This is a genomic window from Duganella sp. AC917 (assembly GCF_979258245.1).
In genome coordinates this window covers 4,403,508-4,630,532 of sequence record NZ_OZ409848.1, presented here as the reverse complement: position 1 = coordinate 4,630,532, position 227,025 = coordinate 4,403,508, and the positions used below count along the sequence as shown (strand labels likewise).

At 64.2% G+C, this 227,025-nt stretch carries 199 protein-coding genes, 1 tRNA gene and 3 pseudogenes (1 of these 203 cut by a window edge); 114 read left to right on the top strand and 89 right to left on the bottom strand.

Features of this window, described 5'->3' with window-relative positions; genetic code table 11:
• Positions 1–24: 24 nt before the first annotated feature.
• Both ACZ0BA_RS20180 and ACZ0BA_RS20175 read right to left on the bottom strand, forming a co-directional pair.
• Positions 25–1,296 carry a cytochrome P450 gene (locus tag ACZ0BA_RS20180; RefSeq protein ID WP_463452973.1) on the bottom strand — a complete coding sequence of 424 codons (1,272 nt, stop codon included), beginning with the start codon at positions 1,294–1,296 and terminating at the stop codon, positions 25–27.
• Between the two features lie 240 nt (positions 1,297–1,536).
• The gene (locus tag ACZ0BA_RS20175) at positions 1,537–2,424 is read right to left on the bottom strand and encodes a hypothetical protein (RefSeq protein WP_463452972.1); all 888 of its coding nucleotides are present in this window, start codon (positions 2,422–2,424) and stop codon (positions 1,537–1,539) included.
• 181 nt (positions 2,425–2,605) lie between these two features.
• Here ACZ0BA_RS20175 and ACZ0BA_RS20170 point away from each other — a divergent pair, with 181 nt between their 5' ends.
• Positions 2,606–3,745 (top strand): MFS transporter, encoded by a 1,140-nt coding sequence (locus tag ACZ0BA_RS20170; RefSeq protein ID WP_463452971.1) that lies wholly within the window; start codon positions 2,606–2,608, stop codon positions 3,743–3,745.
• A gap of 232 nt (positions 3,746–3,977) precedes the next feature.
• Here the strand turns inward: ACZ0BA_RS20170 and ACZ0BA_RS20165 are convergent, their stop codons facing one another.
• Complete coding sequence (locus ACZ0BA_RS20165; protein WP_463452970.1) at positions 3,978–4,394, bottom strand: DUF2141 domain-containing protein; 417 nt, start codon at positions 4,392–4,394, stop codon at positions 3,978–3,980.
• A gap of 118 nt (positions 4,395–4,512) precedes the next feature.
• Here ACZ0BA_RS20165 and ACZ0BA_RS20160 point away from each other — a divergent pair, with 118 nt between their 5' ends.
• The gene (locus ACZ0BA_RS20160) at positions 4,513–5,049 is read left to right on the top strand and encodes a sterol desaturase family protein (protein WP_463452969.1); all 537 of its coding nucleotides are present in this window, start codon (positions 4,513–4,515) and stop codon (positions 5,047–5,049) included.
• On the opposite strand, the gene crtB is transcribed toward ACZ0BA_RS20160, so the two are convergent.
• The 7 genes from crtB to ACZ0BA_RS20125 form a co-directional block, all read right to left on the bottom strand.
• Positions 4,943–5,914 carry a 15-cis-phytoene synthase CrtB gene (crtB, locus tag ACZ0BA_RS20155; RefSeq protein WP_463452968.1) on the bottom strand — a complete coding sequence of 324 codons (972 nt, stop codon included), beginning with the start codon at positions 5,912–5,914 and terminating at the stop codon, positions 4,943–4,945. The two genes, ACZ0BA_RS20160 and crtB, sit on opposite strands and share 107 nt — an antisense overlap.
• Positions 5,911–7,401: a phytoene desaturase gene (locus ACZ0BA_RS20150; protein WP_463452967.1), complete on the bottom strand. Its 1,491-nt coding sequence runs from the start codon at positions 7,399–7,401 to the stop codon at positions 5,911–5,913. Before ACZ0BA_RS20150 ends, crtB begins: the two co-directional genes overlap by 4 nt.
• A complete protein-coding gene (crtY, locus tag ACZ0BA_RS20145) occupies positions 7,398–8,576 on the bottom strand; it encodes a lycopene beta-cyclase CrtY (protein WP_463452966.1) in 1,179 nt (392 codons plus the stop codon). The genes ACZ0BA_RS20150 and crtY overlap by 4 nt, the downstream gene beginning before the upstream one ends.
• A complete protein-coding gene (locus ACZ0BA_RS20140) occupies positions 8,573–9,907 on the bottom strand; it encodes a glycosyltransferase (protein WP_463452965.1) in 1,335 nt (444 codons plus the stop codon). Before ACZ0BA_RS20140 ends, crtY begins: the two co-directional genes overlap by 4 nt.
• Before the next feature lie 23 nt (positions 9,908–9,930).
• Positions 9,931–10,851 (bottom strand): polyprenyl synthetase family protein, encoded by a 921-nt coding sequence (locus tag ACZ0BA_RS20135; RefSeq protein WP_463452964.1) that lies wholly within the window; start codon positions 10,849–10,851, stop codon positions 9,931–9,933.
• 165 nt (positions 10,852–11,016) lie between these two features.
• Complete coding sequence (locus tag ACZ0BA_RS20130) at positions 11,017–12,390, bottom strand: MFS transporter (RefSeq protein WP_463454798.1); 1,374 nt, start codon at positions 12,388–12,390, stop codon at positions 11,017–11,019.
• Positions 12,391–12,495: 105 nt separating this feature from the next.
• Entirely contained in the window at positions 12,496–13,836 is a 1,341-nt protein-coding gene (locus ACZ0BA_RS20125; RefSeq protein WP_463452963.1) for a GH1 family beta-glucosidase, read from the bottom strand.
• A 248-nt stretch (positions 13,837–14,084) separates the two neighbouring features.
• On the opposite strand from ACZ0BA_RS20125, the gene trmB reads away from it, so the two are divergent.
• A complete protein-coding gene (gene trmB / locus ACZ0BA_RS20120) occupies positions 14,085–14,765 on the top strand; it encodes a tRNA (guanosine(46)-N7)-methyltransferase TrmB (RefSeq protein WP_209725888.1) in 681 nt (226 codons plus the stop codon).
• Here the strand turns inward: trmB and ACZ0BA_RS20115 are convergent, their stop codons facing one another.
• The 4 genes from ACZ0BA_RS20115 to ACZ0BA_RS20100 are packed head-to-tail and all read right to left on the bottom strand — an operon-like array spanning position 14,766 to position 18,439.
• Entirely contained in the window at positions 14,766–15,176 is a 411-nt protein-coding gene (locus tag ACZ0BA_RS20115) for a hypothetical protein (RefSeq protein WP_463452962.1), read from the bottom strand. It abuts the gene before it with no gap.
• On the bottom strand, positions 15,173–15,682 hold the full coding sequence (locus tag ACZ0BA_RS20110) for a hypothetical protein (RefSeq protein WP_463452961.1): 510 nt from the start codon (positions 15,680–15,682) through the stop codon (positions 15,173–15,175). The genes ACZ0BA_RS20115 and ACZ0BA_RS20110 overlap by 4 nt, the downstream gene beginning before the upstream one ends.
• A gap of 39 nt (positions 15,683–15,721) precedes the next feature.
• The gene (locus ACZ0BA_RS20105; protein WP_463452960.1) at positions 15,722–17,530 is read right to left on the bottom strand and encodes an amidohydrolase; all 1,809 of its coding nucleotides are present in this window, start codon (positions 17,528–17,530) and stop codon (positions 15,722–15,724) included.
• Between the two features lie 12 nt (positions 17,531–17,542).
• The gene (locus ACZ0BA_RS20100; protein ID WP_463452959.1) at positions 17,543–18,439 is read right to left on the bottom strand and encodes a DMT family transporter; all 897 of its coding nucleotides are present in this window, start codon (positions 18,437–18,439) and stop codon (positions 17,543–17,545) included.
• A gap of 104 nt (positions 18,440–18,543) precedes the next feature.
• Between ACZ0BA_RS20100 and ACZ0BA_RS20095 the strand changes: the two genes are divergently transcribed.
• Positions 18,544–19,470 (top strand): AraC family transcriptional regulator, encoded by a 927-nt coding sequence (locus tag ACZ0BA_RS20095; protein WP_463452958.1) that lies wholly within the window; start codon positions 18,544–18,546, stop codon positions 19,468–19,470.
• A gap of 32 nt (positions 19,471–19,502) precedes the next feature.
• On the opposite strand, the gene ACZ0BA_RS20090 is transcribed toward ACZ0BA_RS20095, so the two are convergent.
• The 5 genes and pseudogenes from ACZ0BA_RS20090 to ACZ0BA_RS20070 form a co-directional block, all read right to left on the bottom strand.
• On the bottom strand, positions 19,503–20,024 hold the full coding sequence (locus tag ACZ0BA_RS20090) for a DUF1993 domain-containing protein (RefSeq protein WP_463452957.1): 522 nt from the start codon (positions 20,022–20,024) through the stop codon (positions 19,503–19,505).
• A gap of 3 nt (positions 20,025–20,027) precedes the next feature.
• The gene (recQ, locus tag ACZ0BA_RS20085) at positions 20,028–21,851 is read right to left on the bottom strand and encodes a DNA helicase RecQ (RefSeq protein WP_463452956.1); all 1,824 of its coding nucleotides are present in this window, start codon (positions 21,849–21,851) and stop codon (positions 20,028–20,030) included.
• A 25-nt stretch (positions 21,852–21,876) separates the two neighbouring features.
• Complete coding sequence (locus ACZ0BA_RS20080; protein WP_463452955.1) at positions 21,877–22,716, bottom strand: undecaprenyl-diphosphate phosphatase; 840 nt, start codon at positions 22,714–22,716, stop codon at positions 21,877–21,879.
• 220 nt (positions 22,717–22,936) lie between these two features.
• Positions 22,937–23,680: a substrate-binding periplasmic protein gene (locus ACZ0BA_RS20075; protein WP_463452954.1), complete on the bottom strand. Its 744-nt coding sequence runs from the start codon at positions 23,678–23,680 to the stop codon at positions 22,937–22,939.
• 53 nt (positions 23,681–23,733) lie between these two features.
• A pseudogene (locus ACZ0BA_RS20070) lies at positions 23,734–24,641 on the bottom strand (LysR substrate-binding domain-containing protein).
• A 119-nt stretch (positions 24,642–24,760) separates the two neighbouring features.
• Here ACZ0BA_RS20070 and ACZ0BA_RS20065 point away from each other — a divergent pair.
• The gene (locus ACZ0BA_RS20065) at positions 24,761–24,925 is read left to right on the top strand and encodes a hypothetical protein (RefSeq protein ID WP_463452953.1); all 165 of its coding nucleotides are present in this window, start codon (positions 24,761–24,763) and stop codon (positions 24,923–24,925) included.
• Here ACZ0BA_RS20065 and ACZ0BA_RS20060 read toward each other — a convergent pair.
• From ACZ0BA_RS20060 to ACZ0BA_RS20045, 4 genes are all read right to left on the bottom strand, one after another.
• The gene (locus ACZ0BA_RS20060; protein WP_463452952.1) at positions 24,922–25,227 is read right to left on the bottom strand and encodes a YkgJ family cysteine cluster protein; all 306 of its coding nucleotides are present in this window, start codon (positions 25,225–25,227) and stop codon (positions 24,922–24,924) included. The two genes, ACZ0BA_RS20065 and ACZ0BA_RS20060, sit on opposite strands and share 4 nt — an antisense overlap.
• 12 nt (positions 25,228–25,239) lie before the next feature.
• A complete protein-coding gene (locus ACZ0BA_RS20055; protein WP_463452951.1) occupies positions 25,240–26,016 on the bottom strand; it encodes an alpha/beta fold hydrolase in 777 nt (258 codons plus the stop codon).
• On the bottom strand, positions 26,013–27,029 hold the full coding sequence (locus ACZ0BA_RS20050) for a M14 family zinc carboxypeptidase (protein ID WP_463452950.1): 1,017 nt from the start codon (positions 27,027–27,029) through the stop codon (positions 26,013–26,015). Before ACZ0BA_RS20050 ends, ACZ0BA_RS20055 begins: the two co-directional genes overlap by 4 nt.
• A 77-nt stretch (positions 27,030–27,106) precedes the next feature.
• The gene (locus ACZ0BA_RS20045; RefSeq protein ID WP_463452949.1) at positions 27,107–27,568 is read right to left on the bottom strand and encodes a LysR substrate-binding domain-containing protein; all 462 of its coding nucleotides are present in this window, start codon (positions 27,566–27,568) and stop codon (positions 27,107–27,109) included.
• A 50-nt stretch (positions 27,569–27,618) separates the two neighbouring features.
• Between ACZ0BA_RS20045 and ACZ0BA_RS20040 the strand changes: the two genes are divergently transcribed.
• Together ACZ0BA_RS20040 and ACZ0BA_RS20035 are read left to right on the top strand one after the other, a co-directional pair.
• Positions 27,619–28,059, top strand: coding sequence for an ester cyclase (locus tag ACZ0BA_RS20040; protein ID WP_463452948.1), 441 nt, complete (start codon positions 27,619–27,621; stop codon positions 28,057–28,059).
• Between the two features lie 113 nt (positions 28,060–28,172).
• Positions 28,173–29,573 carry a glycoside hydrolase family 88/105 protein gene (locus ACZ0BA_RS20035; protein ID WP_463452947.1) on the top strand — a complete coding sequence of 467 codons (1,401 nt, stop codon included), beginning with the start codon at positions 28,173–28,175 and terminating at the stop codon, positions 29,571–29,573.
• 51 nt (positions 29,574–29,624) lie between these two features.
• On the opposite strand, the gene ACZ0BA_RS20030 is transcribed toward ACZ0BA_RS20035, so the two are convergent.
• Both ACZ0BA_RS20030 and ACZ0BA_RS20025 read right to left on the bottom strand, forming a co-directional pair.
• On the bottom strand, positions 29,625–29,957 hold the full coding sequence (locus ACZ0BA_RS20030; RefSeq protein ID WP_463452946.1) for a CzcE family metal-binding protein: 333 nt from the start codon (positions 29,955–29,957) through the stop codon (positions 29,625–29,627).
• 166 nt (positions 29,958–30,123) lie between these two features.
• Positions 30,124–31,662 carry a hypothetical protein gene (locus tag ACZ0BA_RS20025; RefSeq protein ID WP_463452945.1) on the bottom strand — a complete coding sequence of 513 codons (1,539 nt, stop codon included), beginning with the start codon at positions 31,660–31,662 and terminating at the stop codon, positions 30,124–30,126.
• A 245-nt stretch (positions 31,663–31,907) separates the two neighbouring features.
• Between ACZ0BA_RS20025 and ACZ0BA_RS20020 the strand changes: the two are divergent.
• Together ACZ0BA_RS20020 and ACZ0BA_RS20015 are read left to right on the top strand one after the other, a co-directional pair.
• Positions 31,908–32,404: pseudogene (locus tag ACZ0BA_RS20020) on the top strand (MCP four helix bundle domain-containing protein); the annotation flags it as partial.
• A gap of 54 nt (positions 32,405–32,458) precedes the next feature.
• The gene (locus ACZ0BA_RS20015) at positions 32,459–33,634 is read left to right on the top strand and encodes a methyl-accepting chemotaxis protein (protein WP_463454797.1); all 1,176 of its coding nucleotides are present in this window, start codon (positions 32,459–32,461) and stop codon (positions 33,632–33,634) included.
• A gap of 17 nt (positions 33,635–33,651) precedes the next feature.
• On the opposite strand, the pseudogene ACZ0BA_RS20010 reads toward ACZ0BA_RS20015, so the two are convergent.
• Positions 33,652–34,221 (bottom strand): annotated as a pseudogene (locus ACZ0BA_RS20010) (HipA N-terminal domain-containing protein); the annotation flags it as partial.
• Between the two features lie 3 nt (positions 34,222–34,224).
• A complete protein-coding gene (locus tag ACZ0BA_RS20005; protein ID WP_463452944.1) occupies positions 34,225–34,593 on the bottom strand; it encodes a helix-turn-helix domain-containing protein in 369 nt (122 codons plus the stop codon).
• A gap of 277 nt (positions 34,594–34,870) precedes the next feature.
• On the opposite strand from ACZ0BA_RS20005, the gene ACZ0BA_RS20000 reads away from it, so the two are divergent.
• The 6 genes from ACZ0BA_RS20000 (at position 34,871) to ACZ0BA_RS19975 (ending at position 42,708) form a co-directional block, all read left to right on the top strand.
• The gene (locus ACZ0BA_RS20000) at positions 34,871–36,838 is read left to right on the top strand and encodes a sialate O-acetylesterase (protein WP_463452943.1); all 1,968 of its coding nucleotides are present in this window, start codon (positions 34,871–34,873) and stop codon (positions 36,836–36,838) included.
• Between the two features lie 27 nt (positions 36,839–36,865).
• On the top strand, positions 36,866–39,373 hold the full coding sequence (locus ACZ0BA_RS19995; protein ID WP_463452942.1) for a glycoside hydrolase family 95 protein: 2,508 nt from the start codon (positions 36,866–36,868) through the stop codon (positions 39,371–39,373).
• Positions 39,374–39,459: 86 nt separating this feature from the next.
• Positions 39,460–40,104: a TetR/AcrR family transcriptional regulator gene (locus ACZ0BA_RS19990; protein ID WP_463452941.1), complete on the top strand. Its 645-nt coding sequence runs from the start codon at positions 39,460–39,462 to the stop codon at positions 40,102–40,104.
• Between the two features lie 177 nt (positions 40,105–40,281).
• Entirely contained in the window at positions 40,282–40,935 is a 654-nt protein-coding gene (locus tag ACZ0BA_RS19985; protein ID WP_463452940.1) for a protein-L-isoaspartate O-methyltransferase family protein, read from the top strand.
• A 14-nt stretch (positions 40,936–40,949) separates the two neighbouring features.
• Positions 40,950–41,273: a rhodanese-like domain-containing protein gene (locus ACZ0BA_RS19980; protein ID WP_463452939.1), complete on the top strand. Its 324-nt coding sequence runs from the start codon at positions 40,950–40,952 to the stop codon at positions 41,271–41,273.
• A 91-nt stretch (positions 41,274–41,364) separates the two neighbouring features.
• Positions 41,365–42,708: a TolC family outer membrane protein gene (locus tag ACZ0BA_RS19975; protein ID WP_463452938.1), complete on the top strand. Its 1,344-nt coding sequence runs from the start codon at positions 41,365–41,367 to the stop codon at positions 42,706–42,708.
• A 494-nt stretch (positions 42,709–43,202) separates the two neighbouring features.
• On the opposite strand, the gene gloA is transcribed toward ACZ0BA_RS19975, so the two are convergent.
• The 4 genes from gloA to ACZ0BA_RS19955 all read right to left on the bottom strand — a co-directional run bounded on the left by gloA (position 43,203) and on the right by ACZ0BA_RS19955 (position 45,901).
• Positions 43,203–43,610: a lactoylglutathione lyase gene (gene gloA, locus ACZ0BA_RS19970; protein WP_463452937.1), complete on the bottom strand. Its 408-nt coding sequence runs from the start codon at positions 43,608–43,610 to the stop codon at positions 43,203–43,205.
• A gap of 72 nt (positions 43,611–43,682) precedes the next feature.
• A complete protein-coding gene (locus ACZ0BA_RS19965; RefSeq protein WP_463452936.1) occupies positions 43,683–44,114 on the bottom strand; it encodes an OsmC family protein in 432 nt (143 codons plus the stop codon).
• Positions 44,115–44,229: 115 nt separating this feature from the next.
• Positions 44,230–45,573: a PQQ-dependent sugar dehydrogenase gene (locus tag ACZ0BA_RS19960; RefSeq protein WP_463452935.1), complete on the bottom strand. Its 1,344-nt coding sequence runs from the start codon at positions 45,571–45,573 to the stop codon at positions 44,230–44,232.
• 76 nt (positions 45,574–45,649) lie between these two features.
• Complete coding sequence (locus tag ACZ0BA_RS19955; protein WP_463452934.1) at positions 45,650–45,901, bottom strand: hypothetical protein; 252 nt, start codon at positions 45,899–45,901, stop codon at positions 45,650–45,652.
• A 135-nt stretch (positions 45,902–46,036) separates the two neighbouring features.
• On the opposite strand from ACZ0BA_RS19955, the gene ACZ0BA_RS19950 reads away from it, so the two are divergent.
• From ACZ0BA_RS19950 to can, 10 genes are all read left to right on the top strand, one after another.
• Positions 46,037–47,038, top strand: a complete 1,002-nt coding sequence (locus ACZ0BA_RS19950; RefSeq protein ID WP_463452933.1) for a DUF3667 domain-containing protein — start codon at positions 46,037–46,039, stop codon at positions 47,036–47,038.
• Positions 47,039–47,214: 176 nt separating this feature from the next.
• The gene (locus ACZ0BA_RS19945; protein ID WP_463452932.1) at positions 47,215–48,123 is read left to right on the top strand and encodes an NAD kinase; all 909 of its coding nucleotides are present in this window, start codon (positions 47,215–47,217) and stop codon (positions 48,121–48,123) included.
• Positions 48,124–48,193: 70 nt separating this feature from the next.
• On the top strand, positions 48,194–49,846 hold the full coding sequence (recN, locus tag ACZ0BA_RS19940; RefSeq protein ID WP_463452931.1) for a DNA repair protein RecN: 1,653 nt from the start codon (positions 48,194–48,196) through the stop codon (positions 49,844–49,846).
• Positions 49,847–50,032: 186 nt separating this feature from the next.
• The gene (locus tag ACZ0BA_RS19935) at positions 50,033–51,988 is read left to right on the top strand and encodes a hypothetical protein (RefSeq protein WP_463452930.1); all 1,956 of its coding nucleotides are present in this window, start codon (positions 50,033–50,035) and stop codon (positions 51,986–51,988) included.
• Between the two features lie 102 nt (positions 51,989–52,090).
• A complete protein-coding gene (locus ACZ0BA_RS19930; protein WP_463452929.1) occupies positions 52,091–53,644 on the top strand; it encodes a hypothetical protein in 1,554 nt (517 codons plus the stop codon).
• 200 nt (positions 53,645–53,844) lie between these two features.
• Positions 53,845–54,954 carry a ferrochelatase gene (gene hemH / locus ACZ0BA_RS19925; RefSeq protein WP_463452928.1) on the top strand — a complete coding sequence of 370 codons (1,110 nt, stop codon included), beginning with the start codon at positions 53,845–53,847 and terminating at the stop codon, positions 54,952–54,954.
• 268 nt (positions 54,955–55,222) lie between these two features.
• Positions 55,223–55,762 (top strand): nucleotide exchange factor GrpE, encoded by a 540-nt coding sequence (gene grpE / locus ACZ0BA_RS19920; RefSeq protein WP_463452927.1) that lies wholly within the window; start codon positions 55,223–55,225, stop codon positions 55,760–55,762.
• A 132-nt stretch (positions 55,763–55,894) separates the two neighbouring features.
• Positions 55,895–57,850: a molecular chaperone DnaK gene (gene dnaK, locus ACZ0BA_RS19915; protein WP_463452926.1), complete on the top strand. Its 1,956-nt coding sequence runs from the start codon at positions 55,895–55,897 to the stop codon at positions 57,848–57,850.
• A gap of 127 nt (positions 57,851–57,977) precedes the next feature.
• Positions 57,978–59,111 carry a molecular chaperone DnaJ gene (gene dnaJ / locus ACZ0BA_RS19910; protein ID WP_463452925.1) on the top strand — a complete coding sequence of 378 codons (1,134 nt, stop codon included), beginning with the start codon at positions 57,978–57,980 and terminating at the stop codon, positions 59,109–59,111.
• Positions 59,112–59,215: 104 nt separating this feature from the next.
• Positions 59,216–59,893 (top strand): carbonate dehydratase, encoded by a 678-nt coding sequence (can, locus tag ACZ0BA_RS19905; protein WP_463452924.1) that lies wholly within the window; start codon positions 59,216–59,218, stop codon positions 59,891–59,893.
• Positions 59,894–59,946: 53 nt separating this feature from the next.
• On the opposite strand, the gene ACZ0BA_RS19900 is transcribed toward can, so the two are convergent.
• Positions 59,947–61,650 (bottom strand): tetratricopeptide repeat protein, encoded by a 1,704-nt coding sequence (locus ACZ0BA_RS19900; RefSeq protein ID WP_463452923.1) that lies wholly within the window; start codon positions 61,648–61,650, stop codon positions 59,947–59,949.
• Between the two features lie 224 nt (positions 61,651–61,874).
• On the opposite strand from ACZ0BA_RS19900, the gene ACZ0BA_RS19895 reads away from it, so the two are divergent.
• The 27 genes from ACZ0BA_RS19895 to tal all read left to right on the top strand — a co-directional run bounded on the left by ACZ0BA_RS19895 (position 61,875) and on the right by tal (position 94,211).
• On the top strand, positions 61,875–62,744 hold the full coding sequence (locus ACZ0BA_RS19895; RefSeq protein WP_463452922.1) for a TauD/TfdA dioxygenase family protein: 870 nt from the start codon (positions 61,875–61,877) through the stop codon (positions 62,742–62,744).
• 25 nt (positions 62,745–62,769) lie between these two features.
• Positions 62,770–63,789: an ABC transporter substrate-binding protein gene (locus ACZ0BA_RS19890; RefSeq protein ID WP_463452921.1), complete on the top strand. Its 1,020-nt coding sequence runs from the start codon at positions 62,770–62,772 to the stop codon at positions 63,787–63,789.
• Positions 63,790–63,793: 4 nt separating this feature from the next.
• Positions 63,794–64,651: an ABC transporter ATP-binding protein gene (locus tag ACZ0BA_RS19885; protein WP_463452920.1), complete on the top strand. Its 858-nt coding sequence runs from the start codon at positions 63,794–63,796 to the stop codon at positions 64,649–64,651.
• Positions 64,648–65,520, top strand: coding sequence for an ABC transporter permease (locus tag ACZ0BA_RS19880; RefSeq protein WP_463452919.1), 873 nt, complete (start codon positions 64,648–64,650; stop codon positions 65,518–65,520). Before ACZ0BA_RS19885 ends, ACZ0BA_RS19880 begins: the two co-directional genes overlap by 4 nt.
• 77 nt (positions 65,521–65,597) lie before the next feature.
• Positions 65,598–66,221: an ANTAR domain-containing response regulator gene (locus tag ACZ0BA_RS19875; protein WP_463452918.1), complete on the top strand. Its 624-nt coding sequence runs from the start codon at positions 65,598–65,600 to the stop codon at positions 66,219–66,221.
• Positions 66,222–66,640: 419 nt separating this feature from the next.
• On the top strand, positions 66,641–67,813 hold the full coding sequence (locus tag ACZ0BA_RS19870) for a CmpA/NrtA family ABC transporter substrate-binding protein (RefSeq protein WP_463452917.1): 1,173 nt from the start codon (positions 66,641–66,643) through the stop codon (positions 67,811–67,813).
• Positions 67,814–67,842: 29 nt separating this feature from the next.
• Positions 67,843–68,739 carry a nitrate ABC transporter permease gene (gene ntrB, locus ACZ0BA_RS19865; RefSeq protein ID WP_463452916.1) on the top strand — a complete coding sequence of 299 codons (897 nt, stop codon included), beginning with the start codon at positions 67,843–67,845 and terminating at the stop codon, positions 68,737–68,739.
• A gap of 11 nt (positions 68,740–68,750) precedes the next feature.
• Complete coding sequence (locus ACZ0BA_RS19860; RefSeq protein WP_463452915.1) at positions 68,751–69,557, top strand: ABC transporter ATP-binding protein; 807 nt, start codon at positions 68,751–68,753, stop codon at positions 69,555–69,557.
• Positions 69,557–70,228, top strand: coding sequence for a methyl-accepting chemotaxis protein (locus ACZ0BA_RS19855; protein WP_463452914.1), 672 nt, complete (start codon positions 69,557–69,559; stop codon positions 70,226–70,228). Before ACZ0BA_RS19860 ends, ACZ0BA_RS19855 begins: the two co-directional genes overlap by 1 nt.
• Before the next feature lie 396 nt (positions 70,229–70,624).
• Positions 70,625–71,929 (top strand): MFS transporter, encoded by a 1,305-nt coding sequence (locus tag ACZ0BA_RS19850; RefSeq protein ID WP_463452913.1) that lies wholly within the window; start codon positions 70,625–70,627, stop codon positions 71,927–71,929.
• Positions 71,930–71,946: 17 nt separating this feature from the next.
• Positions 71,947–74,478, top strand: coding sequence for a nitrite reductase large subunit NirB (gene nirB, locus ACZ0BA_RS19845; RefSeq protein ID WP_463452912.1), 2,532 nt, complete (start codon positions 71,947–71,949; stop codon positions 74,476–74,478).
• Between the two features lie 11 nt (positions 74,479–74,489).
• The gene (gene nirD, locus ACZ0BA_RS19840; protein ID WP_463452911.1) at positions 74,490–74,837 is read left to right on the top strand and encodes a nitrite reductase small subunit NirD; all 348 of its coding nucleotides are present in this window, start codon (positions 74,490–74,492) and stop codon (positions 74,835–74,837) included.
• The gene (locus tag ACZ0BA_RS19835) at positions 74,834–76,072 is read left to right on the top strand and encodes an NAD(P)/FAD-dependent oxidoreductase (protein WP_463452910.1); all 1,239 of its coding nucleotides are present in this window, start codon (positions 74,834–74,836) and stop codon (positions 76,070–76,072) included. Before nirD ends, ACZ0BA_RS19835 begins: the two co-directional genes overlap by 4 nt.
• A 24-nt stretch (positions 76,073–76,096) precedes the next feature.
• A complete protein-coding gene (locus ACZ0BA_RS19830) occupies positions 76,097–78,820 on the top strand; it encodes a molybdopterin-dependent oxidoreductase (protein ID WP_463452909.1) in 2,724 nt (907 codons plus the stop codon).
• A 51-nt stretch (positions 78,821–78,871) separates the two neighbouring features.
• A complete protein-coding gene (locus tag ACZ0BA_RS19825; RefSeq protein WP_463452908.1) occupies positions 78,872–80,242 on the top strand; it encodes a glutamine synthetase family protein in 1,371 nt (456 codons plus the stop codon).
• A 93-nt stretch (positions 80,243–80,335) separates the two neighbouring features.
• Positions 80,336–81,463, top strand: coding sequence for an ABC transporter ATP-binding protein (locus tag ACZ0BA_RS19820; protein WP_463452907.1), 1,128 nt, complete (start codon positions 80,336–80,338; stop codon positions 81,461–81,463).
• A gap of 12 nt (positions 81,464–81,475) precedes the next feature.
• A complete protein-coding gene (locus ACZ0BA_RS19815) occupies positions 81,476–82,384 on the top strand; it encodes an ABC transporter permease subunit (RefSeq protein ID WP_463452906.1) in 909 nt (302 codons plus the stop codon).
• Positions 82,381–83,226, top strand: coding sequence for an ABC transporter permease (locus ACZ0BA_RS19810; protein WP_463452905.1), 846 nt, complete (start codon positions 82,381–82,383; stop codon positions 83,224–83,226). The genes ACZ0BA_RS19815 and ACZ0BA_RS19810 overlap by 4 nt, the downstream gene beginning before the upstream one ends.
• Positions 83,227–83,309: 83 nt before the next feature.
• On the top strand, positions 83,310–84,068 hold the full coding sequence (locus tag ACZ0BA_RS19805) for a gamma-glutamyl-gamma-aminobutyrate hydrolase family protein (protein WP_463452904.1): 759 nt from the start codon (positions 83,310–83,312) through the stop codon (positions 84,066–84,068).
• A 122-nt stretch (positions 84,069–84,190) separates the two neighbouring features.
• Positions 84,191–85,561, top strand: a complete 1,371-nt coding sequence (locus tag ACZ0BA_RS19800; RefSeq protein ID WP_463452903.1) for a glutamine synthetase family protein — start codon at positions 84,191–84,193, stop codon at positions 85,559–85,561.
• A 28-nt stretch (positions 85,562–85,589) separates the two neighbouring features.
• Positions 85,590–87,053: an aspartate aminotransferase family protein gene (locus tag ACZ0BA_RS19795; protein ID WP_463452902.1), complete on the top strand. Its 1,464-nt coding sequence runs from the start codon at positions 85,590–85,592 to the stop codon at positions 87,051–87,053.
• Positions 87,054–87,078: 25 nt separating this feature from the next.
• Positions 87,079–88,578 carry an aldehyde dehydrogenase gene (locus ACZ0BA_RS19790; RefSeq protein WP_463452901.1) on the top strand — a complete coding sequence of 500 codons (1,500 nt, stop codon included), beginning with the start codon at positions 87,079–87,081 and terminating at the stop codon, positions 88,576–88,578.
• Positions 88,579–88,595: 17 nt separating this feature from the next.
• On the top strand, positions 88,596–89,933 hold the full coding sequence (locus tag ACZ0BA_RS19785) for a glutamine synthetase family protein (RefSeq protein ID WP_463452900.1): 1,338 nt from the start codon (positions 88,596–88,598) through the stop codon (positions 89,931–89,933).
• 10 nt (positions 89,934–89,943) lie between these two features.
• The gene (locus ACZ0BA_RS19780; protein WP_463452899.1) at positions 89,944–91,305 is read left to right on the top strand and encodes an aspartate aminotransferase family protein; all 1,362 of its coding nucleotides are present in this window, start codon (positions 89,944–89,946) and stop codon (positions 91,303–91,305) included.
• A gap of 139 nt (positions 91,306–91,444) precedes the next feature.
• The gene (gene gnd / locus ACZ0BA_RS19775; protein ID WP_463452898.1) at positions 91,445–92,464 is read left to right on the top strand and encodes a phosphogluconate dehydrogenase (NAD(+)-dependent, decarboxylating); all 1,020 of its coding nucleotides are present in this window, start codon (positions 91,445–91,447) and stop codon (positions 92,462–92,464) included.
• Positions 92,461–93,144 carry an HAD family hydrolase gene (locus tag ACZ0BA_RS19770; RefSeq protein ID WP_463452897.1) on the top strand — a complete coding sequence of 228 codons (684 nt, stop codon included), beginning with the start codon at positions 92,461–92,463 and terminating at the stop codon, positions 93,142–93,144. The genes gnd and ACZ0BA_RS19770 overlap by 4 nt, the downstream gene beginning before the upstream one ends.
• Positions 93,141–94,211, top strand: coding sequence for a transaldolase (gene tal, locus ACZ0BA_RS19765; protein ID WP_463452896.1), 1,071 nt, complete (start codon positions 93,141–93,143; stop codon positions 94,209–94,211). The genes ACZ0BA_RS19770 and tal overlap by 4 nt, the downstream gene beginning before the upstream one ends.
• Positions 94,212–94,336: 125 nt before the next feature.
• Here the strand turns inward: tal and tkt are convergent, their stop codons facing one another.
• Positions 94,337–96,403 (bottom strand): transketolase, encoded by a 2,067-nt coding sequence (gene tkt / locus ACZ0BA_RS19760; RefSeq protein ID WP_463452895.1) that lies wholly within the window; start codon positions 96,401–96,403, stop codon positions 94,337–94,339.
• A gap of 275 nt (positions 96,404–96,678) precedes the next feature.
• On the opposite strand from tkt, the gene ACZ0BA_RS19755 reads away from it, so the two are divergent.
• Entirely contained in the window at positions 96,679–97,350 is a 672-nt protein-coding gene (locus ACZ0BA_RS19755; RefSeq protein ID WP_463452894.1) for a PEP-CTERM sorting domain-containing protein, read from the top strand.
• A 45-nt stretch (positions 97,351–97,395) separates the two neighbouring features.
• Here ACZ0BA_RS19755 and panB read toward each other — a convergent pair whose 3' ends face one another.
• The 5 genes from panB to hda all read right to left on the bottom strand — a co-directional run bounded on the left by panB (position 97,396) and on the right by hda (position 101,643).
• Positions 97,396–98,274, bottom strand: coding sequence for a 3-methyl-2-oxobutanoate hydroxymethyltransferase (gene panB / locus ACZ0BA_RS19750; RefSeq protein ID WP_463452893.1), 879 nt, complete (start codon positions 98,272–98,274; stop codon positions 97,396–97,398).
• 67 nt (positions 98,275–98,341) lie between these two features.
• Positions 98,342–98,857 carry a 2-amino-4-hydroxy-6-hydroxymethyldihydropteridine diphosphokinase gene (gene folK / locus ACZ0BA_RS19745; protein WP_463452892.1) on the bottom strand — a complete coding sequence of 172 codons (516 nt, stop codon included), beginning with the start codon at positions 98,855–98,857 and terminating at the stop codon, positions 98,342–98,344.
• Between the two features lie 15 nt (positions 98,858–98,872).
• Positions 98,873–100,282 carry a polynucleotide adenylyltransferase PcnB gene (pcnB, locus tag ACZ0BA_RS19740; protein ID WP_463452891.1) on the bottom strand — a complete coding sequence of 470 codons (1,410 nt, stop codon included), beginning with the start codon at positions 100,280–100,282 and terminating at the stop codon, positions 98,873–98,875.
• Positions 100,275–100,946, bottom strand: a complete 672-nt coding sequence (locus ACZ0BA_RS19735; RefSeq protein ID WP_463452890.1) for a histidinol-phosphatase — start codon at positions 100,944–100,946, stop codon at positions 100,275–100,277. The genes pcnB and ACZ0BA_RS19735 overlap by 8 nt, the downstream gene beginning before the upstream one ends.
• 10 nt (positions 100,947–100,956) lie before the next feature.
• Positions 100,957–101,643, bottom strand: coding sequence for a DnaA regulatory inactivator Hda (gene hda / locus ACZ0BA_RS19730; RefSeq protein WP_463452889.1), 687 nt, complete (start codon positions 101,641–101,643; stop codon positions 100,957–100,959).
• 358 nt (positions 101,644–102,001) lie between these two features.
• Here hda and purM point away from each other — a divergent pair, with 358 nt between their 5' ends.
• Positions 102,002–103,045: a phosphoribosylformylglycinamidine cyclo-ligase gene (gene purM / locus ACZ0BA_RS19725; protein WP_463452888.1), complete on the top strand. Its 1,044-nt coding sequence runs from the start codon at positions 102,002–102,004 to the stop codon at positions 103,043–103,045.
• A gap of 313 nt (positions 103,046–103,358) precedes the next feature.
• Positions 103,359–103,646, top strand: coding sequence for a HigA family addiction module antitoxin (locus tag ACZ0BA_RS19720; protein WP_463454796.1), 288 nt, complete (start codon positions 103,359–103,361; stop codon positions 103,644–103,646).
• Between the two features lie 65 nt (positions 103,647–103,711).
• Here the strand turns inward: ACZ0BA_RS19720 and ACZ0BA_RS19715 are convergent, their stop codons facing one another.
• From ACZ0BA_RS19715 to ACZ0BA_RS19670, 10 genes are all read right to left on the bottom strand, one after another.
• Positions 103,712–104,449 carry a hypothetical protein gene (locus ACZ0BA_RS19715; protein ID WP_463452887.1) on the bottom strand — a complete coding sequence of 246 codons (738 nt, stop codon included), beginning with the start codon at positions 104,447–104,449 and terminating at the stop codon, positions 103,712–103,714.
• Positions 104,450–104,463: 14 nt separating this feature from the next.
• The gene (locus tag ACZ0BA_RS19710; protein WP_463452886.1) at positions 104,464–105,144 is read right to left on the bottom strand and encodes a purine nucleoside phosphorylase YfiH/LACC1 family protein; all 681 of its coding nucleotides are present in this window, start codon (positions 105,142–105,144) and stop codon (positions 104,464–104,466) included.
• Positions 105,145–105,166: 22 nt separating this feature from the next.
• The gene (locus ACZ0BA_RS19705; protein ID WP_463452885.1) at positions 105,167–106,381 is read right to left on the bottom strand and encodes a 6-phosphofructokinase; all 1,215 of its coding nucleotides are present in this window, start codon (positions 106,379–106,381) and stop codon (positions 105,167–105,169) included.
• Between the two features lie 52 nt (positions 106,382–106,433).
• Positions 106,434–107,969 carry an alpha/beta hydrolase family protein gene (locus tag ACZ0BA_RS19700; RefSeq protein WP_463452884.1) on the bottom strand — a complete coding sequence of 512 codons (1,536 nt, stop codon included), beginning with the start codon at positions 107,967–107,969 and terminating at the stop codon, positions 106,434–106,436.
• A complete protein-coding gene (locus tag ACZ0BA_RS19695) occupies positions 107,970–108,458 on the bottom strand; it encodes a hypothetical protein (protein WP_463452883.1) in 489 nt (162 codons plus the stop codon).
• An 89-nt stretch (positions 108,459–108,547) separates the two neighbouring features.
• Positions 108,548–110,581: an alpha/beta hydrolase family protein gene (locus ACZ0BA_RS19690; RefSeq protein ID WP_463452882.1), complete on the bottom strand. Its 2,034-nt coding sequence runs from the start codon at positions 110,579–110,581 to the stop codon at positions 108,548–108,550.
• Between the two features lie 86 nt (positions 110,582–110,667).
• Entirely contained in the window at positions 110,668–112,731 is a 2,064-nt protein-coding gene (locus ACZ0BA_RS19685; protein WP_463452881.1) for a sodium:solute symporter family protein, read from the bottom strand.
• Positions 112,728–113,048 (bottom strand): DUF4212 domain-containing protein, encoded by a 321-nt coding sequence (locus tag ACZ0BA_RS19680; RefSeq protein ID WP_463452880.1) that lies wholly within the window; start codon positions 113,046–113,048, stop codon positions 112,728–112,730. The genes ACZ0BA_RS19685 and ACZ0BA_RS19680 overlap by 4 nt, the downstream gene beginning before the upstream one ends.
• Position 113,049: 1 nt before the next feature.
• Positions 113,050–114,588, bottom strand: coding sequence for a sensor histidine kinase N-terminal domain-containing protein (locus ACZ0BA_RS19675; RefSeq protein ID WP_463452879.1), 1,539 nt, complete (start codon positions 114,586–114,588; stop codon positions 113,050–113,052).
• Positions 114,585–115,295, bottom strand: coding sequence for a response regulator (locus ACZ0BA_RS19670; protein WP_463452878.1), 711 nt, complete (start codon positions 115,293–115,295; stop codon positions 114,585–114,587). The genes ACZ0BA_RS19675 and ACZ0BA_RS19670 overlap by 4 nt, the downstream gene beginning before the upstream one ends.
• Before the next feature lie 184 nt (positions 115,296–115,479).
• On the opposite strand from ACZ0BA_RS19670, the gene recA reads away from it, so the two are divergent.
• The 7 genes from recA (at position 115,480) to ACZ0BA_RS19635 (ending at position 122,709) form a co-directional block, all read left to right on the top strand.
• Positions 115,480–116,589, top strand: coding sequence for a recombinase RecA (gene recA / locus ACZ0BA_RS19665; RefSeq protein WP_090325337.1), 1,110 nt, complete (start codon positions 115,480–115,482; stop codon positions 116,587–116,589).
• A gap of 75 nt (positions 116,590–116,664) precedes the next feature.
• A complete protein-coding gene (recX, locus tag ACZ0BA_RS19660; protein ID WP_463452877.1) occupies positions 116,665–117,123 on the top strand; it encodes a recombination regulator RecX in 459 nt (152 codons plus the stop codon).
• A gap of 72 nt (positions 117,124–117,195) precedes the next feature.
• The gene (locus ACZ0BA_RS19655; RefSeq protein WP_463452876.1) at positions 117,196–118,812 is read left to right on the top strand and encodes a phosphoethanolamine transferase; all 1,617 of its coding nucleotides are present in this window, start codon (positions 117,196–117,198) and stop codon (positions 118,810–118,812) included.
• A 529-nt stretch (positions 118,813–119,341) separates the two neighbouring features.
• Positions 119,342–120,511, top strand: a complete 1,170-nt coding sequence (gene sucC / locus ACZ0BA_RS19650) for an ADP-forming succinate--CoA ligase subunit beta (protein ID WP_463452875.1) — start codon at positions 119,342–119,344, stop codon at positions 120,509–120,511.
• A gap of 13 nt (positions 120,512–120,524) precedes the next feature.
• A complete protein-coding gene (sucD, locus tag ACZ0BA_RS19645) occupies positions 120,525–121,406 on the top strand; it encodes a succinate--CoA ligase subunit alpha (protein ID WP_116992124.1) in 882 nt (293 codons plus the stop codon).
• A gap of 70 nt (positions 121,407–121,476) precedes the next feature.
• Entirely contained in the window at positions 121,477–122,052 is a 576-nt protein-coding gene (locus ACZ0BA_RS19640; protein WP_463452874.1) for an FHA domain-containing protein, read from the top strand.
• Between the two features lie 189 nt (positions 122,053–122,241).
• Positions 122,242–122,709, top strand: coding sequence for a pilin (locus ACZ0BA_RS19635; RefSeq protein ID WP_463452873.1), 468 nt, complete (start codon positions 122,242–122,244; stop codon positions 122,707–122,709).
• Between the two features lie 170 nt (positions 122,710–122,879).
• Here the strand turns inward: ACZ0BA_RS19635 and ACZ0BA_RS19630 are convergent, their stop codons facing one another.
• Complete coding sequence (locus ACZ0BA_RS19630) at positions 122,880–123,590, bottom strand: flagellar brake protein (protein ID WP_463452872.1); 711 nt, start codon at positions 123,588–123,590, stop codon at positions 122,880–122,882.
• 215 nt (positions 123,591–123,805) lie between these two features.
• Positions 123,806–124,312: a cyclic pyranopterin monophosphate synthase MoaC gene (gene moaC / locus ACZ0BA_RS19625; RefSeq protein WP_463452871.1), complete on the bottom strand. Its 507-nt coding sequence runs from the start codon at positions 124,310–124,312 to the stop codon at positions 123,806–123,808.
• A 124-nt stretch (positions 124,313–124,436) separates the two neighbouring features.
• Between moaC and ACZ0BA_RS19620 the strand changes: the two genes are divergently transcribed.
• Complete coding sequence (locus ACZ0BA_RS19620; protein ID WP_463454795.1) at positions 124,437–126,143, top strand: beta-barrel assembly-enhancing protease; 1,707 nt, start codon at positions 124,437–124,439, stop codon at positions 126,141–126,143.
• On the opposite strand, the gene ACZ0BA_RS19615 is transcribed toward ACZ0BA_RS19620, so the two are convergent.
• The 4 genes from ACZ0BA_RS19615 to ACZ0BA_RS19600 are packed head-to-tail and all read right to left on the bottom strand — an operon-like array spanning position 126,118 to position 128,420.
• Positions 126,118–126,723 (bottom strand): DUF2946 family protein, encoded by a 606-nt coding sequence (locus ACZ0BA_RS19615; RefSeq protein ID WP_463452870.1) that lies wholly within the window; start codon positions 126,721–126,723, stop codon positions 126,118–126,120. The genes ACZ0BA_RS19620 and ACZ0BA_RS19615 overlap by 26 nt on opposite strands.
• Entirely contained in the window at positions 126,716–127,720 is a 1,005-nt protein-coding gene (locus tag ACZ0BA_RS19610; protein WP_463452869.1) for a YheT family hydrolase, read from the bottom strand. The genes ACZ0BA_RS19615 and ACZ0BA_RS19610 overlap by 8 nt, the downstream gene beginning before the upstream one ends.
• Before the next feature lie 21 nt (positions 127,721–127,741).
• Entirely contained in the window at positions 127,742–128,170 is a 429-nt protein-coding gene (locus ACZ0BA_RS19605) for a YybH family protein (RefSeq protein ID WP_463452868.1), read from the bottom strand.
• 37 nt (positions 128,171–128,207) lie between these two features.
• Positions 128,208–128,420 (bottom strand): zinc-finger domain-containing protein, encoded by a 213-nt coding sequence (locus ACZ0BA_RS19600; RefSeq protein WP_463452867.1) that lies wholly within the window; start codon positions 128,418–128,420, stop codon positions 128,208–128,210.
• Positions 128,421–128,567: 147 nt separating this feature from the next.
• On the opposite strand from ACZ0BA_RS19600, the gene ACZ0BA_RS19595 reads away from it, so the two are divergent.
• The 12 genes from ACZ0BA_RS19595 to ACZ0BA_RS19540 all read left to right on the top strand — a co-directional run bounded on the left by ACZ0BA_RS19595 (position 128,568) and on the right by ACZ0BA_RS19540 (position 141,706).
• Positions 128,568–129,353 (top strand): AzlC family ABC transporter permease, encoded by a 786-nt coding sequence (locus ACZ0BA_RS19595; protein WP_463452866.1) that lies wholly within the window; start codon positions 128,568–128,570, stop codon positions 129,351–129,353.
• Positions 129,346–129,690 (top strand): AzlD domain-containing protein, encoded by a 345-nt coding sequence (locus ACZ0BA_RS19590; RefSeq protein ID WP_463452865.1) that lies wholly within the window; start codon positions 129,346–129,348, stop codon positions 129,688–129,690. Before ACZ0BA_RS19595 ends, ACZ0BA_RS19590 begins: the two co-directional genes overlap by 8 nt.
• A 67-nt stretch (positions 129,691–129,757) precedes the next feature.
• Complete coding sequence (locus tag ACZ0BA_RS19585) at positions 129,758–130,975, top strand: phosphoglycerate kinase (RefSeq protein WP_463452864.1); 1,218 nt, start codon at positions 129,758–129,760, stop codon at positions 130,973–130,975.
• Positions 130,976–131,240: 265 nt separating this feature from the next.
• Positions 131,241–132,686, top strand: a complete 1,446-nt coding sequence (pyk, locus tag ACZ0BA_RS19580) for a pyruvate kinase (RefSeq protein WP_463452863.1) — start codon at positions 131,241–131,243, stop codon at positions 132,684–132,686.
• 77 nt (positions 132,687–132,763) lie between these two features.
• Positions 132,764–133,828 carry a class II fructose-bisphosphate aldolase gene (gene fba, locus ACZ0BA_RS19575; protein ID WP_090325362.1) on the top strand — a complete coding sequence of 355 codons (1,065 nt, stop codon included), beginning with the start codon at positions 132,764–132,766 and terminating at the stop codon, positions 133,826–133,828.
• A gap of 107 nt (positions 133,829–133,935) precedes the next feature.
• Positions 133,936–134,829, top strand: a complete 894-nt coding sequence (locus tag ACZ0BA_RS19570) for a phosphoribosylaminoimidazolesuccinocarboxamide synthase (protein WP_463452862.1) — start codon at positions 133,936–133,938, stop codon at positions 134,827–134,829.
• A 1-nt stretch (position 134,830) separates the two neighbouring features.
• Positions 134,831–135,343 carry a 5-(carboxyamino)imidazole ribonucleotide mutase gene (gene purE, locus ACZ0BA_RS19565; protein WP_463452861.1) on the top strand — a complete coding sequence of 171 codons (513 nt, stop codon included), beginning with the start codon at positions 134,831–134,833 and terminating at the stop codon, positions 135,341–135,343.
• A gap of 24 nt (positions 135,344–135,367) precedes the next feature.
• Complete coding sequence (locus ACZ0BA_RS19560) at positions 135,368–136,576, top strand: 5-(carboxyamino)imidazole ribonucleotide synthase (protein ID WP_463452860.1); 1,209 nt, start codon at positions 135,368–135,370, stop codon at positions 136,574–136,576.
• The gene (locus ACZ0BA_RS19555; RefSeq protein ID WP_463452859.1) at positions 136,573–137,643 is read left to right on the top strand and encodes an L-threonylcarbamoyladenylate synthase; all 1,071 of its coding nucleotides are present in this window, start codon (positions 136,573–136,575) and stop codon (positions 137,641–137,643) included. Before ACZ0BA_RS19560 ends, ACZ0BA_RS19555 begins: the two co-directional genes overlap by 4 nt.
• 241 nt (positions 137,644–137,884) lie before the next feature.
• The gene (locus ACZ0BA_RS19550; RefSeq protein ID WP_463452858.1) at positions 137,885–139,372 is read left to right on the top strand and encodes an alpha/beta hydrolase family protein; all 1,488 of its coding nucleotides are present in this window, start codon (positions 137,885–137,887) and stop codon (positions 139,370–139,372) included.
• A gap of 183 nt (positions 139,373–139,555) precedes the next feature.
• Positions 139,556–140,935 carry an SGNH/GDSL hydrolase family protein gene (locus tag ACZ0BA_RS19545; protein WP_463452857.1) on the top strand — a complete coding sequence of 460 codons (1,380 nt, stop codon included), beginning with the start codon at positions 139,556–139,558 and terminating at the stop codon, positions 140,933–140,935.
• A 72-nt stretch (positions 140,936–141,007) separates the two neighbouring features.
• Positions 141,008–141,706, top strand: coding sequence for an OmpW/AlkL family protein (locus tag ACZ0BA_RS19540; protein ID WP_463452856.1), 699 nt, complete (start codon positions 141,008–141,010; stop codon positions 141,704–141,706).
• Positions 141,707–141,778: 72 nt separating this feature from the next.
• On the opposite strand, the gene ACZ0BA_RS19535 is transcribed toward ACZ0BA_RS19540, so the two are convergent.
• The 4 genes from ACZ0BA_RS19535 to pdxH form a co-directional block, all read right to left on the bottom strand.
• Positions 141,779–142,963 (bottom strand): acyl-CoA dehydrogenase, encoded by a 1,185-nt coding sequence (locus tag ACZ0BA_RS19535; protein WP_090325377.1) that lies wholly within the window; start codon positions 142,961–142,963, stop codon positions 141,779–141,781.
• 109 nt (positions 142,964–143,072) lie between these two features.
• Positions 143,073–143,576 carry a flavin reductase family protein gene (locus ACZ0BA_RS19530; RefSeq protein WP_463452855.1) on the bottom strand — a complete coding sequence of 168 codons (504 nt, stop codon included), beginning with the start codon at positions 143,574–143,576 and terminating at the stop codon, positions 143,073–143,075.
• Positions 143,577–143,673: 97 nt separating this feature from the next.
• Positions 143,674–144,888, bottom strand: coding sequence for a class I SAM-dependent methyltransferase (locus tag ACZ0BA_RS19525; protein ID WP_463454794.1), 1,215 nt, complete (start codon positions 144,886–144,888; stop codon positions 143,674–143,676).
• A gap of 95 nt (positions 144,889–144,983) precedes the next feature.
• Positions 144,984–146,231, bottom strand: coding sequence for a pyridoxamine 5'-phosphate oxidase (gene pdxH, locus ACZ0BA_RS19520; RefSeq protein WP_463452854.1), 1,248 nt, complete (start codon positions 146,229–146,231; stop codon positions 144,984–144,986).
• A 73-nt stretch (positions 146,232–146,304) separates the two neighbouring features.
• Here pdxH and tcdA point away from each other — a divergent pair, with 73 nt between their 5' ends.
• The 3 genes from tcdA (at position 146,305) to cysK (ending at position 148,806) form a co-directional block, all read left to right on the top strand.
• Positions 146,305–147,159 carry a tRNA cyclic N6-threonylcarbamoyladenosine(37) synthase TcdA gene (gene tcdA, locus ACZ0BA_RS19515; RefSeq protein WP_463452853.1) on the top strand — a complete coding sequence of 285 codons (855 nt, stop codon included), beginning with the start codon at positions 146,305–146,307 and terminating at the stop codon, positions 147,157–147,159.
• Positions 147,160–147,277: 118 nt separating this feature from the next.
• Positions 147,278–147,802, top strand: coding sequence for an FKBP-type peptidyl-prolyl cis-trans isomerase (locus tag ACZ0BA_RS19510; RefSeq protein WP_463454793.1), 525 nt, complete (start codon positions 147,278–147,280; stop codon positions 147,800–147,802).
• A gap of 71 nt (positions 147,803–147,873) precedes the next feature.
• The gene (gene cysK, locus ACZ0BA_RS19505) at positions 147,874–148,806 is read left to right on the top strand and encodes a cysteine synthase A (protein ID WP_463452852.1); all 933 of its coding nucleotides are present in this window, start codon (positions 147,874–147,876) and stop codon (positions 148,804–148,806) included.
• Here cysK and ACZ0BA_RS19500 read toward each other — a convergent pair.
• The 5 genes from ACZ0BA_RS19500 to ACZ0BA_RS19480 form a co-directional block, all read right to left on the bottom strand.
• A complete protein-coding gene (locus ACZ0BA_RS19500; protein WP_463452851.1) occupies positions 148,803–149,852 on the bottom strand; it encodes a cation diffusion facilitator family transporter in 1,050 nt (349 codons plus the stop codon). The two genes, cysK and ACZ0BA_RS19500, sit on opposite strands and share 4 nt — an antisense overlap.
• Positions 149,849–150,175, bottom strand: coding sequence for an ArsR/SmtB family transcription factor (locus tag ACZ0BA_RS19495; RefSeq protein ID WP_463452850.1), 327 nt, complete (start codon positions 150,173–150,175; stop codon positions 149,849–149,851). Before ACZ0BA_RS19495 ends, ACZ0BA_RS19500 begins: the two co-directional genes overlap by 4 nt.
• Before the next feature lie 111 nt (positions 150,176–150,286).
• Complete coding sequence (locus ACZ0BA_RS19490; RefSeq protein ID WP_463452849.1) at positions 150,287–150,862, bottom strand: hypothetical protein; 576 nt, start codon at positions 150,860–150,862, stop codon at positions 150,287–150,289.
• Between the two features lie 6 nt (positions 150,863–150,868).
• Positions 150,869–151,621: a P-loop NTPase family protein gene (locus ACZ0BA_RS19485; RefSeq protein WP_463452848.1), complete on the bottom strand. Its 753-nt coding sequence runs from the start codon at positions 151,619–151,621 to the stop codon at positions 150,869–150,871.
• A gap of 152 nt (positions 151,622–151,773) precedes the next feature.
• Positions 151,774–152,304, bottom strand: a complete 531-nt coding sequence (locus tag ACZ0BA_RS19480; protein ID WP_463452847.1) for a CinA family protein — start codon at positions 152,302–152,304, stop codon at positions 151,774–151,776.
• A 304-nt stretch (positions 152,305–152,608) separates the two neighbouring features.
• Between ACZ0BA_RS19480 and ACZ0BA_RS19475 the strand changes: the two genes are divergently transcribed.
• The gene (locus tag ACZ0BA_RS19475; protein ID WP_463452846.1) at positions 152,609–155,215 is read left to right on the top strand and encodes an EAL domain-containing protein; all 2,607 of its coding nucleotides are present in this window, start codon (positions 152,609–152,611) and stop codon (positions 155,213–155,215) included.
• Here the strand turns inward: ACZ0BA_RS19475 and thiL are convergent.
• From thiL to ACZ0BA_RS19455, 4 genes are all read right to left on the bottom strand, one after another.
• The gene (gene thiL / locus ACZ0BA_RS19470) at positions 155,200–156,168 is read right to left on the bottom strand and encodes a thiamine-phosphate kinase (RefSeq protein WP_463452845.1); all 969 of its coding nucleotides are present in this window, start codon (positions 156,166–156,168) and stop codon (positions 155,200–155,202) included. The two genes, ACZ0BA_RS19475 and thiL, sit on opposite strands and share 16 nt — an antisense overlap.
• A gap of 53 nt (positions 156,169–156,221) precedes the next feature.
• Complete coding sequence (locus ACZ0BA_RS19465) at positions 156,222–157,337, bottom strand: porin (protein WP_463452844.1); 1,116 nt, start codon at positions 157,335–157,337, stop codon at positions 156,222–156,224.
• A gap of 36 nt (positions 157,338–157,373) precedes the next feature.
• Positions 157,374–158,282, bottom strand: a complete 909-nt coding sequence (locus ACZ0BA_RS19460; protein ID WP_463452843.1) for a LysR family transcriptional regulator — start codon at positions 158,280–158,282, stop codon at positions 157,374–157,376.
• Positions 158,283–158,365: 83 nt separating this feature from the next.
• Positions 158,366–159,319, bottom strand: coding sequence for a 2-hydroxyacid dehydrogenase (locus tag ACZ0BA_RS19455; RefSeq protein WP_463454792.1), 954 nt, complete (start codon positions 159,317–159,319; stop codon positions 158,366–158,368).
• 259 nt (positions 159,320–159,578) lie between these two features.
• Here ACZ0BA_RS19455 and ACZ0BA_RS19450 point away from each other — a divergent pair, with 259 nt between their 5' ends.
• The 9 genes from ACZ0BA_RS19450 (at position 159,579) to ACZ0BA_RS19410 (ending at position 171,749) form a co-directional block, all read left to right on the top strand.
• A complete protein-coding gene (locus ACZ0BA_RS19450; protein ID WP_463452842.1) occupies positions 159,579–160,964 on the top strand; it encodes an MFS transporter in 1,386 nt (461 codons plus the stop codon).
• 264 nt (positions 160,965–161,228) lie between these two features.
• Positions 161,229–163,547 (top strand): NADP-dependent malic enzyme, encoded by a 2,319-nt coding sequence (locus ACZ0BA_RS19445; protein ID WP_463452841.1) that lies wholly within the window; start codon positions 161,229–161,231, stop codon positions 163,545–163,547.
• A 175-nt stretch (positions 163,548–163,722) separates the two neighbouring features.
• Entirely contained in the window at positions 163,723–164,766 is a 1,044-nt protein-coding gene (gene gmd / locus ACZ0BA_RS19440; RefSeq protein WP_463452840.1) for a GDP-mannose 4,6-dehydratase, read from the top strand.
• A gap of 9 nt (positions 164,767–164,775) precedes the next feature.
• Complete coding sequence (locus ACZ0BA_RS19435) at positions 164,776–165,705, top strand: GDP-mannose 4,6-dehydratase (RefSeq protein ID WP_463452839.1); 930 nt, start codon at positions 164,776–164,778, stop codon at positions 165,703–165,705.
• A 23-nt stretch (positions 165,706–165,728) separates the two neighbouring features.
• Complete coding sequence (locus ACZ0BA_RS19430) at positions 165,729–166,886, top strand: glycosyltransferase family 4 protein (protein WP_463452838.1); 1,158 nt, start codon at positions 165,729–165,731, stop codon at positions 166,884–166,886.
• A gap of 44 nt (positions 166,887–166,930) precedes the next feature.
• Complete coding sequence (locus ACZ0BA_RS19425; RefSeq protein ID WP_463452837.1) at positions 166,931–168,082, top strand: glycosyltransferase family 4 protein; 1,152 nt, start codon at positions 166,931–166,933, stop codon at positions 168,080–168,082.
• Between the two features lie 192 nt (positions 168,083–168,274).
• Positions 168,275–168,994, top strand: coding sequence for a winged helix-turn-helix domain-containing protein (locus ACZ0BA_RS19420; protein ID WP_463454791.1), 720 nt, complete (start codon positions 168,275–168,277; stop codon positions 168,992–168,994).
• Complete coding sequence (locus tag ACZ0BA_RS19415) at positions 168,987–170,423, top strand: sensor histidine kinase (protein WP_463452836.1); 1,437 nt, start codon at positions 168,987–168,989, stop codon at positions 170,421–170,423. The genes ACZ0BA_RS19420 and ACZ0BA_RS19415 overlap by 8 nt, the downstream gene beginning before the upstream one ends.
• Before the next feature lie 105 nt (positions 170,424–170,528).
• The gene (locus ACZ0BA_RS19410) at positions 170,529–171,749 is read left to right on the top strand and encodes an aminotransferase class I/II-fold pyridoxal phosphate-dependent enzyme (protein ID WP_463452835.1); all 1,221 of its coding nucleotides are present in this window, start codon (positions 170,529–170,531) and stop codon (positions 171,747–171,749) included.
• An 81-nt stretch (positions 171,750–171,830) separates the two neighbouring features.
• Here ACZ0BA_RS19410 and ACZ0BA_RS19405 read toward each other — a convergent pair whose 3' ends face one another.
• Entirely contained in the window at positions 171,831–172,817 is a 987-nt protein-coding gene (locus ACZ0BA_RS19405) for an alpha/beta fold hydrolase (protein WP_463452834.1), read from the bottom strand.
• Positions 172,818–172,860: 43 nt separating this feature from the next.
• Entirely contained in the window at positions 172,861–173,574 is a 714-nt protein-coding gene (locus tag ACZ0BA_RS19400) for a dienelactone hydrolase family protein (protein ID WP_463452833.1), read from the bottom strand.
• A gap of 291 nt (positions 173,575–173,865) precedes the next feature.
• Here ACZ0BA_RS19400 and ACZ0BA_RS19395 point away from each other — a divergent pair, with 291 nt between their 5' ends.
• Genes ACZ0BA_RS19395 through ACZ0BA_RS19385 form a run of 3 tightly spaced genes read left to right on the top strand, consistent with a single transcriptional unit; the run spans position 173,866 to position 177,052 of the window.
• Positions 173,866–175,083, top strand: coding sequence for an efflux RND transporter periplasmic adaptor subunit (locus tag ACZ0BA_RS19395; protein WP_463452832.1), 1,218 nt, complete (start codon positions 173,866–173,868; stop codon positions 175,081–175,083).
• The gene (locus tag ACZ0BA_RS19390) at positions 175,083–175,832 is read left to right on the top strand and encodes an ABC transporter ATP-binding protein (protein ID WP_463452831.1); all 750 of its coding nucleotides are present in this window, start codon (positions 175,083–175,085) and stop codon (positions 175,830–175,832) included. The genes ACZ0BA_RS19395 and ACZ0BA_RS19390 overlap by 1 nt, the downstream gene beginning before the upstream one ends.
• Positions 175,829–177,052, top strand: a complete 1,224-nt coding sequence (locus ACZ0BA_RS19385; protein WP_463452830.1) for an ABC transporter permease — start codon at positions 175,829–175,831, stop codon at positions 177,050–177,052. Before ACZ0BA_RS19390 ends, ACZ0BA_RS19385 begins: the two co-directional genes overlap by 4 nt.
• A gap of 1 nt (position 177,053) precedes the next feature.
• On the opposite strand, the gene ACZ0BA_RS19380 is transcribed toward ACZ0BA_RS19385, so the two are convergent.
• Positions 177,054–177,509 (bottom strand): hypothetical protein, encoded by a 456-nt coding sequence (locus tag ACZ0BA_RS19380; RefSeq protein ID WP_463452829.1) that lies wholly within the window; start codon positions 177,507–177,509, stop codon positions 177,054–177,056.
• A gap of 101 nt (positions 177,510–177,610) precedes the next feature.
• On the opposite strand from ACZ0BA_RS19380, the gene ACZ0BA_RS19375 reads away from it, so the two are divergent.
• Both ACZ0BA_RS19375 and ACZ0BA_RS19370 read left to right on the top strand, forming a co-directional pair.
• The gene (locus tag ACZ0BA_RS19375) at positions 177,611–178,927 is read left to right on the top strand and encodes a BNR repeat-containing protein (protein ID WP_463452828.1); all 1,317 of its coding nucleotides are present in this window, start codon (positions 177,611–177,613) and stop codon (positions 178,925–178,927) included.
• Between the two features lie 110 nt (positions 178,928–179,037).
• On the top strand, positions 179,038–180,591 hold the full coding sequence (locus tag ACZ0BA_RS19370) for a S10 family peptidase (protein ID WP_463452827.1): 1,554 nt from the start codon (positions 179,038–179,040) through the stop codon (positions 180,589–180,591).
• Between the two features lie 47 nt (positions 180,592–180,638).
• Here the strand turns inward: ACZ0BA_RS19370 and ACZ0BA_RS19365 are convergent, their stop codons facing one another.
• The 4 genes from ACZ0BA_RS19365 to ACZ0BA_RS19350 form a co-directional block, all read right to left on the bottom strand.
• Complete coding sequence (locus ACZ0BA_RS19365) at positions 180,639–181,157, bottom strand: glycine zipper 2TM domain-containing protein (protein WP_463452826.1); 519 nt, start codon at positions 181,155–181,157, stop codon at positions 180,639–180,641.
• A gap of 99 nt (positions 181,158–181,256) precedes the next feature.
• Positions 181,257–181,580: a hypothetical protein gene (locus ACZ0BA_RS19360; RefSeq protein WP_463452825.1), complete on the bottom strand. Its 324-nt coding sequence runs from the start codon at positions 181,578–181,580 to the stop codon at positions 181,257–181,259.
• Between the two features lie 101 nt (positions 181,581–181,681).
• Positions 181,682–182,392, bottom strand: coding sequence for a choice-of-anchor J domain-containing protein (locus tag ACZ0BA_RS19355; protein WP_463452824.1), 711 nt, complete (start codon positions 182,390–182,392; stop codon positions 181,682–181,684).
• A gap of 138 nt (positions 182,393–182,530) precedes the next feature.
• A complete protein-coding gene (locus ACZ0BA_RS19350; protein ID WP_463452823.1) occupies positions 182,531–183,037 on the bottom strand; it encodes a hypothetical protein in 507 nt (168 codons plus the stop codon).
• A 186-nt stretch (positions 183,038–183,223) separates the two neighbouring features.
• Between ACZ0BA_RS19350 and ACZ0BA_RS19345 the strand changes: the two genes are divergently transcribed.
• Positions 183,224–183,418, top strand: coding sequence for a hypothetical protein (locus ACZ0BA_RS19345; RefSeq protein ID WP_463452822.1), 195 nt, complete (start codon positions 183,224–183,226; stop codon positions 183,416–183,418).
• A 106-nt stretch (positions 183,419–183,524) separates the two neighbouring features.
• Here the strand turns inward: ACZ0BA_RS19345 and ACZ0BA_RS19340 are convergent.
• Positions 183,525–183,609: transfer RNA gene (locus ACZ0BA_RS19340), tRNA-Leu, on the bottom strand.
• Between the two features lie 241 nt (positions 183,610–183,850).
• Between ACZ0BA_RS19340 and ACZ0BA_RS19335 the strand changes: the two genes are divergently transcribed.
• Positions 183,851–184,549, top strand: a complete 699-nt coding sequence (locus tag ACZ0BA_RS19335) for a hypothetical protein (RefSeq protein WP_463452821.1) — start codon at positions 183,851–183,853, stop codon at positions 184,547–184,549.
• Here ACZ0BA_RS19335 and ACZ0BA_RS19330 read toward each other — a convergent pair.
• On the bottom strand, positions 184,546–186,450 hold the full coding sequence (locus ACZ0BA_RS19330) for an AAA family ATPase (RefSeq protein ID WP_463452820.1): 1,905 nt from the start codon (positions 186,448–186,450) through the stop codon (positions 184,546–184,548). The genes ACZ0BA_RS19335 and ACZ0BA_RS19330 overlap by 4 nt on opposite strands.
• Positions 186,451–186,927: 477 nt before the next feature.
• Between ACZ0BA_RS19330 and ACZ0BA_RS19325 the strand changes: the two genes are divergently transcribed.
• Positions 186,928–187,329 carry a gel scht gene (locus tag ACZ0BA_RS19325; protein WP_463452819.1) on the top strand — a complete coding sequence of 134 codons (402 nt, stop codon included), beginning with the start codon at positions 186,928–186,930 and terminating at the stop codon, positions 187,327–187,329.
• Positions 187,330–187,361: 32 nt separating this feature from the next.
• Here ACZ0BA_RS19325 and ACZ0BA_RS19320 read toward each other — a convergent pair whose 3' ends face one another.
• The 6 genes from ACZ0BA_RS19320 to hutC form a co-directional block, all read right to left on the bottom strand.
• A complete protein-coding gene (locus ACZ0BA_RS19320) occupies positions 187,362–189,086 on the bottom strand; it encodes an ArnT family glycosyltransferase (RefSeq protein WP_463452818.1) in 1,725 nt (574 codons plus the stop codon).
• Between the two features lie 111 nt (positions 189,087–189,197).
• Positions 189,198–189,467: a type B 50S ribosomal protein L31 gene (locus ACZ0BA_RS19315; RefSeq protein WP_463452817.1), complete on the bottom strand. Its 270-nt coding sequence runs from the start codon at positions 189,465–189,467 to the stop codon at positions 189,198–189,200.
• A 275-nt stretch (positions 189,468–189,742) separates the two neighbouring features.
• The gene (gene rho, locus ACZ0BA_RS19310; protein ID WP_315395426.1) at positions 189,743–191,005 is read right to left on the bottom strand and encodes a transcription termination factor Rho; all 1,263 of its coding nucleotides are present in this window, start codon (positions 191,003–191,005) and stop codon (positions 189,743–189,745) included.
• Positions 191,006–191,173: 168 nt separating this feature from the next.
• A complete protein-coding gene (gene trxA, locus ACZ0BA_RS19305) occupies positions 191,174–191,500 on the bottom strand; it encodes a thioredoxin TrxA (RefSeq protein WP_090317452.1) in 327 nt (108 codons plus the stop codon).
• Positions 191,501–191,712: 212 nt separating this feature from the next.
• The gene (locus ACZ0BA_RS19300; RefSeq protein ID WP_463452816.1) at positions 191,713–195,996 is read right to left on the bottom strand and encodes a PAS domain S-box protein; all 4,284 of its coding nucleotides are present in this window, start codon (positions 195,994–195,996) and stop codon (positions 191,713–191,715) included.
• Between the two features lie 332 nt (positions 195,997–196,328).
• Positions 196,329–197,036, bottom strand: a complete 708-nt coding sequence (gene hutC, locus ACZ0BA_RS19295; RefSeq protein WP_463454790.1) for a histidine utilization repressor — start codon at positions 197,034–197,036, stop codon at positions 196,329–196,331.
• Positions 197,037–197,262: 226 nt separating this feature from the next.
• Here hutC and ada point away from each other — a divergent pair, with 226 nt between their 5' ends.
• The 8 genes from ada to ACZ0BA_RS19255 all read left to right on the top strand — a co-directional run bounded on the left by ada (position 197,263) and on the right by ACZ0BA_RS19255 (position 205,467).
• Complete coding sequence (gene ada, locus ACZ0BA_RS19290; RefSeq protein WP_463452815.1) at positions 197,263–198,354, top strand: bifunctional DNA-binding transcriptional regulator/O6-methylguanine-DNA methyltransferase Ada; 1,092 nt, start codon at positions 197,263–197,265, stop codon at positions 198,352–198,354.
• Positions 198,355–198,508: 154 nt separating this feature from the next.
• Entirely contained in the window at positions 198,509–199,273 is a 765-nt protein-coding gene (locus ACZ0BA_RS19285; RefSeq protein ID WP_463454789.1) for a 2OG-Fe(II) oxygenase, read from the top strand.
• A 161-nt stretch (positions 199,274–199,434) separates the two neighbouring features.
• Complete coding sequence (locus tag ACZ0BA_RS19280) at positions 199,435–200,295, top strand: STAS domain-containing protein (RefSeq protein WP_463452814.1); 861 nt, start codon at positions 199,435–199,437, stop codon at positions 200,293–200,295.
• A 7-nt stretch (positions 200,296–200,302) separates the two neighbouring features.
• Positions 200,303–200,659, top strand: coding sequence for an STAS domain-containing protein (locus tag ACZ0BA_RS19275; protein ID WP_090317440.1), 357 nt, complete (start codon positions 200,303–200,305; stop codon positions 200,657–200,659).
• Entirely contained in the window at positions 200,656–201,123 is a 468-nt protein-coding gene (locus ACZ0BA_RS19270) for an ATP-binding protein (protein WP_463452813.1), read from the top strand. The genes ACZ0BA_RS19275 and ACZ0BA_RS19270 overlap by 4 nt, the downstream gene beginning before the upstream one ends.
• Positions 201,111–202,157, top strand: coding sequence for an ATP-binding protein (locus ACZ0BA_RS19265; protein ID WP_463452812.1), 1,047 nt, complete (start codon positions 201,111–201,113; stop codon positions 202,155–202,157). The genes ACZ0BA_RS19270 and ACZ0BA_RS19265 overlap by 13 nt, the downstream gene beginning before the upstream one ends.
• The gene (locus ACZ0BA_RS19260) at positions 202,157–203,548 is read left to right on the top strand and encodes an ATP-binding protein (RefSeq protein ID WP_463452811.1); all 1,392 of its coding nucleotides are present in this window, start codon (positions 202,157–202,159) and stop codon (positions 203,546–203,548) included. Before ACZ0BA_RS19265 ends, ACZ0BA_RS19260 begins: the two co-directional genes overlap by 1 nt.
• Positions 203,545–205,467, top strand: a complete 1,923-nt coding sequence (locus ACZ0BA_RS19255) for a hybrid sensor histidine kinase/response regulator (protein WP_463452810.1) — start codon at positions 203,545–203,547, stop codon at positions 205,465–205,467. The genes ACZ0BA_RS19260 and ACZ0BA_RS19255 overlap by 4 nt, the downstream gene beginning before the upstream one ends.
• Here ACZ0BA_RS19255 and msbA read toward each other — a convergent pair.
• Complete coding sequence (msbA, locus tag ACZ0BA_RS19250; RefSeq protein WP_463452809.1) at positions 205,464–207,308, bottom strand: lipid A export permease/ATP-binding protein MsbA; 1,845 nt, start codon at positions 207,306–207,308, stop codon at positions 205,464–205,466. The genes ACZ0BA_RS19255 and msbA overlap by 4 nt on opposite strands.
• A 147-nt stretch (positions 207,309–207,455) precedes the next feature.
• Between msbA and ACZ0BA_RS19245 the strand changes: the two genes are divergently transcribed.
• The 9 genes from ACZ0BA_RS19245 to ACZ0BA_RS19205 all read left to right on the top strand — a co-directional run bounded on the left by ACZ0BA_RS19245 (position 207,456) and on the right by ACZ0BA_RS19205 (position 220,804).
• Positions 207,456–209,135, top strand: coding sequence for an amidohydrolase (locus ACZ0BA_RS19245; protein WP_463452808.1), 1,680 nt, complete (start codon positions 207,456–207,458; stop codon positions 209,133–209,135).
• 92 nt (positions 209,136–209,227) lie between these two features.
• Entirely contained in the window at positions 209,228–210,931 is a 1,704-nt protein-coding gene (hutU, locus tag ACZ0BA_RS19240) for a urocanate hydratase (RefSeq protein ID WP_463452807.1), read from the top strand.
• Between the two features lie 13 nt (positions 210,932–210,944).
• Positions 210,945–212,492: a histidine ammonia-lyase gene (hutH, locus tag ACZ0BA_RS19235; protein WP_463452806.1), complete on the top strand. Its 1,548-nt coding sequence runs from the start codon at positions 210,945–210,947 to the stop codon at positions 212,490–212,492.
• 11 nt (positions 212,493–212,503) lie between these two features.
• Entirely contained in the window at positions 212,504–213,292 is a 789-nt protein-coding gene (hutG, locus tag ACZ0BA_RS19230) for an N-formylglutamate deformylase (RefSeq protein WP_463452805.1), read from the top strand.
• Positions 213,289–214,674, top strand: a complete 1,386-nt coding sequence (locus ACZ0BA_RS19225) for a formimidoylglutamate deiminase (protein WP_463452804.1) — start codon at positions 213,289–213,291, stop codon at positions 214,672–214,674. The genes hutG and ACZ0BA_RS19225 overlap by 4 nt, the downstream gene beginning before the upstream one ends.
• Positions 214,671–215,246 (top strand): HutD/Ves family protein, encoded by a 576-nt coding sequence (locus tag ACZ0BA_RS19220; RefSeq protein WP_463452803.1) that lies wholly within the window; start codon positions 214,671–214,673, stop codon positions 215,244–215,246. Before ACZ0BA_RS19225 ends, ACZ0BA_RS19220 begins: the two co-directional genes overlap by 4 nt.
• A 26-nt stretch (positions 215,247–215,272) precedes the next feature.
• Positions 215,273–216,502: an imidazolonepropionase gene (hutI, locus tag ACZ0BA_RS19215; protein ID WP_463452802.1), complete on the top strand. Its 1,230-nt coding sequence runs from the start codon at positions 215,273–215,275 to the stop codon at positions 216,500–216,502.
• Between the two features lie 88 nt (positions 216,503–216,590).
• Positions 216,591–219,281 (top strand): zinc-dependent metalloprotease, encoded by a 2,691-nt coding sequence (locus tag ACZ0BA_RS19210; RefSeq protein WP_463452801.1) that lies wholly within the window; start codon positions 216,591–216,593, stop codon positions 219,279–219,281.
• On the top strand, positions 219,281–220,804 hold the full coding sequence (locus ACZ0BA_RS19205) for a glycine betaine ABC transporter substrate-binding protein (RefSeq protein WP_463452800.1): 1,524 nt from the start codon (positions 219,281–219,283) through the stop codon (positions 220,802–220,804). Before ACZ0BA_RS19210 ends, ACZ0BA_RS19205 begins: the two co-directional genes overlap by 1 nt.
• A 216-nt stretch (positions 220,805–221,020) precedes the next feature.
• On the opposite strand, the gene ACZ0BA_RS19200 is transcribed toward ACZ0BA_RS19205, so the two are convergent.
• The 3 genes from ACZ0BA_RS19200 to ACZ0BA_RS19190 all read right to left on the bottom strand — a co-directional run bounded on the left by ACZ0BA_RS19200 (position 221,021) and on the right by ACZ0BA_RS19190 (position 222,962).
• A complete protein-coding gene (locus ACZ0BA_RS19200; protein WP_463452799.1) occupies positions 221,021–221,512 on the bottom strand; it encodes a GNAT family N-acetyltransferase in 492 nt (163 codons plus the stop codon).
• Positions 221,512–222,432, bottom strand: coding sequence for a DMT family transporter (locus ACZ0BA_RS19195; protein WP_463452798.1), 921 nt, complete (start codon positions 222,430–222,432; stop codon positions 221,512–221,514). The genes ACZ0BA_RS19200 and ACZ0BA_RS19195 overlap by 1 nt, the downstream gene beginning before the upstream one ends.
• Positions 222,433–222,524: 92 nt before the next feature.
• Entirely contained in the window at positions 222,525–222,962 is a 438-nt protein-coding gene (locus ACZ0BA_RS19190; RefSeq protein ID WP_463452797.1) for an Mpo1 family 2-hydroxy fatty acid dioxygenase, read from the bottom strand.
• Positions 222,963–223,090: 128 nt separating this feature from the next.
• On the opposite strand from ACZ0BA_RS19190, the gene ACZ0BA_RS19185 reads away from it, so the two are divergent.
• Positions 223,091–223,591: a DNA-deoxyinosine glycosylase gene (locus ACZ0BA_RS19185; protein ID WP_463452796.1), complete on the top strand. Its 501-nt coding sequence runs from the start codon at positions 223,091–223,093 to the stop codon at positions 223,589–223,591.
• A 366-nt stretch (positions 223,592–223,957) separates the two neighbouring features.
• On the opposite strand, the gene ACZ0BA_RS19180 is transcribed toward ACZ0BA_RS19185, so the two are convergent.
• From ACZ0BA_RS19180 to ACZ0BA_RS19170, 3 genes are all read right to left on the bottom strand, one after another.
• Positions 223,958–224,656, bottom strand: coding sequence for a GNAT family N-acetyltransferase (locus tag ACZ0BA_RS19180; protein WP_463454788.1), 699 nt, complete (start codon positions 224,654–224,656; stop codon positions 223,958–223,960).
• Positions 224,656–225,834 (bottom strand): tetratricopeptide repeat protein, encoded by a 1,179-nt coding sequence (locus ACZ0BA_RS19175; protein WP_463452795.1) that lies wholly within the window; start codon positions 225,832–225,834, stop codon positions 224,656–224,658. The genes ACZ0BA_RS19180 and ACZ0BA_RS19175 overlap by 1 nt, the downstream gene beginning before the upstream one ends.
• 136 nt (positions 225,835–225,970) lie before the next feature.
• Positions 225,971–227,025, bottom strand: the 3' portion of a protein-coding gene (locus ACZ0BA_RS19170; RefSeq protein ID WP_463452794.1) for a hypothetical protein. 166 nt of this gene lie beyond the right edge of the window; 1,055 of the gene's 1,221 nt are visible here — the last part of the coding sequence; the start codon falls outside the window, past its right edge — the gene reads right to left on this strand; its stop codon occupies positions 225,971–225,973.

Sequence of the window (227,025 nt, the reverse complement as noted above, 5' to 3'; positions counted from 1 at the left end):
CTCTGGCTGAACGAACCTACACCGTCAGATCATCGGAGCCAGCACCGCTGCGGGCGCCAGCGACACGTCGCTCATGACAAAGCGGCTGCGGGGCAGCGCCGGCAAGCGCGTTTCGTCGATCGACAGGTCCTGGGCCGGCACCGCATAATTGATCCGATTGGCCAGAAAGTCCGCCGCCACGCCCATGATGGTGGTCGTGATGACTTCACCGGCACAGCGATGCCCGTGCGCGGCGTCGCCTCCTCCCTGCGGAATCAAATTGAACGGGTTAATCCTGGACTCCAAAAACCGCTCAGGCATGAATACGTCCGGATCGCGCCATGTGTCCGCGTGGTGGTTGGTGCCGTGCAGGTCGAGGATCGTCCGCGTGCCCTTGTCGAAGTGGTAGCCGCTCCATTCGAAGTCCCTGTTCACACGCGCGACGACTGATGGGAAGAATGGATACCAGCGGCGCACCTCGTTGATGAACAGCGGCAGATACGCGGCGTCGCCGTCGCGCAGGCGGGCTAGCGATTCGGGATGCTGTTGCAGGGCGTGCGCGACGAAGGTGATGTAGACGGAGATCGCGACGGTCGGCCGCAGTATGTTCAGTAGTTCGGCTGCCGCCACACGGGCCGTCATCCGCTGACCTGTTGCTGCGCTTTGCAGGGCCACTGTGCGCAGCGCGCCCTCGGGCGCGGCCAACCGGTTCTGACGGACCTCCTCGATAATGCCGCTCAGCCAGGCTTCGGCGAGCTTGCGCGACAGCCGCGACCACCAGTGCCTGGGGCCGACCGCGCCGGCGCCATCGAACAGCGCGACCACCTGGCGCGTGCGCTTGCCTACCTCGTTTTCGGCGAGCGGTACGCCCGCCCACGCGCACACGGCGCGCATCAAGACCTCCTGGATCGCCGGGTAGAGCCGCACGTTTCTCTGCTTTTGCCAGGTCGGCACCGCCTTTTCCCATTCCTGTCTCACTTGGTTGGCCAGGCGGTCGACGCCAGGTCCGTTCAGTAGCGAGATGAACATCTGCTTGCGGTGGCGGTGCGGGTCGCTGTCGAGATTTTGCACCGTGCCAGTTCCAAACAGGGTTTGTTTGAGCCGGTGCGGCGGCGCTTTGCGGCGGATGAATCGGTCGGGCGTGTAGAACAGCTCCGCCGCTGCCGGACCGCTCATGAAGATGGTCTTGCGCAGCATCAGGCGCGAGGAAAACACGTCCGCGTTGAGCGAGCGACAGCGCTTGGCGACGAAGTGGTAGGGGTCGCGCAGCATCGCGAGTGTGACGTCAAAGCGGCCGTCTTTGGGAATGGTACGCATACGTTTCCTTTCAATCCGGGATTGAAAAAAAGTATAGGCGCGGCGCGATGACGGGGGCGCTACCTTGACGATTGGAATGCCAAAAAAATGCCGCCGGGCTGCGTGAGCCGGGCGGCATTGTCGGGTGACCGGGGGCGCATGCGCGCCACGCCGTTACGTCAGGATTGCGATCAGGATGATGATGGGCAGTGGGATGCCGAGCAGCAGTAAGAGTATCGAGCGCATAGTATTCTCCTTGAATTAGATAACGGTGCGCGTGACGACACGCGCGTGATCGCGGTTACGGCCGCCGATGGTGGCGCACAGGCTGGCAACGAAGGCGCCCAGCAGCAGCGCAAAGGTCATCCACAGTGCCGAACGGGCGGCTGCCTTGCGGGCCGCTTCAGCCGCCGCCATGGCCTTGGCTTTGACTTCAGCCGCTGCCTGCTTGGCTTGCGCATAAATTGAATCGACACGTTGTTCCGCTTCCGCTTGCGACAGGCCGCTGCGCTTGGCGACCAGTTGCGCCATGTAGCTGCGGTCGTCGGCGCTGACTTTGCCGGCCGCCAGATCCGCGACCAGGATGCGGGTGATCTCTTCACGTTCCGATGCCGTGGCGCCCTGGCCGTTAGGCGAGCGCAGCAGCATGTCGGCGAAGTAGTCGTTCGAACGCGGGTTGTCGGCGACTGCCGATGCTCCCGTGGCCAGTGCCGGTACTGCGCCTGCGCCGGCGTCGATGGTGCCGCTGAGGACAGCGCGCGCGCCGCCGGCCAGTACCGCCACCGTGATCAGGGTCGCCACTGCCCACGCCAGCAGGCCGTGCGCGGTGTCGCGGAAGTGCACTTCGTCGCCATGGATGCTGGCCCATTTGACGCGCAGACGGCCGGCCACGTAGCCGCCGATGCCCGATGCCGCCAATTGCGTAAAGGCGATCCATACGATCGCGGCGGCGCCCAGCGGCGTGGCGTTATATTGGTACGGCGATACCGACGACAGGCCGAGGCCCACGCCGAGGATCAGCAGCAGGAATGAAAGCGCTGCGGCGGCGGCCGCGCCGGCGAAGATGGCGCCCCAGGAGACGCCGGATGCGTAGCCGTCGTCGCCATCGCGGCTGACCACCGCGCTGGGTGTGAATGGTTGAGTCTGCATGATTTTTCCTTATGATTGTTAAACGACACGGGACCGATCATGCGCCAACACGCTCAAGAGCAATGTGAGCGCTCGCACTGATGCACTGTTTTCGTGCGGGTTTTGTTGCGGTGAGTGCCATTTTGTGACTTGTCGTATACTTCTCGGTTGCGATCGTCTTACCCATCCCGGAAAATCCCCCATGAATTCAGTCGGCCCCAAACAGCGCCTGTCCACTCGTCTTGCCTTTCTTGCCGCCGGCCTGGCCATGTCGGCCTGGGCGCCGCTGGTGCCGTTCGCCAAGCAGCGCCTGGGGCTCGGCGAGGCCGACCTGGGCCTGTTGCTGCTGTGCCTTGGCGCCGGTTCGCTGATGGCGATGCCGGTCACCGGCATGCTGGCGTCGCGCTTTGGATGCCGGCCGGTGGTGCTGGCGTCGGGCGCTTTCGTGTGTCTGGTGCTGCCCGGATTGGCGTTTGCGCCCACGCCGCTGCTGCTGGGCGCAACGCTGTTCGCGTTCGGCGCGGCGCTCGGCACGCTGGACGTGGCGATGAACGTGCAGGCGGTGATCGTCGAACGCGAGAGCGGCGGGGCGCTGATGTCCGGCTTTCATGGGCTGTTCAGTGTCGGCGGTTTTATCGGCGCCGGCCTGATGGCGTTGATGCTGTGGGCCGGACTGACTCCGGTCGCCGCCAGCGTGGCGATATCGTTGCTGGTGGCGCTGTCGCTGCTGGCTGGCGCGCCGCATCTGCTGCGCGAGCCGGATGCGGGTGAGGGGCATGGGTCGATGTTCGTGGTGCCGCACGGCGCGGTGATCTTCATCGGCGTGCTGTGCTTCCTGTGCTTTTTGGCCGAGGGTGCGATTCTCGATTGGAGCGCTTTGCTGCTGACGTATGAGCAGGGCATGGACGCCACCCGCGCGGGCCTTGGCTACGCGGCCTTCGCTGCGGCGATGACGGTGGGACGCCTGACCGGCGACCGCGTCGTGAGCCGGCTCGGTGGCAAACGCGTGCTGCTGTTGGGTGGTCTGTGTGGCGCCGCCGGCTTCTTCGTTGCGGTATTGGCGCCTTCCGCGCCGCTGGCGCTGGTGGGCTTTTTGCTGGTGGGGTTGGGCGCGTCGAACGTGGTGCCGATCCTGTTCACCGCCGCCGGCAATCAAAGCGCGATGCCGGCCGGGCTGGCGATTGGGGCCATCACCACCATCGGTTATGCGGGCATTCTGGCCGGACCGGCAATTATCGGCTTTGTCGCGCACGCTGTCAGCCTGAATCTTGCCTTCGCCGGGTTGGGCGCCGCGATGCTGGTCATCGCCGCCAGCTCCAGGCTGGGTGCAGCGCGCGCCTGATCGCGAACTTCAAACAAAAACAACGATTGCGTGATTTTTAATTTGACATCCTGATTCATAACTCTGTATTATGAAATCGATTTCAAGACAGGAGAAAACGCTTTCATACGATTTGAAATCGTTTTCATCTTATCTTTTAGCAGTATGCAAGGTTTTCATGTAGTCCAGTGTTGTCTGTGGTCTTATGGCTCCTCGGCCTCAAAGTCGAGGAGCTTTTTTTTTGCAGGCGTTGCTAGCGCAGCTTGATGGTGACGGCCATCGTCTCCTCGCGCACGTCGATGGCGGCGTCGGTGAAATCCGGTGGCCCGAATTTGCCGCGCGCGTCGCGGCTGAAGCCGTAGTTTTCGCTCGGAATGCCGATCAGGTTGCGATCCAGCTTGTCGTTCTGGTTCTCATCCTGATAGGCCAGCACCGCCCACGTGCCTTTGGGAACGTTCTGGATCGTCACCACGGTGTCGTTGGCCTGCGCCGGCGCCGAGCCGCTGTACAGGCAATCCTTCAGAAAGCGTTCTTTGTCGCATACGGCAACATTGACCTTGCCTCTGCCGCCGACCACCGAGGTGACCTTGACCTCAATTGTGGCGGCCGATGCCGCAGCTGCCAGCAGCGCGCTGGAAATGAGCAACGATGGTTTGATCAGTGAGTGCATGGGCTTCCTTTTCTGGTCTGCATTGTATGGTAAAGGCGAGTTGCTGGCGCTGCGGAAATAGCGTCTATGGTAGGCTGTGTCCATTGCAGTCATACCCGCCGCCGGATCGTTGCCACCCATGATACTGAACACGCTCATCTTCCTGATCACCGTTGCGTTGATGGAGTTGTTTTCTATTTTCGCGCACAAATACGTGATGCATGGTTTCGGTTGGGGATGGCACCGCTCGCATCACGAACCGCGCACTGGCTGGTTTGAAAAAAACGACTTGTACGCCGTCGTTTTTGCCGGCCTGGCGATCGCGCTCATTTACTACGGCACCGAAGGCTATCATCCCCTGGAATGGATAGGCGCCGGCATGACGGGCTACGGTTTCCTGTACTTCGTCGCGCACGACGGTCTGGTTCACCGCCGTTGGCCGTTCCAGTACACGCCCCGCAGCGGTTACCTGAAGCGGCTCTACCAGGCGCACCGCATGCATCACGCGGTCGAAGGCAAGGAGGGTGCGGTTTCGTTTGGATTCCTGTACGCGCCGCCGGTCGATGAGCTCAAGCGTCAACTGCGCGTGCTGCACGATGGTCCGCTGCGCCAACGTGGCCGGGACGCTGCCACAAGCCCTGCGGACGCGGCGACATCCGCCGAAGACGCGAAGTAAGCGCGCTGGCGCCGCCTTTCGCCAGCAGCCACAGTTTGGTCGCGCGTGAAGTGCCGACCCGCTCATCCCAGGCGTGCGCGCCGCGCGCTTTCACATTGATACCGATCTGCCGATACACGTTGCGCGCCGTGGCGATGGCCCACGCGCAGCGCAGCGGCAGCGCGATAATGCCCTGCGTGGCGGAGGCGTAATACGGCTCGGCGTAGTCGACCAGCCGCCGCGCCACCCGGGCCAGCGCGTCGCGGTGCTTGGGCAGCGCCACCTCGTCCAGCGGAATGCCGGCTTCCCGCAGCCAGGCGGCGGGCACGTAGCAGCGCCCCATGCGCGCATCCTCGACGATGTCGCGCGCGATATTCGTCAGCTGAAAAGCCAGGCCCAGATCGCAGGCGCGGTCCAGCACCGCCGGCTTGCTCGCGCCCATGATCGACGACATCATCAGCCCCACCACGCCGGCCACGTGGTAGCAGTAGCGCAGCGTGTCGTCGATGGTCTCGTAGCGTGCCTGTTCCACGTCCATGGCGAAACCGGCCAGGTGGTCGAAGGGGTAGCGCGGTTCGATCGCGTGGCGCAGCGCCACCTCCTGGAAGGCGGCGAAGGCGGGGTCGGACATCTTCTCGCCCGCGTAGGCGCGCCTGGTCTGATCTTCGAGTTCCGCCAGTTTTTCGGCGGCGTCCTCGGGTGCCAGCGCCACCGCGTCGAAGCCAAGTTCCTGGCCGTCGACCACGTCGTCGCAGTGCCGGCACCACGCGTACAGCATCAACACGCTGCGCCGGACATCGGCCGGGAACAGCTTGGCGGCGGCGGCAAAGCTTTTCGAGCCGACCTTGATGGTCTGCGTCGCGTGGTCCAGCAAGGCCTCGCTCATCGTCCGAACTCCTCGATCATCAAGCCGGCCGTCGCCTTGGCCGAGCCGATGACGCCGGGCACGCCGGCGCCGGGATGGGTGCCGGCGCCGACCAGGTACAGGTTGGCCAGCTCGCTGTCGCGGTTGTGCGGTCGGAACCAGGCGCTTTGCGTCAGGATCGGCTCCAGCGAGAACGCCGAGCCGACGTGCGCGTTGAGCTGGTCGCGGAAATCGAGCGGCGTGAAGATGCGGCTGGTGACCAGCTGGTCGCGCAGGCCGGGCATGTAGCGCTGCTCCAGGTATTCGAAGATGCGGTCGCGGTAGCGCGGGCCTTCGACGGTCCAGTCGATATCCGCGTTGCCCAGGTGCGGCACCGGCGCCAGGACGTAATGGCTGCCGCAGCCCGGCGGCGCCAGCGAAGGATCGGTGATGCAGGGCGCGTGCAGGTACAGCGAGAAATCATCGGCCAGGGTTTTGCCGCCGAAGATCTCGGTGATCAGTTCCTTGTAGCGCGGACCGAAGCACACGGTGTGGTGCTGCAGTTGGCTGTGGTGGTGATTGAGTCCGAAGTACAGCACGAACAGCGAGTTGCTGAAGCGTTTTTTGCGCAGCGAACCCGCTTCCGACGGACCGCGCGGATGCTGCGACAGCAGGTCCGCGTAGGTGTGGACGACGTCGGCGTTGGACGCCACCGCCTGCGCGGGGAAGTGGCGTCCGTCGGCCAGGCGCACGCCGTTGACGCGCGCGCCGCTCGTCTCGATCGCCGCCACGTCGGCATTGAGCTCGATGCGGCCGCCGATATCCTGGAACATGCGCACCATGCCGTTCACCAGCGCGCCGGTACCGCCGCGCGGGAACCACACGCCCCAGCGCCGTTCCAGCGCGTGGATCAGGGTGTAGATCGACGAGGTGGCGAACGGGTTGCCGCCCACCAGCAGCGAGTGGAACGAGAACGCCTGGCGCAAATGCTCGTTCTGGATGAACTTCGAGACGATGCTGTAGACGCTGCGCCATGCCTGCAGCTTGGCCAACTGAGGACCGGCGGCGATCATGTCGCGGAACGACAGGAAAGGCACCGCCCCCAGTTTCAGGTAGCCCTCGTCGAACACCGCCTTGGAGTACGCCAGGAAGCGCTGGTAGCCCTGCACGTCGGCCGGATTGAGCGCATGGATTTGCCGGTCCAGCGATTCCTGGTCGTTGGCGTAGTCGAAGTGGCTGCCGTCCTCCCAGCACAGGCGATAAAACGGCGCGACCGGCAGCATCTCGACGTAGTCCGACAGTCTTTTGCCGGCGACCGTGAACAGCTCCTCGATCGCCGAAGGATCGGTGATGACGGTGGGCCCGGCGTCGAAGGTGTAGCCCTGGTCCTCGTAGACGTAGGCGCGTCCGCCCGGTTTGTCGCGCTTTTCGAGCAGGGTGGTTTGAATCCCGCTCGCTTGCAGACGGATGGCCAGTGCAAGGCCGCCAAAGCCGGCGCCGACAACCACTGCCTGTTTTGTTTCGTTCATTCGGGTTTCCTGATTTGGTGGGGATGGATTTTGCATGCGGCCGACATGGCCTGGCCGACCGGCACCGGCGGTTTTCCGGATAGCAGACGCGCCTTGTCGCCGAGGGTCGGACGGCCGGCGTAGAAGCGCGCGATCAACGGCGCCGGTAAATGGTAGAAGCGCTGCATCACGCGCCAGCGGTTGTCGGCGTCGCCGGCCAGGAACAGCATGCGGTTAAGCAGCCGGAAAAAGCGCTGTCCGCGCCATTCGTGCAGCGCGCTCTGGCGGATGGCGTCGAACAATGCGGGTGCGCTCAAGTCCTCTAGTGCGGCGATGCGTTCGGCCAGTCGCACCGCGTGCGGCAGCGAATAGCCGGTCGTCGGGTGGAACAGGCCTGCCCGCAGGCCGGACGTGGGTTGTCCCTGCAGATCCGACCAGAATTGTTCGATATCGCCGGCCAGCACGATGGGCAGCGAGCCGTGCTCCTCGCGGATGACTTCCTCTATGCGCCAGCTGCGGGAGGCGGCGTAGGCGGCGATGTTGGCGCGCAGCCGTTCCGGCTCCCACACGCCGGTGTCGACGTAGTGCGTATCCTCGATCAGCAGCCGATCGGGGGCGAAAGGCAGCACGTAGACGAAACGGTAGCCGCCTTGCTGCGCAACGCTGGCATCCATGATGATGGGCGATGTCAGTCCGTGCGGCATGGCGAGGCGCACTTCCTGGCCGAGGAAGGTCTGGTAACCCAGTGCCAGCCGGTCGGATGCACGCGGCCCACGGCCGTCGATGACGGCGCCGGCGTGCAACACCTCGCCGCCGGCAAGGCGCACCGTGGTCGCGGTCAGATTTTCGATGCGGGCGCCGAACCGCAGGGCGTCGCCCAGCGCGGCTTCGATGACGCGCGCGAAATCGTCGGAGGCGATGCTGGCGTAGCCGCCATCGACCTTTCTGGCGTGTTCGGGAAAGATCACGTCGTAGTCCGGCCAGCGCGCCGAGACCAGCGGCGCGAGCCACTGCCGCTGAGCGGCATCGAGGTCGCTGTCGTGAAAAGACCAGGTATGGTTGCCACCTAGCCGGTCATCCTGCTCGAGCAGCAGGATGCGCAGCAACGGACGGGCGGTCCGCAGCCGCCACGCGATCAGCGCGTTCGCCAGGCCACCCCCGGCCAGTATCACGTCGTACGGCGCGGCGCTCATCATGCGAGGCCACTCGCTGTCCGGCGCACGTCGCTGTCGCTTCTCAGGTTGAGATTTAACGCTGTCTCGACGATGTCTGCGGCGCGTGGCGTGCCGCCGGCTTGCGCCAGCTGTTCCGACAGTCCGGCGAGGCGCTGTGCGTATTCCGGTTCGTCCAGCAGCCGTCGTAAATGCTTGCCCAGTTGCGCGGCGCCGGTGAGACGCGCCGACGCGCGCAGGCCGATGCCCGCATGGCAGATCCGCGACGCCACGCCCGGCTGGTCGAAGGCAATCGGCAGCGCCAGTATCGGCGTGCGCGCGGCGATGGCGTCCATTGCCGTGTTGAGTCCCGCGTGGGAGACCACGGCGTCGGCACGGGCCAGCACCGCTTGCTGCGGGGCGAATGCGCATACTGTGGTCGCGCCGGCGGGACCGGCCAGTTCAAGGGCTTGCGCCTGTTGCGGGTTCAAGCCGCCGCAGTGGGCGACCAGCAGTTGGACGTTTAAGGCCCGGCAGGCGTGTGCGATGCGCTTGAACAGTGCAAAGCGCTGGCCTTGCAATGTGCCCAGCGACGCAAAGACGAAAGGGCGGTCATCGGCGATGGCCGGCATGGGGTCGATGCGCGGGCCGCCATGCGACGCGGCGCCTGAAGCGACATGCCGCAGCGGGCCGACGTGGTGGAAATTCGCTGGCAACTGATGGCGCGGAAAATCGAAGGCGGCCACCGTCTGGCTGATCTGCGCCAGCGGCGACAGGCATTCGTGCAGCATGCCGCGTGCGGGGATGCCCAGCGCGCGCGCCTGCCGCTCGATCACCTTGCGGTGCGGCGTCATGAGCCAATCATAGACGCGGGTACTACCTTCGTACATCTTCAACGCGCGTTCGTCGGTGCCGAATGTGAAAGGCATCACCGGCAGCGGCACGCCCGGTTCGCGATTGACCGGCAGCGCGCACGCCACCGACACGAACGGCAACCCAAGCGACTCGGCCACCAGCCCGGCTGCCGCCTCCATCTGGTCGCCAAGCAGGGCGTCGATGCGCAGCGTTTCGATCGCGGCGGGTAGTTCCCGGCACAGCATGTCGGTGGTGTCGGCCATGTCGACGATGACCTTGCGCAGTCCCAGCGGACTGCCCGGGTTGGCCGCGAGCCGCAGCGAGGCGTCCAGCGATCCAGGCGGATAGCGGTCGGCGCCGAGCGCGTGAAAGCCGATGCGGGCGTCGGTGATCCATCCGGCGGCGTCGGGCCGGTGCAGGAAGGTGATTTGATGTCCGCGCTCGATCAACGCCAGCGCGAGCGCCGCCATGGCGTTGAAATGGCTGTAGAAAGCCGGGGCGACCACGCCGAAATGGGCCATGCGATGTCCTCTCGACCCGCGCGCTATGGCGCGTGCAGATCGACGACCGGACCGGCCTTGCGGAACAGGTTCCCGACCAGAAGACGTGTGCTTTGCTTGCTGCCGATGGCGTCGGTCAGGTAGCCGTCGGCGTCGCGCAGATGCGCGGCCAGGCGGCGCTGGGTTTTTTCCAGGCCCAAGGTGGCGGTGATGGTCGCCTTGCCGGCGTCCTTGCCGACATCCTTGCCGGTCAGCGCGCTGTCGTTGCCCGGTACGTCCTGCAGGTCGTCCTTGATCTGGAACGCGTGGCCGGCGGCCATCGCGAAGGCGCGCAGCGACTGCAGCACCCGTTCGTCGGCCTGCGCAATGATGCCGGCCATCTCCACCGAGAGGCCCAGCAGCACGCCGGTCTTGAGTTCATTCGTGGTGGCGATGTCGTCGACCGAGCGCTTTTGGCCGCCGTGCAGATCCTCGAACTGGCCGCGCACCAGCCCTTGCGTGCCGACCGTCTCGGCCAGCGCGCTGACCAGCCGAGTGCGGATCAGCGGCGAGATGTCCTGTGTTTGGGCGAGGATGTGGAAGGCGCGGCTGAGCAGGGCGACCGACGCCAGAATGGCGACGTTTTCACCGAACTGGATATGCACGGTGGGCTTGCCGCGCCGCAGCTTGGCATCGTCCATGCAAGGGATATCGTCGAGAATCAGGGAGGCGGCGTGGACCAGTTCGACCGCGCAGGCGGCGTCGAGCAAGGCCGGCGATGAGCAGCCGAGGTCGCGTGCGACCAGCATCAGCAACAATGGTCGCATGCGCTTGCCGGTACTGAGCGCGGCCGCGCGCATGGCGCCCGTCAGCGGATCCGGGCGGCTGTCGTTGTCTGGCAGAAAGTAACGGATGCGTTCCTCAAGCTGGCTGCGAAGGTCGTCGATCTCGCTCTCCGATGGATCGCCGAGGATTTCCCTTTTCATGCCGTTGAATCGGAGCGTTTCCGTAACCATGCGCAAGTCCTTGTGCCGATTGACTAATGAGTTTCTTTGCGGGCCATCATACCGATGCAAACTTCAACAGACAGGACTTGGGTCAATCGTGCGCGTGCCAACGCACAGTTAAAAGCGGTTCAGTTTTTGGACAGCCTACTCCTTATTGTGGAACGGCGCAAACCACGTGACCAGGAAAGATGGAATTGTCGCGGCCATCACCAGCCAGAAATAGTGTACATAACCGAGCGCCTGCTGCAGGTGGCCGCTGATGACGCCGGTGACGAGCATGCACAGGCCCATCAGGCCGGTGCCAAAAGCGTAATGGGTGGTCGTGTATTTGCCAGGTGCAAGCTGCTGCATCAGGTAGATCATGAAACCGACCGAACCGAAGCCGAAGAAGAACTTTTCGACGGCGACGCCGGCGCTGATCAGCCACAGGCTTTCCGGCTGGTAGATGCCCATCAGCAAGAAAGTGACATTGGGGATATTGACCGCGCAGCACAGCACGAACAAGGTGGCGGGCAGGCCGCGCCGGGCGACGAAGATGCCACCGAGCAAGGAACCAAGCAGCACGGCGATCAGGCCGTAGGTGCCGTAGATCAGGCCGAGCATCTCGTTCGACAATCCTAGGCCGCCCTTGGCCACCGGATCGACCATGAAGAAGGGGCCGATTTTTTCCAGCAGTCCGATACTGAGGCGGAACACGAACGCGAAGCCGACCATCAGCCAGACGTCGCGCTTCTGGAAGAAGGTGACGAAGGAGTCGCGCAGGATGAAGGCCGCATCGGCAACCGTCTTGGGTGCGTTTTCCGCCTTGGCGCCCTCCGGCATCACGCGCAGGTGCCACAGCGCGGTGACGACGGTGATGGCGGCGGCGATGAAGAAGATGATGCGCCACGAGTCGATCCACGCCGGTCCGAAGACGCCGGCCTCGTGGTGGAAGTAGTGGGTGTGCAGCCAGCCGCTCAGGTACACCATGCCGCCCGAGGCGACGATGGGACCGACGTTCCAGCTCAGGCTCTGGATGCCGCAGAACAGCGATTGCGTCTTCGAGTCGAGCGAGGTGACATACACGCCGTCGGAGGCGATGTCCTGCGTGGCGCCGACCAGCGACAGTATCCCGAACAGGAACACCATGATGTGCAGGTAGTTCGGCAGCGACATCGACAGCGCGACGGCGCCGAATCCGATGCCGACGATCAGCTGCGCGCACAGCACGAAGAACTTCTTGGTGCGGTACATTTCAACGAAGGGGGCGAACAGCGGCTTGATGGTGTAGGCCAGGATCAGATAGCTGGCGTATTGCGCCGCCTCGCCATTGCTCATGCCGAGGTTCTTGAACATGATGGACGTGACGCTGGTGAGCATCATGTACGTCAGCGCCATCGAGAAGTACCCGGTCGGCACCCACAGCATCGGCGTGCCGCGCGCGAACATGGCCTTGAACAGTGATTTCTGCTCGCCGGTGTCTGGGGGCGCCGGCTGCTTCGAGTGCTCTTGCGGCGTGGCGGAAGGTGCGGTCTGCATGGTGTCGTCCTCGTTGTTCTCTGTGGAGTGTAGCACTTGGCTCTGCGGCCAATGAATACTGCCGCGCCGGCACATGGCCGGCGCGGTTGGGGCTTCGGTGTGACGTTACGCCGCTTGCACGGCTTGCGGTGCGCGCTGCTGCACCAGGTAATCGCGGTACCACAGGGCGCTGTGCTTCAAGGTGCGCTTCTGCGTCGCGTAGTCGACATGGACGATGCCGAAACGCTTGGCGTAGCCCGAGTTCCATTCGAAGTTATCGAGCAGACTCCAAAGGAAGTAGCCCTGCACGTCCACGCCTTGCAGGCGGGCGTCGTTGAGCGCCTTCAGGTGGCGCTGCACGAAGTCGATGCGCGCCTCGTCCGGCACTTCGCCGTTGATGACGGTGTCCGGGTTGGCCATGCCGTTCTCGGTGATGTAGATCGGCGGCAGCTCGTATTCGTCATGAAGCTTGAGCAGCAGTTCGGTCAGGCCGTCCGGGTAGATTTCCCAACCCATGTCGGTCTTGCCCAGTTTTGCTTCCGGCTGGCGCGGCGGCACTTCGGCGCTGCAGTAGGAGCGGAAGTAGTAGTTCACGCCCAGGAAGTCGATGCGGTGCTGGATGTCCTTGAAGTCGTTCTCGTGGATCTCCGGGCCGTTGGCGCCGTAGGTGTCGAGCGCCAGCTGCGGGTACTTGCCCTTGAAGATAGGGTCCATGAACCACTGCACCGAACGGGCGTATTCGAATTCCGCCATCGCGATGTCGGCCGCGCTGTCGGTGGCTGGGTCGGCGGTCCACTGATTGAGCACGATGCCCAGCTTGGCCGAGCTGCCGACCGCGCGCATCGACTGCATTGCCAGTCCGTGCGACAGCAGCAGGTGGTGCGAGACCTGCACCGATTTTTTCAGGTCGGTGACGCCCGGCGCGAACTGCGAGTTGCCGTAGCCAAGGTTGGCCGTGCACCACGGCTCGTTGTGCGTCGCAATCGTTTTCAGACGGTTGCCAAAACGGCGCGCTACTTCCGCCGCATAATCGGCGAAGCGGTGGGCGGTGTCGCGATTGAGCCAGCCGCCGTCGTCTTCCAGGCCTTGCGGCAGGTCCCAGTGGTACAGGGTCGCGTGGGCGGCGATGCCCTTGCTTTCCAGTTCGGTCAGCAGACGGTCGTAGAAGGCGAAGCCGGCCTCGTTCCAGGCGCCTTTGCCGGTCGGCTGCACGCGCGACCAGGCGATCGAGAAGCGGTAGGCGTCCACGCCCAGGCTGGCCATGATGGCCACGTCTTCCGGGTAGCGGTTGTAATGGTCGCAGGCGACATCGCCGTTGGTGCCGTCGATGATCTTGCCGGGGGTATGACTGAAAGTATCCCAGATCGACGGGCCTTTGCCGTCGGCGGTGGCGCCGCCTTCAATCTGGAAAGCGCTGGTGGCGATGCCCCAGGTAAACGAGGGAGGGAATTGCGTGAAATCGGTCATTTTTGTCGTTCTAGCAGGTTAAACACTTGGCGGGAAGGGCGTTTTGACGCTTGAAAACGATTTCACGCCTCTTGGTACGATTAGACCTCAAGTCCATGTGAGTGTCAATCATTTGCTGACCTGCGCCGGCCGCACCACGCGTTGCACGGGCGCATTGGGTTGTATAATGCTGCCTCATTATTTATCAGCTTAGCCACCAGCTTTCCATCATGTCTTCCGAAACCCCTAAAGACGGCCCGGCGCGGCCGATGCTCTACGACCCGACCGAACACCGCATCCGCAGCTTCGTCACCCGCGCCGGCCGCCTGTCGACCGCGCAGGCGCGCGCGCTGGAAGAGCAGGGCCCGAAGTTCATGATCGGTTACACCAAGGCGCCGCTCGACTACGAGCAGGCGTTCGGCCGCAAGGCGCCGGTGGTGCTGGAAATCGGCTTCGGCATGGGCGGCACGACGGCGCACATCGCCGCCGCCATGCCGGAGAAGGACTTCATCGGCGTTGAAGTGCACACGCCGGGTGTGGGCAGCCTGCTCAAGCTGATCGACGAACAGGGGCTGACCAATCTGAAGGCCATCCAGCACGACGCGGTCGAGGTGTTGAACCAGATGATCCCGGACGGCTCGCTGCACGGCGTGCATATCTTCTTCCCGGACCCGTGGCACAAGGCGCGCCACAACAAGCGCCGTCTGATCCAGGCGCCGTTCGTCAAGCTGCTGGTGCAAAAGCTGGCCGTGGGTGGCTACCTGCACTGCGCGACCGACTGGGAAGACTACGCGGTGCAGATGCTGGAAGTACTGGGCGCCGAAGAAGGCCTGCAGAACACCGCCGACGGCTACGCGCCGCAGCCGGCCTACCGTCCGCTGACCAAGTTTGAAAACCGCGGCCTGAAACTGGGCCACGGTGTGTGGGATCTGGTCTTCACCAAAAAGTAGTTATCTGGCGTTGGCCTGCCGGGCCAGCGCCGCGTTGAAGCGCGTGATCACGTCGTCCGGCACCATCTTGCTGCACCACAGGCGGCGCTCGTACTCGCCTTTGTAGATCACGTCCGAGAATTTGCCCTTGCTGTCGCGTCCCGGCATGTCGACCCAGCTCATCATGCAGGCCGGCGCCGTGTTCTCCTTGAGCAGAACGAGCTGGCGCTTGGCCGGCGTGCGGCGGATTTCGTAGGCGATGCCGGCGGCGGCCAGGGCCTCGGTCACCGGCTTGGCCGCGCCTCCGGCCAACTGGCCTTGCGGCGTGGTGTAGTGGACGCCGGCGCGCTCGCTGTAATGCACGATCAACGTCTGGCCGGCGGCCGCGCCTCCCACCATCGCCAGCATCAATGCGCACAGTCCCGTTATCACGGCTCCAGCGTCTCCATATCAAGCACCACGACATACGACAGGCGACCGTTCTTCCAAACGCCGCCGCCGCGCACCTGGGCGTCGCAGGTGGTGATGCGGTCGGCGACTTCCTCGCGTTTCAGGTTGGCGCGGAACGCCAGCGAGGCTTTCTGCGACAGGTAGCCGGCCATGCGGCCGTTAAGGAAGACGGCGACGGCGGCGCTTTCATATGGATTGGCGTCGTCGGGCACCAGAGTGGCCAGGTAAGGCGCCCTGGCCGCCTGGTCGCCATGGTCGCCGGCCAGTTCCTTGAGCGTGTTCTGGTAGCGCGACTCGTTGACCACTTCAACCAAAAAACGGCCATCGTCGGACCAGTGCAGCGCGGCCGGCGCGTCCGGCAGCTTCGGCTCGTACGGCGTGGCCGGGACCGGTGGCAGCACCATCGGCTTGGCGGGATTGGTCTTGATGATCGCGTAGACCACCAGACCGGTGGCGACGATGATCAACAGGGAGATGGCGAATTGCATGGCGGGTCTGTTCTAGTGCTGGCGTGTGAGGCCGACATCTTAACGCATGCCCTTGGCCTGATACACAATTTTGCCGCCCACGACAGTCTGCAGCACATTGATGTTGGCGATATCCTGTGCCGGAATGGTGAAGAAATTCCGGTCAAGGACGATCATGTCGGCCAGCTTGCCCACTTCCAGTGAGCCGGTCAGCGCTTCTTGGCGCAGAGTGTAGGCCGCGTTCATGGTGATGGCGCGCAGTGCGGCGGCGCGCGGCATGCCGGGTTGCTTGCCAAGCCGGCCGGCGTATTCCTTGCCGGCGTCCGGCGCGGCGGTGCGGGTCACGCCCACCTTGAGCGCGAACCATTCGTCGAGCGGATCCACCGGCCAATCGCTGCCATACGCGATGCGCGCGCCGGCGTCGAGCAGCAGCGCCTGCGGCTGCACGGTGGCGTAGCGCGCCGGCCCCATATAGTCCTTCAGCGCGCCGACGGTGTCCGGGGCCGGTTTGGCCCACTGGAACGACAGCACCGGCGTCACATCGAGCTTGGCGAAGCGCGGATAGTCGGCCGGGTCGACGATTTCGTCGTGCGCCAGCGCGGGACGCGCGTCCTTGCCGGCCGGTGTGGAGCGCAGGTATTCGATCGCATCGAGCGTTTCGCGCACCGCGCGGTCGCCGTCGACGTGGATGTGCGGATCGATGCGCGCGTTGGCCAGTTCGGTCAGCGTGGTCCGCAGCGCGTCCTGCGTAAAGTAGCTGGGCGGCCCGTTGCTGGCGCCGGGCTGCCACTCGGGCTTTTCGGCCGTGCCTTTGTTGACCAGATACGGCTCCAGCATGGCGCCGGTGAAGGCGGGCGCCGAGATTACGCCGTCCATGAACAGTTTGGCGTGGCGCACCTGCATCGACGGCGCCACCGTGGTCGGACCCTGGTCGAACTGTTTTTGCTGCTTGAGCAGGTCGGCGACGGCGCTTTGCGGCGTCGCGCCCTTGTCCAGATCGACCAGCACCGCGAAGTGGGCGCGCGCGGTCAGCTTGCCCTGCTTGTGCAGGTCGGTGAACGCGGTCATCGTCTCCGGATCGGTGTAGGCGTCAAGGAAGGAGGTGATGCCCTGTTGGCGCATGGCCGCCAGCGCGGCGGTGGACGCGGCCAGGTTCTCGGCCACCGTCAGCGGCGGCAGCAGGTTCATCGCCATGTCCTGGGCGGCGTCCTCCAGCAGGCCGGTGGCGTTGCCGCTGGCGTCGCGGCTGATTTTTCCGCCCGCCGGGTCCTTGGTCTCGCGCGTGATGCCGGCCAGTTTGATCGCCTTGGAATTGAGTTGCACCGAGTGGCCGAAGGACGAGCGCACGATGACGGGGCGGTCGGTTTTCAGCGCGTCGAGCGTGGCGGCGCTGGTTTCCACGCCATCGGGCAGCATCCCTTGCTGGAACCAGTTGACCACCACCAGCCAGCGGTCGGGCCCGGACGGTTTTCCACTGCGCTTGTCGTTGTCGATGCAGGCCTGGATGCGCGACTGGAACTGGGGAACGGTCAGCGCCTCGTAATTCAGACTGCAATTGAGCAGGCGGCTGCCGCCCGATTGCGGATGCATATGGCCGTCGATCAGGCCTGGCATCAGCATGCGGCCTTGCAGGTCGATCACTTTAGTGGCCTTGCCGGTCAGCGGCTGGACGCCGGCATTATCGCCGACATAGACGATGCGGCCGGCGCGTACGGCCAGCGCTTGCCGCACGCTGTCCTTGGCGTCGACTGTGTAGACATAGCCGTTGCGGTAGACCGTATCGGCTGGTGGCTCGGCGGCCTGCGCTGGGTTGTGCGCTGACACAGCGGCCAGTATTGTCAGTCCTGCGAAATATGCCCTGCTGGTCATGCGTCCCCCGGGTTATGCGGCCGCCATCGGTTTGGTGCGCGGCGCCAGCGGCAGAAACGCCAGCAGGTTCCCCGCCAACACCAGCGCCAGCCCGCTCAAGGCCAGCGGCGTCCAGTGGTAGCCCTCGTAAATGGTCGATATGGTCAGTGCAACGATGGGGAATAATACCGTGGAATAGGCCGCGCGGTCTGGTCCTATGCGGCCGACCAGCAGCAAATACGCGGTGAAGCCGATCACCGAGCCGGGAATCGCCAGATACAGCAGCGCGCCAAGGTAGCGCGGCGAGGGATCGAGCGCGAACGGCATGCCCATCGCCAGCGCGGCCACGCCCAGCGTGGTCGATCCGATCAGCATCGCCCAGGTGTTGGTCAGCCACGGCGTCAGCCCCAGCGACTGCATGCGGCTCGACAGCATATTCCCGCACGAGAAGCACAAGGTGCCGGCCAGGGTCAGCGCGAGGCCGAACAGCACCTTGCTGTCGTTCCAGTGGCCGGCCATTTGCGGCGCGAACAGCAGCACGATGCCGCACAGGCCAAGCAGGGCGCCCATCATCACCTGGCGGCGGATCGGGCGGCCGAGGAAGATGCGGCCGTTGATGGCGTTCCACAGCGGCGCGGTGGAAAAGACCACCGCTTCCAGTCCGCTGGTGACCCACTGGCTGGCGTAGTAGAAGCACAGGAAGTTCAGGCAAAACAGCGCAATCCCCTGCGCGAACAGATAGGGCCAGGCCTGGCGTGGCGGCCACCATGGCTTGCGGGTGATCAGCAGGAAAGCCATCAGCACGGCCGCGGCCAGCCAGAAACGGTAGGCGATCGATACCGGCGCAGGCACCACGCCGAGCTGGAAGGTGATGGCGATCCAGGTGGTGCCCCAGATCAGGACAGTTAGCAAATAGAGGAAGATATTCATGCCGTCAGCATGCCGCAGCGGCGGCGCCGGCGGCTTGTCTGAAATTGCGCATTTCGATGCGGCGCTGCGGCATGGGTGCCTGCCCATGTTAGACTTTATGCATCATGCCAGCACCTTCCTCTCCCGATTCGCTATCTCCCGCCCGCGCGCCAGACGGGTTGATTTCACACGCCGTGTTCAGGACCATGTCCGAAACCGACGCGCAGCTGGAGCGCTTCGCCTGGCTCGGAGATGATCTGGCCGCCGCCATCTGGCGGCGCGACACCGAGATCGCCGAGACCAGCTACGACAAGCCGGGACACCATACGCTGTCGTACTACATGGGCGGCGGCTATCGCACCGAGCGCGGCGAACTGCCGGGGCTTTACGGCGCGCCTAAGCGGCTTTGCACGCTGCCGGACTGGCACGAGTCGAGCTGGATGGTGCGCGGGCCTTTGCGGTTTTTGCACGTGTACTTTTTGCCGGAGCATTTCACGCGGCGCGCGGTGGTGGAGCTGGACCGCGAGCCGCGCGGTCTGACCCTGGCCGACCGCACCTACTTCGAGCATGAGCGCATCGGCGCGTTATGCGCCGGGCTGGCGCAGATGTCGTGGGAGGGGCCGGACGCGCAGCTGCGCGCCAACGAGGTGACGCACGCGACCTTGAGCCATCTGCTGCTGTCGCAATCGATGTCGACGCCCGCGCAGCGCGTGCGCGGCGGGTTGGCGCCGGCGGTGCGCCGCCGTCTGGCCGACTATATCGAAGCCAATCTGGCGCGGCAAATTTCGTTGGGGACGTTGGCGCAGCTGGCGTGCATGTCGGAGTATCACCTGGCGCGCATGTTCAGGATTTCGTTCGGCATGCCGCCGTCGGCGTGGGTGGCGGAGCGGCGCATTGAACACGCGCGGCGCTTGTTGAAGACCACCAGCCAACCATTGCAGCAGATCGCCGACGCGTGCGGGTATGCGGATCTAAGCCATTTCAGTCACCGCTTCCGCGACAGCGTCGGCGCGCCGCCCAGCCGTTACCGGAGTGTCGTGGCGCTGGGTTAATCGTGCGGTTTCCTGGAAAAGCGCCGGAGCTATCAGGCGGCGGCGGGCTTTTCCCACGAAAAGCCCGGCGCGTAGACGTGATATCCATCGAAATCGCCTTTGCCGATCGCCACGCCACGGCTGCGCGCGATCGCGTACACCATGCTCAGGTGGAAATAGAAATTCGGCAGGATATATAAGTTCAGGTATTCATCGGCCGGCAGCGCCAGGTCGGCGAAGCCAGCGCGGTCGCGGCAGATCCGGTCCGCCGGGCCGTTGAATTGCGACGGCGGGATGTCGGCGATAAAGCGCATCGTTTCGACGATCTGCCACTGCAATCCTGCGAACGAGATCTCGTCGCCATTGAAACTGACCACCGGCACCCCTGCCAGCGGACAGCAGCCGCGCAGCGCGAAATTGGCGGTGGCCCTCACATGCTGCGCGAACGGCAGCATGTCCTCATGCAGACGCGCCGCCAGCAAATCATCGCCAGCTTCACCCTCGGCCGCCTCGATCTTGCCCAACATCCCGCACAACTGCGCGAGCGAACGGTGAAAAATCGCGGACGGGTGCATGCCTTACTCCATTTCGCTGATCATGGCGACGATCTCGTCGCCGTAGGACGCCAGTTTTTTCTCGCCGACGCCGGAGATGCCGCGCAGGTCCGACAAGGTGGTCGGCCGGGCCTTGGCGATCTCGCGCAAGGTCGCATCGTTGAAGATGATGTACGCCGCCACGTCGTGGGCGCGCGCCGTCTCCACCCGCCACCAGCGCAGCTTGTCGAAGATCGCTTGCTCCCCCGTCGACAGGTCGCTCTCCACATACCCCTTGGAGGCGCGGCCCGCGCTTTTCTGCTTGACCGGTTTCTGGTACTGCCGCAGCTGCACCTTTTGCCCGCCCTTGAGCACCGGCCGCGCGGCGTCGGTCAGCTTGAGCGAGCTGTATGACTCGTGGTCGACCGTCACCAGTCCCAGTGCGATGGCCTGGCGCAGGATGGCGCGCCATTCCTGTTCGGTGCGATCGGCGCCGATGCCGAACACCGACAGCGAATCGTGATGCCAGGTCTTGATGCGTTCCGTCTCGACCCCGCGCAGCACCTCGATTACATGGCCGGCGGCGAAGCGCTGGTCGACGCGGTACACCGCCGACAGCAGCTTTTGCACCGGCACCGTGCCGTCGAAGGACACCGGCGGAATCAGGCAGGTGTCGCAGTTGCCGCAGGGGCCGGAGCGCTCGCCGAAGTAGTCGAGCAGGCGCACGCGCCGGCAGCTCAGCGTCTCGCACAGTCCCAGCATCGCATCGAGCTTGTTACCCAGCACGCGCTTGAAGGTTTCATCGGCTTCCGATTCATCGATCATGCGCCGCTGCAGCACCACGTCCTGCAAGCCGTAGGCCATCCAGGCGTTGGCGGGGGCGCCGTCGCGGCCGGCGCGGCCGGTCTCCTGATAGTAGCCCTCGATACTTTTCGGCAGGTCCAGGTGGCACACGAAACGCACGTCCGGCTTGTCGATGCCCATGCCGAAGGCGATGGTGGCGCACATGACGATGTTTTCTTCGCGCAGGAACTTGGCCTGGTTGGCCGCGCGCTTGGCGTGGTCCATGCCGGCGTGGTAAGCCATCGCGCGCACGCCGTTCTCGTTGAGGAATTCGGCGGTCTCCTCGACCTTCTTGCGCGACAGGCAGTAGACGATGCCGCAGTCGCCGCCATGTTCGGTGGTGATGAAGTCGAGCAGCTGCTTGCGGCCGTTGGCCTTCTCGACGATCTGGTAGCGGATGTTGGGACGGTCGAACGACGACACGAACTGCATCGCATCGCCCAGTTGCAGGCGGTGGACGATCTCGGCGCGGGTTTGCGGGTCGGCGGTGGCCGTGAGCGCGATGCGCGGCACGTTGGGGAATTGCTCGTGCAGCACCGACAGCTTGATGTACTCGGGTCGGAAGTCGTGACCCCATTGCGAGACGCAGTGCGCTTCGTCGATGGCGAACAGCGCGATGTTCGAGGCCTGGAACAGGTTGAGGCAGCGGTCCGTCATCAGCCGCTCGGGGGCGACGTAGACCAGATCGATCTCGCCGGTGCGCACCAGGCGCTCGATGCGCTGGGCTTCCTCGTAGGTTTGCGTGGAATTCAGGAAGGCCGCGCGTACGCCGACTTCGGCCAGCGCGTCGACCTGGTCCTGCATCAGCGCGATCAGCGGCGAGATGACCACGCCGACGCCGTCGCGCACCAGGGCGGGAATCTGGTAGCACAGCGACTTGCCGCCGCCGGTTGGCATCAGCACCAATGCGTCGCCGCCGCCGCTGACATGGCCGACAATTTCCGCCTGCTGGCCGCGGAAGGCCGGATAGCCGAACACGGTTTGCAGCAGGTGAAGGGCGCGTTCGTTATTTTCCTGGTGATTCATGATGCCACTGCAACTACTCAAAAAGTTAGTCCTTCCAGACGATCACGCCAGTGTAACCTGTGATGAGCACCAGCAGGCCAAAAGCGATGCGATACCAGGCAAATATCGTGAAAGTATGGGTGGCGATATAGCGCAGCAACCAGCGCACGCAGAAGAACGCGGAGATAAACGCCGACACGGTGCCGAGTGTAAACATCGGCAGGTCGGACACCGACAGCAGCGCGCGCGCCTTGTACAGCGAGTAGACGGAGGCGATCAGCAAGGTTGGAATGCCGAGCAGGAAGGAAAACTCGGTGGCCACCTTGCGCGACAGGCCGAACATCATGCCGCCGATGATGGTGGCGCCGGAGCGGCTGGTGCCGGGAATCAGCGCGAACGCTTGGGCGATGCCCATTTTTAAGGCATCGAGCGGGGTCATGTCGTCGACCGAATGCACCCGCACGCTGACCGGGTTGGCGGCCGCGTGGCGCTCGACGATCAGGATGATGACGCCGCCGACGATCAGCGCCAGCGCCACCGGCACCGGCTTGAACAAATAGGTCTTGAGCAGGTTGCCGAAGATCAGGCCCAACACGGCCAGCGGCAGGAAAGCGATGCCGATGTTGAGGGCGAAGCGCTGCTGGCGGCGCTCGGTGGTGATGCCGGTGAGGACGGCGGCGATGCGGGCGCGGTATTCCCAGCAGACGGCGAAGATGGCGCCGGCCTGGATCACGATCTCAAAGACATTCATTTGTTCTTCCATGCCCTGGAAGCCGAGCAGGTGCTCCGCGAGGATCAGGTGGCCGGTGGAGGAGATTGGGAGGAATTCCGTGAAACCTTCCACCAGGCCCATGATGATGGCTTTAAATGCGAGAACAATATCCATGTAATTAAGTAGTTACGCGAGGGAGTTTGAGGGAATGACGCGATGTTTGTGCCGCCGGGGTCGAAGCTTACCATGTTCGGCGTTGTCTTTTCGTAATCTAACTCAACCGTAATAAGGAATTGTGCGATGCCGCATGGAATGCCGGCAAACTGGCTGCCCGCTCGGCGTTCGGGACGTGTTGCGGCGCATCGAAAAGATGGCTTCGTGATAACTTTGTTGCTCAGCGCAGCCGTAGCAGCCGCGTCAGTTCGCCGCTTTTCTCCAGCCCGTCAAGCGCGGCGCTGACTTGCTCGACGGTGACGCGGCCCTTGCGCGAGACCGCGCAACCGCTCTTGACCTCGCTGACGACCAGCAGGTTGTAGCCGGACGCCAGCTCGCCGTTGGGAAACTGCTTCTCGATCGACTGGCCCGTGGTCAGGAAATAGTCGAAGCGTCCGGCCTGCCATTTGCGCACCGTCAGATTCATCGACGGCGCGTCGTCGCGAAGGAACTCGGCGCCGAGCTTTTTTTCGATATCCGGATACTGAAAGCCGAGCACGGTGCCGACGGTTTTGCCGCGCACCGCGTCGATCGATGTCGGCGCCGGTACCCGCTTCGAGGCGATCAGCACTTCGGAGGTGGGAATAAAGGTGCGGCTCCAGTTGAAGTCGCCCTTGAACCAGGCCGGCAGATAACCGCAGACGATGTCGCCGTCGCCGGATTCAAGCGCGCTGGTCATGCGTTTGCGCGGCAGTCCGACGAATTGCACCTTCATGCCCAGCTGTTTGCCCAGCGCGTTGCCCAGCGCCTCCTGGAAGCCGCCCTTGCGCGGCCCCGACTGCGCCGGCGCGTCCTCGATCTTTTGCACGAAACGCAGCGTACCGTTGGCCGGTTGCGCCGCCGTCGCCGTCGTTGCCGTCAATGGCTGCGCGGCCAGCAGTGCGCTGGCAATCACGAAGGGAAGTGCACGGAATGCTGCGGTCATGGGGCGCGCCGGAGATGTAAGTGGGCAGAAGGTAGCCCATCCGTCGCGCGCCGTCAATTGGATAACCGCGTGAATGCCCCCTCCACCTCGGCGATCTCGGCGCGCAGCCACGCGCTGAAGTGGGCAACCTTGCTCATGCCGCGCTTGCCGGGGTTGGCCAGCAGCCGGTAGCCGCGTCCATAGGTGGCGGTGAAGCCGGGTATCATCTTCAGCGCGCCGCTGCGCAGGTCCTCATAGGCGATGGTGTAGTGGGTCAGGCCGACGCCGTGACCGGCCAGCGCCGCCTGCACCAGCACCGCCGCATTGGTGTAGGAGCGCGAAAAGTCGTGCTTTCCCTTGAGCAGGCCGTGATCGCGCAGCAGCATGATCCAGTCGTCGGTGGAGTCCTCGTACAGCAGCGGAAAACGCCGCAGGTCGGCCGGCGTCAGCGCCGTTTCGCCCGGCGCCAGCAGCGACGGGCTGTAGACGGCCACCAGCCGTACGTGGAAAAAAAATCGGGATCGTCCTGGTCGACCGTCGTGATGCGCAGCGCGACGTCGGTGCTGTCGTCGTTGAGGTCGACCAGCCGGTCATTCGAGTCGATGCGGATATCGAGCTCGGGATGCAGCTTGGTAAAGCGGTCGATGCGCTGCACCAGCCATTTGATGGTCAGCGAGTGCGTGGTCGAGATGCGCAGGATTTTTTCATCGTCGCCGCCGCGCAGCGCCTCGACCTTGTTACGCAGTTCGCCCAGCAAGCGGCGCACCGTCACCGCCAGCTCCTGGCCTTTTTCGGTCAGCGTGATGTGGCGCGGATGGCGAATGAACAGCTCGAAGCCGAGCGCCGCCTCCAGCTGCTTGACCTGCAGGCTGATCGCCGCCGGCGTCTTGTGCAATTCCTGCGCGGCCAGTTTGAAGCTGCCCCAACGGGCCGCGCAGTCGAAATCGACCAGGCCGGAGAGCGAGCGCAGCGGTTTGTTCATGACATCCTAGGCTAAGTTTTTCTTATGCATCAGTCGAAAATAACTCGTTTGCTCGCGCATGCATGCTGGACGAAAATATACCTCATACGCCGGAACACTGCCATGAGTAAGATTTATTGATGGACGAGGCGTTCACGATCATTCAGGAGTCCGCCATGTCCAGTTCCACGCTACCCAAAGAAAGCGCCGTCAATCACGCATCGTTTGACGCGTTCACGCCCGAATTTCGGGCGCGGTTTTTAGCTCAGCTGATGACGATGTTGTCGCAGATGGCGGTGCGCTAGGCGATCGCGGCCGAGTGTTCCGGCGAGGCCGGCGCCGTGGCCCGCTCCAGCGCATCAAGCCACAGCATCGCCTGCTCGCGGGTGGCGCCGCACATTTCCACGGACGGCTGCAAGCCGCCGCAGCAAGCCGGGCGCTCGGGTTGGCCAAAAATGCCGCAGCGGTTGTCGTCCTGAAGCTGGACGCAGCGCACGCCTGCCGGCTTGCCGTTGGGCATACCGGGGATGGCGCTGGAGATGGAGGGGGCGGTACAGCAGGCGCCACAGTTCGGACGGCATGCCATCGCCGATGTGGTCGAGGTCATAGGGCCGGTATTTTACCCGGCTTTGCCGGCGGCCAGCCATTTTCCGACCTGGCCGGCGACCCAGGCGCCGTCGTCAAGGGGCAGGTCGTGGCCGGCGTCCGGATGCTCGCGGTGCTCGGCTTGCCAAGCCTCTGCCAGCCGGCGCGAGCAGCGCGGATCGACCAGCTGGTCGCCGGCGCTGCTCAGTACCAGCAGCGGCACGGCGGGCCGCGCGGCCGGGGCGCGGAAGCGCGCGGCCGACCACAACTGGCGCAGCGCGTTGGCGCGCGTGACGGGAAACTCGCGCTGGTAGCCCAGCCAGCGGTTCAGCAGGCCGGCGCGTTCGGCGGCGTCGCCGTGGCGGCTGGTCAGGCGCAGGATCAGCCGTTCCTGATCCTCGACGCCACCGTCGAGCAACTGGCGGACGATGGCGCCATAGTTTTGCCAGCGCAGCCGCTCGTGGAAGCGGCTGTAGGGACGCATGCTGGTGTTGATCAGTACGCCGCGCGTGAGCTCGCCCGGATGGCGGCTGGCCCATTCCACCGCCACCATCCCGCCCAGCGACAGCGCCAGCAGCGAGTAGGGCGGCGGCAGGCCGCGCGCCAGCAGATCCTGGCGGCAGAACGCCACCATCTCCGCCACCGTGGTCGGACTGCGCAGCGCGTGCCGTGTGCCGTTGCCCGGCAGGTCGGGCGTGACGACGTCCACGCCCACTACCGTCTCGGCCAACTGGTTGGGAAAGCGGCCCCAATGGCGCTGCTCGCGCATCAGCCCGCGCAACAGCACCCAGGTGCCCGCGTCCTCGGTCATGTGTGATACCACTGCGACAGCGCGCGTCGGTGCTGCACCTTGCGCGCCAGGCCCTCCGGCATCCAGCGCCCATGGCTGTTGGCGGCCCGCATCAGGAAGTCGAACCAGATCAGGTGACGCCGCAGCACCCGCTGCAAGCGGTGCGCCGCCGTCGGATTGAAGAAGGCGACGCGGTCGAAGATCTGGCGCGGATTTTTCTTCACCCACAGCCACGAACCCATCTCCAGCGTCAGCGGCAGGAACGCGCGGTCGCTGCCGGTGGTGCCGTTCAGGTACAGGTAATCCCACAGGTCGCCATGGGTGCGGTACTGGCGGCTTTGCGGCTCGAAAACGTAGTTATGATTGGGATAGCTCTGGGTGAACAACTGTTCCAGCGCGCCGATGTCGGCCAGGTGCGGAATCGGCGTGGCCGTGTGGGCGTGCGGAAACCAGATGCGGTCGCGCAGGCCGAAGCCCGAGTGGCAGTCGAGCGCCATGCTGAACTGGCGCGTCAGCAGCTCGCGCGCGACCAGGTCGCAGACGGCCTGGCTTTCCGGCTCCATCGGCGCGCCGTCGACGCCGCGATACCACGGCAGATGGTGGCTGTAACGCTGGCCACCGAGCATGAACGGGACTTTTTCCACTGCGCTCAACGGCGCGTTGCGCATCAGGTCGACGCCTTGCGGATTGCAGCGCGTGGCCTGCCACATGCCGCCGGGATTGACCAACGGCATGAACACCAGCCGCATCGATTCCAGTTGCTGGTGCAGGGTGCTGTCCCAGCGCAGCCGCGCCAGCAGGCTCTCCAGGAAAGACAGGATGACTTGCGTGCCGATGCGCTCGAGACCGTGGATGCCGCCGAAAAAGCCCAGCGCCGGCACGTCCGGGCTCGGGTTGCCCAGCGCGATCGTGTAGACGGGGAACTGGCGGCCGTCCATCGCCACCGTGCAAGGGGTGCTCACCTCCAGATGGCGTCCGCCTTCGTCGATCAGACGTTTCAGGGTGATCAGTTCGGGCAGGTTCTTCTCTGGCATGGGCGGCCGCAGGTGGGAATATGGCAGCTAGTGTAGCCGAAGTGTCCGGCTTCGCCGCACCCGCACGGAACGATATTTCAGTCGCCTGGTGGCTCGCACACCCGCACCAGTTGCTCGCGCAGCCAGCGCTGGGCCGGATGGGCGTCGTTGCGGCGGTGCCAGTGCAGCACGAACGGCACCGGCGCCAGGTCCAGCTCGTCCGGCAGTGGCATCACGGTCAGTGCTGCGCCCAGGCCGCTGGCGCGCACCACGCCCTCCATCATTGTCGCCAGCACATCGCTGGCGGCGACCACGGCGGGCGCGGCGTACATCTGCGGCAGGGCGATGGCGATGTCGCGCTTGCGGCCCAGCTGCGCCAGCTTCACGTCCACATGGCCGACGCCGTCGCCCTCCGGTGATACCAGCAGGTGCCGGTGCGCCAGGAACTTTGCCAGCGTCAGCTTTCCATTCGCCACCGGATGACCTTTGCGCGCGACACAGACAAAGCGTTCCTCGAACAGCGGCAGGGTAGGGATGCGCGGCGTGCTGCCGCCGGGCACGCCGAAACTACATGGCTAAAGTGGGCTGATCAACCACTCGAAAGCACATCATGACCATGCAAGAGAACGGCCTCACCCGGCCACAGCAGCAAGCCATCGAAAACCTGTACGGCGCCTTCAACGATCAAAACCCGGACCTGCTCGACAGCGCGCTGGCGCCGGATTGGGACGATATCCCGCTCGGACCGGACCAGCAGCCGGGACTGGCGGGCATGAAGCCGGTCATCGCGATGTTCACCGCCGCCTTCCCTGACGTAAAGATCACGATCCTCGACGTTTTCGGCCCCGACGGCCGCGCCGCCGTCCGCGCGCGCATCACCGGAACCCACCTGGGCGAATTCTTTGGCATTGCCCCGACCGGCAAGCCGATCGACATCGCGATCCACGAATTCCACCAGCTGTCCGCCGACCGGATTGTGCGCACCTGGCACCTGGAAGACTGGTTCGGCATGCTCAATCAGGTGGGCGCGTGGCCGCCCAAGGCGGTCTGACCACTTCAATTTGTGGTCTGATAGGTAAACGTTTAATTAGTGCTTGACGTAATCGTCGACCTTGCCTAGCCTTCATGTCGGAGAATACACCAACATAAATAGAAAGGTTGACAATGAAGCAATTTCCCCGCCGGATCACCTTGCTGATAGCCGCCGTCCTGGCCGCTGGCGCCGTTCACGCCGACGGCCCCTTCCGCAACACCGACAACAAGAGCGCCAACGACGCCGGCGAGGGCACTTATCCGGTGCCCTACAAAAAGCCGACCGAAGCCGAAATCGTCGGCGCGCTCGACCGCGTGCGCGGCTACATCGACAGCATCACGCCGACCCGCATCGTCGACAAGGCGACCGGCAAGCCGATCACCGACCTCAACAAGCCGGTCGCGGGCGCCGTGTTTGAAAAATCGCCCGGCGACTTCGGGCTGATGGTCTACGAGATGGGCGTGATTCATTCCGGCCTGATCAAGGCGGCCGAGGTCACCGGTGACAAGCGCTACAGCGACGTCACCCGCCGCCACCTGCAATTCTTCAAGGACACGCAGCCGTACTTCCGCGCGCAGGAAAACCAGTTCAAGCTGGGCCGCGACAACAGCTTCACCCGCTTCCTGGAGCCGCGCTCGCTCGACGACAGCGGCTCGATGTGCGCCGCGCTGGTGCGCGCCCGCTTCGCCAAGGTCGGTCCGGATTTGAAAGGCATGATCGACACCTGCAGCAACTACGTGCAGAAAAAGCAGTACCGTCTCGACGACGGCACCTTCGCGCGCCAGCGTCCGCAGGCGTCGTCGTTGTGGGCCGACGACATGTACATGGGCATTCCGGCGTTGGCCGAAATGGGCCACCTGACCGGCGACAAGGCCTGGTTCGACGACGCCGCCTCCAACGTGCTGACGATGTCGCAGCACCTGTTCAACGAACGCAACGGCCTGTTCACGCACGGCTGGAACGCCAACAACCCGGACGCGCCGCGCTTCTACTGGGCGCGCGCCAACGGCTGGGCGGTATTGTCGATGAGCGACCTGCTCGACGTGCTGCCGAAGGACCATCCGGCCTATCCGAAGGTGCTGGCCCAGCTGCGCGCCAGTTTGCGCGGCATCGCCGAGCTGCAGTCGGGCACCGGCTTGTGGCACCAGATGCTCGACCGTAACGACTCGTATCTGGAAACGTCGGCCACCGCGATCTTCGTGTACGTCTACGCGCACGCGATCAACCAGGGCTGGATCAGCCCGACCACGTACGGCTCGATCGCCCAGGCCGGCTGGATCGGTTTGAGCACGCGCATCAACGCCAAGGGGCAAGTGGAAGGCACCTGCGTCGGCACCACGTTCGCCAGCGACCAGGTGTACTACTACAACCGGCCGGTCAGCGTCGACGCGATGCACGGCTACGGTCCGGTGCTGCTGGCCGGCGCCGAGATGGTGAAACTGTTGAAGAATCCCGCCATCGATATCCAGCACAAGCTGCGCACCTACCACTACATGCCGCGCGCCAGCGGATCGAAGATCAGCGAGCACTGACCGGCTCGCTGTGTGGTGAGAAGAAATGTGGACCCTGCCGGGTCCACATTTTTAGCTGCGGTACAGCGGGTTCGAGGCCACATAGACCGTCACCTTTTTTGTGAAGGTGCCGGCCGGCGCGATCTTGGCCAGGTCGAACGACGTCTCGTGATGCAAGGTCAGGAAGTGCCACGTAAAACTGGTGCCGTTGACCTTGAACTCCACCGTCTCGCCATTTTCCACGCGCACGTGCTTGGTTTTTTCCGTGATCACGATCTGGCGGTGGGCGCTGGCCGTCGGCGCGGTCGTGCCGTATTTGGCGGTGGCGGCGGTGGCCGCGAAAGCGGTGGCGGTCGTGGCGAACAACGCGGTGACCAGGGCGGCGGTGCGGATCGATTTAAACATGATGTGGTTCCTTCAAAGTGTGACGGTGGCGTCCCTACGTGCGGACAGGTTTGCCGGCAGCATTCGTTTTGCTGCCGATGAACACAGTATGGGGACGTTGTCGAGGCACAAAATCTGCCGCCCGGGGGAGGCGGCATATGCCGAGTGGCATATGCAGGGCCACAATTCACTTGATGGTGAGATGCTTGGCGAAGGAACATCGCTGGAGTAACGCGTTCAGCGTGCCTAATTGCGGCGGCGTGAAGGTCCACTGGCGGAAAACGCCCAGGGGTTCGGTTTCATCGATCGCCGGGATTGGCGCATCGAGTTCCGTGAGGCACTGCCGGTGGTACTCCGCCTTGGGCGGATTCGACACGGCCCGGATCAGCGCGGCGGCAGGCTTGGTCTTCGCGTCGAAGAAATTGACCCGGATTTCGATCTCCTGGCCATCCGGTCCGATATCGCCAAACAGCGCGCCGCCGCACAACAGCGTATTGAAAAGCGTGTCGACATGTATGAAATAAGGCTCTGCGTCGTTCAATCCTTCGAGAAGATAGGAGTTGGACACCACAAGCGCGATCACCTGGTTGATTTTGCGGTGACGTGAGGCGAACGGGCTTCTTGCGATCAGCGATGAGAGCACGGCCGGGTGGTTGCGCAGGTAATCGCGCTTCCTGATGGCTTGTGTGGTTTTACTTCTCAGCGCATTGGTGGCATCCCAAAATTCGTGGTCTGTGGCGGGATGCATCACACTCCGGCATTCCAGCACAAAGGCGGTGTCGTCCAGTACCAGCAGCGCATCGATGTCGCCGATGCGCGGATCCGGAATCTTGATGCCCGGCCCTAAGATGAAGTGCTTTTCGGTGAGTGCGCCCTGCACCGCGGCCGCCAGCATGCCGTGTACGACTTCGGCTTCGAAAACGCGTCCCCGCTTCGCATGCTCAACCTCGAGATTTGTCGTTTCCCTCGACCAGCTCGACAGAAGCCGCATCGGATGTGAGGTCAGCAACGGGGTCCAAACGAGTAGCAGCCCATCGGCATGCCGCAGCAGCGGACGTTGCCACAGCGATTGCTCGACGTGTGTGCCGTCGAAGGTGAAAAAGTCGAGCAAGGCCGACACTTGCGCTTGGTCCACCTTCAGCAAGCGTTGCAGCGCTTGCGTCAAGTCGGCCGCCGGTATCGGATGCGCAAGAAGCCTGCCAGCGTCGGCCGATGCCGGCGGCACAGCACGCGCCTGCATCCTTCTCTGGCCGGCCAGGCAGCCGAGTTGCAGCCAGGCGTCCAGGACTTTGCGCAACGTCAACCCTCCCAACATGCCGAGTTTTTCGTTCAACACTCCAGCGGTGTTGTCCTCCAGGACGCTGAAGCGCTGATAGGCAAGTCCCAGGCAGAATTGTTGTAGCTCCTCGGGTAACTCTCCCAATGACTGAATGACGAGGCCGCCGTCCGGGGCGTGGCAAAGTATGGCCTCGTTCATGGTGGCCGGGGACAGTGCCATTGCGCGCGCGGCCTCGAAGTCACGGTGGTATTTGTTGCTGCGCCTGACCAGATCAAGCGTGGAATCGGCAGCGGCCGGAGGTTGGTGCGCTAAAAGACGGTCGTCGCGGGCCGCCCGCCAGATTAAAAATACACGCGCGAGAAGGTATCGAATTTGAAGCGACTCAATGAACGCAAGGGTTGGCTCAGAAAAGTGCCGCGCTCCGCGTTCTTGTTGTCCACCGTTCACACTGCGATTTCACTTCTGGACTACGAGTGAGGTTTCAAGCTAGAGTGGTTTGGATCAACTTCAATATGGTCCTTTCAACAGTGATGGCCGCACGATTGTGCTAAGCGCTGTTTTTTGTCCAGTGCAAACCAGGTGTTGATGGAAAATTGGCCTCGTTGAAGTCTGCTGGCCAATCCGCCTTGTCGTCAATATCGTCCAAAGTCAGTCTGTCAATTGCGAGCGTTAAAAAAAATAGGAGCGTTAACATGCATGCGTTTTCCAGCTTAAAAATGTCTACCAAGCTGATCTTATCGTTCGCGTCCGTGTTGACGCTGACGCTGGTGGTCGCCATCTTCTCCATTGTGCAGCTGGGGCGGGTCAATCAGACGTCGACCGACATGGAAATCAACTGGATGCCGAGCGTGCGCGCCACCTCGGACATGAACACCAACACGTCCGCTTCCGCATCGCCGCGCTCCAGCACATCCTTTCTGCCGACGCCCGCGATATGGACCGTTACGAGAAGGAGATGGCTAAGATAATGGCCCAGTTCGAGAAAAACCGCACCGAGTACGCCGCGCTGATTTCCTCGCCGGAGGAGAAGAAGATGTACGAGGGGTTCCTGAAAAACTGGGAGGAGTATCTTGCCGAACATAACAAGGTGCTGACGCTGTCACGCGCGAACGCCAATGAAGAGGCGACCAAACTCGCGCGCGGCAATTCACAAGTGCAGTTCGATGAGGCCAGCGAAGATCTGGGCAAACTGGTCGACCTCAACGTGGCCGGCGGCAGGCAAGCCAGCGCCGATGGCAACACGATGTATGACAACGCGCGCGCATGGATCATCGGCCTGAGCGCCGTCGCCATCCTGCTCAGCGTGGTGATCGTGGTGGCGGTGTTGCGCAGCGTGCGCTCGCAGCTCGGCGGCGATCCCGCCTACGCGGCGGGCATCGTGCGCCGCATCGCCGAGGGCGACCTGAACGTGCAGGTCGAGGTCGCGCCGAATGACAAGCAAAGCTTGCTGTTCTTCATGGGGGAGATGCGCTCCAGTCTCGAAGGTATTGTCAACGAGGTCCGCGCCGGCACGGTCAGCATCGGCGCGGCCACGCGTCAGATCGCCGTAGGTAATCTCGATCTGTCGTCTCGCACCGAGGAGCAGGCCAGCTCGCTGGAGGAAACCGCTTCCTCGATGGAGGAGATGACCTCGACCGTCAAGCAGAACGCCGACAACGCCCGCCAGGCCAACCAGCTGGCAATCTCGGCGTCCGATATCGCCACCAGGGGCGGCGCCGTGGTGGCGCAAGTGGTCGAGACGATGGGTACGATTAACGCCTCGTCGAGCAAGATTGTCGACATCATCGGCGTGATCGACGGCATTGCGTTCCAGACCAACATCCTGGCCTTGAACGCGGCGGTCGAGGCGGCGCGCGCCGGCGAGCAGGGCCGGGGATTCGCCGTGGTCGCCAGCGAGGTGCGCAACCTGGCGCAGCGCTCGGCTGCGGCGGCCAAGGAGATCAAAGCGCTGATCGGCACGTCGGTCGAGCAGGTGGCGGCGGGCGCCACGCTGGTCGATCAGGCCGGCTCGACAATGCACGGGATCGTCGACAGCATCCGCAGCGTGACCGATATCATGAGCGAGATCAGCGCGGCCAACCAGGAGCAGACGCAGGGCATCGAGCAGATCAATGAGGCGATCGTCCAGATGGACAACACCACGCAGCAAAACGCCGCGTTGGTGGAGGAGGCCGCCGCCGCGTCACAGGCGCTGCAGGACCAGGCGGCCAGGCTGGCGGAACTGGTTAGCGTATTCAAGACCCGCGACAGCCTCGACAAACTCGCGCTGACGTCGCCAGCGCTCAAACGGCCCGCGCTGTCCGCCAAGCCCGCCGCCAGCACGAACCGTCCGGCGCCACGCGCCCTTGCGGCCGCCAAGCCGGCGAAACTTGCCTCGACCGGCAGCGGCGCCAGCGGCAGCGACTGGGAAGAGTTCTAAGCGGTTGGCTGTGTACGCTTCAATATGTGTGTGGTGGGCGTGCTTCCCATCGGCAGCAGCCAGTGCCCGTCGCGCCAGAGCAGGGCGGTCTTTTCCTGTGCACCGGCGATCGATAGCCGCAGATCGGTATTGGGCTCCGCACGGGCCAAACCCCCGGCGGGCGTTGTGGTGGACCGCAACAGTTTGGCGATACGCTGTTCATCGAGTGGGTCGCCATGTATGCCGAACAGATCGTCCGGGACCTGATCGACCGGCAGCAATTGGGCCGCGCCAACGCAGTCGCGGCCGATTGCGGCAAGCAGCTCGAACGGTGAGGTTCCTCCAGTGCGATGCCGCTGCGCCAGGCGTCGCCGAATGGGTTCGCTATCGGGCAAAAGATTATCGAAGTAATTTGTCACCATGTCGCCGGAATAGGCGGCGTTGTCCGCCCTGAACGGCATGGACAGCGACAGCGGACGTCCCTGAGGATGCCCGATCCATTGGTCGAAGTACTGGAAAGTCGAGGTGTTGCCGGCATTGGTCCATTGTCCTGCTGGAATGCCGTTCAGCCAGACGTTCAGGCGGCCCTGGTTACGTGCGCGCGCCATCGTTTACCATGAGGTCTTGTCGGATTGGGGGATGGCCTGCGGCTCGACCTTGGGTGACCTCGCTGGCGTCGGATTGGCCTGGGGTTGCTTCGCGATGTAGGCTGCGGGCGCTTGCGCGACCCTTAACGCGCGATCCTCACGTTCTCCTGTTCGGGAATCGGGCGGCGAGAAATTGAGTTGGACATCGAGCAGACGCAGAATGGTGTACAGGCGTTCCACGCTCGTGGAGCCGAGGTTCGATTCGATTTGCGCGTAGCTTTGCTGGGTTATGCCCAGTTTCTCAGCCATTGCCGCCTGCGTCAGGCCTGCACGCTTCCTGAAGCCTTGGATAAGCGGTTTTAACTGATCGATCGTTTGGAGGGCGAATAGCATATGCAGGTCCTTGAAGACTGGTTCTTACAGTTTATAGCCTGTTATATCGAAAAACAAGACAAAACCTGTTTTATGGGTTGAAGTTTGACTTTTACAGGTCAAAGGCTGTTAATGTCAAATACAGGCTAAATGCTGTAATGACGCGCATTTTAGCGTCGTGCCATGGCAAAAAATATAACTGAACATGGTGGTTTTCGTACTGAAGCAGCCTCTTGCATGAATGAAAATACGGCCACACTTCATGCTACGATAACTTTTGCCCATTTCCTGTGCCAACATGAAAACCCAAACTCGTCGCCACGCTGTCGGACTGATCTTCTCTGTGCTTGCCTCGTCGATCGCCGCTCCAGCGATCGCGCAGTCGACGCCCCCCGCTTTCTCGGCCATTTTCGGTGACCACGCGGTCTTGCAGCGCGGTGAGCCGTTGACCTTGTGGGGCACGGCGCCCGCCGGCCAGCGTGTGACGGTGAGCCTGGCCGGCGTTTCCGCCGAGGCGAACACGGGGTCGAACGGGCAATGGCGCGCGAGCATGCCGGCAATGCCGGCCGGCGGACCGCACACGCTGTCCGTCAGCGGTGGCGGCGGCGCCTCCACGCTCAAGGACATCATGATCGGCGACGTCTACCTGTGCGGCGGCCAGTCGAACATGGCATTTCCGGCGCGGCTGTCGACCGGCGCATGGCCCGACTTCCCCGACAATCCGAACCTGCGCTTCGTCAATATCGAAAATGTCAGTGAAGCGGCCATCCAGGATGATCTGAAGCGGCCGCTGGCATGGCAGGTGGTGTCGCCAAAGACGGCCGGCGAGGCGTCGGCGGTGTGTTACTACATGGCGCGCACGCTGCAACAAAAACAGAAGGTGCCGGTCGGCTTTATCAATTCGAGTTGGGGCGGCACCTCCATCCAGGGCTGGATCGGCGCGCCGTCGCTGAAGACCCTGCCGGCCTACGTCAAGCGGCTCGATGCGCTGGCCGACATGGCGTCCAATCCGGCCAAGGCCATGGCCGGCGAAGCGCGCCGACATCAGCAATGGTGGGAAGCGCACGACCCGCAGGCCAAGTCCCAGCGCACGTGGAGTTCGCCAGAGTTCGACGATTCCAAATGGCCAAGCCTGACACCCAAGGGATCGTGGAAGGAGGCCGGCATTCCCGCGCTGGCCGACTTCGACGGCGCGGCGTGGTTCCGCACCACGGTAACCTTGGACGAGGCGCAGGCGCGGACGGCAAACTCGCTCCAGCTCGGCCCCATCGACACCTACGACAGTACCTGGGTCAACGGCGTGCGTGTGGGCGGCGGCAGTACGGACTGGGTGTGGCGGAACTACCCGGTGCCGGCCGGCGTATTCAAACCGGGCCGCAATGTGATCGCCGTTCACGTGCTCAGCCGCGGCAAGGGCGGCGGGCTGACCGGGCAGCCGGATCATCGCGGCATCAAAACCGGCGACGGCCAGTTCATCGCGCTGTCTACGGCGTGGAAGTATCAAGTCGGCACGCGCTTGAAAGGCCTGTCGATCGCGCCGTCGCCGTGGGATGTGCCGACCAGTTTGTCGACCTTGTACAACGCCATGATCGCGCCGCTGGCTGGCTACAAGTTCAAACTGGCGGCGTGGTATCAGGGCGAATCCAACGCCGGCGAACCCAAGGAATACGAGACCCTGCTGCCGTTGCTGATCGCCGACTGGCGCAAGACGTTCGGCCAGCCGCAATTGCCTTTCCTGGTCGCCCAGCTATCGTCGTTCGGCCCGGTCTCGACCCGGCCGGCGGAATCGAACTGGGCGCGGTTGCGCGAGGCGCAGGCCAAAACCGTACGCAACGACCCGCACGCGGGTCTGGCCGTCACCATCGACGTCGGCGACCGCACCGACATTCATCCGCCGCAGAAAGCGCTGGTCGGCGAGCGGCTGGCCTTGGCGGCGCGCGCGCTGGCCTACGGCGAGACGATCGCGCCCGGCGGCCCGGAGGCGACCGGCGTAACGCGCGTTGGTGAGGATCTGGTGGTCACATTCAAGAACACCGGCGCCGGCCTGCGCACATATAGCGCCGGCCACGCGATCGGATTCGAAGCGTGCGCCGGCGCCGAGTGCCGCTATGTGCTGGCGGTGGCGCAAGGCGATAAGGTGGCCTTGAAAGGGGTCAATGTCCCGGGCGTCACGCATGTGCGTTATGCCTGGGCTGACGCCCCCCTGGTTAATCTCTACAGCGCGGAGGACTTGCCGGCGGCGCCGTTCGAGTTGGAGGTTAAATAGGCGAGGTCTAATTAAGGTAGCAAATAAGTGGACAATTTGATCCATCTGGAGGATGACTTGAACAAGAAGAACGGTGGGGACGACGGCATCTCGCAAAGCCGGCGGCAGCTGCTGGTATCGACCGGCTTGGCAATGGCGTTTCCCGGACTGGCCGGCGCCTCGGTGGTCGCGACCACGGCGCCAGGCGGCCGGGAAAATCTCGAATTGTGGTACCAGCGTCCGGCCGGCGCCTGGGTCGAAGCGCTACCGGTCGGTAACGGTAGGCTCGGCGCCATGTGCTTCGGACGGGTTGCCCAAGAGCGTATCCAGCTGAACGAGGACACACTGTTCGCGGGCGGACCGTACGACTCGAACAATCCGCGTTCGCTGGAGGCGCTGCCGGCGATCAGGAAGCTGGTCGACCAAGGCAAGCTTGTGGAGGCGGCGGACATGATCGCCTCCTCGATGATGGCGACGCCGCTGAAACAGATGCCTTATGGCGCGGCCGGCGATCTGCTTCTTGATTTTTCCGGCATCGCCGGCGCCGACAACTACCAGCGTTCGCTCGAGCTGGACACCGCCATCGCCGCCACGCGCTTCAATGACGGCAAGGTGCGGCATCTGCGCGAGGTGTTCGCCAGTGTGCCCGACCAGGTGCTGGTGATACGCTTGACCGCGCAAGGCGGCACGCTCGATTTCGATCTGGGCTACCGTCATCCGGCCGCCGCCGATTATGGCGATACCGATTATGAGGGCCATAAAAAAGGGGCCGCGACGCCGATCGGCGTGGAGTGGGATTATCGCGAACCGCCGCGTGCTGGCGAGCGTCCTTCCAACTTGTCGGTGCGTGCCGATGGGGGCGACGCGTTATTGGTCGAAGGACGTAATATTGAGGCGTCCGGCATTCCGGCGGCGTTGCGTTACGCGGTGCGGGTGAAGGCCGTCGGCGATGGCGCGATCACGCCGCGCGGCGAGCGCATCGAAGTACGCGGAGCGCGCACGGTGACCTTGCTGGTGGCGGTGGCGACCAGCTACATCAACTACGCCGACGTCGGCGGCGATCCGCTCAAGACCGTCCGCGCGCAGACCGAGGCGGCCGCCGCCAAACCTTATGCGCGCTTGCGTACCGCGCACCTTGCGGCGCACCGGAGCATGTTCCGCCGGCTGTCGCTGCGGATCGGCAGCAGCGCGGAGACCAGTGCCGCCGCAGGCATCTCGACCGACGAACGCATCGCCGCTGTCGACGCGCGGCCGGACGCCGCGCTGGCCGCGCTATACGTGCAGTACGCCCGCTATTTGCTGATGTCGTCGTCGCGTCCGGGCAGCCAGCCGGCCAATCTGCAAGGTCTGTGGAACGAGGGGACCAATCCGCCGTGGGGTTCCAAGTACACCATCAACATCAACACGCAGATGAACTACTGGCCGGCGGAATCGGCCAATCTGGGCGAATGCGTCGAGCCGCTGGTGCGCATGGTGGAGGATTTGTCGGTCACGGGCGCCGTCACCGCGCGCAAGGGCTATGGCGCGCGCGGCTGGATGGCGCACCACAACACCGATCTGTGGCGCGCCGCAGCCCCGATCGACGGCCCGAAATGGGGCATGTGGCCATGCGGCGGCGCGTGGTTGTGCCAGGCGTTGTGGGAGCACTATGAATACAACCCGGACCCCGCATGGCTACGCCGGATCTACCCGTTGCTCAAAGGCGCGGCGTTGTTCTTCGTCGATACGCTGGTCGAAGATCCGCAGGGCAGGGGACTGGTCACGTCGCCATCCGTCTCGCCCGAGAATGAGCACCACAAAGGCGTGGCCACCTGCGCCGGGCCGGCCATGGACCGCCAGATCGTGCGCGACCTGTTCGGCTGGACGCTCAAGGCCCACGCGCTGCTCAAGGACCGCGACCGCGAGTTCGCCACCACGCTGGAAACCATGCGCGCACGCCTGCCGGCGGACCGCATCGGCGCGCAGGGGCAGTTGCAGGAATGGCTGGAGGATTGGGATGCCGGCGCGCCGGAGCAGCAGCATCGCCATGTGTCGCATCTGTACGCGGTGTACCCGAGCGAGCAAATCAACGTGCGCGATATGCCGGAGTTGATCGCGGCCGCGAAAGTCACGCTCAACACGCGCGGCGACAAATCGACCGGCTGGGCGACGGCGTGGCGGCTGGCGCTATGGACGCGCATGGGCGAGGGCGAACGCGCCTATTCGATCCTGCAAGGGTTGCTGGGCCCCGAGCGTACCTATCCGAACATGTTCGACTCCCATCCACCGTTCCAAATCGACGGCAACTTCGGTGGCGCGGCGGCGATCCTGGAGATGCTGGTGCAATCTTGGGGCGATGAGATCCACATTCTCGCGGCGTTGCCGAAGGCCTGGCCGGAAGGCTCCTTGCGCGGCGTTCGTGCCAAGGGCGGCGTCGAGCTGGACCTGGACTGGGCCGGCGGCAAGATGACGCGCCTGCGCCTGCGCGGCAGGCCGCATGACAAGGTGCAGGTACGTTATCGCGAGCAATTGGTACAGGTGGTGCTGGATAAAAAAGGGGCGGGGACAGTGATGTAGCGGACAAGACGGTTGCGGCCGCTTGACGCTGGGCACCCTTGCGCTTATATTAATGACTTATAAGTAAGTTAAAATGGAACCCACCCATGCAAGCCTCTCAAGACACCAAGCCACGCTGGGAGCGGCGCAAGGACGCGCGGCCGCAGGAATTGCTGGCCGCCGCACTGGAGCAGTTCGTCGAACGTGGCTATGCCGCCACGCGCCTGGAAGACGTGGCCAAGCGCGCCGGCGTCTCCAAGGGCACCCTGTATCTGTATTTCACCAATAAAGAAGAACTGTTCAAGGCAGTCGTGCGCGAAAACATCGTGCAAGCCATCGGCGAGGCCGAGCAGGACGCGGCCGTGTTCGAAGGCCACAGCGGCGAGCTGCTGCGCACCATCTTGATGGCCTGGTGGGACGAGATCTGCACCACGCATTTAGCCGGCATTACAAAGCTGATGCTCTCCGAAGGCCACAACTTCCCCGAACTTGCCAAGTTTTACAATGAAGAGGTGGTCAAGCGCGGCAGCGACCTGATCACCAGCGTGCTGGTGCGCGGCATCAGCCGGGGCGAGTTCCGCCCGGTCGATCCGGCCGTCATGACCCCTGTGCTGATCGCGCCGGTGATGATGCTGATGATGTGGACCAACTCCTTCATGCCCGCCTGCGAGATGCCGGCGATCGATTCGCACGCCTTTATGGACACCTTTATCGGCACCACGCTGGGCGGCCTGGAGGTGGCCGCGTCGTGAGCGGCGCCCCTGCCGGGATCGCGTTTTCCGTCCAAGTTGCCAATTTGGTAGGTTCATCCCCCTTAAACTGCAGACTGTCGCAATTTCCCGCGATATGGCCGTCAACTCGTTAATATGTGCCTCCATGCCAGTTCAACGATAAAATGACGGATTATTTAATCCCGACCGAGTCATAAGATGAATATCGAACAAGCCCGTTTCAACATGATCGAACAGCAAATCCGTCCGTGGGACGTCCTGGACCCGGAGGTTCTGGAGCTGTTGCACGTGGTTAAACGTGAGAATTTCGTCCCGGCCGCGCACAAGGCGCTGGCTTTCGTCGACGCCGAGATCCCGCTGCCGGGCGGCGAATCGATGCTGATGCCGAAGATCGAGGCGCGCCTGCTGCAGGACGTGAACCTGAAAAAGCACGAGAACGTGCTCGAGATCGGCACCGGTTCCGGCTACATGGCCGCGCTGCTGGCGTACAAGGGCCGTCACGTGACGACGGTGGAAATCTCGCCGGAACTGAAGGCGCTGGCGGAAAAGAGTTTGGCCGACAACGGCGTGACCAATGTGAAGGTCGAGCTGGGCAACGGCGCGCAGGGCTGGCCGAGCGGCGCCCCGTATGACGTGATCGTCGTGTCGGGCTCGCTGCCGGTGCTGCCGGAGGCGTTGTTGCAGCAGTTGAAGGTGGGCGGCCGCCTGGCGGTCATCATCGGCCAGGCGCCGGCGATGAAGGCGCAGTTGATTACCCGTACCGGCGAAGCCGGCTACGACACGCGCACCTTGTTTGAAACCAGCGTCAAGCCGCTGGCCTCGGCAACGACGCCGTCGGCGTTCCAGTTTTAAGCGGCGGGCGGCCTATGCAGCATCTTACCGCTCCGGAACTGGCCGCGAGGCTGGCCGACGAGGCGCGTCCCAAGCCGGTGTTGCTGGACGTGCGCGAGAATTGGGAATTCGAGACCTGCCGCATCGACGGCTCGGTGCAGATCCCGATGAATACGATACCGGCGCGCATCGACGATCTCGATGAGGACGCCGAGATCGTCTGTATCTGCCACCACGGCGCGCGCAGCCTGCAGGTGGCCGCCTTCCTGGAGCGTAACGGCTTCGGCAAGACGGTCAACCTGACCGGCGGCATCCACGCCTGGGCGCTGCAGGTCGACCCGACGATGCCGAAGTACTAGGGCCGCGATCGACGCGGCAGTCGGCGCGGCGCCGGGGCGGCAGTGTTTTTGATTTGATCAACTTTTTTTGATGACTCCAACGGAGAATGCAATGCAGAGACCCCTTATCGCCGTGCTGATCACCAGCGCCTTTTTGACGCTCAACGCACAGGCGGCCGATCTTCTTCAAGTCTATCAGCAAGCGCTCGCGAACGACGCCACGTACGCCAGCGCCCGCTCTTCGGTTGAAGCTGGTCGCGAGCGGATCACGCAAGGGCGCTCCGGGCTGCTGCCGGTCATCGCCGCCAGCGGGTCGAACACCCGCAACACGGGCGATTTCACGCCGTTCAACGTCGGCGCCGTCGATGTCATCGGCGGCGTGCCGGTCGTCTCAAACAAGCGCAATACGGATTACCACACCAACGTCTACACCGTTTCGCTGACGCAGCCGCTGTTCAACTGGGGCCTGTGGCAGAGCTATGAGCAGAGCAAGCTGGCGCAGGCGCAGGCCGAGGCCGCCTTCGCCCAGGCGCGGCTGGACTTGATCACCCGCGTGGCGCAAGCCTATTTCGACGTGCTCACGGCGCAGGACAACCTGACCTCGACCCAGGCGCAGAAGGTGGCGACCACCGAGCAGCTGGCCTCGGCCAAGCGCAATTTCGAAGTTGGCACCCAGACCATCACCGATACCCACGAGGCGCAGGCGGCCTACGATCTCGTGGTGGCGCAGGAATTTGCCGCGATTAACGATCTGGACAACAAGCGCACCGCGCTGCAGGTCATCATCGGCCAGGCGCCGGGCGAACTGGCGCCGCTGCGCGCGGGCGTGACCATCGCCGCGCCGGAGCCGGCTGCGGTCGATCCGTGGATCAGCTCGGCGGAAGGCCAGAACTTCGCCGTGATTTCGGCCCAATTGTCGCTGGAAATCGCTAAGCGCGAAATCTCGCGCAACCGCGCCAACCACCTGCCCACGGCCAATCTGACGGCGGCAACCCAGCACAGCAGCCAGACCGCGTACGGCACGCAGAAGAGCAACGCCATCGGCGTGACCTGGAATATTCCGATCTTCAACGGATTCGCCATCACCAGCAAGGTGCGCGAAACCATCGCCCTGGAAGACCGTGCACGTAACGACCTGGAAGCGACCAAGCGGCAGGCGTCGCAAGCCGCGCGCCAGGCCTTCCTCGGCATGAACAGCGGCCTGGCCCAGGTCAAGGCGCTGGAGGCGGCCGAAGTGTCGAGCAAGTCGTCGCTCGATTCGAACAAGCTGGGTTACCAGGTCGGCGTGCGGATCAACATCGACGTGCTCAACGCGCAGCGCCAGTTGTACTCGACCCAGCGCGACCTGTCGCGCGCGCGCTACGACACCATCATGAACGGTCTGCGCCTGCGCTCGGCCGCCGGCACCTTGAAGGAAGAGGACCTGGCGCCGGTCAACGCCTTGCTGGCGCGCTAGGACTTCACATTTGTTTGATTGTCGATCCGTCTGCCAAGCCGCTCCTTGAAAATTGAGCGGCTTTTCTTTTCTTTGCCCTATCAGCAACAGGGGCTCTTCGCGAAAACACCCGAGCAGCGATGAAGTTGCCGCCGTGAGCCAAATCATCGAGCATATTTCGGCGCGAGTGCTTGAGCGCCGTGAGGCTGCCGCAATGCTGAAGCGGCGCATCGACAACAAGGAACTACTGCCGCCAAAAGAGTTTCAGCAAGCATTGGGCATTAGCCGGCAAGCCGTCAATGACGCGGTAAAGACGCGCCGCATGTTTGGAATTCTTGGCCCTGCTGGCGAGTATTACTACCCCGCGTTCTATGCCGATCGCGATTTACATCGCCGTGATGTGGAAAAAGTCGCAAAAGCGTTGGGAGTCGCGCCAGCAGCTTCCAAATATCACTTCTTCACAAGCAAATCGACGTACTTGGGCGCGGTAACTCCACTCGAGGCACTTAAAAAAGTTACAGTCCCGCGCCCCGGCCGTCGAAGCTGCGTTCGATCAGCTCGATCTTGTAGCCGTCCGGGTCGGTGACGAAGGCGATCACGGTCGAGCCGCCCTTGACCGGGCCGGGCTCGCGCGTGACGGTGCCGCCGTTGGCGCGCACCCCCGCCGCCGCCGCGTAAATGTCGTCGGCGGAGATGGCGATGTGGCCGTAGGCGTTGCCCATGTCGTAGCTGGTGGTGCCGTAGTTGTACGTCAGCTCCAGCTCGGCATGGTCGGGATTGGCGCCGTAGCCCAGGAACGCCAGCGTGTACTTGTATTCAGGGTTGTCACTGGTGCGCAGCAACTTCATCCCCAGCACTTTGGTGTAAAAATCGATCGAGCGCTGAAGGTCGCCGACTCGCAGCATGGTGTGCAAAATACGCATCTTGGTCTTTCGTTGGAAAAGAGAGAAACCGGGATTTTATGCGTTTTGTAGCATCCTTGCTGGTCCCCGACGTCAGCCCTGCAACTGGGCGTCGAGCGTGATCTCGGCATTGAGCAACTTCGACACCGGGCAATTGAGCTTGGCCTTCAGCGCCGCCTCGTCGAATTTCTTCTGGTCGGCGCCGGGAATCGTCGCCACCAGGTTCAGGTGAACCTTGGTGATGGCGAAGCTGCCGTCGACCTTGTCCAGCGTGACCGTCGCGGTCGTCGCCAGATGCTTGGCCGTCATGCCGGCGTCGGCCAGTATGCCGGACAGCGCCATCGTGAAGCAGCCCGCATGGGCCGCGCCGATCAACTCTTCGGGATTGGTGCCCGGGCCGTCCTCGAAGCGCGTGTGGAAACCGTATTGCACGCCGTCCATGGCGCCGCTCTCGGTGGAGATCTTACCGGCGCCGTCCTTCAGTGCGCCGCTCCATACTGCCGATCCTGCGCGTTCGTTGCTCATGATGTTCTCCGTGTGATGGGTCTGTCTAAAGAAGACTCATCATGGCGGCAGCGTGCGGACACGTCGGTTCGCTTCCGCACACTGCGCCCGGCGCTTGGCGCTCAGCGCTTGCCGCTTAGCGCGCGGCCGTCTTGGTGGCTGCCGGCGCCACGCGCCAGATGATGTTGCCGACGTCGTCGGCCACCAGCAGCGCGCCGGCCTTGTCGACCGCCACGCCCACCGGCCGGCCCTGCGCCTTGCCGTCCTTGTCGAGGAAGCCGGACAGGAAGTCCTGCGGCGGCCCCGACGGTTTGCCGCCGCTGAACGGCACGAACACCACCTTGTAGCCGCTATGCGGCTTGCGGTTCCACGAGCCGTGCTGGCCGATGAACACGCCGCCCTGGTAGTTCTGCGGGAACAGCTTGGCATCGTAGAAGGCCAATCCCAGCGACGCCGTGTGCCCGCCCAGCGCATAGTCGGGAACGATCGCCTTGGCCACCAGCTCCGGCTTGGGCGACTTGACGCGCGCGTCCACCTTCTGGCCGAAGTAGCTGTACGGCCATCCGTAGAAGCCGCCGTCCTTGACCGACGTCATGTAGTCAGGCACGAGGTCGTTGCCCAGCTCGTCGCGCTCGTTGACGGCGGTCCACAAGGTTTTGGTCTGCGGCTCCCAGCCCATGCCGTTGGGATTGCGCAGGCCGGTGGCGAACAGGCGCGACTTGTTGGTCGCCAGGTCCAGTTGCCAGATCGCCGCGCGGCCTTCCTCGACATCCATACCGTTCTCGGCGACATTGCTGTTCGAGCCCACCGTCGCATAGAGGAATTTGCCGTCCGGGCTGGCGATGATGTTCTTGGTCCAGTGGTGGTTCAGTTTGCCAGCGGGCAGGTCCATGACCTTGACGCCGGCGGCGGTGATGCTGGTCTCGCCTTCCTTGTACGGGAAGCGCACGATGGCGTCGCTGTTGGCCACGTACAGGTTGTTGCCGACCAGCGCCATGCCGAACGGTGAGTTCAAGCCCTTGAGGAAGATGGTGCGGGTTTGCGCCACGCCCTTGGCGTCCAGCCCGCGCAGCAAGGTGATGCGGTTGGCCGATTCGGTGACCGCGCCGGCCTTTTTCATCTGGTGCTTCATGACCGCACCCTTGATGCCCTTGCTGTCGTCCGGCTTGGGCGGGGCGTTGGTTTCCGCCACCAGCACGTCGCCGTTGGGCAGGGTGTACACCCAGCGCGGATGGTCGAGCCCGCGCGCGTAGGCGGTCACGGCGAAGCCGGCCGCCGGCTGCGGGGTTTCCTGCGCGGTCCAGCGCTCCACGGGTGCAACGTTCACGGTGGGGATCAGCGATTTTTCCGGTTCCGGCAGCGCTGGATTTGGGCCGAAGCCGACCGGGTATCCGCCCGGCGCGCCTTGCGCCAGCGCCGCTTGGGGCGCCAGCACGGCGCCGAGGATCAGAAGGGCTGCGCTTGCGGTGGTTTTTTTCATGATGATATTGTTATCCGGTGAGGTGTTGCGTTGGCGAACCGGCCGGCGGCCGGCTCGCGCAGTCATGCTTGCATCTTTAATCACGCTTGGTGTTCGGTTGCGGCCGCGCCGTGGCGTCGCGCGGCACCGGCGTTTTGATGTGCTCGACGCCCGGTTTGTTGCGCGCGTCGGTGTCGACCATGCCGCTGTCGACGTCGGCGGCCGCTTGCTTGCCAACGGTACGCGGGGTGATCTCCTGGCCGTCGGGCGATTCGTCGCGTTCGTGCGGCAAGCGGTTCTGGTCGTCGTTTTTTATTTTGACGGTCGTGTCGATTTGTTTGTCTTTCATCATGTCCTCCTTCGTATCCTTGGTGTAACGATATTAACCAGTTGGATTTGTGTCAGTCGCCAGATTGAATTCTGACAACATCGGCGAGAACTCGTTTATCATTTAGTCTACTTTTTCTCCACCAGGGTTGATCGCATGAGCACTGCCGCACATTCCGTCCCGGACAGCCACGCTCCGGCCGGCCGTTGTCCCAATTGCGAGGCGGTGCTCACCGGCGCTTTTTGCGCCAACTGCGGCCAGGAGGCGCATCTGCACCACGCCAGCACGCGCGAATTCCTGCACGAGTTCATCGGCCATTACGTCGCCATCGAGGGCAAACTGTGGGGCACGATGTCGCGCCTGCTGTTCCGCCCGGGCCTGCTGACCAATGAATACATCCGTGGCCGCCGCGTGCGATTCGTGCAGCCGCTGCGCATCTACCTCACCTTGAGCCTGTTATTTTTCGCGGTGCTCAAGTTCACCGGCGGTTTCGAGCCGGTGCTGGACGAGAAGGCGAAGCCGGAAAGCGCCCAGGTGGCCTCCAGTGCCGAGCGCCCCACGCCCGCCGCGAAGGACCAACATGGCAAGGCGGCGGCCGAAGCGGCCATCGCCAACATGGAACAGGAGCTCAAAGCCGGCGCGCCCGACACCAGCGAGCAGAAGGCCGCCCAGGAGGAGGGCAACCAGTTCGGACCCAAAGAATTCGACAACCTGCTGAGCGGCTGGCCGCGCGTGCGCCATCAATGGCATATGTTCGACGCGCTGTCGCAGGAGCAGCAGAAAAAAGTGTTCGTCGATGCCTTCTACCGTTACGCGCCGTACGCGATATTCTGCCTGATGCCGGTGTTCGCGCTGTTCCTCAAGATCCTGTACCTGGGATCGGGGCGGCGTTTCGGCGAGCACGTGCTGTTCGCGCTGCACACCAACGCCTTCGCCTATTTCGTCTTCTGCGCCATGTTGCTGATTAACGTGGGCGTGATCGACTTCGTGCTGTGGTGCTGGCTGCTGCTGTATCTGCCGTGGGCCATGCGCCGGGTCTACCACCGCAGCCGCTTCGGCACCTTCTGGCGCTGGGCGGTGCTGATGGCGTCCTTCATGATCTGTATCTTCGTCGCCAGCGCGCTGAGCGCGGCCAGCGGCATCATGACCTTGCATTGAACAAGGCGGCGGTTCAAACGCGCGCCGGTGCTTGCAGTCTGGCGAGCCGCGCACTATACTGCGGAAAATACTGTTTAAACGTACAGTAACGGGTGGGCCGACGGGTGATGGCAGAAGCGGGCGTTATGGGTTACTCTGCTGCGTGTCGTCGATCCCACCTTTTTGCCGAGACTTTTATGACCGCCACGCACGCCGTTTTCCATACCATTGCACTGGTCGTGCGCCCCAACACCGACGGCATCGCCGAATCGGTGGGCAGCGTGGTCGACTTCCTGCGCCAGGGCGGCTACACGGTGGTGTTCGAGGAGCAGACCGCCGAACACCTGCAGCCGGGCTTCGACGGCGTGCGCGCGCTGACCGCCAGCGAGATCGGCGCCGAATGCGACGCCGCCATCGTCATGGGCGGCGACGGCACCATGCTTGGCATCGCGCGCCAGCTGGCGCCGTTCGACGTGCCGCTGATCGGCATCAACCAGGGACGGCTCGGCTTCATGACCGACATCCCGCTCGACGGCATGCTCGACGTGCTGGCCAAGATCCTCGGCGGCAGCTACAAGGCCGAACGCCGCACCCTGCTCGAGGGCCGGGTGCGCCGCGAGGGCAAGGACATCCACTTCGGCCTGGCCGTCAACGACGTGGTGGTCGCGCGCGGCGCCGGCGCCGGCATGGCCGAGCTGCGGGTCGACGTCGACGGCCACTTCATGTACAACCAGCGCTCCGATGGCCTGATCATCTCCACCCCCACCGGATCGACCGCGTACGCGCTGTCGGCCGGCGGCCCGCTGCTGCATCCGAGCCTGGGCGGCGTGGTGCTGGTGCCGATCGCGCCGCACGCGCTGTCGAACCGGCCGATCGTGCTGCCCGAGTCGAGCCAGATCGTCATCGAGATCGTGCGCGGGCGCGATTGCAGCGTCAACTTCGACATGCAAACCTTCGCCAGCCTGCAAACGCAGGACCAGATACTGATTCAGCGCTCGCCGCACGCGATCACTTTCCTGCATCCGGAGGACTGGAGCTACTACAACACGCTGCGCGAAAAACTGCACTGGAACGAGTACCCGTCGGGCGAAGGCAAACTCGTTTAACGCACGTCTTGAACTACGCTTAATCAACCCCACGCTTATTCAACCGCACTTACCATTTCACCAGGCATCCATGCTCCGCACCCTGTCCATCCGTGATTTCGTCATCGTCGACTCGATAGAACTGGAATTTTCCGCCGGCTTCACCGTCTTCACCGGCGAGACCGGGGCCGGCAAGTCGATCCTGATCGACGCGCTGACGCTGGCGCTGGGCGGTCGCGGCGACGCCAGCGTGGTGCGCGAAGGCGCGGCCAAGGCCGACATCACGGCCGATTTCGCCGTCAGCGACCAGGCGCGCGACTGGCTTGCCGCCAACGAGTTCGCGGTGGAGGAGGGCGGCGCGCTGCTGCGCCGCGTGATCGACAATGCCGGCCGCAGCAAGGCCTACATCAACGGCGTCGCCGCCACCGCGTCGCAGCTGCGCGAGCTGGGCGACATGCTGGTCGACATCCACGGCCAGCACGCGCACCAGTCGCTGATGAAAACCGAGGCGCAGCGCGTGCTGCTCGACGGTCAGGCCGGCGCCGGCGCCGACGTCAAGGCGGTGGCGGCCAGCCACAAGGCCTGGCGCGCGCTGTCGAAGCAGTTGCAGGAATTCGAAACCAACGCCGCCAACGTGCTGTATGAACGCGAGCGGCTCGAGTGGCAGGTCAACGAGCTGGAAAAGCTGGCCGTCAAGCCCGGCGAATGGGCAGAGGTCAGCAATGAGCAAAGCCGCCTGTCGCACGCGGCCAGCCTGCTCGAAGGCGCGCAGGAGGCGCTGGCGGCACTGTCGGAATCGGAAGACCATCCGATCCTGTCGCAGCTGTCGTCGCTCAATCAGAAACTGGGCAAGCTGGCCAACATCGACACCGGCCTGCAGGCCATCGTCGACCTGATCGAACCGGCGCGCATCCAGCTGCAGGAGGCGGTGTACGCGATCAACGATTATCTCGACCGCGTGGACCTGGACCCGGAGCGCCTGCGCCAGGTGGAATCGCGGATGGAGGCGATCCACTCGGCCGCGCGCAAGTTCCGCGTCACCGAGGAAGACCTGCCGGAGGAGCACGCGAAGCTGGCCGAGCGCCTGACGCAGATCGCCGACGCCAGCGACATCGAAGGCCTGCGCAAGCAGGAGGAAAAGCTCAAGGCCGCGTACATGGAGGTGGCCGGGCGCCTGAGTGCGACCCGCGCGCACGCCGCGCGCCAGCTGGGCGAGGCGGTCACCAAGGCGATGCAGGAACTGAACATGACGGGCGGACGTTTCGAGGTAGCGCTCAACGCCGGCGAACCGAGCGCCCATGGCCTGGAGCAGGTCGAGTTCCTGGTGGCGGGCCACGCCGGCGTCGCCGCGCGGCCGTTGGCCAAGGTGGCCTCGGGCGGCGAACTGGCGCGCATTTCGCTGGCCATTTCCGTCATCACGTCCAACGCCACCACCACCCCGACCCTGATCTTCGACGAGGTCGACAGCGGCATCGGCGGCGGCGTGGCCGAAGTGGTCGGCCGCCTGCTGCGCCGCCTGGGGCAGGAGCGGCAAGTGCTGTGCGTCACGCACCTGCCGCAAGTGGCCAGCCAGGCGGGCCAACACTTCCAGGTTGCCAAAGGAACTTTGGACAACGGCAAGACCGCCTCGCGCATCGACGTGCTCGACGCCAAGGCCCGGGTCGAGGAAGTGGCGCGCATGCTGGGCGGGCTGGAAATCACCGCCACCACGCGCAAGCACGCCCGCGAGCTGCTGGCGTCCTGATTCCGCTACACAAACTTACCCCCAAGACCAACCCAGCTGTCGTCGGCACCTTTGCGCCTCATCAGCGCCTCCCCGCCGCGTGCGCCTAGAGTTGGAGTCAGCACCGGACCGGCGTTCCCGCCGTGCTCCGTGTGGCTGCAGCGCAAGCGCTTGCTTGCGCTGATTTTCTTGCAAGGGGAAGCCATCATGCAACCGCAATCGATCCGCATCACCGGAGCGCGCCGCCGCTTCATCGCCGCCGCCATCGCCGCATTGTTCACGTCGCTACACTCGTGGGCCGCCGAACCGCAAGGCAAGCCGGCCGACCAGCAGCGCGCCAGTCAATACACGGTGATCAACCTGGGACCGGAGTTGGCCAACGCCGTGCTCAACGAGCGCGGCCAGGTGGCGTTCACCGTCTTCAACGCGACCGACACCATCAGCCGCTTCTTCGACGGCGAGCGCGTGGTGCCGATCGGCGCGCTATCGGGCGGCTTCACGCTGGTGTCCGGATTGAACGACCGGGGCGTGGCGGTGGGGGCGGCCAGAACCGATGCCGAGACCGATGCCCACGCGTTCTCGTGGACACAGGCCGGCGGCCTGCGCACGCTGTCCAGCGCCTCGTCGTTGGCGCGCGACATCAACGAGCGCAACGAGATCGTCGGCTGGGTGTCGACGTCCGGCCTGGTCGCGCGCGCTGTTCGTTGGAACCTGGACGGCGGCACGACATTGTTGGGGCCTACTCCCGCATCGTCATCGGAAGCAATCGCCGTCAACAACCGCAGCTACGCCACCGGCTACACGACATTGACCAACGACGACATCCACGCCCACGCCACCTTGTGGGACCGGACCGGCGCGCAGACCGACCTCGGTCCGGTCGACGGCGGTGACGGGTTCGGCCTGCGCATCAACGAACGCAACGAAGTGGCCGGCGTGTTCAATTACCCGGCTGCCGGCCGCGCCGACGGTTTTTTCTGGAGCCGCGAGACCGGCACGGTGCGCATCGAGGGCGGCAGCGGATTCGACATCGGCGACCTGAACAATCGAAGCGAGATCGTCGGCAGCGCCCAGGTCGCCGGCCAGCCCCGGGGATTTTATTGGACGCTGCGGCGCGGCGTGGTGCCGTTGCCGCCCGGCTCGGCCGCCGTCAGCCAGGCATACGACATCAACGACCGTGGCGAGATCGCGGGCGCGATCGCCGCAGCCACGAGCACGCCTTGGCGGGCGGCGCTGTGGCCGTCGTACACCGCCGTGCCGATCGACCTGAACACGCAACTGTACCGGGCGCCGGCCGGCCTGGAGTTGCGGGCGGCCTGGCGGATCAACGAACGCGGCGACATCCTGGCCGATTCAAACGCCGGGCTGGTGTTGCTGCGTCCGGGCCGGCGCGGCACGGACGCGCCGCTGCTCGGCCCCATCATCGGGCTGCCGGCCGTGGTGGAAGTGGGCCAGGCGCTGGCGATGACGCTCAACTTCTCCGACAACAACTCCTCGCAAACCCACACGACCGGCGCCGTCTGGAGCGACGGCTGCCCGTCGTCTTCGTCGTCGACCGCAGGCGAGGCCGGCGGAACCGGCCAGATACGGCTGCAACATAGTTTCTGCGCCGGCGGCTATTACACGGTCAAGGTGCTGGTTACCGATTCCGGCGGGCGCGCCACCGAAACGTGGCGCAATTACCTCGTCTTGCCGCCTGCGCTGGCCGGACTCGGCGGCGAGGGCACGCTGGTCGCCGGCGGGTCGGCGGCAGTACCGGGGAGCATGAACGCGCCGCTACGCTTTGCACTGTCGGTGCCGTTTGGAGCGGCGGCGGACGAGGCGCCGGCGCAGGCGTCCGCCGCCGGCAAGCCGGTGGTGCGCTTCTCCGGTCCGTTGCAGTTCCAAGGCGAGGCGGTGACCAATGCGGCCTCGACCGGAACGCAGGCGCGGGTCGAGGGCACCGGGCGTTTGAACGGTCGCGACGGTTATCGTTTCGTGCTGGAGGCCGTCGACGGCGGTGCGGGGCAGGGCGCCGGCGCCGACCGTTTGCGGCTGCGCGTGACGCACGGTAATGCCGCCAGCGGTGCCGAGGTGGTCGATTACGACAACGGCGCGCCAGGCGCTGCCGTCGGCACGGACCGCGCCACCGTGGTCGCGGGCGGACTGACGCTGCGTCGCTAGCGGCATCGGGGCTTCATGGGACCGGGTTCGCCGCTTCCACGCGATCCGGTCCCGTCAGCGCGGGCGCTTGTCCGCGCTCACTTCTTGCAAGGAAATTCCATCATGCATACTCCATTCAACCGTGCCATCGCCGCGTGGTGCGCGTCGCTGGCGCTCTGTGCCTGCGCACACGCCACCCCGGCCGAGCCGAAAAACGGCCAGGCCGACCAACTGTCGTTCGGCTTCTACACGGTGATCAACCTGGGGCCCGAGGCGAGCGCGGCGGTGCTCAACGAGCACGGCCAGGCGGCGTTCAGCGCCGAAAATTTTCCCGACACGATCAGCCGATTCTTCGACGGCGATGACATCCGCACCATCGGCTCGCTCGGCGGCGGCTACACATCGGTGATGGGCATGAGCAGCCGGGGCATGGTGGCGGGCGCCTCGACCGGCGCGGACGAAACCGGCCCGCAGGCCTACGCCTGGACCCTGGCCGGCGGCACGCGCGCGTTGCCGGGGCCTCTGCCTTCCGGCGCGCGGGGCATCAACAACAGCGAAGAGATCGTCGGCCATGTGTCCGGGCCGGACGTCGCCTCGCGCGCGCTGAGCTGGAATCGGGACGGCAGCGTCACGCAGCTCGGACCGGCGCTTGCGCCGTACTCCCAGGCCAACGCCATCAACCTGGGTGGCTACGCGACCGGCGTCACCACCGGCATCGGCGCGGACACCCTGCCGCATGCTGTTTTATGGGACCGCGCCGGCGCCCAGACCGACTTGACGCCATTCGCCGGCGGCCTGGCGTACGGCCTGGGCATCAACGACCGCAACGAAGTGGCCGGCATCATTGCCGACATGCCGTTTGCCAACTTCAACGGCTTGTTCTGGAGCCGCGCCAGCGGCGCGGTGCGCATCGACGCCGGCATCGACTACCGATTCGGCGACATCAACAACCGTGGCGAGGTGGTGGGCAGCGCCGAGACCGGTGCTCAGCGCAAAGCGTTCCAGTGGACGCTGGGGCGCGGCGTGGTGCGCTTGCCGGTCGCGCCGAACCTGTTCAGCCACGCGACCGACATCAACGAGCGCGGCGAAATCGTCGGATCGACCTTGCTCGTGAGCGGCGATGGCCGGCGCGCGGTGCGCTGGCCGTCGTTCATGGCGATGCCGGTCGACCTGACGACGCGGCTGTACCGCGCGCCGGCCGGCCTGGTGTTGCTGGAGGCGCTGGCGATCAACGATGGCGGGACGATACTGGCGAACTCCAACGCGGGGCTGGTGATGCTGCGACCCGGCCTGCGCGGCACCGACGCCCCGGTGCTGGGGCCGATCGCCGGCCTGTCGAACGTCGTCGAACTGGGCCAGGAGCTGGCGCTGACGGTCAACTTTGTCGATAACGCCTGGGCGCAAACCCACAAGGCCAGCGTGGCCTGGACCGATGGCTGCGCGTCGCCGGCGCCGACGGTCGTCGAGGCCGGTGGCTTTGGCCAGGTGCGGTTGCGGCACCGGTTCTGCGCGGCGGGCGTGTACGCCGTGACGGTGATGGTCACCGATTCGGGCGGGCGCGCCACCGAGCTTCGGCGCCAGGTCTATGTTCCCGAGTCGGGAGTAGCCACGCTCGGCGGACGTTCGCGCCAGGTACCGTTGGACCGTTCTCAACCTACTGATAGCCTCCCAGATTGATGCAACTCAATTCAAGCTGACGTCTGTCAGTCAGGCCACGGGTTGTCGGTCGCAACGCGCGATACCAAACCATCCGAAGCCGTGGGTGTACATGTCATCAATCCCTGGGTTGCCTAGAGGTGAGTGCGGTGGGCATCACAGCCTGTCGGGTTTCTTATCTATAATGGCGAACTGTCCTCTTCACACCGCCATCGGCTCCCATGACCTTTTCCAAAGAACCTCCCCACAAGCACGGCACCGTCGGCCGCAGCGCGATCGTGCTGGTCAACCTGGGCACGCCCGACGCGCCGACCCGCTCGGCCGTGCGCCGCTACCTGAAGGAGTTTCTGTCCGATCCGCGCGTGGTGGAGATCCCGCGCGCGGTCTGGTGGTTCATCCTGAACCTGATCATCCTGCCGTTCCGCTCCGGCCAGTCGGCCAAGAAGTACGCCACCATCTGGACCCGCGAGGGCTCTCCGCTGAAAACCCATACCGCCGCCCAGGCGATGTACCTGCTGGGCGCGCTCGGCGAACGCGGCCACGAGAACCTGACCGTGGCCATGGCCATGCGCTACGGCTCGCCGTCGATTCCCGAGGTGCTGGCCAAGCTCAAGGCCGACGGCTGCGAGCGCATCCTGGTGCTGCCGGCCTATCCGCAGTATTCCGGCACCACCACCGGCTCGATTTACGATGCCGTGTTCCAGCACTACGGCTCGGTGCGCAACATCCCCGAGCTGCGCTTCGTGCGCAACTACCACGACCATGACGCCTATATCCGCGCGCTGCAGAACTCGGTATTGACCCACTGGGAAGCCAACGGCCGTCCCGACAAGCTGGTGCTGAGCTTCCACGGCGTGCCGAAACGCACGCTGATGCTGGGCGACCCCTACCATTGCGAGTGCCTCAAGACCGCGCGCCTGCTGGCCACCGCGCTGAAATTGAAGCCGGAACAGTACATGGTCACCTTCCAGTCGCGCTTCGGCAAGGCCGAATGGTTGCAGCCGTACACCGCGCCCACCGTCGCCCAGCTGGCGCGCGACGGCGTCAAGCGCATCGACATCATGTGCCCGGGCTTCACCAGCGATTGCCTGGAGACGCTGGAAGAGATCTCGATGGAGGTGCGGCACGACTTCGAGCAGGCCGGCGGCAAGGAATTCCACTACATCCCTTGCCTGAACGAAGCGCCCGACTGGATCGCCGCGCTGGGCGAGATCGCCGAGCAGCACATGATCGGCTGGCCGACGCAGATGTCGCCATCCCAGCACGAAGAACGCCGCAAGGACGCCGAAACCGGCCGCGCCGCGGCGTTGCAACTGGGCGCCGCCGACTGATACAGCGTCGCCCGATCGCTGAAAAAGTGACAACTACACCACACTTGCCCCGTTCCGCGATAATCAGCACTTGCGGTCGATGAGTGCCAGCCTGTTAAAATACTCAGCTGTTGACCCGCCTGATGCCGCCCCCACGCGGCGCGGGCGCTCGTCAGTGCTGATTAAAGCGTGGGCAGAATACCCCTTGAAAACGTAGGATATCGCCCCACTTGGAGCCAGTGCAGTAACAAAAGTAATGTCAAACAAATACGATAGTAGGAGTCTTTAGATGCAAGATCAGGAAAATCAAGCAGTACCTAATCCGGAAGCGGCTGCCGAGCCGGCCGCGCCATCGACTCCTGACCAGCAAGCTTCCCTGGAAGAACAGCTGGCCAGCACCGAAGCGCGTCTGGCGGAAATGCATGACGCGTTCATGCGCGCCAAGGCCGACGGCGAGAACATCCGTCGCCGTGCCCAGGAAGATGTTGCCAAGGCGCATAAATTTGCGGTCGAAAGCTTCGCCGAAGCCATGGTGCCGGTCAAAGACAGCCTGGAAATGGCCCTGAAGGTCGAGACGCCATCGGTCGAATCGCTGAAGGAAGGCGTTGAAATGACGCTCAAACAGCTGACTGCGGCGTTCGAGAAAAACCGCTTGCTGGAGATCCAGCCGGCGCAGGGCGAGAAGCTCGATCCGAACAAGCACCAGGCCGTGGCCGTGGTGCCGGCGGACCAGGAAGCTAACACCGTAGTTTCCGTGCTGCAAAAAGGTTATATGATCGCGGACCGCCTGTTGCGTCCGGCCATCGTGACCGCCGCGCAAGCGAAGTAATGTCCCGGCCGGGTTGGCGAACGAAGTTAGCTAAATTAATTATTTTGCCCTCGGCCGAACTTAAGCACTTGAAAACATACAGCTTTTCCACATATTAGTACCATCTGAACTTAGCAAAGAGGAAGAAAAATCATGGGTAGAATTATCGGTATCGATCTGGGAACCACAAATTCCTGCGTTTCCATCATGGAAAATGGTCAGCCAAAGGTAATCGAAAACGCCGAAGGCGCGCGTACGACGCCATCGATCATTGCTTATCAAGAAGATGGTGAAATTCTCGTCGGTTCGCCGGCCAAGCGTCAGGCTGTGACCAACCCGAAGAACACCCTGTTCGCGGTGAAGCGTCTGATCGGCCGCAAGTTCGACGAAAAAGAAGTGCAGAAGGACATCGGCCTGATGCCTTACACGATTACCAAAGCCGACAACGGCGATGCCTGGATCGGCGTGCGCGACAAGAAATTGGCGCCACAGCAAATCTCGGCTGAAGTGCTGCGCAAGATGAAGAAAACCGCCGAAGACTACCTCGGCGAAGAAGTGACCGAAGCGGTCATCACCGTGCCTGCGTACTTCAACGACTCGCAGCGCCAGGCCACCAAGGACGCCGGCCGCATCGCTGGTCTGGACGTCAAGCGCATCATCAACGAGCCGACCGCGGCCGCGCTGGCATTCGGCCTGGACAAGAACGAAAAGGGCGACCGCAAGATCGCCGTGTATGACCTGGGCGGCGGCACGTTCGACGTCTCGATCATTGAAATCGCCGACGTCGATGGCGAGAAGCAGTTCGAAGTGCTGGCCACCAACGGCGACACCTTCCTCGGCGGCGAAGACTTCGACCAGCGCGTCATCGATTACATCATCGACGAGTTCAAGAAGATCAACGGCCTGGATCTGAAAAAAGATCCGATCGCCCTGCAGCGCATCAAGGCTTCGGCCGAGCGCGCGAAGATCGAACTGTCGTCGTCGCAGCAGACCGAGATCAACGAGCCGTACATCGCCATGGCGAACGGCGCGCCGGTCCACCTGACCTTGAAGATGACCCGCGCCAAGCTCGAATCGCTGGTCGAAGAACTGATCAACGCGACCATGGAACCATGCCGCATGGCGATCAAGGACGCCGGCGTCAAGGTGTCGGACATCGACGACATCATCCTGGTCGGCGGTATGACCCGTATGCCTAAGGTGCAGGAAAAGGTCAAAGAGTTCTTCGGCAAAGATCCGCGCAAAGACGTGAATCCTGATGAAGCGGTCGCCGTCGGCGCTGCGATTCAAGGTTCGGTGCTGTCGGGCGAGCGCAAGGACTTGCTGCTGCTGGACGTGACGCCTCTGTCGCTGGGTATCGAAACCCTGGGCGGCGTGATGACCAAGATGATCCACAAGAACACGACGATTCCGACCAAGTTCTCGCAAGTGTTCTCGACGGCCGACGACAACCAGCCTGCCGTGACCATCAAGGTCTATCAGGGCGAGCGCGAAATCGCGGCCGGTAACAAGGGCCTGGGCGAGTTCAATCTGGAAGGCATCCCGCCAGCGTCGCGCGGCACGCCACAGATCGAAGTGACCTTCGACATCGACGCCAACGGCATTCTGCACGTCGGCGCGAAAGACAAGGCCACCGGCAAAGAGAACAAGATCACGATCAAGGCCAACTCCGGCCTGACCGAAGCGGAAATCCAGAAGATGGTGAAGGACGCCGAAGTCAACGCCGAAGAAGACAAGAAAGTGAAAGAGCTGGCCGAATCGCGCAACCAGGCCGACGCGCTGGTGCACTCGACCCGCAAGTCGCTGACCGAATACGGCGACAAGCTGGAAGCGGGCGAGAAAGAGGCGATCGAAGCGGCGATCACCGAGCTGGAAGGTTCGATCAAGTCGGGCGACAAGGCCGACATCGACGCCAAAGTGGCCGCGCTGTCGACCGCTTCGCAGAAGCTGGGCGAGAAGATGTACGCCGACATGCAGGCGCAGCAGGCTGCGGCCGGCGGTGCTGAAGGCGGCCAGGGTGGTCCGGGCGCCGGCGCCGGTGCCGAACAGGCCAAGCCGCAGGACGACGTCGTCGACGCCGACTTCAAAGAAGTCAAAGACACCAAGTAATTGGTCTGTAAAAGCGCCGCTCCTTCGGGGAGCGGCGAGCGCCGAGCCGTGCGGCCGTGTAAGCGGTTCCGGCTCGGCTTTTTAGCATATTCAGCACACAGTATAAATACAGCAAGGTCCCGACAATATGGCAAAGCGTGATTTCTACGAGACACTTGGTGTCGCAAAAAACGCGTCGGAAGACGAGATCAAGAAGTCCTATCGCAAACTGGCGATGAAATACCATCCGGACCGCAATCCGGATAGCAAAGAGTCGGAAGAAAAATTCAAGGAAGTCAAAGAAGCCTACGAGATGCTGACCAATCCGGAGAAGCGCGAGGCGTATGACCGTTACGGTCACGCCGGCGTCGATCCGAACATGGGCGGCGGTGGCGGCTTTGGCGGTGGCGCCGGCGGTTTCGGCGATGCCTTCGGCGACATCTTCGGCGACATCTTCGGTGGTGGCGGCGGCCGTGGCCGCAGCGCCGGCCCGCAGGTCTATCGCGGCGCCGATTTGCGCTACAACCTGGAGATCACGCTGGAGCAGGCGGCCCACGGCTTCGACACGACCATCCGCGTGCCGTCGTGGGACAAGTGCGACACCTGCCATGGTTCCGGCGCCAAGCCGGGCACCTCGCCGGTCACCTGCACCACGTGCGCGGGCCACGGCCAGGTGCGCATGCAGCAGGGCTTCTTCAGCATCCAGCAGACCTGCCCGAAATGCCACGGCACCGGCAAGATCATCCCCGAGCCATGCGCCGCGTGCGCGGGCCAGGGCCGCATCAAGCGTAACAAGACGCTGGAAGTGAAGATCCCGGTCGGTATCGACAACGGCATGCGCATCCGCTCGTCCGGCAACGGCGAACCGGGCACCAACGGCGGACCGTCGGGCGATTTGTATGTTGAGATCCACATCAAGCCGCACACAGTGTTCCAGCGCGAGGGCGACGACCTGCATTGCGAGATGCCGATCTCGTTCGCCAAGGCGGCGCTGGGCGGCGAAATCGAGGTGCCGACGTTGTCTGGTAAAGTATCGTTCACGATCCCCGAGGGTACCCAGTCGGGCAAGACCTTCCGCCTCAAGGGCAAGGGCATCAAGGGCGTGCGTTCGGGCTTCGCGGGCGACTTGTTCTGCCACGTGGCGGTCGAAACCCCGGTCAAGCTGACCGAGAAGCAGAAAGACATGCTGCGCGATTTCGAGAAGCTGACCACCGAGGGTGGCGCCAAGCATAGCCCGCAAAGCAAAACCTGGCGCGACAAGGTGAAGGACTTTTTTGAGTAACCGTTTTGTGTAACCCAGTCGTCACACAGGACGCGTAATATCGGACCGCCGTGCAGCCCATTTTGGGCGGCTCGGCGGTCTTCTTATGTACAAGAGGAGCATTCATGAGCGATCAAGACATCAGCAATTCCCCGTTGCGCGGCCTGTTGGAAAACAACCGCAAATGGGCCGAATCGGAAGTGGAACGCGATCCGGATTTCTTCAACCGGCTTGCCACCCAGGCGGCGCCGGAATATCTGTGGATCGGTTGTTCGGACAGCCGCGTGCCGGCGAACGAGCTGCTGGGCCTTGCGCCGGGCGACGTTTTCGTCCACCGCAATATCGCCAACGTGGTGGTGCATTCGGACCTGAACGCGCTGTCGGTGCTGCAGTTCGCGATCGATGTGCTGAAGGTGAAGCATGTGATCATCGTCGGCCACTACGGCTGCAAGGGCGTGCACGCGGCGATGACGGGCCAGCGTTTCGGCCTGGTCGACAATTGGCTGCGCCACGTGCAGGACGTCAACCAGAAGCACGAGCGGTATATGGGCGATGTGATGCCGAGCCAGGAGCGGTCGAAACGGCTGGTGGAGTTGAATGTGGTGGAGCAGGTCTCCAACGTTTGCCAGACCACGATTCTGCAGGATGCATGGGATCGCGGCCAGGACGTCACCGTCCATGGTTGGGTCTACGGCATCGAGGACGGCAAGCTGCATGATCTGGGCATGACGGTCACCGCAGCGCATGAGCTGGCGCCGCGCGCCACTGTCAGGCTGGGTAAGTACGAGGCGCAGCTGGACTGATTTTCCCGGGCGGAAGTCGGCCACCAAGGCTGGCTTCCGTCTCACCACCGTTGCTATCGTCCGCCGATCGCCCACGATTTGAAGCTGTGAGGCGTCGGATTTTCCATGCGCATCGCCGTCAGCAGCACATCCTGCGGCACGCCCTTTTCCAGCCTGGCGAGCCAGGTGGTCGCCCAGGCGGCATTCTCCGGATCCCGTTCGTTTCTGACCAGCGTATTGAAGGCCTGGTACGCGTCGTCCGCATCGCCAAGCCATGCGTACGCCAGTGCGGCCATGCGCGTGAATGCGGGGACGTTGTAGCCCAGGCGCCAGACCTTGGCTGCCCTGGCCATGTCTTGTGCGGTTGGCGCCTCGTCCTTAAGGTCAAGACGGAACAGCGCATAGGAGATCTCGGGCGAGTCGGGCGCGAGGATGGCGGCCTGCGTCAGGCCCTCCCGTGCGGACGTCAGCAATTCCTGCTTGTTTTCCTCCGTGCCTTCTGTCAGTTTCGCATACGCCAGTCCCAACAGATAATGTGCCTCGGTATTGTAAGGATCGTTCTCGACGGCGCGCGTCAGGAAGGCGATGGCCGCGCGGGGATCGCCCCACTCGATTTCGGCGCGGCTCAAGGTCATCTGGGCAAAATCGACGGCGGGCGCGTTCGCGGCATGCGCCCGGAGACGCGTGAGCAGCTTTGCGCCGTCGATGGGCGCGGGGCAAGTCTTCAGCACGGCATTATCGAGCAAAAAATCGCCTTCAAGACGGCTCAGGCGGGTGAAGTCGATGGTGGCCTTGGGCAGGTTAGGCATGTCGACCCGAAGGATGTTCAGGGACATATGACGGTAGCGCCACATCGCCAGGTCCAGCTCGCGGCCCGACAGACCGAATATGTCGGCGAACGCCGTAGCGGAATCACTGCCGCCATTGACCGCCTCGAGGTACGTCACCATGCTCTTGCGCTTGTCCTCCGAAGAGAGCATATAGTGCATGAGATTGAACGAGCGGCCCATGAACTCCCACTGTTCGAAATATTCCGGGCTCTGGTTCTGGACAGGCTTCGGTCCGGGGCTAAAACGCAGCACGTCGTCGAACGAGAGTTTTTTGACGGCTCCGCCCTCGTCTATGCGTTGCAGCCAGTCATATGCGGTGCCCGCATCGCGCCCTATCGCCATTTGCGTATCGGTAAAGCGAACACCGCCGAAATACGCGGCAAAGCCCGTCATGAACCATTGTGGGCCCCGGATGCGCGTGTGGCGATAAAGGAAATTTTCGGCGTACAGCCACAGGCTGTGCATCAGCGTGTAATCGTCTTCCGCGCGCAGCAGCGAAGCATTGTCCAACTTCCAGCTCTTTCCCGCGCTGTAAAGGAAGGTTTGAGTCGCAGATACACAGCTGGTGACCATGCCAAGGGCGGAAGCGGGATTTTCGCCGATCCCCTGCGGCCAGCTGAGGCGACCTTGGAAATACAGCGTAGGCTTGGGCGTGGTCGCTTGCGTTGCCATGAAGGGCTTGAGGTACAAGCGCAGCAGATAATCGAGCCGTTCCAGATTGTTGACCAGCTCGATGACCTCGTCCGGATCGTCGTCGGAGTACATGATCAGGTGCTGGCTCTCGATGCGGAACCATGCGGAGGGATCGCGCACCCCTTTGACAACAACGGTGGAAGGATCGCGCTTTCCCTTGACCACTACTTTCTGTTGTTCGTGTCCGAATGCGCAGGCGGGCACCAGCGAGGCCGCCGCGAGCAGTGAAAAGACGTACCTGGCAATGGTGGTCATCCGCGTCTCTCTATTTTGTAGACAGCTTATGTCGCTTATCGCTTCGATCAGGTTGCCACGATATCACTCAAAGTGTTGGCGGAAATACACACATTCTCACGCGGAAAGTGCTTGTTCGCGCTCATTTATGATCATTTTCCGTATATGGATATCGGATAAGCTTCGTTTTGTTTATAAGGAGTGCGGCATAGACTAGGCGACTACTCATTCAATGGGCGTGTGCCATGTCTGCCGTTCTCCAATCCGCTTTTGACATCGAATTGTTCGATGCGCCGCTCGGCGCCGAGATCCTTGGCCTGGACCTGAACCGTCCGCTGTCGCCGCGTCAGTTCCAGCGCATTCATCAAGCGCATCTCGACCACCACCTGCTGGTGTTCCGCGACCAGCGCATCACGCCACAGCAGCAGGTCGATTTCAGCCGCCGTTTCGGGCCGCTGCAGATCCACGTGCTGCGCAATTTCCAGCTGCCGTCGCATCCGGAGGTGCTGATCATCTCGAACATCATCGAGGATGGTAAGCCGATCGGCTTGGGCGACGCCGGCCACTTCTGGCACTCGGACCTGTCGTACAAGGAGACGCCCAGCCTCGGTTCCATGCTGCACGCGCAGGAGCTGCCGGCGGAGGGCGGCGATACGCTGTTCGCCAATATGCATCTGGCGTGGGACACCTTGCCCGCCGCGCTGCGTAGCACCGTGCAGGACGCGCGCGCCGAACATAGCTACCTGACCCAGTACGAAGAACTGCGCCGCCGCAGTCCGTTCCGCCCGGCGCTGACGCAGGCGCAGATCGACGAAGTCAAACCGGTGACGCATCCGGTGGTGCGCACCCATCCCGAGACGGGCCGCAAGGCGCTGTTCGTCAGCGAGCATTTCACCACGCGCATCGTCGGCATTCCCGAGGACGAGAGCCGCGCGCTGCTGGCCGAATTGTTCGCGCACAGCGTGCTGCCGGCGCATGTCTACCGCCACAAGTGGGCGCCGCACGATCTGGTCTTCTGGGACAACCGCTCGCTGATGCACCTGGCCGGCGGCACGCCCGAGCATCTGCGCCGCAAGCTGTATCGCACCACCATCGAGGGCGACGCGCCTTTCTGATACCTCCAAATATAGAAGGAATACGATGTCCAGACTCACATCCCGCAAGCTCGCAGCCGTCGTCGCATCAACCCTGGTGCTGAGCCTTGGTGCCGTATCTGCCGCACAGGCGGAAGGCACGCTGCGCATCGCCCAGCAGTTCGGCGTGGTCTACCTGCTGCTCAACGTCGCGCAGGACCAGCAGCTGATCGAGAAGGAAGGCAAAAAGCACGGCGTCGACGTCAAGGTGGAATGGAAGCAGCTGTCGGGCGGCGCGGCCGTCAACGACGCGCTGCTGTCCGGCGCGGTCGATATCGCCGGCGCCGGCGTGGGCCCGCTGCTGACGATCTGGGACCGCACCGCCGGCCGGCAGAACGTCAAAGGCGTGGCCTCGCTGGGCAGCTTCCCGTATTACCTGGTCAGCACCAATCCCAAGGTGAAGACGATCGCCGACCTGACCGAGAAGGACCGTATCGGCCTGCCGGCGGTGACGGTGTCGGTGCAGGCGCGCATCCTGCAGTACGCTGCGGCCAAGCAGTGGGGCGACAAGGAGTTCGCGCGGCTCGATAAATTCACCCAGACCTTGCCGCATCCCGACGCTGCGGCAGCCGTCATCGCAGGTGGCACCGAGATCAACGGCCACTTCGGCAATCCGCCGTATCAGGATCAGGAACTGGCCGGTAATCCGAACGCACACATCATCCTCAACTCCTACGATGTGCTGGGCGGCCCGAGTTCGGCCACCGTCTTGTACGCGACCGAAAAATTCCGCACCGAGAATCCGAAGACTTACCGCGCCTTCACCGGCGCGTTGGCCGAGGCAGCGAGGTATGCGAGCGCCAATCCGGAAGGCGCGGCCGATGCGTATATCCGCGTTTCGAAGAGCAAGGTCGATCGCGATCTGCTGCTGAAGATTTTCAAGAACCCGGAGGTGCGCTTCAGCGTCGAGCCGCAGAATACTTTGGGCCTGGCGCAGTTCCTGCACCGCGTGGGCGCGATCAAGAAGAAGCCGGCCAGCTGGCGCGACTACTTCTTCGACGACCCGGTCATCACGAAAGGCGGGTAACAGCATGGCCTTCCAGGTTGTTCGTCCCCACAATGGCGTCGCGCCGCTGCTCGTCGCCGATGGCGTCAGCCTGGAATACGGCGTCACGCGCGCCACGCATGACGTCAGCTTCAATGTTTATCGCGGCGACCGGTTTGTGCTGCTGGGGCCTTCGGGCTGCGGCAAGTCCTCGCTACTGAAGGCGGCGGCGGGTTTCATCAAACCGGCCGCAGGCAGCATCAGCATCGATGGCAGGCGGATCGACGGGCCTGGGCCGGACCGCATCGTCGTGTTCCAGGAATTCGACCAGCTGCCGCCGTGGAAGACCGTTAAAGAAAATGTCATGTTCCCGCTGCTGATGACCAAGCGGCTGAAACGTCATCACGCCGAGGAGCGCGCGATGCACTGGATCGACAAGGTGGGACTGGGAGGCTTTGAGAGCGCCCACCCGCACACGCTGTCGGGCGGCATGAAGCAGCGCGTGGCGATCGCACGCGCGCTGGCGATGCAGCCGGAGATCCTGCTGATGGACGAACCCTTTGCCGCGCTGGACGCGCTTACGCGGCGCAATATGCAGGAGGAGCTGGGACGGTTGTGGGAGGAGCTGCGTTTCACGCTGCTGTTCGTCACCCACTCGATCGAGGAGGCGCTGGTCGTGGGCAATCGCATCCTGCTGCTGTCGCCGCACCCGGGGCAGGTCAGGGCGGAGTTGAACAGCCACCAGTTTGGACTGGACAGCGCCGGCGGTGCCGAGTTCCAGGCGGCGACGCAGCGCATCCACGGGCTGCTGTTCGGTGATCCAACGCAGGGACATGCCACCGCGGCGCCCGACACTGCGTCCGCCGTGGCAGGCGCCCACATTGAACGGAGCCGCGTGTCATGAGCCTCGTTCTCGATCCACCGGTGCGTCAGGAATACGTCTACGTCACCAACACGGCCGCCCCGCGCGCCGTCGACATCCCGCTGCCGCTAGCCCGCCGCGCGTGGGAACAGGCATGGCTGCGTAAGAGCTTTATTTTGGTTTTGCTGGCGGTGTTGTGGGAAGGCCTTGCGCGCTGGCAGAACAACGATCTGCTGCTGCCCGGCTTTGTGCAGACGGCGCAAGCTTTTGTCAGCGGCGTCGCCAGCGGCGAGTTGCTCGACCGCGTCCGCATTTCGCTGGCCGTTCTGCTGCAAGGCTACGCCGCCGGCATCGTGGCCGCTTTCGTGCTGACGGCGCTGGCCGCGTCCACCCGCGTCGGCCGCGACCTGCTGGAGACCTTGACGTCGATGTTCAATCCGCTGCCGGCGATCGCGCTGCTGCCATTGGCCTTGCTGTGGTTCGGCCTTGGCAAGGGAAGCCTGATCTTCGTCATCGTGCACGCGGTTCTGTGGCCGCTGGCTCTGGGTGCTTACGGCGGCTTCCAGAGCGTGCCCGAAACGCTGCGCATGGCCGGCCGCAATTACGGCTTGAGCGGCCTGCGGCTGGTGCTGCACATCCTGGTGCCGGCCGCGCTGCCGTCCATCCTGTCGGGACTCAAGATCGGCTGGGCGTTCGCGTGGCGAACCCTGATCGCCGCCGAGCTGGTATTCGGCACCACCGGTGGCCAGGGCGGGCTGGGATGGTACATTTTCCAGAACCGCAATGAGCTCTACACCGACAAGGTGTTCGCCGGCCTCGCCGCCGTGATCCTCATCGGACTGCTGGTGGAAAACGTGGTATTCCGACCACTCGAAAGCGTCACCGTCAAGCGCTGGGGCATGCAACGTTAATTTGAGGGCTGGCAGAATTCGGGCTTTGTGCCTTAGAATCTGCGCATGCACATCAAAATTATCGGTTTGTTATGACCATGCGGCATTTGCGTATCGTGGTTGTCAACGCCATCATCCACGCCGGCGACGAGGATGACGAGTCGTTGCGCGCCCAGGTCGAACGCGCCAGGGTGCTGCGTATCGGCCTGCTGGAAGCGGGCTACGACATCGTCGCCTCGCTGCCGCCGGATATGTACCTGCCCGAGCGGATCGCCCAGCTGCAGCCCGATATGATCATCGTCGACGCCGAATCGGACGCGCGCGACGTCCTCGAACATATCGTCATCGCCACGCGCGACGAGCGCCGCCCCATCGTCATGTTCACCGAAAGCGAAGACACCGAGAGCATGGAGGCGGCCATGGCGGCCGGCGTGTCGGCCTATATCGTGGCCGGCCTGCAGGGCGAGCGCATCAAACCGGTGCTGCAGGTAGCGCTGGCGCGCTTTAAGCGCGAGCAGAAGCTGCTCGACGAGCTGTCCGACACCAAGAGCAAACTGGCCGAGCGCAAAATCATCGAACGCGCCAAGGGCCTGCTGATGGAGCGCCAGCGCTTCACCGAAGAGCAGGCCTACCAAAAGCTGCGCGGTATGGCGATGAGCAAAAACCTCAAGCTGTCCGAGGTCGCCCAGCGCATCCTCGACGTCGAAGACCTGCTGGGTTAATACTTTATTTTAGTCCGCCGTCCAAAATGATGCGAGGCGCACCGCCGGTGCGCTTTTGGCGTCGCACGCCAGCCATTTGGCGGTGCGCCGCCCGACGGCGGCTTCCTTCGCTCCCTCTGTAAGCAATGCTGGCACGGACATTGCATTGTCTGTAGCCAAGCGCAATGATGCGCCGATGAGCCCTGCCAACGGCGGTGGGGCACACCAGACAATGACGTCTACCGAACATGAATGCGTTCATGCGGGGTAGGCGTTTTTTTTGTCCGAACGGTTTTACTGTCTACAGAGGGATAGTCATGAACGATAAGAAGCTACCAGCAGATTCCGCCTTGCCACCGGCCGCCAACGACGTTAATGTTTCGCGCAGAGCGGCAATTCAAAAAGTGATTCATGGTGCAGGTTTAGTAGCGGGAGGAAGTATGTTGGGTTTATCGACGGGTGGCGTGTGGGCGGCGGGTTCGGACAAACCGGAGAAGGAAGAAATCAAGATCGGCTTTATTCCACTGACCGATTGCGCGTCGGTGGTCATGGCCTCGGTGCTGGGCTTCGACAAGAAGTACGGCGTCAAATTCGTGCTCAGTAAGGAGGCCTCGTGGGCCGGCGTGCGCGACAAGCTGGCCAACGGCGATCTGGATGCGGCCCATGTGCTATATGGCCTGCTGTACGGCGTCCAGATGGGCATTGGCGGCCAGAAAAAGGACATGGCGGTGCTGATGGGCCTCAATAACAATGGCCAGGCGATCACGCTGTCGAAGAAGTTGGCCGACAAGGGCGCCGTCGATGGCGTCTCGCTGGCAAAGCTAATGAACACCGACAAGCGCGAATACACGTTCGCGCAGACCTTCCCGACCGGCACCCACGCCATGTGGTTGTACTACTGGCTGGCCGCCAACGGCATCAATCCGATGAAGGACGCCAAGGTCATCACGGTGCCGCCACCGCAGATGGTGGCCAATATGCGGGTCGGTAACATGGACGGCTTCTGCGTGGGCGAGCCGTGGGGCCACCGCGCCATCATGGACGGCATCGGCATCACCGCCACCACAACCCAGGACATCTGGAAGGACCACCCGGAAAAGGTGCTCGGCTCCACACTGGAATTCGCGAAGAAAAACCCGAACACCTGCCGCGCGATGATGGCCGCGATCCTCGAGGCGAGCAAGTGGATCGACGCCTCGCTGGCCAACAAAAACAAGATGGCCGAGGTCATCGCAGACAAATCCTACGTCAACACCAGCAAGGACGCGATCGACCAGCGCATCATGGGACGCTACCAGAATGGGCTGGGCAAGACTTGGGACGACCAGAATCACATGAAGTTCTACAACGACGGACTGGTGAACTACCCGTTCCTGTCGGACGGCATGTGGTTCATGACCCAGCACCGCCGCTGGGGCCTGCTGAAGGAAGATCCGAACTACCTGGCCGTCGCAACGTCGGTCAACCAGATCGATCTGTACAAGGACGCGGCGACGATGACCAAGACGCCGATTCCGAAAAGCCCGCTGCGCACATCGAAGCTGATGGACGGTTCGGTGTGGGACGGCAAAGACCCGAAAGCGTTTGCCGCCTCGTTCAAGATCAAAGCCTGATTTCTTCCCCAGCCAGATAGAGGAACGCCATGAACGCCATGCTCAAACCCGATAGCGCGTCGCCCGTCAAGGCGGCACTCGACGCCAAACCGTCCCGCCGTCCACGCCGCCCGCTCGCCGCCAATTCGACCGCGCGGGTGCGCAAGCAGGTCTCCGCCACCGCGATGAAGATCGTCGCCCCGTTGCTGGGCGCCGCGCTGCTGGTGCTGGCGTGGCAGATCATCACCGTGAAAAACACCTCGTTTCCGACGCCGTTGGTCACGCTGCAGGAGGCGATCAAGCTGTTCTCCGATCCGTTCTACCGCAACAGTATGAACGATCAGGGCATCGGCTGGAATTTGCTGGCGTCGCTGCAGCGGGTGGCGATCGGTTTCGGCTTGGCCGCGCTGGTCGGCATCCCGCTGGGATTCCTGATCGGCCGCGTGCAATTCATCGGCAATATGTTCAGCCCCATTATCAGTTTGCTCAAGCCGGTGTCGCCGCTGGCCTGGCTGCCTATCGGACTGCTGGTGTTCCAGTCGGCCAATCCGGCCGCGATCTGGTCGATCTTCATCTGCTCGATCTGGCCGATGATCATCAACACGGCCGTCGGCGTGCAGCGCGTGCCGCAGGATTACATGAACGTGGCGCGGGTGCTCAACCTGTCGGAGTGGAAGGTGCTCACCAAGATCCTGCTGCCATCGGCGCTGCCCTACATCCTGACCGGCGTGCGCCTGTCGATCGGCACCGCGTGGCTGGTCATCGTCGCGGCGGAGATGCTGACCGGCGGCGTGGGCATCGGCTTCTGGGTGTGGGACGAGTGGAACAACCTGAACGTCCCGCACATCATCATCGCGATCGTGGCGATCGGTTTTGTCGGTCTGCTGCTGGAGCAGGCGCTGATGGCGCTGGCACGTGCCTTCACCTACGAACAAGTATCCAACTAAGGAGCACTGTCATGGACGATCCAAAATTCATCGATGTAGAGGGCGTGGAGATGGTCTTCCACACCAAAAAAGGTGTGTTCCACGCGCTGCATGAAATCGATCTGACGGTGCGCAAGGGAGAATTCATCACCCTGATCGGCCACTCGGGCTGCGGCAAATCGACCTTGCTGAACCTTATCGCCGGCCTGCTCAAGCCAACCGACGGCGTTCTGCTGTGCGCCAACCGCGAGATCGCCGGACCGTCGCCGGAGCGCTCGGTGGTATTCCAGAACCACTCGCTGCTGCCCTGGCTGACCTGTTATGAAAACATCCACCTGGGCGTGGAGCGCGTATTCGGCAAGACCGAATCGAAGGCACAGCTGCGCGAGCGCACCATGCAAGCTTTGGCGCTGGTGGGCCTGACGGCGGCCGAAACCAAGCGTCCGCACGAGATCTCGGGCGGCATGAAGCAGCGTGTCGGCATCGCCCGGGCGCTGGCGATGGAGCCGAAAGTGCTGCTGATGGACGAGCCGTTCGGTGCCCTGGACGCGCTGACCCGCGCCCATTTGCAGGACGAGCTGCTCAAGATCGTCGCCGCCACCAAATCGACGGTGGTGATGGTTACCCACGATGTCGACGAGGCGGTGCTGCTGTCGGACCGGATTGTCATGATGACCAACGGCCCTGCCGCCACCATCGGCGAGATTGTCGACGTCCAGCTGGAGCGACCGCGCGACCGCGTGGCGCTGGCGCAGGATACGCGTTACACCGAATACCGCACGGCGGTGCTGGAGTTCTTGTACCGGAAACAGGCGCACCCCGCGAAGGACGCGGCGTAATGGACATGTCCACGGGCGTCCTGACGCCAGCTGGCATCTTGGGCAAAGCGCTCACCGGAGAGGTATTCAGCGCCTTGATCAACCTGTCGGGGCGGCGCCGCTTCACGTCGCAGCGCATCGTGCTGTACGCGCTGCTGGCGTCGCAGGGGCAGGAGGAGGGTGCGGCGACGGCGCGCGAAGCGCTGGCGCTGTTCCGTGGCGCCCACAAGTCGCTGCTGGGCGAGGCGGACGGATTGCCGGGCGTGTTCTGCGCCGAGCTGCGGGAAGCCTACTATGGCAAGATGGACGGCGACCGTCAGATCGTCGCCTTCGCCGACCTTGGCGAGCGCACGCTAAACGCGATCGCGCGCGGTTCGGGGCAGGCTGCCGAACTGCTGGCGGAGCTGGTGCGCATCACAACGCCGACGTTGGGAATCCTGAACCAGATCACCGGCATCTACGAAGAGCAGGCCAAGCAGAACGCGCGGCTGGTGCGCAAGCAGCTGCGCGGCGTCATCACCGACATCGAAACCATCAACCGCCAGGCGCGCATGGTGGCCTTCAACGCCCGCATCGTCGCCGCGCGCGCCGGCGCGGCCGGCAAGGAGTTCTCGGTGGTGGCGGGCGTCCTGTCCAGCATCAGCGGCGAAATCGACGAGATGGTCGCGGCAGCACTGGCCGCCGCCGGCTAAACCCCCAGGGTCAAGTCTGTCATTCGGACACGGGCTTGGCCGTATGGCGGGTTTTAGGATGGGTTCGTGTCCGAATGACAGACTTGACCCCGGTAGGATGTGATAACGCACCGCCATCGCGCACCGTCAGCGTGCACCACGCACCGCAACATCGCACCACTACAAGCTTGCAATTTCTTTACTGAAACCTCAAAACCGCGTTCTCCCTCTGTAGCGCCTCTCGCCAGACCATTGGCACGCCTCTTGCATTAGAAGGAGCAGGGGGTCAAAGGCGATCCCTCCCAAATACATACGGTCGGTCCAATGAAGGACCGGCAGGACAACGGCGTCCGCTTGACCTGGTTTAGAACACCTTGGTTGAGCGGGCGCCTTTTTGTTTTCTGAACGGGATAAAACATGGCCACCAAAGCTACCAGCATCAAGCTCTTCTCGATCTCAACGCCACAGATGCGGGCGTTCCACCTGACCTGGATGGCGTTCTTCGTCTGCTTCTTCGCGTGGTTCGCTTGCGCGCCGCTGATGCCGGTGATTAAAGGCGAATTCGGTTTGAGCGTGTCGCAAATCGCCAACATCAACATCGCCGCCGTCGCCATCACGATCCTGGTGCGACTGATCGTCGGCCCGCTGTGCGATCACTTCGGCCCGCGCAAGGCCTACACCGGCCTGCTGCTGCTTGGTTCAATCCCGGTGATCGGCGTCGCTTTCGCGCAGAGCTACGAGAGCTTCCTGTTCTTCCGCCTCGGGATCGGCGCGGCCGGCGCCAGTTTCGTCATCACCCAGTACCACACCTCGGTGATGTTCGCCCCTAAAGTGGTCGGCACGGCCAACGCGGCCGCCGCAGGCTGGGGCAACGCCGGCGGCGGTGTCGCGCAGGCTGTCATGCCGCTGCTGATGACCGCGATGGTGATGCTGGGCGTGTCCGAGACCTTCGGCTGGCGCGCCGCGTTGATCGTGCCGGGCATCCTGATGATCATCATGGCCGGCGTCTACTACCGCTACACGCAGGACTGCCCGCAAGGTAACTTCAGCGAGCTGCGCGCCGCCGGCATCCCGATCGAGGGCGGCAAAAAAGGTGGCTGGGAGAGCTTCAAGCTGGCCGCCGCCAACTACCGCGTATGGCTGCTGTTCATCACCTACGGCGCCTGCTTCGGCATCGAGATCTTCATCCACAACATCGCCGCGATCTACTACGTCGACCACTTCAAGCTGACCTTGGGCCAGGCCGGCATGGCCGCCGGCAGCTTCGGTTTGCTGGCGCTGTTCGCCCGCGCACTGGGTGGCTGGGCCTCGGACAAATTCGCCGCCAAGGGCAACCTGAATAACCGCGTCACCCTGCTGTTCGTGTTGATGCTCGGCGAAGGCGCCGGCCTGCTGATGTTCGCCAACGCCGGCACCGCGGCGCTGGCGATCGTCGCGATGCTGATCTTCGGCCTGTTCACCCACATGGCTTGCGGCGCGACCTATGCCGTGGTGCCGTTCGTCGACAAGCGCGCCCTGGGCGGCGTGGCCGGCATCATCGGCGCCGGCGGCAACGTCGGCGCGGTGGCCGCAGGCTTCCTGATGAAGGGCCTGGGCGATACGCAGCAAACGCTGAGCATCCTCGGCATCGTCGTCGCGGCCACCGCGCTGTGCGCACTGGCCGCGCGTTTCAGCACCAGCGCCATCGAAGAATCCGTATCCGCTACCAAACTGGCAGCTTAAGTTCAAAGGAACCTACTATGAAAATCATCGTTATCGGCCACGGCATGGTCGGCCACAAATTCCTGGAAAGCCTGGCCGTCAGCGGCAAGACCAACCTGCAGGTGACGGTGCTGTGCGAGGAAGTGCGTCCAGCGTACGACCGCGTGCACCTGTCGGAATTCTTCTCCGGTAAAACCGCCGAAGACCTGTCGCTGGTCAAGCCGGGATTCTTCGAACGTGACGACATGGTGCTGCGCCTGAACACCCGCGCCACCGCCATCGACACCGCCGGCAAAACCGTCACCACCGGCGACGGAGACGTGCTCCCTTACGACAAGCTGGTGATCGCCACCGGTTCCTATCCGTTCGTGCCGCCGCTGCCGGGCAAGGAGCGCAAGGACTGCTTCGTCTACCGCACCATCGAGGATCTGGAAGCGATGATGGAATGCGGTCAGCGCTCGAAGACCGGCGTCGTTATCGGCGGCGGCCTGCTGGGCCTCGAATGCGCCAAGGCGCTGCGCGATCTGAAGCTGGACACCCACGTGGTCGAATTCTCGCCACGCCTGATGGCGGTGCAGGTCGACGACAGCGGCGCGCGCGTGCTGCGTCGTAAAATCGAAGAGTTGGGCGTGACCGTCCACACCGGGAAAAACACCACCGCCATCGTCGATGGCGTGGACGGCACCCATCGCATGGAGTTCGCCGACGGCGGCCATCTGGACGCCGACATGATCGTCTTCTCGGCCGGTATCCGCCCGCGCGATATGCTGGCGCGCGAATGCGGCCTGGCTGTCGGCCCGCGCGGCGGCATCGAGATCAATAACAATTGCGTCACCTCCAACCCGGACGTCTACGCCATCGGCGAGTGCGCGCTGTGGGGCGGCTTGATCTTCGGTCTGGTCGCGCCGGGCTACGAAATGGCGCGTGTCGCGGCCAAGCACATGCTGGGCGAAGCGGGCGAATTCGCCGGCGCCGACATGAGCACCAAGCTGAAATTGATGGGTGTGGACGTGGCCAGCATCGGCGACCCGCACGGTAACACTGCCGGCAGCCGCTCCTACCAGTTCACCGACGAGCGCAAGCAAATTTACAAGAAGATCGTCGTCTCCGATTGCGGCAAATACCTGCAAGGCGCGGTGATGGTGGGCGACGCCGCCGAATACGGCACGCTGCTGCAGATGATGCTCAATAAGATCGAGCTGCCGGAATCGCCCGAGTTCCTGATCCTGCCGCAGTCGGACGGCACCGCCAAGCCTGGCCTGGGCGTGGACGCGCTGCCCGAGAGCGCCCAGATTTGCTCCTGCAACGACGTCTCCAAGGGCGCGCTGTGCGCGGCGGTCGCCGCCGGCGCCTGCACTATCGGCGACCTGAAAAGCTGCACCAACGCCGGCACCTCGTGCGGCGGCTGCGTGCCGCTGGTGACGCAGGTGATGAAGGCCGAGATGAAAAAGCTCGGCATGGCCGTCAACAACCACGTGTGCGAACACTTCGCCTACTCGCGTCAGGAGATGTTCCACCTCATCAAAGTCGGTCAGATCAAGTCCTTCGACGATCTGCTTCACAAGCACGGCAAAGGGCTCGGTTGCGATGTGTGCAAACCACTGGCCGCCAGTATCCTGGCATCGGTGTGGAACGACTTTGTGCTGAAGAAGGAACACGCCAGCCTGCAGGACACCAACGACTACTTCCTCGGTAACATCCAGAAGGATGGCACCTACTCGGTGGTGCCACGCATGCCGGGCGGCGAAGTGACCGCCGATGGCCTGATCGCCGTCGGCATGGTCGCCAAGAAGTACCAGCTGTACACCAAGATTACCGGCGGCGCGCGGGTCGATTTGTTCGGCGCCCGCGTCGAGCAGTTGCCGCTGATCTGGGAAGAACTGATCGCCGCCGGCTTCGAATCCGGCCACGCCTATGGCAAGTCCCTGCGCACGGTGAAGTCCTGCGTCGGCTCGACCTGGTGCCGTTATGGCGTCGACGATTCGATCGGCCTCGCGATCGAGCTGGAAAACCGCTACAAGGGGCTGCGCACGCCGCACAAGATCAAGTTCGGCGTCTCCGGCTGCACCCGCGAGTGCGCCGAGGCGCAAGGCAAGGACGTCGGCATCATCGCCACCGAAAAGGGCTGGAACCTCTACGTGTGCGGCAACGGCGGCATGAAGCCACGCCACGCCGAGCTGCTGGCGACGGATCTGGACAAGGCGACGCTGGTCCAGTACATCGACCGCTTCCTGATGTTCTACACCCGCACCGGCGACCGCCTGCAGCGCACCAGCACCTGGCGCGAGAACCTGGAGGGTGGCCTCGATTATCTGAAGCAGGTCGTCGTGCAGGACAAGCTGGGCATCGCCGCCGACCTCGAAGCGGACATGCAGCACGTCGTCAACACCTACGCTTGCGAGTGGAAGGAAGCCGTGGAAAATCCGGAGACGCGCAAGCGCTTCCGTACCTTCGTCAACAGTGAGAGGGGCGACGACAACGTCGTCTTCATGGAAGAACGCGGCCAGATTCGTCCGGCCACCGTGGAAGAGCGCAAACGCGTGATTCCGATTGCCGTCAGCGCAGCTTGAGGAGAATACAAATGCATCGCGATATTCAAACTGATAACTGGATCGCCGTCTGCAACCTGGACGACATCGTGCCCAACACCGGCGTCTGCGCACTGCTGAACAACGCGCAGATAGCGGTCTTCCATGTTAACGACGGCGGCCCGCGCGTGTTCGCCATCGATAATTACGATCCGAACTCGCAAGCTGCCGTGCTGTCGCGCGGCCTGGTGGGAAGTCTGGGAGAGCGCATCGTTGTCGCTTCGCCGATCTACAAGCAGCACTTCGACCTGCAAACGGGCGAGTGCCTGGAAGCGCCGGCGAACTCGGTGGGCACCTACCCGGCCCGCGTGGCCGAGGGCAAAGTCTGGGTAGGCCTATGAAACCCCCGGAGCGCGTGGAATCGAAGCCTGCGCTGGTCGTCATCGGCAACGGCATGGCCGGCATGCGCACGGTCGAGGAGCTGCACAAGCTCGATCCGGATATGTACGACATCACCGTGTTCGGCGCCGAGCCGCATGGTAACTACAATCGCATCCTGCTGTCGCCGGTGCTGGCCGGCGAGAAGACGATGGACGACATCATGCTCAATACCCGGGAGTGGTATGTCCAGCATGGCATCATCCTGCACGCGGGCGATCCGGTCGAACATATCGACCGGCGCAAGCGCATCGTGCGCGCCCGTTCCGGCCTGGAAGTACGCTACGACCGCTTGCTGATCGCCACCGGCTCCAAGCCGTTCATCATCCCGGTGCCGGGCCACCATCTGCCGGGCGTACTGGCCTTTCGCGATATCCAGGACGTGGAATCGATGCTGGAGGCGGCGCGCAACCACAAGCACGCGGTGGTCATCGGCGGCGGCCTGCTGGGACTTGAAGCGGCTAATGGCCTGCAGCGGCAGGGCATGTCCGTTACCGTGGTCCATGTGACCGACGCGTTGATGAACCAGCAGCTCGACAAACCGGCCGCGCAACTGCTGCAACGGGCGCTGGAAGACAAAGGCCTGACGTTCATGCTGAACGCGCAGACCGCCGAAATCGTCGGCACCGATCGCGCGACGGCGGTGCGTTTCAAAGACGGCAGCGAGATCCCGGCCGACCTGGTGGTGATGACCGCCGGCGTGCGTCCGAACATCGAGCTGGCCAAGTCGGCGGGCCTGCACTGCGACCGCGCGATCATCGTCGACGACACGCTGCAAACCTACGATCCGCGCATTTACGCGGTCGGCGAATGCGTGCAGCATCGTAGCGCGACGTTTGGACTGGTGGCGCCGATCTGGGACCAGGCCCGCGTGTGCGGGGCCCATCTGGCGGGCGCCGGCGTGCGCCGCTATGTGCAGCAAACCTCGCCTACACGGTTGAAGGTCACCGGTGTAGACTTGTACTCGGTCGGCGATTTTATCGGCGGCGTCGGTTCCGAAGACCTGGTGCTGCGCGATGCGCGGCGCGGCGTCTACAAGCGGCTGGTGTTGAAGAACAATCGCGTCACCGGCGCCGTGTTGTACGGCGACGTCAAGGACGGCCCTTGGTATTTCGGCCTGATACAAAACGGCACCGACATCACCTCGATCCGGCAAACCCTATTATTCGGCGAGGCGCTCAGCGCCCGGGCCGCGTGATCCACTAGTGTAAGCGAGCGAATTTTGAACCTGTCCCAAGACCATCTGTCAGTACGCACCACCTGCGCCTATTGCGGCGTCGGTTGCGGTGTGAGCGCTACCCCCAAGGGCGACGGCACGGTCACCATCGCCGGCGACAAGCTGCATCCGGCGAACAAGGGGCGCCTGTGCGTCAAGGGTTCCGCGCTGGGCGAGACGGTCAGCCTCGATGGCCGCCTGTTGTATCCGCAGGTGCGCGGCGAAGAGGGCCTGCGCCGCGTCTCGTGGGACGAGGCGCTGGACAAGGTCGCCGGCACGTGGCGCGCCATCATCGACAAGCATGGACCGGATGCCGTGGCCTTGTACGTATCGGGCCAGCTGTTGACCGAGGATTACTACGTCGCCAATAAGCTGATGAAAGGTTACATCGGCAGCGCCAATATCGACACCAATTCGCGCCTGTGCATGTCGTCGGCGGTGGCAGGTTACAAGCGCGCCTTTGGCGAAGACCTGGTCCCGCTGTGCTACGACGACCTGGAACTTGCCGACATGGTGGTGCTGGTCGGCTCCAACACAGCGTGGTGCCATCCGATCCTGTTCCAGCGCATCCTGAAGGCCAAGGAAAGCCGGCCGGAGATGAAGATCGTCGTCATCGATCCGCGCCGCACCGCGACCTGCGAATTGGCCGACCTGCATCTGCCGGTGAAAGCGGGCACCGACGTCTGGCTATTCAACGGCTTACTCAGTTATCTGAACCGCATCGGCGCGGTCGATCCGGCCTTCGTTGCCGACCATACCAACGGCTTCGACGCAGCGCTCGCCACCGCCAATGCCGATTGCAGCGATCCCGCCGTCGTCGCCAAGATCTGCCGCATCGAACTGCCGGTGCTGATGGAGTTCTACGAACTGTTCGCGGCCACGCACAAGACCATTACCGCTTATTCGATGGGTGTAAACCAGTCGTCTTCCGGCACCGATAAGGTCAACAGCATCATTAACTGCCACCTGATCGGCGGCCGCATCGGCCAGCCTGGCATGGGACCTTTCTCGATCACCGGCCAACCCAACGCCATGGGCGGGCGCGAAGTGGGCGGCCTGGCCAACATGCTGGCCGCGCACATGGACCTGGACCGCGCCGACCATCGCGAGGTCGTGCAGACCTTCTGGGAGTCGCCGTCGATGGCCGACAAACCTGGCTTGAAGGCGGTAGACCTGTTCAAGGCGATCGAGGACGGCAAGGTCAAGGCGGTGTGGGTGATCTCGACCAATCCGGTGGTCAGCATGCCGGACGCCGACCAGGTGCGGCGCGCGCTGGAAAAGTGCGAACTGGTGGTCGCCACCGACATCATGCAGAATACCGACACCAACGCCTATGCGGACGTGCTTTTGCCTGCGCTGGGCTGGGGCGAGAAGGAAGGCACGGTCACCAATTCCGAGCGTCGCATTTCGCGCCAGCGCGCCTTCCTGCCGGCGCCCGGCGAGGCCTTGGCCGACTGGAAGATCCTGGCGCTGTTCGCTCAGCGGATGGGCTTCAGTGGTTTTGATTTCGCCGGCGTCAACTGCGTATTCGACGAGCACGCGCGCCTGAGCGGCTTCCGCAACAGCGCCGCCGACGTGCCGCGCGCCTTCGACATGTCCGGTCTGGCGCAACTGAAGCAGCGCGAGTATGACGATCTGGAACCGGTCCAGTGGCCGGTGCGCCGCAACGCAGCCGGTGCGATCGAAGTCGAAGAGCGCCTGTTCGCCGACATGCGTTTTGCCCATGCCGATGGCAAGGCGCGTTTCATCGCCACCGCGCCGCGCGCGCCGGCATATGCCGTCAGCGAGGACTTCCCCCTGGCGCTCAATACCGGCCGCGTACGCGATCAATGGCATACGATGACGCGCACCGGCAAGTCCTTCACGCTGGCCGATCATATCTCCGAATCCTTCGTCGACATTCACCCACAGGACGCGCTGCTGCACGGCGTGCGCGAGGGGGATCTGGCCCGCGTCAGCTCCGAATGGGGGGCGATGGTGGCGCGCGTGCAGCACGGCGGCGGCATCCCGCGCGGCACGGTGTTCATTCCGATCCACTGGTCCGGCCAGACGTCGTCGGACGCCCGCGTCGGCGCTTTGGTCAACCCGGTGGTCGATCCGGTGTCCGGCGAGCCGGAATTCAAACATACGCCGGTGCGCATCGAGCAGTTTCGCGTCAACTGGCATAGCTTCATCCTGAGCCGCACCGAGGTGGATCTGGACAGCGTGGCCCATTGGACCCGCATCCAGGGCCGCGAATTCGCCCGCTACGAGCTGGCCGGGCGCAACACCATCTCCGATTTCGGCCAGTGGGCGCGCGGCGTGCTGGGTGTGCAGGACCTTGACGCCGACTGGCTCGAATACGAGGACCGCACCGCCGGCGTGTATCGCGCGGTGCACGTGGTGAACGACCGCATCGAACAGTGCATCTTCCTGTCGCCGCGCCAGGATATGCCGTCCCGCGCATGGCTCGCCAGCCTGTTCGTCAAGGAGCAGTTGAGCGAAATCGACCGCGTCGGCCTGCTGGTCGGCATGCCGGTCGAGAAGGGCGCCGATACCGGTCCGACCGTGTGCTCGTGCTTCGGCGTGGGCCGCAACACGATCTGCGACGCCATCGTCGAGAAGGATCTGCAAACGGTCGCGCAGGTGACGTCATGCCTCAAGGCGGGTGGCAATTGCGGCTCCTGCGTCCCCGAAATCAAGAAGATTCTTGTGCAAACGCGGGTGGAGGCGGCGGAGGCAAGGTTGTAAATATGGTAAATTAGACTATCGATCGCTTGATCATGACAACAGAGAGCGAACATGTCTATCCGTGAAAACTTCTCCGACGCCGATATGGATTTGTGGCTCAACGAGAACCGAGTCACTGAAATTGAATGCCTGGTGCCCGATTTGACGGGCGTCGCGCGCGGGAAAATTCTGCCGCGCGCGAAATTCACCCAGGAGCGCGGCATGCGCATCCCCGAGGCGGTGCTGGGCATGACCGTCACCGGCAACTACCCCATCGAGAACGCAGCCTACGACCGCGCCATCTCTTCCACCGACCGCGATATGATTTTGCGCGCGGACCCCGGCAGCATCACCACCGTGCCGTGGGCGGTCGATCCCACCGCGCAGGTGATCCACGATTGCTACTTCGCCGATGGCACCCTGGTCGACTTCGCGCCGCGCTCAGTGCTGCGCCGCGTATTAAAACTGTACGCGGAGCGCGGCTGGAAGCCGGTGGTGGGGCCGGAACTGGAGTTTTACCTGACTGAAAAGAACATCGATCCCGATCTGCCGTTGCGCGCGCCGGTCGGTCGCAGCGGCCGCGCCGAGACCAGTCGCCAGGTCTACAGCATCGACGCCGTCAACGAGTTCGATCCGCTGTTCGAGGATATCTACGACTATTGCGCGCTGATGAACCTCGACGTCGATACCCTGATCCACGAAACGGGCGCGGGCCAGATGGGCATCAACTTCCAGCACGGCGATCCGCTGGCGCTGGCCGATAACGTCTTCTACTTCAAACGCACCTTGCGCGAGGCGGCGCTCAAGCACGACATGTACGCCACCTTCATGGCCAAGCCGATGGCCGGCGAGCCCGGATCGGCCATGCATGTGCACCAGAGCGTAAGCGACGCCGCCACCGGCCGCAATATCTTCAGCGCAGCGGACGGCTCGCCATCGGCGATCTTCCGCCACTACATCGGCGGTCTGCAGCGCTATACGCCTGCCGTCATGGCGATCGTGGCGCCGTACGTCAATTCGTACCGGCGCATCGTGCGCCACACGGCAGCGCCGATCAACGTCCAGTGGGGGAACGACAACCGCACGGTCGGATTCCGCATTCCGATCTCCGGCGTCGAGCAGCGCCGCGTGGAGAACCGCATCATTGGCGCCGACGCCAACCCGTATCTGGCGATGGCGGTGACGCTGGCCTGCGGCTATTTGGGAATGGTCGACAAGCTGGAGCCCACCCCTATGATCACCGGCAGCGCCTACGACCACGTGTCCGAGCTGCCGCAGGGATTACCGCAGGCGCTGGAGTGGTTGCGCCGCGAGGACCGCATCCGCGAGGTGCTGGGCGAGCGCTTCATCGACGTCTACACGGCGATCAAAGAGGTCGAGCACCAGGAGTTCATGACCGTCATCAGCCCGTGGGAGCGGGAACACTTATTGCTGCACGTGTAATTGGCAGCACTTATAATCACGTGTCCCAAAAATCGGGCGACCGGCCGATGGTCGTTTCAGATATATTATTAATATCATTTATTATTTTATAACATGACCATAGAGCGAGCTGCTGAACCCTTCCTCCTGATCCGCAATCTGGTGAAGGAATTCGACGGTGTCCGCGCTGTCAACGACGTGTCGGTCGCCATCAACAAGGGCGAGATATTCGCGTTGCTGGGCAGCTCGGGCTGCGGCAAATCGACGCTGCTGCGGATGCTGGCCGGCTTCGAGACGCCGACCCAGGGCCAGATCACGCTCGCCGGCAAAGACATCGTCAGCGTGCCGCCATATCAGCGCCCGATCAACATGATGTTCCAGTCGTACGCGCTGTTCCCGCACCTGTCGGTGTGGGACAACATCGCCTTCGGCCTGCGCCGCGACGGCCTGCCGAAGGACGAAATCGCCGCGCGCGTGGAGCAGATGCTCAATCTGGTGCAGCTGAGCGCCTACGGCAAGCGCAAGCCGCACCAGCTGTCCGGTGGCCAGCAGCAGCGCGTCGCGCTGGCGCGCAGCCTGGCCAAGCGCCCGCAATTGCTGCTGCTCGACGAGCCGCTCGGCGCGCTCGATAAGAAGCTGCGCGAGCGCACCCAGATGGAACTGGTCGGCATCATCGAGGAAGTCGGCGTGACCTGCGTAATGGTCACCCACGATCAGGACGAGGCGATGAGCATGGCCACCCGCATCGCCGTCATGAGCGAAGGTCGCATCCTGCAGGTCGGCCCGCCGGGCGAAATCTACGAAACGCCGAATTGCCGCTTCGTCGCGGACTTCATCGGCAGCGTCAATCTGTTCAGCGGCAGCGTGGCGGTCGATGAGCCGGACCACGTCATCATCGACACGCCCGAGGGCCGCCATTACGTCACCCACGGCATCACCGGCACCATGGGCATGCCGGTGGCGGTGGCAGTGCGGCCGGAAAAGATCGCGGTGCAAACCGAGGCCCCGACCCTGGAGCAGCGCGCCAACGCCAGCGAACATGGCTACAACTGCGTACAGGGTACGATCACCGCCATGGCGTATTTCGGCAACGAGACGCTGTACCACGTGCGGCTGGATAGCGGCATGGAGATCAAGGTATCGCGGACCAACGCCGCCCGCCACAACGACGCGGCGCTCAAGCGCGACCAGCGCGTCTACGCCTGGTGGGATGGCGCCGACGTCGTCGTGCTGACCAGCTAAGGTGGAACGGTCATGAATTTTCTAAAGAATTTGCTGACCTTGCGGTGGCTGACCGGCCGCCGCGTCGTCATCGCCGTGCCGTTCCTGTGGCTGACATTCGCCTTCCTGGTGCCGTTCCTGATCGTCCTGCGCATCAGCTTTACCGAGTCGGATATGGGCAATCCGTTCGGCACGCTGATGACGCTTGTCGATGGCGTCATCACGCTCAAGGTCAAGATATCGAACTACCTGTTCATCGCCGAGGACGAGCTGTATGTGCTGACGTATCTCAGCTCCCTCAAGTTTGCCGCCATCACCACCGCGCTTTGCCTGATCATCGGCTACCCGTTCGCCTACTTCATGGCGCGCGCCAAACCCACTATGCGTCCGGTGCTGCTGATGCTCGTGATGCTGCCGTTCTGGACTTCCTTCCTTCTGCGGATCTACGCCTGGAAGGGCATCCTTGCCAACAACGGCATCGTCAACAACTTCCTGATCGGGATCGGCGCCATCAGCGAGCCGCTGCACCTGATGAATACCCAGTTCTCGCTGATCATCGGCATGGTCTACGCCTATCTGCCGTTCATGATCCTGCCGCTGTACGCCAATCTGGTGAAAATGGACACCCGTTTCCTGGAGGCGGCCGCCGATCTGGGCGCGACGCCGCTGCAAGCGTTCTGGCGCATCACCGTGCCGTTGTCGAAGTCCGGCATCATCGCCGGCTCGATGCTGGTGTTCATTCCGGCCATCGGCGAGTACGTGATTCCGGAGCTGCTGGGCGGACCAGAGACCTTGATGATCGGCCGCCAGCTGTGGGACGAATTCTTCACCAATAACGACTGGCCGCTGGCGTCGTCGGTGACGGTGGTGGTAATCCTGCTGATTTTGGTGCCGATGGCGATCTTCAATAAATACAAGGCAGAGCAGGAGGCCCGCTCATGAAAGGCAATACAACCTTGATGCAGCGCTGGTTTGGGCGTGGCTGGCTGTCGATGGGCTATCTGTTCCTGTATCTGCCGATCGTGGTGCTGGTGGTCTTCTCGTTCAACAGCTCGCGCCAGGACATGGTGTGGAGCGGTTTCTCGCTGCAGTGGTACGCGGCGCTGATGAACGACACGGAGATCATCAGCGGGCTTGGTCTGTCGCTGCGGATCGCGCTGATGACGGCTTGCGTGTCGGTGGTGCTGGGCACCTTCGCCGCCTTCGTGCTCAATCGCTATCACCGCTTCACAGGCCGCACGCTGTTCGCCGGCATGGTCAGCGCGCCGTTGGTGATGCCGGAAGTGATCATCGGCCTGTCGCTGCTGCTGATGCTGGTGTCGGTGCAGAAGGTGTTCGGCTTCCCCGAACGCGGCGTGATGACGATCTGGATCGGCCACACCTTGCTGGGCATGGCCTATGCGGCGGTGGTGGTGCAATCGCGCCTGCAGGAGATGAACAAGTCGCTGGAGGAGGCTGCGATGGACCTGGGCTGCAAGCCTTATCAGGTATTCTTCCTGGTGACGCTGCCAAACATCAAACAGGCACTCGGCTCCGCGTGGCTGTTGACATTCACCTTGTCGCTGGACGACGTGGTGCTGTCGGCCTTCCTGTCCGGCCCTGGTTCGTCGACGATGCCGATCGTGATCTTCTCGCGCGCACGTTTGGGCCTCGACCCGCGCGTGAACGCGGTTGCCGCGCTGACCATCCTGGTCGTCAGCATCGGCGTGATCGCATCGAGCCTCTACATCGCCCGCAACGAGCGGCTGCGCCAGAAGCAGATTTCATCGGCCGCCAAAGGCTGATCCACGCATTCTTTAAATTCGTCAGCAAGGGGAAACGCGGAAAATAGGAACATGATCATGTAATTCATGCTAAATTGATAAACATGCGCAGCCCTATCGTTCTCGTTCCCGCTTGCGTCAATCTGGTCGGCGTACACGCCAGCCATACCGCGCATCTCAAATATGTCGCCGCCGTGGCCGACGGCGCCCGCTGCACCCCGCTGATCGTGCCGGCGCTGGGCGACGCCACCGATTTCGACACTTTGCTTGATCTGGCCGACGGCATCATGCTGACCGGCTCCCCTTCGAACGTCAATGCCGCCCTGTACGGCCAGCAGGTACTCGATCCACTGTTACCGCGCGACCCTGCGCGCGACGCCACCACGCTGCCGCTGATACGCGCGGCGATCGAGCGTGGTATCCCGCTGTTCGCCATATGCCGTGGGTTCCAGGAGATGAACGTGGCCTTGGGCGGCACGCTGCACCAGGCGGTGCACGACGTGCCGGGCATGTCCGACCATCGCGAGCAGAAGACGCTGACGCTGGAACAGCAGTACGCGGCATCGCATCGCGTGAACCTGGTTGCGGGCGGTCGCATGGCGCAAATATTGGGTGGCGTATCGACGATCATGGTCAATTCGCTGCACGGGCAGGGCATCGACAAACTGGCGCCGGGCCTCGCGGTCGAAGCCCATGCGGACGATGGCCTGGTCGAGGCCTACAGCCTGCCGCGCGACACGGGATTCACGCTCGCGGTACAGTGGCACCCCGAGTGGCGGTTATCCGAGAACCCCGACTCGATCAAGTTGTTCCAGGCTTTTGGTGAGGCCTGCCGCATCTACAAGCAAGGGAGAGACGCATGAAGACCTACGAACAGTGGGCGCGGCGGGTCCCTTAGTGCCGCTTTTCGCATAGCCCCACAGCACACAGTATCGCCAAGGCCCCAGCGCGGCCGGCGCACGATTAAAACAATAGAGAGAATTACATGGCAATCCGCGAGAACTTTACATACACAGATATGGATCTGTGGCTGAACGAAAAACACGTCACCGAAATTGAATGCCTGGTGCCCGATCTGACGGGTGTGGCGCGCGGGAAGATCCTCCCGCGCGGTAAATTTACCCAGGAGCGCGGCATGCGCATTCCGGAAGCGGTGCTGGGCATGACCGTGACTGGCAACTATCCGACCGAAGACGCGGGCTACGACCGCGCCATCTCCAGCACCGACCGCGACATGATCCTGAAGGCCGATCCGACCACCATCACCATGGTGCCGTGGGCCAGCGACCCGACCGCGCAAGTGATCCACGACTGCTATTTTTCGGACGGCCGGCTGGTCGATTTCGCGCCGCGCTCCGTGCTGCGCCGGGTGCTCAAGCTGTATGAGGACAAAGGCTGGAAGCCGGTCGTGGCGCCGGAGCTGGAGTTCTACCTGACCGCCAAAAACACCGATCCGGATTTGCCTTTGAGGCCGCCGATCGGCCGCAGCGGCCGCGCCGAGACCAGCCGTCAGGTCTACAGCATCGACGCCGTGAACGAGTTCGATCCGTTGTTCGAGGACATTTACGACTACTGCGAGTTGATGAACCTCGACGTCGACACGCTGATTCACGAAATCGGGGCCGGTCAGATGGAGATCAACTTCCTGCACGGCGATCCGCTTGGACTGGCCGACAAGGTGTTCTTCTTCAAGCGCACCTTGCGCGAGGCGGCGCTCAAGCACGATATGTATGCGACCTTCATGGCCAAGCCGATGGCGGGTGAACCTGGTTCGGCGATGCACGTGCACCAGAGCGTAGTCGATGCCAAAACCGGCATGAACATCTTCAGCGCCGAGGATGGATCGGCGGCGCCTATCTTTAAACAGTACATCGCCGGCCTGCAGCGCTATATGCCGTCGGCGATGGCGATCGTCGCGCCGTATGTGAACTCTTACCGCCGCCTGGTGCGCCACACTGCGGCGCCGATCAATATCCAATGGGGTATGGACAACCGCACCGTCGGTTTCCGCGTGCCGGAATCGGGTGTGCAGGATCGCCGCGTCGAGAACCGCATCATCGGCGCGGACGCCAATCCGTACCTGGCGCTGGCCGTCACGCTGGCCTGCGGCTATCTTGGCATGACCGAACAATTGGAACCGACGCCAATGACCGTGGGCAGTGCCTACGACCTCAAAGTGGAACTGCCACAAGGCCTGCCGGAAGCGCTGCAGCATCTGCGGGCCGAGGACAAGCTGCGCAGCGTATTGGGCGGCCGCTTCATCGACGTCTACGCCGCGATCAAGGACCTGGAGCATCAGGAATTCATGACCGTCATCAGCCCGTGGGAACGCGAACACCTGCTGCTGCACGTCTGATCATCCACCTCTCCAACAAGGAAATACTATGACCAACAATTCATTAGCACCAGGCCCGGCACCGAGTGCCGCGCTGGTCGCGTCGGTAAAAAGTCCGGCCACGCCGCAGGTGTACGACACCACCGCGATTCAAAAGCTGGACACGGCGCACTACATGCACCCGTTCACCGACCACAAGGCGCTGGGCGAGAAGGGCGCGCGCGTGATGGTGCGCGGCGAAGGCATCTACCTGTGGGATTCGCAGGGCAAGAAGGTCCTCGACGGCATGTCCGGCCTGTGGTGCGTCAATGTCGGCTACGGCCGCACCAGCATTTCGGAAGCGGTCTACAAGCAGATGGAGACGCTGCCGTTCTATAACAGCTTCTTCAACACCACCAATGTGCCGGCCGTGCAGTTGGCGGCCAAGCTGGCGAAGATATCGCCGCCGCATTTCAACCACGTCTACTTCACCGGCTCCGGCTCGGAGGGTAACGACACCAATCTGCGCATGGTGCGCCGCTATTGGGACGTGTTGGGATACAAGGAACGCCACACCATCATCAGCCGCCACAACGCCTATCACGGCAGCACCGTGGCCGGCGCTTCGCTGGGCGGTATGGACGGCATGCACGCGCAGGGTGGCTTGCCGATTCCCGGCATTGTGCATATCGGCCAGCCGAGCTATTTGGAGTCCGGGCGCGGCATGACCGAGGACGAATTCGGCATCGAGGCCGCGTCGTGGCTGGAAAAGAAAATCCTGGAGGTCGGCGCCGACAAGGTCGCAGCCTTCATCGGCGAGCCGGTACAGGGCGCCGGCGGCGTGATCATCCCCCCAGCGACCTACTGGCCGGAGATCCAGCGCATCTGCGACAAATACGGCATCCTGCTGATCGCCGATGAGGTGATCTGCGGCTTTGGCCGGCTTGGTAAATGGTTCGCGTCGGAGCTGTTCGGCATCAAACCCGATCTGATCACCTTTGCCAAAGGCGTCACGTCCGGCTATGTGCCGCTGGGCGGCGTGCTGGTTGGCGACCGCGTGGCCGATGTGCTGATCGGGCAGGGCGGCGAGTTCAATCACGGCTTCACCTATTCCGGCCATCCAGTCGCCTGCGCGGCGGCGCTGGAAAACATTCGTATCCTCGAAGAAGAGAAGCTGGTCGAGCGCGTCGCCAATGAAACCGGGCCTTATCTGAAGAAACGGTTCGCGGAACTGGCCGACCATCCGCTGGTTGGATATGCCGACAGCTGCGGCTTCGTCGCCGGTCTGAATCTGGTGCGCGTCAAAGCGCCGGTGGTGCACGACAACGTGACGTTCGACGAGTCGCTCGGTGTTGGCATGGTCTGCCGTGGCTACATGTTCGACAACGGCATGATCATGCGCGCCGTCGGCGACCGCATGATTATCGCTCCGCCGCTGGTCATGACGGTGGCACAGATTGACGAGATGGTGGCGCTGATCCGCAAGTGTCTGGATCTGACCTACGCCGACATCAAGGAACGCGGCTGGGTCTAAACGTGAATTTGGATGGGAGCGAAAAATGACGACAAAAACCGTGGCGACATCGTGGCACGAGCGCGCGGCAAGCCTGCAAATAGACGGCCGCGCGGTCATCGGCGGGCAGCGCGTGTGGGCCAAGAACGCGCAGCAGTTCGAGAATCTGTCGCCGATCGACGGCCGCACGCTGGGCATGGTGGCGCGCTGCGATGGCGCCGACGTCGATGCGGCGGTGGCCAGCGCACGCGAGGCTTTCGAGGCGCGCACCTGGGCGGGCAAGTCGCCGGCCCAGCGCAAGCGCGTGATGATCAAATTCGCCGATCTGGTGCAAAAGTACGGGCCTGAACTGGCCCTGCTCGAAACGCTGGACATGGGCAAGCCAATCAAATACAGCCAGAGCGTGGACGTGGGCGCCACCGCCAACTGCCTGCGATGGTACGGCGAGGCGATCGACAAAATCTACGACGAGATCGCGCCGACCGCCGAGAACAGCCTGGCGCTGATCACGCGCGAACCGCTGGGCGTGGTCGCCGCCATCGTCCCGTGGAACTACCCGATGATCATGGCGGCATGGAAGATCGCGCCGGCGCTCGCCGCAGGTAACAGCGTCGTGCTCAAACCATCGGAGAAGTCGCCGCTGACGGCGCTGCGGCTGGCGGATATCGCGCTGGAGGCGGGCATTCCGGCCGGCGTGTTCAATGTGCTGCCCGGCTATGGCCACGAGGCCGGCGCCGCGCTGGCGCTGCACATGGATGTCGACTGCATCGGCTTCACGGGATCGACGCGCGTCGGCAAACAGATCTTGCAGATGGCCGGCCAGTCGAACCTCAAGCGCGCATGGACGGAGTTGGGCGGCAAGTCGGCCAACATTGTCTGCGCCGACTGTCCCGACCTGGATGCGGCGGTGGCGTCGGCTATCGGCTCGATCTACTTCAACCAGGGCGAGAGCTGCAACGCGCCTTCGCGGCTGTTCGTCGAAGCGTCGATCAAGGATCAGTTCATCGAGAAGGCGTTGGCGATGATGCCGGACTTCCAGCCAGGCGATCCGCTCGACGAGAACACGGTGATGGGCGCCATCGTCGATGCGACGCAGCTGAAAACGGTGATGGGCTATATCGAGGCTGGCAAGGCGGACGGCGCCAAGCTGTTGTCCGGCGGTCGTCAGACACGCACCGAGACCGGCGGCTTGTTCGTCGAGCCGACCTTGTTCGACCAGGTCGACAGCGGCATGACCATCGCACGCGAAGAGATCTTCGGACCGGTGCTGTCGGTGCTGGCCTTTACCGACTTAAAGGACGCCATCAAGCAGGCCAACTCCACGCCGTACGGCTTGCAGGCCGCCGTGTGGACCTCCGACATGACCAAGGCGATCCAGACGGCGCGCGCGCTGCGTGCAGGAACCGTTCACGTGAACCAGTACGACAGCGACGACATCACCGTGCCGTTCGGTGGCTACAAACAGTCCGGCAATGGCCGCGACAAGTCGCTGCACGCGTTCGATAAATACACCGAACTGAAAACCACCTGGATTCAGATCGGCTAGCGAAAAGGGAGACGGCGATGAGCCAGGCAATGAAGGATTTTCTACGCGACCGCAACATCCACGAGGTGGAATGCGTGATCGCCGACATGACCGGCATCGCACGCGGAAAAATCCTGCCCAAGGACCTGTTTCTCAGCGAAGGCGAAATGCGCCTGCCCAAGAGCGTCCTGCTCAACACCGTCAACGGGGAGCAGCCTAACAACCTGCCTTACACCGGCGCCACCGATCCGGACATGATCTGCGTGCCAGACCTGGCCACGCTGCGGCAGGTGCCGTGGGCGGCGGAGAATGTGGCGCTGGTGATCCATGATTGCCAAAACTTCGACGGCACGCCGGTCGGCCTGTCGCCTCGCGCGGTGCTGCGCAAGGTCCTCAAGCTGTACGCCGATCGCGGCTGGCAGCCGGTGGTGGCGCCGGAGATGGAGTTCTACCTGGTCGCCCGCAGCAGCAATCCGCACGAGCCGCTGACGCCACCATTGGGCCGCAGCGGCAAGACCGAATCCGGCCGGCAGTCTTACTCGATCGACGCGGTCAACGATTTCGATCCGTTCTTCCTGGAGCTTTCCACGTTCTGCAAGCAGCACCAGTTGGGCGTGGAAACCTTGATCCACGAAGCGGGCGCCGGCCAGATGGAAATCAACTTCACCCACGGCGACGCGCTGGAGCTGGCCGATCGCGTATTCCTGTTCAAGCGCGCGGTGCGCGAGACGGCGCTGCGCCACGGGATCTTCGGCACCTTCATGGCCAAGCCGATGGAAACGGAACCGGGCAGCGCGATGCACATCCATCAGAGCATTCTCGATGCGGCGACCGGCAACAACATCTTCAGCGACAAAAAAGGTGAGCCCAGCCCCCTGTTCTTCAACTATATCGCTGGCCTTGAGCGTTACACGGCGGCGGCCACGCTGTTGTTCGCACCGCACGTCAATTCCTACCGGCGGCTGTCTCGGTTCATGTCGGCGCCGACCAATGTCCGTTGGGGTTACGACAACCGCACCTGCGGCTTCCGCATCCCCAACTCCACGCCGACCAATCGCCGTGTGGAAAACCGCGTGCCCGGCGTCGACGTCAATCCTTATCTGGCGATGGCCGCGACGCTGGCATGCGGCTACCTTGGCATGGTCGACGGACTGACGCCGTCCGAGCCGACCGCAGGCAGCGCGGAGCATGTGCATGACCAGCTGCCGCGCAACCTGGAGGACGCGATCCTGCGGCTGCGCGAATGCAAACCATTGAGCGAGATATTGGGCGAGTTGTTCGTGCAGGCCTTCTGCGAGGTCAAGGAGCTGGAATTCGCCACCTACAGCCGCGTGATCAGCTCCTGGGAGCGCGAGCATCTGATGCTGCTGGTGTAAGGAGGGCGCGATGCGCAACACCCGCGATGGATTGAGCTGGCCGCGCGCACTGGCGCTGGCCGCACGGGAACGCGACAGCTACATCGCGCGCAATCCCGAATCGGCCCGGTTGGCGGGCGAGGCGGCCCGACACCTGCTGTTCGGCGTGCCGATGCACTGGATGAACGACTGGTCGACACCTTTCGCGTTGACGGTGAGCGACGCATCCGGCGCGCGCTTCCGGGATGTCGACGGTCATGATTACGTCGATTTCTGCCTGGGCGATACCGGCGCCATGTTCGGCCATGCGCCGCCGCCTGTGGCGCAAGCCATCGAGCGCCAGGCCACGCGCGGCTATACGGCCATGCTGCCCTCGGCCGACGCGGCGCCGGTGGCGGCCGAACTGGCGCGGCGATTCGGTTTGCCATACTGGCAGTTCGCGCTATCGGCCTCGGACGCGAACCGCTTCGTGCTGCGCTGGCTGCGCGCGGCGACGGGGCGCGACAAGGTATTGGTCTTCAATGGCTGCTATCACGGCACGGTGGACGACGTGTTTGTCGATCTGGTCGACGGCATGCCGACCCAGCGTGACAGCCTTCTGGGGCAGGTCCACGCGCTGACGGATCACACGGTGGTGGTCGAGTTCAATGATTTGCAGGCGCTGGAATCGGCGCTGGCAAATGGCGATGTCGCCTGCGTGCTGGCGGAGCCGGTGATGACGAATATCGGCATGGTGTTGCCGGAACCCGGGTATTGGGAAGCGGCGCAGCAGATCATCCAGCGCCACGGCGCGCTGCTGGTGATCGACGAGACGCACACCATCAGCAGCGGCCCCGGAGGCTACGCGCAAGCGCATGGCATGCGGCCGGACGCACTGGTGGTCGGCAAACCCGTTTGCGGCGGAATCCCCTGCGCGGTGTATGGCTTTACCGAGGCGCTGGCGCGCCGGGTGGAGCAGGCCAAACGCGCCGCGCCGCCCGGCCACTCCGGCATTGGCACCACGCTGAGCGCCAACATGTTCGCAATGGCCGCGATGCGCGCCAATCTGGAACTGGTGATGACCGACTCGGCGTATCAGCACATGTTCGCGCTGGCCGGAACGCTGGCGCAAGGGCTGCGCGACGTCATCGCCCGCCACCGGCTGCCTTGGTGCGTGACGCAAGTCGGCGCACGCACCGAATTCCAGTTCGCCGCCACGGCGCCGCGCAATGGCGCCGAGGCGCAAAAGGCTCTCGACGGCGAGCTCGAACAGATCATCCATTTGTACCTGCTCAATCGCGGGCTGTTGATCACGCCCTTCCACAATATGCTGCTGGTTTGCCCCGACACCACTGAGGCCGACGTCTTGGGATTGCTGTCCGCTTTTGACGCTTGCCTGATTGAGTTGATTTGACCATCGGACGAAAACCGGGCCAATTGATGGTCCGCTATGTGCCCTGGCGAACCGAAGGAATCGCCCCTCAGGTCTACTCTCGTGAGAGCGCGGGGCCTGCATTCGACATGCCCGCGCACTTTGACAGTGCGAGGATAATATGAAAATTGGCATGATAGGTCTCGGGCGCATGGGCGCCAACATGGTCTGGCGGCTCGCCAGGGACGGTCACCAGTGCGTCGCCTATGCGCGGCACGCGGAGACGGTGAAGTCGGTACTGCGGGAGGGCGTCACCGGCGCCTCCTCGCTGGAGGACTTGGTGTCGCAACTGGAGACGCCGCGCGTCGTTTGGCTGATGGTGCCGGCGGCGTCGGTGGACGCCACGCTCGACACCCTCAAACCGCTGCTGCAGGCGGGCGACATCGTCATCGATGGCGGCAACTCGCATTACCACGACGATATTCGTCGTGGCGCGCAGCTCCAGGAGCTCGGGCTGCATTACGTGGACGTCGGCACCAGTGGCGGCACCCACGGCCTGGAACGTGGCTACTGCCTGATGATCGGCGGCGAGAAAGAGACTGTCGCCCATCTCAAGCCGCTGTTCGTGTCGCTGTCGCCGGGTCATGCGGCGGCCGCGCCAACGCCGGGGCGCGACAAGCCAGATAGTAGCGCCGAACAGGGCTACCTGCATTGTGGGCCGAATGGCGCGGGCCACTTCGTCAAGATGGTCCACAACGGCATTGAGTACGGCATCATGGGCGCCTACGCCGAGGGCCTCAATATCCTCCGCAATGCCAACATCGGTAAACTCGAACACGAGGTCGACGCCGAAACCACGCCCTTGCGCAATCCCGAGCATTACCAATACGACCTCGATCTGGGCGAGATCACGGAAGTCTGGCGACGCGGCAGCGTGATCAGCTCCTGGCTGCTCGACCTGACCGCCGATGCGCTGCTCAAGGATCCGCACCTGGACCAATTCGCCGGCCGCGTCTCCGATTCCGGTGAAGGCCGGTGGACCATCAACGCCGCCATCGACGAAGGCGTGCCGGTGCCGATCCTGAGTTCGGCGCTGTTCGAGCGTTTCAGTTCGCGCGGCAACGCCGAATTCTCCGGCAAGGTGCTATCGGCGATGCGGGCCGGTTTTGGCGGCCATGCCGAGAAGCCGGCCAAGTCATGATGGACGATATCGTTTTCTTCATCGACTGCGACAACACGCTGATGGACAACGACGCGGTCCAGCAAGACCTGCGCGACCACCTTGAGCGTGAGTTTGGCGCCCGCACGCGCGACCGTTACTGGGAAATCTTCGAGGAGCTGCGCGAGCAGCTGGGCTACGTCGACTATCTGGGCGCGCTGCAGCGCTTGCGGGTCGAGTCGATCGACGACCCGCGCTTCCTGCGCCTGGGAGGCTGGATGATGAACTACGGTTTCGCCGACCGCCTGTATCCCCTGGCGCTGCAGGTCATCAAACACCTGGGCCAGTGGGGCAAGGTGGTGGTGTTGTCGGATGGCGACGCCGTCTACCAACCGCGTAAGGTCGAGCATTCCGGCTTGAGGGACGCGGTCGACGGCCGGGTGCTGATCTACATCCACAAGGAGGAGATGCTGGCGGAGGTCGAGCGGGCATACCCCGCGCGCCATTATGTGATGGTCGATGATAAGGTGAGAATACTGGCGGCGATGAAGGCCGGTTGGGGCGATCGCTTGACCACGGTCTTTCCGCGGCAGGGACATTACGCTTTCGCGCCCGATGTGGCCAGCTTCACCACCCCCGACCTGACCGTCGATCGCATCGGCGATCTCTTGCAGCATCAGTTGCCGGCCTTCGCCGGCCGTGAAAAGGAGAGCACACTATGAACCCTGCACTGCGTCTGTATGAGCTCGGGCAAAGCCTGTGGCTGGACAATATCACGCGCGGATTGCTCACCAGCGGCACGCTGGAGAAGTATATCCATGAGTACGACCTGAAAGGCCTGACCTCGAACCCGAGTATTTTCGAGGCTGCCATTCACGGCGCCGATTTTTACGACAAGGCGATCGCCGACCGCAGCGCCGCCGGCGGGGCGGGCGAAGCGCTATTCCTTGAGCTAGCGCTGGAAGACCTGCGCGCCGCCGCCGATCTGTTCCTGCCGATGTATAAGGAATCGCAGGGCCACGATGGCTGGGTGTCGATGGAGGTTTCGCCGCTGCTGGTGCACGATGCCGAGGGCACGTTGCGCGAGGCCCGTACGCTTCACGAACGCCTGGACCGCCCCAACGCGTTCATCAAGATCCCCGGCACGCCGGAGGGCGTGAAGGCGATCGAGGAGGCCATCTTTGCCGGCATTCCGGTCAATGTCACGCTGCTGTTCTCGCGCGAGCAGTATCTGGCGGCGGCGGAGGCGTATATTCGCGGCATCGAGCGCCGGCTTGAAAAGGGGCTCGATCCGAAAGTGGCGTCGGTGGCGTCGGTGTTTGTCAGTCGCTGGGATTCGGCGGTCAAGGACAAGGGGCCGGAGGGCTCGAACAACACGCTGGGCATCGCGATGGCGCGCCGCACCTATGTGGCGTACCGGGAGTTGCTGGCGTCGCATCGCTGGAAGCTGTTGGCCGAGCGCGGCGCATTGGCCCAGCGGCTGCTGTGGGCCAGCACCGGCACCAAGGATCCGGAGGCGTCGGATGTGCTGTATGTGACGTCGCTGGCAGCGCCCAATACGATCAACACCGTGCCGGAGAAGACCCTGCTGGCGTTTGCCGACCATGGCATTGTCAACGGCAGCATGCCGCCGGAAGGTGGCGACGCGGAGAAGGTGATCGCCAGCTTCGCCGATGCCGGCATCGATGGCGACGAGCTGGCGCAGCGCTTGCAGCGCGAAGGCGCGGAGGCGTTCAGCAAGTCGTGGGCGCAGTTGCTCGATGTGATCGCGCAGAAGGGCGGCCAGTAGGGAGGATTAGCGCATAGCGCGTAATCCACCAAGCGCCGTCGCCGGCTCGTCGATGGCGGATTACGGCGTTTCGCCTACTCCGCCCTACTGGTTTGTGTGATCAGCGCATTCGACGAGCGGACCCGCTAGCCCAGCACCTGTCGCGCCATCAGCAGCACATTCTCCACCCCGAAGCCATACTCGCGCAGCAGCCGGTCACCCGGCGCCGATGCCCCGTAGCCTTCGACCGACAATACCTTGCCGCGCTGCCCGACGTATCGCTCCCACCCCTGCGAGACGCCCGCTTCGATCGCCAGCCGGGCGTCCAGTGCCGGCGGCAGCACCTCGTCGCGATAAGCCTGCGGCTGGTCCTCGAACAACTCCCAGCTCGGCATCGACACCACGCGCGCACGCACGCCATCCTCGAGCAAGCGTTCCTGCGCCCGCAGCGCCAGATCCACCTCCGAACCGGTGGCGATCAGCACCAGTTGCGGTGTGCCGCCGGCCGCTTCGCTCAGCACATATGCGCCGCGCCGCAAACCTTCGGCCGCCGCATAACGCTCGCGGTCCAGCGTCGGCACATGCTGGCGCGTGAGCACCAGCGCCACCGGCCGCGTGGTCGATTCCACCGCCGCCTTCCATGCCACCGCCGTCTCGTTGGCGTCGGCCGGACGTATCACCACCAGCCCCGGTATCGCCCGCAGGCTGGCCAGATGCTCGACCGGCTGGTGCGTGGCGCCGTCTTCGCCCAGGGCGATGCTGTCGTGCGTGAACACGTACACCACCTGTAATCCCATCATCGCCGACAGCCGTATCGCCGGCCGCATATAGTCCGAGAATACGAAGAAGGTGGCGTTGAACGGCAGCGCGCCGCCGTGCGCGGCCATGCCGTTGCTGATGGCCGCCATCGCGTGTTCGCGCACGCCGAAGTGCAGGTTGCGTCCGCGCCGGCTCCAGCCGCCGCCGTTAGAGCCCTGGCGGTCGCCGGTGCTGTCGTCCATGCCGTCAGGCTGGAAGTCGCCAAAGCCCGTCAATGCGGTGAAAGTCGACGGATCGAGGTCGGCCGAGCCACCGATCAGCGCCGGCAGCCGCGCCGCGATGGCGTTGGCCACCTTGCCGGCGGCGGTGCGCGTCGCCAGACCCTTGGCGTCCGCCGGGAATACCGGAATGTCGGCGTCCCAGCCGGCCGGCAGTTCGCCGGCGCCTGCGCCGCCTTGCATCAGCTGTTTGAGCTCGCGCGCCTCGTCGGGAAAGGCTTGTTCGTAGGCGGCCAGCCGGTCCATCCATTCCGCCTGGTGGTGCGCGCCATGCGCGCCGCCGTTGGCGAAGGGACGGGCCGCGCCGTCGGGGATCAGGAACGCCGGCTGCTCCGGCCAGCCCAGCGCGCGCTTGGTCAGCGCCACCTCGTCGGCGCCCAGGGGCGAGCCGTGGGCGTCGATCTTGTCCTGTTTGTTGGGCGAGCCGAAGCCCAGATGGCTGCGTACCAAAATCAGCGACGGCTTGTGCACCTCGGCGCGCGCGGTGGCCAGCGCCTGCTCGATCGCTTCGATGTTGTTGGCGTCTTCCACCGTCTGGATATGCCAGCCGTAGGCGGCGAAGCGCGCGGCGCGGTCTTCGCTGAAGGTCATGTCGCTGCCGGCCGACAGCGTGACCTGGTTGTCGTCGTACAGGTAGATCAACTTGCCCAGTTTGAGGTGGCCGGCCAGCGAGGCAGCCTCCGACGCCACGCCCTCCATCAGGTCACCGTCGCTGACGATGCCGTAGGTATGGTGGTCGATGACGTTGTGGCCCTCGCGATTGTAACGGGCGGCCAGGCTGGCTTCCGCGATGGCCATGCCGACGCCGTTGGCAAATCCCTGGCCCAGCGGACCGGTGGTGATCTCGACACCGGACGTGTGGCCGCGCTCCGGATGCCCCGGCGTGCGGCTGCCCCACTGGCGGAACTGGCGCAGGTCGTCCAGCGACAGATCGTAGCCGCTCAGGTGCAGCAGCCCGTAGAGCAGCGCCGAGCCGTGGCCGGCCGACAGCACGAAGCGGTCGCGGTCGAACCAGTGCGGATCGGCGGGATGGTGTTTCAGGAAGCGCGTCCACAGCACGTAGGCCATGGGGGCGGCGCCGAGCGGCAGGCCGGGATGGCCGCTGTTGGCCTGTTGGACCATGTCGACGGCAAGGAAGCGCAGCGTGTTGACGCTGAGCTGGTCGGTGGTGTTCATGCATGACTCCTCGTAATGCCTGGCAAATGCGAAGGAGGCCGACGCCGGGATGGGGCGGCCGCCTCAGTCAGACTAGCTCAGCCAGGCCTGCGACTCTGTGCGCCATGCCACCCAGCCGCTTGCCAAAAGCGCCAAACACGTAAGAAGAAAAAACAATTATTAAAAACGAATATAAACTTTGCAATATCGAAATGACACGATTATAGTCGCCATGTCGCACCGCAAAAAAACCAGTTGAAGTCTTCGCAAATTAACTTTTGATTAGGAGCACTATCTTGGGTAAATTGTTTTCCGCCAAATCCGTCCTCGCTTCCGCCGTTCTCCTGCTGGCCGCCAGCGCCGCCAATGCCGCGATCACCGCCTACACCAGCCAGTCGTCGTACCTGGGTGCGGTTGGCACTACCGGCGTCGATACCTTCGACGATCTGGTGGTCGATGCTTACGACGGGCCGCTGACGCGCACCGCCGGCGCTTACGAATACACCGTCGGCGCCGCACCGACCTCGCCGGTCCTCTACGGCGCCTCGGACGACGGTTCGGACATCTGGCTCAGCGCCAACAATCGCTTCGATCTGCTCACCTTTTCCCCAAGTACGCCGGTGGCGGGCGTGGGCGGCTTCTTCTTCGGGTCCGACCTGTTCGGCTTCTCCACCCAGGCCAGCTACCTGACGCTGTCGGCCACCGACAGCACCGGCGCCACCTTGACGTACACCCTTGACGCGCCGCAGCTTAACTCGTTCGTCGGCTTCGTCTCGACGGGCAACCTGGTCTCGTTCAGCGTGACGGCGGGCGACCAGCCGGGCGTGTGGGCGACCGTGAACGATCTGCACCTGTCGGGAGCCGCCGCCGTGACGACGCCGGTACCGGAGCCGGAAACTTACGGCATGATGCTGGCAGGGCTGGGCGTGCTCGGTTTTATCGCCCGTCGTAAGCGCAACCAGGCGTAATCGGCAAAAAACCATCGGCGGCGCGCGCGGGCCGCCGATGCCTTATCAGAAGCAGTGCTCCAGCGCCGGGAAGCTGCCGCCTTTGACCGCCGCGACATACGCGCCGATGGCGGCGTCGATGCTGGTCTGGCCTTCCATGAAGTTCTTCACGAAGCGCGCTTTGCGGCCCGGGAAGACGCCCAGCAAATCATGCATCACCAGCACCTGGCCGGAGCAGTCCGGCCCCGCGCCGATGCCGATCGTCGGTATCGCCAGCAGGTCGGTGACCTCCTTGCCCAGCGCCGACGGAATCGCCTCGAGCACCAGCACCGAGGCGCCGGCCGCTTGCAGTTTCAACGCGTCGGCCTTGAGCAGGTCCGCGCTGTCGGTGGTCTTGCCCTGTACCTTGTAGCCACCCAGCTGGTGCACCGATTGCGGCGTCAGGCCCAGGTGCGCGCAGACGGGAATCGCACGCTCGGTCAGGAAGCGCACGGTGTCGGCCAGCCACGCGCCGCCTTCCAGCTTGACCATGTGCGCGCCCGCCTGCAGCAGTTGCACCGAGTTGGCATACGCCGTCTCCGGCGTGCCGTAGGCGCCGAACGGCAGGTCGGCGACGATCAGCGCCGACTTGCTGCCGCGCGCGACCGAGGCGGTGTGGTACGCCACTTCGGCCACGGTGACGGGCAACGTCGATTGGTGGCCGTTGCAGACCATGCCGAGCGAGTCGCCGATCAGCAGCATCTCGACGCCGCAGCGGTCCATCAACGAGGCGAAGCTGGCGTCGTAGCACGTCAGCATGGTGATTTTTTCGCCGGCCGCACGCAGCGCGGCAAGCGTGTGGACGGTGACAGCCTTGGTGGCGGCCGCTTTGGCCGGTGCAGGTGCGTTGGTGGCGGCGGGCTTTTGGCTCGCGGCCAGTTCGTTTCCTTGCAAATAACCAGACATGGTGGTTCCTTTAGAGATGTAGTCGGACCGCGATAGTGTAGTCCTGAATGCTATCGCGTGCTGAAGGTCAGGTGGCCGGGCCGATGCCCTGGCCGGCGACGCCTGCGGCATAGTCGCTCGCGGCGCCGCGTCCCGGAATATGGATCGCCGGCGCCAGTTCCAGCAGCGGCACCAGCACAAAGGCGCGTTCGGTCATGCGCGGGTGCGGCACCGTCAGGGTTGGACTGGCGATGATGGCGTCGCCGTACAGCAGCAGGTCGAGGTCCAAGGTGCGCGGGGCGTTGCGGTAAGGGCGTTCGCGCCCGTGCGCCTGCTCGATGTCGTGCAGCGCCCGCAGCAGCGCCTCGGCGTCCAGGGTGGTGGCGACGCGGGCGACGGCGTTGATGTAGTCGTCGCCGCTGGAGTCGACCGGCGCGGTGCGGTACAGGCTTGACGCTGCCATCAGGGTGCAGCCGGGCAGGCATTGCAGGCGTTCGAGGGCGTCGGCGACGTTGGCGCGCGCGTCGCCAAGGTTGGCGCCGATGCCGATGTAGGCGATGGTGAAGGCGAAGCCGCCTTCATCCTTCTTGCCGATGATGCTCATGGCTGATTGAACGGCTTATTCGCCGCTGCCGCCGGCGCCGCCGGAGCCGCCTTCGGCCCCCTGCGCCGGGCCTTTGCTGCGGCCACCGCGACGTGGCGCGCGTTTGCGTTTGCTCGCCGCGCCGCCGGAGCCCGACGACGACGACTGGCCGGCAGTCGCGATCAAATCCTCGCGGGTGGCTTCGTCGCCTTCATAGAACGCGGTCCACCATTCGCCCAGTTCGGCGTCGATCTCGCCGGAGGCGCAGCGCAGCAGCAGGAAGTCGTAGCCGGCGCGGAAGCGCAGGTGCTCGAGCAGCTTGTAAGGCGACTTGCCGGTGCGGCGCTCGAAGCGCGGCTGCATCGACCAGATGTCGCGCATGTCGGTGCCGATCTTGCGCTGCAAGGCCAGCTTCTCGGTCTGCGAATCGAGCACGTCGTCGGCCGCCAGGTGCAGCGCCGGAATGGTCTGCTCGCCGGCCGCGCGGTAGGCGGTCCATTTTTCCAGCACCTGGTGCCACAGCAGGGACGCGAACAGGAAGCCCGGCGACACCGTCTTGCCGGCGGCGATGCGGGCATCGGTCGAGTCCAGCGCCAGGGTGACGAACTTGAAGCCGAGCGGCTGCTCGAGCACCACGTCGAGCAGCGGCAGCAGGCCGTGATGCAGGCCTTCCTTGCGCAGCTGCTGCAGGCAGGCCAGCGCGTGGCCGCTCATGAGCAGCTTGAGCATCTCGTCGAACACGCGCGCCGGCGGCACATTGTCGATCAGCGACGCCATCACGGGAATCGGCGCGGCGGTGACCGGCTCGATGGTGAATTTGAGCTTGGCGGCAAAGCGCACCACGCGCAGCATGCGCACCGGGTCTTCGCGGTAGCGCGCTTCCGGCTGGCCGATGATGCGCAGCGTCTTGGCGCGGATATCCTCGATGCCGCCGTGGTAATCCAGCACCTGCTGGTTGGCCGGGTTGTAGTACATCGCGTTGATGGTGAAGTCGCGCCGCACCGCGTCCTCCGCCTGCGAGCCGAAGGTGTTGTCGCGCAGGACGCGGCCATGGTCGTCCTTGGGCGCGTTGTCCAGCGTCGTGCCGCGGAAGGTGGTCACCTCCAGCAGGTCCTGGCCGAACATCACGTGCACGATCTGGAAGCGCTTGCCGATGATGAAGGCGCGGCGGAACAGCTTGCGCACCTGCTCCGGCGTGGCGTTGGTGGCGATGTCGAAGTCTTTCGGCTTCACGCCGAGCAGCAGGTCGCGCACCGCGCCGCCGACGACGAAGGCCTCGAAGCCGGCTTCCTGCAGGGTGCTGGTGACGCGTACCGCGTTCGACGACAGCAGTTTCGGATCGATGCCGTGGGCGTCCGGGCCGAGTATCACCGGCGTGTTGGTATCGCGGGCCTTGGCGGTTTTGTCTTTGGTGCCGAGGATTTTTCGGATCAGTTTCTTAATCATTGAATAGTTCAATTAAAGCCCAGCCTTGAGCGGTGGCGTGCGTTTTCAGGGTGGCGTTCGGGTTGGTGGCGATCGGGTGCGAGACGATCGACATCAGCGGCAGGTCGTTGTGCGAGTCGCTGTAGAAGTAGACGGTGTCGAAATCCTCCAGCGTCTTGCCCATCTTTTCCAGCCAGGCCTTGGTGTGGACGATCTTGCCGGCGCCCTGGGTCGGCGTGCCCGCCAGGCGGCCGGTGACATTGCCCTCGGCGTCGTATTCCGGCATGGCCGCGATCAGGTGCTCCACGCCCAGCGCCTTGGCGATCGGCGCGGTGACGAAGTGGTTGGTGGCCGTGACGATGGCCACCAGGTCGCCGGCGTCCTGGTGTTTTTTCAGCAGCGCCAGCGCGGCCGGACGGATCGCCGGCACGATCACCTCGTTCATGAACTGCGCCTGCATGCCGGCCAGCCGCACGGGCGGGAAGCCGGCCAGCGTGCCGAGCGCGAACTCCAGGTATTCGGCCGGATCGATCGTACCGGCCTGGTACTGGGCGTAGAAATCGTCGTTGCGGCGCTTGAAGGTGGCCGCGTCCACGGCGCCGATGCGTACTAAAAACTCGCCCCACTCGTGGTCGGAGTCGATCGGCAGCAGCGTGTGGTCCAGGTCAAATAGTGCAAGCTTCATGCGGGATTCGTCATTCTTTCGCTTCCGCCTGCAACCACTCGCGCAACAGCGGCAGGGTGATCGGGCGTTGGGTTTCAAGGGAATACTGGTCCAGCGAGTCGAGCATCGTCGATAACGATCGCATGTCGCGCTGAAAATGGGACAGCAGGTAGGGTATCACGCCGGGCGACAGCGTCAAACCACGGGCGGCGGCGGCGGCGCCCAGCGCGGCCACCTTTTCGTCGTCGGTCAGGCCGTGGATCTGGTAGATCAGCCCCCAGCCCATGCGGGTGCGCAGGTCCTCGCGCACCGGCAGCACGGCCGGGGCGACCGCGCCGCTGCAGACCATGAAGGCGTTGTTGGCGCGGATTTCGTTAAAAAGCGCGAAGGCGTCGATCTGCGCCACCGGCGACAGCTTTTCGCAATCGTCGAGCAGGTACAGGTCCACCTCGGGCGAGTACTGGAATTCGGATTCGATCGAAAACGGCGAGATGTAGCGTGCGCGCCGCTGCTCGTCCTCGCCGCCGGCGCTGGCCAGGGCTTTAAGCAGATGGGTCTTGCCCACGCCGCCCAGGCCCCACAGGTAGGCGAAGTGCTCGCGCGAGCTGCGATCGGCGAATTGCGCCATCAGCGCCGCCGCCTCGGCGTTCTGTCCGACCTCGAACGATGCGAGGCTGTGCGCCTGGTCCGCGCCTAAATCGAGCACCAGCTGTTTCATGGCGTTCGCCTTGGATTGATCGTTTGCATAACGCTTTTCTTGACGCTTTTTTTAGATACGTCACGCATTATAGAGGGGCGCCGCAGGTCGTGGTGCCGAAATGCCAAGGGAAAGGGTCGCCCGTGCCGCCAGCCAGAATGCCGTGTGCTTGTGCTCTAGCGCGAGGGGAAATGGCATGGAATGTGATTTAGATGGTTAAAAACGGCAGGTGGACGAGGCATTTTGATAAAATAGCGGATTGACCGGGTTCGCGCAGGCTTATTTGCGTGGATTTGTGCAGAAAAGCGCTGAAAACGTGCGATTTTGTTACGAAACGGTCTCCGCCTTCTATTTTACCGCCTCCGCTGCGAAATACACCATGAGCCAAACTTCAAATGTTTCCCTGTCCTACCGTGACGCAGGCGTCGATATCGACGCTGGCGACGCTTTAGTCGAAGCAATCAAGCCTTTCGCCAAGCGCACAATGCGCGAGGGCGTCATGGGCGGCCTGGGCGGTTTCGGCGCCATGTTCGAGATCAGCAAGAAGTACAAGGAGCCGGTGCTGGTGTCCGGCACCGACGGCGTCGGCACCAAGCTCAAGCTGGCGTTCGAGCTCAACCGTCATGACACGGTCGGCATCGACCTGGTCGCCATGAGCGTCAACGACATCCTGGTGCAGGGCGCCGAGCCGCTGTTCTTCCTCGACTATTTCGCTTGCGGCAAGCTTGACGTGGCCATTGCCACCGACGTCATCAAGGGCATCGCCCAGGGTTGCGAGCAGGCCGGTTGCGCGCTGATCGGCGGCGAAACGGCTGAAATGCCAAGCATGTACCCGGCCGGCGAGTACGACCTGGCCGGTTTCGCGGTCGGCGCGGTGGAAAAATCGAAGATCATCGACGGCACCAAGATCGCCCCCGGCGACGTCATCCTGGGCCTGGCCTCGTCGGGCGTGCACTCGAACGGTTACTCGCTGGTGCGCAAGATCATCGAAGTGGCCAAGCCGGACCTGGAAGGCGACTTCCACGGACGCAAGCTGGCGGACGTGCTGATGCAGCCGACCCGCATCTATGTCAAGCCGCTGCTGGCGCTGATGGCCTCGATGGAAGTCAAAGGCATGGTGCACATCACCGGCGGCGGGCTGGTCGAGAACATCCCGCGCGTGTTGCAGCCTGGCCTGGTGGCCGAGCTGGACTCCAAATCGTGGACCCTGCCACCGCTGTTCACGTGGCTGCAACAGCACGGCGGCGTGGCCGACGCCGAGATGCACCGCGTGTTCAACTGCGGCATCGGCATGACGGTCATCGTCTCGCAGGAAAACGCCGCCGCCGCCATCGAGCAGCTGGAAGAGGCCGGCGAGATCGTCTACACCATCGGCAAGATCCGCGCCCGCGTCGGCGACGAGCATCAGACCATCGTCGTGTAAGCCAAAGGGTTACATGCGGGAACAAAGCGGACCACGCCAACGCGTCGTCCGCTTTTTTTATGGAGTGTCAGGGTAAATAAGTTTCCCATGCCGGCCAGCGTAACGGTACAAGTCATCGCCGCTTCGCGCCGCCAGGACGATGCAAGTCCTCCAGATCCGAGGTCCAGAAACGCTGCAATCCTTTGTGTAGAATTTCGCTCGGCTGAAAACTCATGATAGTACCCGGAGTGCGGTTGAGGGGATATTGGTTTGCTCCTAACATGGAACGACGACTTGATCGACTTGATCGACGTTGGAGACTACTGTGATCACTATGCACCCCGGAGAATATCTCGCACTGTCCTACGTCGAACCTTACAAGATAAGCCCGGCGGAGCTAGCAAACTGTCTGGGCTTGCCCTTGGCGGACGTTGAGCAACTTTTGGCGCAAGAAATGGACTTGACTGCGGCGACGGCGGTGCGGCTGGAGCTGGCCCTGGATCGATCCGCCGCATCGTGGATGACAATGCAGGCCGACTATAACTTAATGCAGGCAAGGAGAACGATCGATCCAACTTCGGTTCGACCGCTTGTATTACCGGCGCGGGTGGACGCGGCGTAGGCCCTCGATGTCCAGCACAACAGTCCGTGTGTGGAAAGGCGGACCTGACCCCGCAGTCGCGTTGGTTAGGGTGCCGCTTCGCACGCGCCTTTGACGAGGAACGCTTGCGTGATCCTGGTGATCGACGCCTTGAGCTCGGCGCCGCCGCCGTCGTACATGTCGTTGTGTTTGGCGCCGGCCAGCTTGACGATGCAGGTGCCGTATTGCTTTTGCTCTTGCGCGTCCGGCAGCACGCCGGGGTCGGCTTGCGTGTCACTGGCGCGGATCGATAGCACTTTGACCGCCGCCGTGCGCGGCAGCGCGCCGCGCCGGTTGTCCAGCGTGACCACGCGGGTGATCGTCGGGTCGCCTTCGCTGGCGCGCTCGGCCGAGATGTCGCCGCCCAGCGAGTGGCCGATCAGGGTCACGTGCCGCCAGTCGTAGCCGGGATGCGACTTGCTCAAACTGTCCTGCACGAAGCGGAGGGTGGCGACGCCACGGCGCCGCATCGTCTTCAACTGCGGGACGACGTCCTCATTTCTGTCGAGCTTGGCGTCGGTCGGCAACTGATGGTCGATGCTGACCACCAGCCAGCCTGCCTTGTTCAGGGCGTCGACCAGGAAGTGATATTCCTTGTAGCCGTTGCCGTAGCCGGCACTGAGCAGGGCGACCGGGCACGGCGCCCTGGTGCACGGCGCGGCCGGCAGCGACAGTTCGATCGGAATCTCGCGCTGCCGCGCCTGGTCATGCAAGGTCAGGTCGAGCGTGGCGGCCGAGGCGGCGGAGACGGTTGATGCGGCCGAAGTTCCGATGGCAAGCGCCACCGTCAATGCGGAACTTATTGCGAGATGGCGATGACAGACCATTGGACGTCCTTGATCGGCGTGCGCGTGGCGCGGTCACGCCGGTAGCTGTGAAAGGCGAAGCCGGTCTCGCCGGGATGGCACATCGTGCATTCCGGCGCGGCGGTGAAAGTGGCGAAGCCGGCGCGCGCCAGTTGCCAGCCGGCGATGCCGGCCAGGTTCAGCTTGCCCGCCTCCGACGCGATGACGCGCGCCGGCATGGCGTAACGCTCGCCGAATTGCGCGATCAGCTCGGGCGAGACCTGGTAGCAGCAGTCGCCCGCCGCCGGTCCTGTCGCGGCCAGCCAGTTGCCGGCGTGGTCGCCGCGCGCGGTCAGCAGCTCGGCAAAGCGCGCGATGATGCCGGCGTAGGCGCCGCGCCAGCCGACGTGCAGCGCGGCCACCGCCTTGCCGTCCTTGCGCGCCAGCAGCACGGGCACGCAGTCGGCGGTGGCGATGGCCAGTAGCAGGCCCTGACGCTCGGTGAACATGCCGTCGGCCTCGCCGCAGTCCTGGCGCTCGCTATCGACGATGGCGATGTCGGTGCCGTGCCGTTCATGCTGGACCGGACGCTGCGCCCAATAGTGCGGGAAGTGTTGCGCCATGTCGTCGTGCCGTGCGCCGAAGCCGTGCACGACCGACTCCACCGACGTTAAAACCGTGCTTCTGGTGACCATTGATGCCTGTATCTCATAATAGCTAGCGTTTAAGAATTTTCTCCACCGGCGCCGGACGCAGGCGGAACGCGTCCGGCATGCCGGAGCCGAGCAGCGGCCGTAAATACATGCGGAAGGCGTCGGTCACATCGGTGCCGCTGGCGCTGATGAACGCGTCCTCCATGACGCGCGTCTTGCCGGCCACCGCTTGCAGCGCCTGCAGTTCGTAGTCGACCGAGTAAAAACCGGTGCGCTTGATGGCGACCGAGCCGTCGCGCCCGCCCCACATGGCGAACTGCACCGCCTTTTCGGCGACCTCGCGCGCTTCGCGCTGGTCGACGTCGGACACGCAGCCGATGAACGAGCGCTGCAGATAGCCGAAGGTGTCGCCGCGCACGCGCTTGATGCCCAGCTTGGCTTTGATTTCGTCGCACAGCAGGTCGGCCAGCGCGCCGGTGCCCGACAGTTGCACGTTGCCGTGCGCGTCGCGTTCGACTTCCTTGGCCAGCAGGCTGGCGATGGCTTCGCCGGAGGCGTCGTGGATGCCTTCCGAGACGGCGATCACGCAGCGGCCGTAACGTTCGTACACGGCTTTGACATCGAGCAAGAACTGGTCGAGCGAGAACACGCGCTCGGGCAGATAAATCAGGTGCGGGCCATCGTCGGGAAATTTCTTGCCCAGCGCCGAGGCGGCCGTGAGGAAGCCGGCGTGCCGGCCCATGACGACGCCGACGTAGACGCCCGGCAGCGCGGCGTTGTCCAGGTTGGCGCCGGCGAAGGCCTGGGCGACAAAGCGCGCGGCCGACGGAAAGCCGGGCGTGTGATCGTTGCCGACCAAATCGTTGTCGATGGTCTTGGGGATGTGCAGGCAGCGCAGCGGATAACCCGCCTGCTGCGCCTGCTCGCTGACGATGCGCACCGTGTCGGACGAGTCGTTGCCGCCGATGTAGTAGAACTGTTCGATCTCATGCGCGCGCAAGACCTTGAAGATTTCTTCGCAGTAGGCCAGGTCCGGCTTGTCGCGGGTCGAGCCGAGCGCCGACGACGGCGTGGCCGCCACCAGTTCCAGGTTGTTGCTGGTCTCGCGCGTGAGATCGACAAAGTCTTCGTTGATGATGCCGCGCACGCCGTGCATGGCGCCGTAGACGCGGGTGACGTCGCGGAAGCGGCGCGCCTCCAGCACCACGCCGGCCAGCGACTGGTTGATGACGGCGGTCGGACCGCCGCCCTGGGCGACCAGAATTTTGCCTGAAGACATGTTCCGCTCCTTATCGTTGATAAGACTGAGCCGTGACTATAGCGCGAATTTTTTACTTTCCGCCTATGTTTTTATCGAGAAACTTTTCCACGCGTCCCCAGAAGTCGATGCGGTTTTTCGGCAGCGCCCAGCCGTGGCCTTCTTCCTCGTACTCGATCCATTCGACGTTGGGGTTGGTCGCCTTGACGGCCTGGTAGAACTTGGTGCCGTGCGGCAGCGGCACGCGCCGGTCGGCGCCGCCGTAAGCCAGCAACAGCGGTTGCTTGATGCGCGAGGCCTGCTGCAGCGGCGAGGTGGCTTTCAGTTGCTCGGCGTCGTTGACCTGGTCGCCGATCAACTCCGGCATGCCGTATTGTTTCCAGCCGTCCGGCAGGTCGGACGTGAAGTTCCAGTGGCCGTCGTACAGCAGGTTGATGTCGGTCACGCCGACCCAGTTGACGCCGCATTGGTACAGGTCCGGGTCGTTGATCAGTCCCATCAACGTCGCATAGCCGCCATAGCTGGCGCCGGCGATGCAGATGCGCTTGGGGTCGGCAGTGCCCTGGGCGATGGCCCAGCGGGTGCCGTCAGCGATATCGTCCTGCATCTTCAGGCCCCATTGCTTCCAGCCGGCGCGGAAGTGCCTGGCGCCGAAGCCGGTGCTGCCGCGAAATTCCGGTTCCAGCACCGCGTAACCGCGCGAAGCCAGGAACTGGCTGTTGGCGTTCCAGCCCCAGCTGCCGCCGCGCACGTAGGGACCGCCGTGCACCAGCACCACCATCGGCAGGTTCTTGCCGCCGCCCTTGGGCAAGGTCAGCCAGGCCGGAATCTCGAGGCCATCGCGCGCCTTGTAGCGCACCAGCGTTTGCTGCGCCATGCGCGCGGGCTCGATTAGCGGGTGGCTGCTGCCGAGCATGCTGAGTTTTTTGGTGTCGCTGTTGTACAGCATGGTGCGCGCCGGGAACATGTCGGAATAGCTGGTCACCATCACCCAGGGCGACTCCGGCCGCGTCGGCAGTGACAGCAGGTTGACGGTGTTGGGTAACATCTGGTCGACCTTGGCCTGCATCGCCTTCATGTCGTCGTCGAGCCAGGTGGTGTCGCGGGCGTCGGTCAGGCGGCGCACGCCGAGCAGCTTGCCTTTGCCGAAGAGCAGGCTGCCGTTGAAGTCGTAGTCTTCCAATCGCACCACCGGCTGGTCCGACAGTTTATTGGTGGCGAAGTCGAAGGTGTACACGGCCGACTTGTCCTGGCCGGCCTGGGTGACGACGTACAAGGTGCCGTCCGGCCCGAAGGCCAGCGGGGTGAAGGCGTCCTTGTCGCCGGTGTAGGTGTCGAAGCTGATCAGCTTGCGCCATTGCTGGTTGTTGGCCGGGTCGCGGTAGTGGAGGGTGCTGACCCGTCCTTCCACCGTGCGCGTCAGGCGCGGCTCGCCATTGTTGTCGAGCAGCCAGCTCATGCTGTTGCCGGGACGATCAAACGACGTGTAGCGGCCGGTCGTCGTGTTGAGCCGCTGCAGATCGACATAATCGACTTGGCCGCGTTTGGTGGTGGCGCGGTAGGTGACGTAGATATCGTCGGAATTCTGGCCGTTCTTCTGGCCCAGCAATTAGGTATTCCATGGCAGCAGTTCGCGGCTGCGCACGCCCGTACCGCCGCTACTGACGAAAGGCTTGCCGCTGCGGCTGACCAGTTGCATCAACTTGCCGCCGTCGCGGTTGATCGCGAACAGTCCCGGCGCATAGCGCACATCGCCCTGGCCGACGCTGCGGTCGGTGGCGGTGAACACCAGACGCTCGTCGTTGACCCATTGAAACGAACCGATGTCGGCGTCGCTGAAGGCGCCCACCACCTTCACGCTGGAGTCGCTCAGCGTGATCACGCCCAGGCGATCGCGGCTCTCCTTGCCGGCCACCCGCACGGCCAGATATTTTCCGCTGGGCGAGAACAGGGCGCCGCTGAATTGCGGATTGTCGAAGAAGGCGGCAATCGGCGGCGGCGCTTGCGGGGCCGCCGCGTCGGCGGCGTGGGCCTGGAAAGCGAATGCGGCGGCAGCCGCCATCAAGGTGGCGCGGACGAACAGCTGATGAAATCGCATTGGGCGGATGGCGGAAATTGTGGAGTGCTGAACAATACCACTACGTTGTCAAATCCGCCATATTTCTCATTATTGCTGTTGTTGACGGCCTACGGCGCCGCACCCTGGCCGATATTCTTGTCCAGGAATTTCTCCACGCGGCCCCAGAAGTCGATGCGGTTCTTCGGCAGCGCCCAGCCGTGGCCTTCCTCTTCGTACTCGATCCATTCGACGTTGGGATTGCCCTGCTTCACAGCTTTGTAGAACCGGGTGCCGTGCGGCAGCGGCACCCGCACGTCGGCGCCACCGTAGGCCAGTAGCAGCGGTTGCTTGATGCGCGCCGCTTGCAGCAGCGGCGAGGTGGCCTTCAACTGCTCGGCGTCCTTGACCTGGTCGCCGACCAGCGCCGGCATGCCGTATTGCTTCCAGGCGTCCTGCATGTCGGAGCTGAAGTTCCATTGACCGTCGTACAGCAGGTTGATGTCGGTGACGCCGGCCCAGTCGATGCCGCATTTGTACAGGTCGGGGTCGTTGACCAGGCCCATCAAGGTGGCGTAGCCGCCGTAGCTGGCGCCGGCGATGCAGATGCGCTTGGCGTCGACGGTGCCCTGGGCGATGGCCCAGCGCGCACCGTCGGCGATGTCGTCCTGCATCTTCAGGCCCCATTGCTTCCAGCCGGCGCGGAACAGCTGTTTGCCATAGCCGGTGCTGCCGCGATATTCCGGTTCCAGCACCGCGTAGCCGCGCGAGGCCAGGAACTGGGCATCCGCGTCCCAGCCCCAGCTGCCGCCGCGCACGTACGGGCCGCCATGCACCAGCACCACCAGCGGCAGGTTTTTGGTCGGGCCGCGCGGCATGGTCAGCCACGCCGGAATCATGAGGCCGTCGCGCGCCTTGTAGTGCACCAGCGATTGCTGCGCCATCCGCGTCGGATCGATTTGCGGAAAGCGGCCGCCGATCAGGGTCAGCTGTTTGGTGTCGCTGTTATAGAGCATGGTGCGCGACGGGAACAGGTCCGAGTACGATTCCACCAGCACCCACGGCGACTCCGGTTTCGTCGGCAAGGTCAGCAGGTTGATGGTGTTGGGCAGCATTTCGTCGATCTTGGCCTGCATCGCTTTCATGCCGTCGTCGAGCCAGGTCGTGTCCCAGGCGTCGGTCAGGCGCCGCACGCCGATCAGCTTGGTTTTGTTGAAGATGAGCTTGCCGCTGAAATCGTATCCGTCGAGCACGATCAGCGGTTTGTCCGCGATCTTGTTGGTGGCGAAATCGAAGGTGTACACGGCCGACTTGTCGTGGCCGGCGTTGCTGATCACATATAGCGTGCCGTCCGGCCCGAAGGTCAGCGGCGTGAAGGCGCCCTTGCCGCCGGTGAAGGTGCTGAAGCTGACCAGCTTGTGCCAGTCAGGGTCCTTGGCTGGGTCGCGGTGGTAGATCGTGCTGACGCCATTCTCGATGGTGGTGGTCAGGCGCGGCTCGCCGTTCAGGTCCAACAACCAGGACATGCTGTCGCCCGGCCGTTTGAACGAGGTGTAGCGGCCGGTGAGCGTGTTGAGTCGCTGTAGTTCGACATAATCGATTTGCCGGGTCTGTTGTATGGCGGGCTTGACCACGTAGACGAATTCCGAATCCTGGGTATTTTGCTGACCCAGCAAATACGTGTTCCACGGCAGCAGCTCGCGGCTGCGGATGGCGGTGGCGCCGCCGGCCGTGATGAACGGCTTGCCGGCGCGGCTCGCCAGTTGCACGAACTTGCCGCCGTCGCGGTCGACCGCGTACAGTCCGGGTGCGTAGCGGGCGTCGCCCAGGCCGACGGTCCGGTCGGTGGCCGTGAACACCAGCCGTTCGTCGTTGACCCAGTCGAAACTGCCGATGTCGGCGTCGCTGAAGTTGCCCACGCCTTTGACGCTGTTGTCGCTCAGCGTGATCACGGCCAAGGCGTCGCGGTGGTCCTTTTTGCCAAGGCGCACGGCCAGATACTTGCCGCTGGGTGACAGCAGCGCGCCGCTGAATTCGGGATTGCTGAAGAAGTCGGCGATCGGCGGGCGCGCGGCGGTCGCTGCGGCGGGCGTGTCGGCACCGGCGGCCATTGCCATCGTGGATACGCTCAGCACGGCGAGCGCGAGAAATTGCTTGAGTCTCATAGGGCGGCATGAAAGTAGAATAACGCGGCAAGCGTATCATCCACTTATCAAATCCGCAACATGTCAGGGATGCCTGAAATGTAACGTTACATGTCGGTCTTCTCGGCCGCGCGGATGTAATCGACCAGCGCGTCGGTGTCGCGCCCCGGCGCCGGCGTCATCAGGCTGACGGCCACCATCGTCAGCAGGCCCGCCGGCACGCCGAAGATGCCGGCCGAGATGGGCGCGATGTGGAACCACTGGCCGGCCGCGCTGCCGCCGAGGATGGGATTGGTGTGCAACATGTAGTAGAGGCAGACGGAGAAGCCGGCGATCATGCCCGCCACCGCGCCTTGATAATTGGCGCGCTTCCAGAACACGCCCAGCGCCAGCGCCGGGAACATCGCCGAGCCAGCCAGCGAGAACGCCGCGCCCACCAGCGAGATGATGTCGCCCGGCTTGGTCGAGGCGGCGTAGGCGGCGATGAAGGCCACCCCCAGCAGCAACAATTTGGAGATCGTCACGCGCTTTTGGGTGGAGGCGGTGCGGTCGACGATCTTGTAATAGATGTCGTGCGACAGCGCGTTGGAAATTGCCAGCAGCAGGCCGTCGGCGGTGGACAACGCCGCCGCCAAGCCTCCGGCCGCGACCAGGCCGGAGACCACGTACGGCAGGCCGGCGATCTCCGGCGTGGCCAGCACCAGCACGTCGGCGTCGATGGAGATTTCGGCCAGCTGCACCACGCCGTCGTGGTTGATATCGCTGATGCTAAATAGCGGATTGATCTTGTCCACATTGCTCCAGTACGACACCCAGTTGGGCAGGTGGGCGAAGTCGGTTCCGACCAGCGCGCTATAGATGTCGTACTTGACCAGCACCGCCAGCGCCGGGATGGTCAGGTAGATCAGCAGTATGAAGAATAGCGCCCAGAACACCGACACGCGCGTGTCGTGCACCGACGGCGTGGTGTACGAGCGCATCAGGATGTGCGGCAGGGCTGCCGTGCCCAGCATCAGGCAGAACACCAGCGCCAGAAAGTTGTTGCGCTTGATGTCGGACGTGACCGCGTCGCCGGGGTAGGGCGTCGCGTGCGGGGTGATCGGTTCGGCGCGGGCCAGGTTCTGGGTGCGCGCGTCCGACCACATGCGGGCGGCCTCGTCGGCGTCCTTCGGATAGGCGATCAGTGCGCGCTCGGCGTTGCGTATCTCCAGCAGCGAGGCGTTGCGCAGCTTGACGTCGTCGAGCTTGCGCTGCATTTGCAGCCGTCCCGCTTCCCACGACGACGGCAGCGTGTTGAGGCGCAACTGGTAATCGTCGGCGCGCTGGCGGAAGATGGCGCGCACCTCGGCCTCTTTCGGATCTTCCTGCAGCACCGCTTCGCGCGCGCTCAGATGGGGCAGTAGCTTGCCGTAGGCCACCTGCGGGATGGGGTTGTCGCTGTGCTTGGCCGACAGCCAGATGGCCGGCATCAGGAACGCGATCAGGATGATGATGTATTGCGCCACCTGGGTCCAGGTGATGGCGCGCATGCCGCCCAGGAAGGAGCACACCAGAATGCTGGCCAGGCCGAGGAAAATGCCAACGGAGAAATCGACGCCGGTGAAGCGCGAGGCGATCAGTCCCACCGCGTAGATCTGCGCCACCACATAGGTGAACGAGACGATGATGGTGGCGATCACGGCAAGGATGCGCACCGCGCGGCCGCCCCGGTTGTCGTCGCTGGCGCCGCCATAGCGCATGGCCAGGAAGTCGGGGATGGTGTACTGGCTGAATTTGCGCAGGTAGGGCGCGATCAGCAGCGCCACCAGGCAATAGCCGCCGGTCCAACCCATGATGTAGGCCAGGCCGTCGAAGCCGTGCAGATACAAACCGCCGGACAGGCTGATGAAGCTGGCGGCCGAGATCCAGTCGGCGGCGGTGGCCATGCCGTTGAACATGGCCGGCACGCGGCGTCCGGCGACATAATATTCCAGCACGTTGGAGGTTCGGCTGAGCACGCCTAGCGTGGCGTACAGCACGATGGTGGCGAACATGAACAGGTAGCCGATCCACACGCGCGGCATGCCTTCCTGTTCCAGCACCGACAGCGAAATCAGGAAGCCGATGAAGCCGAGCGTGAACAGCAGGTAGTAACGGCTCAGCCGCCGGAAAAAGGTGCCGGACTCTTTCACGGGCGTGGCTCCTTTGTCGACGACGAGTTAGTCGACGGCTTGGCAGATGCGTTGCCCGCCGCGGCCGCCAGATCGAGGCGGCGCATGCGCCAGGCGTAGAACGCCAGGATGGCCAGGTACACCAGCGAGGCGCCCTGCGCGGCCAGATAGAACGACAGCGGCCAGCCGAACACGCTCAGCCCGGTCAGCTCGCGCGCGAAGAAGGCGACGCAAAAGCCGGTCATCAGCCACAGCAGCAGCAACCAGCCGGTCATCGCGCGGGTCTTGCGCCAGTGCTGTTGGCGCGTCAGCGGCGCTGGCGGGGTTGCGGAGTCCACTTTATCCATAATGCGGCGGTTCGCTTTCTTCTTCCGGCGGTGGCGGCGGGAAGCTCACGCGGAACAGGCAGCCCGGCAGCTTCGGTTGCAGCGCGCGGGGATTGTTGTAGATGTCGACCTCGGCGCCGTGCTGCTGGGCGATCTCGCGCACGATCGCCAGCCCCAGCCCGCTGCCCTCGGCGGTATGGCCGAGAATGCGGTAGAAGCGCTCGAACACCCGCTCGCGCTCGCCCTTGGCGATGCCCGGCCCGGTGTCCTCGACCTCCAGATAGCCGGGCTCGCCGTGGTGGCCGCGCACCCGCACCGTCACGCTGCCGCCGGCCGGCGTGTAGCGCAGCGCGTTGTCGATCAGGTTGGACAGCAGCTCGCGCAGCATGGTCGGATCGCCGACGATCTGTACCGGCACGGTCGGCGCCTCGAAGCCCAGGTCGATGCGGTGCGCGAACGATGCCTGCACCCAATCCTGCACCACGCCGCGCGCCAGCTCGGCCAGTTCCAGTTGCACCATCGCGGTGCCGGCCTGCGGCTGGTTCTCGGCGCGCGCCAGGGCGAGCAGCTGGTTGACCAAGCGTGTGGCCGCCTGCGAGCTCTTGGCCAGCTGCTCCAGCGAGCGGTGGATCTCGCCGCCGTCGGTCTGGCGCAGCGCCAGCTCCGACTGCATGCGCATGCCCGCCAGCGGCGTGCGCATCTGATGCGCGGCGTCGGCGATGAAGCGTTTTTGCATCTCGATCGATAGCGACAAGCGCGCCAGCATCTCGTTGAGCGAGCGCACCAGCGGCGAAATTTCTTCCGGCACGTCGCTCGATTCGATCGGGCTCAGGTCGTCCGACCCGCGCGCGCGTATGCGCTCCTGCAACTGCGCCAGCGGCGACAGCCCGCGCGCCAGTGCGAACCAGACCAGGGCCAGCACGATCGGCAGGATGATGAACTGCGGCAGGATCACGCCCTTGATGATCTCGTTGGCCAGCTGGCCGCGCTTTTCCAGGGTCTCGGCCACCTGCACCAGCGCCAGCTGCGGCTTGTCGTCGCCGACAATTTCCAGCGGCACATAGGAATAGGCCACCCGCACCGGCGTGCCGTGCATGTTGTCGTTGCGGAAGCGCACGCTGCCGGCGCGGTAGCGCTCGTCCTCGTCCACCTGCGGCGCCGGCAGGTCGCGGTCGCCGTCGATGTGCTCGCCGCGCGGGCCGTGAATCTGGAAGTACACATTGTCGACATCGTCGGCGCGCAGGATGTCGCGCGCCGAGCCGGACAGACTCTTGATGATCTTGCCGTCGATCGAACGCACCTGCTGCGCCAGCACCGTCACGCTATCTTCCAGCGCGTGGTCGAACGGCTGGTTGGCGATTGACTTGGCGACCAGATAGGTGATGGCGATGCTCATCGGCCACAACAGCAGCAGCGGCGCCAGCATCCAGTCGAGGATTTCGCCAAACAGCGAATTTTGCACGCCCTCGTCGGCCTCGACCGCCGGCGGCTGGTATTCCGGACCGTCGGCGTCCGCCTCCGCGAGTTGCTCGGCTGCGGGCAGACGGTTCACTTGACGGCGTCGCCGATGTCGGCGTTGGCGCGGGCCGCTTCGGAATATTTCTCCAGGCAGTAACCGAGCCCGCGCACGGTGGCGATGCGCACGCCGCCGACCTCGATTTTCTTGCGCAGCCGGTGCACATAAACCTCGATGGCGTTGTTGCTCACTTCCTCGCCCCATTCGCACAGGTGGTCGACCAGTTGTTCTTTCGACACCAGGCGGCCGGTGCGCGCCAGCAGGATTTCCAGCAGGCCCAGTTCGCGCGCCGACAGGTCCAGCATCTGGTCGTTAATATAGGCGCTGCGGCCGACCTGGTCGTACGACAGCGGGCCGTGCTTGATGATGGTGGCGCCGCCGCCGGCGCCGCGGCGCGTGAGCGCGCGCACCCGCGCCTCCAGTTCGGACAGCGCGAACGGCTTGGCCATGTAATCATCGGCGCCCAGGTCGAGGCCGTTGACGCGCTGCTCGATCGAGTCGGCCGCCGTCAATATCAGCACCGGCAGCAGCGACGCGCGCGCGCGCAGGCGGCGCAGTACCTCCAGCCCGGACAGCTTGGGCAGGCCGAGGTCGAGGATCAGCAGATCGAACTCCTGGGTCGACAGGGCGGTGTCGGCCTCCTGGCCGTTGCGGACGCAATCGATGGCATAGCCGGACTGGCGCAGCGAGCGCGTCAGTCCGTCGGCCAGGACGCTGTCATCTTCGGCTAGTAAAATACGCATATAAGGCACTCCGGCGGCAGAAGTCTGGGAACAAGCCGTATTGTGTTTGATTTCCAGCAAGGTGGCGAGTTTTTGTACGATTTCGCCGATTCTCTACAAATCCGCTTGCATTGATCACTGTTTTTTTATACAGTACTGCCTGAACCGACGAATTGTCCCACCACCCACTGGTTGAAAGCACATTATGGACGACAAAAAAGCTGTAATTCCCGCATCTGAAAAAGCCAAGGCGCTGGCCGCCGCGCTGGCACAGATTGAAAAGCAATTCGGCAAAGGCTCCGTCATGCGCATGGATGCCAACGCGCCGATCGAGGACGTGCAAGTGGTGTCGACCGGCTCGCTTGGCCTGGACATCGCGTTGGGCGTCGGCGGTCTGCCGCGCGGCCGCGTGGTGGAAATCTACGGTCCGGAATCGTCGGGTAAAACCACGCTGACCCTGCAAACCATCGCGGAGATGCAAAAACTGGGCGGCACCTGCGCGTTCATCGACGCGGAACACGCGCTGGACGTCGGCTATGCCCAAAAATTGGGCGTCAATCTGCATGAGCTGCTGATCTCCCAGCCGGACACCGGCGAGCAAGCGCTGGAAATCTGCGACGCGCTGGTGCGTTCGGGCTCGGTCGACCTGGTCGTCATCGACTCCGTCGCCGCGCTGACGCCACGCGCCGAGATCGAAGGCGACATGGGTGACTCGCTGCCAGGTCTGCAAGCCCGTCTGATGTCGCAAGCGCTGCGCAAGCTGACCGGCTCGATCAACCGCACCAACACGCTGGTCATCTTCATCAACCAGATCCGTATGAAGATCGGCGTCATGTTCGGTTCGCCGGAAACGACCACCGGCGGTAACGCGCTGAAGTTCTACGCCTCCGTGCGTCTGGACATCCGCCGCACCGGCTCGATCAAGTCGGGTGACGAGGTCATCGGTAACGAAACCAAGGTCAAGGTCGTCAAGAACAAGATCGCGCCACCGTTCAAGGAAGCGCACTTCGACATCCTGTACGGCGCCGGCACCTCGCGCGAAGGCGAGATCCTGGACCTGGGCGTGGAAGCGAAAATCGTCGAGAAGTCCGGTTCTTGGTACAGCTACAACGGCGAGCGCGTCGGCCAGGGCAAGGACAACGCCCGTATCTTCCTGCAAGAGCGTCCGGCGCTGGCGTGGGAAATCGAAAACAAGGTCCGCGAATCGCTGGGCGTGCGCACCTTGCCGCCGCTGGCCGCCGACAAGGCCGACAGCGTCGTCAAGCTGAAATCGGTCGACAAAGCCGACAAGGGCGACAAGGCCGACGCCGCGTAAGCGACCCAACGCCTCTTACTAACCACCGCGCCCATCAAGGGCCGGTGGTTTTTCTCATTTTGCGCAGGACTTTTTATGGCCGCACCACAACTTAGCCTGAAAGCACGCGCCTTGCGTTTCCTGTCGATGCGCGAGCACAGCCGGCTCGAGCTGGGCCGAAAGCTTTCCAAGTACGCGGAGGAGGGCGACGACATCGAAGCGCTGCTCGACCTGCTGGAAAAAAACAACTGGCTGTCGCAGGAGCGGTTTTCGGAATCGCTGATACACCGGCGTTCCGCGCGGTTCGGCAACAGCCGCATCGTGGCGGAGTTGCAAAGCCACGGCGTGAAAGGCGAAGCGTTGCAGGAACTCAAAGCGGGCCTGGCTGACAGCGAAACGGCGCGCGCGTGCGAAGTATGGGAGCGCAAGTTCGGCGTGGTCGCCACCGACCCGAAAGAGCGCAACAAGCAAATGCGGTTTTTGATGCTGCGCGGCTTTTCCCAGCGCGCGGTGCAAGCCGCGATGAAAGGCGTCGACCTGGACGACGAAATGTGAGGTTGTGGCCGGTGCATCGCGGATAGGCGGCAACGGGGTAAAATGGATTTTTCTCCCAAGAAAATCCACGCCATGACCCGAAGCGATATGGCCAAGGCACTGACATTGGCGGCGTGGCTCTGGCTGCCCACCCTGGCGGTGCTGACAACGGATCAACTGCAAAACGCCGCCGACATCTTCGCGCTGCTGGCGTTTTCCCTTCTCGTGCTGGCTTTTCCGCTAGTGCTGATACCACGCGTACGCATCTACTTTCTGCTGTGGACCCCGCTGGCGCTGCTGGTCCTGCCTTATTCCTACCTGACATTCGTCTACAGCAGCGTACCCGGCGACGCGATGCTGGCCTCGGCACTGCACACCAGCTGGTCAACCAGCACACAAGTGCTCGCCTCGTTCGGCTGGCGCATCTGGCTCGTGCCGCTCGGCTTGATCGCGTACGTGTGGCTGACCCTGACGCTGAGCCGCCAGTGGCAACTCAGCGTACCCACCCGCAAACGCCTGCTGGCCTTCGTACTGGTGTCTGTCAGCATCACCATGGTCGCCAGACTGGCGCTACCGCAGCAGCTCAACCTGCCGCCGCTGCTGGAACAATCCACACTCAACCTGGCCTTCCCAAGCGGCCTGGCAATGTCGCTGTCCCGCCTCGCTCGCCACGAAACCGACAACGGGGAATTCGCCAGCGTCCACGGTCGTCCGGCCACCGGCGCCGGCCCGCAACCACTGCTGGTCGTACTGGCGATCGGCGAAAGCCTGCGCGCCGACCACCTCGGCATCAACGGCTACGCCCGCAACACCACGCCGCAACTGGCCGCGCTCGGGCTGGAACTGCTCACGTTCCCGGATGTCGCCTCCACCGCCAACTGGACCAACCATGCGATGCCGGCGTTTGTCTCGCTGCCAGCAGACAATGCAGGCAATGCGCGCAAACAACGCGCCAGCGTCCTGCAAACCTTCGGCGAAGCGGGCTATCGCACGGCCTGGCTCTCCAACCAGGAGCGGACGTCGTTCAGCCGGGGCGCCGACGTGGTCGAACACGCCGTCAACTCCCAGGACAACCATTTGCGCACCGATGCCAACCTGCTGCCGTTGATGACGTCCTTCGTCCGTCAGGCGGGACCGCGCCAATTCGTCGTGCTGCACATGATCGGCAGTCACATCCCGTATGAGGAGCGCTACAGCGCCGCCTCCCGCGTCTACCGGCCAACCTTGCGCGAGCTCGGCATCGACGCGCCGCTGCCGGCCGACAAGGCTGCCGCCATCAACTCGTACGACAACACGGTCGTCGAAACCGACCGTTTCCTTGCGCGTGTGATCGACGTGCTGCGCGCCGAATCGCGTCCGGCAGTGATGCTGTACACCTCCGACCACGGCGAAAACCTGTTCGACGACGAACGCCACCTGTTCATGCACGCGCAGACCGGGCCGACGCGTCACGATACCCACGTGCCGCTGCTGGTGTGGATGAACGCGCCGTACCGCAACGCCCATCCCGCCATTGAACAAGCCCTGCGCGCCAACCGTCAAAAGAAAATCGGCCACGCGTCCATGTTCCCGACGTTGCTGGAAATGGGCGCGGTCGGCTGGGACGGCAACGACCCCAGCCACAGCTTCGCGTCCCGCTTATATATAGAGCGCCAGCGCAACGTCATGATCGACGCACTCTCGACCACGCCCTACGAAAGCCTCAGATAAACTTCTGCGCTGCAACATAACCGCCCGGTTTTGTGACGAGTTGGCATCAGGCACGTCGCAAGTCGGGCCGGGGTGTGCTACACTTTTAGGGTTTTTGCAGCACCGTGGGTGCGGTGGTTGTCCGTAGAAGCTACGGCAACGTGCATTTTCGATAAGAGAAATGCGCAAGGCTGCTAACTAACTCATGCCGCGAGAGCGGTATATTCTTATGTCACTGTCAATACCCGTTCACTGTCGTGCGTTCCGCACGGTCGTCCCAGCATATCTGCGCACCGATTGCCTGTGGAAGATTGACGCCTGTATCACCTCCGGCCATCGCGCTGGCTGCACCCCCCTGATAGTCGCAACACTCCCCAATTCCAAAACATTGCCCCGCACCGCGTCACGACGTCGTCGCACGGGCCGGTTTTACCCGCGCTGGGTGGACAAAGCAGCACCGGGTAGCGCGTAGCAACATCTGCTTATCTAGCATCACACATTTCGCAGTATCAACCGATTTATACACATCAGCATCAGAAGGGAAGCCAGCATGAAAATCCATGAGTATCAAGGCAAAGAAATCCTCCGAAAATACGGAGTGACGGTTCCGCGCGGTATTCCGTGCATGTCCGTTGAAGAAGCAGTTAAAGCTGCAGAAACCTTGGGCGGCCCGGTCTGGGTTGTGAAAGCACAAATCCACGCCGGTGGCCGTGGTAAAGGCGGCGGCGTAAAAGTTGCGAAATCGCTGGAACAAGTTAAAGAATTCTCCGAGCAGATCCTGGGCATGCAGCTGGTCACGCACCAGACCGGCCCAGAAGGCCAGAAAGTACGCCGCCTGCTGATCGAAGAAGGCGCGGACATCAAGAAAGAACTTTACGTGTCGCTGGTCACCGACCGCGTCTCGCAGCGCGTCGTGCTGATGGCTTCCTCCGAAGGCGGCATGGACATTGAAGAAGTTGCCGAGTCCCACCCGGAACTGCTGCACTCGATCGCCATCGATCCAGCCGTCGGCCTGACCGACGCTGATGCCGACGCGATCTCGACCAAAATCGGCGTGCCTGCCGAGTCGATCGCCGACGCCCGCGCCAACCTGCAAGGGCTGTACAAAGCCTACTGGGAAACCGACTCGTCGCTGGCCGAAATCAACCCGCTGATACTGACCGGTACCGGAAAAGTTATTGCTTTGGACGCCAAGTTCAACTTCGACGCCAACGCGCTGTTCCGTCAACCAGAAATCGTCGCTTACCGCGATCTGGACGAAGAAGATCCAGCTGAAGTCGAAGCATCGAAATTCGACCTGGCCTACATCTCGCTCGACGGCAACATCGGCTGCCTGGTCAACGGCGCCGGTCTGGCCATGGCCACCATGGACACCATCAAGCTGTTCGGCGGCGAGCCGGCCAACTTCCTGGACGTGGGCGGCGGTGCAACGGCTGAGAAAGTCACCGAAGCATTCAAGATCATGCTGAAAAACCCAGGCCTGAAAGCTATCCTGGTCAACATCTTCGGCGGCATCATGCGCTGCGACGTGATCGCCGAAGGCGTGATCACCGCGGTCAAAGCTGTGTCGCTGAACGTGCCGCTGGTGGTCCGCATGAAGGGCACCAACGAAGACCTGGGCAAGAAGATGCTGGCCGATTCCGGTCTGCCTATCATCGCTGCCGACACCATGGAAGATGCAGCGAAGAGCGTCGTCGCCGCCGCTGCCGGTCAAGCTTAATTAAGGAATCAACATGTCCATTCTGATCAATAAAGATACCAAAGTAGTTACCCAAGGGATCACCGGCAAGACCGGCCAGTTCCACACCCGCGGCTGCCGCGACTACGCGAACGGCAAAAATGCTTTCGTCGCAGGCGTGAACCCAAAGAAAGCCGGCGAAGACTTCGAAGGCATTCCAATTTTCGCTAACGTTGCTGAAGCGAAAAAAGAAACCGGCGCCAACGTGTCGGTCATCTACGTTCCACCAGCAGGCGCCGCCGCCGCTATTTGGGAAGCCGTAGAAGCCGAGCTGGACCTGGCAATTTGCATCACCGAAGGCATTCCTGTCCGCGACATGATGGCCCTGAAGGACCGCATGGCCAAAGCCGGCTCGAAGACCCTGCTGCTGGGGCCTAACTGCCCAGGCCTGATCACCCCTGACGAAATCAAGATCGGCATCATGCCAGGTCACATCCACCGCAAGGGCCGTATCGGCGTGGTTTCGCGTTCGGGCACCCTGACCTATGAAGCAGTCGGTCAGCTGACCGCACTGGGCCTGGGCCAATCGTCGGCAGTCGGCATCGGCGGCGACCCGATCAACGGTCTGAAGCACATCGACGTCATGAAGATGTTCAACGACGATCCTGACACCGACGCGGTCATCATGATCGGCGAAATCGGCGGTCCGGACGAAGCCAACGCGGCTTACTGGATCAAAGACAACATGAAAAAACCGGTCGTCGGCTTCATCGCCGGTGTTACCGCTCCTCCGGGCAAGCGCATGGGCCACGCCGGCGCGCTGATCTCCGGCGGCGCGGACACCGCACAAGCCAAACTGGAAATCATGGAAGCTTGCGGCATCACCGTCACCAAAAACCCGTCCGAAATGGCGCGTCTGCTGAAGGCCATGCTGTAATAACAGCCCGGTTGAATGTGGAATAATAAAGGGGAGCCTCGCGCTCCCCTTTATTTTTTGGAGAACCGGATTGGCGAAGATCATCGTCACGCGCGAAGGCCACACGGAACAGCAGGTTCAGCTGAGCAAAGAACGGATGACCATCGGCCGACATCCGCGCAACGACATCGTGCTCACGCATCCGGCCGTCAGCGGCGAGCATGCAGTCATCGTCTCCATCCTTGACGATTCCTTCCTGGAAGACCTGCACAGCACCAACGGTACCTTCGTCAACGGTCACCGCATCGGCAAGCATTTTCTGCAGCATCAAGACGTCATCAAGATGGCCAAGTTCGACGTCGAGTTCCTGGCCGACCGCCTGCGGCCGAGCATGGCCGCCGAACCGCTGCTGGCGCATATCGAAGTTTTAAACGGCAACAATGCCGGAAAACAAATGGCGCTGACCAAGTCCCAAACCAGGCTCGGCCGCGCCGGCTTGCAAGTGGTGGTGATCGAGCGCCAGCCGGACGCCTACATGCTCACGCATATCGAGGGAGGGGCGGCGCCGCTGGTCAATGGTATCGCGGTCGGCAAGCAGGCCTTGCGGCTCGTTCATGGCGACGTGATCGACCTCGGCGGTACGCAAATGGCCTTCCGCATCGCCTGACAATAATTGTCACACATTCTCACTGCTGACAAAACGCGGCGGTAGGGACTGACAAAAAACGGCAGTGAAGGCGTCTAAAATGGCGCTTGTGAAAATGTTCCGGGCTGTTTTGCGCAAAAAAAGGCTGGCACACCGCTTGCGATAACACAGGTGTAGCACCCAATTTTTTCACCCCACAGGAGTCGCAAAATGAAATCCATGAAAATGATGAAGAAACAAGCACAGGCCGGCTTCACCCTGATCGAACTGATGATCGTGGTTGCCATCATCGGCATTCTGGCAGCGGTCGCGATCCCGGCGTATAGCGACTACACGGTCAAGGCCAAGGTCGCCAACATCCAGGGCGCGGCGGACTCGACGAAAACGGCTGTCGCGCTGTGCGCACAAGAAGCTGGCGGCGTGCTCGACGGCTGCGACTCCGGCTCGAACGGCGTTCCTGCGACGATGACCGCAACCAAAGAAGTCGCCTCGGCGGTTGTGACGAACGGCGAAATCGTCATGACCCTGGGCACGGGTATTGGGGGCGGCCTGGATAGCAAAACCGTGACCTTCACGCCAAACATCGCCGAAGGCGCGACCAACCTGAACTGGACCGTCACCACCAATGTGACGAATGCAGCAGCATTGGATGCACTGAAGAAAAACAACAAACCGTAATGATCTGAGCTAAAAAAACCGGCCTCGGCCGGTTTTTTTTCGTCCATCAAAGACAGAGCGTTATCGACCATCAAGACAACTGGCAACCGCCCTACCGAGGAGTCACGTAGGGCGAATTAGCGAAGCGTAATCCGCCAGGCATGAGCCGCCGACAGCGAAAGCCACACCCATCAAACGATCTTCTGCCGATCGGCGATCAACGCCTCATAGGTAAGATTTTGCAGCATCGTGTAATGCACTGGATCCAAATCCACAAACTGCACGCCGTAGGTGAACACCTCCGGCTTATCGCCAGCCGCCGGCTTAACCACATTAATATTGCGAATCGTCGCCTTCGGATTCACGCGCACCTGCCGATTGCCCGGCTGCGCGATCAGATAGAACGACAGCCCAACCTCCGCGTCATCCTCCGGCAACCGTTTCGCCGACTCGATCAACGCCCCCGACACGCTCAAGTTCACCAGGAACACCGACGATGTCCCCGTCGGCATCGTCACCTGCGCCGGAATATCGACCTTGACCCGCATCGCCGCCCGCAGACTCGTCCCCTGGATCGACACCGGAAACGACAGATGCGCATAGAAGAACGGCCGAGGAAACACGCGCTGCACGACGCACGAGAACGAGCACACGTTCACGCCGGAAAACACCCGAATGGTCAGCTTGTCGCCATCGTTGATCGAGATCGGCGCGTTGTTCTCGAACGGCACCTTCACGATCAAATACTCATCCTTGACCCAACCGATGATGGTCGAGAAATGCTGGATCGGCTTGATGGTCCGGTGCGTGATGAACTGAATCCTGCCGCCCACCTGCAGGTTCATCTGTTCGAATTCGTATTCCTGAGTCTTGGCTTCGCTCGGGGGAGGGTTGCTGCTCATCCAATTCTTTCTCGCAGGCGCAAGGCGCCCACGGTCAGCTAGCTGTCAAAAAATTACTTCCGTGCTATTTATTATATACAGCTTAACGAAGAGTAACAAAGCAGCAATTGATGAAGCTGTCATGGACAGCAGTGTGAAGGGCAAAGCGTTGCTTTTAGACGATAAAGATGGCGATCGCCTCCACCCAACACAGAATAAATCCCGCTGACCGGGTGTCAGCTCGTCGCGCTCCAATCGCCCGACTTGCCACCATGCTTTTCCATCACCCTGATATCGCTCATCACCATCCCGCGATCCACCGCCTTGCACATGTCGTAAACCGTCAACAACCCCACCTGCACCGCAGTGAGCGCTTCCATTTCCACGCCGGTCTTGCCGAAAGTCTCCACCTGCGCCTTGCAGTGAACGCTCGAATTTGCCACATCGGTCTCAAAATCCACGGCCACCCGCGTCAACGCCAAAGGATGGCACAGTGGAATTAAATCGCTGGTGCGCTTCGCCGCCATGATCGCGGCGATGCGGGCGATGCCCAGCACGTCGCCTTTCTTGGCCGTGCCGCCGGTGATGATCGCAAGGGTTTCCGGCTTCATGCGGATAGTTCCGCTGGCGACCGCGATGCGGTGGGTTTCCTGCTTGGCGCCGACGTCGACCATGTGGGCTTGCCCGGAAGCGTCGAAGTGGGTCAGGTGGTCGGCGGGCGGGGCGGATTTGGTGTCGGTCATGATGAAGAGCTAACAAAATATTTCAGTGGCGGGCACTGTGCGCTAGCACCCGAGATGCGGGTATCATATCACCGTGAAATCGAACCGTTGCCCCCCTACCTACGATGGCCGCCGTCCGCTGCGCATGCGCATGATCGCGGCTGCCCTGCTGGTCACCATGCCGATGGCGATGGCGCAGAACGCGCTCGCGCCCGCCAGGATTCCCAACCTGCCGGCGCTGGGTGACACCGAGCGCCAGGACTTGTCGCCGCTGATGGAGCGCAAGCTGGGTGAGGAGATCATGCGCGATATCCGCCGCGACCGCGATTTCCTCGACGATGGTCCCATCCTCGAATATCTGAACACCTTCGGCAACGCGCTGGTGGCGGCCCGTCCGGATGCGCGCGGCGAGGCCAATTTCGACTATTACTTCTTTGCCGTGCGCGATCCGAACCTGAACGCGTTCGCGCTGCCGGGCGGCTTCATCGCGGTGCACTCGGCGCTGCTGCTGGCGGCGCAGTCGGAATCCGAACTGGCGTCCGTGCTCGGCCACGAGATCGGCCACGTTGCGCAGCGCCACATCGCCCGCTCGATCGGCCAGCAAAAGCAGGACGCGCTGATACCGCTGGCGGCGATGATCCTGGCCGCGCTGGCGTCCCGCGCCGGCGGCGACGCGGCCATGGGCGTGTTCCTGGGCGGGCAGGGTCTGGCCATCCAGCGGCAACTCAATTTCGGCCGCGACGCCGAACGCGAGGCCGACCGCATCGGCTTCCAGATCATGGGCGAGGCCGGCTTCGATACGTCCGGCATGGTGGGATTCTTCCAGCGCATGCAGTCCGCGTCGCGCAATTACAGCGACCTGGTGCCGGCTTATCTGCAGAGCCACCCGCTGACCACCGAGCGCATCGCCGACATCCAGGCGCGCATCCGCGACCAGCCGTACAAGCAGCGCGTCGACAGCCTCGATTTCTATCTGGTGCGTTCGCGTGCGCGCGTGTTGCAGGATCAGACATCGCAAGGCTACGCCGAGTCGAAGACGTTTTTTGAGAACCAGATGCTGCAGGAAAACCGCCATCAGTTGACGGCGGGACAATACGGCATGGCCTTCCTGGCGCTGAAAAAAGGCGACACCGCCAACGCGCAGGTGTGGCTGGACAAGGCGCGCGCGACGTTCAACAAGGCGCCCGCCGCCGGCACCTTCAGTGCGGCGCCGAAGCCGTCGTCGGATGCGATCTTTGTCAGCACGGCCATTGAGATCAAGCTGGCGCAGCCGGACAACAAGGCCGTCATCGCCCAGTCGGTGGTCGACGCGGAGGCGGCCCACCAGCGTTATCCGCTGTCGCGCGGCATTGCGCACCTGTACGGCGAGGCGCTGATTGCCGCCGGAAAATACGAGGAGGCGGCCAGCTATCTGCGCGACCAGGTGCAACTGTATCGCGAAGATCCGGACGCCTACGATTTGCTGGCGCAGGCGTATTCCAAGCAGGGCAAGTTGGCCTTGCAGCATATCGCGCTGGCCGAGTCGTATGTGTTGCAGGGCGGCGTGCTGTCGGCGCTTGACCAGCTGAGCTATGCGCGCAAGGCGCCCGATGCGTCGTTCTACGACCAGGCGGTGATCGATGCGCGCGAGCGAGAGTTGCAGGCCCGTCGGCGCGAGGAGATGGGCGACAAGGGCAAGAAAGATTTGCGCGAAGCCGAGAACCGGCCGGCGTTCAAGGCGGAGGTGCGTTCCGGCGCGGAAGACAACAACCGGCCCAGCAATCCGAACAGTCCCTTCTCCAACCAGTCGACCAATCCGTTCGACCGGCTGCGCCAGGGTTCCGAGCTTACGCCGGGGCGCTCGGTTCGCTGACGAAGCCGAAGTGGGCTGGCAGTTGCGCGGCCGCTACTCTGTACACCGGCACCTGACGTTCGTGATCGGTCAGCGTCAACGTGGAGGCGACCGAGTGCGCGTCGCTTTCCATCCACTCCAGCAAGGTTTCGTCGGCCACCGCTTCGTCGTTCATCCTCAGCAGCGGCAGCACCTGCGCGAAATCGCGGTCGTCCAGCTGGGCGACGATTTCGCCGCTGCGCAGCACCAGCGCGCCGCTCTCCGTCAGCACCGCCTTGTCGATGCCGCCCATCGCGGTGCCGGTGTGCAGCAGCCATCCGGAGGACGGATCGGTGCGCACGATGTAGGGCGTCGCTTCCAGGTTGACGTACACGCGCTGGGGGCCGTTCTGGAAATACCAGCAACCCCGTTCATCTGCCGCGTAGTTGCGCACAATGAAGGCGATCAGCGCTTCGTGCGCCAGCTTGTCGCCGGGTAGATTTTGCTGCTGGGCGCGCTCGTCGCGCATGCGCCAATTGCCGCGCGCGTCCAGACCGAGCCAGCCGTAACAGTGGGGCACATTCGGCCATTTGGCCAGCGCCTGCTTGACGATGTCATCCATGTTTCTTCGCTATCCGTTTCTCAACCATACCGTTGTCCATACTGTCGTTGGCGCCTTCCAAAAAATGAATCAGGCGCTGCGGCAGCCAGTGCAGCTTGCCCGGCAACCCGCCGACCGCGAAGCCGACATGGCCTCCGTGGTCAGGATAGTCCAATACCACGTTTGGCGCCGCACGCTGCGGCAGATGGCGGCCCGGCAAGAACGGATCGTTTTTGGCGTTGAGCACCAGGGTCGGCACGGTGATGTCGTTGAGCACGTGTTTGGCGCTGGCGCGGTCCCAGTAGTCGTCGGTGTCGCGGTAGCCGTGCAGCGGCGCCGTGACGACGTTGTCGAAGGCGTACAGGTCGCGCGCGGCGTGCAGCGCATCGAGGTCGAACAGTCCGGGAAACTCGCGCAGCTTGGCGATGCACTTGGGCTTGAGCGTTTGCAGGAACATGCGCGTGTAGATCATGTTCAAACCGCGCGACAGCGAGGCGCCGCCCTGCGCCAGGTCCAGCGGCGCCGACACCGAGCAGGCGGCGTCGACAAAGTCGGCCTGGTGCTGCGATTCGCCCAGCCAGCGCAGCAGCGCGTTGCCCCCGAGCGAGACGCCGGCCGCGTAGAACTTGCCGCCGCCCTGGCCCGCATGGCGGGCGTGCAGGCGCCGGATGATCCAGTCGACTTCGGTCGCGTCGCCGGAATGGTAGAAGCGCGGTGCGCGGTTGGCCTCGCCGGAGCAGCCGCGAAAATGCGGCACCGCGCCGGACCAGCCGCGCGCGGCGATGTCGGCCATCAGCGCCCGCGCGTAGTGGCTGTCGGACGAACCTTCAAGGCCGTGGAACAGCACCACGAACGGCTGCCCGGGCTGCCCGTCGACGAAATCGACATCGACGAAGTCGCCGTCCGGCGCGTCCCAGCGTTCCCGGCGGAACGTCACCGCCGGCTTGGCGATGGCGACGGCCGGGTAGATGGTTTGCAGGTGACCGCTAGGCAGCCAGAACGGAGCGGTGTACTTCACGGCGGACAGTGGACGGTGGCGTTAGTGCAGCACTTGCGCTGCCGTGTCGGCAGGCACCGGACCGGGCGCGACCGAGACGTGGTGCAGCACGATGCGCCAGCCGCGCGGCGTTTTGACGTAGACGTTGGTGGCGACCAGGTGCGCCGGCTCGCCGCTGGCGGCCGTCGTGCCTTCGACCACCGTGTGCACGGAACTCATCAAATTGTGGGTTTCGTGCAGTTGCGACGGCATGATGTGCAGGCCGCCGTGTTCGAGGATCTTGCTCCACGACGCGCGGATCGCCGCGTGGCCGATCAGCCGGGTGCCGCCGGGATGGACGCAGACGATCTCTTCGTCGTCAGCCCACAGGGCCATCAAAGCGTCCAGGTCGGCGCGGTTGAGCGCGGCGTAGAACGCCGTTTCCACCTCGACGGCGCTGCCGTTCAACTGTTTTTCTCGTTTAATGGGCATGCTGGCTCCGGAGGACGCGGCGGGCGGTCTGCATCGATTAATGGTGACCGAGCACGGTGCCCGGCTTGAGGCGGTAGGCGGTGCCGCAGTACGGGCATTTGGCGGTGCCGTCGTTGTTGAATTCCAGGAACACGCGTGGGTGCGACGACCACAGCGGCATGGCTGGGTTCGGGCAGTGTGCCGGCAGATCCTTGCCGTCCAGCTCAACTTCGTTGGGGGCGGCTGGGGCGGACGTGTTGGCGTTGGTCATGTTGTAATGCTCCGAAAGGCGTGAAAACCACGATTTTAACGGAATTGCGCATTGAGCAAAAATCATCGGTAAAATAGCGCCTCTACAATACCGGTGTGGCCTGCTCTGTGGCGGGAATGCCACAACCCCCAGCGCACCTACAGCCACATGACCGAACCGAGCAGCACACCTCCCGCGCCCGCGCGCAGGCCCGAACCCCCTGAGCGTTATGTGGCCGAACATCACGAGCCATCCTGGAGGGAAGGGCTGAAGGTCGGCACTCCCACATTGTTCGGCATCGGCGCCTGGGGCCTGGTGGTGGGCATCGCGATGGTCAAGTCGGGCTTGACCGTGCCGCAGGCGCTGGGCATGACGTTGCTGGTGTTCGCCGGTTCGGCGCAGTTGGCGGCGCTGCCGTTGATCGCGGCCAGCGCGCCGATCTGGGTCATTTTCCTGACGGCGTTCGTCGTTAACCTTCGTTTCGTTATTTTTGCCGCCTTGCTGGCGCCGCACTTCGCCCATCTTCCGTGGAAGCGCCGGTTTTTGCTCGGCTATGTCTCCGGTGATCTGACGGTGGCGCTGTTTTTGCAAAAATATCCGTCCGAAGCGCCGGAAGTTGGGAAGTTGTCCTATCTGAAAGGCTTGATGTATCCGAACTGGGGAGCCTGGCAGGTCGGGTCGATCGCCGGCATTTTCCTCGGCAGCACGGTGCCGACAGAATGGGGGCTGGGATTTGCCGGCACCTTGGCCATCATTTGCGTGATGATACCGTTGATGATAGGGCGGCCGGCGTTGTGCGGCGTGGTCGTCGCCGGCGTCGTGTCCGTGCTCGCGGCCGCTTTGCCTTATAAACTGGGATTGTTGCTGGCCGTGCTGGTCGGCATGCTGACGGCGATGGCGGTGGAAGAGGGCACGGAAAAGTGGCGCAACCGCCTGGGGAATAAAAATGGCTGATTGGGAAATCTGGGTCGTCATCGGCGTGCTGGCGCTGGCCACCGCCGCCACGCGCAGCTCGTTCTGGCTGATCGGCCAGCACATCACCATCCCCAAACGGGTGCAGGAAATGCTGCGCTATGCGCCAGCCTGCGCGCTGGCGGCGATTATCGCCCCGGATCTGCTGCTCGCCCCGGACGGCCACGCCGTCCTCGATTTCAGTAACCTGAAATTAATCTCGGGGATCTTCGCCACGGGTTATTATTTGCTGCGGCGCAATATGCTCGAGACGATCATCTTTGGTATGGCTTTCTTTACGGCACTACGGCTGCTGCCGACCCTTGTTCCTGTATTTTAATAACAAGAAAACACCGCTCGGCTTGCGGTAAAATAGCGCTCTTCTTTCAACTCACCCTTGGGTCGCCATGTCCGCTGTTTTGAACTTCATCCGTCTGCAAGATCTCATCGCCCAGAATGCGCTGCAAGGCAAGCGCGTCTTCATCCGTGCCGACTTGAACGTGCCGCAGGACGATGCGGGCAATATCACCGAAGATACGCGCATCCGTGCATCCGTTCCGGCGATCAAAGCGGCCGTGGCCGCCGGCGCCAAGGTGATGGTCACGTCCCACCTGGGCCGTCCGACCGAAGGCGAGTTCAAACCGGAAGACAGCCTGGCGCCGGTCGCCGCGCGCCTGTCCGAACTGCTGGGCCAGCCGGTCGAGCTGAAACAGAACTGGGTCGACGGCGCCGGCCTGGAAAACCTGCAAGCCGGCCAGGTCGTGCTGCTGGAAAACGTCCGCGTCAACAAGGGCGAGAAGAAGAACAACGACGAACTGGCGCAAAAAATGGCCAAGTTGTGCGATATCTATGTCAACGACGCTTTCGGCACCGCGCACCGGGCCGAGGCATCGACCCACGGCATCGCCAAGTTCGCGCCGGTCGCGTCGGCGGGTCCGCTGCTGGCCGCCGAGCTGGACGCATTGGGCAAGGCGCTGGGCGCCCCGGCCCGTCCGCTGCTGGCCATCGTCGCCGGTTCCAAGGTGTCGTCCAAGCTGTCGATCCTCAAGGCGCTGGCCGACAAGGTCGATAATCTGATCGTCGGCGGCGGCATCGCCAACACCTTCATGAAGGCTGTCGGCCTGAACATCGGCAAGTCGCTGGTGGAAAATGAGCTGGTGGAAGAAGCCAAAGCCATCATCGACATCATGGCCAAACGCGGCGCCCAAGTGCCGATTCCGGTCGATGTCGTGTGCGCCAAGGAATTCTCGCCAACCGCCGTCGCCACCGTCAAGGACGTGGCCGACGTCGCAGATGACGACATGATCCTCGATATCGGCCCTAAAACCGCCGCCACGCTGGCCGCGCAGATCGCCGCCGCCGGCACCATCGTCTGGAACGGCCCGGTCGGCGTGTTCGAGTTCGACCAGTTCGGCGAAGGCACCAAAACGCTGGCGCTGGCGATCGCCAACTCGAAGGCCTTCTCGATCGCGGGCGGCGGCGATACGCTGGCGGCGATCGCCAAGTACGGCATCACCGAACAGATCGGCTATATCTCGACCGGCGGCGGCGCTTTCCTGGAGTTCTTGGAAGGCAAGACGCTGCCGGCGGTGGAAATCTTGACGCAGCGTGCTGCGGTGCAATAAATTTAGTGTCAATGTGACGTAAAAAGCACGGTCGTGCGGTGTAGCAAATTGCCAGTAAAATCCTAGTAATAGCTGAAAAAAGTCCGGTTCGTGAAAGTTTGCTACAAAGGTTTGTAGTCTGGCTACAAAAATAGCCGCTTTGTCACTTTCGAACCGGGCGACACCAAGCTCAACACGAGCTTACAGTGCAGCTTTTCCTGGTTTTTTCCTGGCCCCCGCCGCTTTTGCGGGAGCTGCCCGCATGACCCAACGCTCAAGGAATCCTATGTCCCGTAGTACCAAAATTGTCGCAACGATCGGCCCGGCCTCTACAGACTTCAACGTTCTGGTAAAAATGATACGCGCCGGGGTGGATGTCGTGCGTTTGAATTTCTCGCACGGCAAGGCGCAGGACCATATCGACCGCGCCAAGCTGGTGCGTGAAGCGGCCGCCGAATGCGGTCGCGAAGTGGCGATCATGGCGGACATGCAGGGTCCGAAGATCCGCGTGGGCAAATTTGAAAATGGTAAGATCGATCTGACCAACGGCGACAAGTTCATCCTGGACGCCAAGTGGGGCGAGAACGGCGAACTGGGCAATCAGGACCGCGTCGGTCTGGATTACAAGGCGCTGCCGCAGGATTTGCGCGCCGACGACAAGCTGCTGTTGAACGACGGCTTGATCGTGCTGGTGGTCGACAAGATCGTCGGCCATGAAATCTTCACCACCGTCAAAATCGGTGGCGAGCTGTCCAATAACAAGGGCATCAACCGCCAGGGTGGCGGCCTGACCGCGCCGGCGCTGACCGCCAAGGACATGGAAGACATCAAGACGGCAATGAGTTTCCAGTGCGATTACCTGGCGATCTCGTTCCCGAAAAGCGCAACCGACATGGAAATGGCGCGCACGCTGGCCAATATCGCCGGCGAGCCGTTCAACCATAAGCCGATGATGATCGCCAAGATCGAGCGCGCCGAAGCGATCCCTGTGCTGCAGGAGATCCTCGACGCCTCCGACGGCATCATGGTCGCCCGTGGCGACCTGGCGGTGGAAGTGGGCAACGCGGCCGTGCCGGCGTTGCAAAAGCGCATGATCAAGATGGCGCGCGAGTCGAACAAGCTGGCGATCACCGCGACCCAGATGATGGAGTCGATGATCTTCAACGCCGTGCCGACCCGCGCCGAAGTGTCCGACGTGGCCAACGCCGTGCTGGACGGTACCGACGCGGTGATGACCTCGGCGGAAACCGCCTCGGGCCGTTATCCGATCGAGACCGTGGAAATGATGGCCGCCATTTGCGTGGAAGCCGAGCAGTCCGAGTACAACAAGCTCGACGCCGACTTTTTGAATGTGACCTTCACCCGCATCGACCAGTCGATCGCCTACGGCGCGCTGTTCACCGCGCACCACCTGGCGGTCAAGGCGATCGTCGCGCTGACCGAGTCCGGTTCGACCGCGCTGTGGATGAGCCGTCACAACATCGACACGCCGATCTACGCGTTGACGCCGAGCGTGACGACCCAGCGCAAGGCGGCGCTCTACCGTAACGTGAAGGCCTACAATCTGGCGCAGGCTGGCGATAGCGCCGCCGTGTTGCAGCAGGCGGAAGACTTGTTGGTGCAGAACGGCATCGTCAAGAAGGGCGATATGATCGTTGTGACGTGGGGCGGCCAGATGGGCCAGGCCGGCGGCACCAACGCGCTCAAGATCGTCAAAGTAGGTATTAAGTAAGTCCGATAGCGCGCCCCCGCGAAACGGGGGCGCAATGCTCCGGCAACCAAGTTTTTTTATTGTTTGGAGTACACATCATGTCCCTCGTATCCATGCGTCAACTGCTGGACCACGCCGCTGAAAACGGCTATGGCATCCCTGCTTTCAACGTCAACAATCTGGAACAAGTGCAAGCCATCATGGCTGCTGCCGACGCGCTCGACAGCCCGGTCATCATGCAAGCATCCGCTGGCGCCCGCAAATATGCCGGCGAAGCGTTCCTGCGTCATCTGATCGACGCCGCGATTGAAGCCTATCCACACATTCCGGTCGTTATGCACCAGGATCACGGCCAGTCGCCGGCGGTCTGCATGGCAGCGATCCGCTCCGGCTTCTCGTCGGTGATGATGGACGGCTCGCTGGAAGCGGACGGCAAATCGGTCGCATCGTACGAGTACAACGTCGAAGTGTCGCGCGAAGTGGTCAAGTTCTCGCACGCCATCGGCGTCACGGTGGAAGCCGAACTGGGCGTGCTCGGTTCGCTGGAAACCATGAAGGGCGACAAGGAAGACGGCCACGGCGCCGACGGCACCATGACCCGCGAGCAGCTGCTGACCGACGTCAACCAGGCCGCCGACTTCGTCAAGCAAACCCAGTGCGACGCGCTGGCCATCGCCATCGGTACCTCGCACGGCGCTTACAAGTTCACCCGCAAGCCTACCGGCGACATCCTGGCGATCGACCGCATCAAGGAAATCCACGCACGCATCCCGAACACCCACCTGGTGATGCACGGTTCGTCGTCGGTGCCGCAGGAACTGCTGGCCATCATCCGCGAATTCGGCGGTGACATGAAGGAAACCTATGGCGTGCCGGTTGAAGAGATTCAAGAAGGCATCCGCCACGGCGTTCGCAAGATCAACATCGACACCGACATCCGCCTGGCGATGACCGCCGCGATCCGTCAGTTCATGTTCCAGAACCCGTCGAAGTTCGATCCGCGCGACTACCTGAAGCCTGCGCGTCTGGCCGCCGAACAAATCGTTCGCGCCCGTTTCGAGCAGTTCGGCTGCGCCGGACAAGCCTCGAAAATCAAGCAAGTGACGCTGGAAAAAATGGCCGAACGTTACAAGGCCGGCGAACTGCAACAGATTGTGAAGTAAAATTCGGGTTGGACGGGCGAAGGTTGCCCGAATCTCTTGACCGGCTGGCAAGGTTTCCTTGTCGCCGGTTTTCGCTTTTTCTACGTTTGGTTAATACATTCTCCGCTATGAACAGCCTTTACCAATCCTCCATCAAATCCCTGCCACTGCTCGGCCATGGCAAAGTCCGCGACAACTACGCCGTCGGCGACGATAAAATTCTGATCGTCACCACCGACCGCTTGTCCGCCTTCGACGTTGTCATGAACGAGCCTATCCCTGGCAAGGGCATGGTCTTGAACCAGATGAGCGATTTCTGGTTCGAGAAACTGGGCCACATCGTGCCGAACCACCTGACCGGCGTCGCGCCGGAGTCGGTGGTCGCAGCCGATGAGGTGGAGCAGGTCAAGGGCCGCGCAGTGGTCGCCAAGCGTCTGAAACCGATCATGGTCGAGGCGGTCGTGCGCGGTTACATCATCGGTTCGGGCTGGAAGGATTACCAGGCCACCGGCAGCATCTGCGGCATCGAGCTGCCTGCCGGCCTGCGCCAGGCGGAGAAATTGCCTGAGCCGCTGTTCACCCCGGCCGCGAAAGCCGATCTGGGCGAGCACGACGAGAACATCAGCTTTGCCGACATGGAAAGCCGCATCGGCGCCGAACTGGCCGCCAAAATGCGCGATATCAGCATCAAGTTGTACACGGCCGCTGCGGACTACGCGGCCACGCGCGGCATCATCATTGCCGACACCAAATTTGAATTCGGCCTGGACGAAAACGGCGTCATGCACCTGATGGACGAAGTGCTGACGGCCGACTCGTCGCGCTTCTGGCCTGCCGATTCGTACGCGCCCGACATGTCGCCGCCGTCGTTCGACAAACAATTCGTGCGCGATTACCTGGAAACGCTGGACTGGGGCAAGACCGCGCCGGCGCCTGCGCTGCCGGCCGACGTCATCGACAAGACCCAGGCCAAGTACTTCGAGGCGATCGAGCGTCTGACCGGCCAGAAGCTGAAGGCCTGAGATGGCGGACGCTAACAACTCCACCGCCAAGCCGCTGGTCGGCGTCATCATGGGCTCGTCCTCGGACTGGGACGTGATGCAGAACGCGGTCGCCGTCCTCAAACAGTTCGGCGTGCCGTTCGAGGCGCAGGTTATTTCCGCGCACCGCATGCCGGACGAGATGTATGCGTACGCGAAAAGCGCACGCGCGCGCGGCTTGCGCGCCATCATCGCCGGCGCCGGCGGTGCTGCGCACCTGCCGGGCATGGTCGCGGCAATGACCATCGTGCCGGTGCTGGGCGTGCCGGTGCCGTCGAAGTATCTGCGCGGCGAGGATTCGCTGTTGTCCATCGTGCAGATGCCGAAGGGCGTGCCGGTGTCGACTTTCGCCATCGGCGAAGCGGGCGCCGCCAATGCCGCGCTGACGGCCGTGGCAATGATCGCCGCCAACGACGACGCGCTGGCCGACAAGCTGGAAGCCTTCCGCGTGACGCAGACCGACGCCGCCAAGGCCATGACGCTGCCGCTTGAATAATCCGCCTGAATACGCGCTTTGACTATGACGAGTAAAGAGTTTTCCACGGAGTCCGCTCCGTTGCTGCCCGCCGCCAATCCGGCGGCGTGGCTGGGTGTGATGGGCGGCGGTCAGCTGGGCCGCATGTTCGCCCAGGCCGCCCAGAGCATGGGCTATCAGGTCGCCGTGCTCGAGCCTGCCGATGAATGTCCTGCGGGACAGGTCGCGCAGCGCCTGGTCAACGCCGGCTACAGCGATGCCGCGGGATTGGATGCGCTGGCCGCGCAGTGTCTGGCCGTCACGACCGAATTCGAGAACGTGCCCGCCGACAGCCTGTCGCGGCTGGCGGAGCACGTATTCGTGGCCCCCAACGCGCATGGCGTATCGGTGGCGCAGGACCGCATCGCCGAGAAGAAATTCTTTGTCGATTGCGCGCCGCGCTCGGGCGTGATGCCGGCGCCGCACAAAGTGATCGCATCGCAGCAGGATATCGACGATATCGCCGACGATCTGCTGCCGGGCATCCTCAAGACCGTGCGCATGGGTTACGACGGCAAGGGCCAGGTCCGCGTGAAGTCGCGCGCGGACGTGCGCGCCGCGTTTGAAAGCATGGACAAGGTCACCTGCCTGCTGGAAAAAATGCTGCCGCTGGCCTACGAAGTGTCGGTGCTGACCGCGCGCGGCGCCGACGGCGCGTCGGTGGTGTATCCGATCGCCGAGAACGTCCACCGCGACGGCATCCTGTTCACCACCACGGTGCCGGGCCCCAACGTTTCCGACGCCAGCGCCAAGGTGGCGCAGCAGGCGGCGCAGGCGATCGTGGCCGAGCTCGGCTATGTCGGCGTGCTGTGCATCGAATTCTTCGTGCTGACCGACGGCAGCCTGGTGGTCAACGAGATGGCGCCGCGTCCGCACAACAGCGGCCACTACACCATGGACGCCTGCGTCACCAGCCAGTTCGCGCAGCAGGTCCGCGCGATGGCGCGCTTGCCGCTGGGCGATGTCCGCCAGCACTCGCCGGCCGTGATGCTCAACATCCTCGGCGATGTCTGGTTCGAGGACGACAGTGACAACACCCGTGAACCGGCCTGGGACCGCATCCTGGCGCTGCCGGGCGCGTGTCTGCATCTGTACGGCAAGGACGATCCGCGCCGTGCCCGCAAGATGGGTCACCTGACCATTGTCGCGCCGACACTGGACGAAGCGCAGCGCCAGCTCGACGCCGCCTGCGCCATTCTGGGTATCGCGCCGTGAAAAAACAGCATCCCTCGGTAGCCGACGCCGCCGACATTACGGCAGCGGCGGCGGTTCTCGAGGAGGGCGGCCTGGTCGCCTTTCCGACCGAGACCGTCTACGGCCTGGGCGCCGACGCCGAAAATCCGGCCGCCGTGGCGCGGATTTACCAGGCCAAGGGCCGCCCCAACGACCACCCGGTGATCGTGCATGTGGCCCCCGGCGCCGACCTGGACTATTGGGTTACCGATATCCCGCAAGAAGCGCGGCAACTGGTTGCCGCCTTCTGGCCGGGACCGCTGACCTTGATTTTGAAACGCGCCTCTCATATTCCCGACGCCGTCTCCGGCGGCCAGGACACGGTCGGCATCCGCTGCCCGTCGCATCCGGTCGCGATCGCCTTGCTGAGCGCCTTCAAGGGCGGCAAGGGCGGTGTGGCCGCGCCGTCGGCCAACAAATTCGGCAACGTCAGCCCGACCACGGCCCAGCACGTGCGCGACGAGTTCGCGCTGGACGACGAGGATGAGGGCTCGATAACGGGCGATGACGGCTGTTCGGCCGCCTTATTGACGACCGTGCTCGAGGGCGGTCCCAGCCAGGTGGGCATCGAATCGACCATCGTCGACCTGTCGCGTCTGGCGACGCACGGCCCGGTGCTGCTGCGTCCCGGCCATATCAGCGCCGGGCAGATCGCCGACGTCATCGGCACACTGCCGGCGGCGCCCGACCAGGCCGCGCCGCGCGCATCCGGCACGCTGGAATCGCATTACGCGCCGCGCACGCCGGTGACCATGCTCGACAGCTTGGCGTTGACGGCAACGCTGCCACGGCTGCAAGCCAAAGGCGTCAAGGTCGCGGTCATCAGCCACGCGCTGCCAGCGCTGGTGCCGAGCCAGCAAATCCTGCCCGCCGATCCGGCCGGCTACGCCTACGGCCTCTACGCCGCCTTGCGCGACATGGACCAGACCGGATCGGACGTGATCCTGGTCGAAACCCCGCCGCAAGATGCGCAATGGCTGGGCGTCAATGACCGCCTGCGCCGTTCCGTGTTCGGCTCTGCGGGCGTCATCGACTCCCTGCTGCAATAACTCGCAAAACCGGTGTCAGTTCCGAGGTTCGGACTTTCCTGGAACTTTTCACCAGCTAAAAGTTCCCTTTTTAGCCATTGTCCGAATGTCGGAACTGACCCCGATGGTTTTTGGGGTGTTCTGTTCGCCTGGTTTGTGTAAAGTTTGCGGAATCCAGTGCTAAGATGAATTGTTGTCGGCCGAAAAGCTCGCCCGGCCATCTTGCATTGGGGGGCGTATGCGCTGGGCTGGATTGAGGGTCATGTGGCTGCCGTTGGTGTTGGCGTCGTGCGGCGGTGGGGGCGGATCAAACGGCCAGAGCAATGGCGCGGTGGTGGTACAACCGCCGGTCTTGCAACCTGCGCCGCCGCCGCGCGGGGCGCCCATCGGCGGCGCGACCCTGGTGCCGGCCACGCTGGCCAGCGGCGTCTCCGCCAATACGCTGGAACCCGGTGAACTGAAGTCGCTGGTCGACGCGTCCGTGGTGTTGGGTACCAATGTCACCAGCACGCCCGTGTGTGCGGTCACCACTTACACACTCAAATACCATACCGTCGACGCGATGGCTGCCGACACCGATGCCAGCACCGCCATCATGATCCCTTCCGGCAAGGACGCGGCCTGCCAGGGCAGCCGGCCCGTGCTGTTGTATGCGCACGGCACCTCCGTGAAAAAGAGCACCGACATGGCCGACCTGTCGGCCAGCGAGCCGCTGATGATCGCCGCCTTGTTCGCCGCCCAGGGCTACATCGTGGTGGCGCCGAACTATGCTGGATATGCGGGCTCGTCACTGGGCTATCACGCCTACCTCGACGCCGCCCAGCAATCGAGCGATATGGTTGATGCCTTGCGCGCCGCCCGCACCGCCTTCGGCTCGATGAAGGCGGCCGCGTCGAGCCGGCTGATGGTGACCGGCTATTCGCAAGGCGGCTATGTGGCGCTGGCGACGCAGCGCGCGATGCAGACAGGGTACGCAGGCGAGTTCGCCGTGACCGCCGCCGCGCCGCTGTCCGGCCCGTATGCGCTGCTGCTGGCCGGCGACACCATTTTCAGCGGCGCGCCGACGGTCGGCGCGACCGGCTTCCTGCCGCTGGTGATCAATGCCGGCCAGCGCGCCGGCGCGGCGCTCTATTCCAGCACGGCCGATATCTATGAGGCCAAGTACGCGACCGGCATCGACACGCTGCTGCCGGGCACGCGCGGCTTCGGCGACCTGGTGGCCGCCGGCAAGCTGCCCGACGATGTGCTGTTCGCGCAGGATTCGTTGCCGCAGGCAAGCGGCTACGCATCGTTCTTCGGTCCGGATCACTTGATAAGGACCAGTTACCGCGACGCCTACCTGGCCGACCTGAAGGCCCATCCGTGCAACGCCAGTGCCGCCAGTCCGCTCGATTGCGCCCCGGCCCAACCGCTGCGCCGTTGGCTGCTGAAAAACGATTTGCGCACCTATGCGCCGGCCGTGCCGCTGTTCCTGTGCGGTGGCGCCGACGATCCGGTGGTGTCCTTTGCCAACACCAAGGCGGCGGGCGCCTACTTTGCCGCGCGCGGCGCGACGGCGATCACGGGCCTCGATCTGGAGGAAACGTCGCTGACCGCGCCGTATTTGAGCACGCGGCTGCAATTCGCCGCTGCCAAGGAGGCGCTGCGCTTCGCCAACAAGTCGGTCAAGGACAGTTATCATGCGGGCCTCGTCGCGCCGTTTTGCGTGCGTGAGGCACGTGCGTTTTTCGATTCTGCCCCAAACCGCTAGCGCGGCATTGATGAAGATTAAACTTGCAACGGGATAGCCGAGCAACTGTTCTTTTTTGCTCACAACTATTGCGTTTGTCAGGTGTTTTCCTATACAAGTATCGATAAGGCTGGCATATTAGTTGGGATGCGAATAGCACGCTCGTTCGTATCAAACCATAAAAAGATATTTACAGGAGACAACATGCGCAACACCAAATTTGCACTCGCTGCAATGACTTTGGCCGTCCTGGCCGGTTGCGGCGGCAGCGCCGACCCGAAACCGGGTGATCAAAGCATCAAAAACAAGTACAGCGCCCAGGTGTCCTTCGGCGATAGCCTGTCCGATGTGGGCTCGTATGCCGTCGGCACCGTGGCTGCGCTCAAAGGCGGCAAATTCACCATCAACGGCGACAACACCGCCATTTCCCCGACCCTGACCGGCAAGAACTGGACCGAACTGGTCGCCGCCCAGCTGGGTGTGGCGGCGCCATGCGCGGCCGTCACCGGCCTCGACGGCGACGCCTCCAAGGGCTTCTCGGTGCCGCAGGTGGCCCACGCCGGCTGCTATGGCTATGCCCAGGGCGGTTCCCGCGTCACCAATCCGGTTGGCCCCGGCAATAAATTGGCCGGCAGCGCGCTGGGCGCGTTGACCATTCCCGTCGTTACCCAGGTGGCGAACCACCTGAAGGCGGTCGGCGGCAAGTTCAAGGGTGACGAGATGGTCTTCGTCATGGCAGGCGGCAACGATGTGCTGTTCCAGCTGGCCGCGCTGAGCGCCGGCGCCACCGCCGCCGGTACCGCCGCCGGCGGTCCTGTCTACTTGCAGAGCCTGGTGCCGCAACTGGCCGCTGGCGCGACCAATCCGCAGACCGCCGCGCAAGCGATCGGTTTTGCCGCGCAGACCGAAGCGGCGCGCGCCGGCAGCACCCAGGCCAGCATCACCCAGGTCGCCATCGGCGCCGCCGCCGTTCAGCCGGGTAACTCGGCCGTCGCCTCGCAAACCGTCTACGGACCGATGGTCGCCAAGGCCACCGCCGACGCTACCGCCGCCGGCAACAAGGCCGGACTGGACTACGCCACCGCCAAGGGACCTGAACTGGTCGCCGCGCTGGGCGCCGCCGGGACGGAATTGGCCAACCTGGTCAAGACGCAGATCCTCGCCAACGGCGCCAACTACGTGACGGTGAATAATCTGCCGGACGTGGCCACCACGCCGTCGGGCCGTGGCCAGTCGGCCGCCACCCAGGCGCTGATCAACGCCATGGTGAGCGCCTTCAACAACGCGCTGACCGCCGGGCTGTCGGCCGAATCGAAGGTCCTGATCGTCGACGTGTTCGCCGTCAGCCACGACCAGGCGACCAATCCCGGCCCCTACGGCCTGACCAACGTGACCGAGCCGGCGTGCGACCTGAGCGTCGCCAAGAACCCGCTGGGCACGTCGCTGGCGTGCAATGGCGGCAATCTCAAATCGGGCGATGTCAGCCACTACTCGTTCGCCGATGAAGTCCACCCGACCCCGTTCAACAACCTGCTGCTGGCCCGCTACGTTTCCAGAAGCCTGGTGACCAAGGGCTGGCTGTAATTCTGTCGTCGCAGGTGACGCCGCCGTCCAAGGCGGCGCGCCGGACAACTATATAAAAAATCAGGAGACGATATGAACAAGGGTTTCAACACCACCGTAAAACTGCTGGCGCTGGCCGCCGCGATGTCGGTGGCCACGGCCGCGTCGGCGCAACAAACCGCCGGCACTTGGCTTGCCACCGCCGGTATCAATAAAATCACGCCGAAGGTCAAGTCCGGCGACGTGTCGGCGCCGGCGCTGCCCGGCACCAAGGCCGATATCGATCCGGACACCAAGCCGCGCTTCGCGTTCGCCTACATGGTGACCGACAATATCTCGGCCGAACTCGACCTGGGCCTGCCGTACAAGCACGACCTGGTCGGCGCCGGATCGATCGAGGGCACGGGCAAGCTGGGCACGTCGGAAGTGTTGCCGCCGACCGCGTTTATCCAGTATCGCTTCCTGCCGGCCAACGCGATGTTCCGGCCGTATGTCGGCCTCGGCATCACCTACGCGCACTTCCAGAAGGAACGCGGTTCGGGCCAGCTGACGGCGATCCTGAACACCGGCGGCCCGGGCGCGACCTTCAAGGTCGACGACAAATGGGCGGCCAGCTACCAGATCGGCGCCACGGTCAAGATCAACGAGCAGTGGTTTGTCGATGCGACCGTGATCAAGACCAAGCTCAAGACCCAGGTGCATTTCTCGACCGGCCAGAACCAGGACATCCGCCTCGATCCGCTGGCCGTGAGCGTCAGCATTGGTTACAACTTCAAGGGCTTCAATTTCTGATTGCTGGCTGGACCGGATAAAAAAAACCGCTGCGATGTTCTGCAGCGGTTTTTTTTCGTCCGTGGCCGGGACTTACTGGAATGCCTGGATGCCGGTCTGCGCGCGGCCCAGGATCAAGGCGTGGATGTCGTGCGTGCCCTCGTAGGTGTTGACCACTTCCAGGTTGACCATGTGGCGGATCACGCCGAACTCGTCCGAGATGCCGTTACCGCCGAGCATATCGCGCGCCACGCGGGCGATGTCGAGCGACTTGCCGCACGAATTGCGCTTCATCATCGAGGTGATTTCCACCGCTGCCGTGCCGGCGTCCTTCATGCGGCCCAGCTGCAAACAGCCCTGCAAGCCTAGCGTGATTTCGGTCTGCATGTCGGCCAGTTTCTTTTGCACCAGCTGGTTGGCGGCCAGCGGACGGCCGAACTGCGAGCGGTCCAGCACGTACTGGCGGGCGATGTGCCAGCAGGCCTCGGCCGCGCCCAGCGCACCCCAGGCGATGCCGTAGCGCGCCGAATTCAGGCAGGTGAACGGGCCCTTCAGGCCGCGCACGTCCGGGAAGGCGTTTTCTTCAGGGCAGAACACGTTGTCCATGACGATCTCGCCGGTCAGCGAGGCGCGCAGGCCGAACTTGCCGTGGATGGCGGGGGCGCTCAGGCCGGCCATGCCTTTTTCCAGCACGAAGCCACGGATCGCGCCTTCGTCGTCCTTGGCCCACACCACGAACACGTCGGCCACCGGCGAATTGGTGATCCACATCTTGGCGCCGGTCAGTGCATAGCCGCCCGGCACTTTCTTGGCGCGGGTAATCATCGAACCAGGATCGGAACCGTGGTTGGGCTCGGTCAGGCCGAAGCAGCCGATCCACTCGCCGGTCGCCAGTTTCGGCAGGTATTTCTGGCGCTGCGCCTCGGTGCCGAATTCGAAGATCGGCACCATCACCAGCGACGATTGCACGCTCATCATCGAGCGGTAGCCGGAATCGACGCGTTCGACTTCGCGCGCGATCAGGCCGTAGGACACGTAGTTCAGGCCGGGACCGCCATATTGGTCGGGAATGGTCGGGCCCAGCAGGCCCAGCTCGCCCATTTCGCGGAAGATCGACGTGTCCATCTTCTCATGGCGGAACGCCTCCAGGATGCGCGGCGCCAGCTTGTCCTGGCAATACGCTGCGGCGGCGTCGCGCACCATGCGCTCGTCGTCGGTCAGTTGCTGATCTAGCAACAAAGGGTCATCCCAGTGGAATTGGGCGCGGGCTTGGCTCATGGTGGTCTCTCATTATGGTGAATGCTGCCAGCATTCTATGCCGCGCCGCTGACCCCGGCTTTCCAAATGGCGACACCAATTTCCGTTTTTCGACGTTGCCGCGGTGACTTCAGCCCAGGCTGCCGAACTGGCCGCCGTGGAAGATCAGCGGCGGCGCCGGCGTAAATTCGCACAACTCGACCTCGCCGACGAAGATGACGTGGTCGCCCTCGGGATAGCGGCTGCGGTTATGGCATTCGAACCAGGCCGATCCGCCCTTGAGGATGGGATGGCCGGTGCGCGACAGCTCGTATTCGACGCTTTCCCACGGATTGCTGCCGCGCGTGGCGAACAGCTTGGCCAGATGGGCCTGGCCGGCGCTGAGCACGTTGATGACGTAATGGGAGTTACCCGTGAAGATAGGCATGCTGTTGGCGCCGTTCGACAGGCTCCACAGCACCAGCGGCGGATCGAGCGAGACCGAGTTGAAGGAACTGGCGGTCAGGCCGCGAAACGTCCCGTCCGCCAGCCGGGTGGTGATCACGGTCACGCCGGTGGCGAACTGGCCCAGCGCCTGACGGAAATGGGCGGTGTCGAAAGCGCGTTCTTCAGCGCGGGGGGAGATGGTATGCATGGTCGGCCTGGGTTCTTTTAGCCATTATGCCAAAGATTTGCGGCCGCGACGGATTACCCCTGCTCCCGGGGGTGCTACCTGTGCTGTTGGGGCGCGTTCACTTACCGGCTGGCGGGTACATGTATTTGCGCGACCAGGGCAATGTGCCGCCGCGCTGGCCGGCCTTGTGGCCGACGATCTGATACAGACTGATCCAGTCCTGCTCGAACGCGTAGCTGCAACCGGCCAGGTACACGTGCCAAATGCGGTAGCGCTTGTCTCCGCCCAGCGCGCGCAGCCGCTCGGCCTGCGCTTCGAAATTGTCGGTCCAGATGGCGCAGGTGCGGGCGTAATGGCGGCGCAGGTTTTCCACGTCGTAGGCCTCCAGGCCGCCTTGCTGCATCGCCTTGAGCACGCTGCCGACATGCGCCAGCTCCCCATGCGGGAATACATATTTGTCGATGAACTCGCCGCCGCCGTACGGCGTCTGTGCGTTGTCCGGATCGGTGGACGTGATGCCGTGATTCATCACCAGGCCTTCCGGCGCCAGCAGCCGCTCGATGGCGGCGAAGTATTCCGGCAAATGCCGCAAGCCGACATGCTCGAACATGCCGACGCTGGTGATGCGGTCGAATTGTCCGCGCACTTCGCGATAGTCCTGCAGGCGGATCTCGATCAGGTGCTCGAGACCGGCCTCCCGCACCCGCTGCCGCGCCAGCGCGCACTGGTTTTCCGACAAGGTGACGCCGACGCAGCGCACGCCGTATTGCTGCGCGGCGCGGATCACCAGCGCGCCCCAGCCGCAGCCGATGTCGAGCAGCGTGTGCTGCGGCGCCAGCGCGATCTTGCGCAGGATGTGGTCGATCTTCTTGAGCTGGGCGGTGGTCAGGTCCTCGTCGCCGTTCTCGAAGTAGGCGCAGGAATAGACCAGGCTCGGATCGAGGAATTGCGCGTAGAAATCGTTGGAGACGTCGTAGTGGTAGCGGATCGCCTCGGCGTCCTTTTGCTTGTCGTGCTTGATGCCGCGCGCCAGCCGCGAAAACTTGCGCTCCGGCTTGAGCGTGGTGCGCGCCAGCGCGTTGACGACCGCGATCATGTCGCGCGCCGCGCCCTTGACCTCGATCGCGCCTTCCACGTACGCCGTGCCCAGGTTGGCCAGCGACGGCTTGAGCAGGTAGCGCGCGGCCGATACGTTGGGCAGGCGTATCGTCACGCGCGGCGGCTCGCTGGAAAAGTCGACGCACTGACCGTTCCACAATTCAATCCGCAGCGGCAGCGCAATCTGCCGCCGGATGCCGGCGATCCAGGCGCTGAATCGATTTTGTACGAACACTTGTGCCAGCACGATACACCTCCGGTTCAGAAATAAAAAAGACCACCGCAAGCGATGGTCCGGATTCCGAATCGGCGCGCATTCGCCGGCCGTGGTTACGGCTGCAAGCGCTCCTTGATCCAGCTGCCATCTGCCTGTTTCACGTACACAATCCGGTCGTGGAAGCGCGAACGCCGCCCCTGCCAAAACTCGATGCGCACCGGCTCCAGACGGTAACCGCCCCAGTGGGCGGGCCGCACCGGATGCTCGCCGCTGACGGCGGCCGTGGCGTCGTAATTGGCTTCCATCTGTTCCCGGTTGGCGATGGGCTCGCTCTGCCGCGACGCGATCGCGGCGATCTGGCTCTTCACCGGCCGGCTCTGGAAGTATTGATCGCTTTCCTCGGCCGAAGTTTTGACGACCTTGCCTTCGATGCGCACTTGACGCTCGAGTTCGTTCCAAAAGAATAGCAGCGCCGCGTGCGGGTTGTCGCGCAATTGCCGGCCCTTTTGGCTTTCGTAATTGGTGTACCAGGTAAAGCCGCGCGGATCGAATTGCTTGATCAAAACAATGCGCGAGGTCGGCTTGCCGTCGGCGTCCACCGTGGCAACGCTCATCGCGTTCGGCTCGTTGACCTTGGCGTGCAGCGCCTCGTCGAACCACTTGCCGAACTGGGCGATCGGGTCGTCGAGCACGTCCGCTTCCGTCAGGCTGGCGCGGCCATAGTCAAGGCGCAAATCGGCCAGCACCACGCCGTCGGCCACGGCGTGGGCGACCGCCACCTGTTTCTGTTCGGGCACCTGGCTTTGCGGCAGCTCGGGCGTGATGCCGCGCCGCAGTTGCATCGCGCTGCCCAGTTGCGCCATTTGTTCCGGGCTGAACAGGCGCTTGGCCATCGGCGCGATGTTCGCTTCCTCCTTGGCCATGTGGGCAGTGTAGGCGTCGCAGAACCGCTGCACGTCCGGCGCGGACAGCTCGGCGCTGTCTCCGGCGGCGATTTTTTCCAGCTGGGCGCGGACGATTTCCCAGTCCTTGTCCATGTCCTGGTGGTCGGCCAGGATGCCGGGCACCAGCGCGTCGAGCAGCGCGGCGTCGGCGTCGCGGGCGGTGGCCTGCAACATCGGCATCAGGTTTTGCTCTTCGTCGTCGTGGTGCAGGTGGGCCGCGTTGTTGAAATACTTGAGCACGGCCTGCGCGGCTTTTTGCGCCTCGGCATCGGCGCCGTGCGCGGGCAGGTGGGTCAGCAGGTTTTGCATCGTCGACAATTGCTTGCGGATGCGGTCGTGGCAATGTTTCAAGACTGCTATCGGCTGGCTGAAATCGGGGGCGGTGTCGAACAGTGGTTTATTCTCTGCGTTGCTCATGGCGTGGGGGCTTGGTCTGGGTAGAAAGTCATTCTAGAATAATTCTTCTCCCCGCGTCCGGTAAAATGACGGAATGAACAGTATCTCCGACCTCAACGTCGACGAATCAGTCGACTTCGACCGCCGTTTCGGCGGCATCGCCCGATTGTATGGCGAACGCGCGCTGGCGCGCTTCCGTGGCGCCCACGTGTGCGTGGTCGGCGTCGGCGGCGTCGGCTCGTGGATCGTCGAGGCGCTGGCCCGCAGCGCCATCGGCCAGCTGACCTTGATCGACCTCGACAACGTGGCCGAGTCGAACATCAACCGCCAGATCCAGGCGCTGACCGCCACCGTCGGCCAGGCAAAGATCAGCGCGCTGGCCGAGCGCATCGCGCAGATCAACCCTTACTGCGTGGTCAACCAGATCGAGGACTTCGTCAGCGCCGACAATCTCGACGAGATGCTCGGCGCCGGCAAGTTCGACTACGTGGTCGACGCCATCGACAGCGTCAAGGCCAAGGCCGCGATGATCGCCTATTGCCGCCAGCACGCGCTGCCGCTGGTCATCATCGGCAGCGCCGGCGGCCAGACGGACCCGACCCAGATCGCCGTGCGCGACCTGGCCCGCACCGAGCAGGAACCGCTGCTGAAAAAAGTGCGCAAGGTCTTGCGCAGCCAGTACGGCTACCCGCGCGGCGAGAAAACCAAGTTCCACGTGGACGCGGTGTTCTCGATGGAACCGCTGAAGTTTCCCGAAACGGGCGAGGTCTGCGCGGTGGACGGCGACGACCGCGCCGGCGGCGTGACAGGTCTGAATTGCGCAGGCTTCGGCTCGGCGATGGTGGTCACGGCCACCTTTGGCATGGTCGCCGCCGGCCACGTGCTGCGCCAGCTGGCCGACAGCGCGCAGACCGCGCTACCCGAGGTCTCGCCCGACGCCCCCGCGTAGATTTTATCCGGTGCGCCTGGCAGGTTTGCTATCATTGTGCGCGCTGGCCCGGCCGCGGTGCCGTCCACAGAAACTCATTGAAAGAAAAAACATGACGCGTAGTTCCGTTTTAGTAGCCATGCTGTGCGCGCTGGCGGCCTCCGTGGCCCAGGCCCAGACTCCTGCCGCGCCTGCAGCCCCGGCCGCTCCCGCAGCTCCGGCCGCGCAAGCCGCGCCGACCACCACCGCAACGCCCGCCGTCGCGCCGCCACCGCCACCGATGGTGGTCGGTTCGGCCACCCCGGGCCCGGCAGCCGAGCAATTGATCGTCACCGACACTAAGGTCGGCACCGGAAAGGAAGCGAGCACCGGCGCCACCGTCTACATGCACTACACCGGCTGGCTGTATCGTCCGCTGGCGAAAAACATGCACGGCAAACTGTTCGACTCGTCGATTCCACGCGGCGAGCCGCTGGACTTCGTGCTTGGCGCCGGGCGCGTCATCAAGGGTTGGGACCAGGGTATCCAGGGCATGAAGGTCGGCGGCAAACGCACCTTGATCATTCCATCCGAGCTGGCCTACGGCTCGCGTCCGTCGCCGGGCAGCGGCATCCCGCCGAATTCGGCGCTGATTTTCGACGTCGAATTGATGGATGTGAAGTAAGCGTATAAAGATGTCGTTGGCCGCGCGGGAGGAGTAGACTGGTTACTCCCCATCGCGCGGAGGTTTTTTTCATGAAAATTGCCAACGACGTTACCGAACTGATCGGCCACACCCCGCTGGTGCGGCTGCATCGACTGACCAAGGGCATGGCGGCCGACGTACTGGTCAAGCTCGAATACTGCAATCCGGCCCATAGCGTGAAAGACCGCATCGGCCTGTCCATGATCGAAGCGGCCGAGGCGGCCGGCCAGATCCACCCCGACACCATCATCCTCGAACCGACCAGCGGCAACACCGGCATCGCGCTGGCGATGGTCTGCGCCGCGCGCGGCTACCGCTGCACGCTCGTCATGCCGGACACCATGAGCCGCGAGCGCCGCATGCTGCTGCGCGCCTATGGCGCCGAGTTGATCCTGACGCCGGGCAGCGAAGGCATGCTGGGCGCTATCCACCGGGCCGAGGCGCTGGCCGAGAGCGATCGCCGCTACCTGATGCCGCAACAGTTCAACAATCCCGCCAACCCGGATGTGCACCGCCGCACCACGGCCGAGGAAATCTGGAACGACACCGACGGCCGTGTCGACATGCTGGTAGCCGGCGTGGGCACCGGCGGCACCATCACCGGCGTGGGCGAGGTGATCAAGGCGCGCAAGCCGGAGTTCCGCTGCGTCGCGGTCGAGCCGGAGGCCTCGCCGGTGCTGGCCAAAGGGACCAAGGGACCGCACCCGCTGCAAGGCATCGGCGCCGGCTTCGTGCCGGCCGTGCTCAACACAAAGGTGTACGACGAAATCATCGGCGTGAGCAACGACAACGCCTTCGAGACCGCGCGCCAGGCGGCCAGCCAGGAAGGGTTGTTGGTGGGGATATCGTCCGGCGCGGCGCTGTGGGCCGCGCTGCAAGTGGCGCGCCGGCCGGAAAGCGCCGGCAAGATGATCGTGACGATCATCCCGTCGTTCGGCGAGCGCTATCTAAGCACCGCGCTGTACGCCAAGTTCGCGGATTAGTGCGCAGGTTCTTGCAAGCAGCACTCGTGCACCGTCGTACCAAGCCGCAACTGCAAAGTGCTGTGCTGGATTGAAAAATCCTCGCGCAGCTGGCGGCTGATGTCGTCCACCGCCAGGTCGCCCGGATAGCCGGCCGGCGTGACCAGCTGCGCGGTCAGCGCCGTCTCGGTGGTGCTCATCGCCCAGATATGCAGGTCGTGCACTTCGGTCACGCCGGGACGCCCGCGCAGGAACTGCTCGATCTCGGCGCGATCCACATTGTCCGGCACGGCCGCCAGCATCATCCGCAGCGACTGCTTGAGCAGCGACCAGGTGCTGTAGACGATAATCGCCACAATCACCATGCTGACCGCCGGATCGACCCAGTTCCAGCCCGAATAACGAACCACCACGCCCGCGATCAGCACACCCAGCGAGATCGCCGCGTCGGCCGCCATGTGCAGGTAGGCGCCACGGATATTGATGTCGTCCTTGCTGCCGGACATGAACAGCCACGCCGAGAAGCCGTTGATCAGAATGCCGACGCCGGCAACCACCGACACCGTCATGCCGCCCACCGGCTCGGGATGCGCCAGCTGCTGCACCGCCTCGAAGGCGATACCGCCGCAGGCCACCATCAGCAACATGGCGTTGAACAGCGCCGCCAGCATCGACGTGCTGCGCAGGCCGTAGGTGTAGCGCTGGTTGGGCAGGCGCTTGGCCAGGATAGCCGCGCCCCAGGCCAGCATCAGGCCCAGCACGTCGGACAGGTTGTGGCCGGCGTCGGCCATCAGCGCGGTGGAATTGGCCAGGAACCCGTAGAAGAACTCGACGCCGACGAATGCCAGGTTGAGCACGATGGCAATCGCGAAGGCGCGGCCCATGGTGTTGGGATCGCCGTGGTGGTGGTGACCGTGGCCGTGCGCGTGATCGTGACCATGTCCATGATCGTGGGAATGGCCTTTTGCCGCCTTTTTTGCGGGCGCGTGGCCATGATCGTGCTCGTGCTCGTGCTCGTGGTCATGGTCGTGGTGATCGTGATCGTGGTGATCGTGGTGCTTGCTCATGCTTCGTTCCCGTTGGAAGGTTCGGCGATATGTTCCAGCATATCGTTCAGGACGTCGCTGATATGCGCATCGGCGGCGGTGTAGAAAACTTGTTTGCCTTGGCGCTCGGACTTCACAATTCGCGCCGCGCGCAGCAAGCGCAAGTGGTGGCTCACCAGGGAGCTGCTCAGTTCAAGGGAAGTGGCGATGTCGCTGACGGCGATCGGCGCCGCCACGCAGGCGAGTACGATGCGCAAGCGCGTCGGATCGCCCAGCAGGTGGAACAAATCGGCCAATTGCGCGATGGCGGGATCGACGCCGGCGTAGTCGTGTTGACAGCTCATGTGCTTAACTCGTGTATTTTGTACAACTCATCATGTGAACAGGTATTCACATGTTAGCACGGAAAGCGCAACCCGCAACGCGAACGGCGGATGACGCATCCGCCGCGAACCTTATTTCTGCAATTCCGCCTGCAACTGGCTGCGTACTTTCGGATCCAGCTTCTCGATCGCCTTGCTCAGTTTTTCAGCATTGCGCAAGGCCAGCGTCTGCTCGGGTGTCAGCGTCTTGGCCTGTTCGATCACCGGCGCCGGCGCCGGTTTGGCAAACACGGCCTGCGCCCCGACAACGATCAGCGCACTGAGCACCGCGATGCCGGCAGCCGCGCCCAGCAACCGCAATTCGCGCGGCGTGATCGCCGGCGCCTGCGTGGCGATCGGCCGCACCGGACCGGGCGGCGTCGGCACATACCCGGTGGAAGCGGCTGAACCCGGCACCGCCGATGGCTCGTTGGTCGCGTCCAGCCCCGCCGGCTTGCGCGCGGCGGACGGTACCGGCGGCAAGCCACCGGCCAGCCGCGCATGCTGCGTCAGCTCTTTCGAGGCCACGTCGATCGCCGCGATATGCCGCTCGACCGCTTCCTCGAGCACCGCCTCGTTGAGCGCCACCAGCGCAAAAATCGGATCGTCGATGTCGATCTTGACGCCGGTTTTTTCAAACACCAGACTACGCAGTTTTTGCTGATCCATGGCCGCTTACCACTCGACCTTGTCGAGCTGCTCGAACAAGTCGCGGAACACCACCTTGATGCGCTGCTTTTCCATGACGTTGAACTTGTCGCTTTCGCGCACCTCGCTCGCGGTCAGGCGCGCCGTGTTCATCTTCTTGATGTCGGCGCCAAAGGTGTCGGCGTTACGGGCCGACAGCACGATGCGTCCGCGCACGCGCGACGAGTTGTCGGCGTAGGTCTGCGATTCGGTGAACTGTTTGCCGGACGCCGATTGCAGCAGGCCGAAGTGCTCGTTTTCCCACAGCACCAGCGGCACCTTGGTGGCCTTGGCGGTCGAGACGAAGCCCATCGCCGTGTCGTGCAAGGTGTCGCCGCCGCCGACGATGGTGTGGATGTACACTTTGCGGCCCGATTCCTCGAGCAGCGCGAAGCAATCGTTTTCAAGCAGATAGCCCATCAGCGGCGAGAAGGTGTTGGCGCCGTTGTCGATGACGCAGTTGCCTTCTTCTTCGAGGATGTCGATCATCAGCGCGTCGAAACGTTTCGGGTCGATGGTGCGGCTGTCGGTCATCACCGGCACGTGTTTGACGTCCATCGCCTTGTAGCGCGAAAACGTGGCGTTCTCCTGGTCGGTGTCGTAGCAGCGCAGCGGCTGGCGCTGCGCTTCCAGGTCGCCGGCCGCGTCCTTACTGGCGAGCCATTGCGCGAGGATCGTCGAGACCAATGTCTTGCCGATGCCGCCTTTGCCCTGGAGAATAAAATGTACCGTGTTTTGCATCGAAATCACCCCTGAATCTGCTGGAAGTAGGCGCACCATCGCGCTCGAACGCATCGAGAGTAATTGTTTTGTGGCGGGAAGGCAACCATCACAGGCGTGATGGCGCCATCGATACGGAAGGAACGCCGCTGGCCGCGACGTTTGTTGCGTGGTTAGTCAATAAAGCGCAGCAGGCCCTGCAACGCGTGGATCACGGTTTGCTCGCGCACTGCCTTGCGGTCGCCGGAGAACACCAGACGCTCGGTGTGGACCGTGTCGGCATTGGCCCAGCCAAAACAGACTGTGCCCACCGGCTTGCCCGGCACGGCGCCGGTCGGGCCGGCGATGCCGGTGGTCGACACGGCCAAATGGGCGTTGCTGGAGCCCAGCGCGCCGCTTGCCATGGCCGCCGCCACCTCTTCGGAGACGCTGCCCATCTGCGCGATCAGCGCGGCCGACACGTCCAACAGCTCGCTTTTGGACGCGTTGGAATAGGTGATGAAGCCGCAGTCGAACCACGCGGTCGAACCGGCGATCTCGGTAATGGCCTGGGCCACGCCGCCGCCGGTGCACGACTCGGCGGTGGCCAGGATCAGGCCCTTGTCCTGCAGCGCCTTGCCGACCTGCGCGGCCAGGTCGAGGATGATGGTCGCGTTATCGGACGTAGATTCGGATGTGGATTCGGATGTGATCTCGGTGCTCATGAAACTCTCCTTCTGAAGCGGCGTTCGGGAGCCGGCTGGGTTATCCCGCTGGGTGTTTTGTCACTGTACCATGCAGATCGCAATCGTTGCCAGCGATGCACGCTGATTAGCAGCAAACCTAACTTTGCATAAAAACATTAGACCGGCGATTTGAACTTGCGTACACTCAAGAGCACTGCGTGGCGTTCTCTACCAAAAAACCGTGGGAATGCGCGTCAGTCAAGCAAGCCGAAGTCGCTTGCGGGAAAGAAGCGGACTGATCCGGCCATAACGCCGGGTCGATAGCCCACCGGAGGTGCAGCCAATGATCAGCCAGACCGATATTTTTCATGCACGCATCTTGATCGTCGACGACCAGCCCGTCAACGTGGAGTTGCTGGAATTTTTGCTCAAGTCGACGGGCTACCAGGCCGTCACTTCCACCACCGATCCGCGCGTGGTGGCCGACTGGCATCGCCGACATCGTTACGACCTGATCATTCTCGACTTGCAGATGCCCGGCATGGACGGCTTCCAGGTGATGGACGCGCTGCGCCCGCTCGAGGCCGATTCCTGGCTGCCGGTGCTGGTGGTGACTGCGCAGCCGGACCATAAACTCAAGGCGCTCGAATCGGGCGCGCGCGATTTTCTCAGCAAGCCGATCGACCCGGTCGAGGTGCTCACGCGGATCCGCAACATGCTCGAGGTGCGCCTGCTGCACCGCGAGGCGCGCAACTACAACGTGCGCCTGGAGCAAACGGTGCGCGAGCGCACCGGCGAACTGCAGCGCTTCCGCAGCGCCATGGACGCCACCGCCGACGCCATCTTCCTGCTCGACGCGGCCACCGCCGAACTGGTCGACGTCAACGACGGCGCCTGCCGCATGCTCGGCTACCCGCGCGACGAAATGCTGGGGCAGACCGCCAGCCGACTCGGACTGGGCACGCAGGCGCTGCTGCGCGCGCAAGCGCACCGGCTCGACGACTACGCCGCCGCCGTCGGCCAGGCGCGCGCGCCGGAGCTGGCCGAACTCGAATTGATGCGGCGCGACCTGGTCTCGGTGCCGGTCGAGATTTACTGGCAGCTGCTGACGCGGCCCGGCCAGTCGAACGTCATGCTGGGCGTGGCGCGCGACATCAGCGAGCGGCGCCACTCGGAGGAAATGCTGCAGCACATGGCCCACTACGACAGCCTGACGGGCCTACCCAACCGCACCCTGTTCTTCCAGACGCTGGCCGACGCGATCGTGCTGGCGCAGGAAAAATCGTGGCGCATCGTGGTGCTGTTCATCGCACTGGACCGGTTCAAGAACATCAACGATTCGCTCGGCGCCGCGCTTGGCGACGAGCTGCTGCGCCAGTTCAGCAACCGATTGATGCAATGCGTGCGCCTGCGCGACACGGTCGGCCGCATGGGCGGCGACGAATTCGCGCTGATCCTGTCGATGCCGCGCGACCAGCAGGACGCGGTCCACACGGCCAACGAGGTGAGGGAAGCGCTGCGCCAACCGTTCGACTTGAACGGGCACCCGGCGGTGCTCAGCGCCAGCATCGGCATCGCCATGTATCCGGACGACGCCACCGATCCCGAAGCGCTGCTCAAATACGCCGACACCGCGATGGAGCGCGCCAAGCAGGCGGGCCGCGACGGTTACCGCTTCTTCACCGCCGGCATGAACGTGCAGGTGCTCGCGCGCCTGGACATGGAGCTGGCGCTGCGCCGCGCCCTCGACAACGACGAACTGCTGCTGTACTACCAGCCCAAGGTCAACCTGCATACCGGCGCCATCGCCGGCGCCGAAGCGCTGCTGCGCTGGCAGCGGCCCGGCTTCGGTTTGGTGTTCCCGTCCGAATTCGTACCGGTGTTGGAGGACACGGGCCTGATCGTGCGCGTCGGCGCCTGGATCATCGACGCCGCCTGCAAGCAAATCGGCGCCTGGCTGCGCGGCGGTGTCGGCGCGGTGCGCGTGGCCGTCAACGTCGCCAGCCGCCAGTTCATCGAGGGCGACCTGGAACAGGTGGTGCGTTCTGCGCTGGTGCGCCACGAGGTGCCGCCGGAGCTGCTGGAACTGGAGTTGACCGAGACCGCGCTGATGACCAACGCCGAGCGCACCATCATGGTGCTGACCAATCTGAAAGCGATCGGCATCAAGGTCGCCATCGACGATTTCGGCACCGGCTACTCGTCGCTGGCGTACCTGCAGCGCTTCCCGATCGACAAACTCAAAATCGACATCGCCTTCGTGCGCGAGATCACCACCAATCCGAACGACGCCGCCATCGCCACGGCCATTATCAGCATGGCGCACAGCCTCAAGCTGCGGGTCATCGCCGAAGGCGTGGAGACGCGCGCGCAGCTGGAATATCTGCGGCGCAGCCGTTGCGATGAAATCCAGGGATATTTTTTCAGCAGGCCGGTGGCGCCTGCCGACATGGCGGTGCTGGTGGAATCGGGCCGCTGCCTGCCTGTCGATCCCGAGGCGCCCAACCAGCCGGCGCAAACGCTGCTCATCGTCGACGACAATCCGGATATCTTATGGTCGCTCGACCAGCTGTTCCAGCGCGACGCCTATCAGATTTTGACGGCCGGATCGGCCACCGAAGCGTTCGAGCTGCTCGCGCTGCACCCGGTGCAGGTGATCCTGTGCGACCAGCGCCTGCCCGGCATGAACGGCACCGAATTCCTCGGCCAGGTCAAGGACATGTATCCGGAGACGATCCGCATCATCCTCTCCGGTTACATGGGACTCGACGCGGTGCTCGACTCGGTCAACCGCGGCGCCATCTACCGCTTCTACACCAAGCCGTGGGACGACACGCAACTGCGCGACAACATCCGGCTCGCTTTCCACCACTACTGGCTGATGCACGGCAGCGGCCTGCGCGCCGGCCAGCCGGACGAGGATGTGACCGCGCTTCAGGAAGTGAAGTGATCGAAGCCCGCCAGTTGGAGGTCGAGCGGCGCGCCGGCGGCGTCCACCAGGCGCAGGCCTGACGCGGCCTCGATGCTGCCCACGCGCGTGACCGGCGTGGCGACGCTGCCGGCGGCCGCGATGACCGCCGCGCGCGCCGACGCCGGCGCGGTGAAGCACAACTCGTAATCGTCGCCGCCGGCGGCGGTGAACGCGCGCCGCAGCGCCTGCGGGAAGGCCGTCAGCGCCTCGCCGGGCGGCAGCGCATCGACATTCAAGGTCGCGCCCACATTCGACATCGCCAGGATATGACCGAGGTCACCGACCAAGCCATCGGAGATATCGATGGCCGCGCGGGCGATGCCCTGTTCGGCCAGCACGGCGCCCAATTCCACACGCGGCACCGGCGTGTGCATGCGCACGGCGGCTGTGTGCAGCGCCGCCGCGTCCATGGTTTGTTCAAGGCGGTAGCCGGCCAGCGCCAGGCGCGCGTCGCCCAGGGTGCCGGACACCCAGATATCGTCACCCGCCTGCGCGGCGCTGCGGCGCAAGGCCTGGCCGGGACGCAGCTCCCCGAACACGGTGATGCAAATCGTCAGCGGGCCTTTGGTGGTGTCGCCGCCTATCAGTTCGATGTTGAAGGCATCGGCCAGCGCGAACAGCCCTTGCGAGAAGCCGGCCAGCCAGGCGCGGTCGGCGGACGGCAGCGCCAGCGCCAAGGTGAACCCGACCGGCCGCGCACCCATCGCGGCCAGGTCGGACAGGTTGACGGCCAGGCTCTTGTGGCCGAGTCGGTAAGCATCCTCGCCGGCGAAGAAGTGGCGGCCCTCGACCAGCATATCGGACGAAATTGCTGTCTGCATACCGGGGGTAGGGGTGAGCAGCGCGCAATCGTCGCCAATGCCGAGCGCGGCCCGGCCGGGATGTTGCGGACGCTGGAAGTATTCCTTGATGAGGTCGAATTCGGAGATCATGGCCTATTGTACCCAGCCTCGTGGGCGACGGGCGAAAATGTCGGAGCTGCGCCCTAGAAGCTGTGCCGCAACCCCAGGTTGTACGCCCGGTCGCCGCTGCCGGCCTCGCTGTTGTTGGCGACGGTGTAGCCTGCGCCGTTGCGATTGTTGATCGCGCCGAACGCCGCATACATACTGGTACGTTTTGATACCGGATAGACATAGCCGATGCCCCAGGTATTGGCATCCTGGTTGAAACCGGTGCGGTCGTCCTTGTGCATGATCGACGCCATGAATGTTCCCGTCGCTACGGGTATCGCCATGCCGAGCAGTACTTCTCGGCCGTCGGTGGAGCCGGTCGGCGCGACGCCGCCGTAGGGATTGCCGGTGTTGCCCAGCGGCGCGCTGTTGAATCCCCGGTCGATGCCAACGGCGAAGAACAGCCGGGCCACGCCGATATCGTAATTGGCCGCGAGCAGTTTGTTGCTGCCCGAACCTCGCCGTACCGCCGGCGCGTCGCCGGTTGCCGCAGTGTCGGCGTTTTTGTGATTGTAGGCGAGGCGCACGTTGAAACGGCCGCCGTTGTAACCGACCGACGCGCCCATCTGCCGTCCCGCTTCCGTGCTGCCAGCCTGCTCGCCGGGACTGTAGGCGAAATCGGCGCTCAGGCCGTTGATGTCCGGCGTCGCGTACATCACGGTATTGTTGCTGCGGGCGTTGGTGCCCCAGTCGGGAAACGCGTTCTTGATGCTTCCTGCGTAGCCGGTGCCGAACGGATCGGCCACCGCCACCAGTGCATTATGGTACGGCGTGGTCTGGCGGCCCACGCTCAGGGTGCCGGCGCCGTTGCGCAGGCCAACTAGCGCCTGCCGGTTGAAGGGTGTGTTGGCCGAGGCGAAGTTGCCGGTGTCCACGCTGTAGCCCGCTTCGAGGATGAAAAAGGCGGACAGGCCGCCGCCCAGATCCTCGTTGCCCTTGAAGCCGAGTCGCGACGACGAGGCGGGGCCGCTGGTGATCTTGGTGACGTTGCCGCCGGCGCCACCACGTTCGCCAACGAGGCCGATATCGGCGATGCCGTAAATGATGAGGGAGGACTGGCCCGGTGTGGGCGGCGTCGTCGACTGTGCGTGCGCCGGATCGAGGCAAAAGAGGGTGGCCAGGGCGGCCGTGATGCCGAGGGTGTTTTTCATACGTCTCCTGTTATTGTGGGGGTGCTACCCCCGCCTTTACATCGGGCCCTCGCGTTGTTGGTTGGCAAAGTGCTCGATTGCCAGCAGTCGGAACGCGGTGACGGCGGGATTGTCCTGGTCGGGACGCCAGGCCATGCTCATTTCGGCGTGCGCCACCACGTCGGCCAGCGGCCGGAACTCGACGTTGTCATAGTGGAAGCGCTGCGCCGACGCCGGCAGGATCGACAGACCCAGACCGGCGCGTACCATCGACAAGATCGTCGGACTCTGATCGATGTACTGCGTGATGCTTACCTGGACATCATTGCTGGCAAAGATGCCCATCAAGCGGTCATAAAAATACTTGCCCTGCACCGGCGAGTGCATGATGAAGGGCTGTCCATTCAGTTGCGCCAGCGTGATTGAAGCCTGCTCGCACAGCGGGTGCGCCTTGGGTAAGGCCACCACCAGCGGTTCCTCCTCGACCAGCACCAGTTCGAGTTGCTGCCGTGAGGAAACCGGCCGCATGAAGCCCAGATCAATGCTGCTGGCGTTGAACGCCTCGATCTGCGCCACCGAGATCAGCTCGAACAGCACCACGTCGATCTCGGGCAGCGCCTGCCGGGCGGCAGCCAGCAGGCCCGGTATCAGCTCGTAGCCGGCGGCGCCGGTGAAACCGATGCGCACCCGGCCGGTCTTGCCCTTGCTGGCGCGGCGCACGGTGGTTTCCGCCTGTTCGGCCAGGTTCAGCAGGCGGATCGCGTCGGCCAGAAAAATCCGTCCCTCGGTCGTCAGCCTGACCGTGCGGCCGATGCGGTCGAACAGGTCGACGCCGAGATTGTGCTCGAGCAGCTGGATCTGCCTGCTGAGCGGTGGTTGTGTCATGTTCAACAGCGCGGCGGCGCGTCGGAAGTTCAATTCGGTGGCTGCGGCGACGAAGCAGCGCACCTGTCCCAGATCCAGCATGGAGTGTCCCGTAAGGCGTGATGAGTCAGCCATGATAGCGATATTCGGGAGCGGGACGGGCGCGCGCGGCATCCCCCATTGGATCAGGTGGTCAGACTGCCTTCGGGGCGTTGTCCGGCCAGTCCGGCCGCCAGACTGGCCAGCACCATCTCGCCCATGGCTGTGCGCGACTCGACGGTGGCGCTGGCGCGGTGGGCCTGCAGCACGACCCGGTCCATCGGGAACAGCGCCTGGGGCACGTTGGGCTCGTCGACGAACACGTCCAGGCCAGCGCCGGCGATGGTGCCGCGTGCGAGCGCCTCGACCAGGTCGCTTTCGACCACCAGTTTGCCGCGGGCGATGTTGATCAGGTAGCCATCCTTGCCCAGCGCGTCAAGCACGGCGGCGTTGACGATACCGTGCGCCTTGTCGGCGGCGGCTGCCAGCACCAGGATGTCGCTGTCGCGGGCCAGTTGCGTCAGGTCGGGGACAAAGCGGTGGGCGACGTCGCCGATTTCGCGCAAATCGGTATAGGCGATCGGGCAGCCGAACGCCGCCGCGCGCTGGGCGATGGCGCGGCCCACCTTGCCCATGCCGACGATGCCTACGCGCTTGCCGCTGAAGCGGCGCGACAGCGGCAGCGCCCCTGGATGCGGGTTGCGTTGCCAGTCGCCGCTCTTGACGAACTGGTTACCGGCGCAGATTTCGCGGCAGGCCGCCAGGATCAGCCCGATGGCCAGGTCGGCCACGTCCTCGGTGAGGGCGCCAAACGTCGCGGTCACGGGAATGCCGCGTTCCCGGGCGAAGGCGAGGTCGACCGCGTCGGTGCCGACGCCGTTGACGGCAATGACCTGCAGCGCCGGCAACTTGCCGATCATATCGTTGCCGATGCCGGTGTGGCCACCGGTGATCACGCCGCGAATGGCCGCGCCGTGGGCGTCCAGGTAGGCGGCCTTGTCCTCTTGTTCGAACAGGCGGTGCACCGTGTAGAGCTGGTTCAGTTTCTCGTTAATGGCTGGCACCAGGATCGGGTTCAGTTGCAGGACGTCGGGTTTCACTTCGGTCGGTTTCATCAAAACTCCCTTTTGTTCGATGGCAAATTCGCATCGGTATGGCAACGCATCATGGGCGGTTTTTTTTGATGCGTCCAATCCCAAAGCGCTATCAGTTGATACAGGGTTTGTACCGATGCGGGGTGATTCAATTTGCGGATCAGCTAATGTCCAGAAAAGATTGGACGCGACCATCGGCCGGTGGGAGGATTTCACAAACATAAAAAACCACATCAAAAAACATACATAAAAATGGAGACACCACATGCGCCAGCAACTTGCCGCGAGCATTCCGGAATCATCGACACCGCCTGAACCGGTGGAGGAGAAGCGCACGAACTACCGCTGGGTGGTGATGGGGCTGATCTTTTGCATCTGGGCCATCGCCTGCGCCGATCGCGCCAACTTCGGCGTGGCGTTGCCCTACATGAAGAAGGAATTTCACATCACTAATACTGAAGCGGGCCTGATCGTCAGCCTGTTCTCGTTTGCATATGCGATCGTGCAAATTCCCGTGGGCATCCTGTACCGGCGCCTCGGCGAGAAAGCCAGCGGCATCTTCCTCGCGGTTTGCATGGTGATGACCTCGGTGTTCACGGGCCTGATGGCGACCACCTCGTCGGTGCTGTTGCTGCAGCTGTACCGGATCGGCCTGGGCCTGTCCGAAGGTCCGTTGGGCATCGGTTGCACCAACGTGGTCAACCGCTGGTTCCCGCCGCAGGAAAAAGGGCTGGCGACGGGCCTGTGGATCGCCGCCTCCAAACTGGGGCCGCTGATGGTGCCGTCGGTATGCCTGATCGTCATCGCGATCTGGGGCTGGCGGGAGATCTTTTACGTGTTCGCCGTGCCTGGCTTGCTGTTTGCCGTGCTGTGGGTTTTCATGGTGACCAACTCGCCCGGCGAGAGCCGCTTCTGCTCGCCCGCCGAGCGCCGCTACATCCAGGGCGGGGACGCCCCCGGCGAGCCGCGTACCTACGGCGCCGCGCCGCGCCGCGTGCTGCGCAGCATGCCGCTGCTCGACGCCATCAACCGTACCAGGCGGGTGGTGCGGCTGGACTCGGTAGCGCAGGTATTTTGCTCGTGGAATATCATCGGCGTCGCCCTCGGCTATGGCTGCATGATCGGCATCACCAATATCTTCATGTCGTGGATCCCGACCTACCTGGTGACAGTGAAGGGCTACGCTGCGGTAAAAATGGGCTTTCTGGCGTCGGCGCCATTCATCGGCGCGGTGGCGGGCAATATGATCGGCGGCTTGATCTCCGACCGCCTGCTCGACGGCCGGCGCAAGCCTATGATGCTGCTCGGCGCGGTCGGCACGACTTTGATGCTGTGCCTGCTGATCGAGGCCCCCGACAGCGCCACCTATCTTGGCGCCACGCTGCTCGTCTCCGGTCTGATGGTCGGCATCGGCTTCGCCGGCTACTCGGCGTACGCGATGGGATTGGTCACCAAGTCAGCCTACCCGACCGCTTTTGGTATCGTCAATTTCCTCGGTCAGATCGGTGGCGCGATCGCACCGCTCACGGTGGGCATTCTGCTCGACCATTATGGCTGGGGCAGCGTTTTCCTGTACATGGTGGCGACAGCCTTGCTGTGCGTCGTCCTGGTGGCAAGCGTGGTCGAACCGGTGGCCGAACCCGAACTTTGAGGCGCACACCACTGATTATTTGCAATCCCAATCAATATATTTATTTTGATAGCCAAATCGAATTTCCTGAGAAATTTGATGATATTGAAGCTATCGATAGCCTAAAGCCGCTAAAAAAGCCGAAAATTCGGTCAATTGCCCTTCGGCACGATAAGTTCTGCCAATAACCGTCATCACCGTTGGTGAAAATACCTACTTAAATGAAAGAATTGGTCTGATAAAATCGTAGGCTTTCCGACCGCACAAACAGGAAGGCAGCACAGCATGGATTCGTCATCTGAGAAAAAAGAAGAAATTCGTCAACAATTGCGCGTCGCCGCGCTCGAGTACCACGAGTTCCCGACCCCAGGCAAAATCAGCGTTACGCCGACCAAGCAACTGACCAACCAGCGTGATCTGGCGCTTGCCTACTCCCCTGGCGTGGCCGCCCCGTGCGAAGAAATCGTCATCGACCCGGCCGCCGCCTATAAATACACCGCGCGCGGCAACCTGGTGGCCGTCATCACCAACGGCACCGCCGTGCTGGGCCTGGGCAACATCGGCCCGCTGGCCGCCAAGCCGGTCATGGAAGGCAAGGGCGTGCTGTTCAAGAAGTTCGCCGGCATCGACGTCTTCGACATCGAAATCAACGAGCTCGATCCGGACAAGCTGGTCGACATCATCGCCTCGCTCGAGCCGACCTTCGGCGGCGTCAACCTGGAAGACATCAAGGCGCCCGAGTGCTTCTACATCGAACGCCAGCTGCGCGAGCGCATGAAGATCCCGGTCTTCCACGACGACCAGCACGGCACCGCCATCATTGTCGGCGCGGCCATCATGAACGGCATCCAGTACGTCGGCAAAGATATCAAGAACTGCAAACTGGTCGTCTCCGGCGCCGGCGCGGCCGCGCTGGCCTGCCTGGACCTGATCGTCGATCTCGGCTTCCCGCTCGAGAACATCTACGTCACCGACCTGGCCGGCGTGGTCTACAAGGGCCGCACCGAGTTGATGGACCCGGACAAGGAACGCTTCGCGCGCGACACCTCGGCCCGCACCCTGGCCGAAGTGATCCCCGACGCCGACATCTTCCTCGGCCTGTCGGCCGGCGGCGTGCTGAAACAGGACATGGTCAAGTCGATGGCGTCGAACCCGCTGATCCTGGCGCTGGCCAACCCGAATCCGGAAATCCTGCCCGACGACGTCAAGGCCGTGCGCGGCGACGCCATCATCTGCACCGGCCGTTCGGACTATCCGAACCAGGTCAACAACGTGCTGTGCTTCCCGTACATCTTCCGCGGCGCGCTCGATTGCGGCGCCACCACCATCACGCGCGAGATGGAGATCGCCGTGGTCCACGCGATCGCCGAACTGGCGCACGCCGAGCAGTCCGACATCGTCGCCACCACCTACGGCTTCACCAACCTGTCCTTCGGTCCCGAGTACCTGATCCCGATGCCGTTCGATCCGCGCCTGCTGATCAAGATCGCGCCGGCCGTGGCCAAGGCGGCCGAGGATTCGGGCGTCGCCACCCGTCCGATCAAGGACCTGCAGGCGTACGCCGACAGCCTGCAGCAATTCGTCTACCGCAGCGGTACTTTCATGAAGCCGCTGTTCCAGGTCGCCAAGAGCACCGCCGCCGAACTCAAACGCATCGTCTACGCCGAGGGCGAAGAGGAGCGCGTGCTGCGCGCGGTGCAGGTCATCGTCGACGAGAAGCTGGCGCGCCCGATCCTGGTCGGCCGTCCGGCCGTGCTGGAGACGCGCATCGCCAAGTTCGGCCTGCGCCTCAAGCACGGCGTCGATTTCGACGTCATCAACCCGGACCACGACGACCGCTATCGCGACTACTGGCAGACCTACTACGACATGACCAGCCGCAAAGGCGTGACGCAGGAATACGCCAAGCTGGAAATGCGCCGTCGCCACACCCTGATCGGCGCCATGATGATCAAGAAGGGCGACGCCGACGGCATGATCTGCGGCACCTTCGGCACCACCCAGCTGCACCTGCACTACATCGACCAGGTGCTGGGCCGGCGCGAGGGCGCCTGCGTCTACGCGGCGATGAACGTGTTGATCATGCCGGAGCGTCAGATCGTCATGGTCGACACCCACGTCAACGAGAACCCGAACGCCAACGAGCTGGCGGCCATCACCGTCATGGCGGCCGAGGAGATGCGTCGTTTCGGCCTGTCGCCGCGCGCCGCGCTGCTGTCGCATTCGAACTTCGGTTCGTCCAACAGCGAGTCGGCGCAGAAGATGCGCGCCGCGCTGGCGCTGGTCAAGAAGCTCGATCCGACGCTGGAGATCGACGGCGAAATGCACGGCGATACCGCGCTGGATTCGAAACTGCGTCACGCCATCATGCCGGAATCGACGCTGACCGGCGACGCCAACCTGCTGGTGGCGCCGAACATGGACTCGGCCAACATCGCCTATAACCTGGTGAAGACGGCGGCCGGCAACGGCATCGCGGTCGGTCCGATCCTGCTTGGCTGCGCCGAGGCGGTGCACATCCTGACGCCGTCGGCGACGGTGCGCCGCATCGTCAACATGACCGCGCTGTGCGTGGTCGACTCGGTGGCCCAGCGCAAGATCTAAGCCGCGCGTCGCGACTAGCCGGCCGCGTTCCGCAGGAGCGCGGCCGGTTTTTTCATGGCGCAGGGGCTGTAACTGGATGTAATTTATGTAAGGTTCGCCCCCTGCACAAACCGCGGCATGTGTCGGCCCTGTTACAATAACCGACTATTTTTACTTACATTTGTAGCTACATACCATGACGATAACAAAAAAAGCTCTGATCACAGGCATCACCGGTCAAGATGGCGCCTACCTGGCCGAACTGCTGTTGGAAAAGGGTTATCAGGTGACCGGCACTTATCGTCGCACCAGCTCGGTCAACTTCTGGCGTATCGAAGAACTGGGCATCCAGTCGCATCCCAACCTGAATCTGGTCGAGTACGACCTGACCGACCTGTCGTCGAGCATCCGCCTGATGCAGACGGTGCAGCCGGACGAAGTGTACAACCTGGCCGCGCAGAGCTTTGTCGGCGTGTCGTTCGACCAGCCGCTGACCACCGCCGAGATCACCGGCGTCGGCCCGGTCCACCTGCTCGAGGCGATCCGCATCGTCAATCCGAAGATCCGCTTTTACCAGGCGTCGACCTCGGAAATGTTCGGCAAGGTGCAGGCCGTGCCGCAGAAGGAAGACACCCCGTTCTACCCGCGCAGCCCATACGGCGTGGCCAAGCTGTACGCCCACTGGATGACGGTCAACTACCGCGAGTCGTACGGTATCTTCGGCTCCTCGGGCATCCTGTTCAACCACGAGTCGCCGCTGCGCGGACGTGAATTCGTCACCCGCAAGATCACCGATTCGGTCGCCAAGATCCATCTCGGCCTGCTCGACGTGCTCGAACTGGGCAACATGGACGCCAAGCGCGATTGGGGCTACGCCAAGGAATACGTCGAAGGCATGTGGCGCATCCTGCAGGCCGATGAACCGGACACCTATGTGCTGGCCACCAACCGCACCGAGACCGTGCGCGACTTCGTCAGCATGGCCTTCAAGGCGATCGATGTCGCCATCGTGTGGAGCGGCGCGGCCGACAACGAGATCGGCACCTGCAAAAAAACCGGCAAGGTGCTGGTGCGCGTCAATCCGAAGTTCTACCGTCCGGCCGAAGTCGAGCTGCTGATCGGCGACCCGGCCAAGGCCACCGAAAAACTGGGCTGGACGCCGAAGACCACGCTCGAAGAGCTGTGCCAGATGATGGTCGACGCCGACCTGCGTCGCAACAAAGCCGGTTTCTCCTTTTAAGGCGGCACCGTGACGGCGGCGCTGGAAGGTAGCGAAGGCAGCGAAGGCACCGGCAAGCGGGCCCTGATCACCGGCCTGTCCGGCTTCACCGGTCTGTACGTCGAGCAGGAACTGCGCGCGGCCGGCTACGAAGTCTTCGGCACCATATCGCCGGACGGCGCGCCAACCGAAGGGCGGTTTCCGGTCGACCTGAACGACCGCGCCGGCCTGGCCGCCGTGGTCCAGCAGGTGCAACCGGACGTGGTGGCGCACCTGGCCGCCATCGCCTTTGTCGGCCATGGCGACGTCGAGCAAATCTACCGCGTCAACGTCGCCGGCACCCGGAATCTGCTCGAGGCGCTGGCCGGCCTGGCGAAAAAGCCGTCTGCCGTGCTGCTGGCGTCGAGCGCCAATATCTATGGCAACACCGACGTCGGCGTGATCGGCGAGGACGTCCCGGCCGCGCCGGCCAACGATTACGCCGTCAGCAAGCTGGCGATGGAATACATGGCGCGCCTGTGGCAGGACAAGTTGCCGCTGATCGTCACGCGGCCGTTCAACTACACCGGCGTCGGCCAGCACGAGAACTTCCTGCTGCCGAAAATCGTGTCGCATTTCCGCCGCAAGGCCGCCGACATCGAGTTGGGCAACCTGCACGTGTGGCGCGACTTTTCCGACGTGCGCATGGTGGCGCGCAGCTACCGCCGCCTGCTGGCCGCGCCGGCCGCCGCCGGCCAGGCCTTCAACATCTGTTCGGGTCACGCCTATTCGCTCGGCGAGGCGCTCGGCATGATGGCCGACATCGCCGGCTACAAGATCAACGTCCACGTCAACCCCGCCTTCGTGCGCGCCAATGAAGTGGTGCGCCTGGTTGGCGACAACCGCCGCCTTGCCGCCGTCACCGGCCCGGTCGACACCGTGCCGCTGGCCGACACGCTGCGCTGGATGTACCAGGCTTGAACGGCGAACGAGCCGTGAGCGCCATGTCCCTACCGCGCGTCGGCCTGTCCACCACCACCGTCGAACCGGTGCTCACAGGCGGCCGCCTGGACGGCATCGGCGTCTACAGCCGCGCCTTGCTCGAGCACCTGCCGGCCGCCGGCTGCGAGGTGCTGCCGCTCAGCTTTGCCCCGCCCGGCGACGCCGGCCGCCTGACGGTGGGCCGCGCGCTGCCGCTGTCGTTTCCGCTGGCGACCCTGGGCGACTTGATCCTGCCGGCCGGCGTGCACCTGAACGCGAGCCGCGTGATGGGCAAGGACGCGGCTCCGCTCGACCTGTTCCACGCCACCGACTACCGCATCGTGCGCATGGATTGCCCGGTCGTGGCGACCTTGCACGACGCGCTGCCGATCTCCCATCCCGAATGGTGCAGCCCGAAGATGCGCCGCCTGAAGAACTGGCTACAGGTCAAGGCCGCGCGCAAGGCCGATCATGTGATCGCCGTCTCGCAGCATGCCGTGGCCGAGCTGGTGCAATTCTTCGGCGTCGACGAGCGCCGCGTCAGCGTGGTGCACAACGGCGTCGGCGCCGAGTGGTTCGAGCAACCGCCCGAGGCCGAGCGCGACGCCACCCTGGCGCAGCACCAGCTGCGCGCCGGTTACTATCTGTTCGTCGGCACGCTGCAGCCGCGTAAAAACGTCGGCCGCCTGCTGGAGGCCTACTTGGCGCTGCCGCCGGTGCTGCGGGCGGCGCGCCAGCTGGTGATCGTCGGCGCGCCCGGCTGGTCCAGCGACGACGTGGTCAAACGCATCGGCGCGGCGCGCCAGAATGGCGAGAACGTCGTCTGGCTCGACCGCCTGACCGATCCCGGCCAGCTGCGCCACCTGTACGCGGGCGCCGGCGCGCTGGTGTTCCCATCGCTGTACGAAGGCTTCGGCCTGCCGCTGGTGGAGGCCTTCGCCATCGGCCTGCCGGTGGCCACCTCCAACGCGACCTCGCTGCCGGAGGTGGCGCGCGGCGCCGCGCTGGAATTCGATCCGCTTTCGGTGCCGGAGATGACGGCCGCGATGACGTCCATCGTCCGCGACGACGCGCTGCGCCAGCGTTTGGTCGCCGCAGGCCGGCGCCGCGCGCTGGAGCTGACCTGGGACCAGGCGGCCCGCCGCACCGCCGCCGTGTATCATGACGTCCTGTCACATTAATGCCTCATTAACTCCGGCTGCGTAAAGCAGCCCGTCCACAAGCCATGCGCGTCCTTCATTTCTACAAGACCTATTACCCCGACAGCTGGGGCGGAATCGAGCAAGTCATCCGCCAGATGTGCGTGGGCACGGGCCGCCTCGGTGTGACCAACGAAGTGCTGACGCTGACCCGCGACAGCGGTCCGTCGCAGATCGAGTTCGAGGGCCATACCGTGCACCGGGTCCGCATGGACTTCGAGATCGCTTCGACCGGCTTTTCGTTCGCGGCGATCCGCGCGCTGGCGCGCCTGGCCCGCAAGGCCGACGTGATCCACTATCATTTCCCGTGGCCGTTCATGGACGTCGCCCACTTCATGGCCCGCATTAACAAGCCAAGCGTGGTGACCTACCATTCGGACATCGTGCGCCAGAAGAATCTGCTGCGCGTCTACAGCCCGCTCAAGCGCCGCTTCCTGCGCAGCGTCGACACCATCATCGCCACCTCGCCCAACTATCTGGCCTCGTCGCCGGTGCTCAAGCGCTTCGAACACAAGACCCGCACCATCACCTACGGCCTCGATAAAAGCATCTATCCGCAGCCGTCGGCGGCGGTGATGGACAAATGGCGCGAACGCTGCGGCGAGCGCTTCTTCCTGTTCATTGGCGTGCTGCGCTACTACAAGGGCTTGCACATCCTGCTCGACGCCATGGCCAACATCGATTATCCGGTGGTGATCGTCGGCGCCGGCCCGATCGAGCAGGAACTCAAGGAGCACGCCACGCGCCTGGGGCTGACCCACGTGACGTTCGTCGGCGCGGTGGAGGAGGAGGACAAGATCGCGCTGCTCACGCTGTGCTATGCGATGGTGTTCCCGTCGCACCTGCGCTCGGAGGCGTTCGGCATCTCGCTGCTGGAGGGGGCGATGTTCGGCAAGCCGATGATCTCGAGCGAGATCGGCACCGGCACCACCTATATCAACATCGACAACGAGACCGGGCTGGTGGTGCCGCCCAACGACCCGCAGGCGTTCAGCGGCGCCATGCGCCTGCTGTGGGAGCAGCCCGAGCGCGCCGCCGAGATGGGCCGCCGCGCCGAGGCGCGCTACTGGGAGTTGTTCACCGCCGAGCGCATGGCGGAGAACTACCACGCCCTGTACCGCGAGCTGGCGGCGGGCCACGGCGGCAAGCGCGCGGCCCCGCGCGACCGCGCTGTTTGATCTGGCGCAAATCTTTTAAGAAGGCGGGCGTCTATCATGGTCACCGAACTCCACGCCCCGCCGACGGTCCTCATTGATGGCGTTACCATGATGGCGCTACCCCCTGTGCGACGCAACGACGTCGGCCGGGCGGGGGTTCACCCGGTTGTCCTTCCCCCAAGCAGGTAGAATACGTCCATCGCCCCAACTATGATGGAGAACCGCGTGCGCTGCCTGGTCATCGAAGATGAAGTGGAAACCTCGAACTACATCTGCAAGGGCCTGCGCGAAGCGGGTTACCTGGTCACCGCCTGCGCGACCGGTCCGGACGGACTCGATTACGCCACCGGCGAGCAGTGGGATTTGATCATCCTGGACCGCATGCTGCCGGGCCGCATCGACGGCCTGTCGATCGTCGACAAGCTGCGCGCGCTGGGCAAGCAGACGCCCGTCATCATCGTCAGCGCGCTGACCACCATCGACGCCCGCGTTACGGGCCTGCGCGGCGGCGCCGACGACTACCTGTCCAAGCCATTCGCCTTCTCCGAGCTGCTGGCGCGCGTCGAGGCGCTGCTGCGGCGCAGCGCGCCCGGCGCCGACAGCACCCAGTTGCAGGTGGCCGACCTGGTTCTGGACTTGCGCACCATGCGCGTCACGCGCGGCCCCAAGGTCATCACGCTGCAGCCGCGCGAGTACCGCCTGCTCGAATACCTGATGCGCAACGAGAACCAGGTGGTCACCCGCACCATGCTGCTCGAATCGGTGTGGGACTACCACTTCGATCCGCAAACCAATGTGATCGACGTCCAGATCAGCCGTCTGCGCGCCAAGGTGGACAAGGATTTCCCGGTCATGCTGATCCACACGCTGCGCGGGGTCGGCTATCGCATGGGCGCCGGCGCCTCCGACAACGCGGGGCAGGCGCTTGGCTGATCTGTCCAACCCGTCCTCCCAAGCCGGCGGGTTCCCGGTCAAGCGGCCTTTCGGGCCGCTCGGGCGTGCCTCGATCGCCGCCAAGCTGGCGCTGGGCTACGGCCTGTTGGGTACTTTCTCTATCGTGGTGGTGTCGGCCGTGTTCTACACCGGCACCATCGGCGTGCTTGACGATAACCTCGACGGCAAAATCGTCATGCAGTCCGAGCGCCTGCTCGAACACGCCGGCTTTCCCGGTCACGGTGCGCTGGTGGAGGAGGTGCGGCGCCAGCTCGCCGACGGCATCGACAGCGACCGCGAGATCTTCCAGCTCGTCACCGGTAACGGCCTGCCTGCCGCCGGTAACCTCGACACCGTGCCTGCCAGCGCCGGGCGCCTGCAGCGGCAACGGGCAATGATGGTGTCCACCATCGTCAGGCGCGGGGGCCACGACCGGCCGGCGCGCCTGTACCTGCGGCCGATGGCCGACGGCGGCATGCTGATCGTCGGGCGCGACCTGAGCGAACAGCATGCGGTGCGCGAGGTGATCTGGCGCGCGCTGCTGGCCGGCGCCGGCGTCTCGCTGCTGCTGACGGTGGGCGGCGCGCTGCTGTTCCGCCGCGGCATAGAAGGACGGCTTGGTGAGATACGCCGCACCGCCGCCCAGATCGAGGCGGGCAACCTCAGTCACCGCATTCCCGTCTCCGGCAGCGACGAATTCGCGCTGCTCAACCGCGACATCAACCGCATGCTCGACCGCATCGAGCTGCTGATGGAGGGCATCCGCCACGTCTCCAACGCCATCGCCCACGACCTGCGCACACCGCTTAGCCGCATACGCGGACGGCTCGACGACGCGCTGCGCCACGAGATGACGGTGCCGCGCCTGTCCGGCGCGGCGCACGACGCCATCGACGACATCGACGATCTGATACGCCTGTTCGAACGCCTGCTGCAGATCGCCGAGGCCGAATCGGGCATGCGCGCGCGCCTGTTCGAGCGACTCGACCTGGGGCGGGTGGTGGCCGACATCGGCGAGATGTACGAGGCCATCGCCGAAGATGGCGGCATCGCGCTGACGGTCGATGCGCCGGCCTCGCTGTACGTCGACGGCGACCGCAACCTGCTCGCCAGCGCCGTCGCCAGCCTGCTCGACAACGCCATCAAGTACGCCGGGCCGGGCGCCGCCATCCGCGTGCGCGCCGGTCTGCATCACGGCCAAGCGTCGATCGCCGTCCACGACAACGGCCCCGGCATCCCGGAGTCGGAACGCGACAAGGTGACGCAGCGCTTCTATCGTCTCGACAAGAGCCGCCATTTGCCCGGCAACGGCCTGGGACTGTCGATCGTCAGCGCCACCGCTATCTCTCACGGCGGCTCTCTGATCCTGGAGGACGGCGCGCCCGGCCTGGTCGCGCGCATCCTGCTGCCGCTGGCGCCAAGACGATGATGGAGCGCTTCGGCGCCAAGCTATCCTAGTTGTAATGTGGCCGCAAGCTTGCGGAGAGGCGTGCAGTCCTATCATGGATTCACGCTCACTCGACTCTCCAAGACCATGCATGATTTAAGCGATATCGCCCACTGGCTGCAGCACCACCCGATCCACCACGACTCGGCGGTGCACAGCACCCTGCCGGATCCGACCTTCGTCACGCAAGGCGAGACGGTGGTCTCGTTCAGCACCAACAACTACCTGGCGCTGGCCAACCACCCGCGCCTGGTGGCGGCGGCCAAGCAGGGCCTGGACCGCTACGGTGTCGGCAACTGCGAATCGCGTTTGCTCGGTGGCGACCTGGAAGTCTACCGTGAGCTGGAACGGCGCCTCGGAGCGCTCAAACATAAAAGCGACGCGGTGCTGTTCGTGACCGGCTACATGACCAACATCGGCGTGCTGTCGTCGATCGTCAAGGCGGCCACGCTGGCGCGCTTGCACGGCTTCCGCACCAAGAAGCGCCACAAGTACGCCTATTACTCGGACGAGTTCAATCACATCAGCATCCGCGAAGGCATCCAGATGTCCGGCGCGCTGCGCTATAACTACCGCCACTGCGACATGAACCACCTGGAGGCGCTGCTGAAGGCCGGCGCCGGCGAGGGCACCACGCCGCTGATCGTCAGCGACGGCGTGTTCAGCATGGAGGGCACGATCGCGCCGCTGCCGGAGCTGGTGGCGCTGGCCGAGCGCTATGGCGCGCTGCTGTACATCGACGACGCCCACGCCACCGGGATTTTGGGCGCCAACGGCGGCGGCACCTCCGAGCATTTCAACTGCTACAGCGAGAACATCATGCAGATGGGGACGTTGAGCAAGGCGCTCGGTTCGATCGGCGGCTTTGTCGCCGTCGAGCGCCACGTCGCCGACGTGATCCGCCTGACCAGTTCCGCCTACGGCTTCACCTGCCCGCCGCCACCGGACCAGGCGGCCGCGCTGCTGGCGGCGCTGGATCTGCTGGAAGAGGAGCCGCAGCGCCGCCAGCGCCTGTGGGACAACCAGCGCTACTTCATCGAGAAAATGGCGCCGCTGGGCTACACCATCATCTCGACGCAGACGCCGATCCTGCCGGTGCTGATCGGCGACGCCGAGACTTGCCAGCGCTATGCCATCGAATTGCGCCGCGAGGGCATCCATGTCGACGCGATCCAGTTCCCGGCCGCGCCGGTGGGCCAGGCGCGCCTGCGCTTCATGATGAACGCCGGCCACACCCGGGCGCAGATCGACCACGTGGTCGGCGTGATGGCGCGCATGGCGGGACGGGAAATGCGCCTGGTGGCCTAAGGCCGGGTTCCACCCTTTATAACCAATGCTCTGCCCAGCGCTGCCTGACTTCAAGCAGCGCGGGCATCTGTTTCGCTATTGTCAGGACTTGGCGAAGGCCAGGAAGTCGGCGTTGAACTTCTCCTTGTGGGTATCGGTCAGGCCGTGCGGCGCACCCGGATAGGTGATCAGCTTCGCGTTCTTGACGATCTTGGCGGCGGCGCGGGCAGCGGCGTCGATCGGCACCACCTGGTCGTCCTCGCCGGCGATGATCAAGGTCGGCTTGTCGAATTTTTTCAGGTCGTCGCGGAAGTCGGTCTGGGCGAACGCCGCGATCGAATCGTAGGTGTTCTTATGGCCGGCCTGCATGCCCTGGCTGTAGAAGGCGTTGATGAGGCCCTGCGACGGCTTGGCGCCGGGACGGTTGTAGCCGTAGAACGGGCCCGAGGCGAAGTCCAGGTACAACTGGCCGCGATTGGCCTCGGAAGCGGCGCGGATGCCGTCGAACACCGACAGCGGCAGGCCGCCCGGATTGGTGTCGGTTTTGAGCATCAGCGGCGTGACGGCGGAGATCAGCGCCAGCTTGGCGATGCGCTTGGTGCCGTGGCGGCCGACATAGCGGGCGACTTCGCCGCCGCCGGTGGAAAAGCCGGCCAGGATGATGTTGTTCAGATTGAGCGCCTCGATCAACTGCGCCAGGTCGTCGGCGTAGTGGTCCATGTCGTTGCCGTCCCAGGGCTGGCTCGAACGGCCGTGGCCACGGCGGTCGTGGCTGACCACGCGGAAGCCGTTGTTCGCCAGATGGAAGGCGGCCGATTCCCAGCTGTCGGCGTTGAGCGGCCAGCCGTGGCTGAGGATCACCGGCTGGCCGTTGCGCGGACCCCAATCCTTGTAATAGATCTCGACGTTGTCGCGGGTGGTGATGGTGCTGGCGGTCTTCTGCACCTTGCCGGCGCTGGCGGCCTGGCTGTCGGTGCTCACGGCGGCCAGCGGCAGCGCGGTGGCCACGGCCGCCGCTGCGGCGAACGCGCCGCCGACCATGGCGGAGCGGCGGGATGGATTGACTTGGTTGTTATCGTTGCTGGACATGGTTGTGCCTTATCGGTTGGTGTGATGAGAAGTGAGGTCGGAATCAGTTCAGGTGCCGCTTGAAGAAGGCATCGGTGCGGCCATTGGCCAGCGTGGCCGCCTCGGCGTCGTAGTGGTCGCCGCCCGGCCGCGCGAAGGCGTGGCTGCAGCCCGGGTAGGTGTGCATCTCGATGTTGGCGTTGTCCTTGAGGGCGGCGTGGATCACCGCCTGCGCGTCCTTGCCGATGTATTCGTCGTCGCCGGCCAGGTGGTAGAGCAGCGGGCGCTTGACGTTGACGCCTTCGGTCGCATAGTTTTCGGTGGCGCCGCCGTAGTAGGCGACGAAGGCGTCGGCATCGGCGCGGGCGGCGCTGAGGAAGGTCATCAGCCCACCGAGGCAGTAGCCGGTCACGCCGACCTTGCCGGAGGCGCCAGCCATCGTGCGCGCGGCGGCCACGGTGGCGGCGATGTCGGCGACGCCGGCGCCGAAGTCATAGGCGCTGTACAGCGCGAAGCCGCGCTCCCAGTCGCCGGGGTTGGCCTCGGACATGTCCAGGCCCGGCGCGGCGCGCCAGAACAGGTCGGGGCCGACGGCGATGTAGCCCTTGGCGGCGTAGTCGTCGCAGATGCTGCGGATGCCGGCGTTGACGCCGAAGATCTCTTGCAGCACCACGATCACCGGCGCGTCGCCGGCCGTGGCGGGAGGACGCGCGACGTAGCATTGGAAGCTGCCGTCGGCGACCGTGACGGTGAGGGATTCGTGTAGGGATGCGTTCATGTTTTGCTCCGTGGGGTAGAACGTTCGCGGGCCGTCGTGGCGTGGCGATCGAGTGCATGGTAGGACCGATTTTCGCCGCTGGGAACGGCCATTCCTGCAAAGTTGGATTGCAAAATTGCATATCCCGACATCAGGGGGCGCGCGCCCATCCCCTAAGTGATAAGCGCCTCCATTCCCTTTTTGCGGGACGGCGATTCCCAGCAGCGGATTGCATTTTTTGCAAAACTGCTCAATACTTGCCGGGCTGACCCGCATATCGCCGGGGCGCCACTATGGGATCGACGGAAAACGATGGCCTTTTTCACCAAGAAAAAGATCGCGCTGGCGGTTGGCGCGATCGTGATCGGCGGCGCCACGCTGGCGTTCTATACCAAAAGCCAGACCCCTGTGGTGGAGGCGCCACGATTCCGCGTCGCCGCCGTCGATACCGGCACCATCACGCAGACGGTGACGGCTACCGGCACCATCAACCCGGTCGCGCTGATCAACATCGGCTCGCAGGTGTCGGGCACCGTCAACGTGCTGAAGGCGGACTTCAACGACCGCGTGAAAAAGGGCCAGATCCTGCTGACGCTCGATCCGACGATCTTCAACGCGCAGATCCGCCAGGGCGAGGCGCAACTGGCGTCGGCGCGCGCCTCGCTGCGGCTGGCCCAGGCCACGCACCAGCGCAACCAGACGCTCGTCACGCAAAGCTTCATCTCGCCGCTGGCGCTCGACCAGTCCAAGCGCGAGGTCGACGTGGCGCAGGCGAACATCCAGCTGACGCAGGCGCAGCTGGCGCGCGCGCAGGCGGACCTGAACAACAGCGTGATTCGCTCGCCGATCGACGGCGTGATCATCAAGCGCACCGTGGACCTGGGGCAGACGGTGGCGGCGTCCTTCACCACGCCGACGCTGTTCCAGATCGCGCAGGACCTGACCAAGATGCAGATCGACACCAGCGTCTCGGAGGCGGACGTCGGCGCGCTGAAGGAGGGGCAGCAGGCGCGCTTTGTCGTCGACGCCTATCCCGACCGCGAGTTCGAGGCGCGCATGCGACAGTTCCGCCTGGCCGCCAACGTGGTGCAGAACGTCGTCACCTACAACGTGGTGCTCGACGTCGACAACCAGGACGAGCTGCTCAAGCCGGGCATGACGGCGCAGGTGCGTCTGTTGGTGGGCAATCGCGAGAACGTATTGCGCATTCCGACCGCCGCGCTGCGCTTCCGCCTCAGCGACGAGGAACTCGAGCGGCAGGCCAAGGCCAAGGGTGCAAAGACCGGCGCCGCCGCAGACGACGCGCTGGATGCGCCGCCGCCGGACGACGATGCCGCCTTCCGCACCAAGGCCGATCTGACGCGCACCTTCAAGATCTACACGCTGGACGCCAAAAATCAGCCGCAACCGCTGGACATCAGGATCGGCCTGTCGAACTTCCGCTACACGGAGGTGGTGGGCGGCGCCTTGAAGAAGGGCGACAAGGTTGTCACGCGCGCCATCGTCGAGAACAAGGATGGTGTGCGTTGATGACGTCCCAGGCCGACGGGCCGCTGATCGACATACGCGGTGTCACCAAGAGCTACTTCTCGGGCGGCGTCGAGACCAGGGTGCTGTTCGGAATCGACCTGGCGGTGCCGCGCGGCGACTTCCTGGCGGTGATGGGGCAGTCCGGCTCCGGCAAGTCGACCTTGATGAATATCTTCGGCTGCCTGGACCAGGCCACCGGCGGCAGCTATTTCCTCAACGGCGTCGACACGCTGACGCTGTCGCGCGCGGAGCTGGCCACCATCCGCAACCGCACCATCGGCTTCGTGTTCCAGAGTTTTAACCTGATCAAGCGCATGAGCGTGGTGGCGGAGAACGTCGCGCTGCCGCTGATCTACGCCGGCGTCTCGCGCGCCAAGGCGCACACCAAGGCGCTGGTGGAACTGGAGCGCGTGGGCCTGAAGGACTATGCCAAGCGCACGCCGAACCAGCTGTCCGGCGGCCAGCAGCAGCGGGTGGCGATCGCCCGCGCACTGGTGGGCGATCCGCCGCTGATCCTGGCCGACGAACCGACCGGCAATCTCGATACGCAGACCAGCGAAGAAATCATGCGCTCGTTCCAGCAGTTGAACGAGGAGCGCGGCATCACCATCCTGCTGGTGACGCACGAACCGGACATCGCCGCCTACAGCAAGCGGCTGATGCGCCTCAAGGACGGCCATGTGCTGTACGACGGTCCGGCCGCAGAAGGCTTGCGTGACATGGCGCTGAGCCAGATGGCGGCGCCATGAATCCCTTACAGATCACCATCGAAGCGTTTCGCTCGATGCTGGCGAACCGCCTGCGCACCTTGCTGACGATGCTGGGCATTATCATCGGCATCGCCTCGGTGGTGCTGCTGCTGGCCGTCGGCGACAGCATGAAACGCTTCATCTCCAAGCAGCTGGAGCAACTGGGCACCAACATGCTGTTCATCTCTCCCGGCGGTGATCGCGCGCAGCAGCAGCGCCTGCGCAACGGCGCCGCGCCGGCGCTGACGATGCTTGACGCGGCGGCGCTCAACCGGCTGCCGTCGCTGGCCGGCGCGGCGCCGACGCTGCAGGGCGGCTTCAATCTCGCCGTCGGCAACGAGAGCGCATCGAAGACCGTGCATGGCGTCACGCCGGACATGTTCAAGATCCGCGGCTGGAAGATCGACAAGGGCAGCGCCTTCAGCGAGGCGGACGTGCGGGCGGCGGCGCGCATGGTGGTCATCGGCCGCAAGATCGCCGACCAGTTTTTCTACAAGATCGACCCGCTGGGCAAATACATCCGCATCGAGAACGTCTCGTTCCAGGTGGTGGGGGTGCTGTACGGCGAGGGCAAGCAGGTCGACGGCGGCGATTTGAGCGACTACGTGCTGGTGCCGATCACCGCCGCCGCCGCCAACCTGGTGAAGATGCAGTTCCCCGGTAATGTGCATTACGTGGTGGCGCAGGGTAAATCCGGCGGCAACCTGCAGGACGCGATCCAGGACATCAACGAAACGCTGCGCGACCGCCATCGCATCAAGTTCGAGCAGCCGGACGATTTCCGCATCGATAACCTGGCCTCGTTCGCGGAAACGGCCAAGACCATCAGCGCCGGCCTGGCCGCGCTGCTTGGCCTGATCGGCGCGATCTCGCTGATCGTCGGCGGCATCGGCATCATGAACATCATGCTGGTGTCGGTGACCGAGCGCACCCGCGAGATCGGTATCCGCATGGCGATCGGCGCCAAGCCGCGCGACGTGCTGCTGCAGTTCCTCACGGAGGCGGTGGTCATCTGCCTGGTGGGCGGCGTGTTCGGCATAGTGCTGGCCACGGCGGCGGCGGCGGCGATCACCGCCACCGGCAAGTTCGACGTGTTCATCACCTTGCGGGCGGTGGTGGTGGCGTGCGGCTTTTCCAGCCTGGTGGGGGTGTTTTTCGGTTTCTACCCGGCGCGGCGGGCGTCGAAGCTGCTGCCGGTCGATTGCCTGCGCTACGAATGAATCAATAGTCGAATTTTTTACTGCGGGAGGCGCTTTTGAAGAACTGGACCGGATCGCGCTCTTCCTCCAGTTTCTGGCGCCGCTCCCTTACTTCGCGGGCTTGCTGCGCGCGCCGTTCGTTGTATTCGGCAATGCGCAACTGCACTTCAAAACCCTTCTTGCTGTTTTCCAGCAGGCCCATTTTTTGCCGCATCGCGGCCGCCCAGATAAAGAAAATGATCAGCAGCGAGAGCAGATAGCCGGCTTGCCAGATGCCATAATTCTGGCTGATGAAAGGAAACAGCGGCGCCGCGTCCTCCAGCCATCCCTGTCCCAATACGCCGAGCACGGCCGCGCAGGCGCCCAGCGCCGTCGTCTTGGTAATCAACCAGCGGCTGGCTTTGATGCGGTGCTCCCAGAACTCCAGCGGAGCATCGTTGGCGTCGTTGGGAATGGTGTCGAGGATTTCGGTTGTCATGGCGGCATTTTTTAGGCGCGGGTAGGGCGGAAGATATTATAGGACATATTTTCCGTAAAGAAACTAAAGTTGCGATTGATATGTCAATGAGGATTGTTGAGATGCGGAATAGCTGGTTGCCAGTCCTGGTGGCTGTGTGCGTCGTCGTCCCTGCGGCGGCATTCGATGCCAAACCGGTGGAATCGGTCGTCGGCCCCGGCTGGGCCAATAATTCTGTGAACGCCGTGGTGTTCCGCAAGAATTCGCTTGTCTCCGACCAGCACACCCAATACGTCGGCTATTACGATGCCGAGCGCTATCTGGTGCTGGGCAAGCGCAAGCTGGGTACGTCGCGATGGACCACGCAGCGCACCCAATATCGCGGCAACGCGGCCGACGCCCACAACGCCATCAGCCTGATGCTCGACGGCGCCGGCTATTTGCACGTGTCCTGGGACCACCACAACAACGCGCTGCGCTACGCGCGCGGCGTCAAGCCGGGATCGCTGGAGCTGGGCGCCAAATTGCCCATGGTCGGCGCCGACGAGGAGTCGGTGTCGTATCCCGAGTTTTATCGCCTGCCGGACGGCAACCTGTTGTTCTTCTACCGGCTGGGCGGTTCCGGCCGGGGCGACCTGGTCATCAATCGCTACGACGCGGCGACGCAGCGCTGGTCGCGGCTGCACACCAACCTGATCACCGGGGAAGGCAAGCGCAACGCCTACTGGCAAGCCTTCCTCGACCACAATGGCACCCTGCACCTATCGTGGGTGTGGCGCGAATCGCCGGACGTGGCGAGCAACCACGACCTGGCCTACGCGCGCTCGCGCGACGGCGGCGTGACCTGGGAAAAATCGGACGGCCAGCCCTACAGCCTGCCGATCAGCGCCGGCAGCGCCGAGTACGCGCTGCGCATCCCGCAAAACAGCGAGCTGATCAACCAGACCTCGATGGCGGCCGACCGCGACGGCAATCCCTACATCGCCAGCTATTGGCGCGACGCCGGATCGGCGGTGCCGCAGTATCACGTGGTCTTCCACAGCGGCGACGGCTGGACGGCGCGCGCGCTCGATTTCCGCAAGACGGCGTTTTCGCTGAGCGGGCAGGGCACCAAGCGCATCCCGATCGCGCGTCCGCAAATCATGGTCGATTCCGGTCCCGGCGCAGGCAAGCCGGGCGGCCTGCTGGTGTTTCGCGACGAGGAGCGCGGCAGCAAGGTATCGGTTGTCAGCATCAGCGATTTTGTCGGCGGCAAGTGGCGGGTCGACGATTTGACGGCCTCCTCGGTGGGCGCCTGGGAGCCAAGTTTCGATACCGAGTTGTGGCGGCGCAACGGTGTGCTCAGCCTGTTCGTGCAGGACGTGCAACAGATCGACGGCGAAGGACATGCGGCTGCGCCGCCGCAGCCGGTGCGGGTGCTGGACTGGCGGCCGCGCTGAGGCGGCCCTGAAACAATACGTGACAAATCGGCGCCGCCCGCATCACGTATTTTGTTGTCGGCTGGTATTTGATTGGACTACCATTGATTCTTTAACGTCAAGAGTTGCCCATGAAATCCAAGCTTGCCCTCATGCTGCTGGTCGTCAGCGCGGCCGTCTGCGCCCAGGACCACGAGTCCGACAAAGCCGACAAAGCCCAGTCCCCGCCGGCGCTGGGCAAGGACCGCGCGGCCGATCTGCTGGCCAACGAGCGCGTCATCAAGGCCGACTCGCGCGTCAGCAAAACGGCGACCGTCACCATCAAGGGCAAGGTCGTGCCGTACAAGGTCACGGCTGGCACGCAGCCGGTGTGGGACAAGGACGGCAAGGTCAGCGCGACGCTGTTCTACACCTATTACCAGCGCACCGACGTCACCGACAAGAGCAAGCGCCCGCTGGTGCTGTCGTTTAACGGCGGTCCGGGCTCGGCATCGGTGTGGATGCACGTGGCCTACACCGGCCCCAAGGTGCTCAACCTCGACGCCGAAGGCTATCCGACCCAGCCCTACGGCGTGCGCGACAACCCGCATTCGATCCTCGACGTCGCCGACATCATCTTCATCGATCCGGTCAACACCGGCTTCTCGCGCGTCCTGGATGGCAAGAACGACCGCGCTCGCTTCTTCGGCGTCAATGCCGACATCTCCTACCTTGCCGAATGGGTCAGCACCTTCGTCTCGCGCGAAGGCCGCTGGACTTCGCCGAAGTACCTGATTGGCGAAAGCTACGGCACTTCGCGCGTGGCCGGCCTGGCGCTGGAATTGCAGAACGCCCAGTGGATGTATCTGAACGGCGTGGTGCTGGTGTCGCCGACGGAACTGGGCCTCAAGCGCGACGGCATCGTCGCCGACGCGCTGGCGCTGCCTTACTTTGCCGCCACGGCGTGGTATCAAAAGGTGCTGCCGGCCGACCTGCAGGCGCGCGACCTGAAGGATCTGCTGCCGGAGGTGGAAGCCTTCACCGTCGACGAGCTGCTGCCGGCGACCGCGCGCGGCGGCTTCATCGACCCGCAGAAGAAGGCGCAGATCGCGGCGAAGTTCGCGCGCTATTCCGGCCTGTCGGAAGCGTATGTGCTGCAGAATAACCTGTCGGTGCCTGTCGACAATTTCTGGAAGGAGCTGCTGCGCAAGCAGGGCAAGACTGTCGGCCGCCTCGACTCGCGCTACCTCGGCATCGACAAGACCGATTCGGGCGACAAGGTCGATTACAACGCCGAGCTGACGTCGTGGCTGCACTCGTTCACGCCGGCCATCAACCAGTATCTGCGGGTCGATCTGGGCTACAAGACGGACATCAAGTACAACCTGTTCGGCGACGTCCACCCGTGGGATTTCAAGAACGAGAAAACCGGCGAGAACCTGCGTCTGGCGATGGCCGCCAATCCCTACCTGAAGGTGATGATACAGTCCGGCTACTACGATGGCGCCTGCACCTACTTCGACGCCAAGTACACGATGTGGCAGTTGGACCCGAGCGGCAAAATGAAGGACCGTCTGCGCTTTGAAGGCTACCGCAGCGGCCACATGATGTATTTGCGGTCGGAAGACCTGGCAACCGCCAACGACGATCTGCGCGATTTCATCCGCAAGGCGACGCCGGCGCCGAACGCGCCGGCCAAGTACTAAAGCGTTTCCGGTCCGGCCCGGGATATCGCCGGACCGGACACCCGAGCTTACTGTTGTTGCTGATTGCGCTTGGCGATTTCGTTGCCGGCGTAGGCGCCGCCCACAGCGCCGGCGATGGTTGCCAGCGTACGGCCTTTGCCGTCGCCCACCTGGTTGCCCAGCAGACCACCCACCACCGCACCCAGGCCGATGCCGACGGCGCTGTTCTGCGGCGCCGGAGCCGGTGCTGGAGCGCGCTGTACCGGCGCTTGCGCAACGTCGGTGCGATCATCGTTGCGGCTGGCCTGGCGGGCCGGCGCATACGTGTGATGCACAACCGTGCGGCGCTCGACGATCTGGCGCGGCTGCGGCTGCGGCTGTTGTTGCTGCTGCTGCTGCGGCGCTTGCGCGATCAGGGGTTGGTTGGCCGGGGCTGCGGCGCTGATTTCCGGCGCCGCGCTGCCTTTCGCTTGCGAGTACGGCAATAGGCCGAGAATGGAGGCGGCGCCCACCAGGCTGACGAGGGTCACGGAAAACGCGGCGACGGCCAGCAATGGGTGCATGCGGTTCGGTAAGGTATGTTCCATTTTATTCTCTCCAGATATCGCCGTATGTGGCGCTTGCTCCTATAACGGGGCGGCAAGGCCAGACGGTGACCTGGAAAGTGTTTCGAGCGTAAGCAGATGTTACGGCGCGCTTTTGGCGGCGCTGCGGCGCTCCAGCCATTCGCGTCCGCCACGGTCGAGCGCGCGTTCCACCACGGCCGCCGGCAGGCTGTAGACGGTGGCCCAGGTGGCCCGCCCATCGGCGCCGTTCGACGGAAAGCTGCTCACCTCGACCGGCCAATGATATTTCCGCTTCAAACTCTTGATGATGGCGGCCAGCGACGTGCGGCCCTGCAATGGCGGTTCGCCGGACTGGTCGCTATCGGAAAGCAGTACCGCCAGCACGGCGCCGCGCGCCGTCAACGGACCGGGGAAGGTGGGGGATTTCGGGGATTTGGTAGCCATGGCGACATTCTATGACACGCCGCCATGCCGGCCCTGCGGGAACGCGAAAAACGCCGGGGGCGGACCCGCCCGACGGCTGGTCCGCCCCCCCAAATACCCGCTCAAGAGCGGGACTGACGCTTGCGCATGTAGCCGACCATGCCCAGTCCGAACGCCATCATCATGTACACGCCAGGCTCGGGCACGGCGGTGACTTGTACCGTGTCGATACCGATGTAGTTCGAATTAGCGCCGAACAAGCCGCCGTCGGTGACGGTGTAGCGGAACGCGAACGCCCCCGTGGTCGCGCCGGTCAGCCCGCTCAGGGTGGCGCTGTAGCGGGTCCACTCTTCCGGATAGCCGCCAACCTGCAGCGTTGGGTTGATGCTGACGAGCAGCGTGGAGAAGGTGCCCACGCTGGTCGCGCTGCTGCCCACGTCGGTGCCGCCGACGTTGCTGAAGCGAACCTCCAACCGATCCGGCCATTCCGAGAAATCGGCGGTGCGGGTATAGAAGGACAGCGTGTCGCCGTTGCGGTAGGTGGAGGTGGGCGCGATCAGCCAGGTGCTGATGGTGGAGATCTCCCCGCCCGACGCAAAATTAGCCGCCAGATAGGAGTTCGGCGCGCCCTGGTGCGCTTGAAAGACCGAGTCGTTGCCCTGGAACCAGTCGATTGTGCCCGGTGGTTCGCTCAGATTGTTCACGGTCCAGCCTGCTGGTAGGCCGGCGTTGAAGTTTTCGTTCAGCGAATCGGCCGAGGCACCAGGACTGAAGCCCAGGGCCACGGCCAACGCGAACGCCGAAATCAAAGCGGATTTGAAAGGAACAGCCATTTTAACCTCCAGTAATGTGGAAAACGGCAAGCGAATGCCCGCCGCTATGGTCAAAATAGCATGCTTAACTAATTGGTATTAAACTCAAAACAACCCGGCTGTAGTTTGATGCCAACTTCGCCGTGGTTGATGCGCCCGTTAGTGCACCTGGGCCATTTTTCCCAGTGCGACCTTCAAGCTGGCGCTGTCCAGCGAATTGACCAGTTGCGGGTGATCCGCGAAAAAGGTCGCGACGCGCTCGACGACATCCGGGTTGTGCTGTTGCGCGACAGTGGCGATCTCTGCCACTTGCGGCGGGGTGATGTCCGCAACTTGCTGTGGCGTCAGCGTCGCGTGGCCGTTGGCGGTGAACAGTTCGCCGACGCTGCCGGCAAGGGCGGTCAGCATGACCGGGCCGACGTCGTCGAGTAGCTGGTTCAGCACGCCCGCTTGCACCTGCGGATCGCTGCGGACGAACAGCTGGCTGACCAGTTGGCCGAAAGGCGGCGTGTCGTCGGACAGGAATGCGGACGCCAGTCCCTGCGCGATGGACGAGCGCGGCGTGTCGCCGACCACGTGTGAGAACGCCTGCGCGACGCCTTCCGGATCGGCCGCGGTTGGATGTCCCGCGAATTGCTGCAATAAGTTTCCGAGGTCAAAGCCCATGACTGCTCCCAAGTTAAAAAGCTCAGCATAAAGCGGGGGCCGCGCGGCGTCCGTGCGGGGGCTAACGAAGGGCTGGCGGCAGCTTGGGGAATTGTCTTTTTAACAGTATAATGGGGGTCACGTTAGTTCGCATGCGACATGGTTTTTAGTCTTATGATAACTTGCGTGTCTATTAGGAGAGAGCACATGCAAACAGAACAACGACACAACGCTTCGCTGAGCGCGGCGGTCGAACACGGAATTTGGTTGGCCGATTCGCAGGGCAGCGCAATCGCGTGGGCGTACATGCAAACGTACAAGGTGCCCAACGAAGCGATCCGTCGCGTGCTGGCGTATCCGGAGACCCGGCGCAAGAGCGACGCCATCCGCCGCCATCAGTAACTGGCTTGGCGCATAGCGCCAACCAAGTACGCAATACGACAAAAAACCCGCAGAGCCGATGGCGATGCGGGTTTTGTCTTTGGTAATGCTGTGTGAAGCGTATTCATGGTGCCGGGAGCCGGAATCGAACCGGCACGCCTTGCGGCGCGGGATTTTGAGTCCCGTGCGTCTACCTATTCCGCCATCCCGGCAACGCGACCCGCATTATCACTGATTTGCCCCGCAGCCGCAAGTCTTGATGCGCATTATTTGGTTTTCAAGCAAGTGGCCGCTCCGCCCGTCTCCCCCGCAATGCGTGCGACGCAGATCAAATCGCGTCCATCTTGTTTGGATGACCCCGCTTTTTTTGGTGCCACAATGGCTGCATGAACGACCTGCATATTCCTGCAAACCGTATAAACTTTAGTCAAGCACCGCAAGGGGGAGGGGGCCATGGAATTGTCCGATAGAGTAGATATGCTGGCCGCGCGCGTCGAAGCGCTGGCCGATCTGGTGAGCGCGGCGCATACCGAGCAGCTCGAATCCCACGGCGAGCAATTAGGCGATCAGGACGAGCGTCTGGCTGCGCTGGAGCGCGTGCTGCGCAGTCACGGTGAACTGGTCGGTGCGATGCGAAAGGAGGTCGCTGCGCTGACTGTCAAAGCGACGGTGCTCGACGAGCGCCTCACCGGACTGGCCTGGCGCTTGCAGACACTTGAACACGAGGTCTCGCTATTGCGTGCCGACATTGCGGGGCTTTCTGTCAGGGTCGACAATCTGACTGCCCGGGTTGATAAGGTTGACCAGAGGGTCGAGAGGGTCGACCAGCGGCTGGAAACTGTCGACCAACGTGTGGAAAGGGTCGATCAGCGGCTCGAAACTGTCGACCAACGTGTGGGAAAGGTCGACCAGCGGCTGGAAACTGTCGACCAACGTGTGGAAAGGGTCGATCAGCGGCTCGAAACTGTCGACCAACGTGTGGGAAAGGTCGACCAGCGGCTCGAAACGGTCGACCAACGTGTGGAAAGGGTCGATCAGCGCCTGGACAAGGTTGACCATCGGCTCGGCCGAGTCGAGCTCGTCGTGTGGCTTTTGGTCGCTGTCAACCTTAGCCAACTGGTGCTGGCCTTGTCCCAGGGCGTAAGCCGTTAGGCGGCCTTCAACAAGCGCTGCTGATGCTGTTGTTCCAGCAGCGCGAAGATGGCGTCCTTCGACAGCACATACTGATCCATCAGCACTTCCTTGAGCTCGCTGATCTGCTCGCGGTAGTCGTTGATCGATTGCAGGGTGTACGTGTAGAGCTCGTCCGCCTTGGCCTGCACCTGGTCAAGATCGTTTTCCTTGTTCTTGAATTGTGAATAGTCCAGCTTGGAGCGCGAGTACATCGACAGTTTGTTGACCATCATGTCGAGCATCGAGGTGGCCTTCTGGATGTCGTTCTGGCTGCCGACCGAAATGCCGCGCGCGCCGTAGAACAACTCCTCCGCCGCCACGCCGCCGTACAGCTGGATCACGTCGCGCTCCAGCTCCTCGAGCGTGCGCAGCGCGACGTCGTCCGACGCCGACAACACATAACCGAGCGCGCCGAGCTTGGACACCGACTCGGTGCTGATCTTGAGCAGCGGCGAACGTTGCTTCACCTCGGCCAGCGGCAGGCCCTCGCGCAGCCACGGATCGATTTGCATGAAGAAGTGGCCCAGCTCGTGCAGCGCGACGCGTTCGCGCTGGCGGGTCTTCTCGGCCGTGGTGGCGCGGTCGGTCAGGCCGATGGTGGCGCGCTCGAAGGCGCGGAACATCAGGTCGGTGTTGATGACGGTCTTTTCCTGGATGGCGAGCATGCTGGCGCGCTCGACCACCGTTTGCAACAGCGCCGGGCTGAGGTTGGCAGTGATCTCGGCCACGTGGTCGAGGTTGAGCGCATCCCAATCGACGCAACCGTGGGCCTTGCGCGACAGGAAGGAGCGCAGCAGTTCGCTGCGCTCGCCCTTGTTGGGCAGGCGAAAGTTGATCTTGACCGAGAAGCGGCGCAGCATCGCCTCGTCCATCTGCGAGGAGGCGTCGTCGAAGTTGGAGGCCACCACCCAGATCACGCCCTCGCCCTTGTCGCTGCGCACGCCGTCAAGCAAGCCCAGCAGCGTGTTGGCGGTGTCGTCTTCCCATTTCTTTTCGCCACGACCGCGCGGCATGAACAAGCCCTGCGCCTCGTCGAGGAAGATGATGCAGCTGCCGCGCGAGCAGGCCTTGCGGTGCAGCGCGTTCAAGGCCTTCGAGCCGCCGCCGATGTAGCCCGATTCGAGCGCCGAGGCCGACGCCTGGATCAGCGGGATATTCAGTTGCTTGGCCAGATAGCCGGCCAGCTTGGTCTTGCCGGTGCCGGCAGGGCCGGTGAGCATGACGTTGAACGGCTTGTCGATGTCGTGCTCGCGGTACACCGCGCGGTTGCGGATCATGTCTTCCAGGTGCAGCACTTCCTGTTTGATATCTTCCATGCCGATCAGGTCGTCCATATTGCCCTTGAGCTGGTCCGGATTGAGCACGGTGGCGCTGACGCCGCTCCCCGGGATGCCATGGCGCAGCATGAACAGCACCAGGCCGATTAGCAGGATATCGACCGCGTGGCGACGCAGGAAGCTGCCGGCGCGCGCCAGCTTGCTGTCCTCCTCGTCGACCAGCACCGCCTTGTGCGACGCCAGGTAATCCTCGCGCGCGATGGAATAAGGAATGTTATTGCGCAGCAGGACTTCGCGTTCCAGGCTCAGGTGCGAAGTGCTTGGCACCTTGATCACGCGCAGCATCGGGTCGCCCTTGAGCTTGAAGATATAGCGCGGCGCCTCCGACAGCGGCGCGGCCACCATCAGGTATTCGAGTTTCTCGCGCTGGGTCGCCAGCGCGGTGATCTGCGAGATGTCCTGCGAACGCATGATTGGGCCGGCGTCCTGCGGGACGTCGCTGCGCCAGCTGAACAGCGCTGCGGCGGCGACCGCCAGCAGCAGCAGCGCGGCGCGGACGTAGTTATTGCGTAGTGCGGATTGAAGTTTGTGAAGAGTAAACATATGCGCTATCCAACCTGGAGTGGGCAGCTGTGTGTCGGACTGGTGCGCGGGAGTAGGGCGCAGCAGCCGAGGCCGCCGTTGCCGGTGCGCGGTGTGGCGCAGCCGGGTGTTGCTAAGGGGTTATCGTGGGACGAATCTTGTGAAACTAACATGCCGTGCGGCAACTCGTCCTACGTGAACTATAGCGGCCCTTTTTCGTTTTGTCTCGCGTTTGGTCAACAAAAAAGCGTGTCGCGCAACAACCGGCGGCGCGCGGACCCCGTAGGTACGGGCTCGGCGGGACAGGGCTGGCGCCGATTCCGTTCGTCGCGATTATTTGCTTTTGACGCCCGCCGTTTTACCGCCCGTCGCAAACGCCGGATATTGGCGCCGGCTTTTGCTAATGTGATCACGTCAGCCGCTGAATAGCACATGCCAGCGGTGATCCCAGAGCAGTTAATCGAACCGACACGAACCGACAACCTTACGGAGCACACCATGAAAAACAACCTGTTCAGCATCGCCGCCGCCGCCGCCCTCGTCATGACCTCGCTGACCGCGATGTCCGCCGCCCACGCCGACGACAGCAGCGTCCAGATCAACGCCAAGCCCGCGCGCTACTACGTGACGCCAAGCGAGTTCGCCGATTTCAAAAACGCTTATCACTTGACCAACGGCCAGATCCTGCAGTTCACGCAGAACGGCAACCACTTCTTCGCCCAGCTCGACAAGGGCCAGCGCGTGCGCATTTTCGCCGCCTCGCCGACCGAGTTCGTCACCGACGCCGGCACCCGCATCATCTTCACCGAGCAGGGCGAAACGGTGGGCATCAACAACTTCGAGAAGCTGCCGATGGCCGCCAAGCTGCCTGCCAACACCATGATGATGGCGCGTCGTTAAGCCGGCCCGCGCCCGAATTTTTTGTTGACCCTTTAGTCGACCCGGCGGTACAGGCGGAAGCGCTCGGAGCGGTCCGCCGGGCGGCGACCGGCCCAGATCAATACCCACTCTTTGCCGCGATGCTGAGGCTGGATCTCGCGGTTGTCGCGCTGCTTGGTGCTGTCCTGCAGCAGCAATAGTGTGCAGCGCCCGCCTTCAACGCCGGCGAACGGCAGTTGCGCAAAGTAGGCGAACGAGGCGCGTTGCGCCGGCCCGACATTGGTCTCGATGCAATCGGCATCGGATGGAATTTTCTCGGCGATCTGGCGCGCCACGCCGGCGTAGCTCTTGCTGTAGTTGACGTCCGGCAGGAACAGGGTCATCAGCAAAATCCAGATCAGGATCACGCCGCCGGACGACAGCACCACGGCGCGCCACAGCACGGTCGGACGGCGCGACACGCGCCAGTGCACCAGCACGAACCAGCCAGCGGTGGCCAGCAGCGCCACCGGCACGGCGATCAATCCCACTTCCGGCGTGAAGCCCGGCACCAGTTTCAGGGCGTTCTTGGCGGCCTGCGCCGGCCAGCCGGTCAGCTTGGCGACCCAGAAAATCCAGATGATGGCCGCGCACAAGGTCAGCGCCATGACCGAAAACCAGTCGATGGCGTTGATGGCGCCGCGCTTCATCGTCAGCAGGCCGAAGGCGGCCATGACGGCCAGCGGCGGCAGCAGCACCAGCAACTGGCCTTGCTCGGGCGTCTCGGTCGACAAGCTCAACAGCGTACCCATGGTGACGAAGGCCAGCGGCACGACGATGTGCAGCGCCAGGCGCTGGCGGCGCCAGGCCCAGACGGCCCAGCCGGCGAACGGCCAGGCCGGCCAGAAGAACCAGACCCCGACGCGGAAGAAGTATTTGAAGGCGGCGAGGGTCGGCAGCGCGACCTGGTGCACGTTCCAGTTCATCCACGCCTGCAGCGGCTGCTGATGGTACGGGTGCAGCATTTCGGCCGGCACCAGCCAGATGGCGGCGACGGCGGCGGCCACCAGCAGCGCCAGGCCGAGGTCGCGCAGCGCGCGCAGCACCGGCTGGGCCAGCAGGCGGGTGCAGATGAACACAGCGAGCATCAGGAACACCGGCGTGACCCAGCCGCGCGTCAGCGTCAGCAGGCCGATGGCCAGGCCGCTGAGGGCCGCGTTGCGCAGCGACGGCGCCTCGACGTAACGCACGGTGCGGTACAGCATGAACGCCGTCAGCGACACCTGCAGTGCCTCGGAGGTGGTTTCGTGGCTGTGCAGCAGCAAGCCCAGGCAGCCGAGATAGATCAGGACGGCGGCGTCGGCCAAGGTGCGGCCGAAGTCGTCCGGCTCGGGCTGGCCGCCAAAGGCCAGGCGCAGCGGTTGCGCGTCCTGGCGGCGGCCGAGGTTGAAGGTGGCGAACCACAGCGACGACACGCCGGTCACGAAAATGGCCACGGTGCCGACGCGGGCGGCCATGACGTCGCCCAGCAGCCAGCCGAACAGCTTGATGCCGAGCGCGCCGATCCAGAACGCCAGCGGCCCCTCGTCGGGCATCGACAGGCCGGCGATATTGGGCCACAGCCAGTCCTGCCAAGTGCCGTGCGCCATCGTCCACATGATGCCGAAGCTGGCGGCATCGTCGTTCTTCCATGGCTCGCGGCCGATCAAACCGGGCAGGATATAAAGCAGGCCGAGGGCGAACAGGGCCCAGCGTGGCAGCGCCAGGGTGGCGGCGGCGGGAAGACGAACTGGCTTCATCGATCAGTGTGCAAATTGAGGTAACGGGAGTATGAAGGAAAACCGGCGACAGGCGATGCCGACAAACAAAAAAAGCAGCCAGAGGCTGCTTTTTTTGATCGCGGGAAGGAATTAACCTTGGGCGACTTGGGTCTTCGAACCGACGGCGCCGAATTTCTGGCGGAATTTCTCAACGCGGCCAGCGGTGTCGACGATTTTGTGCTTACCGGTGTAGAACGGGTGCGATTCAGCCGACACCTCGATTTTGACCAGCGGGTATTCTTTACCTTCGTGCTGGATCTTTTCGCGGGTCTGGATGGTCGAACGGGTGACGAATTTGAAGTCGCACGACAGATCGTGGAACACAACGTCGCGGTAGTCTGGATGGATTTCTGGTTTCATGTTGAAGCCTCGGTAAGTTTGGTAGCCAAACAGCACTTCGTCGGTCGATCCTGCTTCTTGACCCGATTGCCGATCACTTGCCAGTGGTTTATATAGTGCGACCGGGGATTATACAGCCGTAAACGGAAACAGGCAACCGAGGTTGCCTGTTTGTCATGATAGGGCTTCGTTTTCAATCCGCATCGCGCGGCGGTTACAACCGCTCGCAGCGAGGCGCCCCGACGCAGACAGTGCGAATAGCACGGCAAGGAGGGGCAACGAAGCTGTGGGCGGTTTTAACCGCCGCGCCGCATCATGTCGAAGAACTCACCGTTATTTTTAGTGGCCTTCATCTTGTCGAGGATGAACTCCATCGCTTCGATCTCGTCCATCGAGTACAGCAGCTTGCGCAGGATCCAGATCTTCTGCAGCTGGTCCGGCTTGATCAGCAGTTCCTCGCGGCGGGTGCCCGATTTGTTCAGGTTGATCGCCGGGTAGACGCGTTTTTCGGCCAGGCGGCGCTCCAGATGCACCTCCATGTTGCCGGTGCCCTTGAATTCCTCGAAGATCACGTCATCCATGCGCGAACCGGTCTCGATCAGCGCGGTGGCGATGATGGTCAGCGAACCGCCTTCCTCGATGTTACGGGCGGCGCCGAAGAAGCGCTTCGGACGTTGCAGCGCGTTGGCGTCGACACCACCGGTCAGCACCTTGCCCGAGGCAGGAATCACGGTGTTGTAGGCGCGCGCCAGGCGGGTGATCGAATCGAGCAGGATGATCACGTCTTTTTTCATTTCGACCAGGCGCTTGGCTTTTTCCAGCACCATCTCGGCGACCTGCACGTGGCGGGTGGCCGGCTCGTCGAAGGTCGAGGCGACCACTTCGCCGCGCACGGAGCGCTGCATCTCGGTCACTTCTTCCGGGCGCTCGTCGATCAGCAGGACGATCAGCGTGCAGTCCGGATGGTTGGCGGTGATGGCGTGGGCGATATGCTGCAGCACCACCGATTTACCGGATTTAGGCGACGCCACCAGCAGGCCGCGCTGGCCTTTGCCGATCGGCGCGATCAGATCGATGATGCGGCCGGTGATGTTTTCGCTGCCGTTGATGTCGCGCTCGAGGCGCAGCGGCTCGTTCGGGTGCAGCGGCGTCAGGTTCTCAAACAATATGCGGTGCTTCGACGCTTCCGGCGATTCGCCGTTGACCTTGTCGACCTTGACCAGCGCGAAATAGCGCTCGCCGTCCTTCGGGGTGCGCACTTCGCCCTCGATGGAGTCGCCGGTGTGCAGGTTGAAGCGGCGGATCTGCGACGGCGAGATGTAGATGTCGTCGGTCGAGGCCATGTAGCTGGCGTCCGGCGAGCGCAGGAAGCCGAAACCGTCCGGCAGCACTTCGAGGGCGCCGTCGCCGAAAATCTGTTCGCCGGTCTTGGCGCGCTTTTTCAGGATCGCGAACATCAGCTCCTGCTTGCGCAGACGCGCCGCGTTGTCGATATCAAGACCGATGGCCATCTCCAGCAATGCCGAGACGTGTAGGGCCTTTAATTCAGATAGATGCATATGTGTTGAGTGTCCCGTGACGGGAAAGTAAAGGTAGGGGAGGGAACTGCGTGGTGTTGTCTGTTTAATTATAAAACGGGCTGCGGTCTGGCCGGGCCATCGTTTTCTGCCTGGTAACCGACGGTGCCGCGGGCGCGGCGCCGTCGATGCAGGCAAATACTATCGTACTTAGATATTACTGTCGATGAAAGAAGTCAGTTGACCTTTTGCCATCGCGCCGACTTTTTGAGCGGCTGGAACGCCGTTCTTGAACAGGATCAGGGTCGGGATGCCGCGGATGCCGAACTTGGCAGGCACTGCCTGGTTCGAATCGACGTCCATCTTGGCGATCAGGATCTTGCCGTCGTATTCCTTGGCCACTTCTTCCAAAATCGGGGCGATGCTCTTGCAAGGACCGCACCATTCGGCCCAGAAGTCGACCAGCACGGGGCGGTCGGACTTCAGCACGTCGGCGTCAAAGGAAGTGTCGGTGATGTGTTTGATATTTTCGCTCATATATTCCTCAATCGAGGTCGGTGGGTCAATAACGCCTGGAGATTATGCCATGTTGTCCGCAATCGCCGTCAACGTTGCCGGTTACAGGCAACAGATGGAGGCCAATTGCGCGAATTCAATGTCTCGGATGGGATGGCAACAAGGTCGGCAGGCGGGGATGGCTGAAATAATAACCCATTTTTTAAAAATGTGCGGCAGATTGTCGAAAGCCCTCAATTGTCGTCGGCGAAGGTGGTGTTGTTCATGATTTGCTCGGTGATCTTTTCCAGCAGCGGCCACAGGGCGGCCAGCAGCGCCTGCGCCCTGGCGGCGCTGGCCGGATCGTCCAGCGGCAGCTCCTCGAGCTCGCGCAGCAGCTCGCCCATGCCCAGCGCGCCGACGGTGCGCGCCGGCGATTTCAGGCGGTGGCTCAGGTCGCGCACCGTCGTCATGTCGCCGCGCGCCAGCGCCGCCTCCATGCGGGTGATGACGTCCTGGCTGTTTTGCAGGAACTTGAAGGCGAACTTGCGCACCTTGTGCGGGTGGTAGCCCAGTAGTTTGGCCAGGATCGACAGGTCGATCACCGCAGGATCGCCGCCCAGCGTGGTCTTGAAGGCGGGACGCGACGCCGCCGCCGGCCGTTCGCGCGTGGTGTCGCGCTCGGGCAGCCAGTTGGCGATGGTCTGGTACATCAGCGCCGGCTGGATCGGCTTGGAGATGAAATCGTCCATGCCGGCCTCGATGCAGCGCACCCGGTCCTCGCTGGTGGCCGTCGCCGTCATCGCCAGCACGCGGATGTCGGCCAGGCGCGGGTCGGCGCGGATGCGGCGGGTCGCCTCCAGGCCGTCCATCAGCGGCATCTGCACGTCCATCAGCACGCAGTCGAAGGCGGTCTGGCGCAGCAGCTCGAGCGCCTCCATGCCGTTGGCGGCCAGGCACACCGAAGAGCCGACTTCCTCCAGCATCTCCAGCGCGATCTGCTGGTTGAAGGTATTGTCCTCGACCAGCAAGATGCGGGCGTTCTTGAGCGCGGCCATCACCGCCGCGCTGCGCGAGGACGCCAGCAGCTCGGCGGCGGCGTCCTTGACGCGGTCGATCAGCGCCGGCACGCTGGCGTTGGACACCCCCAGGCGCGCGGTGAACCAGAAGGTGCTGCCCAGGCCGGGCCGGCTGCGCACGCCGACCTCGCCGCCCATCAGCTGCGCCAGTTGCTTGCAGATCGACAGACCAAGACCGGTGCCGCCGTATTCGCGCGTGGTGGAGGTGTCGGCCTGCTGGAACGACTGGAACAGCTTTTCGATCTCGCCCTCGGACAGGCCGATGCCGCAGTCGCTGACCTCGAAGCGCAGCAGGCAGCCGGTGGCGTCGCCGACAACCTGGCGCACGCGCACGTCGATGCGGCCCTTTTCGCTGAACTTGATGGCGTTGTTGGTGTAGTTGATCAGCACCTGTCCGAGTCGCAGCGGGTCGCCGCGCAGCACCTTGGGCAGGGTCGGATCGAGGTCGAACACCAGTTCGAGCTCGCGGCTGGCGGCCTTGGGCGCGACCACCGTGGTCAGGGTCTGGATCACGTGTTCGAGCGCGAAGTCGACCTGCTCGATGGCCAGCTTGCCGGCCTCGATCTTGGAGATGTCCAGAATGTCGTCGATGATGCCGAGCAGGTGTTCGCCGGCGAAACGGATCTTTTCCAGGTAGTCGCGCTGGCGCGGATCGAGGTCGGTCTTGAGCGCCAGGTAGGCCATGCCGATCACGCCGTTCATCGGCGTGCGGATCTCGTGGCTCATATTGGCCAAAAACTGGCCCTTGGTCTGGTTGGCCTCCTCTGCCAGCTGGCGCGCCTGATCGAGTTCGCGGGTGCGCGTCGCCACGCGCTCCTCCAGATGCTCGTTCAATTCGCGCAGCGCGTCCTCGCCGCGTTTGCGGTCGGTGATGTCGGTCAGGCTGGCCACCACTAGCGGCACGGCGCCGCCCTGGTCGGGGATCGGCTCGGCGTTGATCGACAGCCAGTGCACCGCGCCGTCGGGCTGCACGATGCCCATCACCACGTCGCGCACCGACAGCCCGGTGACGATGGCCAGGCGCACCGGATGGCTGGCGGCGTCGAAGCGGGTGCCGTCCTCGCGCACCCCGCACCACAGCCGGCTGCCGCCACCGCCGCCCTGCTTGCCGCCGTCGGCGCCGGCGGACTCGATCGGCAGCGCGTGCGCCAGCATGCGCGCGGCGGCGGCGTTGCGCTCGAGGATGGCGCCGTTGCCGTCGACCATCACCAGGCCGTTGGTGACGGCGTTGAAGATCGACGCCAGGCGCTGGCTCGAGCCGCGCAGCGCGCCCTCGGCCTGGCGCCGCGCGGTGATATCGGTCAGCATGGCCAGGGTGCCGGCGTAGTGGCCGGCGTCGGAGTTGATGACGGTGGTCGACAGCAGGCACCAGACGGTGGTGCCGTCGCTGCGGCGGAAGCTGACATCGCCCTGGATCGCCTCGCCCGCCAGGCGCCGCTGCAGGTGGTGGTGCAGCTGCAGGCGGCCGTCGGCGTCCATGAAGTCGGTCATGGCGCGGCCCATGATTTGCTCGATGTCGTAATCGAGCATGCGCGCCATGGTCGGATTGACGAAGGTGGTGCGGTCGTCGGCATCGCTCATCCAGATGCCCTCGGCGGCGGTCTGCACGATCAGCCGGTAACGCTCGGAGCTGGCCTGCAGCGCCTCCTCGGCGCGCTGGCGCTGGGTCATGTCGCGCAGCGCCACGATCACCAGTTCCTGGCCGCCCAGCTCGACCTGGGAGATATGCACCATGGCCGGAAAGGTGCTGCCGTCGGCGCGGTGCGCGCTCAGCACCCGGCCCGGCAGGTTGGGGCGGGCGAACAGTTCCCGTCCGCGACCGTTGCTGCGCATCGCCTCGGGCGCCAGCTGGTCGACCGAGCGCCCGGCCATGTCGCCGTCGTAGCCGAAGCTGGCGGCGCAGGCCGGATTGGCGTGGCGTACGCGCCCGCTCTTGTCGGCGATCAGCACCGCGCCCGGCGTGGCGTCGACCACGGCGCACAGGCGCGCCTGCTCGGCGGCCGCGCGGTCGCTGATGTCGGCCAGCGTGCCGACCGCGCGCAGCGGCCTGCCGGCGGCGTCGCGCTCGACCACCATGCCGCGCATGAGCACCCATTTCCAGGCGCCGCTCTTGCAGCGCATGCGGTGCTCGCTGCTGATCTGGACGTTGGCGTCGGTGGCGCCCAGGCAGTCCTGGATGGCGCGGTCGACCTGCGCCAGGTCGTCGTGATGGACATGGCCGCGCCACTGTTCGATCGACTGCGCGAACGGCCGCGCAAGCGGCGGCGCCGGGGTGACACTCTGATCGCCGCCGTCATAGCCAAGCAGTTCGCAATAGCGCGCCGACAGTTTCAGCGCGCCGCTGTCGATGCGCCATTCCCATGTGCCGGCGCCGGAACCTTCGAGCGCCAGGCCGGCGAAGCGTTCGGCGCTGTTTTGTTCGGCGCGCGCGGCGGACAGCGCGGCCGATTGTTTGCGCAGGCGCCAGGCGCCGCCCACGGCCACCAACAGCAGCAGCGCGCCGAGCGCGTAGCCGCCGTAGCGCAGCAGCCGGTTCGATCCCTGCGGCTGGTACAGGAAACCGTCGAGCGTGAAGCCGGCCGGCAGCATGCCTTGCTGGGCGTAGGCGCGGGCGATGGCGCGCCAGCGTTCCGGGTTGCTGTATCCCGGTTCGATCAGGTCCTGCTCCAGCAGCGCGGCGATCTGGCGCGCCTCGAACATCAGCAGCTCGCGGTTGTTGCGTTGCGGGTAGCGGGCGCGTATCAGGTCGGCGATTTCGCCCTGGTGGGCCATGGCGTAGCGCCAGCCGCGCAGGGTCGCCTCGCGCACGGCCCGCGCGCGCGCCGGGTGCTCACGCAATTCGCTTTCGGTGGTGTAGAGCACGTCGCCGTAAAAATCGAGGCCGATGGTGCGCGGCGACTGGATCTCGTACGACAGGTTGGTGCGTTCGAGGACGAACGGCGCCTCGGTGGTATAGACCGACATGGCGTCGACGCGGCCCTGCAGCAGGTCGTCGTAGTTATGGGTGTGGGCGAGCAGGGACGCGCCGTCGCTGGGCACCCCCAGCTTTTTCAGGTAGACGGTCAGTTCTTCGTTGTTCGGTGCAAGCATGACGCGGCTGCCGGCCCAGGGGCGAGGTTTGCCGTCGGGGCCATGGCGCACCAGCAGCGCGGCGGCGGAATGCTGGAAGATCGAGGCCAGCACCACCACCGGCTGGCCGGCGGCGCGCGCCAGCAGCAAGCCGGTGTTGCCGACGCCGTACTGGGCAATGCCGGCGGCGACGTTTTGTAGCGGGTCGCTGCCGGGCACCGCCTCGGCCAGCGTGACATCGAGGCCGGCGTCGCGATAATAGCCCTGGTCCTGGGCGGCGTAGTAGCCGGCGAACTGGAATTGGTGCCGCCATTTGAGCTGGATGGTGACTTTTTCCGCCGCGTGCGCGCCGGGGATCGCGCAAGCGAGCAGCAGGACGAGCGCCGCCATCCGGCGCGGCAAACGGCGCCAGGAACTCGGGAGAACGCGCGGACGGCTGTGCGGCAAGAGCTTTTCCCTTTCCGGATACAGTGGGTGCCTGGAGGCAGCCAACTATAGCAGTTTTAACAGCACGGATCTCATTGGCCGGAAAAGAAGGGATTTGCGTCGCGCCGGCGGCCGCAAGCCACATAAAAGACACATTCAGGCCCCGAAACGCCGGTGGTTGGGGCCACGGCGTGACATTCGGTGAGAAAGCGGCGCCGCGCGTGACTTGCTGACTGGGAGTCGCATGCCGGCGGGCAAGCCGGAGCGGGGCCCGGGCGGGCCAGCCTAGCCAGGAATTATTGCGCGAAGCTGCCCGCGAACTGGTAGCGGTGGCCGGGGTGCCACATGGTGGCGATGCTGGCGATGCGCCCGCCCGACACGGTCTGGCGCTTGAGCACCAGGCAGGCCTGCCTGGTGTCGATGGCCAGCATGTCGGCGATGTCGCGCGGGGTCGCCAGCGCCTCGATGCTGTACGTGGCGCCTTGCAACGGCGCCGCCTTCATCAGGTATTCGTTGGGGGTCGTGCTGGCGAAGTCCTGTTCCATGTAGTCGGGCGCGCACAGCGGGTTGACCCAGCGGTCCTCGACCTGGATCGGCACGCCGTTCTCGAAGTGGATGATCACGGAATGGAACAGCGGGTGGCCGGCCGGCAGGTCGAACTGCTTGGCCATCAGATCGCTGGCCTTGCCGCGCTCGAGCTGCTGCAGGCTGCTGCGGTGGACGTGGCCGCGCGCGCGCACCTCGTCGGCGATCGATTTGATCTCCAGCAGCGTGGCCTGGTATTTTTGCTGGGCGACGTAGGTGCCGGAGCCTTGGCGGCGCGTGAGCACCTGTTCCGCCGTGAGTTCGCGCACGGCGCGGTTGACGGTCATGCGGGAGACGCCGAATTGTTTGACCAGCGCCTGTTCGGACGGGATCACGTCGCCTTCCTTCCAGACGCCGGCCGCGATCTGGGCCAGCAGATGGTCTTTGATGCGCTGAAAGATAGGGGTGCCGTCCGCGATATCCGGAGGCGGGCTTGCTGGCTCTTGCGGTTGCCGCTGTTGCTGCTTTTGATCGCTTTGATCGTCCAAACGGGTTCTCCTGGCGCGCCTCCGCGGGCGGCGGAGCGGGGCATTTTAGCATCGGCAAGGTTACAATTCAAAAGCAGTTCAAAAGCAAGAGTTGGGGTGCGTGGCCATGCGCCGCCCGATAGCATGGCATCATTCCAACTCAATCACGGAGTCCGCGATGGACAAGGTAATCGACAAAACCGCAGAAACGGACGTCCCGTACGCCGACGAGCAGTCGCGCTGGGAGGCGGTGCGGCGGCGCGACGCCGGCGCCGACGGTGTGTTCTGGTATTCGGTACGCAGCACGGGCGTGTACTGCTGGCCGTCATGCGGCGCCCGGCCGGCGCTGCGCAAGAACGTGGCGTTCCACGACAGCCGCGACGAGGCGGTGCAAGCCGGTTTCCGGCCCTGCCTGCGCTGCAAGCCCGAGCAGCCGCCGCTGGCCGAGCGCCGCGCCGCGCTGGTGGCCGAGGCCTGCCGCGTGATCGACGCCGCCGACGAGGCGCCCGACCTGGACAGCCTGGCCGCCGCCGTTGGCGTCAGTCGGTTCCATTTCCACCGGCTGTTCAAGGCGGTGACCGGGATCACGCCGAAAGCCTACGCCCAGGCGGGGCGCGCGCGGCGGGTGCGGGACGGCTTGACGCGGCAGGCGTCGGTCACCGCGGCGATCTACGACGCCGGCTTCAATTCCAGCGGCCGTTTTTATGCCAGGGCGCCGGCGGTGCTGGGCATGACGCCGACCGCCTTCCGCGCCGGCGGGGCCGGCAGCGTGATCCGCTTTGCCATCGGCGCCTGTTCGCTGGGCGCGATCCTGGTGGCCAGCACGGCGCAGGGCATCTGCGCGATCCTGATCGACGACGATCCGGATTTCCTCGTGCGCGACTTGCAGGACCGCTTTCCCCGCGCGGAGCTGATCGGCGCCGAGGCGGAGTACGAGCAGGTGGTCTCGCGCGTGGTGGGCATGGTCGAACGGCCCGACATCGGCCTCGATCTGCCGCTCGACGTGCGCGGCACGGCGTTCCAGCAGCGGGTGTGGCAGGTGCTGCGCGACATTCCGTCCGGGCGCACGGTCAGCTACGCCGAGCTGGCTGCGCTGGTGGGCTCGCCCAATGGCGCCCGGGCGGTGGCCGGCGCCTGCGCCGCCAACGCGCTGGCGGTGGCGATACCCTGTCACAGGGTGGTGCGAAACGATGGATCGATTTCCGGCTACCGCTGGGGCGTGGACCGCAAGGCCGCGCTGTTGGACAGGGAGCGGCTGGGCAATGAGTAGCGACAACGGGGAGTTCGATTTCAGCGCCGGCGAGCCGGCGCGCCAGCCGCGCAAGACGCCGCCGGTCAGCGTGGCGCCGGCCAGGCCCGAACCGACGGCGCCGGCCGCCGCTGCGGTCGATCCTGCCGCCGTCACCGACCTCGCCGCCAGCGCGCTGGCGCTGGCCAGCGCCCGCCGGGCGGTCGGCGCAGCCGCCGGAATCGCCGTCCACGTGGCGGGACTCGACTGGCAAGCTATCGCCGATGAACTCAACGCGCACGGCTACGCCATCGTGCCCGGCATGCTGACCGCCGACGAAAGCGCCGCCATGGCCGCGCAGTACGGGCAAGCACACTTGTTCCGCAGCCGCGTGGTGATGGCGCGGCACGGCTTCGGCAGCGGCGAGTACCAATACTTTCGCTACCCGCTACCGTCAATGATCTCGGCGCTGCGGCAGGCGTTATACTGGCCGCTGGCCGCCATCGCCAACCGCTGGCACGAGGCGCTGGACATCGACAGCCGTTTTCCGGCCGACCATGCCGACTTCCTGGCGCGCTGCCACGCGGCCGGCCAAAACCGGCCGACGCCGCTGCTGCTCCAATATGGTGCGGGGGATTACAATTGCCTGCATCAGGACCTGTATGGCGAGCACGTGTTTCCGCTGCAGGCGGCGATTTTGCTGAGCGAACCGGGAAAAGACTTCGACGGCGGCGAATTCGTGCTGACCGAGCAGCGCCCGCGCATGCAGTCGCGGGTCGCGGTGGTGCCCTTGCGTCGGGGCGACATGGTGATTTTCCCCGTCAACCACCGGCCGGTCCAGGGCGCGCGCGGGATCTACCGGGTGGCCATGCGGCACGGCGTCAGCCGGGTGCGCGCCGTGGGCGCCAGCGCCGGGCCGCTGCGCCATACCGTCGGTATCATTTTCCACGACGCCACCTGAAATTCGAATATTCCTTCAGTTTCCTCTCCGCAGTGCCCGCCCGCCTGTTATGCTGCCTGCGCGGCGGCGCGCGCGTGGTCAATCGAACATTCAAGAGCCGAAAAAGATTGCTACTATTTGTTGCTACTATTTAATTTGCAAGATAACACTCCGGGGATTTGATGACCACCAACGACAACGCGCGCCGTATCAGCGCCCTGATTCAACAGCACCAGGCCGAGATCGGCGCCGACTGGATCGCAAATCTGGAAAGCATGGCATTTCGCAGTGACAGCGCTTCGCAGGAACAACTGCGCCGCCACTGCCGCCAGTTGCTGACCTTGCTGCCCGAAGCGACCCTGAACGGCGGCTTCGACAGCATCGAAGGCCGCGCCTGGGACGAGGTGCGCGACCAGCTGACCGAAATCTCCGGCCAGCGCGCCAAGCAGGGCTCGACCCCGAGCGAGACCGCCACCTTCGTGTTCTCGCTCAAGCAGTCGCTGTTTACCAGCCTGCGCCAGACGCTGGCGGCCGAGCCGGAACTGCTGGCCGACGCGCTGTGGAACGTCAGCACCTTGCTCGACAAGCTGGGCCTGTTCACCATCGAGGTGTTCCAGAACAGCCGCGACCAGATCATCGTGCGCCAGCAGCAGGAGCTGCTGGAGTTGTCGACGCCGGTCGTCAAGCTGTGGACCGACATCCTGGCGTTGCCGCTGATCGGCACCCTCGACAGCGCCCGCACCCAGGTGGTGATGGAGAGCCTGCTCGAGAAGATCGTCGAAACCGGCGCCGCCATCGCCATCATCGACATCACCGGCGTGCCGACCGTCGACACCCTGGTGGCCCAGCACTTGATGAAGACCATCGCCGCCGCGCGCCTGATGGGCGCCGACTGCATCATCAGCGGCATCCGCCCGCAGATCGCCCAAACCATCGTCCACCTGGGCGTGAACCTGGACGATGTCGTCACCAAGGCGACCCTGGCCGACGCCTTCATCGTGGCGCTGGCGCGGGTCGGCTCGACCATTTCCCGCAAAGCCTGAGGCGCCGATGGAACGCATACCTATTCTGCGTATCGGCGACCTGCTGCTGGTGACGATCCAGGTCGACATGCATGACCGCCTGGCCATGACATTGCAGGACGACCTGACCGAGCGCATCGTCAAGGACCAGGCCAAGGGCGTGCTGATCGATATCTCGGCGCTCGACCTGGTCGATTCCTTTATCGGCCGCATGATCAGCAACACCGCCGCGATGGCGCGCGTGCTCGACGCTCAAACGGTGCTGGTGGGCATGCAGCCGGCCGTCGCCATCACCCTGGTCGAGCTGGGCCTGACCCTGCCGGGCGTGAAAACCGCGCTCAATGTCGAAAAAGGCATGGCACTGCTCGGCAAGAGTTATCAATGAACGGTGCGTCGTCAGCGGACCCGGTCCGCTTCGCCTCGCCGTTGCTGGTAGCGGACCGCATGGTGCGCGCCAGCCAAACCTTGCCGTTGCACACCGACGAGCACGTGGTGGCGGTGCGCCGCGTTGTGCGCGAGCATGCGCTGGCGTTGAAATTGAGCCTGGTCGAGCAGACCAAGCTGGTGACGGCTGCCAGCGAGCTGGCGCGCAACACCATTAAATACGGCGGTGGCGGGGTGGTCGTCGCTCAGGAGCTGACCGATGGCGTGCGCCAGGGGCTGCGGCTGGTGTTCGCCGACGACGGTCCCGGCATCGCCGATATCCCGCAGGCGCTGCGCGACGGTTTCACCAGCGGCGGCGGCCTGGGCCTGGGCCTGGGCGGCGCCAAAAGACTTGTTGACGAATTCGACATCGATTCACGCAGTGGAGAGGGCACCGCGATCGCGGTCGTCAAATGGAAAAAATAGCCAGTTCTTTCGATGGTCAGCAGTGGATTTCAATTGTTCATCCCAGTGATATCGCCACCGCCCGCCGTTGCGGCCAGCGCATGGCGCAGGACGCCGGTTTCGACGACGTGCGCAGCGGCCAGGTGGCCATCGTCATCAGCGAGGCGGCCACCAACATCCTGAAGCACGCCGGCGAGGGCCGCATCGCGCTGTTGCCGGTGTTTAGCGGCGACAGCGCCGGCGTCGAGGTGCTGGCGCTCGACAAGGGGCCAGGCATCGCCAATTTGGGCCAGGCGTTGCGCGACGGCGTCTCCAGTGCCGGCACCGCTGGCACCGGCCTGGGGGCAATGCGCCGCCTGTCCGACGAATTCGACGTTTATGCCGTGCCGGGCAAGGGCGCGGTGTTTTGCATGCGTTTATGGGCGCGCGTCGGCCCGGGCGCCAGCGCCGGCTCGGCCACGCCTTCGCCGTCCTTGACCGGCGCGGTGTGCCTGCCGCTGGCCGGCGAGACTGAAAGCGGCGACGCATGGCTGGTGGCGCGCCAGCGGCACGCCATTGCGCTGATGGTGGTCGACGGCCTCGGACACGGACCGGAGGCGGCCAAGGCCGGCCGCGCCGCCGTCGACGCCATGGCGCTGCAACCGGGCATGCGCCCGGCGCAGCAGATCGAGGTGTGCCACGCGGCGCTGCGGCCCACGCGCGGCGCGGCGCAGGCGATCGCGCTGCTGGACCTGGAGTCGCACCAGCTGTCGTTCGCCGGCGTCGGCAACATCGGCGCCTGTATCATCGACGGCGAGGAGCGCCGGCAGATGATGTCGCACAACGGCATCGTCGGCCACAATATTCGCAAGGTGCAGGAGTTCGTGCTGCCATGCCCGCCCGGCGCGCTGGTGATCCTGGCCAGCGACGGCATCGCCACGCAGTGGGACCTGGCGCAGTATCCGGGCCTGGCCGCGTGTGATCCGGCCATCGTGGCGGCGGTGCTGCTGCGCGACCACGCGCGCGTGCGCGACGACGCCTGTGTGCTGGTACAACGCTGTCCGGGAGAACGTTGATGTCGCTTACCCGCATTCTGCAAGTCGGCATCGACAGCGAGCCTGACGTGGTGCTGGTGCGCCAGCGCGCGCGCCAGGTCACTGGTCTCCTCGGCTTCGGCGTGCAGGACCAGGTGCGGGTGGCGACGGCGGTGTCCGAGGTGGCGCGCTGCGCGTACGGCAGGCTCTCCGGCGGGCGCGGGCAGTTCGCACTCGACCAGCGCGGCGCGGTGGCGCAGTTGACGGTGTCGATCCGCGCCGAAGCGCGGCCGGTGCCGGCGTCGGGTTCCGTTTCCGCCTTCGTGCCCCCGGTGCCGGCCGCCGGCGTGGAGATGGAGTCTGCGGCGGTGCAGTTCGAAAGCGCCATCCTCACCGCGCGGCGCTTGATGGACGACTGCGAAGTCGAACACGCGGACGGCGGCGGCCTGACGGTGGTCATGCGCAAGGACCTGCCGGCCGGCCAGCGCATCGACGCCGCCGGCCTGGCGCGCATCGGCGCCGAGTTGGCGGCCAGCCCGGTGCAGAATACCTATTCGGAGATGCAGCAGCAAAACCGCGAGCTGGGCGCCGCCCTGGCCGAGCTGCGCGAGCGCCAGGACGACCTGCTGGCGCTGACCCGTGAGCTGGAGGACACCAACCGCGGCGTGGTGGCGCTGTACGCCGAGATCGAGGAAAAGGCCGAGCGCCTGCGCAAGGCCGACGAGATGAAGTCGCGCTTCCTGTCCAACACCAGCCACGAACTGCGCACGCCACTAAGCTCGATCCGGGCGCTGGCCAAGCTGCTGCTCGACCGCATGGACGGCGACCTGACCCCCGAGCAGGAGCGCCAGGTCGGCTTCATCGCCAGCGCCGCCTTCGACCTGTCGGAGCTGGTGAACGACCTGCTGGACCTGGCCAAGATCGAGGCGGGCAAGGTGGAACTGACGATCGCGCCGATCGATATCGAGAATCTGTTCAGCACCCTCAAGGGCATGCTGCGGCCGCTGACGCGCAATCCCGACGTCGAGCTGGTGTTCGTCGAACCGCCGGCGTCGTGCCGGTTGTGGTCGGACGAGCCCAAGGTGGCGCAGATCCTGCGCAACTTCATTTCGAACGCGCTCAAGTTCACCCAGGCCGGCCAGGTGGAGGTGGCGCTGCACGACGAAGGCGGCGACCTGCTCACCTTCACGGTCAGCGACACCGGCATCGGCATCGAAGCCGACAACCTGCAACTGATTTTCGAGGAGTTCAGCCAGATCGCCCATCCGCTGCAGGCCGGCGCCAAGGGCACCGGCCTTGGGCTGCCGTTGTGCCGCCAGCTGGCGCAGCTGCTGGGCGGCTCGGTGGACGTGGCCAGCGTCATCGGCGCCGGTTCGACTTTTTCGCTGCACCTGCCGCGCCGGTTTGAGGGCGCCGCCGAGGACGCGCCATGAAGGACAAGGCCATGACCAACGACAGCATATTGATCCTGAATGTCGACGACAACGATGGCGCGCGCTACGTCAAGACGCGCATCCTGCACGGCGCCGGCTTCAAGGTGGTGGAGGCGGCCAACGGCACCGACGGGCTGGCGCTGACGCGCCAGATGCTGCCGGCGCTGGTGCTGCTGGACGTGAAACTGCCCGACATCAATGGCATCGAGGTGTGCCGCCGCATCAAGGACGATCCGCTGACGGCCGGCGTGCTGGTGCTGCAAACGTCGGCCGCGCTGACGGGGCGCGACGACAAGATACGCGGTTTGGAGGGCGGCGCCGACAACTACCTGGCCGCGCCGATCGAGGCCGACGAGCTGGTGGCCAACGTCAACGCGTTGCTGCGTCTCCAGCGCACCCAGACGGAGCTGCGCAACAGCGAGGAGCGCTTCCGCCAGCTGACCGAAAACATCGAAGACGTGTTCTGGATGTTCGACCTGCAAAGCCGCGCGCTGCTGTACGTGAACAATGCCTACGATTCCTTCTGGGGGCGGCCGGCGGCGCAGCTGCAGCAGAACACCGGCGACTGGCTCAACGCGATCCACGTCGACGACCGCATCGCCGTCGCCGCCCGCTGGGAGGGCGCCCAGCACGGCGAGCATTACGACGAGGAGTACCGCCTGCTGCTGGCCGACGGCACCTTGCGCTGGGTGCGCGACCGCGCCTTCCAGGTGCGCGACGCCGCCCATACGCCGTACCGCATCGCCCGCATCAGCAGCGACATCACGCAGCGTAAAACCATGGAAGGCCTGCTGCGCGCGGCCGACGACAATAAGAACGACTTCCTGGCGACGCTGGCGCACGAGCTGCGCAATCCATTGAGCCCGATCCGCAACGCGGTCGCGCTGATGGGCGTGGCCGACGCCAGCCAGGTCGAGGTGCACCGCAAGGCGCGCCAGGTGATCATGCGCCAGGTCGGCCATCTGGCGCGGCTGGTGGACGACCTGCTCGACGTGGCCCGCATCTCCGAGGGAAAACTGGCGTTGAAGCTGGAGGACCTGGAGCTGCAATCGGTGCTCGAGCCGGCGCTGGAGACGGCGCGGCCGTTGATGGAGTCGCGCGGACACACGCTGACCGTGGTCGTGCCGCCGCAGCCGATTCGCCTGCACGGCGACCCGGTGCGGCTGGCGCAGGCGGTCGGCAACCTGCTGCACAACGCGGCCAAGTTCACCGTCGTCGGCGGCGAGGTCCGGCTGGAGGTGACGTTGCCGGCGCCGGACCGCGTGCGCATCGCGGTGCGCGACAACGGCATCGGCATCTCGACCGAAAACCTGCCGCGCATCTTCGACATGTTCGCGCAGGGCGCCTCGACGCACGACCGCGCGCACGACGGCCTGGGCATCGGCCTGTCGCTGGTATCGAAGATGGTGCAGATGCATGGCGGGACGGTGTACGCCGAAAGCGCCGGCACCGACCAGGGCAGCAGCTTCGTCATCGAGCTGCCGGTGCTGGTCGCGCCCGGAACGGAGCTTTCAGCGCCGGTGGCGGGCGCGGGTTCGCCGGTGCCGGCGTCGGCCAAAGGCCTGAACCGGCTGCTGGTGGTCGACGACAACATCGATTCCGGCGAGGTGTTGAGCGATCTGCTCCAGTTGCTGGGCTACGAGGTGCGGCTGGCGCACGACGCGGCGACCGCGTTAGCCAGCGCGCGCGACTTCGCGCCGCACGCGATGATCCTCGACATCGGCATGCCGCACGTGGACGGCTACGCACTGGCGCGCATGCTGCGCGCCGATTCGGCGCTGTCGCGCATCCGGCTGATCGCGCACACCGGTTTCGGTTCAGCCGAGGACCGCGAGAAAACCGCCGCCGCCGGCTTCGATTTCCACCTGGTCAAACCGGCCGCGATCGACGAACTGCAGCAGACGCTGCGCCTGCTTTAAGCGATTTGCACGCTTTTTTGCGTTTGATATAAACGCGAATAAATGCCGTTTTGCGCCAGCAGCGCGGCGTGGCTGCCCGCTTCGGCGATGCGGCCGGCGTCGAGCACCACGATGCGGTCGGCATTCTCGATGGTCGACAGGCGGTGCGCGATGACCACCGTGGTGCGGCCCTTCATCAACACTTCCAGCGCCGATTGCACCAGTCGCTCCGATTCGGTGTCGAGCGCGCTGGTGGCTTCGTCGAGGATCAGAATCGGCGCATTCTTATAGAGCGCGCGGGCGATCGCCAGGCGCTGGCGCTGGCCGCCGGACAGGCGCAATCCGTTCTCGCCCACCGGCGCCAGGTAGCCGCCCGGCTGGCGCTCGATAAATTCGTGCGCGTGCGCCGCGCGCGCGGCCGCCTCGATGCGCTCCATCGACGGCGCCGGATCGCCATAGGCGATGTTGGCCGCCAGCGTATCGTTGAACAGCACCACATCCTGGCTCACCAGCGCGATCTGGCTGCGCAGCGACGCCAGCGTGTATTCGCGCAGGTCGACGCCATCGAGCTTGATGGCGCCGGAACTGACATCGTAGAAGCGTGGCAGCAGGCCGGCCAAGGTGGTTTTGCCGCTGCCGGAGCTGCCCACCAAGGCCACCGTTTCGCCGGCGGCGATGTCGAGCGAGACGCGGTCCAGCGCCGGGCGCGCGTCGGGCGACAACGGCTGGCCGTCGGCGCCGCGATAGTGGAAGCTGACGTCTTCCAGTTGCAGGCGACCTTCGGCGCGCTCCAGCGTTTTGCCGCCGGTGTCGGCTTCCGTGTCGCTGTCGATCAGGCCGAACACCGATTCGGCGGCGGCCAGGCCGCGCTGCATCGGTTCATTGATCTTGGTCAGGCTCTTGATCGGCGACTGCATCGCCATCAGCGCGGTCATGAAGGCGACAAAGGCGCCGGGCGACAGCGCGCCGGCCTGGTTGCGCAGCAGCGCGAAGTAGATCACCGACGACACCGTGATGCCAATCAACAGCATGATGATGCCGGAGTTGAGCGCCGACGTCGCCGCGTGCTTGACCGCCAACTGGCGGTTGGTCTTGACCACGCGGTCGAAGCGGGTCTGCTCATACTGCTGGCCGCCGAAGATTTTCACCACGCGCTGGCCGCTGATGCTCTCGTCGAGCACATTGGTCAGCTCACCCATGGCCGCCTGCGCGCTTTTGCTCAGGTGGCGCATGCGGCGCGCGGCGAAGGTCACGATGATCGCCACCAGCGGCAGCAGGCCAAGGCAGAATATCGCCAGCTGCCAGTCGGCGAGGAATATCGTGATCAGGTAGCCGACGGTGAGCACCGTGTCGCGCACGGCGACGTTGACGACGTTGAGCACCGCCTGCGCGACCTGGGCGGCATCGAACGCCACGCGCGAGAGCGTAGTGCCGGTCGAGGACTGGTCGAAATAGCCGTTCGGCAGGCGCATGATGCGGGCGAACATCTGCTCGCGCAGGTTGGCCTGTACCCGGCTGCTGAGCCATGCCGCGCCGTACTCGCCGACAAAGCTGGAGACCATGCGCATCAGCGCCAGGCCGAAGATCACCACCGGGATGGTCCACAGGCCGGCGCGCAGAGGGTCTTGCGGCAGCAGGCGGTCCAGGGCTTTCTGCAGCATGGCCATCACGCCGCTCGCAGGCGCCTTGATGGCGGTCACGCCGTTGGAGGGCGTGAGCGCGTCGACCACGTTCTGCAACTGCCGGATCAGCAGCACGTCGGTGGCCGCGGCCAGGCCGACGGCAAACAAGGTGACGGCGGCGATCCAGACATAAGGACGGAACTGGTTGAGCAGGCGGATATAGAGTAGGCGGCTGGACACGTGTGGCGTTCTGAGAGCGGCGAATCCGCCATTGTACCCCTCCGGCAAGCGTGCCCGCGTGCAAAACCCCGACACCCGTTGCGAGTTCGGTTGACCCGGCCGCAAACTTGGTTACACTCTGATCTTGCTACCGAATGGAGAGATTTAATGCGCACCACCCCTTTGCAACGTTCCACCCTGGCAGCGGCAACGACTTTTGCCCTGTCCACCTTCCTGGCGCCGGCCCACGCCGACACCATCATCGACCACGCCAACGGTTACACGCTGACGGCGGCGGGCACCCTGCAGCGTTTCACGTCGCTGGGGTTCGACGATCTGGGACGGGTGATCGCGGTGGGCAGCGAAAAGGACACGGCGGCCAAGCTGCCGGACGCGCAGCACATCGACGCCCAGGGCAAAACCCTGCTCCCGGGGCTGATCGACGCCCACGGCCACGTATTCGAGCTGGGCGAGATCGCCTCCGGCGTCGACCTGTTCGGCGCGACGAGCCTCGGCGGCGCGGTGCGCGCGGTGGCCGAATTCAGCCGCTCCCACCCTAAAAACGCCTGGATCGTCGGCTACGGCTGGAACCAGGAAGTGTGGAAGCTGGGGCGCTTCCCGACCGCCGCCGAACTCGACGCCGTGGTGGGCGACCGGCCGGTGCTGCTGCACCGGGTCGACGCGCACGCCAGCTGGGTCAACACCAAGGCGCTGGAGATGGCCGGCATTAACAAGGACACGCCCGATCCGGCCGGCGGCAAGATCGAGCGCGACGCCAACGGCAAGCCGACCGGGGTGCTGGTCGACAGCGCCATGGAGCTGGTCAACAAGGTGGTGCCGTTGCCGACACCGGCGCAGGCGCGCGGCACGCTCGACAACGCGCTGGCGGTGCTGGCCAAGGCCGGGCTGACCAGCGTGCACGACGCCGGCATCAAGGTGGCGCAGGACGATTTGTACCGCGACTACGCCGACCACGGCAAGCTGACCACCCGCGTGTACGCAATGATCGGCGACACCGCCGGCGACTTCGACGAGCTGGCCAAGGAAGGCCCGCTCAAGTCGTACGCCAACGATGTCTACGCGCTGGCGGCGGTCAAGCTGTACGCGGACGGCGCGCTGGGCAGCCGCGGCGCGGCATTGATGGCGCCCTACAGCGATATGCCGTCGACCAAGGGGCTGCTGTTCTACCCCAACGACGAGATGCTGTCGAAGATGAACAAGGCGATGAAGGCCGGCTATCAGGTCAATATCCACGCCATCGGCGACGCCGGCAACCGCCAGATCCTCGACGCTTACGCGCAGCTGATCCCCAAATATAACAACGCGCAGTTGCGCCACCGGATCGAGCACGCGCAGGTGGTGGCGCCGGACGACATCCCGCGCTTCAAGACGCTGGGCGTGATCCCGTCGATGCAGCCGACGCATGCGACGTCCGACCAGAACATGGCGGAGCACCGCGTCGGCCATGAGCGCATCAAGGGCGCCTACGCCTGGCGCACCTTCCTGGACCAGGGCTCGAAGATCGCCTGCGGCTCGGACTTCCCGGTGGAGTCGCCCAATCCGTTCGAGGGCTTGCACGCGGCCGTCACGCGTCAGAACAACGCCGGCGTGCCGGCCGGCGGCTGGTACAAGAACCAGGCGATGACGCTGACCGAGGCGTTCCGCTGCTTTACGCTGGACGCGGCCTACGCGGCGCACCAGGAGAACGCCATCGGCTCGCTGGAGCCGGGCAAGTGGGCCGACTTCATCCTGGTCGATCGCGACCTGTTCAAGGTGCCGCCCGAGCAGATCGGCAAGACGGTGGTGCTGCAGACCTGGATGGGCGGCAAGCGCGTGTATAAAAAATAGACGAGGGTAGCCCGAGGCGGGCGCCAAAACCGGCTTGACTTGGTTGTCTATACAACTTATCCTTGTGGGCATCATCCACAGGAGGAGGCCCCATGACCAGCCATTTAGACAGCGATCCCCGTTTTGACGCCAGCCGCGAGATCCGCGCCCCGCGCGGGTCGCAACTAACGTGCAAGAACTGGGGCGCGGAAGCGGCCTACCGCATGATCCAGAACAATCTGGACAAGGAAGTGGCGGAAAATCCCAAGCACCTGGTGGTCTACGGCGGCATCGGCCGCGCCGCGCGCAACTGGCAGTGCTACGACCAGATCCTGGCGTCGCTGCGCGAGCTGGAAGACAATCAGACGCTGTTGATCCAGTCGGGCAAGCCGGTCGGCGTGTTCCAGACCCACGAGGACGCGCCGCGCGTGTTGATCGCCAATTCGAACCTGGTGCCGAAGTGGGCCAACTGGGAGCACTTCAATGAACTGGACCGCAAAGGCCTGTTCATGTACGGCCAGATGACCGCTGGCAGCTGGATCTACATCGGCACGCAGGGCATCGTGCAGGGCACCTACGAGACCTTCGCCGAGGCGGGCCGCCAGCATTTCGGCGGCGACCTTAAAGGCCGCTGGGTGCTGACGGCGGGACTGGGCGGCATGGGCGGCGCGCAGCCGCTGGCCGCGACGATGGCCGGCGCGGTGTCGCTGACGGTCGAGTGCCAGCAAAGCAGCATCGATTTCCGCCTGCGCACCCGCTATCTGGACAAGCAGGCCGCCAGCATCGACGAGGCGCTGGAGATGATCAAGCTGCACAAGGCTAATGGCGACGCGATTTCCATCGGCCTGCTGGGCAACGCGGCCGATGTGCTGCCGGAACTGGTGCGGCGCGCCAGGGCCGGCGGCATTGTGCCGGACATCGTCACCGACCAGACCTCCGCGCATGACCTGATCAACGGTTACCTGCCGCAGGGCTGGAGCGTGGAAGAGTGGAAGGCCGCGCAGCATGACGACGCGCGCCACGCGCCGCTCAAGGAGGCGGCTACCGCTTCGTGCGCGGTGCATGTGCAGGCGATGCTGGACTTCCAGGCCTTGGGCGCCAAGGTGGTCGATTACGGTAACAACATCCGCCAGGTGGCGTTCGACCATGGCGTGCAAAACGCCTTCGATTTCCCGGGCTTTGTGCCGGCTTACATCCGTCCGCAGTTCTGCGAGGGCCGTGGGCCATTCCGCTGGGTGGCGCTGTCCGGCGATCCGGAAGATATCTACAAGACCGACGCCAAGATCAAGGAGCTGTTCCCGCACCACGCGCAGGTGCATCGCTGGCTGGACATGGCGCGCGAGCGCATCGCCTTCCAGGGCCTGCCGGCGCGCATCTGCTGGCTGGGACTGGGCGAGCGCCACATCGCCGGCCTGGCCTTCAACGAGATGGTGCGCAGCGGCGAGCTGAAAGCGCCGGTCGTCATCGGCCGCGACCATCTGGACACCGGCTCGGTCGCCAGCCCGAATCGTGAGACCGAGAGCATGAAGGACGGCACCGACGCCGTCTCCGACTGGCCGCTGCTGAACGCCTTGCTCAACACCGCCGGCGGCGCGACCTGGGTGTCGCTGCACCACGGCGGCGGGGTCGGCATGGGCTACTCGCAGCACTCCGGCGTGGTGATCGTTGCCGACGGCACCGACGCCGCCGCGCGCCGCCTGGCGCGGGTGCTGGTCAACGACAGCGGCAGCGGCGTGATGCGCCACGCCGACGCGGGATACGAGACGGCGGTCGATTGCGCCAAGCGCAACGGCCTCAATCTCCCAATGATCAAATAATTCGAGAACTTACATGACCACCAATGCATTGACTTTAAAGCCTGGCGCGTTGACGCTGTCCGAACTGCGCGCCGTATGGACCGCCGCCGCACCGTTGTCGCTGGCGGCCGAGGCCTGGCCGGTGATCGAATCGTCCGCCGCCGCCGTGCGCGCCATCGTCGCCAAGGGCGACGCCGCCTACGGCATCAACACCGGTTTCGGCCTGCTGGCCAAGACCCGCATCCCGGACGACAAGCTTGAACAGCTGCAGCGCAACCTGATCCTGTCGCACTCCGTCGGCACCGGCGAGCTGCTGTCGGACGCCGTTTGCCGCCTGATCATGCTGATGAAAATCGGCAGCCTGGCGCGCGGCTACTCCGGCGTGCGCCCGCTGATCGTCGAGACGCTGATCGCGCTGTACAACGCCGGCATCATGCCGGCCATTCCGGCCAAGGGTTCGGTCGGCGCTTCCGGCGATCTGGCGCCGCTGTCGCACATGACGTTGGCCATGCTGGGCGTGGGCGACGTGCGCTTCAACGGCGAGATCATGCCGGCGGCGGAGGCTCTCAAGGCCGCCGGCATCGCGCCGGTGGTGCTGGCCGCCAAGGAGGGTCTGGCGCTGATCAACGGCACCCAGGTCTCGGCCGCGCTGGCGCTGCATGGCCTGTTCATGGCCGAGCGCTTGCTGGAGGCGGGCATGGTCTCCGGCGCTCTGTCGCTGGACGCGGCCAAGGGCAGCGATTCGCCGTTCGACGCCCGAGTACATGAGGTGCGCGGCCAGCCGGGCCAGATCGCCGCCGCGTCGATCTACCGCCAACTGGTGAGCGACAGCGCGATTCGCGCCTCGCACCTGGTCGGCGACGAGCGTGTGCAAGATCCGTACTGCCTGCGCTGCCAGCCGCAAGTCATGGGCGCATGCTGGGACATCATCGGCAACGCCGCGCGCACCCTGCTGATCGAGGCCAACGCCGTAACCGACAATCCGCTGCTGTTCAAGGACGGCGAGCTGTCGGTGGTGGTCTCGGGCGGTAACTTCCACGCCGAGCCGGTGGCCTTTGCCGCCGACACGCTGGCGCTGGCGATCGCCGAAATCGGCAGCATCTCGGAGCGCCGCATCGCGCTGCTGATCGACGCCACCTTGTCCGGCCTGCCGCCGTTCCTGGTGCGCGAGCCGGGCCTGAACTCGGGCTTCATGATCGCCCATGTCACCGCCGCCGCGCTGGCGTCGGAGAACAAGTCGCTGGCCCATCCGGGCAGCGTCGACACCATTCCGACCTCCGCCAACCAGGAGGACCACGTCAGCATGGCGACGTACGCGGCGCGCCGCCTCGACGATATGGCGCAGAATACGGCGGTGATCATCGGCATCGAGCTGCTGGCGGCGGCGCAGGGGATCGATTTCCATCGTCCGCTGACGACTTCCCCGCATCTGGAGCACGTGCATGCGCAGCTGCGCCAGAAGGTCGCCGTCTATGACCAGGACCGCTTCTTCGCGCCGGATATCGAAGCGGCCAAGGGCATGGTCATGCGCGGCGAGTTGAGCGCGTCGTGCAAGGAGTTGTTCACATCGCTGCATCCATAACCGGGGGCGCCATGGATTATCAGTTCAAAGCAGGTAGCATACCCTTGCTGGTGTCCATGCCGCACGTGGGCACGGATATCCCCGACGACGTGGCGGCGGCGATGACGCCGGCCGCCGTCGACAAACAGGACACCGACTGGCATCTGGCGCGCCTGTACGATTTCCTTGGCGAGATGGGGGCTTCGACCTTGTCGGCGCGCTGGTCGCGCTACGTGATCGACTTGAACCGGCCGCCGGAGAACACCAATCTCTATCCCGGCCAGGACACCACCGGTTTGTGCCCGGTCGATACCTTCCACCGCGAGCCATTGTATCTGGAAGGGCGAGTGCCCAACCAGGCGGAGGTCGAACGGCGTCTGGCGCTGTACTGGAAACCGTATCACGACCAGTTGCGCGGGGAGCTAGACCGGCTGCTGTCCGTGCACGGCGCGGTGGCGCTGTGGGACGCGCACTCGATCGCCTCGCACGTGCCGCGCTTCTTCGAGGGCAAACTGCCGGACCTGAACTTCGGTACCGCCGATGGCGTCAGCTGCGCGCCGGGGCTGAGCGAAGCGGTGGTGTCGCGCGCGCTGGCGCAGCAGCGCTTCAGCGTGGCCGTCAACGGCCGGTTCAAGGGCGGGCATATCACGCGCTTCTACGGAAAACCGGAGGCGAACGTGCATGCGATCCAGCTGGAGATGTGCCAGTCGACTTATATGGATGAGGAAGCGCCGTACGGCTACCGGCCCGACCGCGCCGAGCAGGTGAGGGGGCTGCTGCGCGAGATGACGCGGGCCGCCGCCGACTGGGCGCGGCGATGAACCAGCTCTTTGCCCGGAATGCGCTGCTACCCGAGGGCTGGCGCACCGATGTGCTGATCGAGTGGGACGCGGCGGGCGCCATCACGGCGGTGCGCGCCGGCGCCGCCGCCGAGGGCGCGGAACCCGTCGAAATCGTCGAATACGCACTGCCGGGCATGATCAACCTGCATTCGCACAGTTTCCAGCGGGCGCTGGGCGGGCGCACGGAAAAAGCCGGACCGCACAAGGCCGGCGGCGTCCAGGACAGCTTCTGGACCTGGCGCGACCTGATGTACCGCTTCGCCCGCAACATCACGCCCGCCCACATCGAGGCCATCGCAGCCCAGCTGTTCTCCGAGTGCCTGCGCCACGGTTACACGTCGCTGTGCGAATTCCACTATGTGCAACGGGCGCCCGACGGCGCCATGTACCCGCGTCCGGCCGAAACGGCGGAGCGGGTGATCGCCGCCGCACGGTTGGCCGGAATCGGCGTAACGATGCTGCCGGTGTTGTATAGTTATTCAGGTTTTGGCGAAAGCGCCCTGAAACCTGAGCAGCAGCGTTTCAAGACGGACGTCGCCGATGTGCTGCGCGTGATCGAGGCGCTGGAACCGTTGCGCAATGCGCAGACCGAGGTTGGCGTGGCGCCGCATTCGCTGCGCGCGGCGTCGGTGGCGCAGATCAACGCGGTGCTGGCGGCCTCACCGCCCGGCCGGCCGGTGCATATCCATATCGCCGAGCAGCAGCAGGAGGTGCGGCAGTCGCTGGACTGGAGCGGGCGGCGCCCGGTCGAGTGGCTGCTCGACCATGTCGATGTCGACGAGCGCTGGTGCCTGGTGCATGCCACCCACCTGACGCGCGGCGAGGTCGATCGTATCGCCGGCAGCGGCGCGGTGGCCGGCCTGTGTTTGACCACCGAGGCGAACCTGGGCGACGGCTTGTTCCCGCTGGAGGATTTCCTCGCGGCGGGCGGCCGCTTCGGCATCGGCAGCGACAGTCATATCTCGCAAAGCCCGGTGGAGGAATTGCGCTGGCTGGAATACGGACAGCGCCTGCAGCACCAGCGCCGCAATATCGCGGTGTCGGCGACGCAGCGCAGCGTCGGCGACTTTTTGTGGCAGGGCGCCTTGCGCGGCGGCGCGCAGGCGGCGGGACGGCCGGTCGGCGCCTTGGCGCCGGGGCGCCGCGCCGATGTGATCGTGCTCGATGACGATCACCCGAATCTGTATGGTCTGGCGCTGGACGAGGTGCTCGGCAGTTTCGTTTTCAGCGGTAACGACAATCTGGTCAAGGACGTCATGGTCGGCGGCCAGTGGGTAGTACGCAACCAGCAGCACGTGGCGCAGCAGGCGATCGCTGCGCGCTTCAAGCAGACGATGGCCGAACTGAGGGAGTTCCGATGACCCAGCTGATCCAGTATGCAAGCCTGATGCCCGCGCCGTGGAAGAACGGCGGCGGCAGCACGACCGAAATCGCCGCCTCACCTCCCGGCGCCGGTTTTGACGATTTCGACTGGCGCGTCAGCCTGGCGACGATTACGCAGGACGGCCCGTTTTCCGCATTTCCGGGAATCGACCGTACGCTGGCGCTGGTCGACGGCGACGGCGTGCTGCTCGATTTCGGCGATGAGCGCGTGGTGCTCAGCCCCAGCGAGCCGCTGATCGAGTTCGCCGGCGAGGACACGGTGCACGCCACCGTCACCGGCGCCAACACCACCGATTTCAATGTGATGACGCGGCGCGGCCGTTGCCGCCACCGGCTGGAGGCGTGCGTGGTGCGCGGTACGCTGGAGCTGAACCGGCGCGCCAGCACCACGCTGGTGTTCGTGGCCGATGGCGAATGCCTGTCCGTCAGCAGCGCGCGCGAACGCATCGCCATGGTGCGCTACGACATGCTGGTGATCGAATCGGAACAGATGTGGAGCATCGAGGCGGCGCAGGCGACCGTGTTCGTGGTCGACATCATCAATATCTAGCAGCTGTAATTATTCGAAGGCTTTGCATGACCGCGTGGGATGTGTTGTTTACCAATGTGCACCTGGCCACCATGGACGGCGGCTACGGCGAAATCCGCGATGCCGCCATCGCCGTCAAGGACGGCCGCATCGCATGGCTGGGATCACGCGACGCGCTGCCGGCCGATGCACAGGCGGCTTCCACGCATGATGGCGATGGCTGCTGGCTGACGCCGGGGCTGATCGACTGCCACACCCACATCGTCCACGCCGGAAACCGCAGCGATGAATTCGAGGCGCGCCTGAACGGCGCCACCTACGAGGATATCTCTCGCGCCGGCGGCGGCATCATGTCCACCGTGCGCGCCACGCGCGCCGCGTCGGAGGACGAATTGCTGGCGCAAAGCCTGCCGCGCGTACGCAGTCTGCTGGCCGAGGGCGTGACCACGATCGAAATCAAATCCGGCTACGGTTTGACCCTGGAATCGGAGGCGAAGATGCTGCGCGTGGCGCGCCGCATCGGCCGCGACGAGTCGGGCAAATTCCCGGTCGCCGTGGCCACCACCTTTCTTGGCGCGCATGCGCTGCCGCCGGAATTCGCCGGCCGCGCCGACGAATACATCGAAGAAGTCCGCGCCATGATCGCGCCGCTGGCGCAGGAGGGCTTGATCGACGCGGTCGACGCCTTCTGCGAGCGGATCGGCTTTTCGCGCGATCAGACGCAGCGCGTGTTTGACGCGGCGCGGGCGCATGGCTTGCCGGTCAAGCTGCACGCCGAGCAGCTGTCCGACCAGCGCGGCGCAGAACTGGTGGCGCGTTATGCGGGCCTGTCTGCCGACCACCTCGAGCATCTCACCGACGACGGCATCGTCGCGATGGCCGCCGCCGGTACGGTGGCGGTGCTGCTGCCCGGCGCTTACTACTTCCTGCGCGATACGACGCCGCCGCCGGTGGCGGCCTTGCGCGCGGCCGGCGTGCCGATGGCCGTCGCCACCGACTGCAATCCCGGCACATCGCCGATGACGTCCGTGCTGCTGGCGATGAACATGGCCTGCACGCTGTGGCGTTTGACGCCGCTCGAGGCGCTGGCCGGCTGCACGGCGCATGCGGCGCGCGCGCTGGGCCGGCAGGCGGATATCGGCACGCTGGCGGTGGGCAAGCGGGCCGACTTTGCGCTGTGGCGCATCGCCCGGCCGGCCGACCTGTCCTACGCCATCGGCATGAATCCCTGCGCGGGCGTGGTCAACGCGGGTATATGGCGCCCTCCCCACGGCTAGCGCCCGCGCGTCGACCTTGCAAAAAATAGTTCCGTCGCCGGGGCTTTCGGTTACATTAACCGGATTCCCCAACCTGTAACAGGACACCATGTTTGCCTTGAATTCGCTGCGCGTCGCCATTTTGCTGTCATTGGGTGCGCAAGCGCTGGCGTTTGCGCAGGAACCGCTACCGCCGACGCCACCAACGCCCGCGCCTCCGTCGCCAGCCACCGACGTGCCGGTGGTCGCCACCACGCCGCTGCAACCGGCCGCCGCGCCCGCGCCTGCCGTGGCTCCGCCGGCCGCCACGCGGCCGTTCGCGGAGCTGGTGCGCGGCGCCAAACAGCACCCGGGCTTCCTGAACCTGTATCAAAAAGAGGAGAAGGTGTGGATCGAGCTGCGGCCCGACCAGTTCGACCGCCCGTTGTTCATGTCCGTGAACATGCCCAACGGCCTGGGCGAGCGTGGCGTCTACGGCAGCCAAATGGGCTTTAGCCGCGTGGTGACCTTTCACCGCATCGGCAGTCTGGTGCAGATGATCGCCAAGAATACGCAATTCAAGGCGATCGGCGGCACGCCCGAGGCCAAGGTGGTGGCGCAAGGCTTCTCGGACAGCCTGCTGGCGATCGCGCCGGTGTCGAGCGGCCCCAATCCGAAGAACCAGTCGGTGCTGGTCGACGCGAATATCCTGCTGTTCGGCGACATTCCCGGCTTCTCCACGCGCCTCGAATTCGCCTTCCGCCTGCCGTACGCGATGGATGCGCGCAACAGCAGCTTCACGTCGGTGCGTAGCGACGAGACGATGACCGGATTCCAGGTCAACGCGCATTACGCGGTGCCGCGCATACCTGCGCCGCCGCTGGTGATGCCCACCATTGCGGCGGCGATCGCCAGCCCGCCCACCACGCTGCCGGACCCGCGCAGCATGTTCCTGGGCTTCTACTACACGTTCATGCCGCTGCCGGCCGAGCCGATGGCGAGCCGCCGCGCGGATGACCGGGTCGGCCATTTCGTCACCACCAACCAGGATTTGTCGGACGACGTCACGCCGACGACGGCCGTGCACATGGTGTCGCGCTGGCGCCTGGAGAAAAAGGATCCGGCGCAGGCGTTGTCCGAGCCGAAGCAGCCCATCGTCTACTGGATGGACGCCAACATCCCGGACAAATACCGCGAGTCGGTGCGTCAGGGCATATTGGCCTGGAACGCGGCGTTCGAACGGATCGGCTTCAAGAACGCGGTGGTGGTCAAGCAGCAGACCGCCGCCGACCATTTCGACACGATGGATGCACGCCACGCGTCGGTGCGCTGGTTCGCCGGCAGCGATGTGGGCTTCGCCATCGGGCCGAGCCAGGTCGACCCGCGCACCGGCGAGATACTCGATGCCGACATCGGCATGTCCGACGGTTTTTCGCGCGGCGTGCGGCGCGTGGTCAGCGAGGACGGGATGGACGGGACGGCGGCTTTCGCGCCCAATGCCGATGGCGCGTCGCATGAAGACCGCTGCGACTACATGCTCCAATCCGGCGACGAGATGGGCTTTGCCATGGGGCTGCTGGAGGCACGCGGCGAGCTCGAAATGGGTAGTCCCGAGGCCGACGCCGTGGCACAGGCATATGTGCGCTCGGTGATCATGCACGAGGTGGGCCACACCCTGGGCCTGCGGCACAACTTCCGTTCGTCGACGATCTACAGCATCAAGCAGTTGCAGGATCCGGCCTTCACCAGGGAACACGGCTTGACCGGCTCGGTGATGGATTACACGCCGTTCAACCTGGCGCTCAAGGGCGAGCGGCAGGGGGAGTATGTCACCTCGGCGCTGGGACCCTACGATTTCTGGGCGATCGAGTACGCGTACAAGCCGATCGACCCGGCCCGCGAGAAGCAGGAGCTGGCCAGCATCGCGGCCCGCTCCAACGAGCCGCTGCTGGCCTTCGGCACCGACCAGGATGCGGGCGGCCTGAACTCCGATCCGGACGTCAACGTGTTCGATCTGGGCAGCGATCCGCTGGCGTACTTCCAGCGCCGCCTGGCGATTTCTCGCGAGCTGTGGGACCGGATTCAAAACCGCACGCTCAAACCTGGCGAGAGCTACGAGTCGCTGCGCCGCAGTTTCGACTACGGCTTCCAGCAGTTCGCGCGCACGATGCCGGTGGTGGTTAAATATGTCGGCGGCGTGACCTATCTGCGCGATCACGCCGGCACCGGCCGCGCCACCTTCACGCCGGTGCCGCTGCCGCGCCAGCGGGCGGCGTTGAAGATGCTGACCAATAGCCTGTTCAAATCCGACAGTTTCACCTTCACGCCGGCGATGATCAGCCGCCTGGGCGCCGATCACTTCACCACGCGCGGCAGGGCCGACGTGTCGGTAGGTGGCAGGGTGCTTGGCCTGCAGGCCGGCGTGCTCGATCAACTGATGTCGGACGCCGTCGCGGTGCGCCTGATCGACTCGCGGGAGAAACTGGACAATCCCAAGCTGGGACTGGGGCTCGACGAGTTATACACCAGCGTGCAGGAGGCGGTGTGGAGTGAACTCAAGACCGGCAAGGACATCCCCGGCATGCGCCGCAATCTGCAGCGCGAGCATCTGAAGCGCATCGCCGTCATGCTGTTGCGCGCGACGCCGTCGATGCCGGCCGACGCCCGCAGCCTGCAGCGGGAAAACGCGCTGGCGCTGCAACGCGATCTGCGCGTCGCGATGGCGCGGCCGGCAAGCCGCGAGGTCAAGGCGCATCTGGCTGAAAGCTACGAGACGCTGAGCCAGGCGCTGAAGGCGCCGATGCTGCGGGCGGGCACCTGATGCGGGGCTGGTTGGGCGGGGCGCTGCTGACGCTTGGACTGCTGGCCGGCGCCGCCGCCGCCGCGCAGGACGGGGATACGCTGCATGTCGGCTCCAAGCGCTTCACCGAATCCTATATCCTCGGCGAGGCGCTGACGCAGACCGCCGCGCCGCACGCCAAAGTCACGCACCTGCAAGGACTGGGCAATACGGCCATCGTGCTGGCGGCCTTGCAGGCGGGCCGCATCGACGTCTACCCGGAGTACCTGGGCACCATCGATCTGGAGATCCTCAAGCATACCAAGGCCGCGCCGCTGGCGCAGATACGGCGCGAGCTGGCGCCGATGGGACTGGGCGTGGCGGTGCCGCTGGGATTCAACAACACCTACGCGCTGGCGACGCGCGGCGACGCCGGGGACGTGCACAAGCTCAGCGACCTGGCCGCGCGCGACAAGCTGCGTTTCGGGCTGTCGCATGAATTCATCGGCCGCGCCGACGGCTGGCCGGGACTGGCCGCGCGCTACGGCTTGAAGCAACGTCCGCAAGGCCTGGATCACGGCATCGCCTACGAGGCGCTGATGCAGCGCCAGGTCGATGTCATCGATATCTATTCGACCGACGCCAAAATCCGCCAGTATGGACTGCGGGTGCTGGACGACGACCGCGCCTACTTCCCGCGCTACGACGCGGTGCTGCTGTACCGGCTCGATGCGGCGCGGCGCTTCCCCGCCGCGTGGAAAGCGATCGGGCAGCTGGAGGGACGCATCGGCGCGGACGACATGATCGCCATGAACGCCGCCGCCGAAATCGACGGCAAGAGCTTCACCAATGTCGCGCGCGAGTGGTTGGCGGCGCAAAGCGCGAAGGCCGCCGGAACCAGCGTTGCCGCGACGGATGCGAAAGCGCCGCCGGCGGCCCGCGATGGCTTGCTGGCCAAGATCTTCGACAAGAATCTGTGGCCGCTGACGCGCCAGCACCTGACGCTGGTGCTGTTCGCGGTGGGGATGGCGTGCGTGATCGGCATTCCGCTGGGCGTGATGGCGGCGGTGTTTCCGCGCCTGCGGCAGCTGGTGCTGGGGTTGACGGGCGTGCTGCAAACCGTCCCCTCGCTGGCGCTGCTGGCGCTGTTGATTCCATTACTGGGGCGCATAGGCACCGTGCCGGCGCTGGTGGCGCTGGTGGTGTACGCGCTGTTGCCGATCGTGCGCAATACCTGCACCGGATTGCTGCAGGTGTCCCCGGGGTTGCGGCTGGCGGCGTTGGCGCTGGGCCTTCGACCGTCGCAACGCATGATGCTGGTCGAGCTGCCGCTGGCGCTGCCGGTGATACTGGCCGGCGTCAAAACGGCGGCGGTGATGAGCGTGGGCACCGCGACCATTGCCGCCTTCATCGGCGCCGGCGGCTACGGCGAGCGCATCACCATCGGCCTGGCGCTCAACGACAACGACATGTTGCTGGCCGGCGCCATTCCGGCGGCCGTGCTGGCGTTGCTGACGCAGGCCGCGTTCGAACTATTGGAGCGCCTGGCCGTTCGTTCCCGCTAACAACATCTTCCTTTCCGGAAAATAAACAGCAGGCTACGCGTTTTTGTAAAACAAATGTAAGCAGATTTGATAGCGGGTAAGGGTTTGTAAGGCGGCAGGCAAGTCGGCGGCGGCGCGGCTATAGTGAATCCGTTGATTCAATCTCCCTCCCACTAACACCGGGTTCCTCCCACCAGCGGCAACGCTGCGTGGGATTTTTTTTGCCGCTTGGTATCTTTACGCTTGCGCCGACAGTTCCGTCAGCGCCTCGCCGGTGACGCGGCAGATGCGCCACTCCGGCATCACGGTAGCGCCCATGCCCTCGTAGAGTTTGATGGCGTTGGTGTTCCAGTCCAGCACCGACCACTCGAAACGGCCGCAGTCGCGCTCGACCGCCAGCCGCGCCAGCGCCACCAGCATCTGCTTGCCGTAGCCCCTGCCACGACAGGCTTGCTTGACGTACAAGTCCTCCAGGTACAGCCCCTTTTTACACAGGAAGGTGGAGAAATTGTGGAAGAACAGCGCGAAGGCGACCACCTCGCCGTTGGCCTCGCCGACCAGCGCCTCGCAGCCCGGTTTGTCGCCGAACAGGCTCTCGTGCAGCATGGTCTCGTTGGCCACGACCATGTGTTCGAGTTTTTCAAACACCGCCAGCTCGAAGATCATGCCGAAAATGGCGGAGACGTCGGCCGGTTCGGCCGGTCGGATGGTCAGGTCGGAGTTGTTCATCAGGCTGCTTCAACACTTTCTTTTATGACAGGGGAATCGGATTTGAGCGCCGCTGCGACGCTGAACAAGCACAATACCATGCCAGCCCATTCCAACGGTCCGGGACGGAAGTGTTCGAGTTGAATCGACAACAGCACCGAGATCACCGGCGTGGCCACGCCGATATAGACCGCCTTGTCCGAGCCGATGCGGTGGATCAGCGTGAAGTAGGCGGCGAACGCGATCACCGAGCCGAACAGCGACAGGTAGAGCAGGCCGCCCCAATACTTCGGCTCGCTCGACAAGGTGAACGACTGGCCGCTGACGAGCACCCAGACGGCGACGATCAGGCTGCCCCACATCATCGCCCAGGCCATCGTCAACAGCACGTTGGACGATTCCACGCGCACCTTGACGACGATCAGGTTGCCGACGGTGCTGGCGATGGTGGCCGTCAACGCCAGCCCGAGGCCCAGCAGGAAATGGCCCTCGCCGCCGGACATGATCTCCTGCCAGGCGCCCTGGATCGAGTGGAAGAACAGCAGCGTGACGCCGGCGATGGCGATGATGCCGGCGTTCCAGGTGCGCCAGCTGACCGGCGTGCCGAAGGCGATGCGGTTGAGGATGGGACTCCAGAACACCATCAACGCGAACAGCACGGCGACCAGGCCGGACACCAGATATTGCTCGGACGTATAGGTGCAGATATAGCTGAGCGCGAACGTGGCCGCGCCTTGCAGCATCAGCCAGCGTTGCGCGCGCCAGGGCAGCAGCAGCCTGTCGCCGCGCACGGCGCACCAGGCGAACAGCGCGGCGGCCGCCAGGCTGAAACGGTAGACCACCGAAACAGCCGGCGCGACGTCGCCCAGTTGCAAGGTAATGGCAAAGAAAGTGGAGCCCCAGATCAGGCAGGCGATAACGAAGAGCAATGGAGAGGACATCGGGCAAGTATAGCTGGCTTGCTGACCACTTGCCTAGCGGCCACCTTTTAGCGGCATGTTCGGCCACGATGGCGTAGCCGCCAGCGACTCGACTAGTAAGCAAGTCTATACCGGCGGTACAAAAAACCCAGCACGAACAGCGGCCCGATCAGCAGAAAGCGCAGATCGTCGAAGAACGATGGTTTCTTACCTTCGATCTTGTGGCCGATGAACTGGCCGATCCATGCCAGCACGAAGACGGCCAGCGACAGCGGCAGCACTGTTTGTTGCGGCAACGCGGCCAGCACGGCAAGCATGACGGCGGACATCGCCAGCATGCCCAGCGCGAACGGTTTGGACAGCGTGAAGTAATAGCACAGCGACGCCAGGGTCACCGCCACGGCGGCCAGCGGATGGATGGACCACACCAGCCCCAGCAAGGTGAACACGATCACCGGCACGCAGATGAAGTGGATCACTTCGTTGGTGGGGTGCAGATGGCTCTCGCTATACTGGGCGAGCAGCAGATCGATGGTGCGCGGTTGCGACATGATGGTCTCCTGCGATTGTTGTTATGGTGCGGTCTGGCCGCCGATAAATTCTACACCCGTTCATTGAGGATGAGGTCGCTTGCGCCGACACCGCGCCGCGCCTTGGCGGGCTCCGGTAAAATGCCGACATGCCTGACGACACTGATTTGACCTCCCCCGCGCTGACCGGCCTGGCGCCCGTGATCGACGCCCGCACGCGCATTCTGGTACTGGGCAGCTTTCCGGGCGCCGCTTCGCTGGCTGCGCAGCAGTATTATGCGCATCCGCGCAATTTGCTGTGGCCGATTTTGTCGGCGTTGACGGGCGAGCCGCTGGCGCGGTTGCCGTATGCGGAGCGGTTGCCGCGTTTGCTGGCGCATGGGTTCGGATTGTGGGATGTGCTGGGGGCGTGCGAGCGCGAGGGCAGCCTCGACTCGGCGATCCGCAAACCGGCGGCAAATGATTTCGCGCGGTTGCGCGAGTTGTGTCCGTTGCTGGAGACGGTCGGCTTCAACGGCCAGACCTCAGGCAAGTTCGCGCCACAGTTCGCTGCCGAGGGCTATCGAACGGTGGTGCTGCCATCGACATCGCCAGCCCACGCTTCGCTGACATTGGCGGAAAAACTCGAGCGCTGGAGAGCCTTGCTCTAGTCGATATCGATGCTCATTGAGCGACGATGCGAAACTCGGTGGCGATGGCCACGGGCCGCACTTGAAAAATCTAGAAGCAGCTGCTGAGCATCCACGAATTCATAGGGCACGCCATAATCCGACACGTGTCGGTGTTTGTGGTCATAGGCCATGATGCGGCCGGCATGCTTGAACTTCTTTGATCGAGCCGTGCAGGTCCAACAAAGAAGCTAAAGCGGGATCGGATCGCCTACTTCAACGATATCACCTGATGATAGCAAACGTCCGCTGGTTGGCAAGCTCCATTTTGACTGAACTCAAGCCTTTGATTGATAGCTCAGTGATAACCTTTGGCTGACAGACTTGCCTTGGCTTCGCGGCAGGTGTTCATGTTTCCCGCACTACCACCCGCACCACCGTCTCCAGATAATCCTCGAACCCCATGCGCAGATACACCTGATGCGCCGGGTTGGCGCGCATGACGTGCAGGAACGACGTCTCGCCGCGCAGCATGTGGCGCCGGATCAGTTTGCCGATCAGCTGTTTCGCCAATCCGCGACCCTGGTAGTCCGGATGCGTGCACACGCCGCTGATCTCGCACAGCCCGGGCGCGCGCAGGCGCTCGCCAGCCATTGCCATCAAGCGCTCGCCGTCGAAATAGCCGAAGTAGTCGCCCAGCTCGATGGTGCGGATGCCGAACGGCCCCGGCTTGCACAAGGTCGCCAGTTCCAGCGCCTGCTGCGCGTGGTGCGCTTGCAGCGGCAGCGCTTCGGGCGCGGGATCTTCGACCGGCGTGGCCCCGGCCCAGACCATGCGGAACATGGTCGTTTCCGCGTCGATGCGCCAGCCGGGCGGGGCGGCGCCGGTCCAGTTTTCGCAGTAGAAGTGTTCGCCCGGCGCGCAATGGGGCTGCAGCGCGTCGAAATCCGGCGCGGCGCTGTCGGCAAACGCCAGGATGGGCGAGAAGCCGGCGGTGTAGCGGCGCGCGCCGCCGTCGCCGCTGGCGTGGCGGGCGTGCGCGCCGGTCAAGGTATGCCAGAAGATGCGGTCGAGTAGTTGAGTTTTGCATTGCCGCCAGAATATCATCACTTGACCACTTTCGCCTCGAGGGCCCTGATGTGGTCGAGCTTGGCTGCGTACAGGTCGTGGTGGCCGCGCGTGGTGCTGTTTTCCAACGCCTTCTTCATGTGCTGGTCGGCCGCGCGCAGGTTGCCCAGCTGATAGTGGCTGACCGCCAGCCAATAGTGGAATTCGTGATAGTCGGGAGCGCGCTCGAGCTCGCGCTCGAACAGGTTGCGGGCACGCTGATAGTCGCCGAGCTGCATCGCTTCCTGGCCCAGATGGAAGAAATAGAAGGGCGGATACGGCTCGATCCGCGCCAGCCGCTCGCGCACCGCCGCCGCCTCGGCCGGCCGCTGTAGCGAGTCCAAGGTCTGCGCCAGGTTCGACAGGTAGATGGTGTTGTCGGGGGCGTACCGCAGCGCGTGGCGCAGGGTTTGCTCCGCCTGCATCGGGTTGCCGTGGTTCTGGTAGATGACGGCCAGCGTGTTGTAGGCGTTCATGAAAGCCGGGTCCGCCTGGACGGCCTGCCGCGCGGCCCAGTAGGCGTCGTCGACGCTGCCGGCCGACAGCAGTTCGGCGGCGCGGTTGTTGAGGTACATGGCGACGATGGTCGGTTCCTCCAGCAGGCGCGCGGTTTCGCGGGCCTTGGGCGGGATCGGGATGAAGTCCACCGTCAGCGCGGCGGCGTTGCCGACCTGATAGCCGTCGAGGTAGGAGGTGCGCTTCTTGCCCAGCACCAGGTTGACGTGGTTGCTGGCGAAGTACAGGTTGCCCGAGCGGCTCCAGCTTTCCTCCATATAGATCTGCTGGAACTGCACGGTGAAGTTGAGTTCGCGTGCCAGCGCGGCCGTCATGATCACCAGCGACAGGCAATTGCCGGCGCGCGCGTCGAAGGTCTGGGCGGCGTTGCGCGTCATGGCCGAGTCGTATTCGAGCTTGAGCTGGTCGCGCGTGTAGAGCGCGTCGAACAGCGCGCGCCGCGTGTCCTGCACGCTGCCCCGTTGGCCGAGGTTGTGCTTGAGGTAATCGCGCATGCGGTCGCTGAGCGCGAAAATCGAGGCGGTGTCGATCGGCGCGGCGGGCGCCTTGAACAACTGGTCGTGGAAGAGTTCGGATACCGGCGCGCGCTGCGCGGTCGTTTGGGTGGCGCAGCCGCTGACACAGAACGCGACGGCGCACCAGAGCATGGCCCATGGCTTCATGACATGTCTCCCTTTGCTGCGGAGCACAAGCCGGCGCCGCACCAGGCAGCGGACTCTGTGTTCCGCTTGAGGAAAGTATCTGCCCCTAAACCTGTGCTGTCAACGAGTATCCATGTTGCGTCGCGGGCGGTTGAACCTAGCCCAGCGGGCGCACGTCGACCGGCTGCCCCTGGGCGTCGAAGCGCAGCGCCACCGATACCGCGTCGATGCCGATGCTGGCCAGCGCGTCGCGCAGATCGTCCACTTCCACCTCGAGGTCGGCGGTGATGTCGAGCGGCTTGTCGCACGTGGCGAGCACGTCCGTGCCGGCCGACAATTGCACGCGCAGCAGCATTTCATCATCGACATCCGTTGGCGCGATGATGGCGCTGACCTGGTCCGGCGCGTGCGATCCCAGCGCCTGGTTCAGCTCGGACAGGATGCGCAGCATGTCGTACTCGGACTGGCCCTGCGCGCGGGCGCCGAAGAACAAGTCCTGGTAGAGGAAATTCAGCGTCAGGGCCGGATCGGCGCCACGGCCGCGTCCCAGGCAGCGCGCCACCAGCGGCCCGTATTGCTCGGTCCATTTCTGGTAGCGCTCGGCGCGCTTGGCGAAGTGGGCGTCGGCCGCCTTCTCGCCGGCCGGCACCTTGTAGAAGGCGTCGTCGGCGCGCTTGAGCGAAAAGCCCAGCAGGAAGCGCAGCTCGACGGCGCTGTCGTCGGGGCCGAAGCCCACCGGCGTCCAGCCGGCCGCCATGCTGCGCTCGAGCGCCGGCGCGGCGGCGATTTTTTTCTCCGTCAGCGTCTGCGCCGCCTCGCGCACCATGCTGTGCAACTGGCCGTAGCTGACCCGTTCGAATTCGGTCAGGTCGTAGGCGTGGCTGACCAGCACCACCTTGGCTTTCGGGCTTTCCAGCCCGGCGTCGTTGAAGCTGGCCAGCAGCGCGTCGTAGGCATCGCCGTCCTGGAAGTCGGCGGCCGGGTCGAGTCCGCCCTGGCTGTGCACGAACACCGGAATGGCAAAGGCGTCGATCTCCATTTCGGGCGCGCCCTCGCGCCGCAGCAGCAGGCTGGCGGCGCCTTCCTCGACGGCGTTGCGCAGGTAGCGGTAGCCGTCGACGGACTCGTCGCGCGCCAGTTCGATGGCGCCGTACAGCACTTCGTCCTTGCCCTGGTTGAGCAGCTTGCGCAGCAGGCGCTGGAAGTCGAGCG

What these genes read in the sequence shown, in the direction of transcription:
- ACZ0BA_RS19210 (WP_463452801.1), top strand. Translation starts at nt 216,591, where the DNA reads ATGTTTGCCTTGAATTCGCTGCGCGTCGCCATTTTGCTGTCATTGGGT.
- ACZ0BA_RS20000 (WP_463452943.1), top strand. Translation starts at nt 34,871, where the DNA reads ATGAAAACCCAAACTCGTCGCCACGCTGTCGGACTGATCTTCTCTGTG.
- ACZ0BA_RS19390 (WP_463452831.1), top strand. Translation starts at nt 175,083, where the DNA reads ATGACGTCCCAGGCCGACGGGCCGCTGATCGACATACGCGGTGTCACC.
- ACZ0BA_RS19600 (WP_463452867.1), bottom strand. Translation starts at nt 128,420, where the DNA reads ATGACCAACGCCAACACGTCCGCCCCAGCCGCCCCCAACGAAGTTGAG.
- ACZ0BA_RS20100 (WP_463452959.1), bottom strand. Translation starts at nt 18,439, where the DNA reads ATGAATATCTTCCTCTATTTGCTAACTGTCCTGATCTGGGGCACCACC.
- ACZ0BA_RS19265 (WP_463452812.1), top strand. Translation starts at nt 201,111, where the DNA reads ATGGAAAAAATAGCCAGTTCTTTCGATGGTCAGCAGTGGATTTCAATT.
- ACZ0BA_RS19195 (WP_463452798.1), bottom strand. Translation starts at nt 222,432, where the DNA reads ATGTCCTCTCCATTGCTCTTCGTTATCGCCTGCCTGATCTGGGGCTCC.
- ACZ0BA_RS19780 (WP_463452899.1), top strand. Translation starts at nt 89,944, where the DNA reads ATGCGCAACACCCGCGATGGATTGAGCTGGCCGCGCGCACTGGCGCTG.
- ACZ0BA_RS19530 (WP_463452855.1), bottom strand. Translation starts at nt 143,576, where the DNA reads ATGCATACCATCTCCCCCCGCGCTGAAGAACGCGCTTTCGACACCGCC.
- ACZ0BA_RS19825 (WP_463452908.1), top strand. Translation starts at nt 78,872, where the DNA reads ATGTCTATCCGTGAAAACTTCTCCGACGCCGATATGGATTTGTGGCTC.
- ACZ0BA_RS20135 (WP_463452964.1), bottom strand. Translation starts at nt 10,851, where the DNA reads ATGAAAAGGGAAATCCTCGGCGATCCATCGGAGAGCGAGATCGACGAC.
- pdxH (WP_463452854.1), bottom strand. Translation starts at nt 146,231, where the DNA reads ATGAGCAACGCAGAGAATAAACCACTGTTCGACACCGCCCCCGATTTC.
- fba (WP_090325362.1), top strand. Translation starts at nt 132,764, where the DNA reads ATGTCCCTCGTATCCATGCGTCAACTGCTGGACCACGCCGCTGAAAAC.
- ACZ0BA_RS19180 (WP_463454788.1), bottom strand. Translation starts at nt 224,656, where the DNA reads ATGATATTCTGGCGGCAATGCAAAACTCAACTACTCGACCGCATCTTC.
- ACZ0BA_RS20160 (WP_463452969.1), top strand. Translation starts at nt 4,513, where the DNA reads ATGATACTGAACACGCTCATCTTCCTGATCACCGTTGCGTTGATGGAG.
- ACZ0BA_RS19735 (WP_463452890.1), bottom strand. Translation starts at nt 100,946, where the DNA reads ATGAAGCTTGCACTATTTGACCTGGACCACACGCTGCTGCCGATCGAC.
- ACZ0BA_RS19360 (WP_463452825.1), bottom strand. Translation starts at nt 181,580, where the DNA reads ATGGCTACCAAATCCCCGAAATCCCCCACCTTCCCCGGTCCGTTGACG.
- ACZ0BA_RS19200 (WP_463452799.1), bottom strand. Translation starts at nt 221,512, where the DNA reads ATGAACAACTCCGACCTGACCATCCGACCGGCCGAACCGGCCGACGTC.
- ACZ0BA_RS20165 (WP_463452970.1), bottom strand. Translation starts at nt 4,394, where the DNA reads ATGCACTCACTGATCAAACCATCGTTGCTCATTTCCAGCGCGCTGCTG.
- grpE (WP_463452927.1), top strand. Translation starts at nt 55,223, where the DNA reads ATGCAAGATCAGGAAAATCAAGCAGTACCTAATCCGGAAGCGGCTGCC.
- ACZ0BA_RS19430 (WP_463452838.1), top strand. Translation starts at nt 165,729, where the DNA reads ATGTCCCTACCGCGCGTCGGCCTGTCCACCACCACCGTCGAACCGGTG.
- purE (WP_463452861.1), top strand. Translation starts at nt 134,831, where the DNA reads ATGGCGGACGCTAACAACTCCACCGCCAAGCCGCTGGTCGGCGTCATC.
- ACZ0BA_RS19400 (WP_463452833.1), bottom strand. Translation starts at nt 173,574, where the DNA reads ATGAACGCATCCCTACACGAATCCCTCACCGTCACGGTCGCCGACGGC.
- ACZ0BA_RS19385 (WP_463452830.1), top strand. Translation starts at nt 175,829, where the DNA reads ATGAATCCCTTACAGATCACCATCGAAGCGTTTCGCTCGATGCTGGCG.
- nirB (WP_463452912.1), top strand. Translation starts at nt 71,947, where the DNA reads ATGAAAATCATCGTTATCGGCCACGGCATGGTCGGCCACAAATTCCTG.
- ACZ0BA_RS20130 (WP_463454798.1), bottom strand. Translation starts at nt 12,390, where the DNA reads ATGCAGACCGCACCTTCCGCCACGCCGCAAGAGCACTCGAAGCAGCCG.
- nirD (WP_463452911.1), top strand. Translation starts at nt 74,490, where the DNA reads ATGCATCGCGATATTCAAACTGATAACTGGATCGCCGTCTGCAACCTG.
- ACZ0BA_RS19560 (WP_463452860.1), top strand. Translation starts at nt 135,368, where the DNA reads ATGACGAGTAAAGAGTTTTCCACGGAGTCCGCTCCGTTGCTGCCCGCC.
- ACZ0BA_RS19465 (WP_463452844.1), bottom strand. Translation starts at nt 157,337, where the DNA reads ATGAAAAACACCCTCGGCATCACGGCCGCCCTGGCCACCCTCTTTTGC.
- ACZ0BA_RS20080 (WP_463452955.1), bottom strand. Translation starts at nt 22,716, where the DNA reads ATGGATATTGTTCTCGCATTTAAAGCCATCATCATGGGCCTGGTGGAA.
- ACZ0BA_RS19395 (WP_463452832.1), top strand. Translation starts at nt 173,866, where the DNA reads ATGGCCTTTTTCACCAAGAAAAAGATCGCGCTGGCGGTTGGCGCGATC.
- ACZ0BA_RS20060 (WP_463452952.1), bottom strand. Translation starts at nt 25,227, where the DNA reads ATGACCTCGACCACATCGGCGATGGCATGCCGTCCGAACTGTGGCGCC.
- ACZ0BA_RS19795 (WP_463452902.1), top strand. Translation starts at nt 85,590, where the DNA reads ATGACCAACAATTCATTAGCACCAGGCCCGGCACCGAGTGCCGCGCTG.
- ACZ0BA_RS19550 (WP_463452858.1), top strand. Translation starts at nt 137,885, where the DNA reads ATGTGGCTGCCGTTGGTGTTGGCGTCGTGCGGCGGTGGGGGCGGATCA.
- ACZ0BA_RS20175 (WP_463452972.1), bottom strand. Translation starts at nt 2,424, where the DNA reads ATGCAGACTCAACCATTCACACCCAGCGCGGTGGTCAGCCGCGATGGC.
- ACZ0BA_RS19370 (WP_463452827.1), top strand. Translation starts at nt 179,038, where the DNA reads ATGAAATCCAAGCTTGCCCTCATGCTGCTGGTCGTCAGCGCGGCCGTC.
- trmB (WP_209725888.1), top strand. Translation starts at nt 14,085, where the DNA reads ATGCTCTACGACCCGACCGAACACCGCATCCGCAGCTTCGTCACCCGC.
- ACZ0BA_RS19800 (WP_463452903.1), top strand. Translation starts at nt 84,191, where the DNA reads ATGGCAATCCGCGAGAACTTTACATACACAGATATGGATCTGTGGCTG.
- ACZ0BA_RS20040 (WP_463452948.1), top strand. Translation starts at nt 27,619, where the DNA reads ATGACCATGCAAGAGAACGGCCTCACCCGGCCACAGCAGCAAGCCATC.
- ACZ0BA_RS19860 (WP_463452915.1), top strand. Translation starts at nt 68,751, where the DNA reads ATGGACGATCCAAAATTCATCGATGTAGAGGGCGTGGAGATGGTCTTC.
- trxA (WP_090317452.1), bottom strand. Translation starts at nt 191,500, where the DNA reads ATGAGCGAAAATATCAAACACATCACCGACACTTCCTTTGACGCCGAC.
- ACZ0BA_RS19990 (WP_463452941.1), top strand. Translation starts at nt 39,460, where the DNA reads ATGCAAGCCTCTCAAGACACCAAGCCACGCTGGGAGCGGCGCAAGGAC.
- ACZ0BA_RS19540 (WP_463452856.1), top strand. Translation starts at nt 141,008, where the DNA reads ATGAACAAGGGTTTCAACACCACCGTAAAACTGCTGGCGCTGGCCGCC.
- ACZ0BA_RS19900 (WP_463452923.1), bottom strand. Translation starts at nt 61,650, where the DNA reads ATGACCACCATTGCCAGGTACGTCTTTTCACTGCTCGCGGCGGCCTCG.
- ACZ0BA_RS19670 (WP_463452878.1), bottom strand. Translation starts at nt 115,295, where the DNA reads ATGCGTATTTTACTAGCCGAAGATGACAGCGTCCTGGCCGACGGACTG.
- hutI (WP_463452802.1), top strand. Translation starts at nt 215,273, where the DNA reads ATGACCGCGTGGGATGTGTTGTTTACCAATGTGCACCTGGCCACCATG.
- ACZ0BA_RS19785 (WP_463452900.1), top strand. Translation starts at nt 88,596, where the DNA reads ATGAGCCAGGCAATGAAGGATTTTCTACGCGACCGCAACATCCACGAG.
- ACZ0BA_RS19280 (WP_463452814.1), top strand. Translation starts at nt 199,435, where the DNA reads ATGACCACCAACGACAACGCGCGCCGTATCAGCGCCCTGATTCAACAG.
- hemH (WP_463452928.1), top strand. Translation starts at nt 53,845, where the DNA reads ATGACCTTTTCCAAAGAACCTCCCCACAAGCACGGCACCGTCGGCCGC.
- ACZ0BA_RS20095 (WP_463452958.1), top strand. Translation starts at nt 18,544, where the DNA reads ATGCCAGCACCTTCCTCTCCCGATTCGCTATCTCCCGCCCGCGCGCCA.
- recX (WP_463452877.1), top strand. Translation starts at nt 116,665, where the DNA reads ATGGCCGCACCACAACTTAGCCTGAAAGCACGCGCCTTGCGTTTCCTG.
- hutU (WP_463452807.1), top strand. Translation starts at nt 209,228, where the DNA reads ATGACCAGCCATTTAGACAGCGATCCCCGTTTTGACGCCAGCCGCGAG.
- hutH (WP_463452806.1), top strand. Translation starts at nt 210,945, where the DNA reads ATGACCACCAATGCATTGACTTTAAAGCCTGGCGCGTTGACGCTGTCC.
- pyk (WP_463452863.1), top strand. Translation starts at nt 131,241, where the DNA reads ATGTCCCGTAGTACCAAAATTGTCGCAACGATCGGCCCGGCCTCTACA.
- ACZ0BA_RS19275 (WP_090317440.1), top strand. Translation starts at nt 200,303, where the DNA reads ATGGAACGCATACCTATTCTGCGTATCGGCGACCTGCTGCTGGTGACG.
- ACZ0BA_RS19945 (WP_463452932.1), top strand. Translation starts at nt 47,215, where the DNA reads ATGACCGCCACGCACGCCGTTTTCCATACCATTGCACTGGTCGTGCGC.
- hutG (WP_463452805.1), top strand. Translation starts at nt 212,504, where the DNA reads ATGGATTATCAGTTCAAAGCAGGTAGCATACCCTTGCTGGTGTCCATG.
- ACZ0BA_RS19975 (WP_463452938.1), top strand. Translation starts at nt 41,365, where the DNA reads ATGCAGAGACCCCTTATCGCCGTGCTGATCACCAGCGCCTTTTTGACG.
- ACZ0BA_RS19585 (WP_463452864.1), top strand. Translation starts at nt 129,758, where the DNA reads ATGTCCGCTGTTTTGAACTTCATCCGTCTGCAAGATCTCATCGCCCAG.
- ACZ0BA_RS19485 (WP_463452848.1), bottom strand. Translation starts at nt 151,621, where the DNA reads ATGCAAAACACGGTACATTTTATTCTCCAGGGCAAAGGCGGCATCGGC.
- dnaK (WP_463452926.1), top strand. Translation starts at nt 55,895, where the DNA reads ATGGGTAGAATTATCGGTATCGATCTGGGAACCACAAATTCCTGCGTT.
- sucD (WP_116992124.1), top strand. Translation starts at nt 120,525, where the DNA reads ATGTCCATTCTGATCAATAAAGATACCAAAGTAGTTACCCAAGGGATC.
- ACZ0BA_RS19355 (WP_463452824.1), bottom strand. Translation starts at nt 182,392, where the DNA reads ATGGCTGTTCCTTTCAAATCCGCTTTGATTTCGGCGTTCGCGTTGGCC.
- ACZ0BA_RS19850 (WP_463452913.1), top strand. Translation starts at nt 70,625, where the DNA reads ATGGCCACCAAAGCTACCAGCATCAAGCTCTTCTCGATCTCAACGCCA.
- ACZ0BA_RS20090 (WP_463452957.1), bottom strand. Translation starts at nt 20,024, where the DNA reads ATGCACCCGTCCGCGATTTTTCACCGTTCGCTCGCGCAGTTGTGCGGG.
- ACZ0BA_RS20055 (WP_463452951.1), bottom strand. Translation starts at nt 26,016, where the DNA reads ATGACCGAGGACGCGGGCACCTGGGTGCTGTTGCGCGGGCTGATGCGC.
- ACZ0BA_RS19190 (WP_463452797.1), bottom strand. Translation starts at nt 222,962, where the DNA reads ATGTCGCAACCGCGCACCATCGATCTGCTGCTCGCCCAGTATAGCGAG.
- ACZ0BA_RS19935 (WP_463452930.1), top strand. Translation starts at nt 50,033, where the DNA reads ATGCAACCGCAATCGATCCGCATCACCGGAGCGCGCCGCCGCTTCATC.
- ada (WP_463452815.1), top strand. Translation starts at nt 197,263, where the DNA reads ATGGACAAGGTAATCGACAAAACCGCAGAAACGGACGTCCCGTACGCC.
- recQ (WP_463452956.1), bottom strand. Translation starts at nt 21,851, where the DNA reads ATGAATCACCAGGAAAATAACGAACGCGCCCTTCACCTGCTGCAAACC.
- crtY (WP_463452966.1), bottom strand. Translation starts at nt 8,576, where the DNA reads ATGATGAGCGCCGCGCCGTACGACGTGATACTGGCCGGGGGTGGCCTG.
- ACZ0BA_RS19770 (WP_463452897.1), top strand. Translation starts at nt 92,461, where the DNA reads ATGATGGACGATATCGTTTTCTTCATCGACTGCGACAACACGCTGATG.
- tal (WP_463452896.1), top strand. Translation starts at nt 93,141, where the DNA reads ATGAACCCTGCACTGCGTCTGTATGAGCTCGGGCAAAGCCTGTGGCTG.
- ACZ0BA_RS19605 (WP_463452868.1), bottom strand. Translation starts at nt 128,170, where the DNA reads ATGCCCATTAAACGAGAAAAACAGTTGAACGGCAGCGCCGTCGAGGTG.
- ACZ0BA_RS20050 (WP_463452950.1), bottom strand. Translation starts at nt 27,029, where the DNA reads ATGCCAGAGAAGAACCTGCCCGAACTGATCACCCTGAAACGTCTGATC.
- pcnB (WP_463452891.1), bottom strand. Translation starts at nt 100,282, where the DNA reads ATGATTAAGAAACTGATCCGAAAAATCCTCGGCACCAAAGACAAAACC.
- panB (WP_463452893.1), bottom strand. Translation starts at nt 98,274, where the DNA reads ATGTCTGGTTATTTGCAAGGAAACGAACTGGCCGCGAGCCAAAAGCCC.
- ACZ0BA_RS19930 (WP_463452929.1), top strand. Translation starts at nt 52,091, where the DNA reads ATGCATACTCCATTCAACCGTGCCATCGCCGCGTGGTGCGCGTCGCTG.
- ACZ0BA_RS19705 (WP_463452885.1), bottom strand. Translation starts at nt 106,381, where the DNA reads ATGTCTTCAGGCAAAATTCTGGTCGCCCAGGGCGGCGGTCCGACCGCC.
- ACZ0BA_RS20125 (WP_463452963.1), bottom strand. Translation starts at nt 13,836, where the DNA reads ATGACCGATTTCACGCAATTCCCTCCCTCGTTTACCTGGGGCATCGCC.
- ACZ0BA_RS19300 (WP_463452816.1), bottom strand. Translation starts at nt 195,996, where the DNA reads ATGGCGGCGCTCGTCCTGCTGCTCGCTTGCGCGATCCCCGGCGCGCAC.
- ACZ0BA_RS19805 (WP_463452904.1), top strand. Translation starts at nt 83,310, where the DNA reads ATGCGCAGCCCTATCGTTCTCGTTCCCGCTTGCGTCAATCTGGTCGGC.
- ACZ0BA_RS19320 (WP_463452818.1), bottom strand. Translation starts at nt 189,086, where the DNA reads ATGAAGCCAGTTCGTCTTCCCGCCGCCGCCACCCTGGCGCTGCCACGC.
- gmd (WP_463452840.1), top strand. Translation starts at nt 163,723, where the DNA reads ATGACGATAACAAAAAAAGCTCTGATCACAGGCATCACCGGTCAAGAT.
- ACZ0BA_RS19960 (WP_463452935.1), bottom strand. Translation starts at nt 45,573, where the DNA reads ATGAAAAAAACCACCGCAAGCGCAGCCCTTCTGATCCTCGGCGCCGTG.
- ACZ0BA_RS19350 (WP_463452823.1), bottom strand. Translation starts at nt 183,037, where the DNA reads ATGGGCTTTGACCTCGGAAACTTATTGCAGCAATTCGCGGGACATCCA.
- ACZ0BA_RS19635 (WP_463452873.1), top strand. Translation starts at nt 122,242, where the DNA reads ATGAAATCCATGAAAATGATGAAGAAACAAGCACAGGCCGGCTTCACC.
- ACZ0BA_RS19380 (WP_463452829.1), bottom strand. Translation starts at nt 177,509, where the DNA reads ATGACAACCGAAATCCTCGACACCATTCCCAACGACGCCAACGATGCT.
- ACZ0BA_RS19570 (WP_463452862.1), top strand. Translation starts at nt 133,936, where the DNA reads ATGAACAGCCTTTACCAATCCTCCATCAAATCCCTGCCACTGCTCGGC.
- ACZ0BA_RS19335 (WP_463452821.1), top strand. Translation starts at nt 183,851, where the DNA reads ATGGAATTGTCCGATAGAGTAGATATGCTGGCCGCGCGCGTCGAAGCG.
- can (WP_463452924.1), top strand. Translation starts at nt 59,216, where the DNA reads ATGAGCGATCAAGACATCAGCAATTCCCCGTTGCGCGGCCTGTTGGAA.
- gloA (WP_463452937.1), bottom strand. Translation starts at nt 43,610, where the DNA reads ATGCGTATTTTGCACACCATGCTGCGAGTCGGCGACCTTCAGCGCTCG.
- sucC (WP_463452875.1), top strand. Translation starts at nt 119,342, where the DNA reads ATGAAAATCCATGAGTATCAAGGCAAAGAAATCCTCCGAAAATACGGA.
- ACZ0BA_RS19445 (WP_463452841.1), top strand. Translation starts at nt 161,229, where the DNA reads ATGGATTCGTCATCTGAGAAAAAAGAAGAAATTCGTCAACAATTGCGC.
- ACZ0BA_RS19315 (WP_463452817.1), bottom strand. Translation starts at nt 189,467, where the DNA reads ATGAAACCAGAAATCCATCCAGACTACCGCGACGTTGTGTTCCACGAT.
- ACZ0BA_RS19175 (WP_463452795.1), bottom strand. Translation starts at nt 225,834, where the DNA reads ATGAAGCCATGGGCCATGCTCTGGTGCGCCGTCGCGTTCTGTGTCAGC.
- ACZ0BA_RS19330 (WP_463452820.1), bottom strand. Translation starts at nt 186,450, where the DNA reads ATGTTTACTCTTCACAAACTTCAATCCGCACTACGCAATAACTACGTC.
- ACZ0BA_RS19375 (WP_463452828.1), top strand. Translation starts at nt 177,611, where the DNA reads ATGCGGAATAGCTGGTTGCCAGTCCTGGTGGCTGTGTGCGTCGTCGTC.
- ACZ0BA_RS20005 (WP_463452944.1), bottom strand. Translation starts at nt 34,593, where the DNA reads ATGCTATTCGCCCTCCAAACGATCGATCAGTTAAAACCGCTTATCCAA.
- ACZ0BA_RS20110 (WP_463452961.1), bottom strand. Translation starts at nt 15,682, where the DNA reads ATGCAATTCGCCATCTCCCTGTTGATCATCGTCGCCACCGGTCTGGTG.
- ACZ0BA_RS19345 (WP_463452822.1), top strand. Translation starts at nt 183,224, where the DNA reads ATGCAAACAGAACAACGACACAACGCTTCGCTGAGCGCGGCGGTCGAA.
- ACZ0BA_RS19710 (WP_463452886.1), bottom strand. Translation starts at nt 105,144, where the DNA reads ATGGTCACCAGAAGCACGGTTTTAACGTCGGTGGAGTCGGTCGTGCAC.
- ACZ0BA_RS19880 (WP_463452919.1), top strand. Translation starts at nt 64,648, where the DNA reads ATGAGCCTCGTTCTCGATCCACCGGTGCGTCAGGAATACGTCTACGTC.
- thiL (WP_463452845.1), bottom strand. Translation starts at nt 156,168, where the DNA reads ATGATCTCCGAATTCGACCTCATCAAGGAATACTTCCAGCGTCCGCAA.
- ACZ0BA_RS19835 (WP_463452910.1), top strand. Translation starts at nt 74,834, where the DNA reads ATGAAACCCCCGGAGCGCGTGGAATCGAAGCCTGCGCTGGTCGTCATC.
- moaC (WP_463452871.1), bottom strand. Translation starts at nt 124,312, where the DNA reads ATGACCGACACCAAATCCGCCCCGCCCGCCGACCACCTGACCCACTTC.
- ACZ0BA_RS19365 (WP_463452826.1), bottom strand. Translation starts at nt 181,157, where the DNA reads ATGGAACATACCTTACCGAACCGCATGCACCCATTGCTGGCCGTCGCC.
- ACZ0BA_RS19495 (WP_463452850.1), bottom strand. Translation starts at nt 150,175, where the DNA reads ATGAGCTGTCAACACGACTACGCCGGCGTCGATCCCGCCATCGCGCAA.
- ACZ0BA_RS19985 (WP_463452940.1), top strand. Translation starts at nt 40,282, where the DNA reads ATGAATATCGAACAAGCCCGTTTCAACATGATCGAACAGCAAATCCGT.
- recN (WP_463452931.1), top strand. Translation starts at nt 48,194, where the DNA reads ATGCTCCGCACCCTGTCCATCCGTGATTTCGTCATCGTCGACTCGATA.
- ACZ0BA_RS19500 (WP_463452851.1), bottom strand. Translation starts at nt 149,852, where the DNA reads ATGAGCAAGCACCACGATCACCACGATCACGATCACCACGACCATGAC.
- ACZ0BA_RS19615 (WP_463452870.1), bottom strand. Translation starts at nt 126,723, where the DNA reads ATGGATGACATCGTCAAGCAGGCGCTGGCCAAATGGCCGAATGTGCCC.
- purM (WP_463452888.1), top strand. Translation starts at nt 102,002, where the DNA reads ATGAGCCAAACTTCAAATGTTTCCCTGTCCTACCGTGACGCAGGCGTC.
- ACZ0BA_RS20030 (WP_463452946.1), bottom strand. Translation starts at nt 29,957, where the DNA reads ATGTTTAAATCGATCCGCACCGCCGCCCTGGTCACCGCGTTGTTCGCC.
- ACZ0BA_RS19870 (WP_463452917.1), top strand. Translation starts at nt 66,641, where the DNA reads ATGTTGGGTTTATCGACGGGTGGCGTGTGGGCGGCGGGTTCGGACAAA.
- dnaJ (WP_463452925.1), top strand. Translation starts at nt 57,978, where the DNA reads ATGGCAAAGCGTGATTTCTACGAGACACTTGGTGTCGCAAAAAACGCG.
- ACZ0BA_RS19185 (WP_463452796.1), top strand. Translation starts at nt 223,091, where the DNA reads ATGCCTGACGACACTGATTTGACCTCCCCCGCGCTGACCGGCCTGGCG.
- ACZ0BA_RS20140 (WP_463452965.1), bottom strand. Translation starts at nt 9,907, where the DNA reads ATGGCCCATTTCGGCGTGGTCGCCCCGGCTTTCTACAGCCATTTCAAC.
- ACZ0BA_RS19225 (WP_463452804.1), top strand. Translation starts at nt 213,289, where the DNA reads ATGAACCAGCTCTTTGCCCGGAATGCGCTGCTACCCGAGGGCTGGCGC.
- ACZ0BA_RS19630 (WP_463452872.1), bottom strand. Translation starts at nt 123,590, where the DNA reads ATGAGCAGCAACCCTCCCCCGAGCGAAGCCAAGACTCAGGAATACGAA.
- ACZ0BA_RS19965 (WP_463452936.1), bottom strand. Translation starts at nt 44,114, where the DNA reads ATGAGCAACGAACGCGCAGGATCGGCAGTATGGAGCGGCGCACTGAAG.
- ACZ0BA_RS19895 (WP_463452922.1), top strand. Translation starts at nt 61,875, where the DNA reads ATGTCTGCCGTTCTCCAATCCGCTTTTGACATCGAATTGTTCGATGCG.
- ACZ0BA_RS19950 (WP_463452933.1), top strand. Translation starts at nt 46,037, where the DNA reads ATGAGCACTGCCGCACATTCCGTCCCGGACAGCCACGCTCCGGCCGGC.
- recA (WP_090325337.1), top strand. Translation starts at nt 115,480, where the DNA reads ATGGACGACAAAAAAGCTGTAATTCCCGCATCTGAAAAAGCCAAGGCG.
- ACZ0BA_RS19255 (WP_463452810.1), top strand. Translation starts at nt 203,545, where the DNA reads ATGAAGGACAAGGCCATGACCAACGACAGCATATTGATCCTGAATGTC.
- ACZ0BA_RS19475 (WP_463452846.1), top strand. Translation starts at nt 152,609, where the DNA reads ATGATCAGCCAGACCGATATTTTTCATGCACGCATCTTGATCGTCGAC.
- ACZ0BA_RS19205 (WP_463452800.1), top strand. Translation starts at nt 219,281, where the DNA reads ATGCGGGGCTGGTTGGGCGGGGCGCTGCTGACGCTTGGACTGCTGGCC.
- ACZ0BA_RS20015 (WP_463454797.1), top strand. Translation starts at nt 32,459, where the DNA reads ATGTATGACAACGCGCGCGCATGGATCATCGGCCTGAGCGCCGTCGCC.
- tcdA (WP_463452853.1), top strand. Translation starts at nt 146,305, where the DNA reads ATGAACAGTATCTCCGACCTCAACGTCGACGAATCAGTCGACTTCGAC.
- ACZ0BA_RS19620 (WP_463454795.1), top strand. Translation starts at nt 124,437, where the DNA reads ATGCGCATGATCGCGGCTGCCCTGCTGGTCACCATGCCGATGGCGATG.
- rho (WP_315395426.1), bottom strand. Translation starts at nt 191,005, where the DNA reads ATGCATCTATCTGAATTAAAGGCCCTACACGTCTCGGCATTGCTGGAG.
- ACZ0BA_RS19480 (WP_463452847.1), bottom strand. Translation starts at nt 152,304, where the DNA reads ATGAGCACCGAGATCACATCCGAATCCACATCCGAATCTACGTCCGAT.
- ACZ0BA_RS19410 (WP_463452835.1), top strand. Translation starts at nt 170,529, where the DNA reads ATGCATGATTTAAGCGATATCGCCCACTGGCTGCAGCACCACCCGATC.
- gnd (WP_463452898.1), top strand. Translation starts at nt 91,445, where the DNA reads ATGAAAATTGGCATGATAGGTCTCGGGCGCATGGGCGCCAACATGGTC.
- ACZ0BA_RS19450 (WP_463452842.1), top strand. Translation starts at nt 159,579, where the DNA reads ATGCGCCAGCAACTTGCCGCGAGCATTCCGGAATCATCGACACCGCCT.
- ACZ0BA_RS19790 (WP_463452901.1), top strand. Translation starts at nt 87,079, where the DNA reads ATGACGACAAAAACCGTGGCGACATCGTGGCACGAGCGCGCGGCAAGC.
- ACZ0BA_RS19720 (WP_463454796.1), top strand. Translation starts at nt 103,359, where the DNA reads ATGCACCCCGGAGAATATCTCGCACTGTCCTACGTCGAACCTTACAAG.
- ACZ0BA_RS20150 (WP_463452967.1), bottom strand. Translation starts at nt 7,401, where the DNA reads ATGAACGAAACAAAACAGGCAGTGGTTGTCGGCGCCGGCTTTGGCGGC.
- hda (WP_463452889.1), bottom strand. Translation starts at nt 101,643, where the DNA reads ATGAAACAGCTGGTGCTCGATTTAGGCGCGGACCAGGCGCACAGCCTC.
- ACZ0BA_RS20075 (WP_463452954.1), bottom strand. Translation starts at nt 23,680, where the DNA reads ATGACCGCAGCATTCCGTGCACTTCCCTTCGTGATTGCCAGCGCACTG.
- ACZ0BA_RS19325 (WP_463452819.1), top strand. Translation starts at nt 186,928, where the DNA reads ATGAAAAACAACCTGTTCAGCATCGCCGCCGCCGCCGCCCTCGTCATG.
- crtB (WP_463452968.1), bottom strand. Translation starts at nt 5,914, where the DNA reads ATGAGCGAGGCCTTGCTGGACCACGCGACGCAGACCATCAAGGTCGGC.
- ACZ0BA_RS19590 (WP_463452865.1), top strand. Translation starts at nt 129,346, where the DNA reads ATGGCTGATTGGGAAATCTGGGTCGTCATCGGCGTGCTGGCGCTGGCC.
- ACZ0BA_RS19405 (WP_463452834.1), bottom strand. Translation starts at nt 172,817, where the DNA reads ATGTCCAGCAACGATAACAACCAAGTCAATCCATCCCGCCGCTCCGCC.
- ACZ0BA_RS19820 (WP_463452907.1), top strand. Translation starts at nt 80,336, where the DNA reads ATGACCATAGAGCGAGCTGCTGAACCCTTCCTCCTGATCCGCAATCTG.
- ACZ0BA_RS19420 (WP_463454791.1), top strand. Translation starts at nt 168,275, where the DNA reads ATGGAGAACCGCGTGCGCTGCCTGGTCATCGAAGATGAAGTGGAAACC.
- ACZ0BA_RS20035 (WP_463452947.1), top strand. Translation starts at nt 28,173, where the DNA reads ATGAAGCAATTTCCCCGCCGGATCACCTTGCTGATAGCCGCCGTCCTG.
- ACZ0BA_RS19220 (WP_463452803.1), top strand. Translation starts at nt 214,671, where the DNA reads ATGACCCAGCTGATCCAGTATGCAAGCCTGATGCCCGCGCCGTGGAAG.
- ACZ0BA_RS19955 (WP_463452934.1), bottom strand. Translation starts at nt 45,901, where the DNA reads ATGAAAGACAAACAAATCGACACGACCGTCAAAATAAAAAACGACGAC.
- ACZ0BA_RS19270 (WP_463452813.1), top strand. Translation starts at nt 200,656, where the DNA reads ATGAACGGTGCGTCGTCAGCGGACCCGGTCCGCTTCGCCTCGCCGTTG.
- ACZ0BA_RS19980 (WP_463452939.1), top strand. Translation starts at nt 40,950, where the DNA reads ATGCAGCATCTTACCGCTCCGGAACTGGCCGCGAGGCTGGCCGACGAG.
- ACZ0BA_RS19655 (WP_463452876.1), top strand. Translation starts at nt 117,196, where the DNA reads ATGACCCGAAGCGATATGGCCAAGGCACTGACATTGGCGGCGTGGCTC.
- ntrB (WP_463452916.1), top strand. Translation starts at nt 67,843, where the DNA reads ATGAACGCCATGCTCAAACCCGATAGCGCGTCGCCCGTCAAGGCGGCA.
- ACZ0BA_RS19425 (WP_463452837.1), top strand. Translation starts at nt 166,931, where the DNA reads ATGCGCGTCCTTCATTTCTACAAGACCTATTACCCCGACAGCTGGGGC.
- ACZ0BA_RS19815 (WP_463452906.1), top strand. Translation starts at nt 81,476, where the DNA reads ATGAATTTTCTAAAGAATTTGCTGACCTTGCGGTGGCTGACCGGCCGC.
- ACZ0BA_RS20180 (WP_463452973.1), bottom strand. Translation starts at nt 1,296, where the DNA reads ATGCGTACCATTCCCAAAGACGGCCGCTTTGACGTCACACTCGCGATG.
- ACZ0BA_RS20170 (WP_463452971.1), top strand. Translation starts at nt 2,606, where the DNA reads ATGAATTCAGTCGGCCCCAAACAGCGCCTGTCCACTCGTCTTGCCTTT.
- ACZ0BA_RS19695 (WP_463452883.1), bottom strand. Translation starts at nt 108,458, where the DNA reads ATGCGATTTCATCAGCTGTTCGTCCGCGCCACCTTGATGGCGGCTGCC.
- ACZ0BA_RS19855 (WP_463452914.1), top strand. Translation starts at nt 69,557, where the DNA reads ATGGACATGTCCACGGGCGTCCTGACGCCAGCTGGCATCTTGGGCAAA.
- ACZ0BA_RS19490 (WP_463452849.1), bottom strand. Translation starts at nt 150,862, where the DNA reads ATGGATCAGCAAAAACTGCGTAGTCTGGTGTTTGAAAAAACCGGCGTC.
- ACZ0BA_RS20105 (WP_463452960.1), bottom strand. Translation starts at nt 17,530, where the DNA reads ATGACCAGCAGGGCATATTTCGCAGGACTGACAATACTGGCCGCTGTG.
- ACZ0BA_RS19810 (WP_463452905.1), top strand. Translation starts at nt 82,381, where the DNA reads ATGAAAGGCAATACAACCTTGATGCAGCGCTGGTTTGGGCGTGGCTGG.
- ACZ0BA_RS19545 (WP_463452857.1), top strand. Translation starts at nt 139,556, where the DNA reads ATGCGCAACACCAAATTTGCACTCGCTGCAATGACTTTGGCCGTCCTG.
- ACZ0BA_RS19535 (WP_090325377.1), bottom strand. Translation starts at nt 142,963, where the DNA reads ATGAGCCAAGCCCGCGCCCAATTCCACTGGGATGACCCTTTGTTGCTA.
- tkt (WP_463452895.1), bottom strand. Translation starts at nt 96,403, where the DNA reads ATGAACACCACCGACCAGCTCAGCGTCAACACGCTGCGCTTCCTTGCC.
- cysK (WP_463452852.1), top strand. Translation starts at nt 147,874, where the DNA reads ATGAAAATTGCCAACGACGTTACCGAACTGATCGGCCACACCCCGCTG.
- ACZ0BA_RS19245 (WP_463452808.1), top strand. Translation starts at nt 207,456, where the DNA reads ATGCGCACCACCCCTTTGCAACGTTCCACCCTGGCAGCGGCAACGACT.
- ACZ0BA_RS19510 (WP_463454793.1), top strand. Translation starts at nt 147,278, where the DNA reads ATGCTGTGCGCGCTGGCGGCCTCCGTGGCCCAGGCCCAGACTCCTGCC.
- ACZ0BA_RS20065 (WP_463452953.1), top strand. Translation starts at nt 24,761, where the DNA reads ATGGACGAGGCGTTCACGATCATTCAGGAGTCCGCCATGTCCAGTTCC.
- folK (WP_463452892.1), bottom strand. Translation starts at nt 98,857, where the DNA reads ATGAGCATCATCGGCAAGAAGGATGAAGGCGGCTTCGCCTTCACCATC.
- ACZ0BA_RS19690 (WP_463452882.1), bottom strand. Translation starts at nt 110,581, where the DNA reads ATGAGACTCAAGCAATTTCTCGCGCTCGCCGTGCTGAGCGTATCCACG.
- ACZ0BA_RS19875 (WP_463452918.1), top strand. Translation starts at nt 65,598, where the DNA reads ATGCGGCATTTGCGTATCGTGGTTGTCAACGCCATCATCCACGCCGGC.
- ACZ0BA_RS19890 (WP_463452921.1), top strand. Translation starts at nt 62,770, where the DNA reads ATGTCCAGACTCACATCCCGCAAGCTCGCAGCCGTCGTCGCATCAACC.
- ACZ0BA_RS19595 (WP_463452866.1), top strand. Translation starts at nt 128,568, where the DNA reads ATGACCGAACCGAGCAGCACACCTCCCGCGCCCGCGCGCAGGCCCGAA.
- ACZ0BA_RS19460 (WP_463452843.1), bottom strand. Translation starts at nt 158,282, where the DNA reads ATGCTGGATCTGGGACAGGTGCGCTGCTTCGTCGCCGCAGCCACCGAA.
- ACZ0BA_RS19260 (WP_463452811.1), top strand. Translation starts at nt 202,157, where the DNA reads ATGTCGCTTACCCGCATTCTGCAAGTCGGCATCGACAGCGAGCCTGAC.
- ACZ0BA_RS19885 (WP_463452920.1), top strand. Translation starts at nt 63,794, where the DNA reads ATGGCCTTCCAGGTTGTTCGTCCCCACAATGGCGTCGCGCCGCTGCTC.